Source organism: Paraburkholderia piptadeniae (genome assembly GCF_900007165.1).
GTDB classification, from domain to species: Bacteria; Pseudomonadota; Gammaproteobacteria; order Burkholderiales; family Burkholderiaceae; genus Paraburkholderia; species Paraburkholderia piptadeniae.
Genome location: NZ_CYGY02000011.1, coordinates 57,672 through 258,163, shown reverse-complemented (window position 1 = coordinate 258,163; position 200,492 = coordinate 57,672). Strand labels below are relative to the sequence as shown.

184 protein-coding genes and 6 pseudogenes (1 of these 190 only partly in view) are annotated in these 200,492 nt (G+C 61.3%); 96 read left to right on the top strand and 94 right to left on the bottom strand.

Annotated elements, in window-relative coordinates; translation table 11 throughout:
* Window positions 1–146: 146 nt before the first annotated feature.
* From BN2476_RS05705 to pqqA, 4 genes are all read right to left on the bottom strand, one after another.
* The gene (locus BN2476_RS05705) at window positions 147–1,385 is read right to left on the bottom strand and encodes a c-type cytochrome (protein ID WP_087733220.1); all 1,239 of its coding nucleotides are present in this window, start codon (window positions 1,383–1,385) and stop codon (window positions 147–149) included.
* Between the two features lie 68 nt (window positions 1,386–1,453).
* Entirely contained in the window at window positions 1,454–3,181 is a 1,728-nt protein-coding gene (locus tag BN2476_RS05700) for a methanol/ethanol family PQQ-dependent dehydrogenase (protein WP_087733152.1), read from the bottom strand.
* Window positions 3,182–3,509: 328 nt separating this feature from the next.
* Window positions 3,510–3,791, bottom strand: coding sequence for a pyrroloquinoline quinone biosynthesis peptide chaperone PqqD (gene pqqD / locus BN2476_RS05695; protein ID WP_087733219.1), 282 nt, complete (start codon window positions 3,789–3,791; stop codon window positions 3,510–3,512).
* Between the two features lie 87 nt (window positions 3,792–3,878).
* A complete protein-coding gene (gene pqqA / locus BN2476_RS49290) occupies window positions 3,879–3,953 on the bottom strand; it encodes a pyrroloquinoline quinone precursor peptide PqqA (RefSeq protein WP_143810907.1) in 75 nt (24 codons plus the stop codon).
* A 292-nt stretch (window positions 3,954–4,245) separates the two neighbouring features.
* On the opposite strand from pqqA, the gene BN2476_RS05685 reads away from it, so the two are divergent.
* Both BN2476_RS05685 and BN2476_RS05680 read left to right on the top strand, forming a co-directional pair.
* Complete coding sequence (locus tag BN2476_RS05685; RefSeq protein ID WP_235850721.1) at window positions 4,246–4,641, top strand: plastocyanin/azurin family copper-binding protein; 396 nt, start codon at window positions 4,246–4,248, stop codon at window positions 4,639–4,641.
* Window positions 4,642–4,821: 180 nt separating this feature from the next.
* Window positions 4,822–5,997, top strand: coding sequence for an NHL repeat-containing protein (locus tag BN2476_RS05680; protein ID WP_235850708.1), 1,176 nt, complete (start codon window positions 4,822–4,824; stop codon window positions 5,995–5,997).
* A gap of 165 nt (window positions 5,998–6,162) precedes the next feature.
* Here the strand turns inward: BN2476_RS05680 and BN2476_RS05675 are convergent, their stop codons facing one another.
* Window positions 6,163–8,166: a sigma-54-dependent Fis family transcriptional regulator gene (locus BN2476_RS05675; RefSeq protein WP_087733149.1), complete on the bottom strand. Its 2,004-nt coding sequence runs from the start codon at window positions 8,164–8,166 to the stop codon at window positions 6,163–6,165.
* Window positions 8,167–8,571: 405 nt separating this feature from the next.
* Between BN2476_RS05675 and BN2476_RS05670 the strand changes: the two genes are divergently transcribed.
* Window positions 8,572–9,537 carry an alpha/beta fold hydrolase gene (locus BN2476_RS05670; protein ID WP_087733148.1) on the top strand — a complete coding sequence of 322 codons (966 nt, stop codon included), beginning with the start codon at window positions 8,572–8,574 and terminating at the stop codon, window positions 9,535–9,537.
* Window positions 9,538–9,555: 18 nt separating this feature from the next.
* Here BN2476_RS05670 and BN2476_RS05665 read toward each other — a convergent pair whose 3' ends face one another.
* The 3 genes from BN2476_RS05665 to BN2476_RS05655 form a co-directional block, all read right to left on the bottom strand.
* Complete coding sequence (locus BN2476_RS05665) at window positions 9,556–9,831, bottom strand: hypothetical protein (RefSeq protein WP_087733217.1); 276 nt, start codon at window positions 9,829–9,831, stop codon at window positions 9,556–9,558.
* Window positions 9,832–9,995: 164 nt separating this feature from the next.
* Window positions 9,996–10,280 (bottom strand): hypothetical protein, encoded by a 285-nt coding sequence (locus tag BN2476_RS05660; protein ID WP_087733216.1) that lies wholly within the window; start codon window positions 10,278–10,280, stop codon window positions 9,996–9,998.
* 160 nt (window positions 10,281–10,440) lie between these two features.
* Window positions 10,441–10,785 (bottom strand): cupin domain-containing protein, encoded by a 345-nt coding sequence (locus BN2476_RS05655; RefSeq protein ID WP_087733147.1) that lies wholly within the window; start codon window positions 10,783–10,785, stop codon window positions 10,441–10,443.
* A gap of 285 nt (window positions 10,786–11,070) precedes the next feature.
* Between BN2476_RS05655 and BN2476_RS05650 the strand changes: the two genes are divergently transcribed.
* Window positions 11,071–11,379, top strand: coding sequence for a DUF4148 domain-containing protein (locus BN2476_RS05650; RefSeq protein ID WP_087733215.1), 309 nt, complete (start codon window positions 11,071–11,073; stop codon window positions 11,377–11,379).
* Window positions 11,380–11,622: 243 nt separating this feature from the next.
* Here BN2476_RS05650 and BN2476_RS05645 read toward each other — a convergent pair whose 3' ends face one another.
* Entirely contained in the window at window positions 11,623–12,567 is a 945-nt protein-coding gene (locus BN2476_RS05645) for a LysR substrate-binding domain-containing protein (RefSeq protein ID WP_087733146.1), read from the bottom strand.
* 201 nt (window positions 12,568–12,768) lie between these two features.
* Here BN2476_RS05645 and gtdA point away from each other — a divergent pair, with 201 nt between their 5' ends.
* The 8 genes from gtdA (at window position 12,769) to BN2476_RS05605 (ending at window position 20,150) form a co-directional block, all read left to right on the top strand.
* Window positions 12,769–13,815, top strand: coding sequence for a gentisate 1,2-dioxygenase (gtdA, locus tag BN2476_RS05640; protein ID WP_087733145.1), 1,047 nt, complete (start codon window positions 12,769–12,771; stop codon window positions 13,813–13,815).
* An 87-nt stretch (window positions 13,816–13,902) separates the two neighbouring features.
* Window positions 13,903–14,601, top strand: coding sequence for a fumarylacetoacetate hydrolase family protein (locus BN2476_RS05635; protein ID WP_087733144.1), 699 nt, complete (start codon window positions 13,903–13,905; stop codon window positions 14,599–14,601).
* Window positions 14,602–14,634: 33 nt separating this feature from the next.
* On the top strand, window positions 14,635–15,276 hold the full coding sequence (maiA, locus tag BN2476_RS05630; protein WP_087733214.1) for a maleylacetoacetate isomerase: 642 nt from the start codon (window positions 14,635–14,637) through the stop codon (window positions 15,274–15,276).
* Between the two features lie 54 nt (window positions 15,277–15,330).
* The gene (locus BN2476_RS05625; protein WP_087733143.1) at window positions 15,331–16,539 is read left to right on the top strand and encodes a 3-hydroxybenzoate 6-monooxygenase; all 1,209 of its coding nucleotides are present in this window, start codon (window positions 15,331–15,333) and stop codon (window positions 16,537–16,539) included.
* A 78-nt stretch (window positions 16,540–16,617) separates the two neighbouring features.
* Window positions 16,618–17,982, top strand: a complete 1,365-nt coding sequence (locus BN2476_RS05620; RefSeq protein WP_087733142.1) for an MFS transporter — start codon at window positions 16,618–16,620, stop codon at window positions 17,980–17,982.
* Between the two features lie 438 nt (window positions 17,983–18,420).
* Window positions 18,421–19,029, top strand: coding sequence for a PAAR domain-containing protein (locus BN2476_RS05615; RefSeq protein ID WP_087733141.1), 609 nt, complete (start codon window positions 18,421–18,423; stop codon window positions 19,027–19,029).
* Between the two features lie 40 nt (window positions 19,030–19,069).
* On the top strand, window positions 19,070–19,747 hold the full coding sequence (locus BN2476_RS05610; RefSeq protein WP_328590276.1) for a M35 family metalloendopeptidase: 678 nt from the start codon (window positions 19,070–19,072) through the stop codon (window positions 19,745–19,747).
* A complete protein-coding gene (locus BN2476_RS05605; protein WP_235850706.1) occupies window positions 19,659–20,150 on the top strand; it encodes a hypothetical protein in 492 nt (163 codons plus the stop codon). The genes BN2476_RS05610 and BN2476_RS05605 overlap by 89 nt, the downstream gene beginning before the upstream one ends.
* A 128-nt stretch (window positions 20,151–20,278) precedes the next feature.
* On the opposite strand, the gene BN2476_RS05600 is transcribed toward BN2476_RS05605, so the two are convergent.
* On the bottom strand, window positions 20,279–20,881 hold the full coding sequence (locus tag BN2476_RS05600; RefSeq protein WP_087733139.1) for a phosphatase PAP2 family protein: 603 nt from the start codon (window positions 20,879–20,881) through the stop codon (window positions 20,279–20,281).
* A 266-nt stretch (window positions 20,882–21,147) separates the two neighbouring features.
* Here BN2476_RS05600 and BN2476_RS05595 point away from each other — a divergent pair, with 266 nt between their 5' ends.
* Complete coding sequence (locus BN2476_RS05595) at window positions 21,148–22,155, top strand: AraC family transcriptional regulator (protein WP_087733138.1); 1,008 nt, start codon at window positions 21,148–21,150, stop codon at window positions 22,153–22,155.
* Here the strand turns inward: BN2476_RS05595 and BN2476_RS05590 are convergent.
* Window positions 22,110–22,646 (bottom strand): hypothetical protein, encoded by a 537-nt coding sequence (locus BN2476_RS05590; RefSeq protein ID WP_087733212.1) that lies wholly within the window; start codon window positions 22,644–22,646, stop codon window positions 22,110–22,112. The two genes, BN2476_RS05595 and BN2476_RS05590, sit on opposite strands and share 46 nt — an antisense overlap.
* 469 nt (window positions 22,647–23,115) lie before the next feature.
* On the opposite strand from BN2476_RS05590, the gene BN2476_RS05585 reads away from it, so the two are divergent.
* The 3 genes and pseudogenes from BN2476_RS05585 to BN2476_RS47990 all read left to right on the top strand — a co-directional run.
* A complete protein-coding gene (locus BN2476_RS05585) occupies window positions 23,116–23,304 on the top strand; it encodes a hypothetical protein (RefSeq protein WP_087733137.1) in 189 nt (62 codons plus the stop codon).
* Complete coding sequence (locus tag BN2476_RS05580; protein ID WP_087733136.1) at window positions 23,301–24,002, top strand: SDR family NAD(P)-dependent oxidoreductase; 702 nt, start codon at window positions 23,301–23,303, stop codon at window positions 24,000–24,002. The genes BN2476_RS05585 and BN2476_RS05580 overlap by 4 nt, the downstream gene beginning before the upstream one ends.
* 13 nt (window positions 24,003–24,015) lie before the next feature.
* Window positions 24,016–24,225 (top strand): annotated as a pseudogene (locus tag BN2476_RS47990) (hypothetical protein); the annotation flags it as partial.
* Window positions 24,226–24,264: 39 nt separating this feature from the next.
* Here BN2476_RS47990 and BN2476_RS47155 read toward each other — a convergent pair.
* Window positions 24,265–24,408, bottom strand: a complete 144-nt coding sequence (locus BN2476_RS47155; protein WP_162849231.1) for a hypothetical protein — start codon at window positions 24,406–24,408, stop codon at window positions 24,265–24,267.
* A gap of 616 nt (window positions 24,409–25,024) precedes the next feature.
* On the opposite strand from BN2476_RS47155, the gene BN2476_RS05565 reads away from it, so the two are divergent.
* On the top strand, window positions 25,025–25,735 hold the full coding sequence (locus BN2476_RS05565) for a lysophospholipid acyltransferase family protein (RefSeq protein WP_087733134.1): 711 nt from the start codon (window positions 25,025–25,027) through the stop codon (window positions 25,733–25,735).
* A 70-nt stretch (window positions 25,736–25,805) separates the two neighbouring features.
* On the opposite strand, the gene BN2476_RS05560 is transcribed toward BN2476_RS05565, so the two are convergent.
* The 3 genes from BN2476_RS05560 to treF form a co-directional block, all read right to left on the bottom strand.
* Complete coding sequence (locus BN2476_RS05560; protein ID WP_087733211.1) at window positions 25,806–26,291, bottom strand: hypothetical protein; 486 nt, start codon at window positions 26,289–26,291, stop codon at window positions 25,806–25,808.
* 200 nt (window positions 26,292–26,491) lie between these two features.
* Window positions 26,492–26,731 (bottom strand): hypothetical protein, encoded by a 240-nt coding sequence (locus BN2476_RS05555; protein ID WP_087733210.1) that lies wholly within the window; start codon window positions 26,729–26,731, stop codon window positions 26,492–26,494.
* A gap of 203 nt (window positions 26,732–26,934) precedes the next feature.
* Window positions 26,935–28,788: an alpha,alpha-trehalase TreF gene (gene treF, locus BN2476_RS05550; RefSeq protein WP_268957858.1), complete on the bottom strand. Its 1,854-nt coding sequence runs from the start codon at window positions 28,786–28,788 to the stop codon at window positions 26,935–26,937.
* 605 nt (window positions 28,789–29,393) lie between these two features.
* Between treF and BN2476_RS05545 the strand changes: the two genes are divergently transcribed.
* Both BN2476_RS05545 and BN2476_RS49485 read left to right on the top strand, forming a co-directional pair.
* Window positions 29,394–29,588: a hypothetical protein gene (locus BN2476_RS05545; protein ID WP_087733133.1), complete on the top strand. Its 195-nt coding sequence runs from the start codon at window positions 29,394–29,396 to the stop codon at window positions 29,586–29,588.
* 538 nt (window positions 29,589–30,126) lie between these two features.
* Complete coding sequence (locus BN2476_RS49485; protein WP_087733131.1) at window positions 30,127–30,555, top strand: rubredoxin; 429 nt, start codon at window positions 30,127–30,129, stop codon at window positions 30,553–30,555.
* 7 nt (window positions 30,556–30,562) lie between these two features.
* On the opposite strand, the gene BN2476_RS05530 is transcribed toward BN2476_RS49485, so the two are convergent.
* A complete protein-coding gene (locus BN2476_RS05530) occupies window positions 30,563–30,928 on the bottom strand; it encodes a hypothetical protein (protein ID WP_143810903.1) in 366 nt (121 codons plus the stop codon).
* 159 nt (window positions 30,929–31,087) lie between these two features.
* Between BN2476_RS05530 and BN2476_RS05525 the strand changes: the two genes are divergently transcribed.
* Window positions 31,088–31,516, top strand: a complete 429-nt coding sequence (locus BN2476_RS05525; protein ID WP_087733129.1) for a BspC domain-containing protein — start codon at window positions 31,088–31,090, stop codon at window positions 31,514–31,516.
* 12 nt (window positions 31,517–31,528) lie between these two features.
* On the opposite strand, the gene BN2476_RS05520 is transcribed toward BN2476_RS05525, so the two are convergent.
* Window positions 31,529–31,834, bottom strand: coding sequence for a hypothetical protein (locus BN2476_RS05520; protein WP_087733208.1), 306 nt, complete (start codon window positions 31,832–31,834; stop codon window positions 31,529–31,531).
* A 132-nt stretch (window positions 31,835–31,966) separates the two neighbouring features.
* Between BN2476_RS05520 and BN2476_RS05515 the strand changes: the two genes are divergently transcribed.
* Complete coding sequence (locus BN2476_RS05515; RefSeq protein WP_087733128.1) at window positions 31,967–32,392, top strand: MarR family winged helix-turn-helix transcriptional regulator; 426 nt, start codon at window positions 31,967–31,969, stop codon at window positions 32,390–32,392.
* A 90-nt stretch (window positions 32,393–32,482) separates the two neighbouring features.
* Here BN2476_RS05515 and BN2476_RS05510 read toward each other — a convergent pair whose 3' ends face one another.
* Both BN2476_RS05510 and BN2476_RS05505 read right to left on the bottom strand, forming a co-directional pair.
* A complete protein-coding gene (locus BN2476_RS05510) occupies window positions 32,483–33,400 on the bottom strand; it encodes a LysR substrate-binding domain-containing protein (RefSeq protein ID WP_087733127.1) in 918 nt (305 codons plus the stop codon).
* Window positions 33,401–33,403: 3 nt separating this feature from the next.
* Window positions 33,404–34,318, bottom strand: a complete 915-nt coding sequence (locus tag BN2476_RS05505) for a LysR family transcriptional regulator (RefSeq protein WP_087733126.1) — start codon at window positions 34,316–34,318, stop codon at window positions 33,404–33,406.
* A 388-nt stretch (window positions 34,319–34,706) separates the two neighbouring features.
* On the opposite strand from BN2476_RS05505, the gene BN2476_RS05500 reads away from it, so the two are divergent.
* Both BN2476_RS05500 and BN2476_RS05495 read left to right on the top strand, forming a co-directional pair.
* Window positions 34,707–35,807 (top strand): NAD(P)H-dependent flavin oxidoreductase, encoded by a 1,101-nt coding sequence (locus BN2476_RS05500; protein ID WP_087733125.1) that lies wholly within the window; start codon window positions 34,707–34,709, stop codon window positions 35,805–35,807.
* 19 nt (window positions 35,808–35,826) lie between these two features.
* Window positions 35,827–36,489 (top strand): MOSC domain-containing protein, encoded by a 663-nt coding sequence (locus BN2476_RS05495; RefSeq protein ID WP_087733207.1) that lies wholly within the window; start codon window positions 35,827–35,829, stop codon window positions 36,487–36,489.
* Window positions 36,490–36,577: 88 nt separating this feature from the next.
* On the opposite strand, the gene BN2476_RS05490 is transcribed toward BN2476_RS05495, so the two are convergent.
* The gene (locus BN2476_RS05490) at window positions 36,578–36,814 is read right to left on the bottom strand and encodes a tautomerase family protein (protein ID WP_087733124.1); all 237 of its coding nucleotides are present in this window, start codon (window positions 36,812–36,814) and stop codon (window positions 36,578–36,580) included.
* 58 nt (window positions 36,815–36,872) lie between these two features.
* On the bottom strand, window positions 36,873–37,583 hold the full coding sequence (locus BN2476_RS05485) for an SDR family NAD(P)-dependent oxidoreductase (RefSeq protein WP_087733123.1): 711 nt from the start codon (window positions 37,581–37,583) through the stop codon (window positions 36,873–36,875).
* 500 nt (window positions 37,584–38,083) lie between these two features.
* Between BN2476_RS05485 and BN2476_RS05480 the strand changes: the two genes are divergently transcribed.
* The 4 genes from BN2476_RS05480 to BN2476_RS05465 are packed head-to-tail and all read left to right on the top strand — an operon-like array spanning window position 38,084 to window position 41,696.
* Window positions 38,084–38,398 carry a DUF485 domain-containing protein gene (locus BN2476_RS05480; protein WP_087733122.1) on the top strand — a complete coding sequence of 105 codons (315 nt, stop codon included), beginning with the start codon at window positions 38,084–38,086 and terminating at the stop codon, window positions 38,396–38,398.
* Window positions 38,395–40,068 carry a cation acetate symporter gene (locus BN2476_RS05475; RefSeq protein WP_087733121.1) on the top strand — a complete coding sequence of 558 codons (1,674 nt, stop codon included), beginning with the start codon at window positions 38,395–38,397 and terminating at the stop codon, window positions 40,066–40,068. Before BN2476_RS05480 ends, BN2476_RS05475 begins: the two co-directional genes overlap by 4 nt.
* 19 nt (window positions 40,069–40,087) lie before the next feature.
* Window positions 40,088–40,696, top strand: a complete 609-nt coding sequence (locus tag BN2476_RS05470) for a cytochrome b (protein WP_087733120.1) — start codon at window positions 40,088–40,090, stop codon at window positions 40,694–40,696.
* Between the two features lie 4 nt (window positions 40,697–40,700).
* On the top strand, window positions 40,701–41,696 hold the full coding sequence (locus tag BN2476_RS05465; protein WP_087733119.1) for an NAD(P)H-dependent flavin oxidoreductase: 996 nt from the start codon (window positions 40,701–40,703) through the stop codon (window positions 41,694–41,696).
* A 94-nt stretch (window positions 41,697–41,790) separates the two neighbouring features.
* Here the strand turns inward: BN2476_RS05465 and BN2476_RS05460 are convergent, their stop codons facing one another.
* Both BN2476_RS05460 and BN2476_RS05455 read right to left on the bottom strand, forming a co-directional pair.
* On the bottom strand, window positions 41,791–42,756 hold the full coding sequence (locus BN2476_RS05460; RefSeq protein WP_087733118.1) for a LysR family transcriptional regulator: 966 nt from the start codon (window positions 42,754–42,756) through the stop codon (window positions 41,791–41,793).
* Between the two features lie 140 nt (window positions 42,757–42,896).
* Window positions 42,897–43,754: a helix-turn-helix domain-containing protein gene (locus BN2476_RS05455; protein WP_087733206.1), complete on the bottom strand. Its 858-nt coding sequence runs from the start codon at window positions 43,752–43,754 to the stop codon at window positions 42,897–42,899.
* A gap of 277 nt (window positions 43,755–44,031) precedes the next feature.
* Here BN2476_RS05455 and BN2476_RS05450 point away from each other — a divergent pair, with 277 nt between their 5' ends.
* The 4 genes from BN2476_RS05450 to BN2476_RS05435 all read left to right on the top strand — a co-directional run bounded on the left by BN2476_RS05450 (window position 44,032) and on the right by BN2476_RS05435 (window position 47,695).
* Window positions 44,032–44,997, top strand: coding sequence for a transporter (locus BN2476_RS05450; protein WP_235850705.1), 966 nt, complete (start codon window positions 44,032–44,034; stop codon window positions 44,995–44,997).
* A gap of 48 nt (window positions 44,998–45,045) precedes the next feature.
* Window positions 45,046–46,779, top strand: coding sequence for an FAD-dependent oxidoreductase (locus BN2476_RS05445; RefSeq protein WP_087733117.1), 1,734 nt, complete (start codon window positions 45,046–45,048; stop codon window positions 46,777–46,779).
* An 11-nt stretch (window positions 46,780–46,790) separates the two neighbouring features.
* Window positions 46,791–47,186: a c-type cytochrome gene (locus BN2476_RS05440; protein ID WP_087733204.1), complete on the top strand. Its 396-nt coding sequence runs from the start codon at window positions 46,791–46,793 to the stop codon at window positions 47,184–47,186.
* Window positions 47,187–47,263: 77 nt separating this feature from the next.
* On the top strand, window positions 47,264–47,695 hold the full coding sequence (locus BN2476_RS05435; protein ID WP_087733116.1) for a nuclear transport factor 2 family protein: 432 nt from the start codon (window positions 47,264–47,266) through the stop codon (window positions 47,693–47,695).
* A 190-nt stretch (window positions 47,696–47,885) separates the two neighbouring features.
* Here the strand turns inward: BN2476_RS05435 and BN2476_RS05430 are convergent, their stop codons facing one another.
* The gene (locus BN2476_RS05430; protein ID WP_087733203.1) at window positions 47,886–49,046 is read right to left on the bottom strand and encodes a porin; all 1,161 of its coding nucleotides are present in this window, start codon (window positions 49,044–49,046) and stop codon (window positions 47,886–47,888) included.
* Window positions 49,047–49,767: 721 nt separating this feature from the next.
* On the opposite strand from BN2476_RS05430, the gene BN2476_RS05425 reads away from it, so the two are divergent.
* The 3 genes from BN2476_RS05425 to BN2476_RS05415 all read left to right on the top strand — a co-directional run bounded on the left by BN2476_RS05425 (window position 49,768) and on the right by BN2476_RS05415 (window position 54,601).
* A complete protein-coding gene (locus tag BN2476_RS05425) occupies window positions 49,768–50,460 on the top strand; it encodes a phosphatase PAP2 family protein (protein ID WP_087733115.1) in 693 nt (230 codons plus the stop codon).
* 164 nt (window positions 50,461–50,624) lie between these two features.
* Window positions 50,625–51,773 (top strand): response regulator receiver protein, encoded by a 1,149-nt coding sequence (locus BN2476_RS05420; protein WP_143810902.1) that lies wholly within the window; start codon window positions 50,625–50,627, stop codon window positions 51,771–51,773.
* Window positions 51,774–53,038: 1,265 nt separating this feature from the next.
* A complete protein-coding gene (locus tag BN2476_RS05415) occupies window positions 53,039–54,601 on the top strand; it encodes a hypothetical protein (protein ID WP_087733113.1) in 1,563 nt (520 codons plus the stop codon).
* Between the two features lie 69 nt (window positions 54,602–54,670).
* Here the strand turns inward: BN2476_RS05415 and BN2476_RS05410 are convergent, their stop codons facing one another.
* Both BN2476_RS05410 and BN2476_RS05405 read right to left on the bottom strand, forming a co-directional pair.
* Complete coding sequence (locus BN2476_RS05410; RefSeq protein ID WP_087733112.1) at window positions 54,671–55,642, bottom strand: ATP-grasp fold amidoligase family protein; 972 nt, start codon at window positions 55,640–55,642, stop codon at window positions 54,671–54,673.
* Between the two features lie 24 nt (window positions 55,643–55,666).
* On the bottom strand, window positions 55,667–56,599 hold the full coding sequence (locus BN2476_RS05405) for a helix-turn-helix domain-containing protein (RefSeq protein WP_087733202.1): 933 nt from the start codon (window positions 56,597–56,599) through the stop codon (window positions 55,667–55,669).
* 1,079 nt (window positions 56,600–57,678) lie between these two features.
* On the opposite strand from BN2476_RS05405, the gene BN2476_RS05400 reads away from it, so the two are divergent.
* The 6 genes from BN2476_RS05400 (at window position 57,679) to BN2476_RS05375 (ending at window position 66,451) form a co-directional block, all read left to right on the top strand.
* Window positions 57,679–60,030, top strand: coding sequence for a polysaccharide biosynthesis tyrosine autokinase (locus tag BN2476_RS05400; protein ID WP_173819590.1), 2,352 nt, complete (start codon window positions 57,679–57,681; stop codon window positions 60,028–60,030).
* Between the two features lie 66 nt (window positions 60,031–60,096).
* Window positions 60,097–61,212 carry a glycosyltransferase family 4 protein gene (locus tag BN2476_RS05395; RefSeq protein ID WP_087733111.1) on the top strand — a complete coding sequence of 372 codons (1,116 nt, stop codon included), beginning with the start codon at window positions 60,097–60,099 and terminating at the stop codon, window positions 61,210–61,212.
* A gap of 26 nt (window positions 61,213–61,238) precedes the next feature.
* Entirely contained in the window at window positions 61,239–62,681 is a 1,443-nt protein-coding gene (locus BN2476_RS05390) for a hypothetical protein (protein WP_087733110.1), read from the top strand.
* Window positions 62,682–62,774: 93 nt separating this feature from the next.
* Entirely contained in the window at window positions 62,775–63,791 is a 1,017-nt protein-coding gene (locus BN2476_RS05385) for a glycosyltransferase family 2 protein (RefSeq protein ID WP_087733109.1), read from the top strand.
* A 40-nt stretch (window positions 63,792–63,831) separates the two neighbouring features.
* Window positions 63,832–65,148 (top strand): lipopolysaccharide biosynthesis protein, encoded by a 1,317-nt coding sequence (locus BN2476_RS05380; RefSeq protein ID WP_087733108.1) that lies wholly within the window; start codon window positions 63,832–63,834, stop codon window positions 65,146–65,148.
* Between the two features lie 118 nt (window positions 65,149–65,266).
* Complete coding sequence (locus tag BN2476_RS05375) at window positions 65,267–66,451, top strand: glycosyltransferase family 4 protein (protein ID WP_087733200.1); 1,185 nt, start codon at window positions 65,267–65,269, stop codon at window positions 66,449–66,451.
* 21 nt (window positions 66,452–66,472) lie between these two features.
* Here the strand turns inward: BN2476_RS05375 and BN2476_RS05370 are convergent, their stop codons facing one another.
* Together BN2476_RS05370 and BN2476_RS05365 are read right to left on the bottom strand one after the other, a co-directional pair.
* The gene (locus BN2476_RS05370) at window positions 66,473–67,120 is read right to left on the bottom strand and encodes a phosphatase PAP2 family protein (protein ID WP_087733107.1); all 648 of its coding nucleotides are present in this window, start codon (window positions 67,118–67,120) and stop codon (window positions 66,473–66,475) included.
* Window positions 67,121–67,145: 25 nt separating this feature from the next.
* The gene (locus BN2476_RS05365; protein WP_087733106.1) at window positions 67,146–68,441 is read right to left on the bottom strand and encodes an O-antigen ligase family protein; all 1,296 of its coding nucleotides are present in this window, start codon (window positions 68,439–68,441) and stop codon (window positions 67,146–67,148) included.
* A gap of 747 nt (window positions 68,442–69,188) precedes the next feature.
* Here BN2476_RS05365 and BN2476_RS05360 point away from each other — a divergent pair.
* The 4 genes from BN2476_RS05360 to BN2476_RS05340 all read left to right on the top strand — a co-directional run bounded on the left by BN2476_RS05360 (window position 69,189) and on the right by BN2476_RS05340 (window position 74,982).
* The gene (locus BN2476_RS05360) at window positions 69,189–70,694 is read left to right on the top strand and encodes a mannose-1-phosphate guanylyltransferase/mannose-6-phosphate isomerase (RefSeq protein ID WP_087733105.1); all 1,506 of its coding nucleotides are present in this window, start codon (window positions 69,189–69,191) and stop codon (window positions 70,692–70,694) included.
* A 44-nt stretch (window positions 70,695–70,738) separates the two neighbouring features.
* On the top strand, window positions 70,739–72,115 hold the full coding sequence (locus BN2476_RS05355; protein WP_087733104.1) for an undecaprenyl-phosphate glucose phosphotransferase: 1,377 nt from the start codon (window positions 70,739–70,741) through the stop codon (window positions 72,113–72,115).
* Window positions 72,116–72,228: 113 nt separating this feature from the next.
* Entirely contained in the window at window positions 72,229–73,254 is a 1,026-nt protein-coding gene (locus BN2476_RS05350) for a sugar-transfer associated ATP-grasp domain-containing protein (RefSeq protein WP_087733199.1), read from the top strand.
* Window positions 73,255–73,821: 567 nt separating this feature from the next.
* A complete protein-coding gene (locus BN2476_RS05340) occupies window positions 73,822–74,982 on the top strand; it encodes a hypothetical protein (protein ID WP_173819588.1) in 1,161 nt (386 codons plus the stop codon).
* Window positions 74,983–75,007: 25 nt separating this feature from the next.
* Here the strand turns inward: BN2476_RS05340 and BN2476_RS05335 are convergent, their stop codons facing one another.
* Window positions 75,008–76,189 (bottom strand): glycosyltransferase family 9 protein, encoded by a 1,182-nt coding sequence (locus BN2476_RS05335; protein WP_087733103.1) that lies wholly within the window; start codon window positions 76,187–76,189, stop codon window positions 75,008–75,010.
* A gap of 573 nt (window positions 76,190–76,762) precedes the next feature.
* Between BN2476_RS05335 and hpnI the strand changes: the two genes are divergently transcribed.
* From hpnI to BN2476_RS05320, 3 genes are all read left to right on the top strand, one after another.
* Window positions 76,763–77,953, top strand: a complete 1,191-nt coding sequence (gene hpnI / locus BN2476_RS05330; RefSeq protein ID WP_087733102.1) for a bacteriohopanetetrol glucosamine biosynthesis glycosyltransferase HpnI — start codon at window positions 76,763–76,765, stop codon at window positions 77,951–77,953.
* 32 nt (window positions 77,954–77,985) lie between these two features.
* Window positions 77,986–78,954: a lysylphosphatidylglycerol synthase domain-containing protein gene (locus BN2476_RS05325; RefSeq protein ID WP_087733101.1), complete on the top strand. Its 969-nt coding sequence runs from the start codon at window positions 77,986–77,988 to the stop codon at window positions 78,952–78,954.
* 201 nt (window positions 78,955–79,155) lie between these two features.
* Entirely contained in the window at window positions 79,156–81,777 is a 2,622-nt protein-coding gene (locus tag BN2476_RS05320) for a DNA-binding protein (protein ID WP_087733100.1), read from the top strand.
* On the opposite strand, the gene BN2476_RS05315 is transcribed toward BN2476_RS05320, so the two are convergent.
* Window positions 81,755–82,714 carry a LysR family transcriptional regulator gene (locus BN2476_RS05315; RefSeq protein WP_235850704.1) on the bottom strand — a complete coding sequence of 320 codons (960 nt, stop codon included), beginning with the start codon at window positions 82,712–82,714 and terminating at the stop codon, window positions 81,755–81,757. The two genes, BN2476_RS05320 and BN2476_RS05315, sit on opposite strands and share 23 nt — an antisense overlap.
* Before the next feature lie 280 nt (window positions 82,715–82,994).
* Here BN2476_RS05315 and BN2476_RS05310 point away from each other — a divergent pair, with 280 nt between their 5' ends.
* Together BN2476_RS05310 and BN2476_RS05305 are read left to right on the top strand one after the other, a co-directional pair.
* Entirely contained in the window at window positions 82,995–84,116 is a 1,122-nt protein-coding gene (locus tag BN2476_RS05310; protein WP_087733098.1) for an NADH:flavin oxidoreductase/NADH oxidase, read from the top strand.
* 89 nt (window positions 84,117–84,205) lie between these two features.
* Window positions 84,206–85,582: an MFS transporter gene (locus BN2476_RS05305; RefSeq protein WP_087733197.1), complete on the top strand. Its 1,377-nt coding sequence runs from the start codon at window positions 84,206–84,208 to the stop codon at window positions 85,580–85,582.
* Window positions 85,583–85,632: 50 nt separating this feature from the next.
* Here the strand turns inward: BN2476_RS05305 and BN2476_RS05300 are convergent, their stop codons facing one another.
* Window positions 85,633–86,691 (bottom strand): hypothetical protein, encoded by a 1,059-nt coding sequence (locus tag BN2476_RS05300; protein ID WP_087733097.1) that lies wholly within the window; start codon window positions 86,689–86,691, stop codon window positions 85,633–85,635.
* Between the two features lie 730 nt (window positions 86,692–87,421).
* On the opposite strand from BN2476_RS05300, the gene BN2476_RS05290 reads away from it, so the two are divergent.
* The 3 genes from BN2476_RS05290 to BN2476_RS05280 all read left to right on the top strand — a co-directional run bounded on the left by BN2476_RS05290 (window position 87,422) and on the right by BN2476_RS05280 (window position 90,739).
* On the top strand, window positions 87,422–88,054 hold the full coding sequence (locus BN2476_RS05290; RefSeq protein ID WP_087733096.1) for a hypothetical protein: 633 nt from the start codon (window positions 87,422–87,424) through the stop codon (window positions 88,052–88,054).
* A 203-nt stretch (window positions 88,055–88,257) separates the two neighbouring features.
* Window positions 88,258–89,205, top strand: coding sequence for a lactate/malate family dehydrogenase (locus BN2476_RS05285; protein WP_087733196.1), 948 nt, complete (start codon window positions 88,258–88,260; stop codon window positions 89,203–89,205).
* A 55-nt stretch (window positions 89,206–89,260) separates the two neighbouring features.
* Window positions 89,261–90,739 (top strand): DASS family sodium-coupled anion symporter, encoded by a 1,479-nt coding sequence (locus tag BN2476_RS05280; RefSeq protein WP_087733195.1) that lies wholly within the window; start codon window positions 89,261–89,263, stop codon window positions 90,737–90,739.
* A 50-nt stretch (window positions 90,740–90,789) separates the two neighbouring features.
* On the opposite strand, the gene BN2476_RS05275 is transcribed toward BN2476_RS05280, so the two are convergent.
* Entirely contained in the window at window positions 90,790–91,047 is a 258-nt protein-coding gene (locus tag BN2476_RS05275) for a hypothetical protein (RefSeq protein ID WP_087733095.1), read from the bottom strand.
* A 428-nt stretch (window positions 91,048–91,475) separates the two neighbouring features.
* Between BN2476_RS05275 and BN2476_RS05270 the strand changes: the two are divergent.
* The 11 genes and pseudogenes from BN2476_RS05270 to BN2476_RS05220 form a co-directional block, all read left to right on the top strand.
* Window positions 91,476–91,979: pseudogene (locus BN2476_RS05270) on the top strand (BamA/TamA family outer membrane protein); the annotation flags it as partial.
* 83 nt (window positions 91,980–92,062) lie between these two features.
* Entirely contained in the window at window positions 92,063–92,281 is a 219-nt protein-coding gene (locus BN2476_RS05265; protein WP_235850702.1) for a MipA/OmpV family protein, read from the top strand.
* Window positions 92,282–92,310: 29 nt separating this feature from the next.
* Window positions 92,311–92,991: a MarC family protein gene (locus BN2476_RS05260; RefSeq protein WP_087733094.1), complete on the top strand. Its 681-nt coding sequence runs from the start codon at window positions 92,311–92,313 to the stop codon at window positions 92,989–92,991.
* Window positions 92,992–93,212: 221 nt separating this feature from the next.
* The gene (locus BN2476_RS05255) at window positions 93,213–93,617 is read left to right on the top strand and encodes a hypothetical protein (protein WP_235850701.1); all 405 of its coding nucleotides are present in this window, start codon (window positions 93,213–93,215) and stop codon (window positions 93,615–93,617) included.
* 145 nt (window positions 93,618–93,762) lie between these two features.
* The gene (locus tag BN2476_RS49280; protein ID WP_268957857.1) at window positions 93,763–93,891 is read left to right on the top strand and encodes a hypothetical protein; all 129 of its coding nucleotides are present in this window, start codon (window positions 93,763–93,765) and stop codon (window positions 93,889–93,891) included.
* Between the two features lie 139 nt (window positions 93,892–94,030).
* Window positions 94,031–95,134: an AI-2E family transporter gene (locus BN2476_RS05245; RefSeq protein WP_087733092.1), complete on the top strand. Its 1,104-nt coding sequence runs from the start codon at window positions 94,031–94,033 to the stop codon at window positions 95,132–95,134.
* A gap of 22 nt (window positions 95,135–95,156) precedes the next feature.
* Window positions 95,157–96,728, top strand: a complete 1,572-nt coding sequence (locus BN2476_RS05240) for an efflux transporter outer membrane subunit (RefSeq protein ID WP_087733091.1) — start codon at window positions 95,157–95,159, stop codon at window positions 96,726–96,728.
* Window positions 96,725–97,864: an HlyD family secretion protein gene (locus BN2476_RS05235; RefSeq protein ID WP_087733090.1), complete on the top strand. Its 1,140-nt coding sequence runs from the start codon at window positions 96,725–96,727 to the stop codon at window positions 97,862–97,864. Before BN2476_RS05240 ends, BN2476_RS05235 begins: the two co-directional genes overlap by 4 nt.
* Before the next feature lie 8 nt (window positions 97,865–97,872).
* A complete protein-coding gene (locus tag BN2476_RS05230; protein WP_087733193.1) occupies window positions 97,873–98,886 on the top strand; it encodes a DUF2955 domain-containing protein in 1,014 nt (337 codons plus the stop codon).
* 107 nt (window positions 98,887–98,993) lie between these two features.
* Window positions 98,994–99,374: a potassium channel family protein gene (locus tag BN2476_RS05225; protein ID WP_087733089.1), complete on the top strand. Its 381-nt coding sequence runs from the start codon at window positions 98,994–98,996 to the stop codon at window positions 99,372–99,374.
* Window positions 99,375–99,553: 179 nt separating this feature from the next.
* Window positions 99,554–100,498, top strand: coding sequence for a hypothetical protein (locus BN2476_RS05220; RefSeq protein WP_235850718.1), 945 nt, complete (start codon window positions 99,554–99,556; stop codon window positions 100,496–100,498).
* A gap of 41 nt (window positions 100,499–100,539) precedes the next feature.
* On the opposite strand, the gene BN2476_RS05215 is transcribed toward BN2476_RS05220, so the two are convergent.
* Window positions 100,540–102,285, bottom strand: a complete 1,746-nt coding sequence (locus BN2476_RS05215) for a SulP family inorganic anion transporter (protein ID WP_087733088.1) — start codon at window positions 102,283–102,285, stop codon at window positions 100,540–100,542.
* Between the two features lie 346 nt (window positions 102,286–102,631).
* Between BN2476_RS05215 and BN2476_RS05210 the strand changes: the two genes are divergently transcribed.
* Both BN2476_RS05210 and BN2476_RS05205 read left to right on the top strand, forming a co-directional pair.
* Window positions 102,632–103,219, top strand: coding sequence for a hypothetical protein (locus BN2476_RS05210; protein ID WP_087733087.1), 588 nt, complete (start codon window positions 102,632–102,634; stop codon window positions 103,217–103,219).
* 132 nt (window positions 103,220–103,351) lie between these two features.
* The gene (locus BN2476_RS05205) at window positions 103,352–103,726 is read left to right on the top strand and encodes a hypothetical protein (RefSeq protein ID WP_438942857.1); all 375 of its coding nucleotides are present in this window, start codon (window positions 103,352–103,354) and stop codon (window positions 103,724–103,726) included.
* A gap of 157 nt (window positions 103,727–103,883) precedes the next feature.
* Here the strand turns inward: BN2476_RS05205 and pstS are convergent, their stop codons facing one another.
* The 6 genes from pstS to BN2476_RS45340 all read right to left on the bottom strand — a co-directional run bounded on the left by pstS (window position 103,884) and on the right by BN2476_RS45340 (window position 109,644).
* The gene (gene pstS, locus BN2476_RS05200; RefSeq protein ID WP_087733086.1) at window positions 103,884–104,921 is read right to left on the bottom strand and encodes a phosphate ABC transporter substrate-binding protein PstS; all 1,038 of its coding nucleotides are present in this window, start codon (window positions 104,919–104,921) and stop codon (window positions 103,884–103,886) included.
* 72 nt (window positions 104,922–104,993) lie between these two features.
* The gene (locus BN2476_RS05195; protein ID WP_087733085.1) at window positions 104,994–105,686 is read right to left on the bottom strand and encodes a CBS domain-containing protein; all 693 of its coding nucleotides are present in this window, start codon (window positions 105,684–105,686) and stop codon (window positions 104,994–104,996) included.
* Window positions 105,687–106,183: 497 nt separating this feature from the next.
* Window positions 106,184–106,444 (bottom strand): DUF4148 domain-containing protein, encoded by a 261-nt coding sequence (locus tag BN2476_RS05190; protein ID WP_218274501.1) that lies wholly within the window; start codon window positions 106,442–106,444, stop codon window positions 106,184–106,186.
* Window positions 106,445–106,595: 151 nt separating this feature from the next.
* Window positions 106,596–107,249 carry a response regulator gene (locus BN2476_RS05185; RefSeq protein ID WP_087733083.1) on the bottom strand — a complete coding sequence of 218 codons (654 nt, stop codon included), beginning with the start codon at window positions 107,247–107,249 and terminating at the stop codon, window positions 106,596–106,598.
* A complete protein-coding gene (locus BN2476_RS05180; protein ID WP_235850717.1) occupies window positions 107,230–109,038 on the bottom strand; it encodes an MASE1 domain-containing protein in 1,809 nt (602 codons plus the stop codon). The genes BN2476_RS05185 and BN2476_RS05180 overlap by 20 nt, the downstream gene beginning before the upstream one ends.
* A 384-nt stretch (window positions 109,039–109,422) precedes the next feature.
* Window positions 109,423–109,644: a hypothetical protein gene (locus BN2476_RS45340; protein WP_143810901.1), complete on the bottom strand. Its 222-nt coding sequence runs from the start codon at window positions 109,642–109,644 to the stop codon at window positions 109,423–109,425.
* Window positions 109,645–109,752: 108 nt separating this feature from the next.
* Between BN2476_RS45340 and BN2476_RS05175 the strand changes: the two genes are divergently transcribed.
* Together BN2476_RS05175 and BN2476_RS05170 are read left to right on the top strand one after the other, a co-directional pair.
* Entirely contained in the window at window positions 109,753–109,992 is a 240-nt protein-coding gene (locus BN2476_RS05175) for a hypothetical protein (RefSeq protein ID WP_235850700.1), read from the top strand.
* Window positions 109,993–110,196: 204 nt separating this feature from the next.
* On the top strand, window positions 110,197–110,358 hold the full coding sequence (locus BN2476_RS05170; protein ID WP_235850699.1) for a hypothetical protein: 162 nt from the start codon (window positions 110,197–110,199) through the stop codon (window positions 110,356–110,358).
* A 231-nt stretch (window positions 110,359–110,589) separates the two neighbouring features.
* Here the strand turns inward: BN2476_RS05170 and BN2476_RS05165 are convergent, their stop codons facing one another.
* The 6 genes from BN2476_RS05165 to BN2476_RS47980 all read right to left on the bottom strand — a co-directional run bounded on the left by BN2476_RS05165 (window position 110,590) and on the right by BN2476_RS47980 (window position 114,827).
* The gene (locus BN2476_RS05165) at window positions 110,590–111,618 is read right to left on the bottom strand and encodes an alpha/beta hydrolase (RefSeq protein WP_087733082.1); all 1,029 of its coding nucleotides are present in this window, start codon (window positions 111,616–111,618) and stop codon (window positions 110,590–110,592) included.
* Window positions 111,619–111,655: 37 nt separating this feature from the next.
* Window positions 111,656–112,081, bottom strand: coding sequence for an organic hydroperoxide resistance protein (locus BN2476_RS05160; RefSeq protein WP_087733081.1), 426 nt, complete (start codon window positions 112,079–112,081; stop codon window positions 111,656–111,658).
* A gap of 177 nt (window positions 112,082–112,258) precedes the next feature.
* The gene (locus BN2476_RS05155) at window positions 112,259–112,825 is read right to left on the bottom strand and encodes a TetR/AcrR family transcriptional regulator (RefSeq protein ID WP_087733080.1); all 567 of its coding nucleotides are present in this window, start codon (window positions 112,823–112,825) and stop codon (window positions 112,259–112,261) included.
* 66 nt (window positions 112,826–112,891) lie between these two features.
* Window positions 112,892–113,509 (bottom strand): dihydrofolate reductase family protein, encoded by a 618-nt coding sequence (locus BN2476_RS05150; RefSeq protein ID WP_087733188.1) that lies wholly within the window; start codon window positions 113,507–113,509, stop codon window positions 112,892–112,894.
* Between the two features lie 110 nt (window positions 113,510–113,619).
* On the bottom strand, window positions 113,620–113,928 hold the full coding sequence (locus BN2476_RS05145) for a DUF4148 domain-containing protein (protein ID WP_087733079.1): 309 nt from the start codon (window positions 113,926–113,928) through the stop codon (window positions 113,620–113,622).
* Between the two features lie 632 nt (window positions 113,929–114,560).
* Window positions 114,561–114,827 (bottom strand): hypothetical protein, encoded by a 267-nt coding sequence (locus tag BN2476_RS47980; RefSeq protein ID WP_235850722.1) that lies wholly within the window; start codon window positions 114,825–114,827, stop codon window positions 114,561–114,563.
* Here BN2476_RS47980 and BN2476_RS05140 point away from each other — a divergent pair.
* Together BN2476_RS05140 and BN2476_RS05135 are read left to right on the top strand one after the other, a co-directional pair.
* A complete protein-coding gene (locus tag BN2476_RS05140; protein WP_328590277.1) occupies window positions 114,720–116,087 on the top strand; it encodes a trypsin-like peptidase domain-containing protein in 1,368 nt (455 codons plus the stop codon). The genes BN2476_RS47980 and BN2476_RS05140 overlap by 108 nt on opposite strands.
* Before the next feature lie 312 nt (window positions 116,088–116,399).
* Window positions 116,400–117,785, top strand: a complete 1,386-nt coding sequence (locus BN2476_RS05135) for an FAD-binding oxidoreductase (RefSeq protein WP_087733077.1) — start codon at window positions 116,400–116,402, stop codon at window positions 117,783–117,785.
* Between the two features lie 609 nt (window positions 117,786–118,394).
* Here BN2476_RS05135 and BN2476_RS05125 read toward each other — a convergent pair.
* Both BN2476_RS05125 and BN2476_RS05120 read right to left on the bottom strand, forming a co-directional pair.
* On the bottom strand, window positions 118,395–119,174 hold the full coding sequence (locus BN2476_RS05125; protein WP_087733075.1) for an alpha/beta fold hydrolase: 780 nt from the start codon (window positions 119,172–119,174) through the stop codon (window positions 118,395–118,397).
* A gap of 102 nt (window positions 119,175–119,276) precedes the next feature.
* Entirely contained in the window at window positions 119,277–119,603 is a 327-nt protein-coding gene (locus tag BN2476_RS05120; RefSeq protein ID WP_087733074.1) for a DUF4148 domain-containing protein, read from the bottom strand.
* A gap of 505 nt (window positions 119,604–120,108) precedes the next feature.
* On the opposite strand from BN2476_RS05120, the gene BN2476_RS05115 reads away from it, so the two are divergent.
* Window positions 120,109–121,005 (top strand): alpha/beta fold hydrolase, encoded by an 897-nt coding sequence (locus BN2476_RS05115; protein WP_087733073.1) that lies wholly within the window; start codon window positions 120,109–120,111, stop codon window positions 121,003–121,005.
* A 117-nt stretch (window positions 121,006–121,122) separates the two neighbouring features.
* Here the strand turns inward: BN2476_RS05115 and BN2476_RS05110 are convergent, their stop codons facing one another.
* Entirely contained in the window at window positions 121,123–121,431 is a 309-nt protein-coding gene (locus BN2476_RS05110; RefSeq protein WP_087733072.1) for a hypothetical protein, read from the bottom strand.
* A gap of 526 nt (window positions 121,432–121,957) precedes the next feature.
* Here BN2476_RS05110 and BN2476_RS05105 point away from each other — a divergent pair.
* A complete protein-coding gene (locus tag BN2476_RS05105) occupies window positions 121,958–122,635 on the top strand; it encodes a hypothetical protein (RefSeq protein ID WP_175607929.1) in 678 nt (225 codons plus the stop codon).
* A 171-nt stretch (window positions 122,636–122,806) separates the two neighbouring features.
* Here BN2476_RS05105 and BN2476_RS47975 read toward each other — a convergent pair.
* Both BN2476_RS47975 and BN2476_RS05095 read right to left on the bottom strand, forming a co-directional pair.
* Window positions 122,807–122,986 (bottom strand): annotated as a pseudogene (locus BN2476_RS47975) (IclR family transcriptional regulator); the annotation flags it as partial.
* Window positions 122,986–123,402 carry a MarR family transcriptional regulator gene (locus tag BN2476_RS05095; RefSeq protein WP_087733071.1) on the bottom strand — a complete coding sequence of 139 codons (417 nt, stop codon included), beginning with the start codon at window positions 123,400–123,402 and terminating at the stop codon, window positions 122,986–122,988. The gene BN2476_RS05095 and the pseudogene BN2476_RS47975, both read right to left, overlap by 1 nt.
* A gap of 221 nt (window positions 123,403–123,623) precedes the next feature.
* On the opposite strand from BN2476_RS05095, the gene badH reads away from it, so the two are divergent.
* The 6 genes from badH (at window position 123,624) to BN2476_RS05065 (ending at window position 130,199) form a co-directional block, all read left to right on the top strand.
* Window positions 123,624–124,391 (top strand): 2-hydroxycyclohexanecarboxyl-CoA dehydrogenase, encoded by a 768-nt coding sequence (gene badH / locus BN2476_RS05090; protein ID WP_087733070.1) that lies wholly within the window; start codon window positions 123,624–123,626, stop codon window positions 124,389–124,391.
* A 25-nt stretch (window positions 124,392–124,416) separates the two neighbouring features.
* Window positions 124,417–125,199, top strand: coding sequence for a 2-ketocyclohexanecarboxyl-CoA hydrolase (badI, locus tag BN2476_RS05085; RefSeq protein WP_087733069.1), 783 nt, complete (start codon window positions 124,417–124,419; stop codon window positions 125,197–125,199).
* Between the two features lie 62 nt (window positions 125,200–125,261).
* Window positions 125,262–126,413: a cyclohexanecarboxyl-CoA dehydrogenase gene (gene aliB / locus BN2476_RS05080; protein WP_087733187.1), complete on the top strand. Its 1,152-nt coding sequence runs from the start codon at window positions 125,262–125,264 to the stop codon at window positions 126,411–126,413.
* A gap of 49 nt (window positions 126,414–126,462) precedes the next feature.
* Window positions 126,463–128,121 carry a cyclohexanecarboxylate-CoA ligase gene (gene aliA, locus BN2476_RS05075; protein WP_087733068.1) on the top strand — a complete coding sequence of 553 codons (1,659 nt, stop codon included), beginning with the start codon at window positions 126,463–126,465 and terminating at the stop codon, window positions 128,119–128,121.
* Window positions 128,122–128,216: 95 nt separating this feature from the next.
* On the top strand, window positions 128,217–128,993 hold the full coding sequence (locus tag BN2476_RS05070) for an enoyl-CoA hydratase (RefSeq protein ID WP_087733067.1): 777 nt from the start codon (window positions 128,217–128,219) through the stop codon (window positions 128,991–128,993).
* A 36-nt stretch (window positions 128,994–129,029) separates the two neighbouring features.
* On the top strand, window positions 129,030–130,199 hold the full coding sequence (locus BN2476_RS05065) for an acyl-CoA dehydrogenase family protein (protein WP_087733066.1): 1,170 nt from the start codon (window positions 129,030–129,032) through the stop codon (window positions 130,197–130,199).
* A 44-nt stretch (window positions 130,200–130,243) separates the two neighbouring features.
* Here the strand turns inward: BN2476_RS05065 and BN2476_RS49480 are convergent, their stop codons facing one another.
* The 3 genes from BN2476_RS49480 to BN2476_RS05050 all read right to left on the bottom strand — a co-directional run bounded on the left by BN2476_RS49480 (window position 130,244) and on the right by BN2476_RS05050 (window position 134,109).
* Entirely contained in the window at window positions 130,244–130,699 is a 456-nt protein-coding gene (locus tag BN2476_RS49480) for a hypothetical protein (protein WP_160111675.1), read from the bottom strand.
* Between the two features lie 216 nt (window positions 130,700–130,915).
* Window positions 130,916–131,791: an SDR family oxidoreductase gene (locus BN2476_RS05055; RefSeq protein WP_087733065.1), complete on the bottom strand. Its 876-nt coding sequence runs from the start codon at window positions 131,789–131,791 to the stop codon at window positions 130,916–130,918.
* A 392-nt stretch (window positions 131,792–132,183) separates the two neighbouring features.
* A complete protein-coding gene (locus tag BN2476_RS05050) occupies window positions 132,184–134,109 on the bottom strand; it encodes a potassium transporter Kup (protein ID WP_087733064.1) in 1,926 nt (641 codons plus the stop codon).
* A 416-nt stretch (window positions 134,110–134,525) separates the two neighbouring features.
* On the opposite strand from BN2476_RS05050, the gene BN2476_RS05045 reads away from it, so the two are divergent.
* The gene (locus BN2476_RS05045; protein ID WP_160111674.1) at window positions 134,526–136,025 is read left to right on the top strand and encodes a PQQ-binding-like beta-propeller repeat protein; all 1,500 of its coding nucleotides are present in this window, start codon (window positions 134,526–134,528) and stop codon (window positions 136,023–136,025) included.
* A gap of 288 nt (window positions 136,026–136,313) precedes the next feature.
* On the opposite strand, the gene BN2476_RS05040 is transcribed toward BN2476_RS05045, so the two are convergent.
* Window positions 136,314–136,973 carry a methyltransferase family protein gene (locus BN2476_RS05040; RefSeq protein WP_087733062.1) on the bottom strand — a complete coding sequence of 220 codons (660 nt, stop codon included), beginning with the start codon at window positions 136,971–136,973 and terminating at the stop codon, window positions 136,314–136,316.
* Window positions 136,974–137,182: 209 nt separating this feature from the next.
* Here BN2476_RS05040 and BN2476_RS05035 point away from each other — a divergent pair, with 209 nt between their 5' ends.
* Together BN2476_RS05035 and BN2476_RS05025 are read left to right on the top strand one after the other, a co-directional pair.
* On the top strand, window positions 137,183–138,298 hold the full coding sequence (locus tag BN2476_RS05035; RefSeq protein ID WP_087733185.1) for a DJ-1/PfpI family protein: 1,116 nt from the start codon (window positions 137,183–137,185) through the stop codon (window positions 138,296–138,298).
* A 564-nt stretch (window positions 138,299–138,862) separates the two neighbouring features.
* Window positions 138,863–140,515, top strand: coding sequence for an FAD-dependent oxidoreductase (locus tag BN2476_RS05025; RefSeq protein WP_087733060.1), 1,653 nt, complete (start codon window positions 138,863–138,865; stop codon window positions 140,513–140,515).
* Window positions 140,516–140,645: 130 nt separating this feature from the next.
* Here BN2476_RS05025 and BN2476_RS05020 read toward each other — a convergent pair whose 3' ends face one another.
* A complete protein-coding gene (locus tag BN2476_RS05020; RefSeq protein ID WP_087733059.1) occupies window positions 140,646–141,020 on the bottom strand; it encodes a VOC family protein in 375 nt (124 codons plus the stop codon).
* A 157-nt stretch (window positions 141,021–141,177) separates the two neighbouring features.
* On the opposite strand from BN2476_RS05020, the gene BN2476_RS05015 reads away from it, so the two are divergent.
* Window positions 141,178–141,609 carry a hypothetical protein gene (locus BN2476_RS05015; protein ID WP_087733058.1) on the top strand — a complete coding sequence of 144 codons (432 nt, stop codon included), beginning with the start codon at window positions 141,178–141,180 and terminating at the stop codon, window positions 141,607–141,609.
* Window positions 141,610–142,086 (top strand): c-type cytochrome, encoded by a 477-nt coding sequence (locus tag BN2476_RS05010; RefSeq protein WP_235850698.1) that lies wholly within the window; start codon window positions 141,610–141,612, stop codon window positions 142,084–142,086. It abuts the gene before it with no gap.
* Between the two features lie 86 nt (window positions 142,087–142,172).
* Here BN2476_RS05010 and BN2476_RS05005 read toward each other — a convergent pair whose 3' ends face one another.
* A complete protein-coding gene (locus tag BN2476_RS05005; RefSeq protein WP_087733057.1) occupies window positions 142,173–143,144 on the bottom strand; it encodes an AraC family transcriptional regulator in 972 nt (323 codons plus the stop codon).
* A gap of 94 nt (window positions 143,145–143,238) precedes the next feature.
* Between BN2476_RS05005 and BN2476_RS05000 the strand changes: the two genes are divergently transcribed.
* Window positions 143,239–144,072: an oxidoreductase gene (locus tag BN2476_RS05000; protein WP_087733056.1), complete on the top strand. Its 834-nt coding sequence runs from the start codon at window positions 143,239–143,241 to the stop codon at window positions 144,070–144,072.
* Window positions 144,073–144,775: 703 nt separating this feature from the next.
* Here the strand turns inward: BN2476_RS05000 and acs are convergent.
* A complete protein-coding gene (acs, locus tag BN2476_RS04990) occupies window positions 144,776–146,836 on the bottom strand; it encodes an acetate--CoA ligase (RefSeq protein ID WP_087733054.1) in 2,061 nt (686 codons plus the stop codon).
* Between the two features lie 273 nt (window positions 146,837–147,109).
* Between acs and BN2476_RS04985 the strand changes: the two genes are divergently transcribed.
* Window positions 147,110–147,532 (top strand): ACT domain-containing protein, encoded by a 423-nt coding sequence (locus BN2476_RS04985; protein WP_087733053.1) that lies wholly within the window; start codon window positions 147,110–147,112, stop codon window positions 147,530–147,532.
* Between the two features lie 99 nt (window positions 147,533–147,631).
* On the opposite strand, the gene BN2476_RS04980 is transcribed toward BN2476_RS04985, so the two are convergent.
* Window positions 147,632–148,075 carry a universal stress protein gene (locus BN2476_RS04980; protein ID WP_087733052.1) on the bottom strand — a complete coding sequence of 148 codons (444 nt, stop codon included), beginning with the start codon at window positions 148,073–148,075 and terminating at the stop codon, window positions 147,632–147,634.
* A 542-nt stretch (window positions 148,076–148,617) separates the two neighbouring features.
* Complete coding sequence (locus BN2476_RS04975) at window positions 148,618–149,196, bottom strand: acetate uptake transporter (protein WP_087733051.1); 579 nt, start codon at window positions 149,194–149,196, stop codon at window positions 148,618–148,620.
* A 203-nt stretch (window positions 149,197–149,399) separates the two neighbouring features.
* On the opposite strand from BN2476_RS04975, the gene BN2476_RS46380 reads away from it, so the two are divergent.
* Window positions 149,400–149,627, top strand: a complete 228-nt coding sequence (locus BN2476_RS46380) for a hypothetical protein (RefSeq protein ID WP_087733050.1) — start codon at window positions 149,400–149,402, stop codon at window positions 149,625–149,627.
* A 122-nt stretch (window positions 149,628–149,749) separates the two neighbouring features.
* Here the strand turns inward: BN2476_RS46380 and BN2476_RS04965 are convergent, their stop codons facing one another.
* Window positions 149,750–150,700, bottom strand: a complete 951-nt coding sequence (locus BN2476_RS04965) for a LysR substrate-binding domain-containing protein (protein ID WP_087733049.1) — start codon at window positions 150,698–150,700, stop codon at window positions 149,750–149,752.
* A gap of 128 nt (window positions 150,701–150,828) precedes the next feature.
* On the opposite strand from BN2476_RS04965, the gene BN2476_RS04960 reads away from it, so the two are divergent.
* Together BN2476_RS04960 and BN2476_RS04955 are read left to right on the top strand one after the other, a co-directional pair.
* Window positions 150,829–152,001, top strand: coding sequence for a M20 aminoacylase family protein (locus BN2476_RS04960; RefSeq protein WP_087733184.1), 1,173 nt, complete (start codon window positions 150,829–150,831; stop codon window positions 151,999–152,001).
* 18 nt (window positions 152,002–152,019) lie between these two features.
* Window positions 152,020–153,369 (top strand): MFS transporter, encoded by a 1,350-nt coding sequence (locus BN2476_RS04955; RefSeq protein ID WP_087733048.1) that lies wholly within the window; start codon window positions 152,020–152,022, stop codon window positions 153,367–153,369.
* A gap of 575 nt (window positions 153,370–153,944) precedes the next feature.
* Here BN2476_RS04955 and BN2476_RS04950 read toward each other — a convergent pair.
* The 12 genes and pseudogenes from BN2476_RS04950 to BN2476_RS04900 form a co-directional block, all read right to left on the bottom strand.
* Entirely contained in the window at window positions 153,945–156,095 is a 2,151-nt protein-coding gene (locus BN2476_RS04950) for a CHAT domain-containing protein (protein ID WP_087733047.1), read from the bottom strand.
* 18 nt (window positions 156,096–156,113) lie between these two features.
* Entirely contained in the window at window positions 156,114–156,479 is a 366-nt protein-coding gene (locus BN2476_RS04945; protein WP_087733046.1) for a GYD domain-containing protein, read from the bottom strand.
* 43 nt (window positions 156,480–156,522) lie between these two features.
* On the bottom strand, window positions 156,523–158,139 hold the full coding sequence (locus tag BN2476_RS04940; protein WP_087733045.1) for a hypothetical protein: 1,617 nt from the start codon (window positions 158,137–158,139) through the stop codon (window positions 156,523–156,525).
* Between the two features lie 40 nt (window positions 158,140–158,179).
* The gene (locus BN2476_RS04935) at window positions 158,180–159,382 is read right to left on the bottom strand and encodes a CHAT domain-containing protein (RefSeq protein ID WP_218274500.1); all 1,203 of its coding nucleotides are present in this window, start codon (window positions 159,380–159,382) and stop codon (window positions 158,180–158,182) included.
* Between the two features lie 803 nt (window positions 159,383–160,185).
* Window positions 160,186–161,700, bottom strand: coding sequence for an esterase/lipase family protein (locus BN2476_RS04930; protein ID WP_087733043.1), 1,515 nt, complete (start codon window positions 161,698–161,700; stop codon window positions 160,186–160,188).
* 259 nt (window positions 161,701–161,959) lie between these two features.
* The gene (locus BN2476_RS04925; protein WP_235850697.1) at window positions 161,960–163,042 is read right to left on the bottom strand and encodes a hypothetical protein; all 1,083 of its coding nucleotides are present in this window, start codon (window positions 163,040–163,042) and stop codon (window positions 161,960–161,962) included.
* Complete coding sequence (locus BN2476_RS49900; RefSeq protein ID WP_438942860.1) at window positions 162,955–163,206, bottom strand: carbohydrate-binding module family 20 domain-containing protein; 252 nt, start codon at window positions 163,204–163,206, stop codon at window positions 162,955–162,957. Before BN2476_RS49900 ends, BN2476_RS04925 begins: the two co-directional genes overlap by 88 nt.
* Window positions 163,207–163,281: 75 nt before the next feature.
* Window positions 163,282–163,776, bottom strand: a pseudogene (locus BN2476_RS49895) (glycoside hydrolase family 15 protein); the annotation flags it as partial.
* Between the two features lie 59 nt (window positions 163,777–163,835).
* A complete protein-coding gene (locus BN2476_RS04915) occupies window positions 163,836–164,903 on the bottom strand; it encodes an extracellular catalytic domain type 2 short-chain-length polyhydroxyalkanoate depolymerase (protein WP_438942859.1) in 1,068 nt (355 codons plus the stop codon).
* Between the two features lie 498 nt (window positions 164,904–165,401).
* Window positions 165,402–165,986 carry a fasciclin domain-containing protein gene (locus BN2476_RS04910; protein WP_087733040.1) on the bottom strand — a complete coding sequence of 195 codons (585 nt, stop codon included), beginning with the start codon at window positions 165,984–165,986 and terminating at the stop codon, window positions 165,402–165,404.
* Window positions 165,987–166,066: 80 nt separating this feature from the next.
* Entirely contained in the window at window positions 166,067–166,789 is a 723-nt protein-coding gene (locus BN2476_RS04905; RefSeq protein WP_087733039.1) for an anti-sigma factor, read from the bottom strand.
* Window positions 166,786–167,388, bottom strand: coding sequence for a sigma-70 family RNA polymerase sigma factor (locus BN2476_RS04900; protein WP_087733038.1), 603 nt, complete (start codon window positions 167,386–167,388; stop codon window positions 166,786–166,788). The genes BN2476_RS04905 and BN2476_RS04900 overlap by 4 nt, the downstream gene beginning before the upstream one ends.
* Window positions 167,389–167,544: 156 nt before the next feature.
* On the opposite strand from BN2476_RS04900, the gene BN2476_RS04895 reads away from it, so the two are divergent.
* A complete protein-coding gene (locus BN2476_RS04895) occupies window positions 167,545–167,829 on the top strand; it encodes a DUF3303 domain-containing protein (RefSeq protein ID WP_087733037.1) in 285 nt (94 codons plus the stop codon).
* Window positions 167,830–167,846: 17 nt separating this feature from the next.
* Window positions 167,847–168,377, top strand: coding sequence for an antibiotic biosynthesis monooxygenase family protein (locus BN2476_RS47965; protein WP_235850696.1), 531 nt, complete (start codon window positions 167,847–167,849; stop codon window positions 168,375–168,377).
* Window positions 168,378–169,468: 1,091 nt separating this feature from the next.
* On the opposite strand, the gene BN2476_RS04880 is transcribed toward BN2476_RS47965, so the two are convergent.
* Together BN2476_RS04880 and BN2476_RS04875 are read right to left on the bottom strand one after the other, a co-directional pair.
* A complete protein-coding gene (locus tag BN2476_RS04880; protein WP_087733183.1) occupies window positions 169,469–169,819 on the bottom strand; it encodes a hypothetical protein in 351 nt (116 codons plus the stop codon).
* Window positions 169,820–170,911: 1,092 nt separating this feature from the next.
* A pseudogene (locus BN2476_RS04875) lies at window positions 170,912–171,493 on the bottom strand (DUF2242 domain-containing protein); the annotation flags it as partial.
* A gap of 471 nt (window positions 171,494–171,964) precedes the next feature.
* Between BN2476_RS04875 and BN2476_RS45330 the strand changes: the two are divergent.
* The gene (locus BN2476_RS45330; protein ID WP_143810899.1) at window positions 171,965–173,020 is read left to right on the top strand and encodes a hypothetical protein; all 1,056 of its coding nucleotides are present in this window, start codon (window positions 171,965–171,967) and stop codon (window positions 173,018–173,020) included.
* Window positions 173,021–173,329: 309 nt separating this feature from the next.
* On the opposite strand, the gene BN2476_RS04865 is transcribed toward BN2476_RS45330, so the two are convergent.
* A complete protein-coding gene (locus BN2476_RS04865; RefSeq protein WP_087733033.1) occupies window positions 173,330–173,593 on the bottom strand; it encodes a hypothetical protein in 264 nt (87 codons plus the stop codon).
* A 963-nt stretch (window positions 173,594–174,556) separates the two neighbouring features.
* On the opposite strand from BN2476_RS04865, the gene BN2476_RS04855 reads away from it, so the two are divergent.
* Window positions 174,557–178,003 (top strand): ATP-binding protein, encoded by a 3,447-nt coding sequence (locus BN2476_RS04855; protein ID WP_087733031.1) that lies wholly within the window; start codon window positions 174,557–174,559, stop codon window positions 178,001–178,003.
* Window positions 178,004–178,166: 163 nt separating this feature from the next.
* On the opposite strand, the gene BN2476_RS04850 is transcribed toward BN2476_RS04855, so the two are convergent.
* The 14 genes and pseudogenes from BN2476_RS04850 to BN2476_RS04790 form a co-directional block, all read right to left on the bottom strand.
* A complete protein-coding gene (locus BN2476_RS04850; protein ID WP_087733030.1) occupies window positions 178,167–178,640 on the bottom strand; it encodes a YbhB/YbcL family Raf kinase inhibitor-like protein in 474 nt (157 codons plus the stop codon).
* Window positions 178,641–178,847: 207 nt separating this feature from the next.
* Window positions 178,848–178,947, bottom strand: a pseudogene (locus BN2476_RS47960) (transposase); the annotation flags it as partial.
* A 175-nt stretch (window positions 178,948–179,122) separates the two neighbouring features.
* Window positions 179,123–180,130, bottom strand: a complete 1,008-nt coding sequence (locus BN2476_RS04845) for a pilus assembly protein TadG-related protein (protein ID WP_087733029.1) — start codon at window positions 180,128–180,130, stop codon at window positions 179,123–179,125.
* Window positions 180,131–180,184: 54 nt separating this feature from the next.
* Entirely contained in the window at window positions 180,185–180,655 is a 471-nt protein-coding gene (locus tag BN2476_RS04840; RefSeq protein ID WP_087733028.1) for a TadE/TadG family type IV pilus assembly protein, read from the bottom strand.
* Window positions 180,652–181,518: a tetratricopeptide repeat protein gene (locus tag BN2476_RS04835; protein ID WP_087733027.1), complete on the bottom strand. Its 867-nt coding sequence runs from the start codon at window positions 181,516–181,518 to the stop codon at window positions 180,652–180,654. Before BN2476_RS04835 ends, BN2476_RS04840 begins: the two co-directional genes overlap by 4 nt.
* Window positions 181,515–182,465: a type II secretion system F family protein gene (locus BN2476_RS04830; RefSeq protein WP_087733026.1), complete on the bottom strand. Its 951-nt coding sequence runs from the start codon at window positions 182,463–182,465 to the stop codon at window positions 181,515–181,517. Before BN2476_RS04830 ends, BN2476_RS04835 begins: the two co-directional genes overlap by 4 nt.
* Window positions 182,462–183,439: a type II secretion system F family protein gene (locus BN2476_RS04825; RefSeq protein ID WP_087733025.1), complete on the bottom strand. Its 978-nt coding sequence runs from the start codon at window positions 183,437–183,439 to the stop codon at window positions 182,462–182,464. The genes BN2476_RS04830 and BN2476_RS04825 overlap by 4 nt, the downstream gene beginning before the upstream one ends.
* Window positions 183,436–184,812, bottom strand: a complete 1,377-nt coding sequence (locus BN2476_RS04820; protein ID WP_087733024.1) for a TadA family conjugal transfer-associated ATPase — start codon at window positions 184,810–184,812, stop codon at window positions 183,436–183,438. Before BN2476_RS04820 ends, BN2476_RS04825 begins: the two co-directional genes overlap by 4 nt.
* A complete protein-coding gene (locus tag BN2476_RS04815; RefSeq protein WP_087733023.1) occupies window positions 184,812–186,026 on the bottom strand; it encodes a CpaE/TadZ family protein in 1,215 nt (404 codons plus the stop codon). Before BN2476_RS04815 ends, BN2476_RS04820 begins: the two co-directional genes overlap by 1 nt.
* Window positions 186,027–186,041: 15 nt before the next feature.
* Complete coding sequence (locus tag BN2476_RS04810) at window positions 186,042–186,425, bottom strand: CpaD family pilus assembly lipoprotein (RefSeq protein ID WP_087733022.1); 384 nt, start codon at window positions 186,423–186,425, stop codon at window positions 186,042–186,044.
* Between the two features lie 23 nt (window positions 186,426–186,448).
* On the bottom strand, window positions 186,449–187,810 hold the full coding sequence (locus tag BN2476_RS04805) for a type II and III secretion system protein family protein (protein WP_087733021.1): 1,362 nt from the start codon (window positions 187,808–187,810) through the stop codon (window positions 186,449–186,451).
* Between the two features lie 47 nt (window positions 187,811–187,857).
* Complete coding sequence (cpaB, locus tag BN2476_RS04800) at window positions 187,858–188,865, bottom strand: Flp pilus assembly protein CpaB (protein WP_087733020.1); 1,008 nt, start codon at window positions 188,863–188,865, stop codon at window positions 187,858–187,860.
* Between the two features lie 20 nt (window positions 188,866–188,885).
* The gene (locus tag BN2476_RS04795) at window positions 188,886–189,365 is read right to left on the bottom strand and encodes an A24 family peptidase (protein ID WP_087733182.1); all 480 of its coding nucleotides are present in this window, start codon (window positions 189,363–189,365) and stop codon (window positions 188,886–188,888) included.
* A gap of 99 nt (window positions 189,366–189,464) precedes the next feature.
* Window positions 189,465–189,650, bottom strand: coding sequence for a Flp family type IVb pilin (locus BN2476_RS04790; RefSeq protein WP_087733019.1), 186 nt, complete (start codon window positions 189,648–189,650; stop codon window positions 189,465–189,467).
* 905 nt (window positions 189,651–190,555) lie between these two features.
* Between BN2476_RS04790 and BN2476_RS04780 the strand changes: the two genes are divergently transcribed.
* Both BN2476_RS04780 and BN2476_RS46370 read left to right on the top strand, forming a co-directional pair.
* Complete coding sequence (locus tag BN2476_RS04780; RefSeq protein ID WP_087733017.1) at window positions 190,556–190,744, top strand: hypothetical protein; 189 nt, start codon at window positions 190,556–190,558, stop codon at window positions 190,742–190,744.
* 630 nt (window positions 190,745–191,374) lie between these two features.
* Entirely contained in the window at window positions 191,375–191,542 is a 168-nt protein-coding gene (locus tag BN2476_RS46370; protein ID WP_160111671.1) for a hypothetical protein, read from the top strand.
* Between the two features lie 134 nt (window positions 191,543–191,676).
* Here BN2476_RS46370 and BN2476_RS04775 read toward each other — a convergent pair whose 3' ends face one another.
* The 5 genes from BN2476_RS04775 to BN2476_RS04755 form a co-directional block, all read right to left on the bottom strand.
* Window positions 191,677–192,387: an ABC transporter ATP-binding protein gene (locus BN2476_RS04775; RefSeq protein ID WP_087733016.1), complete on the bottom strand. Its 711-nt coding sequence runs from the start codon at window positions 192,385–192,387 to the stop codon at window positions 191,677–191,679.
* Entirely contained in the window at window positions 192,384–193,133 is a 750-nt protein-coding gene (locus BN2476_RS04770; protein WP_087733015.1) for an ABC transporter ATP-binding protein, read from the bottom strand. Before BN2476_RS04770 ends, BN2476_RS04775 begins: the two co-directional genes overlap by 4 nt.
* The gene (locus tag BN2476_RS04765) at window positions 193,130–194,095 is read right to left on the bottom strand and encodes a branched-chain amino acid ABC transporter permease (protein ID WP_087733014.1); all 966 of its coding nucleotides are present in this window, start codon (window positions 194,093–194,095) and stop codon (window positions 193,130–193,132) included. Before BN2476_RS04765 ends, BN2476_RS04770 begins: the two co-directional genes overlap by 4 nt.
* A complete protein-coding gene (locus tag BN2476_RS04760) occupies window positions 194,092–194,961 on the bottom strand; it encodes a branched-chain amino acid ABC transporter permease (RefSeq protein WP_087733013.1) in 870 nt (289 codons plus the stop codon). Before BN2476_RS04760 ends, BN2476_RS04765 begins: the two co-directional genes overlap by 4 nt.
* 134 nt (window positions 194,962–195,095) lie before the next feature.
* On the bottom strand, window positions 195,096–196,358 hold the full coding sequence (locus tag BN2476_RS04755) for an ABC transporter substrate-binding protein (RefSeq protein WP_087733181.1): 1,263 nt from the start codon (window positions 196,356–196,358) through the stop codon (window positions 195,096–195,098).
* Between the two features lie 2,306 nt (window positions 196,359–198,664).
* Between BN2476_RS04755 and BN2476_RS04745 the strand changes: the two genes are divergently transcribed.
* From BN2476_RS04745 to BN2476_RS04740, 3 genes are all read left to right on the top strand, one after another.
* A complete protein-coding gene (locus BN2476_RS04745; RefSeq protein ID WP_438942856.1) occupies window positions 198,665–199,141 on the top strand; it encodes a GreA/GreB family elongation factor in 477 nt (158 codons plus the stop codon).
* A 109-nt stretch (window positions 199,142–199,250) separates the two neighbouring features.
* A complete protein-coding gene (locus BN2476_RS46365) occupies window positions 199,251–199,412 on the top strand; it encodes a hypothetical protein (protein ID WP_160111670.1) in 162 nt (53 codons plus the stop codon).
* 439 nt (window positions 199,413–199,851) lie between these two features.
* On the top strand, window positions 199,852–200,492 hold the 5' portion of the coding sequence (locus BN2476_RS04740) for a glycine zipper 2TM domain-containing protein (RefSeq protein WP_087733012.1). Its footprint extends 85 nt past the window's final position; the window shows 641 of its 726 coding nt (coding positions 1–641); it begins with the start codon at window positions 199,852–199,854; its stop codon lies beyond the right edge, outside the window.

Genomic DNA, 200,492 nt, shown 5'->3' with positions numbered 1-200,492 from the left:
GCAGCACGGCAGCACGGCACCGATCGCGACGAGATCACGAACAGGGTTTGGCCCTTTCGAGCCGATTGCGTTGCTGCGCGGCATCAAGCCGTGGACCGCGCGCGATCACAAACACGAGGATCGCGGCGCGGCTCATGCTCCCGACGTCACTTCCCGGCATTGAGCGGCGTCGCCGATGCGCGCGCATTGTCCGCCGTCATCTTCGCACCGCCGGGCCGATAGCCGTTCGAGTAGAGCAGGAACGCCATGATGTCGGCGTAATCCTGATCCTTCATCTTGCCCGGTTTGTCGGCGGGCATGTTGGTCGCCATATACGTGAACACGCCGCCGATGGTCAGATGCGCATTGGACGCGGGCGCAAACGCCGGACCTTGCAGCGCGGGCGCGGTCACGCCTTGCAATTGCGCGCCGTGGCATTTCGCGCAAGCCGCCGAATAGAGCATCTTGCCGTGCGTCGCCTGCGCCTGATCGAAAGACGGCGCGCCGCTTGCCGCGTCGGCGGCGATCTTCACGAAGCCGCCCGCGTCGTTCGCATTCGCGGCCGCGAGCGGCGCTGGACGAACGACCGCACGCGATGCATGCGATCCGTTCGGTCCGTCGCGGTAACGCGCGGGATCGTCGGCGGAGGTTTCGGCGATTGCATTCGCGGGCATCGTCCAGTCGCGTGTCAATGCGAGCAGCCGGCCATCGTTCGACAGTGTGTCGAGCGCCGCGTCGATCCGTTCGCGCAGGGCCGCCGTGCGCGGCCCGAACGCGAACACGAGCTGCCAGTCCGCGTACTGCGAGCGCGCGGCGGCAACCGTGAAGCGCTGCTGCGGATGCGCAAGCCGATAAGCGACAACGGCCGGATACCAGACGATCGCGCGCTGCGCATGTCCCTTCGCGACGGCATCGACGGTCAACGCCGACGTGTTCTGCAGATCGAGCGTGATGCTCGGCTGCTGCACGGCGATCAGTTGCGCGGGGCTCGCGTACATCGCCGCGACCGTGTTCTTTGCCGCGCCTTGCGGGTTCGCGTCGGGCGCTTCGATGCTGACGTAGCCCGCGCGAAGATAGCCGCGCGAAAACTGCAGCTTGCTATTGGAAGCATCCGCGATGGTCGAGCGCGGAAAGCCGGCGATCACGTCGCAATCGCGTGCGAGCGTCCTGTCGAGTTCCTTGAGCGAAACGCCATCGTCGTCGCCATCGCCGATGCCGCGCTTGACGAGCGTCGCGGCGATGCCAGCCTGCGCGAACACGTTGCGCGCGACGGTCTGATCCAGTGCCGCGGACGGGCTGCCGGGAAACGTGCAAACCTTCACGTCTGCCATCGAGGGCACCGATGCGAGCGCGAGGCAGGCAGCAAGCACGCTCGCCGCCGGAATACGATTGAGAGAGTGGTTCATGTCGAAGGGTCCGGAAAGATCGGGAGCGGCGCGACGCATTGCGCGCGCCGCGTCCCTGTTCTGCGAAATCACGAATGGCTGAGCGCGAATACGTAGAGCGTTCCGCCGCGCGGCACCTTTTCCGCGGCCTTCGCCATCGGGCCGCCCCAGATCGGGTTGGCGCCGCCGTAGCCTGCGAGCACCGCGACATATTCCTTGCCGTCGATCTCGAACACCGACGGCTGCGCGATGATCCCGCTAGCGAGTTTCGGGCTTTGCCACAGCACCTTGCCGCTCGCGACGTCGAACGCGTACAGATGGCCGTCTAGCGAGCCGCTGAATGCGAGGCCGCTCGCAGTCGTTGCCACGCCGCCGTTCCACGGCAGCTTGCTCCAGTGGCTCCAGAGCTTCTTGCCCGTGTTCACGTCGATGGCTTGCAGTTCGCCGTATCCCTGGCTACCCGGCTCCGGCTTGATCTCGAAGCCTTCGCCGAGATACGGCAGCCCTTCCATGTAGTTCACCGACTTGCCGGACAGCGACATGCACGCGTGCAGCGTCGGCACGATGGCGATGTGCTTGTCGGCGTCGTATGAAACCGACCACCAGTTCTTGCCGCCGAGGAAGCTCGGACAGGTCTCGATGGTCGTACCCGTCTTCGGATATTTCGACTCGTCCTGCACGGGCTTGCCATCGGCCGTATAGCCCGTGACCGAAGTCGCTTTCACGAACGGGCGCGCATAGATCAGCTTGCCGTTGCTTCGATCTATCGCGTGGAAATAGCCGTTGCGGTCCGCGTGAATGATCGCGTCATAGTCCTTGCCTTCGTACTTGATGTTGGCAAGCACGGGCGTGTTGACGCCGTCGTAGTCCCATGTGTCGTGACGCGTGTACTGGTAGTGCCATTTGAGGTCGCCGGTCTTCGGATCGAGCGCGAGCAGCGAGTCCGAATAGAGGTTGTCGCCGGGACGAAGATCGGCGAGCCACGGCCCCGGATTGCCGACGCCCCAATAGAGCGTCTTGCTGTCGGAGTCGTAAGTGCCCGTCAGCCACGCGGGCGCGCCGCCGTGCTCCTGCATGCCGTCGGGCCATGTGTTGCCGCCCGGCTCCTTCGCGCCGGGCACGGTATAGCGCTTCCACAGCACGTTGCCGTTCGCGGGATCGAGCGCGGCGATGAATCCGCGCGCGCCATATTCGCCGCCCGAGCTGCCGACCACGAGCGCGCCGTCCAGTGCGAGCGGCGCGAGCGAGAACGCGTAGCCCGTGCCCGGATCGAACATCTGCTTCTTCCATACGAGCGCGCCGCTTTGCGCGTCGAGCGCAGCCACTTCGCCGCTCAGCATCGCGACATAGACGTTCTTACCGTACAGCGCCACGCCCCGGTTCACGACGTCGCAGCACGCGGTCTTGAACGACTCCGCACCGAGCTTCGGCTCGTACTTCCACAGCGTTTTTCCGGACACGGCATCGAACGCATAGACGTTGTCCTTGGGCGTCGTCACGAACAGATAGCGTCCGTTGACGAGCGGCGTCGCTTCGAAGCCTTGCTGAAGATCGGCTGGAAACTTGTAGGCCCATGCCTGCTTGAGACCTTTCACGTTCGACGCGTCGATCTGCTTGAGCGGCGAATGCGCCTGGCCGTTGTAAGTGCGGTAGTAAGTGAGCCAGCCCGGATCGCTTTGCGCCGACCTGAGCCGCTCATAGGTCACAGCGGGATAGTCGGCCGCGGCGGCAACGGGCCCCGGCCTCAGACTGATGGTTGCCGCGACGGCGGCGGCCAGCATCGCGAGCCGCGCGGGCGAAGCCGAACTTGTCTTCATCGTTGTCTCCAGTTGAGTTATCGGTGCGACGCCTGTGGGCAGAAGGTCTTCGATCTGCGTATCGGCTGCGTGGCCGTTAAGGCAAGTCGCATGCCATTGGCGCCTGATTACCTGGCGATCCTCTCGAATCGGCTTGAAGCCCGTGCTTTGCAGGCACGCATAACGACAAGGCGCGTGGCGGGGCAGCGCGTGGTGTGTTGCATCGTGGAGCAGTGGACAGATCACGTGTTGCCAAACGTGACAGCGCGACGTCGTTCCGCGCGCCCATTGAAACGTGACATAACTGAACACGAGGTGAGTCTCACGTTCGTCGGAGGAGAACGAGGTGTCAGTCGAGCCAGCCGCGTTGTCGGGCGTGGTCGATGAACCGATAGACATCCGGTGCGAGGCCGGACGCGCCGAAGAGCGCTTCGAGCTCGTCGATGATTTCATCGAGTTCGCGCGTGCCGTCGCAGCGCGAGAGAATTTCGCCCGCACTCGGATTGAGCTTCACCATCCCTTGCGGATAGCGCAGCACATAGACGCGCTCGCCGGGCTCCCAGTGCAGCCGGAACAACTGGCTGAGGCGCGGGCGCGCGCTCGGACCGGCATCGGCGGGCATCGGCATCATGGCGTGTCGGCCTTTTTGTGTGCGTCGATGATGCGCCGTCACGCGCCGCGTGCGACGCGCGACGCGCGACGGCATTTCAGCATGACCTCAGCGAACGGCGATGTACATCGTCACTTCGAAACCGAAACGCAGATCCGTATAGGCGGGCGTGCTCCACTGCATGGCTGTCTCCTGGGTGGTTTGACGAACGACCGCGGCTCGATGGCGGTCGGGGCCGTGAAACGCAAGCTCCATGCCGGAAGCACTCGCGACGCGCCTGAAACAGCCATCGCACAGGCGTCGGAATAAATCGCTCATGGCAGGCGTTTAGATGGAACGCGTGCCGGCGCGCAATTGACCTGCTTCTACACGCTTGTTTGCGTGTGCATGCCGGTCATTGTCCTATGGAGAATCAGTCGATTGCGGCAGCAGGGCTTTATGAAAAGGTGCAGCCATGAGATTCGTTCAACACGTGATGATTCTCGCCAGCATAATTGCGCTTGGCATTTTCCCGGCACGCGGTGACGCTCAGCAACACGTCAGCGCGACATTGCTCTCGGATGCAATTCAGCTCGACATCAGCGAGGTCAAAGCTGGGCCCGTGACATTCGACGTCCGCAATGCCGCGGACAACAAGTTGGTTCACGAACTCGTCGTGTTGAAGACATCGCTCGCCGACAATGCGCTTCCGGTCCATAAAGGCCAGGTGCCGGAGGAGAAATTCAAAAAGATAGGCGAAGTCGAGGACGTTGCGCCAGGCAAGAGTCGACACCTCACGATCAAGCTTGCGCCGGGCCACTACGTGCTCGTATGTAACAAGCCTGGTCACTATTCGATGGGCATGCATGCGTCGCTTGCGGCCACACCATGAAGGGCGTTATCCGGACGAAGATCGAGGTTCTTTGCGCGAAGCACGGACAGACGCGGAATAAATGGGCCGCTCGCACGTTTACGCGTTCGAGCGGCTTTTCGCGCCGAAGCATTAAAGACTCTCAGAGCTTTTCCCAGCCGCCGGGGCAGCTGGGGTGCCCGCAAGGGAAGGAGGTGCCCTATGAAAGCTTTGATGCAGTTGTCTGCCGTCGAATCACCCACGCCGTTCATACGCCCGTCGAAACTCCGTCGCCCGTTCTGCTTCACGCCCGTGCGCTTAACCGCCGCCATGTGCGGCATTGGCCTCGCCGTACTGTCGCTGGGGCCCTCCATTGCAGGCGGAGAGCCTGTCATTCCGCCAACATCGACCGTCGCTTCGACGGTTCCAGTCAAGCATGACCTCAATCCGTACGGCATTGCTTTCGTGCCGGGCGGCGTGCCGTCGGGCGGCACGTTGAGCCCCGGCGACGTCCTCGTATCGAACTTCAACGCCGCGTCGAACAAGCAAGGCACTGGGACGACCATCGTGAAGCTGGTGACCGACGGCAAGCCAGTGACCTTTTTCCAGGGGCAGAATCTGGGCCTCACCACCGCACTTGCGGTACTGAAGAGCGGCTTTGTGCTGGTCGGCAATCTTCCGACGACGAATGGCACAGCCATCACCTCGCCAGGCTCGCTACTGGTCATCAACCCGCAAGGGGGGCTTCTCAGCGAACTGAAAGATTCAACACTGCTGGACGGTCCGTGGGACATGACAGTCATCAGCGAACAGGGGTCGCAGGTCACCGCGTTCGTGTCTAACGTATTGAACGGAACCGTGGCAAGGATCGATATCAACATTGGCGCGAGCGGCGCGACGCTACTGAGCACCTCGCGCATCATTGCGTCCGGCTACGCGCATCGGCCCGATCCGGCCGCGCTCGTCGTCGGCCCGACGGGGCTGGCCTATGACGCAACCCACGACGTGCTCTACGTCGCATCGACCAACAACAACGAGGTGTTCGCCGTTTCGGGTGCTGCGGCGCTCACGCACGATAACGGTCCGGGAACGGTCATCTATCAGGATAATGACCATCTTCACGGGCCACTGGCATTGGCGCTCGCGCCGAACGGCGATCTGGTGACATCGAATGGCGATGCCATCAATCCTGACGCGCAGCAACCAAGCGAAATCGTCGAGTTCACGCCCGACGGGCATTTCGTCGCGCAGATGCAGGTCGATCCGACGCCGGGCTCCGCATTCGGTCTTGCGTTCGGTCTGAGCAGCAGTGGCCAGTCGCAGTTCGCGGCGGTCAACGACAATACGAATACGGCTACCGTCTGGACGTTGCGCACGAGCAGCGGCACCTCACCTTAGGGGAGGGCGGACCGAGCGATACCGCATATGACGCTGGCAAACGCGAGCGATCTTGCGGTTCGACGGTGAACAGGTTGTTGAGATTCGGAGCACACGTGTTGCAAAAAGCAACAGCGGGTGCAACAGCACGCGGCACGCTGCAAATAAACAGAAGAATGCGGCGTGCTACGTGTCGTCGCCTGTTGAGTCGGCTTGCGCACTGCTGCCGTTGCCCAAAGACGGCATCTTGCGATAGACCGTGTTGCGCGAAATGCCGAGCGCGCGTGCAGCCGCCGACACGTTGCCGTTGTGTCTCGCGACAGCCGCGGCGATCGCGCACGCCTGCACGTCCTGAAGCCGCGCGTCCGGCAGCGGCAACGTATCGCCTGTGGGCTGCGGCGCGGGCGCCGGCTTTGCGCGCAGATCGTCGAAGAAGTCTTCGGGCAGATGCTCGCGCCTGATCTGGCCGTCGGCGTCCACCATCGCGGCGGCCGTGCGCAGCAGATTGCCGAGCTGCCGGAAATTGCCCGGCCACGCGCATTGCTCGAAGAGCGTCATCACATCTTCGGCGACGCTCAACCGTGAGCCCGTGACTTCGTCAGGCGGCGTCGCCAGCAGCATCTTTTCAATGACGATGGCGAGATCCGTGCGCTCGCGCAACGGCGGCAGTTTCACGACGAGGCCGTTCAAACGGTAGTACAGGTCCTCGCGAAAACGGTTCTGCACGATCATCTCGCGCAGATTGCGGTGCGTCGCGCAGATGATGGCGATATCGACGGGAACGGATTTGCTCGAGCCGAGCGGATCGACGACGCGTTCCTGCAGCACGCGCAGCAGCCGCACCTGCAACGGATAAGGCATGTCGCCGATTTCGTCGAGAAAGAGCGTGCCGCCATTGGCCTGCAACAGCTTGCCGACGGCGCCCTTGCGCCGCGCGCCCGTAAAGGCGCCTTCCTCGTAGCCGAACAGTTCCGACTCGATCAGATTCTCCGGTATCGACGCGCAATTCACGGCGACGAACGGCCCCGCGCGGCGCGGCGAATCGTTGTGGATGGCCTGCGCGAGCAGTTCCTTGCCGGTGCCCGTTTCGCCCGTGATCAGAACGGGAATGTCCTTGCCGAGCACCTTGCGCACTTTCGCGATGACGGCGGAAATCTGCGGGTCGCCCGTGTCGAGGCAGTCGAGCCGCGATGGAGCGTTCAGGAGCGACGCGCTTCTTGCGCGCTGTGTGCGCGCAGCGACGGGCGACGGCGGGGCGACGGTGTCCGCGGGCCAGGCGCTTTCGTCGTGCGTCGCGCGGCGAAACTCGACGCTCGCGCAAACGACGGTGCCGTTGTTCAGATCGAGCGAAATGTGATGACCCCGGCTCGCGCGCAGACGGTCGATCAGTTGCGGCGTCGCCAGGCCGAATAGCGACGACAGCGTATGGGCGCGCATCGCCGCGAGCGGCAAGCCCACCTGAAACTGCGCGCTGCGATTCGCGGACAGGAAGCGTCCGTCGCACGTGAAGGCCATGATGCCTTCCATCAGCGTGCCGAGAAATTCCGGCCGTCCATGAAACGCGATTTGCAGAGTGTTGCGAAAGGTGCTGGTAAACAGGTGGTTTTCGATCATCTGCGCGGACATCTTCGCAAGCGCCATCGTATGTTGATGGTAGCTGCGATGATCGCCCGTCACGTCGAGCACGCCGGCGAGATCGCCATACGGATCGAGAATCGGCACGCTGGAGCACGTCAAAAAGCGGTTGGCCGCGAGGTAGTGCTGGTCGCCGTGCACGACGGTCGCGCAGCGCTCGGCGATCGCCGTGCCGATCGCATTCGTGCCTTGCCGTTCCTCTGCCCAGTTCGCGCCTGCCTTGAGCGCCACCTTTTCGGCGCGCCGCAGAAAGTCGTCGTCGCCGATCGAATGAAGAATCAGTCCTTGGGCGTCCGTCAGCACGATCATGCTTTGCGTGTTCGCGATCTGCTCGCGCAGCGTCTCCATCACAGGCGTCGCGTGTGCGCACAGCGCACGGTTCTGCTCGAGCTTCATCCGCAATTCGCTTTGCGTCAGCACGTCGTAGTCCGGACGCATAGTCGCGTTGAGCCCGAAGGTTTCGGACCGTTCGTGCGCTTTCTGGATCGACGGCGTGAGCCAGCCGCAGTCGCGGCTGACAAATGATCCCGTGATCGGGCGGGCCTCTTCGCGCATTGTCTCCTCCGGTCCCATGCAAGATGGTGGCTGTTGTCGTGCCGGTCGTGTGCCGGCATCGCCGGATTGAAAAGCAAGACCTGCGCCAAATAGCCGATACTCTCTTCAGCAGCGAATGAACCCGTCGGCCGAACGAAACGGTAACGTCGTGGCCGAAGCGGCGTCGTCGGGGCAAACTCGCCTAGGTCCTTTGTGGAGAGGCGAAAAGGCGCGACACAGTGGTCAAGTCACGCGATGATGCGCGACAGTGGGCCTTCGTGATGGCTCATGGCTGTAGCTATCGCGAAGCTACGGTTGCCCGACGGCTGTGAAAATTGGTGATTACGCGGACTGCGGCGATATGCGCGAATGGCATGCACATCTCACACGTGCCTGTTCGCCGTGGAGAAAACGGATGACTCGACCATGACCCCGACTCGCGCGGCATCGCGCAACAGATTGCACGACAGCACGCATCGCGGACTGACTCGCGACGGCCATACGATCGCCTACACCGTACACGGCGACCCTGCCGGCGTGCCCGTCGTCGTGTTGCATGGCGGGCCGGGAAGTGGCAGTCAGCCAGGCGTGCTGCGTTTGTTCGATCTTGCGTGCATGCGTGTCGTGATGGTGGATCAGCGAGGCACGGGCGCATCGACGCCGCGCGGCCGTCTGCGTCACAACGATACGCAACGGCTGATCGGCGATCTCGAAGTGATACGCGCCGAACTGGGCATCGCGCGATGGGGTGTCGTCGGCGGATCGTGGGGCGCCGCGCTTGCGCTGGCTTATGCGGGCAAGCATCCGGCGGCCGTCAGTGACGTCGTGTTGCGAGGACTCTTCCTGACGTCGAAGCGCGAAGTGCGCCGATTGTTCGTGACCTCGCGTGCGCGTGCGTCGCGAGGCTGGCGTGCGCTGATGCACGCGGCGGAATGCGAACGCGCGTCGTCGTTGTCGTCGGCTTGCGTGCGGTTGCCCGCGATGCGGCACGTGCAGGCCAATGCCGTTGCGTCGGCGTGGCGCGCGTATGAAAGCGCGATCCTCGTGCAGACTTCGTCGCGCGCCTCAATGTCGCGCAAGAAGAGAATGCCTGGCCGGGACGATGCCACGACGGCGAAGTACCGCATCCAGGCTCACTATCTGATGCACGGCTGCTGGCTCGGCGAGCGGCGTCTGATTGCGCTGGCAAAGCGCGCAGTTGCAGCGGGTGTCGCGATCCGCGCAGTGCATGGCCTGCGTGACCCGGTTTGCCCGCCGGACAATCTGCATCGACTGATGCGCGCGGTTCCTGCCGTGCAGGGACGCTTCGTCGATGCGGGTCATCTCGCATCCGATCCGCGTCTCGCACGCGCGCTGATCGCAACGATTCGCGAAGCGTTTCTGAGCCGATAAAGCCGTAGCCGTCACGCTTTAGCTTTCTTGCTCAGCGAAGATGTCGCTAAACAGATCGGGCATCGCATCGTCCGTCTGCTCGCGCGGCGGCAACGTGCCGTCGCGGACCTGTGCGAGTACGGCGGGCGGCAGCCAGGCCTCTTCCATCGCGCCGATGCCGCTCTCGATCATCTGTTGCAGGAAGAACGACTGCCTGCGTCCCGTGACTTCGGCCAATAGCCGCAACCTTCGTTCGATCGCGGGGTCCACCCGTACCGCAACCACCTTCAACTTGTTTTCGGCGGTCCTCTTCACCGTATGCTCCTGTTCACTGACTTCGCGCCGGAAACGGGCGAGCGGAGCTTCTACCACGGAGGTTCGTCGGATGGCAATACCTTGTTTGGCTTCCTTGTCGAAAATCGCGTCGGGTTCGACGGATGGACGACGATCCGACCCGCTTCGAGACGATTCAGGCGCCTTCAATCATCGTCATCGTCGTGATCGTGATGATGATGCCAGCCGCGATGACGGCCATGGTCGTGCCACCAGCGTTCGTCGCGATAGCCGTATCCACCATAGCCGTAGTAGACGGGCGCGGGCGCATAGACGGCGGGCGGCGGGGCTTCGTACACGACAGGCGGCTGCTCGACATAAACGGGAGCAGGGATGCCGAACGTCACGCCGACATCGACATGGGCGAATGCGGCCGTAGACGTAGAGGCGGCGATGAGGCCTGCGGTGCAAATGAGGGTTAGGCGTTTCAACTTGTTGCTCCGTTGCGGGCGTTCGCGCAATGAATGCCATGGTGGCGAGTGATGACATTCTATAAATGCAGTCGTTCTCATGTTGCATCGCGCCTGTTGCGTCTGTAACGGGCAGTAACGGGTCGCTGAATTCGCTTGCGCGCGTGTGATAAATGCGCCACTAGCAGAAGCGCTGCGTGAGCTCGTAGATCAACAGGAACACGCAGCCGGTATCGCTGCTGAAGCCCGTGTGGACCGTGCCCGATTCGGCAATGCCGACCCAGCCCGGCAACAGGCGCTGCCCGTTCTGCGTCGCTTCGCCTTCGAGCATGTAGATGAACTCCGGGCCTGTGTGCAGATGCGTGGGAAAGACCGTGCCCGGTTCGAACCGCACGAGTTGCATCGCGCGGCCGTTGGCCTTGCCGAGGTTCTTGATCTGCACGCCGCTTGCGCAAACCGATTGCGTCCACGGCAGCGCTTGCGCATCGACAGAAGAAAAGTGCGGTGCCGCGTGTGGGCCGTTCATTTCGTCTCCGTTTTGTATGGCGTCAGGGCGTCGACGCGCAATCAGTTTTGCGCGGTCCGCCGGAGTGTGCGTAGTCGAAGTGTAGACGCGGCTCGCAATGCGATCGCCGCGAGCCCTTGCGCAATCAAAAATTCACCGATGTAAAGCGATTCCGGTTTGTCACGTTTCGCGCAACTGTGAGTTGGTCGAATAGGTGTTTATCCCAGGTGCCGACACTCCTAGACTTTATTCAACGCAACGAACAAACCGTTCGACGCATTCAAAATCAATCTGGAGGTAATGATCATGAAATCGCTCATCAAGGCCGTTGCACTTGCTGCTGTCCTCGCTGTTCCGGTTGCATCGTTCGCACAATCCAGTCAGCCCGTTACCCGTGCACAGGTTCGCGCTGAACTGGTGCAACTGGAGAAGGTCGGTTACGTCCCTTCGAACAGCAACGACACGCAATACCCCGCAAACATCCAGTCAGCCGAAGCAAAGGTTCAAGCTGGGAATAGCGGCATCGGCGGCACGGCGGACGGCGCGTCGCAGGCAGGACAACGCGTATCGTCCGCAGCAAGCTCGTACTCGGTTCCCGTCTTCGAACATCATTGATCGAAAGCGCTGGCTCGATGCAGCCAGCGTGACGTAGCGAACCAACCGGCCGCGACATGCGCCGTCACACGACGGGACGCATGTCGCGGTTTCTTCTTTTGAAGAGCGTCGCTTCGCATCGTAGCGGCGGCGGCTCGATCCTTCCGCGCCTTGCTCCAGATGTTCGCGTCAGTCGCTGCGCGAGCGCCAGACGCTCGCAAGCGACCTGCGCTGAGCGCACGTCACAGGCGATTCAGGCGCGAATCAACCTTCGCGCGCCATATGCCATCCGCCCGTCTTCGGGTCGGCGTAGGCACGCAGCGCTTCGAGCGCCGTCGACACGGCTGCGCGATTTTCGTTTTCCGCGTGCCAGTACATCGACACCGAGCCGAACCCTTCGAGCTGCATCGGCAGAATGTGGACGGCATTCAATTGCTCGAAGCGCAGCGCGGCCCGATGCGAGGCGACGCCGACCAGGTCCGTGTTGTTCAGCAGCGTGAGATTGAGGATCGACGAATTCGTTTCGACGCAATGATTCGGCAACGCGCGGCCCACCGCCGAGAGCGCTGTCTCCAGCGCATTGCGCACGGGCGTGCCCGGCGGCCAGACGATCCACGAATACGCAAGCACGTCGTCCCAGCCGACCTTGGTCTTGTCGGTCAGCGGATGATGAGGCCGCGCGACGAAGTTGATGGGCTCGGTATAGAGCGGCTCGGTCTGCAACTGCGGATCGTCGTATTCCTGACCCGAGCGGCCGACGACGATATCCAGTTCGCCGCGCGCGAGCTGCGGCATCAGCTGGTTCATCGTGCTCTCGATGATCCGCACCTTCGCGCGCGGCATGCGCTCGAGCAGCCGCGATACGGCAAGCGGCACCGTGTCCGCCGCCGATACGCCCGACGTGCCGATGCTCACGAGTCCGCTGCCGCCTTCGCGCAGCGCGAGCATGTCGTCGCGCGCGTTGTCGAGATGCGCTTCGATGCGGCGCGCGTGCTCGATCAGCGCTTCGCCATTAGGCGTTGGCCGCAAGCCGCGCGCGTGCCGCTCGAAAAGCGGCAGGCCGACGTCCTCCTCCAGTTCCTTCAGCCATTTCGACAACGCCGGCTGCGTCGTATTGAGCGCGGCCGCCGACTGGCTCAGGTTGCCCGTGCTCGCAAGGCTCAGCAGCACCTGCAGATGCCGCAGACGCAGGCGGTAAGTCCAGTCCATCGCGCAGTCCTCCCGTGACGATCCGCTGACCCGGCTTGGATATGTGGAGATATATCCGAAACCATATGGATTAGATGAATTCGCCATTTTACCGGGTATAGCTCCGTCGCATATAAATGATGCACAGGGTCTATGAAACCGACGCGCGGCCCGCCCGCGCATCCGGCCCGCGAGACACCGAAAGCAAGACAGGAGACGCGAATGACGAACAACACTCCGGGCGCATCGCGCGCGGCCTACTACGAGCAGATCGCCCGCCAGCGCATGACGCCGCTGTGGGAGTCGCTGCACAACCTCGTGCCGAAGTCGCCGCAGCCGAAAGCGCAGCCCGCGATCTGGAAGTATGCGCAGGTGCGCGACCTCGTGATGGAAGCGGGCTCCGTGATCAGCGCGGAAGAAGCCGTGCGCCGCGTGCTGGTGCTCGAAAACCCCGGCTTGCCCGGCAAGTCGAGCATGACGCCGAACCTGTACGCCGGACTGCAACTGATCCTGCCCGGCGAGATCGCGCCGAGCCATCGGCATACGCAATCGGCGCTGCGCTTCATCGTCGAGGGCAAGGGCGCGTGGACGGCCGTCAACGGCGAGCGCACGACGATGCACCCCGGCGACTTCATCATCACGCCGTCGTGGACGTGGCACGACCACGGCAATCCGTCCGTCGAAGAAGGCGGCGAGCCGGTCGTGTGGCTCGACGGCCTCGACATCCCGCTCGTTGCGCAGATGGATGCGGGCTTTGCCGAGAACTACCCCGAAGCGACGCAGCCCGTCTCACGCCCCGAGGGCGACAGCTTCGCGCGCTTCGGTCACAACATGGTGCCCGTGCGGCATCGCGTGTCCGATCCGACGTCGCCGATTTTCAGTTACCCGTACGAGCGCAGCCGCGAGGCGCTCGACGCGCTGTACCGCAACGGCGAACTCGACGAATGGGACGGCGTGAAGCTGCGCTACGTGAACCCGGCGACGGGCGGCTGGCCGATGCCGACCATCGCGACCTTCATGCAATACCTGCCGAAGGGCTTCAAGGGCCGCACGTATCGCAGCACTGACGCGACGATCTACTGCGTCGTCGAAGGCAAGGGCACGGTGAAGATCGGCGACGACGAATTCGCGTTCGAGCCGCACGACGCGTTCGTCGCGCCATCGTGGGCGCCCGTGCAACTGTCGGCGTCGGCGGAAAGCGTGCTGTTCAGCTATTCGGATCGCCCCGTGCTCGCCGCGCTGAATCTGCTGCGCGAAGAACGCAGCTAGAAGCACGCGTCTATCGGCATCTTTTGACTTCGCGCGCCGCATCGGCGGCGCGTGCTCCATCCTTTTATCTGTCGAGTCGAATTCATCATGGCTTTTGTTTTCCCGCCCGAAGCGCCCGTCGCTGTTCCCGTCGCCGGTAGCGACGCTCAATTCGCGGTGCGCCGCGTCTACTGCGTGGGCCGCAACTACGCGGCGCATGCGCGCGAAATGGGCTTCGATCCCGATCGCGAGCCGCCGTTCTTCTTCTGCAAGCCGGCCGATGCCGTCGTGCCCGTCGCCTATGGCGAAACGCTCGAACTCGCGTATCCGTCGCAGACGCAGAACTACCACTACGAAGCAGAACTCGTCGCGGTGATCGGCAAGAGCGGCTCGGATATCGCCGTCGAAGATGCGCTCGATTACGTCTGGGGTTACGCGGTCGGCCTCGACATGACGCGCCGCGACCTGCAGATGAAGATGCGCGAAATGGGCCGTCCGTGGGAAATCGGCAAGGCGTTCGACCGTTCCGCGCCGATGGGCCCGATCCATCCCGCGAGCACGGCCGGCCACTTCGAAAACGCTGGCCTGTGGCTGACGGTCAACGGCGAGACGAAGCAGAAGAGCGACGTGTCGCATCTGATCTGGTCGGTTGCGGAGACGGTCGCTTATCTGTCGAAGTTCTTCCGCCTCGAACCGGGCGACGTGATTTTCACGGGCACGCCCGAGGGCGTCGGCGCGGTGAAGACGGGCGACACGATGAAGGTCGGCGTCGAGCGTCTGGGTGAACTGACTGTGCGCGTCGTTTGACGCAGCGCTTCGCTACTGATGGAAGGTCAAGCCGTGCAACTCCATAGCTTCTTCAACAGCTCGACGTCGTACCGCGTGCGCATCGCGCTCGCGCTCAAAGGTCTCGCGTACGACACGCTGCCCGTCAATATCCGCGTCGGCGAGCATCGCGCAGCGGATTACGTGGCGAACGTGAATCCGTCCGCCTCGGTGCCCGCGCTGATCGACGGCGAATTCAGACTCGGCCAGTCGCTCGCGATCGTCGACTATCTGGACCAGAAGTATCCCGAGCCGCGCCTGATTCCGCTCGAACGCGAATTGCGCGCGCGCGTGCTCGAATTCTCCGCGCTCATCGCGTGCGATATTCATCCCGTCAACAACCTGCGCGTGCTGCGCTATCTGGAAACGGAGCTGAAGGTCACCCCGCAGCAGAAGACCGCGTGGTATCGGCACTGGATCGCGGAGGGAATGGCGGGCGTCGAGCGCCTGCTCGAACGCAGCAACGCGGGCCCGTGGTGCTTCGGCGTGCAGCCGACGCTCGCCGACGTGTGCCTCGTGCCGCAGATCGCGAACGCGCTGCGCATGGACTGCGATCTGCGCGCGTATTCGCGCAGCCTCGCCGTGTATGAGCACGCATTGAAACACCCGGCATTCGACGCCGCGCAGCCGCAGCGTCAGCCCGATTACACCGCTTGATTGCAGATCGGCAACCATCTGCGACGAGACCAAAAGTAAGGCATGGAGACAGTCATGAGTGAGACAAACAGCAACGGTCGGCGCGTGCTCGTGATCGGCGGCGGGATTGGCGGCCTCGCGGCAGCGCTGGCGCTCGCGCGTCAAGGCATTCGCGTGCAGCTGCTCGAGCAGGCCGCCGAGATCAAGGAAATCGGCGCCGGCATCCAGCTCGGCGCGAACGCGTTCAACGCGCTCGATGCGCTCGGCGTCGGCGAGGCGGCGCGCAGCCGCGCCGTGTTCACCGACTACATGAAGCTGATGGATGCGCTCGACGCGAAGGAAATCGTGCGCATCGATGTCGGCGCGCCGTATCGCGCGCGCTTCGGCAATCCGTACGCGGTGATTCATCGCGCGGATATTCATCTGTCGATTCTCGAAGCCGTGCAGGATCATCCGCTGATCCAGTTCCGCACGAACACGCAGGTCTGCTCGCTCGAACAGGACGCGAGCGGCGTGACCGTCATCGATCAGCACGGCGAGCGTTATCGCGCCGATGCCGTGATCGGCTGCGATGGTGTGAAGTCGGCGATACGCAAGACGTTGATCGGCGACGATCATCGCGTGACGGGACATGTCGTGTATCGCGCCGTCGTCGAAGTCGACAACATGCCGAAGGATCTGCAGATCAATGCGCCCGTGGTGTGGGCCGGTCCGCATTGTCACCTCGTGCACTATCCGCTGCGCGGCGGCCAGCAATACAATCTCGTCGTCACGTTCCATAGCCGCGAGAAAGAAGAATGGGGCGTGCGCGAAGGCAGCAAGGAAGAAGTGCTGTCGTACTTCGAAGGCATTCATCCGCTGCCGCATCAGATGCTCGACCGGCCGACTTCATGGAAGCGCTGGGCCACGGCGGACCGTGAGCCCGTCGAGCGCTGGAGCTATGGGCGCGCGACGGTGCTCGGCGACGCCGCGCATCCGATGACGCAATACCTCGCGCAAGGCGCCTGCCAGGCGCTCGAAGACGCCGTCACGCTCGGCGCTGCCGTTGCCGCCACCGATGGCGATTTCGAAGCGGCGTTCAAGCTGTACGAGACGGCGCGCATTCCGCGCACCGCGCGCGTGCTGTATTCGACGCGCGAGATGGGGCGCATCTATCACGCGAAGGGCGTCGAGCGTCTGGTGCGCAATTCGCTGTGGGTCGGCCGCACGCAGGAGCAGTTCTACGATGCGCTGCAATGGCTGCATGGATGGCGCGCGGAAGATTGCTTGAAGGGCGTGGCCTGAAGCGCGGAGTGAATCGAATGACGGGCGGGCCAAAAAAATATAGCGGATGCGCGCCCGCCTAACTGAAGGAGACAGGTGATGGTGAACGCGCAGCCAGTCAACGTCACGGACGTAATCGACCGCAATCCGGTTTCGCCGTTTCAGCTGACGATCGTCGTGTTGTGTTTTCTGATCGTCGCGATCGATGGATTCGATACGGCATCGATCGGCTTCATCGCGCCCGTCATTCGCGCGCAATGGCAGTTGTCGCCGGCGCAGCTTGCGCCCGTATTCGGCGCGGGGCTCGCGGGCTTGATGGCAGGCGCGCTCGTGTTCGGTCCATTCGGAGATCTCGTGGGGCGCAAGCGCCTGTTGCTCGCGTGCGTGCTGTGCTTCGGCGCTGCAAGCGCGGCGTCGGCGTGGTCGGGCGGACTGCATGAACTGATCGCGTGGCGCTTTCTCACGGGCCTCGGTCTCGGCGGCGCGATGCCGAATGCGATCACGCTGACGTCCGAGTATTGCCCGTCGCGGCGCCGCTCGTTTCTCGTCACGACGATGTTCTGCGGCTTCACGATCGGTTCGGCGCTGGGCGGCATCGTAGCGGCGGAACTGATCGAGCATTTCGGCTGGCGCTCGGTGCTGGTGACGGGCGGTGTCGCGCCGCTTCTGCTCTTGCCTTTGCTCGCGTGGCGGCTGCCCGAATCCGTCCGCTATCTCGTCAATGCTGGCAAGCGCGCGGAGCAGGTGACGCGGCTGCTCACGCGCATCGCGCCGCATGAAGATTATTCGCAAGCGACCTTCGTCGCGCCGCATGGGAAGCCGGCGGGCTCGCCCGTCAGTCATCTGTTTCGCGCGGATCTGCTGCGCGGCACGCTGCTGCTGTGGCTGACGTTCTTCATGAGCCTGCTCGTGATCTATCTGCTGTCGAGCTGGCTGCCGACGCTTCTGCGCACGACGGGCGTTTCGCTGCATACGGCGGCGCTCGTGACGGCGATGTTCCAGGTCGGCGGCTCGGTCGGCGCGATCGTGCTCGGCTGGCTGATGGACCGCTTCAATCCGCATTACGTGCTGGCGCTCGGGTATGCGCTGGCGGGTCTCTTCACGGCGGCCATCGGCAGTCTCGCCGCGTCGCCGTGGCTCGCGGCGCTGGCTGTGTTCGCGGCGGGCTTCTGCGTGTCGGGTTCGCAGGTGGGCGCGAATGCATTGTCGGCCGTGTTCTATCCGACCGACTGCCGCGCGACGGGCGTCAGCTGGGCGAACGGGATCGGACGTAGCGGATCGGTCGTCGGTTCGCTGGCGGGCGGCGCGATGCTGGCGGCAGGGCTGCCGCTGCCGGCGATGTTCATGCTGATCGCCATACCCGCTGTCGTTGCTGCCGCGTCGATCTTCGTGTTGGGTGCGTGGGCGACGCGTGATGTTGAGGGCGAGACGCTGGATACGCTTGCGCCGGAGCAGACGGGCTGATGGAACATAGGGACGTGAAGCTCTTCACTGACCCGCGCAAACTCCTCCCGGTCCCTGCCGACATGTGAGCCAATTCGGACGCGAAGACCCGCGACTTTTGCTGGCGACAAAGTTCGAAAGATGTCTGCAGCGAACGGGTCGCGCTCAATACATTGCAATTCTTGACGCTCTTTTACAAAGCGAGCGCCGAGTGCCGGTTATCCTCATCGAGCTATGTGTTCCATAGCATTACTGACTATGAGGAGACGGATTCATGTCGGAAAAGAAATGCAACAAAACTGCCATCCCTTTTGCAATGTTGGGTGCGCGTAGCACTCGCGACCGTTGCGTCTCAAGTGTATCGAGTTATTTCGAAATCGGAGCAAGCGCCGTCGCCCTGGTTGGCGACGGCGTCACTTCCGACGACGACGGCGAGGCAACGATAACCAGCGGCGTGCGATGCGTCGCCGGTTGGCATCGCGGTACACGATCCGAGGAACGGGTTTCCACTCATCGATACGCATAGAGGGGACAAAGCTCATGCGTAAGGCGCTCATCGTGCAAGGCAGCCCGACGACGACAGGGGGCGTTGTCATCGGCGGGTCTGCCACTGACATGACGGACAACGGCAGGCCATTCACGCTGCACGGCGACGAGGCAACTTGCGGTAAGTGCAAAGGCACATTCCAAATAGTCGGCAGCGCGACGCGGCGATGCTATCGCGGACGAGCGGGCGTCATCGAGGGCGATCTCGTTTTGTGTCCTTGCGGGGAGAATCGCGTGCTGGCGGGACCGAATCCGGGTTGCTTTTATCACACGGACGGTGAGGGTGCAGTTGCTCAACTCCTGTCGGTTGATTCGGAGGAGTTCAAGCCGCGTAGCGGTGTGTACGACGAGCAGTTCACGCTCAAAGACGCGAACGGCCGCCCTCTCGCGGGTGTTCATTACCGGGTGCGTATCGGTTCCGATGTGACCGCGAGCGGCATAACAGATGCGCAAGGCCGCACAAAGCGGATACATACGGACAATCCTGAATCAATCTGCTTGGACGTCGGCGAAGCGCGGTAACAACGGCGCGTCTGAATCTGAAAAATAGAGAAATTCATCTATGTCGAGCCAATACGATTTCAAAACAAAGAGTGATGGCGATTGGATCGAGGTCCATTCTGGGGCGGTCACGAACACGCATCCCGGCTCAATGGTTTACGTGAAAATCAACACGGACAAGATATGCCCAAACATGTCCAATAAAGAGTTTCGCGAAATGGTTCTCAGGCATCGAGACCATGCTGTTACTCTCGTTGAAGCTCGATTAAAGGATTTGGTGCGATGGTCCGTACTGGATCAGAATCGGGTGCAAACGTGGTTTGGCAATTGCGACGAATCAGCGAGAAGCAAGCTCACCAATGGTCTAACCTCGATTGTTCGCGTACTTAGAGGACTGACAGGTGACAATTTTGTTAGATGGGAGCCTCGGACGGCATCGTACGTAGGGTGCACTCCAAACCCGGTACAGTCCGGCGTAGTTGCGGAAGTATGCGCGCCAGACACCAGGACACACACAATAGCCATTCGCCACGAGTTTTGCGATATGCGCGAATTCTCATGGGAAAAAGACTCGATTGTTTCAACCCTCATCCACGAGGCAAGTCACTTTCAGGACACGATGGCAACAAGAGACTGGAAATACTTTATGGATGATTGCCTTTCGTGGGGCAAATCAAATCCCGAACAAGCCATTAACAACGCCGATAGCATCGCTGGATATGTCATTTATAATGCGTAATTTCATTGCCTCCTTTTTGATTCTGGTTTCGGGGCATGTGCTTGCATGTATGCCGAGCGAAAATTTCGATATCTACTTTCCACCAAATAGCGCGAGCATTCCAGCACAAGAAATATTGCGACTCGCTAATTGGGTTGTCGATCAGAAAATTACGTATGCGAGTCACCATACGAAAGAAACAACGTTGGTAAGCGGGCACGCGGAAGAGCTTGAGCGGAATCCGCAGCGATTGGCAGAAGCGCGTTTGACAGTGGGCAAAGCGTTGCTGAATCAGCTAGCCTTTTTGCGGGGGACAGTGAAGACGAGTGCGCGTGTCTATTCCAGGCGTGACGTTGATAATGGGCGACGCGTCGAAATCTCTTTCGAACCTGAATGCCCTAACAAGTGTTGCACTAGCGAGTGAAGTCCCGCCCAACGACTGACTATCGGGGCCGAAGCTGCGCAATTGAGTCGATAGCCCCGCTTCAAGCGGGGCTTTTCCAATCGAGAATTACGCGCCAACAAAAGATGCACTGCGCGTTCACAACACGCTCACTGCGAAATCCACCCCCGCCCAATCGGCCACGCGAGCAGCTTGCGATAGAGCGCAATCAGCACGCGCATCAGCGCTTCACCGGCTGACGACCAAAGCGGCATCACAACGACGTACGCCGCGCATGCAATCACGACTGCGCCCGCCATATCGAACGGAAAGTGCACGCCGATGAACACGCGCGCCCACGCAACGGCAAGCCCGGCCACGAGCATCAGCGCGCCGTACCATCGAACGCGAGCCAGCAGCAGGGTCAGCGCGACGCTGGCGAACACCGTGCCGTGATCGCTGGGAAACGACGAGTCGGCAACGTGTTCGATGAACGTGTGGCCGAGCCCGATCATGAAGGGCCGTGGATGCATCCAGTAAAGCCCGATGATCTGATTGCACCCGAGTGCAAGCAGCGCGACGCAGCATGCGCGCACGGCCACCGCGCGCTGGTGTTGTCCGCCGAACAGCCAGAGCACGCCGAGCGTCAGCGGAACGAGATAGATAACGTAATCGGCGATCGCAGTCGCGACGTCGACTTGCCAGCGCGGCGTCGAGGCCGTCGCGTTGATCATCAGAAAGAGCGCCTGATTGAACGCTTCGAGTGTATTCATGCTGCAATCGTGTCGGTGAATTGAGCTGCCTAACAAGGAAGGCAGAAGAAAGGAAAGCAAAAGACCGGCCCAATCGTACCGGCCGAAACTTATGTCACGCTTAGGCGCTCGAATGACGCTCCGACGCGCTTCCCAACCGCGCAAGGCATTCATGGCACCTCGCACCACCTTTACCGGACGAACGGAGTATTCTTTCGATGGGCTTGCAAAAGACGGCATCATCGCCGTCTTTCTAGCTACATGCCGAAATCGAATGGCGGTGCTTCATGGATGCGGTCTCCGACGTGTTGCGCGTCGTGCGTTTGTCCGGCGCAGTCTATCTGCACGCTGAACTGACGGCGCCGTGGTGTCTGTTCGGCCACCCGGATCAGACGTTGTGCACCGCCTATTTGCCAAGAGCGGATCGCGTGGTCTCTTTTCATCTGATCACGGAAGGGACCTGCTGGGCGCATCTTCCCGACCGCGTCGATCCCGCCATCTGCGTGAGCGCGGGCGAACTGCTCGTCGTGCCGCAAGGTGAGGCGCACATCATGGGAAGCGCGCTCGATCTCGCGCCCGTGCCGGCGGGACCGCTGCTCGAATCGCAGCTTGGCACCGCGCCAGGCGAACTGCTGAATGTCTCGCATGGCGGCGGCGGCGCGCCGACGCGCCTGCTGTGCGGCTTCCTCGCGTGCGACGACGCGCTGAGCAATCCCGTGCTCGGCTCTTTGCCGCGCCTCTTCAAGGTCGACGTGCGCAACGATCCGCAGTCGGCATGGCTCGAAGCATCGCTGCGCTTCGCTGCCTCCGAGGCCGCGCAATCGCGCGCGGGCAGCGCGATCGTTCTCGCCCGGTTGTCGGAGCTGCTGTTCGTGTGGGCCGTGCGACGCTGCATCGACGACTTGCCTGCCGAGCGCAAGAACTGGCTCGCGGGCGTCAAGGACCGTTTCGTCGGACGTGCACTGTCGATGCTGCACGCGCAACCGTCATACGACTGGACCGTCGACGAGCTCGCGCGAAGAGTCGGTCTGTCGCGCTCCGCGTTTTCACATCGTTTCAGCGATCTGCTCGGGCAGCCGCCGATGCAATATCTCGCGCGTTGGCGCCTGATCGTCGCGACGCAAGAGCTGTCGTACAGCAGCAAGGCGATTGCCGCAATCGCCGAGCAGGTTGGCTACGAATCGGAATCCGCGTTTCATCGCGCATTCAGGCGCGAGTTCGGCATGCCGCCCGCCGCGTGGCGAAAGCGTCATAGCGATGTGGACGGCGCCGAGGTCATCGCCGAAAGCCAGTAACGTTGCCAATCGACCGGCGTTCTCACAGCGCGCATTGGGCTCGTCGTGGGTGCGGCGCGCGAAGGCTTGTGCAACGTAAAACCGCGCGTATTGATGCCCGTGGCGCGGACGACGACGGCGCGCCGCATCGCTCGCATCCGCATCGAAGGCGATGGATGCAAACGGCTTCCGATGCCGTGCATCAACCGGCGCATCGCGGCGTGCCATGCGAGCGGATCGAGTATCCTGCTGCCGCGCAGCGACTTCAATAGCGACAGTGCAGTGCCGAGTTCTCGCATATGTCTGCCATGATCGTTGTTCAGCTGGCGCAGCACCGCATAGCAGGCATCCCAGCCGACGTGCGAATGCGCATGCAACAACGCGAGCAACAACACGGGCGGCAGGAGCGCGAGGCCGCCTTGCATCAGCGCATCGCTTTGCAATTGCAGCAGGAGTTGCTCGTATGGGTCTTCGTTGACGCAGCGTCGGCGCGGGTCCGGCAGATCACGCATGACAGGGCCTCCTCTTACGTAAGGGTCGCGGTTTTCGTGGCCGATGGCCGGCGACGCATCGCATCCGGTCACGGCGACGGAAAAGGCAGGACACCCTGATTTCAGAAGACCTTGCTGCCCGACGTTCAGGAACGCGCTTGCTGCAACAGATGATTCATGGTGCTCGATGCCGTCTTGTGTGTGACTATGAGGCATTGTGTGCGAATGGCCATTGCCCTTGCGTCGCGCCTCTTTGTCCGATCGTCCTGTTTTCGTGAGCGCATCGCGCGGACTCATATTGGAAACGCCGCACGGCAAGACAGCACGCAAACCGCGCGCACGCACCGCAAAGCGATCACGCAATCGCCTTTTATTGTTCTGAACGTGCGCTTTCGTTTCGATTGCTCTAAAACTGGTCTTTGGACCCAGCGTTTGTATCGACTAAAAAGCATGACTGCGCGATGACCGGACCGCCGGAGCGGTCGTATGAATGCTCAAGGCGGTAATACTGTCGGCGGCTAGCGAGCCGTGCGACAACATCGTGTTCGATCCTTCGCATCTCGCGGAGGGCATCGGCTTTCCGCCCGACGAAATCTTCGCGGCGCGCAGCAACGCGTACGGCGTTTCGTTTTCGAAGCGGCATGAGGCGGACAAAGATTTGGGAGCGCGTACTTCATGAACAGTCTCGACGGAACCATGGTCGCCGTGACGGGCGCCTTCGGCAGCCTAGGTCTCGCCACGGCGCAATTGCTGGCGCAGCGCGGCGCGAAAGTCGCGCTCGTCGGACGCGGGGCTGTGCCCGCGAACCTGCCCGCGCCGCTCGCGCAGGCCTGCATCGCGAGCGATGTCGATCTCGCGGAACCGGACGCGGCCCAACTTGCGATCGATTCGATCGCATGCCGGCTCGGCGGTTTGAACGCGCTCGTCAACGTGGCGGGCGGATTCAGTTGGGAGACGGTCGCCGATGGCAGCGCGCAGAACTGGCAGCGAATGTTCGACGTGAACGTGAAGACGACGCTGAACGCGTCGAAGGCGGCGCTTGCGCATCTGACCGCGGCGGCGGGCGGGCGCATCGTCAATGTCGGCGCAATGGCGGCGTTGAAGGCGGGGATGGGAATGGGCGCTTACGCGGCGTCGAAGGCTGCCGTGATGCGTTTGACGGAAGCGCTTGCCGAAGAACTCAAGGACAGGGGCGCGACCGTCAATGCGATCTTGCCGAGCATCATCGATACTCCGCAGAACCGCGCCGACATGCCCGACGCCGATTTCACGCGATGGGTGACGCCGGAGCAGATCGCAGCGGTGATCGCGTTCCTGCTGTCGAAAGAGGCGCAGTGCATCACAGGGGCGCTGATTCCTGTCGCCGGACGTGTTTGAAGTCTCTTCACCCTACATCATGAGCAATTTCCCGCATGCGGGCGATTAGAGCAGCCTGCATGCGAGGGTGCAGTCCACGCTCGATCCGCTCGTGCGCGCGAACTACAAGGATCGCTTCGGTGCGGCGGTCGGCTATCTGACGGCGGACCCGACTTCAATCAAGCTGGCCCGACGGCGACGCTCGCAGCGATCCTCTCAAGACACATCGTGGGGAAATCGATGACGCTTCGGGCCGAAACGAAAGGCACGGCTCTCACGCGGTTCATCGACCGCTCTTCGGAGGGGCCTTTTTATCGCCGCACGCTTTTGCGCAACGCTTGTACTCCTTGCGCAACTCGACGATCTTCGCCGAGACGCTCGCCAGAATGCCGAGCGCACCGATTGTTTCGACCAACGCGGAAAGCATGAACGTCTCCTCTTCACAGGCGATGGGCGCCGGCAACGTGTGACAGAAGAGTAAGGGCGCTGCGTGCCGCTCACAATCTGGAAGTTCCGGACCCAGACTTCGCCGCTACCGAAGCATCAAGTTCGCGCGCGGGGGCATGCACAAATGGATGCGTCGATGAAGAGGAGGACGATTCACGCGACGCATGATTTGAACGTCGATACGCGCGGCAGGTTTCGTCTGAACGTTCGCTTGCCCACATTGCAGCGTGCATTTGCCGGCGATACTGTGCTCGCGCACGGGGGAAGTTTGCGCATCACGACAACTCGAAAGAAGCAAAGCGTTGTGGCGTTTGCAAGGCACTAGCGCCACGCGGCGCGAACCTTTGCCGAACATTTGGCCTTCCGGCGCCGCCCGGCGACCTCGGCCTCCAAAACAAAAGACTGAACGCCGGCTCTGGCCGGCGTTTTCTTCGTCGCATGCCGTGTCGTGCGGTAGCGGATCAAAGGGCAACAAGGCGGATGGCCCGACGTCGATTGCCCGCGCATTGCAGCATTGACGCGTGCGGATAGCTCATCGCCGGTAGTATCTGGGTTTGGCTTGCGCCTTCGCTCCCTATTCCTCGATGCCACATAACATGCGCGCTGTGCTCAACAAATGGCTGTTCATCGTCTGTCTGCTGGGCAGCGGAACGATCTGGTCCACGGTGATGCTGCTGTTCTACCCGTTTGTCGGCCGCTCGGGCCGCTATGCGCTCGCGGCGTTGTGGTGCCGCGCGCTCGTGCGGGTGATGCGCGTGCTGCCAGGCATCCGCTGCTCGATAGAAGGCCTGGAGCATCTGCCGAAAGAGCCGTCGATCATCCTCTGCCGGCACGAGTCGACATGGGAGACGCTCACGTTTCTCGCGCTCTTTCCGCGCCGGATCAGCTTTGTGTTCAAGCAGGATCTTTTGCGTATCCCTTTCTTCGGCTGGGTGCTGAAGGGACTCGACATGGTGAGTCTCGACCGCGGCTCGCCCCGGCAGGCGCATGTCGCCGTCACGCGCGAAGCAGCGGAACGTCTTGCGAAAGGCGATATCGTCGTGATCTTTCCGGAAGGCACGCGCGTGCCACATGATGCGCCCGTCAGGCTGACATCGGGCGGCGTGCGTCTCGCCTGTGCAACGGGTGCGATGATCGTGCCCGTAGTGCACAACGCGGGCAAGGTGTGGCCAGCGAAAGGCTGGCCGACGGGTGCGGGGCACATCCGTGTCGTCGTCGGTCCCACGCTGTCGCCTGCCGAGCGGTCGCCGCAGGAACTGATTCACGAGGTTCACGACTGGATGCAATCGGAGTTGAAGAAACTCTAGCGCGAGGCTTTCGCATCATGCCGTGCGAAGGCCCGGTCGCCGATCGCGCGCCGCATGACGCGCTATGCACTCATGCCGTTACGGTGGCAGCGAGGGTGCCGTGCGCGATTTGCTGCTCGATGCGCATCAGGCCTTCGATCATCCGTGCTTCGGCCTTTGCGATGTCTTCCAGCGACGCAGCAGCGAGTTGCCGCTCGAAGATGCCGAGCGCGATGGTCAGCCACGCGTAGTTGTCACCCTCGATGATCCACTCGCCGCGCGTCTTCTCGATCGCGTCGATGTCCGTCATCGCGATCTGCGCTTCGGCGATATCGTCGAGCGCTTCAGGAAGATGACCGATGCGGCCGAGTTCTTCGGCAACGAGCAGTTGCCGACCGAGCGTCGTGTACAGCTCGCGCGAGCCATCACCTCGGCGGAACGCGTCGAGGCTCGCGTACGCCTGCAGCAGCATCGCGCGCGTGATGGGCTCGTGCGCGGCGCGGCTGAACGTCAGCGCGCGCAGCAGCGGCGACATGGCGGGACGGGTCTGTTTGCGGCTTCGCGATTTGTGCGACATGGTGGTGTACCTCTTCTCTTCGTTTCCGGCGCGCGCAAATGGCTTGTGAAACGCGCGGAAAAAGATGCCGCCGATGCTCTGGCGGCACGTACAGGGGAAAATCAATGACAAGCCTGCGAACGGATAATGAGCCGCGACAATTAAGACAGAATTAAATCGCGAGCGTCGTGCCGATCACCGCACGCGGGCTTCGTCGAAAACTACTGGTATTGGGCGTGCGGTGCCTGACGCTGCGCCGCCTGTTCTTCGGCATGCTTCTTCGCAAGGTGACGCCCGACGACGCAGCCGCCGACCGCGCCGACGACGGCGTGGTGCCCCGCGTAGTGCCCCGCGACGCCGCCGACCACGGCCCCCTTGATGCAGCCCGCCGCGTGGGCCGTCCCGCTGACGGCGAGAAGAAGCGTTGCGGCGGCAAGCGTGGTCTTACCGAATGCTGTCATGCTGATACCCCGTTCGAGTTGTTCGATCCGATGTTGCGCCGATGCGGCTGAATTCAATGGCATTCACGAGTCGATTCGCGCCGATAGCGTCAGCGCAGTGTACGCGGCAGCCCAGGCCGAAGGTGCAACATGGTTGCGAGTTTCGTAACAAGCAGTTAGACGGAATCGAAGGGCGTCGCGCCCTTCGATTCCAGCGTCGGACGTCACGTGACAGCGCAAGGTCGCTGGGGCGGCGTTGCGCGCAGACGGTGCGAGGTCTTCGGCGCAGCGGCGGCCGCCGATGCCGCTTCCGATACGCCGCTCGGACTCGAAGGCACATCGGCGGGACGCGTGGCGGGGCCCACCGCGTTCGGATACATCGCCATCAGCGTGCGAAGCACGCCGTTCGTCCAGCCGAATCCATCCTGCAACGGATACTCGCCGCCGCCCGCCGACGTCGTGCCCGCGTTCGCGTCGACGTCGTACTTTTCGACCAGCTTGCCCGTGTGCTGGTAGTACGCGACGTTGGTGCGTATCCAGCGCGTCGCAATCTGCTGCGCGAGGTCTCCGTGACCGTAGCGACGCAAGCCCGTCACCGCGAGATATTGCAAAGGCGCCCAGCCGTTCGGCTCGTCCCATTGCTGTCCCGTTCGGACGGTGGTCGTTGCAAGGCCGCCGGGACGCAGCAGCTGCGCGCGCACCGTCGCGGCAACCGACGCCGCTTGCGCCTTCGTCGCGATGCCGGAATAGAGCGGATAGACGGTCGCCGCGCTGAGCCGGTGCGTGAGCTGATGCTTGACGAAGTCGTAGTCGCCGAATGCGTTCAGCTGCGAATCCCACGCGACGCGGCGAATCGCTTCGGCGCGCACGGCCGCGCGCTGCTCCATGTTTTCCGCGTGCGACGCGTCGCCCTGCACGCGATACGCTTTCGCGAGCGTGCGTTCGAGATCGACGAGCAGAGAGTTCAGATCGACGGGAATCAGCGACGTGACTTCGACTGTCGCGAGCGACTTGCCGTCTGCGAACCAGCGCGAGCTGAAATCCCAGCCCGTTTCGCCGCCCGCGCGCAGGTTGCGCCACAGGTCTTCTGCGTTGCGCTCAGGCGTCGCTTGCGAGGTGACGACGTCTTCCCGATACGATTCGTCGCGCGGCGTGCCACGGTCGTCCCAATAGCGGTTGAGCAACGTGCCATCGGGCAGACGCACGAGATGACGATACGCGTCGCCGGGCGCGATCTGGTTCTGGCCGTCCATCCAGTAAGCGTATTCTCTGCGCAGCACGGGCAGATAGTGCAGATAGACCTGATCGCCTTCGCGCTCGGCCGCGAGACGCACCATCTGCGCGAAGAACGGCGGTTGCGAGCGGCTGAGATAGTACGTGCGGTTGCCGTTGGGAATGTGGCCGTAGCGATCGATCAGCGTCGCGAAGTTGTCGAGTTCGTCTTTCAGCAGATCTTCACGGCCGCTTTGCCGAAGGCCGAGCATGATGAAGTACGAGTCCCAGTAGTAGATTTCGTCGAAGCGGTCGCCGGGCACGATGTACGGACGCGGAAGCGGCAGCAACGACGACCACGGGCTCGCGTTCGAATCGGGGTCTCGCCGAAGCACGGACCACAGCGTGTCGATATGTGCGGTGACGCTCTGGTTCGGATCGGACACGTAGTTTTTCGTTTCGCGCGCGGGCAGCGTGAAGCGCTCGTCGACGAAGTACTTGAGATCGAAATGCGCGTCTGATTTCTGACCGGCATAGTCGGCGACGATCTCCTTCGGCGGCACGTTGGGCACCATATCGGCGAATGTCTTGCTGTCCGGATAGAGATGCGCGAGTTCGACATCGCGATACAGGTCGCCGTACAGATCCGAAGGCGGAACGGGCACGACGGGCGATGCGTTCTGGGTGCCCCGGTTCGATACCGCCGCTGTAGAGGATGCGCCGGACGATGCGCTTGCGGGTAAGGCCTGCGCGTCGGCGGGCTGCGCGTCGAATGCGAGCAGCGCGCCAGAGCACAGGATGATGCGAGCGATGCGGGCGGCGTCGAAGGCTATGGAAAGCATGCGGCGGGCTTGGGGTTGCGGCATCGGAAGAGGCGCTCCTGGTAGTGAAGACCGTTCGAAGACAAGGAGTCGCGCAAGCAAGGTATGTTCCCCGGCGACGGATGTCCGCGCTTTCGAGCAAGAGAGTGGACGAAAGCGCACGAAAGCGAACAAGAGCTGACGAAAGCCTGCGCACGCGCCATGCGTTTAGACGGAAACCTCCGATGACTGTTCAACAGCAAAGCTGGATCAGAAGCGTGATGATCGCGCCCGAGACGGCATCAACGGACATGCAGGCGGCCATCGTCCCGCGCTCGCGCCAGGTGTCGAGTTTGTGATGAGCCTGATCGTCAGGAATATGGACGGGCTCGCGCAAGTGATGATGCCGTCCGGCAAAGGCGGCTCGATGTGATGAATCGTGTGCGCGTGTATGCATGCGTGGTCTGGCGCACGTCCCGCTTCGGCGAAACTAACACCCTCGCGATCCAGCGACTATCCTCTAATGAGGTCCGGGCATTGTGTCGGCTGTATCGAGCCGACGTGCGTCGAACATAGCTTCGACGTTAGCAAACGACTTTGCCCGAAGGCCGCGCGAGCTTGCGCTCGTGTCAATCGATTGAAGTTGCAACGATCGGACAAGGAGTTGAAAAATGAAGACCCTTGCGTTTGCTCTTGCACTTGCTGGTTTCGCCGGGCTGATTGCGCCCGTGACCTCTTACGCGAAGATCGATCAGAACGCCGACTACTATCGCGCCGAAGATCGCGTGCGGAATTCGTCGGGCGATCCGAAAGACGCTGCGCGGCAGGCGGGGCATGGCCAGGCGTCGGCGACTTCGAGCCAGTAGTGTTTTCGCGGTAGTGTCTGTTTGCGGCGGATCGATGGCTGCCCGCCGCAACGAAATCCCTGCTTCGCCAAAGCGTCCTTGCATCTCGAAGGCTGACTCCTTCAGCCACCGCAGCCGTAACCACGCACCCGCCCACCACTCCCTGGCCGAAAGAATCTATTCACTACAAGGAAGGAATACCGGGGCGGCGCGTGGGCGATAATCGAGCGTCTCTCACATCAGTCAAGCGTCGCGCATGCCGTACCCCGACCAGCGCAACTCGACGGGGAAAAGAATCCAGCCAGGATTCAATCGAACGAATGAGCGTTTACAATCCGGGCTCGCGTTTTTCACCGAAAACGCAGCATCGGATCTGCCCCTCAATCATTTCGTTCAATCTCATGTCGACACCCAATCGCGTCAATAGCCGCCGTTCGCTGACCCTGCTCCAATTGCTCTCTCTCGTAGGCATCTCTGCTGTGCTGTGCAGCGCGCTGCTGCGTCACTTCTACTAGACGGCGGCCTGCAAGACGCGCCGTTCGCCTGTCGTTCACTTTGCATGTACAAGAAAGCCACTGCTGTAGAAATCCAGTTCTCGCCCGATCGGCTCAACGATGGCGCCGGCGATCCCTTCTGGATCGACCTGAACCTGACGGAAGCGACAGCCCTGCATCAGGCGCTGCAACGCTATCTCGATGCGCCAGCCGGTGAGCGGCCAACACCGCTCGTCGTGTCGCTCGATCACGACGACAGCGCGGCAGCGGCGGAAGCGCGCGGATCGAATGACGCGGCCGCGACGCAAGCGCCGTCATCGAACGACGAATTCAAGCAGTGGGTATGCGTGATTTGCGGCTGGATCTACGACGAGGCAGCCGGCTTGCCTGAGGAAGGCATCGCGCCCGGCACGCGCTGGGCGGACGTGCCGGAAAGCTGGCGCTGTCCGCTCTGCGATGTCGGCAAGCAAGATTTTGCGCTCGTGGAGTTCTGAGCGCGGGTCAGTGCCCCGCTGACGCCAGCGTTCGCGTGCACTCCCTGACCATCGACCGATAGATCGGATCGGCGACGCGGCGCTGAAAATACTCGACGAGCGTATCGTTCGCGTGCGGTCTGAGCCGAACGCCGATCGCGATGCCGCGAAAGAGCGACTGCGCCTCGATCCTGACCGCGCCGTTCGCGCGCACCTCGCTGAAATGCCGCACGCTCGATTGCCAGCGGCCGGCGATGCATCCTTCCACATCCGATACTGTCTGCACCGTTTGCGCCGAGTAGTTCGGCGCCAGTGAAAAGAGACTGTCCTTGCGCGAGCACGCGACGAGCGCCGCGCACACGACCGCGGCGACAGCGATATGAGAAAGGTTCAATTTTCGGTCCGTCAGGGCAGTTGAAGCGTAGAGAGCTTGTGAAACGCGCGCGGCGATAAGAGCCAGCGAGAGCGAGTATACTTTCGCGCCTTGAATGTTTCGCGACGCATCTGCATCGCATTGAATTTCGAAGCGCCATATCGGAATGAAAAGCACGCAATGAAAAGCATCATCTCCGTATCTGGCATCGTCTGCGCCATCTGGTTCTGCTCGACCGCCTTTTCGCAGTCGCAGCCCCAAACCGACGTACCCGACGACTACGCGTACCTCACGCGTCTTCACGTGCGTCCCGCCGTCATCAACTGTATCGCCGAACTCGACCGCCGGATTCGCACTACGTCACGCTATGACATGTTTCTCGCGCCCGATCGCCGTGTGCTGAAAGCCGGGATCGACGGCGGCAGCGGGATTTTCTCAGGCAACAATGGCGCTCAATCCGTCGAGTCGACGGTGACGATGCGCGCGTTTGCCCGTGTGCGCAGCAAGCAATCGTGGATTCCCGTCGTCGCGAAGTGCGGGATATGGCGCGAGCATGTGGTCGGCGTGTCGCTGCAGAAATACGAGGGCCGTACGTCCATCGTGCATTGACGCGCGCAGGGCCTAATCGCCGCGATCGTTCAACTTGAATCCCGCCGACGGGCCATATACAAGCCTATGCTTCGGAGCGAGCAGGTCGTAGTCGCGCAACGCGGACAAGTAGGACGGCCCGTGAATGATGGCCGGCGACGGCGTCGATGCGCGATGCCGTTCGGGCGGAGGCGGCTGCTGCAGGAGCGCCGGGTCGAAACCGGAACTGGATGGCAGATTGGCGAGCACGATAGCCTGCGAGCCCGCGCCAGCCGAATGGACTCCGGCTGCGGCAAACGCTGCCATCCACGCTGTGAGCAGAACGACGTAAGATTTCATTTGAAACCGCAAACGCGCACACTGATTCGTCGGCGCATCTTTGCGCACCACGCGCCAATCCGCCGCGATGATTCGATATTAGTCACGCAGTGACATAATTTCAACCAGCACCCGACATCGATGGAGTCTCCCATGGCAGCACGTCCCGCCGCTGCGGTCGAAGCCCCGACCAAGCAGGATCTGGAGGCGATGTCCGCGTTCCGTTACCAGTTGCGGCGCTTCCTGCGTTTTTCCGAGGAGGTGACGCACACGGCCGGCATCACGCCGTTGCAGTATCAGCTGATGCTGCACGTGCAGGGCATCGAAGGCCGCGACTGGGCGACGGTCGGCGAGCTTGCTGAGCGTCTGCAGGCCGCGCCCCACGGCACGGTGGCGCTCGTGTCGCGCTGTGAGTCGGCGGGGCTCGTCGCGCGCAAGACAAGCCGCAGCGACCGCCGCCAGGTGGAGGTGCATCTGACGTCTAGGGGTGAACGCCTTCTGATCCGGCTGGCTACCTTGCACAAGTCCGAGATGGAGGCCTTTGGTTGGGCATTCAAAGGCGAGTTCGAAGGCGCGTGAACTCGCTCGCGCCAGCGCCGTTTTGCGCCGCGCCGCCGCGATGAATGGCACAGCGTGATGTATCCGCCGGCCGCTAGCCCGTTTTGACCGTTATCCAAGCTCCTCGATCATCAGCCGCGCGGCGGGCGATAACACCGAACCGCGCCGCGTCACGATCCCATAGGGTTCGGTACGGGATCGCACCTCGATTGCAAGCGTCCGTGCAAGGCCGTGATCGGACAGCATCGCGGCCATGTCGCACGGCATCAGCGAAACGAGTGTCGGGTCGCGCTGCAGCATCAGCACCGTCGTCATCGTCGACGCGGTTTCGATCGGGTGAGGCGGCACCGGGAGTCCTGCTTCCTTGAACTCGCGTTCGAACAGCGAGCGCAGCGGCATCATGCTCGGATAGACGATCCAGCGGGAAGACGCGAGATCGGCGAGCTTCACGTCTTGCGCGTCCGCCAATGGATGCGCGAGGCTCGCGACGATCGCGGCCGGTTCGTCGCTCAGTTCCCGATAGTCGTAGTGATCGGGCTGCCGCGCGACGGTCTTGCGGCAAATGGCCAGATCGAGCCGCCCCTGGTCGAGCAACGCGAGGAGCCGCGCGCTCGTGTCCTCAACGACTTCGACCGACAGCGTGGGCTGTCTTTGCCGCAGACGCGTCAATGCATCGACCAGCACGCCCGACACCGCGCCCGTGATCGCGCCGACGGCGAGCCTTCCGCCCGAGCCTTGCAGAATGCCCTCCATCTCTTCGCGCAGATGCGCGACGTCCATGTGGATCAGCCGCGCGTAGCGGATCACGCAGCGCCCGAGTTCGTTCGGCTGGATGCCGTGCGGCGAGCGCGTGAAGAGCGTCGCGCCGAACGTCGCCTCGATTTCGCGCAGCGCCTTCGTTGCGCCCGGCTGGGTCAACGCCATCTCGTCGGCGGCGCGATGCAGCGAGCCATGCTCGTCGAGCGCGATCAGAAGACGCAGTTGCTTGAGCCGCAGACGCGCGGCAATCGAATCGACATTCGGCAGCATGGGTTATTGTGTTCTCAGCTTTTCCATCAGGAAGTCCACGAAGCAGCGCACGCGCGACGACAGATGCCGCGCATGCGGATACAGCAAAACGAACGGCCGCGTGCGCCCGCCATAGGGCGTGAGCACTTCGCGCAGCGTTCCATCGTCGAGGTCGCGAGCCGCGACGAACCGATAGGTCTGGAAAAGGCCCGCTCCGTGGCGCGCGAGCGTGACGCCGGCCAGCACGTCACCGGATGTGCTGTATCCGCCGCGCGTCATCATCTCCAGTTCTTCGCCTTCCCGCATGAAGATCCACGGCAGATTGCGCCCCGTGCTCGGCAACGCGTACTGAATGCACTCGTGGTCGATCAGATCGTCGGGAGTCTCCAGCTTGCCGGCCGATTTCAGATAGGCCGGCGAAGCGACGACGACGAGCTCGGCATCTTCGAGCTTGCGCGCGATCAGTGCGGAGTCGTCGGGCGCGCGGCCTCGTATGGCGAGATCGAAGCCTTCGTCGGCGAAGTCGATATTGCGGTTGCTCAGATGCGCCTCGACGGTCACGCCCGGATAGCGCGCGCGGAATTCGGCCAGCAGCGGCAGCACGCGGTAATGGCTATACGGAGTCGGCATGCTGATGCGCAAGACGCCCGTGGGCGTGCTCTGCTGTCCCGTCACTTCGCGCTCGGCGTCGGCAAGCTGGTTGAGCGCCTGACGACATTGCTCGAAGTATCGGCGTCCGGCATCCGTAAGCCTGATCTGTCTCGTCGTGCGCACGAAGAGCCGCACGCCGAGACGCGACTCCAGACGCGCGACTGACCGGCTCACGGCAGCGGGCGTCACGCTCGCTGCCGTCGCTGCGACCGTGAAGCTCTCCAGTTCCGCCGCGAGGCAGAACAGTTCGATGCTGCCCAAAAGAAGGTCTTCGAATTGACGCTGCATGGCCTTTCCATGATCTGGATGTGCTGCTCGTTTTGCCCGACGCAAAGGCACGGCGCGGTGCAGCGGGATGGTTGACGACGGGTTCGCAGAGGATAGCAGGTCTCGCTATACGGGCGCGCCCGCAGCGCCGCGCGTGTGAGTCGCGACTCGCGATACGGCGTGCCATTGCTGCCGCAACGATACGCGAGTTGCCCGATCTGTTCCCGTCGCTCAACAGTGTCTTGACTGGCAACCGGTTGACCCGTCGTTGCCCGATAACCGATCATCCGATGTAAAGAGGCTATGCTTGCAAGAGCATGTGCAGCCGAAAGCAGGGGCCTTCGACTATCCGCTCTGACGTGTGGATCGCGGGCGGCACGGTCTCCAACTTACGCGATGAGGTCATCAGATGAGCAATCGTTTCGAAGACAAGCCGCTTCTCAAGCTGCTTGGCATCAGCAAGCCGATCATCCAGGCGCCCATGGCGGGCACCAGCACACCTGCGCTCGCCGCAGCCGTTTCGAATGCGGGCGGCCTCGGATCGCTCGGCGTGGGCGCGATGAATGCCGAAGCCGCGCGAAAGGCAATCCGCGACACGCGCGCATTGACCAACGCGCCCTTCAACATCAATGTTTTCTGCCATGAACCCGCAACCGCCGATGCGAAAGTCGAAAAGGAATGGCTGAGCTGGCTCGCTCCGCACTTCGAGAAGTACGGTGCGAGCGCGCCTGAAAAGCTCGGCGAGATCTATACGAGCTTCGTCGAAGATCAGGCGATGCTCGACGTGTTTCTTGAGGAAAAGCCGGCTGTGGTCAGCTTCCATTTCGGCTTGCCTTCGAAAGAGATCGTCAAGGCGCTGAAGGACGCGGGCATCAAGCTGCTGGCGTCGGCGACGAATCTGGACGAGGCGGCGGCCGTCGCCGATGCGGGTGTCGATGCTCTGGTCGCGCAAGGTATCGAAGCAGGCGGCCATCGCGGCGTGTTCGATACGCGAGCCTTCGACGAAGGCCTGGGCACGTTCGCGCTCACGCGCCTCTTCGTGCAGAAAATCGATCTGCCCGTGATCGCGGCGGGCGGGATCATGGACGGCGCCGGCATCGCGGCGGTGCTCGCGCTCGGCGCGCAGGCCGCGCAACTCGGAACGGCATTCGTCCCGTGCCCGGAGACGTCGATCGACGAAGGCTACCGCCGCGCCATTCTCGGCGATCCGGCGTATCACACGGTTTTGACGTCGGCGATTTCGGGGCGGCCGGCGCGCAGCATGGTGAACAGGTTCACGGAACTGGGCCGCTCGGCGGACCGTCCGGCGACGCCGTCTTATCCGATCACCTACGACGCGGGCAAGGCGCTGCATGCCGCCGCGAAAGCAAAGGGTGAGTTCGGTTATGGCGCGCAGTGGGGCGGCCAGGCGGCTGCGCTCACCCGCTCGCTGCCCGCCGCCGAGCTGGTCGCACAACTGGAGACCGAACTCGTCGAGGCCATCCGGCGTTTGCAGCAGTTCGCGTCGTAAAGGAATGGACCGGCGCGAGATGGGAGACCAGACTGGCCATGCAGAAACCGGCGAGAACGTGCGCGACATCGGCGCTTCGGTGTTGTCGATCAATGTCGGCTTGATCCAGCCTCTCGACGTCGGGCTGTCTTCGGAAGGGCTGCAAGTCGAGTCGGCGATACGCAAGCGCTCGATCAGCAGCGCGAGCGAAGGCGCGATCGTCGAAGTGAAGAAGCTGGGCTTCGTCGGCGACGAGCAGGCCGATATCAGCGTTCACGGCGGGCTCGACAAGGCAGTCTATCTGTACCCGATCGAGCACTACGCGTGGTGGCGTGAACGGCGCATCGAGGCGGGTGTCGCGCATGCCGACAGACTGTTCGAATTCGGTGCATTGGGCGAAAACCTGACGACACAGGGCGTGCTCGAAACAGACCTGTGGGTCGGCGACGTGCTCGTCATCGACGAAGTGAGGCTACGTGTCGAAGCGCCACGCAGTCCCTGTTTCAAGCTGAACGCAGTGATGGGCTATAGGCGCGCGGTAAAGCACATGTATCTGAGCGGATTCGCGGGTGTCTATCTGAGCGTCGTGCAAACGGGATGGGTGCGAGCGGGGTCGCGTATCGGACTCGTGCAGGGGCGTCGCGAGGAATCGATCGGCGGCATGCTCGACTTGCGCCGCAGCCGCGCGCGTAGAGAGCCCTGAACGAAACCGTGCGGGCTCATTGCGCGGAGAACCTTTAAGCCTCTTCGCGCAATGGCCGCAACTGGCTGCTTCAATTTTATGCCGGCACTCAGTCCGGCTTCTTCGCTTTCTGCCGACGATATTCGTCGACGGGCAGTCCGCCCCATCCCCAATTCTCCGTCTCGACTTCCTGAATGACGACGAATGTCGCTTCGAGCGGTTTGTTGAGCACGTTGAGAAGAAGCTCGCTGGCTCCCTTGATAAGCTGCGCCTTCTCTTCCGGCGTCACCGCATTCGTGCCGGGCTTGTTTCCTTCACGAGTAACCTGAATGGTCACGATAGGCATGGCAATCTCCGTGATGTTAGGCGGATGAGGCATCGTTGCCGATGCCTCGCCGTTGTGCTTAGTGGCCTGCGCTCTGGCCGCCGTCGACGTGCAGGATCTCGCCCGTCACGAACGGCGCGGAATCGAGGTACACGACGGCGTCGACGATGTCGCGCATTTCACCCATATGGCCGACGGGATGCAGCGCGCCGAGTGCTTCATGCGTTTCCGGCGCATGCATTGGCGACTTGATGATGCCCGGCGAGACGGCGTTCGCGCGAATACCCGTCTTCGCGTATTCGATAGCGAGCGATCTGGTGGCCGCATTCAGGCCGCCCTTCGTCAGCGATGCGAGCACCGAAGGCACGCCGGAAATTGCATGATCGACGAGACTCGTCGTGATCTGCAACACATGGCCGCTTTTGTTCTTCTCCATCTCGGCGATCGCGAGCTGCGTGATATGGAAGAAGCCGTTCACGTTGACGTTCAGGATGGAGGCATAGTCTTCAGCCGTGTATTGCGTGAACGGCTTCGCGATGAAGATGCCCGCGTTGTTGATCAGCGTATCGACGCGGCCGAAGCGTTCGACGGCTTCGGAGACGGCACGCTTTGCCACTTCGCGATCTCCGATGTCGCCTGCGACTGTGACGATGTTCGGATCGTCGGAGGGCTTGATCGAACGCGCGATCGCGACGACGCGATAGTCGCGCTCCCGGAAGGCTTTGACGAGTTCTGCACCGATACCTTGTGATGCGCCAGTGACGATAACGACCTTTTGCGAGTTGCTCATGATTGACCTCGATACGTTGGTGGCATTTGCCGTCGGGGATCGACAGCGCCGTTAGGTCGTCAATCTAGGCTTGCTCGATCCGCTTGCGTACACCCGTAGTGGACAAACAGTTTTGACGCGTGGGAACAAATGCGGATGCTTTGCGCACGCCCGCCAATAGCCGACGCGCGGCGCGTGCGCGCGGACGGCGCGGAATGGCCGCGCCGAACGGTGTGTGAGTGGGGCGATTATTGACGTTGCGTCATGACGGTGCGGGCGCCGGGCGTCGCACAAATGCGAGGCCCGGCCGATGCGATGTGCGCTCTGTGCTTCTTTCTGGAATTCACTGGTGCGAATTCCGCCACTTAATGAGTGAAGCGGAAGAAGCGCCATTTCACTCGCAGTGATGGCACGCATCATCAAACATCATTTTACTTGATCGATTCACGCTCCTATCGTTAAGCAAAACAGGAAGAGCGCAGCGCAATGCGCCTAACCCGAAACGAAATACAGGAGACATCGTGGTCGATTCCACTGCGCATGACGACGTCCGGCTGTCGCCGGCATTCGAACGACTGGTCGCCCGGCGACGCAGGCTCGTAGCATGGCTTACGTTGGGCACCTTGCTGCCGTACTACGCTTTTGTGTTCATTGCGGGGTTCGCGCCGCAAGTGCTTGCCACGCGGCTTTATCCCGGAAGTGTGATTACGATCGGCTGGCCTGTCGGTGCAGTGTTGATCCTCGGGACGTGGGTTTTGACTGGCATCTACATTCGGCGCGCAAACGGAGAGTTTGACCAATTGACCGCTCGGATTCTCGCGGGAGGCGCTCAATGAAGCGGCCGATCAGAATCGCAGTCGCTGTGCTCACCGCTTTCGTTGCACAAGCGGCGATGGCCACGCCGGAAGCGTTGGAGAAAGTACAGAAGCAGCCGCTCAACACCACCGCAATCGCGATGTTCGTCATGTTCGTGATCGCGACGCTAGGCATCACGTACTGGTCCGCATCGAAGACGAAGTCGATGAAGGACTTCTACAACGCCGGCGGCGGCATTACAGGATTTCAAAACGGTCTTGCGCTCGCGGGCGACTACATGTCGGCGGCGGCTTTGCTCGGGCTGACGAGCATGATCTTTTTCAACGGCTATGACGGCATGCTTTACGCGGTGAGCTTCTTTGTCGCGTGGCCGCTACTGATGTTTCTCTTTGCCGAACGCATCAGAAACCTGGGGCAAGTCACCATCGCCGATATCGCGTCGTTCAGGCTGGACCAGCAGAGAATACGGACACTGATGGCGTTCGGCTCGCTGACGGTCGTCTGCTTCTATCTGGTCGTGCAGATGGTGGGCGCGGGGCAACTCATCCAGCTTCTATTCGGGCTCCAATACAACTACGCCGTCATGGTGGTCGGCATTCTGATGGCCGTGTACGTGACGTTCGGCGGGATGGTCGCGACAACCTGGGTGCAAATCATCAAGGCCGTGCTGATGCTGTTCGGCGCAAGTCTGCTGGCCATATTGTCGTTGAGCCATTTCGGCTTTTCGATCGACAACATGTTCGAGCAGGCAATCGCCGCGCACAAGAGCGGAAGCGGCATGATGCTGCCGAGCAAACTCGTGGCCGATCCGTTCGAGATGCTATCGCTGTCGGTGGGGCTGGTGTTCGGCACATCGGGACTGCCTCACATCCTGATGCGCTTCTTTACCGTGCCCGATGCAAAGGAAGCGCGCAAGTCCGTGTTCGTCGCGACGGGGTTCATCGGATACTTCTTCCTCGTTGTCACCGTGCTCGGCACTGCCGCCATCGTCATCGTAGGACGCAATCCCGCCTTCTATGAGCACGGCGTACTCGGCGGAAAACTGATCGGCGGCGGCAATATGCCCGTGATGCATCTGGCGAAGGCCGTGGGCGGCGATTTCGTACTCGGCTTTCTGTCCGCCGTCGCGTTTGCAACCATTCTGGCTGTCGTAGCGGGGCTCACGATGGCGGGTACCTCTGCGATCTCGCACGACCTGTACGCGATGGTAATCAAGCGAAACAACGCCGATGCCGCGCAGGAAAAGCGCGTGTCGAGAGTTGCCTCGGTCGCCATCGCGGGCGTCGCGATTCTGCTTGGCATTCTCTTCAAGGATCAGAACGTCGCGTTTTTGGTGGCGCTGACATTTAGCGTCGCAGCATCCGTCAATTTTCCGATTCTGACCTTGGCGATCTACTGGAAAGGCTTGACGACTCGCGGCGCGCTGATGGGCGGCATCGCTGGCCTCGTGAGCGCAGTGAGCCTCGTCGTGCTTTCGCCCGCTGTGTGGGTGAAAGTACTTGGGCACGCGATCGCGATCTTTCCATACGACTACCCCGCCATTGTTTCAATGACGATCGCGTTCTTCTTCACGTGGATCGGCTCGCTTACCGATCAGGGCGCGCGAGCATCGATAGAACGGGAGAAGTTCGACGACCAGTTCGTTCGCGCTCAAACAGGCATTGGCTCTTCGGGTGCGGTCAGTCACTAGCTATTGATTGGAGTGGGAAATGTCGAAGCTGCAAACCTCATACGTGTCGGAATCCCGTTCGCACGGCGAGCGCATGAAGGCCAGGTTTCAGGTGCGCGATAACGGCCTGGGCTTTTCGCCGATTACGATCGTGCTTCATTGGGTGGTGGCGGCGCTCGTGCTGTCGATCATCGCGATCCAAATCGCGCTTTCCGTTTCGCCGGACAGCGGGCTCACGAAAGTGCTGAATCTGCTTGGGACAATCCTGTTTCCTGTATCGGCCTACCGGTTCTGGGCGCGCATCACGTCATATCATCCGTTGCCCGTCGGCACGCCGAATCCCGTCGAAGTGATCGTCAGCCGGTCGGTGGCGACGGCCCTCGCGCTCGCGATGGTTCTGCTGCCGATTGCGGCGTGGCTGTCGAAGTCGGCGGCCGGACTGCCGATCGAATTGCCCGGAGGGTGGTTCATTCCTGCGCTGATATCGCCGGATCATCAGGCGGCGCGAATCTTCGACATTCTCTTCAAGATCGGCGCTACGCCGTTTGTGATCGGGTTGGCGTTGCATATCTTCGGTGCCTGCAAGAACCATCTCGTGCTGAAAAACGACGCCTTGAAACGGATGCTTGGAAAACGTGTGGAGCTTTAACACCATGAGCACAACCAGTTATGAATTCGGCGGCAATGCCGTCACGGAGCTTTGCGGAGTTCAATACCCGATCTTCCTCGCCGGGATGGCCGCTATTTCCGGTCCGAAGCTCGTCGCTGCCGTTGCGAACGCGGGCGGAATGGGCACGATAGGCGGATTGCGCTTGCCGCCGCTCGCATTACGAAAGTGGCTAAGGGAAACGAAGAGCCTGACCGACAAGCCTTTCGGCGTGAATCTCGTGCCGTCGTTTGGCGGCCCGGATGTATTCGAAGCGCAGTTCCGGATCGTGCTTCAGGAAAAGCCGCGCATGCTGTCGCTGTTCTATGCCGAGAACTACCCGGATATGATCGCGCGTGCAAAAGACGCGGGAATGATTGTGATGGTTCAGGTGGGCTCCGTCGAGCTTGCGCGACAGGCGATTGCGAATGGTGCCGATATCATCACGGCCCAAGGCAGCGAGAGCGGTGGCCATTTGAATCGCGGCACCATTGGGCTGCTTTCGCTGTTGCCCGCGCTCATCGAAGTTTCCGAGGGCCGGCCTGTGCTGGCCGCAGGCGGCATTACGAACCGCGATGACGTTCGAACCGTGATGGAAATAGGCGCGGGCGGCGTGCTCGTGGGTACTGCGTTTGTCGCGTGTGAGGAGTCGAATGCGCATCCGCTCTATAAGCAGAAGATCGTGGAAGCTACTGTCGACGACACCGAGTATCGAACGGGGTACTCGTTCGGATGGAAATACGGCACGCCGCATCGCGTGATCCCGAATCGCGACAAGTGGAACCTGTTGCGTTTTATCGGCGGCGGTGCGCGCGCGATCGACAAGCCGAAGATGGCACAGAAGCTGTCGCTCTATGCGGGCCAGGGTGTGGGAAAGATCGACCGCGTTATCCCGGCCGCCGAGCGTGTGGCGGAACTGGCGCAAGGTTTGAGCTGCGGCCGCGAACGGGTCCAGGCCGGCTCGGTCGAGCCGTTCAAGGAACTGCATCTGCGCTATGCCTGACGGCGCTTGAAAGTGAAAGACCACGCGCCGTGAACCTTGATTTCGGTTCACGGCGCGTGGTCTTTTCCAGCTCCCGTTGGCAGCATCGGGCAAATCAGTGAACGCTCGCGCCGGATTCCGTAGCGTCGATACGTCCCAGCCCGGTCGTCAAGATGTTTTCACTGGCCGCTTTCTGAGCGCCGCAATCCATTGCAATTTGATGATGCGCGAGATCGATCATCGCCGTGAGCGCCGGCGTGACGAGCGCGTCCTTGTTGCGAATGAACACGGTCTTGACGTTCGAGAATTCCTGCGGCAGTTCATGACACTGTACGGAATGCCGCGCGCCGTGGCTCTCCACGACAGATCGCGGCAGCAACGTAATACCCATCCCGGCAGCGACGCACGACATGATCCCATCCAGCGTGCCAAGTTCCATGATCTGGCCGGGAATGATGCCCGCCTGATAGAACCAGTGTTCGAGCGTCGAACGATAGAAACAACCCGTCCTGAAGACGAGCACTGTTTGACGCGATATCTCGTTCGTAAGAGCCGACAGTGAGTCGAATTCGTTGCCGCTCACGAGAACCAGTTCTTCGTGAAAGACTTCTTCCTGATACAGCGACGAAGTTTGATGAAAACCGCCGACAAAAGCGCCATCCAGCCGATGCGATTCGACGGCCTTGATCAACTCGGTCGTCGTGCCCGTCATCAGCGACAGCTGAACTTGCGGGTACTGCTCGTGATACCTGGCGAGGATTTTCGGCAACCGGATCGCGGCTGTCGTTTCCATCGACCCGAGCCGCAACAGCCCTCGTGGCGATGCGTTGTCGAGCAACGCGTTGCGGCTCTCATCCGTCAATTGAAGAATACGCTGTGCGTAGCCCAGGAAGATTTGCCCTGCCGACGTGAGCACGACGCCATTCTTCTGCCGAATGAATAGCTGCTGGTTCAATTCCGCTTCCAGCTCCTTGATACGCATCGTCACGTTCGACTGCACGTTGTGGATCTTTTCAGCCGCTGCCGTGAAACTGCCGTGCTCCGCGACCGCACAAAATATTCTCAGATGTCGCAGTTCCATTTTGCGCCTCGCCGGATCACGTCGGATGATGGAAGCTCAGGCTAGCACATTCACGCAATGATGAACGCGCCTGGCAGGACATGATTGCGCGCATCGTTGAGCACTGGGAAACCAGCAGCAAAAGCCGTAGCGTGGTGGCCTCATGCTGCGTGCTTTCTGTAGCGCGACGGCGTCGTGCCCAGCCGCTCGGAGAAAAGCGCCGTCATGTGCTGTTGCGAAGAAAATCCACAGGCTGCGGCCACATCGCAAAGCGGCGTGTCCGTCGCGCGCAGCATGCGGGCAGCCGCATTCAGGCGCTTTTCGACCACGAAGCGATACAGCGAATGGCCCGTTCGCGCTTTCACGCCATCGGAGACGACCCGCACGGGAAGATCGAGCGTCGCCGCGATTTGCGTACAGCTCAATGCGTCGTCGAGGTTCTCTTCGACATACTGTTCGAGTCGTTGGAATTCAACGCTCGACAGTGTCGGCCGATGAATGTCTTTAGCCGTTTGCAGTTGCCGCGTCGTTTCGATCCATGCGAGCGTCGCGAGACACTGGATTTCCCACGGATCGACGGGCAACGCGGCATTCGATGTCGTCTTGAGCCGTGCATAGCGCACCAGATGACGGATCGCGTCAGCGCCGAGATTGTCGCGATTGACGGTGCTTCTCGATGTATCCGCATGTGCATCGTTCATCCCGCGCTTGAATTCATCCGAATAGCGAAACGCAACGAAGCCGAGGCGGACCTGTTGCGCGTCGATATGCATCTTTCCGCCGCGTGGATGAAATGCCGCTGTCTCCGCGCGAAACGTGAGCGGAAGGGCGGGCCCGTCGTCGTAACGCGTATTCGAAACGATAGTGCCGAGCAGCAGACAGACCGTATCCGACGTGTTGTGCACGTCGAATGTGTAAGGCTGCGCACCTGAAATGCAGTACTCGAGCCCACGCGCGCCGGGCACGGCGGCGAATGCATCGATAGATCGGCCAGCCGGTCGCTGGGTCAATGCGGTCATGGTCGTCTCCATTCCGTCGATGACGCACTGGCGCGCGCCTGCGCCTCGACGTTCGTATTTCTGCATTCAACCGAGTATAGAAGAACGCATCGGCGCGAACGTGTTCCGATGGTTCGCCATTCGCGAACGCCGCGTCCGCGATTTTCATCCTGGTAGCGACCCTGATAGCGCGTTAAACCGGAATCTATAAAGCGCGAAACCTGAAAGACCCGCTGATTACGTCGACGTACGGTGCACTCCATGCCTCGCGGCACACGACACCAAAACGGAGACGACGATGAGAGCACCATTGGCGCGCAAGCGCATTCAGCATTGGCGGCATAACGCGCGGCGGCGCGGCAGGACGCTGGTCGCGCTGCTCGGCATGACGGGCACGCTGCCGCTCGCCGATGCCGCCTTCGCTTCAGGCATACCGTTCGCAACCGACCGGCCGCAAACGTGGCAGTTCAGCTCGGACTTCGAGGGCACTTACGATTCGTTCGGTGAAAACATCTGGTGGAACCACGACAGCCGCGCGTTCGACTCGCACGGCAATCAGATAAATGGCCCCGACACGAATACCTTCGTCGGACTGTCGACGTTCATCCACTACTGGAAGCTGTCGTCGCTGCCGCACGTCGGCTTCAATGCGAGCATCACGGTGCCCGCGATCCGCACGCAGGGCTCGCAATTCGCCGCAAGCGGGATCGGCGATCCGCTGATCGGCGGACTCGTCTGGTACAACCCGGCACCCGCGACGACGCTCGGATTTCAGGCCTACGTGCAGGTGCCCATCGGACAGAACAGCGTATCGACCAACACCTGGTCGTTCTGGCCTTCCGTCTTTTACGACGACTGGTATGGCCATGTGAACGTGGACCTTCTGGTCGGCGGCATTCTGCGCGGACGGACGCTGCGATCGGGTCATGACGATCTCAGTCCCGGCGACACGTTTCATCTGAATCTGCGCATCGGCTACAGCATTTCGCCACCCGACAATCCGTTCGCCATTCCCTTCTTCGCGCTCGATCACCAGACGAGCGGCGGCACCTTCAACCAGACAGCGGGTATCCCCGTGGGGAACAGCGCGAGCCGCGAAACGACGGTCGGCGCGGGCGTGCTGTTCCAGTTCAAGCCAAACAGCCTGCCCTTCGTGCACCAGAAGATGTACGACCAGCTTTCCATCCAGTACCAGCACTCGGTGTCGGGGCGCAACACGACGCTGACCAATGCCGTCCTCGTGCAGGCGTGGCACTACTGGTAAGCGATGCCCCGCATTCACCGATCGAAAGCAATAACCCAGGAGACAACCATGAGTGACGAGATTCAGACGCCCGCTACGTCGCGGCGCAATTTCATCAAGGCGGCAGGGGCGGGCACGGCGGCCGCCGCATTCGGCGCGGTGTCGCTTTCCGCCAAAGCCGCCGATCAACTGAAATTCGACGCGGAATACGACATCGTCGTGTGCGGCGGCGGAGGCGGCGGCTTGCCCTGTGCGCTCTTTTCGCGCTGGCTCGGCAACCGCGTCGCGATTCTCGAGAAGGCGGGCAGCGTCGGCGGTACGGCGGCGAAAGCGGCGTTCTGGTACTGGGTGCCCAACAACGAGCCGATGCGTCGCGCAGGAATCGCCGATCCGAAGGACGATTATCTGCGCTACGTCGCGCGTCTTTCGCGGCCCGAGCAATATGATCCTGCGCTACCGAAGTTCGGCCTCTCGGAGTGGGAGTACGAGATGTGCGAAGCGATCTATGACAGCGCATCGCCGGCGGCTGAATTGCTCGCGTCGAAAGGCGCACTGCCGTACCGGCATGAAGCCGCTGTGCCCGACTACTGGGCCGAGCTGCCCGAAAACAAGGCGCCGCGTGGCCGCGTACTGTTTCCGAAGGACGGCTTGCCGAGCATGTCCGATGGCGGCCGCGTCGCGATCCGCACGATGAGCGCCGCCGCACGGCGCGACGGTGTCGATATCCGCACGGGTTATCGTGTGCAAAAGGTACTGGTCGATGCGAATGGCGCAGTGACAGGCGTCGAGGCGCTGACCGAAGAAGGCACGATCTTTCGCGCGCGTGCGAAGAAAGCCGTCGTGTTCGCAACGGGCGGCTTTACGCACGACCCGGAACTGCGCAGGAATTTCTTGCACGGCGCCGTGTATGGCGGATGCGCAGCCGTCAGCAACGAAGGCGACTTCGTTCGCATCTCAAGCGCATTCGACGTGCAGTTGCGCAACATGAACTATTCGTGGATGGCGCCGATCTCGCTCGACAAGGCGATCGCAAAGGACGGCTCGCTCTCGGGCATCTTCACGCCGACAGGCGATTCGATGCTGTACGTGAACCGGTATGGCAAGCGCGTCGTGAACGAAAAGCTCGCCTATAACGAGGTGTGCGCGACGTTCTCGCAGTGGGACGGTTCGAAAGGCGAGTACCCGAATCTCGCGCTCATTTCGATCTGGGATCAACAGGCGCAGGAACATTGCGCAAGTGATGACTACGGCAGCCTGATCGTGCCGCCCGGCTCGAATGACCGGCACGTGCTGTGCGGCAATACATTGCAGGAGCTGGCGAGCGCCATTCGCGAGCGGCTTTCGAAGCACGCGAACGCGCTAGGCGGCATGCAGTTGAGCGACGGCTTCGTGCCGAACCTCGATGCGACCATCAAGCGGTTCAACGGCTTTGCGAAGGCGGGCAAGGATGCGGATTTTCATCGTGGCGAACGCATCGTCGAAAAGCTCTTTAATGGGCCCATCCAGAAAAAGGCTGATCAGAAAAACGAAACGATGTACCCGCTCAGCGCGAAAGGGCCGTACTACGCGGCGCTGATCGTTGCTGGCAATCTCGATACGAAGGGCGGTCCGAAGACGAATTCGCACGGCCAGGTGCTCGACGTGCGCGAGGTGCCCATCAAAGGCCTGTATGGCGTCGGAAATTGCGTCGCGTCGGCGTCCGCGCGCGCGTATTGGGCGGGCGGCGGCACGCTCGGACCCATCATCGCATTTGCGTATCGCGCGGCGAATGCGGCGCATGCCGAGAACACTTCACGCGCATGACGGGAGGCATGATGAAACGCATCAGCACACTATCGATTGCGATCGGCATCTCGTTCGCGCTCGTGAGCGCAGCGGGTCATGCGCAGGACTCGGCCGATCTTGCGGCGTTGGGCAAGAAGCTCGCGACCAACAACTGCGCGGTATGTCACACGTTTGGCAAAGGCGAGCCGAACGGACAGGGGCCGAACCTCTTTGGCATCGTCGGCAGGCCGATGGGCGCGCAGCCCGGCTTCAAGTACTCGGCGGGCATGCACGCGGCCTCGTCGGGCAAGGTGTGGGACGAAAAACTGCTCGACGCGTGGCTCTCCGATACGCAGACCGTCGCGCCGGGTAATGCAATGACGTACTTCGAAGGCGACGAGGCGCGTCGCCGGAAGATCATCGCGTATCTGAGCACGCTTCACTGAAACCCCTATCGCAACTATTCGCATAGGACCGGAGTAAGGCGCTGAAGCGGCAACTCCGGCCGACAGGAGATTGAAACATGGAAACCACCACGATGACGGATGAACAACGCAAGACCATCGCAATCGAATATTTGCGCAGGCTGGACCGCGGCGTGTCCGTATTCGATCTCTTCGACGACCACGCGGAAGTGCATTTTCCGAAATGGGGCATTGCGTCGGGCCGCGCGTCGTTCGAGAAGCTTTTCACGGACCTCGGTTCGATCGTGTCGAAGTTCAAGCACGATCTTGCTTACTTGAACGTGATTCAGCAGGGCGATATGGTGGTCGTCGAGGGCACGAGCTACGGGACGAGCAAGGGCGGCGTCGACTGGCGCGCGGGCGTGTCGCATGCGGGGCGTTGGTGCGATGTGTTCGAGATCCGCGACTTCAAGATCCAGCGGTGCTTTATTTACCTCGATCCGGACTATGAGGGTGCGGACACGGAGCGGTATCCGTGGCTGGGGCGGTAGAGGCCATTCGTGCCGGGAGGGCAGCATCGCTGCCCTTTGTTGCGCGCTGATCCGTGGCTTTAGCGGTGGTAGGCGTTCAGGATGCCGCTTGTATGAAGCGGCGCGCGATCCACCTGGTTGAGCAAGGCGTCTGTTATACGATGCCGTTGGGCGTACATACGTCCTTGCTCGTGAGGAAATGTCGATACGATCAGAACGTGTGACGCATGCCCACCGTGACGGCGACTTGCGTGTTGGTCGCCGATGGCGACAACGTGTTGATCATCGCATGCGAGAGCACCGAATCTGCGGGCGCGCCGTGTACGTTCTGGTAGACGCCTTCGAGATAGAAGTCGGTACGCTTGCTCACCGCATAGTCGGTTTGGAGCATCGCCGTGTTCCATCCGGGCGCCGAGCCGTTGTACGCGCCATGCGTATACGTGTAAGCGCCGGATACGCTCAATGCAGGCGTGAGCGCATATTTGGCATTCACCTCGTAGTTGTCGAGGCGCAGCGAGCCGGCAAGAGAGCCGACGCTCGTATCGTTCGCGCCAAGGTAAGAACCCGTTCCGAACGAGTACACGCCGGACACGTTGTCGATCTGCGTATGGCTCCAGACCAGCCCGACGACAGCCGGCCCGTACGTGTAGTTGCCGCCGAGCGACCAGATGCGCTGGCGTTGCGCGATGAAGTTGGCACTGGTGTCGCCTGACGTGACAGCGCCGCTTCCGTTGCCGGCATCGTTCAGTTGCAGATAGCCTGCCGCGAGATTGACGGGCCCTTGCGAATAGGACAGGCCGAAACCGTATGAGCGGTTGTTCGAAAAGTCACCGGCCTTGTTGCTGAATGAGTACATCGTTTCAAATGTGATGCCGCGATAGGCCGGGCTCGTGTACTTGACCGAGTTGTTGACCACGACGGAATTAGCCGCGAGATTGTCGTTCTCGAACGGATGCGCCGCCATGTTGCCGCCCCAGGTGTTGAACTCCGCCGTGAGAGGGCCGACGAGGTCGTTCATCACGTCAAACTGGCGGCCGAATGTCAGCGTGCCGTATGGATCGCTTTGCAAGCCAACCCATGCCTGCGAGCCGAAGCCATCGCCGGAGAAAGCTTGTGCACCATTGTTGAGAATGAAGCCTTGTTCGAGCTTGAAGAGTGCGTGCAAGCCACCGCCGAGATCTTCCGAGCCCTTGAGGCCAAATACGGTGTTCTGCGTCGAACTGCTATTGAGTTGCCAGTTGCTATGGCCCAGCTGGTTGTTCGTGTAGACGAGGCCCGTATCGAGCAGACCGTAAAGCGTGACGCTGCTTTGCGCGTGTGCCGAGACGGATATAGCTCCGAGCAGTGCGAGGGCGAGTGAGGATTTTTTCATGTGTGTGGGCTTCTTGATGGGCCGGCGATCAGATGAATCGATTGGTTCAGTGTCGTACTGTTGCGCGCGCATGCGGTACATGTTCTAGCCATGCGGCTTTGAATCCGTTCTATCGCGGATATGCGGAAGATTGCTTCACGATTATTGCGTGTCGTATATCCGCGTACTGATTGCGTTTGGAAGTGAGCATGCATGGCCGACGCGGCACAGCGGGACGACGCGAATCATATAACGCTCGATATAAAGTTTGCGTAAAAGTCGGTTCGACGAAATTTTGTCCCATCATACGCATGCATCGCATAGAAGCGATGGGCTTTCAATTCGCCGACGGACAGCGAATAACAGAAATATGGGCTTACACTTTGGCGCTATGTGTTGAATGATTGCGTCCGCTTTGCTCTTCATTGCATGAGGCAATTGCCATTACGATGGGCGGCGCTCACCACCGCGTGAGCCGGGACGCGGGCTTTCACGTTGCGCGCGATACCGAACAGACATCGTCGATGAAAAGGAGGAGTGGTACACAAAGGATGCTCGCCCGACCGGCCGTTCAGGAACAAAAATGGCTACCGCGAGAAAGTACGGCAGCGGGCGGGTTTGCGCATAGCAGGCTAAGGTCGAGGTCCAGTCGCAGTGCGCGTCGGCGACGCGCATGAGCACCGGGATCTCCACTTTCTGCCTGTCTTCTTGCTATTGCTACGAATCCGGTGGTACTACAAGAATGCTTAACTTCGATACAACCATCGAGACATATCTCGCGCACTTGAATCTCGGTCCGCTGCCGAGCCTTGCGATGAGAGCCCTCACCGATATGTACACGTTCAGAGGGCTCGTGCTGATCCCCATGTTGTGGTGGATCTGGTTCAAACCCGGTGAGCGGCGGGAATGGCATCGCGAAGTGGTCATCGCAACCGTTGTGAGTGGCTTACTGGCGCTTGCCGTTGGACGAGTGCTTGCCGATTTTCTGCCGTTTCGGGTACGTCCCGTCTACAACACTGAATTGCATTTGCATTTCGCGACCGGTTCTCTACATGACGCCATGTTGTCCAACTGGAGCTCGTTCCCGAGCGACCACGCGATGCTATGGATGTCGGTTGCTACGGGCGTATTTATCGTTTCGCGCCTCGCGGGAGTACTCGTATTTCTGTACACGGCCATTTTCATCTGCTTTCCGCGTGCGTACTTCGGCTTTCACTATCCGACTGACCTGCTCGCAGGTGCGGCAATTGGAATTGCCATTACTTATCTAATGACGTGGACCCCCGTCCGGACGCGCTATGCCGCGCCAACGTTGCAATGGATCGAGCGCTACCCTGGGCCTTCTTCGATGCTGGCGTTCATCCTGTGCTTCGAACTCGTCACGCAGTTCGATGAACTCCGCAGAATTGCGAGTGCGGCTTCGAAGGCGCTTTGAGTGCGGCCAACGCCGCGCGCAAACGAATCCCACTGATAGCGGGCGTATTGCAGTCGTCGTGCAAGATAAAGAAAGAATTTGCACGCTGTACAGGGTAATTTTTCAAATTGCCGTGTAATGACTGATTCAAGCCGCGACGGCTGATCCGAGTTCGGATGGCACGGATGCTGCATTCCGTCGCATCGTGCATCGCCTGCCCGTCGGCGCACGCGATACGAACTGCAATCGGGGAGGACGCGGTGTCCGCTATCAATGTCAGCCGGAGGCAACGATGTATGTCAGCGTTCTTGCGCCGTGATTTAGACGAACCATCTTGCAGGCAGGCAGTTCCTTCTTCTGGCTCGGCGCGGCACCGCGTCGGGATCGTCCCATGCGCGCTCGTGTTCATCGAAACGGACGGTACGGGCAGCCCGAATTGCACGCGCGCTGACCCCTTTTGCTACCTCGAACAGGCCATTACGCTCAACCGCAGTCTGATGGCAGTTGGGCTGCCGAGACTGACGGTCGCGACAAACGTCGCCGGGCAGATCGAGCAGTACTTGACGAAGATCGATTCCGATTCACGTCCGCGTGTGCTGCAGTTGAGTCCGTCCAGATTGACGCTGCAGAAAATGACGCGCTTCTATAGCGCGCACTTCAAGCTGGACATGATGGAGCAGGTCGCCGCGACACTGCGCGAAGGCGAGCTGCTGATGCTGCTCGACACCGACATGCTCGCGCTACGGGCGCTCGACGAAGAACTTCTACGGCGTTGTCAAATGTTAGGCGTAGGCGCATTTGACATCTCTGATCAGGAGTTTTCGGCTTACGGTGACGCACGCGTCATTGGCGATCTCGAGACCGTGGCGGGAAAGGCGCTTCGAAACCCGCGATGGTTTGGCGGCGAAGTACTGCTTGCATCGACCGCTTTCATCAATGAACTGGTGCCCTATGCTCACGCGTGCTTCGAGCGTTACCGACTTGCCATCGATGAGTTGAACCACAACGGAGATGAGGCATTCATTTCCGCAGCACTCAATCTGTTGGCAGACGAGGGTCATCAGATCATCGATCTTGGCGCACATCGGCTTGTTGGACGCCACTGGTCCGGCAATACTCACCGGGATCTTCGCTGGTTCAAAGGATGTTCGCTGCTCCATCTGCCCGGGTGCAAGCGCATGCTCGAGCGCGAGGCGCACCGGCACGCCTTCAGTGCGGAGCGAGTGTGGCGAAACCTGGTGCTGCGGCACGAGCTCAATCGAACCGTCTGGCCACTCAGGCAGTGGGTCCGCTCGCGTGCACGGTCGCGTCACGACGGGACGCCCGCAGCGTGATGCGATCAGATCGACTGCCACAGTCGATGTTCTCGTGTTAGATCCGGATGCGGAGCGGCGCGCTGGACTCGCATCCAGACTAACATCGCAAGGCATGCAGGTCATGCCGGCCAGCACGACAGAAGAAGCGAGGGTCGAGGTTCGTCGGCTCAATCCGCGTGTCATCGTCGCATCAAGCCCGATTGGTGCCGCCAACGCCAATGATTTGCTCGGAGATCTATCGCGAGTGCCGGACTGTTTGCGTCGTCCCGTCATGATCGCCTTCTCGATGGATGATGCGCGCCTCGATCGGGCCGGGTGGGATCGTTGGTTCCCGCGATCGGCAGATTCTGCTGAGGTTGTGCAAGCAGTAAGAGATGCAGTTGCACGACAGTAGGCAGTACTATTGCCACGCTATATGGCCCATCGTTGTCAATTCCGCAGTACCTTTTACTCATCTCCGAAAGCATGAATTGCTGCGCTATTGCAGTGCCGTATTCCCTAATTCGGTAAAAAAGAAATGTATAATGGCACTCAATGGTAGAGATTGCCGATATTAATCGCGCAGCTTCCAGGGTCGATACCGAAAAAATATTCTCGACGCGATGAAAATTGCGTCACTGCTTAAGCGTTGCTGGGTGAGTTCTCCCGCTCTTCATTAGCCAAAGAAACAAGCGCACATTGGCTTGCGCAAAGCCAACGCAGTCAGTAGCTGTATTGCGCCAGACAGATCGAACACACTCAGCGAACAATTCATCTTGCACATATGCGCAAGACTATCTCACGAGTGATCAAAAAAGGCGGAATTTCTTTTCGACCGCAAACAATCAGAAGAATCGTGCTATTTATCTGTTCATTTCCGATTCGTATGTAAATCCGAAGCGCATCCGGGTATTATTTCCACCGATTCAAAAGGGGCGCGCGAATAAATTGCCGGGCGATTTTTCCGTATCTTCGCGGCAAACGTTTGCACGTTGCACAAAGATGGGCGGCAGTCAGTGGCAACGCATTTGGGAATCGTCGTAGCTCGCTAGCAAAGTTTTCCAAGGCTGGACGGATCTGCCTGCAGTCGTGGATTTTGAGTTCTGGCGTCACCGCTCGATACGCATTCGGAGCGGGCAGTTCAATCATTTCTCATGTCACTCACTAAAAGCGCAAGTAGTTGTCCCTGTACATAAGGATTACTGATTAAGTAGCGCTTGGCCGACGCTGGACATCGCAGTTCGAGCATTCACCCACTTGGGACTTTTTATTCGAGAAATTTCTCGACAGGGGAAGTATTTGTCATGAATAAACGACGTCAATTTCTTGGTCAGCTGACGGCTATCGGTGGCAGCTATCTTCTCGCCGCTTGTGGCGGCGGTTCAGGCGATGGCGCGGGCGGCGCTTCCGGAGCGGCCGTCGCGAACGTTGCGGCTCGCGCAAGCACGGCATCGGCAAACGGCACAACCATTCCATCGGCAAGCTCGATCACAGACACCTCTGGTGCCGTGTGGACGTTGTCGCAAGGATCGGTCTACCGGAACGGAGTTAAAGCCGGCAACACGTATAACGTGACGCTGCTGATGATCTATGGCGCCGTGATTTACCATCAGGGCACGGGTGGGCAGTTCTATGCGTGGAACGGGTCCACCTGGACGGCGTGTAACGATCCGCGCCTCGGCGGAACGTCGCCTGACGGTACGACTATTCCGTCCGCTTCGTACATCATCGACAAGGCGGGCGCGATGTGGACCGTCGTCAACGGTGTTATCTATCGGAACGGCGGGACCGTTGGCAACACGTATAACGTGTCGCTGCTGTTGTGGTACGGCGGGAAGATCTGGCACATCGGTACGGGCGGACAGTTCTATGTGCTCACGGACCTCGATCGCTGGTTGCCGTGTAACGACCCTCGCAACGCTGCCGCGGTCGCAGCCTCGACGGGCATGTTCTACGGTGTCAATGGGCACTTTGACTACACATACACGCCGTCTCAGCTCGTATCGATTCTGCGGAACATGGGCTGCACGAGCTATCGTGTGGGCTGTACCGACGATCCGAATCAGCTGAATGCCGTTAGCAAACTGGCGGCGGCCTTCCAGGCGGCCGGACTCCAACTGCTCGTGCTGATCAATCAGGGCGTCTACGATTCCAATGGCAATGTGTTCAGCAGCGAGTCGGCGGCGTATTCGCGTGGCCAGCAGGTTGCAATGACCGTCACCAATACACTCAAGCAGTATGGCGTGACGATCTACGAATGCGGAAACGAGTTGACGCGTCAGAACGCGACGATTCTGGACTTCACCAACGCTGGTACGAAGGCCGTCGACTTCAACAACGACAATTGGCCGGCCATGCGTGGTGCGATGCGCGGGATGATCGATGGCGTGAAGTCGGTTCAATCCAATGCAAAATGCGGCATCAACTTCTGTGTCGCGGACATTGGTGCTGCCGATGCCTTGTGGGACGGCATGCAACCGGATGGCACGGGTGGCTACCCGAAGGTGCGCTGGGACATCACGACGTGGCACAACTACGAAGTGTATGGCGACATCTTCAATATCGGCATTGACGGTTCCGGTCCGGGATTCGACCTGCCCACGTACTGCAAGGCCCGATACGGTGTGCCGTTCATCATTACGGAATGGAACACGGGTCCTGAGAAGGCGCAGGATTATCGAGCGAGTTACATCACGAACACGTTGAGCAAGTACTATCAGGCACGGAACTCTCACAACATTCAGGCTGTGATGTATTACGTGCTCGATAGCGGAAACAACACCTACGGCGTTATGACCAACGGAACGACGCTCAATCCGCCGTACAGCGCGCTCACCAGCTTCATGACAAGCAATCCCGCAAACTGACTTCCGCGCGGACCGCTTGTTGTTCGTCATCCCTCCTTCGCTCGGTCCTTGAGCGGAGGAGAGGTGATTTCAGACGCCGTGCCGGCTATTCAAAAGCTTTCCCCATTCATAGTCGATGTGGTCCGGCGTGAAAGGCAATACGCCTGCGCCGGGCGTGAACGTCAATTCGCCGAAATAGATTTCGTCGTCCGGTGCATAGAGATCGACTCGAACATAGTCGAAGTCTTCGCACAGTCGCGTCGCCGCTTGCAATACCGCGTCCAGGTTTTTCGGTCGCGGAGGAGGCACAGGGCTGCGAGTGTACGGTCCGATCATCACATCCATTACGTTCCAGTCTTCGTCGAACACGTCGCCATGCGTGTTGTTCCCGAAGCGGTCGGAGATCAGCAAGGTGTACATGGTCGGATGACCCGTTCGCCCACCGAAGCAATGCAGCTTGAAATCGGCTGGAATCTCCCCTTGTTTGTCGAGCAGCAGCTTTTCAAAGAAGATGCGCGGTTCGATGCTCAGATAGTGTCGCTCGCGGGCAACGCGGTAGAACGAGGTCGACAGCCAGCGATCGGCCAATTCTTTTAGCTTCTCGAACGATGTCGTCGATTTGTCTCTGACTATTTCAACAAAAGTACTGCCGTGATTCGCTTTCATGACGAAAGAAGACGGCAGTCTGTCAAAAACCTCGCGCGTGAATATCTCGGGTGCCGCGATCAGCGGAACCAGATGTTCCCGTCCGAGTTTCTTCTCGACGTACTCCCGAACCGCAATCTTGTCGGTCAGAGGCACATAGCGCGGGTCTGGCCGAAGATTGCGCTGCAGGATCTGCTCATTGAACGTGGTAGGGTGAATGAGCTTCGGATAGCGGCCAATACACTTCTTGTGTAGCAGACTCAAAAAGAGCGCGTCAGGCAATACTTGTTTGGCGGCTTCTTTCATTCTCCTGAACGTGGAGGGAAGCTCATTCGATCCACCGTGAGCACCGTCCTGCTTCGCGCCTTGCGACGCACTCGCTGCGTCGCTCGACCGCACACCTTCAATTGTTGGCATTTTTATCGCTCCCCGTGCGTCAGGTCAGTAGATCAGCTTTGCCGATGGCGCAACGGCTGCGGCATGCACGGCCACGCCGGCCGTGGATGCTGCTGCTGGCGGTTGCGCACGTTCCTCCGTCGGAAGATGGCGCAGCGCCCGGAAATGGGTCGGCGATACACCGTACCGTAGCTTGAATATTCTTCCGAGCCGATTGCCGTCGCCCATTCCACAACGCCGGGCAATCTTGTCAATAGGAAGGTCAGTTTCGATCAGCATCGAACAAACAACTTCAAAGCGCGTGCGCAGCAGATACTCGAGCGGAGTCATACCGAACTCGCTCTTGAACCGGCGCTGATAGTTCCGCTTGCTCATCGCAGCCGACTCGGCCGCAAGACCCACGGAAATAGGCTTGCTGTAGTTCTCGCGAATCCAGCGTGCCGACTCCCGGATCTTTTCCGTTGTCGTCGCAATGTTCAAATCTTCCGCGTCAGGCCGCACACGCTCAGGGACGTTCGTCTGCAACGCGCGAGCGACCCTGCGCGCGATCTCCGCGTTCAAATCGCGTTCGATCTGCAAGAGCGCCATCTCCGACGGCGTCGGGCCGGCGGGACGCGTTTCCGACATGCCATCGTCGAGGACGAATACGGGCACGGACGACTGAGCCGGGGGCGTAAATGCTTCAAGCTTCGGCTGCATGCCGGTCGGCACATTTGAGCCTTGAAGCGACAGCCAGGAAACGAGTGCCTCGTTATTCTGCGCCGCGACATCGGAACCGCGAGCGACAAAGAGTGCGTGAAAGTCGGCAAGCCGGTATTGATCGAGCTTCTGCGTCCAGATCGAGAAGCACGATCCGCCCGTAACAAAGCCGCCGGTCTCCGATAGCACGGTGAACCGATAAGGAAGATGTTCGCCGTTACCGTGGTCGAACTCGTTAGCGAGGCGAAAAGCGTCTCCAATGGCGCCTACGGCTGCCATCGAGCAGTGATGCGAGATGAGCACGCCAATGTGCCTCTCAAGCCTTGAATCAACCTGTCGTTCGTCAGTGTGCCACGGATGCGATCGAGCAAACCCATTCACGTTTAGCTCTCCAAATTAATGCGAAATACTTCGATGCGGCCCAGAATACCGTAGTGAATAGATCGATTGAATAGCTGTCGGATTTGTGCGAACGATGTGGCGTAATTGTTCGAAAATGGCAATTATTACCGTTTATGGGCGTTATGTTTGTCGTCCATTTTTCCGGCTGAGGAAATTATTTCGCGTAAAAATTATCTGACATTTATGAAAGAAAAGCGGGTTAAATCCCCTCCGAGCCTTGCTGGACAAGCGTCTGAAAGGCATATCTCGTTTCATTCCCCAAATCTCGACTTGCAGTACTGTCACTAAACTTCTGTTACGTGATTTCGGCCTGATCGTATCAATCTGTTACACCAATTTCAGAACGGCACAACTCTTTCTTTCCCTGGTAAACCCCGTTACACGCTCCACGTTATCGGCCATTTGTACCCGAATTTGGGCCGAAGTCGTTCAATTCCGAATTCTGCCCGTCTATGCTTCGCTGCAACAGCCTGGAGAGGCCATCGCCAATTCCGAAATTCGTTGGAATGTTGTTTGCAGGTCTTCACCAGGAAATCGCCTACGCCGAAAGCGCGCAAATGTTGTGACCTCGCGCGCTGATCAGTTTTCTTCGGTCGTGGGATTAAAGTACGCAATCACCGTATTGGACAGTACATCTCTGTTGGCTCATTGAAGTCACAGAGGTGCGTCTAGATATTTGGCAACCGCTTTACTCCAGAGGAGGGAAACGCATGAATGGAATGCGCACGCATGTTGATCTTCTCGTCCGGAGATTCCGGCACGGCACTAGCTAGTCAGAGAGTCTGAGTGCCGACGCCGAAATGGCGTTCGCATGTCCTGCCGGCTCCGGCTAGGCTGAGTGACATTCCGACGCGCCGAATCCGCGTCAACTTTAGCGGCAACAGCAGCTTCAGTTCGCGATCCGGTGCTGCACTTCTGCGTATCGCAGGGTGCTCCAGGGAAACGTACATGAAAGGATGATTCAGGTGGATTACTACCCCTACAACTCGCTTCCTGCTCCTCCCGCTCCCGTCAACAACGAGCGCACGCAGCTCAGTGGGCGCGAGATGCTCAACCTCATGCGCGATCATATCTGGGAGATTCTGGCAACCACGGCGGCCGTGTTCCTGCTCGCGCTCACCTATCAATTGGTCGCGAGTCCCGTCTATTCGGCGGATGTGCTCGTGCGTGTCGATCCACCAGAGGCAAACGCACTCGGTATCGCGCTGCAGAATCAGGATTCGATGCTTCCGCCGCCCGCACCGGCGCCCAGCACCGAAATGGGTGTGATGCAAAGCCGTTCGGTGCTCGATCCTGTGATCGAACGATATCGTTTCGACGTGACGGTCAAGCCGCGCACGATCCCGGTTCTAGGCGACATCGCCGACAAGTTCGCAACGCCTGGCGAGCCTAACAGCGCATGGCTCGGCTTGAAGTCGTTTGCGTGGGGCGGAGAGGTCGTGAATGTCGGCTATCTGAACGTCCCACAGAATCTCGAGGAAGAGAAGCTCAGGCTCGTCGCGCTCGATGGCGGTACATATGAGCTACTGGGTCCGTCGGGCGAGTTTCTGCTCAAGGGCGAAGTCGGCAAGCCCGCGACGGTCAACGGGGTCTCGGTACTGATCAGCAAGCTGGCCGCGCGGCCCGGAACGCACTTCGAAGTGATCCGGTGGAATGGCGTCGACGCCGTCAAGCGCTTCATGGATGTCGTGAAGATCACCGACAAGGTGAAGGACTCCGGTCTCATCCAGATCGAGTACGCAAACAAGAGCGCGTCGATGGCTGCCGATGTCGCCAATGCGCTTGGGCAGCAGTATCTGACTACCGCTGCCGCGAGCCGTCAAATGAACGACACGCAGACGCTCAATTTCATCAAGGGCGAACTGCCGCGCCTGCTTGCGGATTTGCGCAAGACCGAGCAAGCGCTCAAGGACTTCAGGGCGAAATCCAATTCGATGCAGCCGACGACCGAATCGCAGACGTACCTGCAGGGCGGTCTGGACCTGGATCGTCAGATTGCGAGCCTGCAATTGCAGCGTACCCAGTTGCTGGACAAGTACCAACCGGGAAGCCGCTGGATTCAGAGCATCGACTCACAGCTGGCCCAGTTGAACAAGACGAAGTCCGAGTTCGACAACCGCTTCCAGGGCATGCCTGCGTCCGAGCGTGAGAGCGTCGATCTGATTCGCGCGCAGAAGGTCGCCGAGACGATTTACATGGGCATGGTGCAGAAAGCGGAGCAATTGACGGTTCGTCGCGCGAGCACGACGGGCGGCGCGCACATCGTCGATTCGGCGATCCGGCCGCATCGCCCTGTGAAGCCGAATCCGCTGATCGTGCTGCCGGGCGGTGCCGTGCTTGGCTTCGTCGCGGGCATCTTTCTCGTCTTCATGCGTCGTCACGTTCTCGTGGGCGTGACGGACCCGCGATACGTCGAGCGCCGCCTGAGCGTGCCTGTTGTCGGCGAAGTGCTGTTCAGCCATCAGCAAACGATGCTTGACCGGAGCCTGCCCGCCGCTGCGCGAAAACCGCTGCCTGGTGTGAGCGGGAAGAATGGATCGCCGCAACGCAATGGAGGCGAATCGGGAGCCGGCGCGAACGAGAAGATCGATCCTTCGTTTAGCGATTCGGGCACCAAGGTACTCGCGGCGCGTTTCCCGCATGACCCGTCTGTCGAGGCGCTGCGCGCGGTTCGTACGGCGATGTCCCGCGATCTCGCGAACGCCCGCAACAACATCGTGATGGTGACGGGTCCGACCACGTCGGCGGGCAAGAGCTTCGTGGCCGCAAACCTCGCGGCGCTGCACGCCGAAGCGGGCTCGCGTGTCGTGCTGATCGACGGCGACATGCGCCGCGGCCACCTCGCTGCGTTCTTTGGCCAGAGCAATCGCGGCGGCTTGTCGGAAGTCCTGTCGGACCGTGTTCCGCTGCGTGACGCGCTGCGCGAAGTCGGCATCGACGGCGTCACGTTCATGTCGTGCGGCGCGCGTCCGGAGAATCCGGCCGCACTGCTGACGCGCCCGCGCTTCAGGCAATTGCTCGAACGTCTCGGCAATCACTTTGACCTGGTGGTCATCGATACGCCGCCGTTCCTCGCGGTCACCGACGCATCGATCATCGCGAACGAAGCGGGCGCCTCGTTGCTCGTGCTGCGCTCGGAAATGCAGACGGAAGAAGAGATCTCCGACACGGTCAAGAAGATCGAGCGCGCGGGCGGCCGTATCGCCGGATGCGTCTTCAATGGCATACCCGTGCGCCGCAGCACGCGCAGCTATGGCTACGCGACGAATTACGCGAGCGATTTCGGGGACGTCGAGACGGCCAGTTGATGTCGGGCTATCCGACGCTTACGCGACAACAGGAAACGGTACAACTTCGTGAGGCGGAGAAACCCTATGGCATTCGCGATCAACGGAAAATTCACCTCGCAACCCATTACGGGCGTGCAAAGGGTCGCTTATGAACTCACCAGGGCGATGCAGATGCGCGAAAACCCGGGTAGTGAACTCGAGGTCTTCGTGCCGCAAAACGCGATGGAGCCGGGTGCGTCCCTTAAGCGGCAGCGCCGGTTTTCGTGGTTGCGGGGCACGCTGTGGGAACAGATTACGTTGCCGATTGCCGCGCGTCGCATGACGCTCGTCAATCTGTGCAACACCAGTCCGATTCTCAAGCGCCGTCAGGTGGTGATGGTCCACGACATGGCCGTCTATGACGTACCGGACGGCTTTTCGAAGAAGTTCCGGCTTTGGTACCAGTTCTGTTTTTCGATGCTGCCGAAGCTGGACCCGTTCGTGCTGACGGTGTCGTCTTTTTCGAAGCGCCGGATTAGCCACCATCTGAATATCGACGAGTCGCGCATTGCCGTGATTCCACCCGGCGCGGACCATCTCGACCGCGTCGTGTCGGAGCCGGACATCGTCGGGCGTCTGCAACTCGAGAAGGACGCTTATTGCGTGATCGTCGGCAGTCTCGATCCGCGCAAGAACCTTCAACGCGCTCTCGATGCAATTGCGAAACTCGAGCATTTGCGTGACGTGAAATTCGTCATCGTCGGGGGCAGAAATCAACGTGTATTCAGCGGCGAAGGCTTGAGCGACAGGCCCGAGTCGAAGCAGGTGATCTGGGCCGGCTTCGTGACGGACGGCGAACTCAAGGCGCTTTACGAGCACGCGGGCTGTCTCGTCTTTCCGTCGCTATATGAGGGATTCGGACTGCCGCCTCTCGAAGCAATGTACTGCGGATGCCCGGTGATCGCTTCGTCGCGCACGTCGATACCGGAAGCATGCGGAGACGCTGCCATGTATTGCGACGCCATGTCCGCGGAAGACATTGCTGAAAAGATCTCGCTGATGATGAGTCACGGCGAGTTGCGCCAACGCTATCGGAGCAAAGGCATGGCGCATGCGCGCGAGTACCGTTGGGACCGGTCGGCGAAAAGGCTGCTGGAGCTTTTGTATGGGAAAGAAAGCGAGCCTATGTCGGAGCTGTTTCCGCGGGCGACGGTGGGTTGATCAGCGGTACTCGCCGGGACGGACCAATGTATCGGAACAGAAGCCGACAAAGTAGACGACACGCGCTCAAGACGCTTGCTGCACTCGCGTGTGTGGGCCTGCCGGGCATGCGCACGACGCCGGTTGCATTCGCGGCCGACGCAGCGGGCAAGCAACGTGAGGCTCGCAAGATGACCGACATGATCGGAACGAACGGTTGGCCAGGATCGGACGCCGACATCAGCATGTGGCGCACGATGGGCATCAGCTGGGGCCGCGGTTCCGTTGGCCCCGGACAGCCCGATTCCGCGAAGCAGGCGATGCGGGTCAACGGAACGGGCAATGCGTACGACAGCGATTTACCGTCGGCCATCTTGCGCAACAACGCGAATGGAATCAGGTCGCTGCTGTTCCTCGGCTATACGCCCAAGTGGAATGCAAGCGTGCCTGGCGATTCGAAGTCGGCGCCCGTCGATGTCGAGGCGTGGCAACGGTATGTGGAAGCTGCCGTCAGCAAGTACTCGAAGCCGCCATATAACGTGCGCCATTTCCAGATCTGGAACGAGGCGGCCGGCCGCCTGTCGGGTGGGCTGCCGCAGGCCACGTTCTGGCATGGACCCAAATTCGATCGCGACGAAAAGCGCTCGGGGCCATACGAGCGCGCGATGCAGGACTACGTCGACAAGATCCACTTGCCGGCGGCCCGCATTGTCCGCAAGTACGGCGCGTATATCGTCTACGGCGGATGGCCTGATCAGGGTGGGCTCGACACGTTCGGCAAATGGCTCGAATACAGGAGCGCACGCTCGAATGAGCGGATGATCGATTGGGTCGACTACCTCGATACCCATTATTTGTCCGTCGGCGATCTCGACGGTCTGTATCAGCGCTATGTGAAGCAGGGTCCTGCTCGCGGGCTGTGGCAAACCGAAATCGGCGACAGGTACATGGAAGACCCACATTACCTGCCGCGTTATTTCTTCGAGTTTGCGGTGTGGGCGCTGGATCGCAACTGGGACGACCCTGACAAGTACGTGACGATGGTGTACCACTGGGACGGCTTCGAGCCGTACCGGCTGACGCATCGCGGGCCGCCCCGCACGTACAACCCTTCGGGGCGCAGCCTGGTCGTTCTGAACAAGACGGTTCCCGGCTTGCTTGCGCCGTTTTCGAAGCCGCTTCGGTTCGGGCCGGAAGCCAAAGGTTCTGCGCTGCTTTCGGACAGTGACATCGTCATTCAGGTGAGCGCCGCGCCAGGCTGGCGTACGGTCGAGGCGGCAGGCGTCGAGCAGCCGTCGTTGGACGGCGCAGAGGTGCTTTACATCGACGCCGTGACGGGCGCCGTTGCACCTCGTGAAGACGCCACGCTGACATCGAACAGCGGGACGCTGAGCATCCGTTTTCGCGTGCCCGCCGAAGTCAACGGCGCCGATAAGAAGTCGCGCGCGCATCTTGCTTATCTCGTCGTCCGGCGACAGAAGACGACATGAGACACGCAGCTTTTTATTGGCGAGGCAGTAGTGCCGATTACCGAGAGAGAAGATTTGAGCATTGACGGATTCAACCTATCGCCGCGAGATCCCATGAAACAGATGGCCATCGTTATTTGCAACTATAACTACGAGCGCTTTATTGCCGAGGCGATCGACTCATCGCTGAACCAGGACTATCCGGGCACGCGAGTGATCGTCATCGACGATGGCTCGACGGATGGTTCGCGCGCGATCATCGAGAGTTACGGCTCGCGCATATCCGCTGTCTTCAAGGAGAACGGCGGCCAGGTATCCGCCTATAACCTCGGACTCGAACTCGCCGACACGGAGTATGTACTCTTCCTCGACTCGGACGATGTGCTCTATCCGGACGCCGTGTCGGAAGTGATGCGCACGTTCGAGAGCGGCGACGTGGCGAAGGTGCAATTTCGCCTCGATGTCATCGACGTGGAGGGCAACCAGACAGGCGCCCACGTTCCGCACTCCGCGCCGCCGACCGATTGCGGCACCTTGCTGATGGGCGGCTGGCTTTATCCGTCGCCGCCCGCGTCGGGCAATGCCTATTGCGTGCGCGCGCTGAAGAAGCTGTTCCCGGTTCCGGAAACGGCGATCAACCGCTACGGCGCCGACTTCTATGCGATCTATGGCGTCGCTCTGGTCGGGCCGGTCACGATGGTGCCCCGTTCACTCGGAGCATATCGCGTTCATCAACGTGCAAATGAATCGAGCGTGTCGTTCGCTAACTCGGAGCAATTGACGAAGGCGCCGAAGGCATTCAAGGCGCGGTGGGCGACATTGCGCGAGCTCGCGCGTACGCGGCTCAATCGGGAGCTGCCGATGTCATTTCACGACTTCGCGCATGAAAAGGCCTATTTCTGCTCGAACCTCTATCAGGCGCCATTGACGACACGCTGGCGCTGGGCGATCAAAGACTCTTACGACTATCGGTACTCGATCCTCGCCAATCCTTTCTGGAGCCTGAAAAAGAAGGCCGGAACGCTTCTTCTGTCGAGCCTCTGCCTGTTGCCGTATTCGCCGCTCTCCAACTTCGTGGTCCGGTACATCACCAATCCGCTTGCGCGTCGAAGCGCCGCGGTCGAGCGTTAGGAGACCGCCATGCGGCATCGACGATATCAAAGAGGTCGGTATGGACGGTAAGAAGAGCGCTAACGTCATAGCCTTTGTCTACGGCGGGTATTTGATGAGATACGTGTATCTCATCATCGTCGTGCCGTTCTATGGGCGCGTGCTGGGCGTCGCGGAATATGGCCGCGTGCTCGCTGCCATGTCGCTGATGAACGTGATCTGGATGCTCGTCAGCTACGGATTCACGTTCGTCGGCATGCGCGAAGTTTCCAAGGCGCAAGACACGAACGAATGCAACGCCATCTATTCGCTGCATACCAGTGCGCGCCTTGTGTTGGCTGTGTTGGGCGGCGCTGTGGGACTCATCGCGACGATGTGCTCGCCGGCATTGTCCGAGCGGCCTTTGATCGGCGTTCTGGCGACGCTGCTCGGCATCGTGTCCGCGTTGAATCTCGGCTGGCTCTACCAGGGCCGTCAGCACTTCAGAACACCGATCATGATCGAGGTGTTCGGCTTCGCGCTGAGTCTCGCGCTCGTGCTGAGCCTGGTCAAAGGGCCTGCGGACTCGATATGGGTTGTCGCGAGCCTGTTCATTGCCGGCATTGCATCGGCCGCGATCTCTTATGGGCTCGCGACGTTTCAACTGGGCCGGCCGCGCCTTTCGTTGTCGGGCATCGTTCCGCTGATAAAGAACTCGACGATGCTCTTTTGCTATTCGTCGGGTTCCGTCGTGCTGACGGCGTCATCGACTTATCTGCTGACACTGTTGTCGACTCCGGAACAGGTCGGCTATTTCGGTGCCGCCGAACGTTTCGCGACGATCGCACTGGCCCTGATGGGGCCTGCGGGACAGGTGTTTATCCCCACGATCTCCCGCCAACTCGCGCAGGGCGACAAGGCGGGTGCGCATGCCACCACACGACGCGGCGCAATGTTGCTGCTTGGTTACGGACTGCTCGTTTTTTGCGGTGCACTGGCGCTGTCGCCGTTCGTGCTGCCACTGATTCTCGGACACGCGTTCACGCCTAGCGCGCGGGTGTTGCAGTGCTTTGCATGGATGTTCCCGTTTGCCGCGTTCAACGAATTCGCGGCCTTCTATGTATTCGTTCCGCGAAGGAAAGATCGCGTGCTTGCAATTGCGGGAGCAGCGGCGGGCATCGCGAATCTTGGCTCGGCGCTGTGGCTCGCGCCGCGATTTGGGGCAGAAGGCATGGCGTTTGCCCGTGTTATTGGTGAACTATCACTTTCGGTGATGCTGCTGACGATCATGGTGCGTCTGCAACTCGTCACGCTGCTGCCGGGAGCGGGCCGCGCGATGGAACTAATGGCACGGATGGCGTGGGCCAAGCCACATGCTGGAACAGGTAAAGACGAATGATATTGACGCGTCAGATGTTTGACTGCGTCGGAGGTGGATTATCAATGATGTTGCAACGTGCGTCGGTACTTATGAAGAGCGCAATAACAGACGGACCGGAAGAGCACAGGAGGTGGAAGTGAAAGTTGCGATTGTTCACGATTGGTTGGTGGTATCGGGCGGTGCCGAAAAAGTATTGGAGAACATCATCGAGTGCTTTCCCAACGCGGACCTGTTCTCGATCGTCGATTTTCTGGAAGACCGCAAGTGCATCAAGGGAAAATCCGTCTCGACGTCGTTCATTCAGCGAATGCCGTTTGCACGGAAGCGCTATCGCGCGTATTTGCCGTTGATGCCGATTGCGATCGAACAGCTCGATCTCTCGGGCTACGATCTCGTCATCTCCAGCTCGCATGCCGTTGCAAAAGGAGTGTTGACGGGCCCGAACCAGCTGCACGTCAGCTACGTCCATTCGCCGATACGCTATGCGTGGGATCTCCAGCATCAGTACTTGCGGGAGTCGCATCTGACGGCGGGCTTGAAGTCGGTTCTGGCGCGCGTGCTGTTGCACTACATACGCGGCTGGGATTCGCGTTCGGCGAATGGCGTCGACTATCTGCTCGCGAATTCGCAGTTCATTGCGCGGCGAATCAGAAAGGCCTATCAACGCGATGCGACGGTGATCTATCCTCCCGTCGATCTGAGCAACATGCGGCTGCGCGAGCGCAAGGATGATTTCTACGTGACCGCGTCCCGGATGGTGCCGTACAAGCGTATCGATCTGATCGTCAAGGCGTTTTCGCAGACGCCGGAACGCCGCCTGGTTGTCATCGGCGACGGACCGGAGATGAAGAAGATCAAGGCGGTTGCGGGCGACAACGTGACGATCATGGGTCATCAGCCCTTCGATGTGCTGGTCGACCATCTACAGCGCGCACGTGCGTTCGTGTTTGCGGCGGAAGAGGATTTCGGCATTTCCGTCGTAGAGGCACAGGCTTGCGGCACGCCCGTCATTGCGTATGGCAGAGGGGGCGCGCTCGAATCGGTGATGGGTCTGCCGCTTGAGCGGCCCACGGGTGTCTTCTTCGGCGAGCAGACAGAGGAATCGCTGCTCGAGGCCGTGACCCGCTTCGAAGAGAACACGAGCCTCTTCGACGCGCGTGTGTGCCGGAAAAACGCGGAACGCTTTTCGTCAGAGAAGTTCAAGAGAGCGCTGATGTCGTTCGTCGACGCGCGCCTGCCAAATGAATTCGTCGATCGCACAGCGCCGTATGCGATGAAGGAACGCGCGCGCGACGACGAACATCATCACCAGCTGGCTTGATTCGAAAGCTGGCTTCCGGCCTTAATCGGGACTTTGGCGGGAGGAGAAGCGTCCTCCCAGTGCGGACAGAGAACGCATATTGGACAGCGCGCATTTGACCGTGGGCGCATGTCCGCGAAGGACCTCCGACTTCGCATCAATGATGTCCTGAAGCGGCGCCTTGTGTCCGTAGGCCACAGTCGATATGGCGAGCAGACTCACCGTCGCCCAGATCGGCCGAAACTTCCTGAACTCCACGTGCAACGCGGTTCGCAGGAACCACGCAGCAGCGATCACACCGACCACCCAGCCGACGATCACTTCCATCACCGAATGCGAGTGATCGAATACGCGCGAGTAGCCCGTCAGGGCCCCGATCAGCAGACCCACCACGATGCCCGCCAGAGGCGGCCGGCGCCACCATTTCAACAGCAAGGCGATGGTCACGATCCACACGGCAGTGGAGAGCATCGTGTGCCCGCTGATCACGCGGAAGTCGCCAAGCGGCAGCGATATGCCCCACGTCGAATAGAGAACTTTGGTCGCGCCGACCAGCGCCATTCCGCAGGTCAGCGCGAGAATCCATCGGCACGCGAGGACCACATCCACCCGCGCAAGCCATGCAGCGCACAGAATGGCTACGGGTACGGTCAGCGCCGCATCGCCGATGTTGGTGAAAATCATCCACATACTGGTGCGATCAAATTGGCTGAGGTTAATTCCGTGTTCTAGCAACATGTCCTGGAATAGCCCGGGAGGGTGGAGTCGGCACGACGGGCCGCGGGTTCAGCACCGGGCGATTTTGCTGAACCGGGGCGCGCTCGGAGCGCGAGGCAAGCAGAAGTGACACGACAAGGGAGAGGATCAGAACATTCGACGGCGTGACTAGCCGGTGTTCGGTGGCCGCCATCACGAGCAGGCATATCGAAGAAAGTTCGACGAACCGGAATCCCGCGAAGTTCCGTCCCGCATCCCTCAATGCGCTATAGGCGGCGCCATCCTGACTCCACTTGATGAGCTTCCAGTAGAAGGACAGCAGGAGGAACAGTCCGACCACGCCAAGCTCCGCGAGGAAGTTCAGATACGAGTTGTGCGCGTGCGAGTCGCTGTGTTCGACGACGATATCCGAAGGCACACCGAGCAGGCCGAAGTACGACACGACACTGCGGATCTGGTCGTCGAATGAACCGAATCCCATGCCCACGATCGGGCTCTTACTGAAGTACGTCAGCGCGCGCGGCCACAGCCATTCATAGCGGATGTCGAGATTCGCGACCTTCGCATCCGAATTGTGAATGGTGAATGTGTAGCCCATGTAATCGACGTTCGGTCTCACGTGATACATCGCGACGCTGATCGACGCGATGACGAGGCCGCACATCAACGTCGCGAGCATCCAGCGCTTCCGCCCGAAATACAGGTACGGCAAGACCGCCATCGCGCCGAGCAGCGACCCCCGGCTGTAAGTCGAGAACAGCATCAGGAAGTTGAGGAAAAGCATCGAGAGGAGCAGCTTGCTGCGTTCCTGAAGGTAGCAGGCGATGCCGAGGCAGAACAGCATCGCGAGAAAGCCGCCCGCCGCATTACGCGCGATGAAGAAACTGCCGAAGCTGTCGTCGGGATGCTTGAAGATGCTCAACAGTCCGTTTTGCGCGAGGTAAACCAGGTACGGCGGAATATTGGCGACCACCGCGCAGATGAAGAACGAACGGAGGATCTTGTTCAGATCGAAGCGGTGCGCGTACACGCAACCGGCAAAAAATGGCGCATAGGAGATGAAAAAGTTACCGTCGCGTCGATAGAACTCGAATTCGGTCAGCGAGTGCGGATCGTAGAACAGCGTCGAGATCAACGCGAACAGCGTAAGTGCCGTCAGCGGTGCGAAGAACGAAGGATAACTGCGTCCGAAGAAGCGCCACGCGCAAAGAATAATCGGGACAAAGCCCACTGCGCTAATCGGTACGAGGTTAGTCACCGTCAGGAATAGCGCAAGTAACGATATGTAAGCCATGTCGACTCTCGCGATTAAAAATGCTCTGTCATTGACGACTACTCGGCTGTCATCAATGAACTTGTAAGAGGATGAAACTGCGATGCAGCGAGCGATCGCGTGACGATCGGCTTGCAGCAGAAGAATTGCGTACAGTCTTGACGTGCAGTATTGATGCCAGCGTTGAGAGCACGTCTGCTGTGGCAGGATTTGCGCAGATATGTGAGACGGCACAGGCTGTCATGCTCGCTTCACGGAGAAGACAATAGCGCCGCGCTCGTTGCAAAGTACCACGAATGGAGATGGATTTCCACGCCGGACACAATCAGTAAAAGATAACTTGGCGAGCGGATGGCCGATATTCGAAAGCTTCAGCGGGCGGGGCCATAACTTCAACCGTTCGCGCCAGAGGTGCTGATGCGCAGCGCAACCTGTCTATCATCGATACAGGTCGAATTGAATGTCGTGGCCTTGGGTCGCTATCAAAACGTCCGCGGGATGGTGTTTTCGTTATCGGTCGAGAACATCTTCCATTCACTATGCAGGATCGTGAGAGCAGGGCGCGGTGACGAACGATCGTCTGTCGATCGTTCGCACAACTCTGCTTGATGCGATCTTCGCCCATCAAGCTGTGGCGTCGGTGCCTGAATCAGGCACACGCCCACGATGTGTAGTTAAAGCGACGCTTGTCTGGTCCTGCGACGTTCTTTCGTGCGAACGATGAGAACGAACTTCAATGCCAGGGAGATTGAAGTGAACAAACAATTGATGAATGTAGAACAACACGCCGTTGCAACAGTTGTCGCCGAACCCGCTGCGGATTGCCGGCGGCTGGTGCAGGTCATTCTCGCGGGCGGGTCGGGTACACGTTTGTGGCCCGTGTCCCGCGAGCAGTATCCGAAGCAGTTGATCGGCGTTGTCGGCGATCAGTCACTGCTGCAAGCGACGATGAAGCGAATGGATGGCTTCGCGAAATCATGGGATGTGGCGGCCGAGCCCGTCATCGTATGCGGCGCAGAGCATTCGTTCGCGACTCGCGAGCAGGCTCAGCAATGCGAAGTCAAGCCGCGCATCGTCGTCGAGCCTGCGCGTCGCGACACGGCGCCTGCGTTGACGCTCGCTGCGTTGGCAGCAAGCGCCGATGGCGACGATCCCATCCTCGTGGCGATGCCCGCAGACCATGCGATCGCCGACATCGCGGCTTTGCAGGCCGCCATCGAACAGGCCGCGCAGCTCGCGCAGGCCGAGGGCGTGATCGCGACGCTCGGTGTGCCGCCGACACGCGCCGATACCGGCTTCGGCTATATCCGCCTCGGTGCGCCGCTCAAGGACGGCGCGCATCGGATCGACCGCTTTGTCGAAAAGCCCGCGGCCGAGCTGGCCGCTGAATACGTTGCATCGGGCAGCTACTGGTGGAACAGCGGCATGTTCGTGGTGCGCGCTTCCGTGTGGCTCGACGCGCTCAAGCGCTTTCAGCCCGAGATGCACGCAGCGTGTGTCGAGGCCCATACGAACGCGAAACGCGACGACGTGTACATCACGCCGGGCGCGGAAGAGTTCGAGCGTTGCCCGTCTGATTCGATCGACTATGCAGTGATGGAGCAGCTCGGCAAAGAGGGCTCGCCATTCACGGGTGTCGTGGTGCCGCTCGAAGCAGGCTGGTCCGATCTCGGTTCGTGGGACGCCGTGTGGGAAGCCATGGACAAGGACGAGTTCGGCAACGTCGCGAACGGCCGCGTCATGATGGAAGGCGCGACGGCTACGTATGCGCGTTCCGAAGGCGGCCGGCTGGTAGCGTGCGTCGGCACCAACGGGCTCGTCGTCGTCGAAACGGACGATGCCGTCCTCGTGGCGGATCGCTCCCATGTGCAGAACATCAAAGGACTTGTATCGCGTATTCGGCAGACGAAATCGCCGGAAGCGGAAAACCATAGAAAAGTACGCCGCCCTTGGGGCTTTTACGATTCGATCGATCACGGGGATCGCTTTCAGGTCAAGCGGATCGTCGTGAGCCCCGGCGCACGTCTGTCGCTGCAAATGCATCATCACCGGGCAGAACACTGGATCGTCGTAAGTGGAACCGCACTGGTTACGCGCGGCGAAGAACAGTTCTTGCTCACTGAAAATCAGTCAACCTTCATTCCCCTTGGCGTGCGGCACCGTCTCGAGAATCCCGGGCATGTACCTCTTCAGATCATCGAGGTCCAGTCGGGCGCATATCTCGGCGAAGACGACATCGTCAGGTACGACGACCAGTACGGCCGTTGCAACTGACTGACGGGTGTTGCACATGGGTGATGGATAGAAGGGGGGTAGTGATGCGTGCAATGACAGGTCTACTGGCCAGGGTGTTCGACGTCGCCTTGATCGTGACGGGTGCGCTCGTGGCATCGCGAATACGGTTCGACGATGCCTCGCAGCAAGGGTTCTATCTTGCGTTTGTCGCGTTTGCCGCGGCGTTTTCGCTCGCCATTTTTCCGGCACTCGGTGTCTACGAGTCGTGGCGCGGACGCTCGAAGCGCGTGCTGACGGGTCAGGTGGCGTTGGGCTGGCTGATCGTGCAGGCGTGCGCGTTGGCGCTGATGTTCTCGCTCCATCGCATCGACTTCGTGTCGCGTCTGTGGTTTGCGTACTGGACGGGTATTTCCGGCGGCTCGTTGATCCTCAGCCGTCTCGTGATGCACAGGCTGCTCGGCCGCGCCCGCAATGCCGGTCTGGATTTGCAGCCGGTTGCGGTCGCCGCTTGCGGAGAGCACTGCAACGAGATCATTCACCGGATGGAGAGCGAGACTGCATCGGGCTTCCGGCCGCGGGCGATCTACAATCTGCGACCCGAGGCGGAGACGTCGCCGCACGTGCCCGCATTCGACGATCACAAGGCATTTGCCAGCTACGTTCGCGAGCAGCAGATCAGCGAAGTGTGGCTCGCGTTGCCGCTCGCCGAAGAGCGCACGATTCTGAAGCTCGTGAACGAGTTTCGCAATGATCTGATCAACATCCGTTTCATGCCGGACGTGCGCACGCTCGCATTGTTCGAAGGCGGCGTGACGAGCCTGCTCGGTCTGCCGACGATCAATCTCGCAGCGTCGCCGTTGCCGCCGAACGCAATGGTGAAGAAGGACATATTCGATCGGCTGTTCGCGTTCTGCGCAATCTTGGCGATCTCCCCCATTCTGCTTGGCTGTTCGATTGCGGTGAAGCTGAGTTCGCCGGGGCCCGTGTTCTTCAAGCAGCGTCGCAAGGGCGCGGATGGCCGGGTTTTTACGATCTACAAGTTCCGCACGATGCGTCTGCACAAGCAGAAGGCGGGCGTGCTCGAACAGGCCAAACGCGGCGACCCGCGCATCACGGCTGTCGGCGGCTTCCTGCGTCGCACGAGCCTCGATGAATTGCCGCAATTCTTCAATGTGCTGCGCGGCGAGATGTCGGTGGTCGGCCCCCGTCCGCACGCAATCGAACATGACGACCTGTATCAGAACGTCGTGTCGGGCTATATCCATCGCTACCGGATCAAACCCGGCATCACGGGCTGGGCACAGGTGAATGGATATCGCGGCGAAACGGATCGCATCGAGAAGATGGAAGGACGTGTCGAACACGATCTCTACTATCTGCGCAACTGGTCTTTCAGACTCGACCTGCGCATCATCGGCGCGACGATTTTCAAAGGCATTGTTCATCCCAACGCGTACTGAGCATAAGGCCAAAAATAATGAACGTTCGACAGGGAGCGGATAGCGGACTTGGCTGGCTGAAGCGCGAAACCAGTACCATCGCGAGCGATCTCGAGAGCGCCGTGAGAAAGTCGCTGAAGACCGTTGGGCGCCGCAAGTTCCACTGGGAGCACGCGCTGCAGGCGAAGAGAATTCTGCGGGTGCTCGAAAAGACGTATGGCAAGGCGGACCCGATGAACCTCAGGCTCGCCGACACGTATGCACGCGACGTGTTCGGCGATGCCGTCTACGCGCCGTGGCTTCGCGCCTATACGGCATTCAACCGCAAGTTCAAGGAAGGCTGGATTCCCGACAACTTCTACGGAACCGTCGTCGTCCCGAGCATGAAAGGGTGGCACGGGAAGATCTCAAACCTGAAGACGGTCTCACGGCTGATCTTCGGGAGCGAGAGCTTTCCCGACGTCGCGTACTTTGCTAATGGCCTGTTCTTTTCGGCTCAGAAGGTGGCGATTCCGCAGGCGCATGTCGAAGGGCTCGTATTTCAGAACGCGGATCGGGTCGTCTACAAGCTGGACGGGTCCGCGCGCGGCTCGGGCATCTACATCTTCGACCGGAAGTCATTCGATCCCGAAGTGATCAGGTCGTATGGCAATGGCGTAATTCAGACGTACATCGAGCAGCATCGCGTGTTCAGCGAATTCACATTGAATTCGGTTGCGACATTGCGCTTTACGACAGTGGTCGACGACGCGGGCGACATTTCCGTTCGTTCGTGTTTCCTGCGCCTCGGAAGAGCGGAGCATACGCACGTCACGGCGGAAGACGAGGTGTGTGTTCCCGTCGATCTGCTCAAGGGCGAATTGCGTCGCGAAGGCTATCTCGACAACTGGCTGCCCGTCGACGCGCATCCCGATTCCGGGTGCTCTTTCGAGGGCGTCAAGATTCCGGCCTTCTGGAAATGCGTCGCGACCGTGCTCGAGCTGCACGGAAAGATTCCTTTCGCTCGATGCGTCGGCTGGGACCTGACCGTCGACGTCGATGAAAACGTCAAGGTGATGGAATGGAACGCCGAGCATAACGACGTCAAGTTCAGCGAGGCTACCCAGGGTCCGTGTTTTTCGGATCTGAAATGGGAACGCCTCAAGGCTTCGCTCGCGTAGGTGCGGCGATGCCTCAAGCAATCAGAGTGGAGAAATCCGCGCTCGGCGCGCAATACGGCGAGCAAATAAGCGAGCAATCAAGCGAGCAGAAAAGCGGGCGGCGAGTCGGCCTTGAGATGGAGCGCGACTTGAGCGAACAGCTTTGGTGTGTGCACATCGAAGGGATCAACGATTACGTTGCGGCCATGTCGCGTGAGGCAGCCGAACGGGAGGCATCGGCGATCAACGCATATATCGGGCACGCGGGCGCAAGGCGCCCGCGTCGATCGTGAGAGCCATTGCGATCGAATGGCCTTTTACCGCGGCCGGCCATGCACGGTCGCTTGAAGTCGACTGGGACGATTTGCAGCACATGCCGCACAGGCTCGCGGACGCCGACAGCTCCGATGAGGGGCCGCTGCCTTCGATATGGCGGCGGCTCAAGGCGTTCGTGCGCGGAGCGTGAAGCAAAAAGGCATGCGGACACGTGGAGACACGATGACGCACGAATACGGTTTCTTCCGCTGAGCTTGCATGACTCAGCGTACGAGCCGACAAGATTGTTCATTGACTAAAGCGGAGTCCGACATGTGGAATAGCATCGGTGCAAGGGTGATGGTCGTTAGCGCTTTTCTTGCGCTAGCGGGTTGCGGCGGAGGTGGCGGAGGCGGATCGAATTCCTCGTCTTCCGGCAGCACGAGTTCGCCGCAACTCGCTGCCGCGACGAAGGTCGACGACGGCACAACGCTCGGTGATACGAATTGGCCTGCGGGCTCGACAGCAACGGGTGGAACGGGACAACCGGTGAGCGGCCTGAACTGCGGCCCACGCGGCAATGCGTACACCTACTCGCATCTGTCGATCTATATGAACGGCAGGCTGCTGGCATTGCCTGAAAACATCGGGACCGTCGAGCCTACGATGGCCGTGCAGACGGGTTGCGCGTATCCGCTGCACACCGACGATCAGACGGGCAAGATCCGCATGGACTCGAGTTCCGGCGCGTCCTTTACGCTCGGCCAGTTCTTCGCGATCTGGGGGCAGCCGCTGTCGACGTCGAATGTCGCGGGATTGACGGGGCCTGTCACGGTCTATGTGAACGATGGCGGCACGCTCACGAAATACACCGGCGATCTCGCGAGCCTCCCGTTGCCCGTGCATGGTGAAGTGACGATCATGGTCGGCACGCCTCTCGCGCAGATTCCCACTTACACATGGAACGATCCTCCGCCGTTCAATCAGCAGCAGCCGATCGCCCTTACCTTTGGCGGCACGATCGGCGCCCCTAACTGGGCGAGTGGCAGCACGCCGACGGGCGGCACGGGTGGGCCTGTCGACGGCATCGTCTGCGGCGTGGGCATGAGCGAGGCCTATCACGTGCACGCGCACGTGGCGATCGTCAGAGATGGTCAAGGGCTTGCGCTGCCTGCGCAAATCGGCATTCCGTCAGCGTGCAACTACGAGATGCATACGCACGATTCGACGGGGATCATCCACATCGAGACGCCCAGTGTGAAGGCCTTTACGCTCGGCCAGTTCTTCGACATCTGGGGCGAACCGCTGACGACCACCAACGTGGCGGGTGTGATGGGCAACGTGATCGTGTACATCAACGACAACGGCGACGTTCGGCGCTATCAGGGCGATCCGCGCAATATCGAGCTGCTCTCGCACCGCGACATCACGTTGCAGATCGGACAGCCCATCAGCACGCTGCCGACCTACACGTGGACGGACGAGCCGCAATAAGTAGCGGGAAGAATGGGCGGCGCCGTCAGGCCGCCGCCCCGACGCGCGCGCGTGCCTCGTCGTCTGTCGGTACGGACAGCAGCACGGCTTGCACGACGCGCTCCACGCCCGGCCAGTTCTTCGCGTGTTCTCCGGGCACATACTGCTGCGGAGACACGCTCACATAAGGCGGCGGATAACCCCATATCGCGTCGTGAACTTCCGGTCTTGTCACGCTTCCGCCGATCACCGCAACGGTCGGACGGCGGAACGCGGCCGCGACATGCATCAACATCGAAGAATTCGTCAGTATGACGTCCGCGTTTTCGGTCAGCGCGAACACGATGCGCATGGACGCTTCGCCGGCCCGCGAGCGAACGGGCACGCCCGGCCCCGCCGCGGCGATTGCCTCGGCGGCGCGCGCCCGATCCGCTTCGCTTCCGACGATTACGATGTCGCAAGCGCAGCCGCCCTGTTCGAGTGCGTGGGCGATGTGCGCGAGCGCGACGCCGACCTGTTGCGCGGGCCATGCCTTGGTCGGCACGCCGGCTCCGACGCCGACGATCATGCGCACGGTTCTGCGGCCGGGCACGTCGCCGGCGCTCCAGATGTGTGCGGCCTGTGTGCGCTCGTCGCCCGTCAGGAAGAGTTGCGGGCGCACTTCGGGCAGCACTGTTGCGCCGAGCAACTCGCCTTGCGCGAGCGCCGCGCGTCCGCACTGGCGTCTCGCATATTCGACGTAGGCCTGGCACGCGCTCCATCCGCCGCGATAGCCGCGCACGCCGATGCGATACCGCGCGCCCACGCGCATCATGAGCAACGCACCCATATAGCTGCCCAGCACGTCGATCGCCACGTCGAAGCCGCCTCGCGCGCGCAGCGCGGCGACCTGCGGAGACTTCCACAAAAAGCGCAACACGTTGCGATGCGAGCGGTCATCGATCAGCTTGTTGTTCCAGGGCGCGTCGAGTTCGACGATCTCGTCGATGAACGGATTGTTCTCGAGTATCGGCCGCCCCCAACTGCCGATGCCGGCGATCAGGCGCGTCGTCGGGAAGCGCTCGCGCAGCGCTTCGAAGAGCGGCGTCGTGGTGAGCAGTTCGCCGAAATCGTTCGGGCGCAGCACGAGAATTTCACGCGGCGTATCGCGCCGCGGGTCAAAACGTGGCGGGCAGAACCGGCCGGTCAGCCAGACCGGCGTTTCGATCAGCAGACTTTTCCAACCCATCGCTTCTCCATGCTGGCGCGTGGTTGTCGCCGTCGGTGCGCATTGTCAGTGCGCGTGTGCGGCTGGCTGCGTGCGCGTCGCGTCGATGCGCGCGCGGGACCGGCCGGATATGGCTCTGATTGTGCATGGGCGAGACCGCATGGAACCGCCGAGGTCGCTCTCTTTTCCGCCATCGTGTGTGGGTTTGGGCACAGGCGGTTGCGTCGATTGCGGGCGCTTCTAACCTTTCAAATTAGCGCGATTTGTATTGCGGAAATATTTCAATGTCGATAAATGCGAGGCATTAAATTGAATAAATCCCGCTGTAATCAACCGAAATATAAAGGCCGTACAGTTTTAATGTTTTCTTCAGGTTGTACCACTACGATCGCCTTTGCCTGCTCAATCGCGATCGTTGTTCGTTGATCAGCCTCTTCCAACCTCGCGAAGCGTTCATTGGAACGGCGGTCGTCCCCGGTGTTTCCGCTTCGTGTCACTCCGCGCTTCTGCGGTTCTTCACGTGCGGCTGCGACTCATCGATTACGGCGTCGGCAGAACGCCTGATTCATAGAACCTTCACATCGGGCACTTCCAATGGCGATTAGTACGCTGGTTTCGAATGTCGGACACGTACGCGAATTTCTGGCTTGCCTGTGTGGCGCATGTGCGGCATTTGGCATTCTGTACACCGTCGCGGCCGCCGCGCTGGTCGGCTGGTTCTTCGCGCGAAGCTCGCCTCAGCCCAAAAGCTTTCCGCCCGTCACGGTAATCAAGCCGCTGCGCGGAATGGAAACCGCGCTTCTGTCGAATCTGCGAACCTTCTGCGAACAGGATTACGAGGGGGACGTACAGTACCTGTTCGGTGTTCACGATCCGAACGATCCCGCGCTCGACGTCGTGAAAGAGCTTCAACGCCTCTACCCCGACGCGCATATCACCGTGGTCGCGAATAGCGAATTGCACGGCTGCAACCGGAAGGTCAGCAATCTTCTCAACATGCTTCCTTCGGCCGTCCACGAGCATTACGTGTTTGCGGATAGCGACGTCGCGGTCGGCGGCGATTACCTCAGCAGAGTGATGGGCGAACTTCAGACAGAAGGCGTCGGCCTCGTCACATGCGCGTACGTGGGGGCGCCCGACCCCGGTTTCTGGCCGAAGCTCTCGGCGAGAGCCGTCGATTACCAGTTTCTTCCCGGCGTGCTGATCGCGCTTGCATTGGGCCTTGCGCAACCGTGCTTTGGTCAGACCATTGCGATGCGCCGCGAAACGCTCGATAGAATCGGCGGGCTGCGCCAGTTTGCGGATCTGCTCGCGGAAGACCACGCAATCGGTATGGCAGTGAGAGCGGCAGGGCAGCGCGTGGTGGTCCCCGGTTTCGTGATCGGCCACGCATGCCCCGAGTCCACGCCCGCACGGCTTGTCGAGCATGAGCTGCGGTGGAGCAGAACCATCCGGCGAATCGATCCGTATGGCCATCTTGGCTCGGCCGTGAGTTACCCGTTACCATTGGCGCTACTCGCGCTGGTGTTCGCAAGTGCGCCGTTGTGGACGATGTATCTGCTCGCAGCCGCCTTGTGCGCGAGGCTCGTGCTTCAGTGCCGCATGGATCTTGCGCTGAAGCGCTCCGTTCGTGAACCGTGGCTTTTGCCGTTGTGGGACGTGGTGGCTTTTGCCATTCTTTTCGCGAGTCTGCTTTCTTCGCGCGTTGTCTGGAGAGGCGTGAGTTTCGACGTAGACGACGATGGCCTGCTCAAAGCCGCGCCCGCCAGTTCTTCCACCGACTGAGCAACGGTAGCTTCGCACCCAAATCCAATTCGATGATCAGGCACGTCAGCAGGTTCGCGGCTTTGGCAGGTCTCGTGATTGCGCTTTTCGTCGTATGGCGCAGTCATCCCACGGAGGTCCTGGGTCTCTTGCGCGATGCGGGCGCAGGGCTGCTCGTCGCCGGGCTTGCGCACGTCCTGCCGATGCTGGCGAACGCTCGCGACTGGCAAACGCTGATACGCGGCGCCAATCGGCCCAGTCTGCTTTCGATGCTGAAGCTCGTGTGGATCCGCGAGTCGGTGAATTGCATGTTGCCCGTTGCCCGCGTCGGCGGCGAACTGGTCTCGTTCCAGCTGTTGCGGCGCTGGGGCGTGCGCGCGTCGACTGCGGCGGCGAGTCTCGTCGTCGACATGCAATTGACGATCATCAGCCAGTTCGTCTTCACGATGGCAGGGATCGGATTTCTCGCGGCTCGCGGCGATTCGGCAACGGGACACGTGGTCGGCGGCCTTGCATGGAGCACGGCACTGCTCGTGCCCGTTCCGATCCTGTTCGCGCTCGTGCAGCATACGAATCCGTTCGCGCTGGTGTCGCGAGGACTCGACCGGCTGGCGAGCGGCAAGCTCACCGCGCTGGTCGGCCACTCGGTGAAAACCGATCAGTCGATCAAGGTGATCTGGCGCAGGCGCGCCGTCGTGCTTCGCTATCTGTTCTTCTGGCAACCTCTGCAATGTCTCGCGACGGCGCTCGAAATCTGGCTCGCGTTGCATTTTCTCGGCGCAAATGTGAGCTTTCTCGCGGCGCTGGTCATCGAAGTGCTGATCCAGGCGGTGAGCAGCGCGGCCTTCGTCGTGCCGGGCGCGCTGGGAATTCAGGAAGGCGCTTTCGTGCTGATCGGCGGATGGCTCGGCATCGAGCCGGCGACCAGTCTTGCGTTGGCCGGCGCGCGGCGCATTCGAGATTTGTTGATCTTCATCCCCGGCCTGTTCGCGTGGCAGTTTTCTCTGCGCAACGCGCGGTGACGGCGTCGCCGGCGTCGTCAATTGGCCGGTTCTTCGATGCCTGCACGGCATAACTTCTCATGCCGTGCGCCGGCCGATCCCCTCCAGGAAATGCCCTCCGAATACCTATGGGCGCGGTTCTTTCATAGCGTATCGCGCAGAACGTAGTAATGTATCGCGGGAGCCAGTTTTCGCCCGGCCCCTTTGATTCTCGAGGCGCTTATGTCCCTAGACGCAGACACCACTATCGACGAACAGGTTGCTGCAATCGCAGACCGCATGACCCAGGAAGGCCGTGAAGTTTCCCCAGTGACGATCTGGTCGGAGGTTCGCAGCGGATCGATCGTTGCCGTCGCGGTCGCCTTGCAACGCTGGCGCGACGCGCGACAGCCCCAGACGCCGCCGGCCCAGGTCCAGGCCGAAGTGCCGGACGACCTCGCCGAGGCCCTGATGAACATCGCACACCGGCTCTGGACGGCCTCTCACGACGCCACGTCGAAGGTGTTCGGCGACCGTCTGGGCGCGGTGGACCATCAGCTCGTCGTCGCGTTGAAGGAGCGCGACGAGGCGCTGGCCGAATATCAAAAGACGGAAAAGGAAGTCGAAACGGGCCGCGACCGGCTCGACGGACTGACCAGCGAACTACAGGCGCTGGACGATGCGGCGACGCGCGCCCGCACGGAGCTTGCCGCTGCGACCGCTCGCGCCGGGACGGCCGAGGCGAAGGCGGAGGAGTCGGCGCAGCATGCATCGGCGGAGCAGACCAGGCGGGAGGCCGCCGAGACGTCGCTGGTGGAGCAGCACAAGGCGAATGAGTGGCTCGCAGCGACGGTTTCGGGCAAGAACAACGAAATAGCGCGCCTCACGCAGGAGCGTGACGACGCCCGGCGCGAAATCGCGACGTTGAACGACGCATGTCAGGCGAAGGCCTCCGAAGTGGAGCGATGGACGCAGGAGGCGGGCGCCGCCGTGTCGCGCGCCGATGCCGCCACCGCGCAGGCGAGCGAGAGCCTCGCGCGGGTCGCCGCGCTGGAGGCTGAACTGGAGGCGCACCGCGGCCGGTTGCAGGCCTCGGAGGAGACCGCGACGCGCGTTCAGGCCGAACTGGCCTCCGCGACCGCCCGCGCCGAAACGGCGGAGGCGAAGGTCGAAGAACTCGCGCAACGGGCGTCGACGGCGGAAACGAAGCTCGAAGCGACGCAGGCTTCGCTCGACGAGCAGCGCAACGCGAATGAAGGCCTGGCCGCAACCGTGTCGAGCCAGCACGACGAGATCGCGCGGCTCACACAGGAGCGCGACGAGGCGCGGCGCGAAGTGTCCACGTTGAACGACACGTGCCAGGCAAAGACGGAAGAAGTGGCGCGCTGGTCACAGGAGGCGGGCGCGGCGACATCGCGTGCCGAAGCCGCCGAAGCGCAGGCGAGCGAGCGACAGGCGCGGCTCGCGGCGCTCGAGGCCGAACTCGACGAAACCCGCGGCGCACTCGCAGCCGAGCGGCAGACGAGCGCTGCAAGGGCGGATGAAGCGGCGGCGCGGCTCGAAGAACTTCAGCGCGTCACGCTGGAACTCGACGAAGCCAAGGCGCAGATCGTCGCGATGGGCGAGGCCAGGACTGCCGCTGACGCCGAACTGCACCGCATCTCGCAGGAAGCATCCGCGGCGAAGGAACGCGCCGGTGCAGCCGAACAGCGCGCCGCGCAGTTGCAGCAAACCCTCGCAGCAGAACAGCAGGCAAGCGCTGCGAAAACGGAAGAAGCGGGTAAGGAACTTCAGCGCATCACACGCGAACTCGAAGAGGCCAAAGCGCAGATCGCCGCAATGACCGAGGCCAGGACGGCCGCAGACGCCGAGCGCGAGCGCCTCTCGCACGAAGCATCCGCAGCGAAGGAACGCGCCGGTGCAGCCGAACAGCGCGCCGCGCAGTTGCAGCAAACCCTTGCAGCGGAACAGCAGGCAAGCGCTGCGAAGGCGGAAGAAGCGGCCGCGCGGCTCGAAGAACTTCAGCGCGTCACGCGGAAACTCGAAGAAGAGGCCAAAGCGCAGAGCGCCGCAATGACCGAGGCCAGGACGGCCGCAGACGCCGAGCGCGAGCGCCTCTCGCACGAAGCATCCGCAGCGAAGGAACGCGCCGACGCAGCCGGACAGCGCGCCGCGCAGCTAGAGCAAAACCTCACAGCAGAGCAGCAGGCAAGCGCTGCGAAGGCAGAAGAAGCGGCGGCGCGGCTCGAAGAACTTCAGCGCGTCACGCGGAAACTCGAAGAAGAGGCCAAAGCGCAGATCGCCGCGATGACCGAGGCCAGGACGGCCGCAGACGCGGAGCGCGAGCGCCTCTCGCACGAAGCATCCGCAGCGAAGGAACGCGCAGACGCAGCCGAACAGCATGCCGCGCAACTGGAGCAGCGCCTTGCCGAGCAAGAGCGCGAAGCGACAGCGGCAAGGGACGCCCAACGCGAGCACCAGGCCGGCATCGAGGCCGGAGCCGCCACGACCGCGGACGAAATCGCCGCGTTGCAACGCGAGATCGAGGCTCAGTCGAAAGCCCACACAAAGGCCTATAACGAGTTGCGCGCCAATGCCGAGCAGTGGGTCACGTACGCGAAGGAAATCAAACAGCGGCTCGACCAGGCGAATGAGAAGATCCTGTTCATCGACGCGCGCAGCACGGGCGAAGTGGCGCTGCTGCGACGACTGTCGGTCGAGCTGGAGCGGCTCAAGCCCGATCACGAACTGGTCTTCCGCGAAGCGCAAAAGAAGCTGATCGGCTCGACGATGGCGCAGCAGCTGGCCCAGAAGGGCTATCGATACGACCCGGCCACGGCCGTCATGTCGAAGGCGGAGAGCTGACGCCCATTGCTCCGGCAGACGCTGCACCGTGCTTGGCCAGATGATCGACCAGCATGCGCGCGGGCAGCGGCAGCGTATCGAAGTTGCGCGCGACGATCAGCATCGGGCGCAGCGACCAGGGCTCGTCGAGTTCGATCACCCGATAGCTCGCCGTCTGCGCGTAGGGCCTCACGCTGCCCTCGGGCAGCACGCCGATGCCGAGTCCCGCGCCAACCATATTTCGCACGCCCTCGAAGCTCGTCACTTCGATGCGCACGCGCAAGCGGCGGCCCTCGCGCTCGGCCGCCGCGCGGCACAGCTTCGAAATCGACGTGGCGTAGGGCATGATGATGAAGTCTTCATCGAGCGCATCGGCGAACTTGACCGCCGCGCGCCGCGACAGCCGATGACCGTCCGGCACGATCAGCACCAGCTTGTCGACGCTATAAGTGCGCCATTGCAGGTCTTGCAGCGAGTCGCGCGGCGCGGAGCAGATGCCGAGATCCGCCATGCCGCTCGCGATGCCCTGCACCACTTCGTCGCTACTCTTCTCGACCATGTCGACGCGCACCTCGGGGTTCGCGCGCAGAAACGTATGCAGCGCGCCCGGCAGATACTGGACCATCGCCGTGAAGTTCACGTAGATGCGCGCATGTCCGCGCAGACCTTGTGAATACTCCGACAATTCATCCGATATCTGCTGCACGTGCTCGATCAGCCGCTTCGCGTGGTGATAGAGCGCTTCGCCCGCAGGCGTCGCCTGCACGCCCCGGCTATGGCGATAGAGCAGCGGCGTGCCCGCGTCGGTCTCCAGATCGGACACGCGCTTGCTGACAGCCGATGCGACGAGGTGCGTGCGTCCCGATGCAGCCGCAATGCTGCCTTCCTCCACGACGGCCACGAAGATGCGCAGCGACTCCATGTCGAAGCGCATTGGCCGGTCCGGTACAGCACGCATTGGTACTCCTTTCCCGGGTTTTCCCTGATCCGCGACGCGGCGGGCATCGCGTTTCGCGATGGCTCCGTTGAAGATTGAGAAGTTTTCAAACAGGCAGCAAACGCCCATTCTATCGGCGATACAAGGCACGTCACGCCGCCCGCCGCGTCTCGATCGGCATACGCAAGCATCGCGATTCGTCATTCTAGGACGCTCCGCCGATGCCGACCGCGAGACTTGTCCGCGACGCGTCCGCGTGTTCGTGCAGATCATTCGAATCACTCGTTCAGGAACCGGATCAATGAGCGCTTCAGCTTCACTCTTTTCTCCTCTCGAACTCGGCTCGCTCAAGCTGCAAAACCGCATCGTCATCAGCCCGATGTGCCAGTACAGCGCCATCGACGGATCGGCCAGTGCATGGCATCGCACGCATATCGGCAACCTGTCGTTGTCGGGCGCGAGCCTGATGCTGCTGGAAGCGACGGCGGTCGAAGCTGCGGGCCGCATCACGCCGTATTGCCTCGGCCTCTATTCCGATGCGAACGAGGAAGCGCTCGGCCGCGCGCTCGACGAAGTGCGGCAGTTCAGCGACATGCCGATCGGCATCCAGTTGTCCCACGCGGGACGCAAGGCGTCGAGCGAACCGCCGTGGCGCGGCGGCGTGCAGATCGCGCCGCAGGACGGCGGCTGGCAGGCGCTCGGTCCTTCAGCGATCGCACAGGGCGACAGCGAGATCGCGCCCGTCGCGCTCGATCACGCGGGGCTCGCGCGCATTCGCGATGCGTTCGCGGACAGCGCGAAGCGCGCGGCGCGGCTCGGCCTTGCCGCCATCGAACTGCACTTCGCGCATGGCTATCTGTTGCATCAGTTCCTGTCGCCGCTCGCGAATCAGCGCGGCGACGAGTACGGCGGCTCGCTCGAAAACCGCATGCGCTTTCCGCTCGAAGTCTACGAAGCGGTGCGCGCCGTTTGGCCCGAAGGCAAGCCGCTCGGCGTGCGTGTATCGGCGACGGATTGGGTAGAAGGCGGCTGGGATCTCGAGCAGACCATCGAGCTTGCGAAGCGTCTGCGCGAGCGGGGCTGCGACTGGATCGACGTGTCGACGGGCGGCCTCTCGCCGTTGCAGAAGATCCCGCTCGGGCCGCATTACCAGGTTCCGTTTGCGCGCGCGGTGCGCGAAGCGACGGGCATGCCGACCATCGGCGTCGGCCTCATCACGGATGCCGCCGAAGCCGATCGCGTGATCCGCGAAGGCGAGGCCGATCTGATCGCGCTCGCTCGCGCAGTGCTGTGGGACCCGCGCTGGCCGTGGCACGCCGCTGCGCAACTCGGTTCGACGATCAAGGCGCCGCCGCAATACTGGCGATGCGAGCCGCGCGGCGCGGGACGCGTGTTCGAGGGCGCGTCGTTCGGCCAGCGCTAGCCGTCGCCCGGCGTTGAATCGGGTTGATTCATGAGCCGGCGCACGACCGGCATCGGACATTCCAGAACGAATGCATGAAGGAGACACAGATGGAACACGGACAACTTGCCGTCGGCGTGCGTACCCGCTGGTATGACGGACTGACGTCGATGCACTGGAAGGTGCTCAAGGCGAGCTTTCTCGGCTGGATCTTCGACGGCTACGAGGCGCTTGCCCTCGTCGTCGTGCTCGGGCCGATGCTGCATTCGGTGCTCACGGCGGAGCAGGCCGCATCGCAGACGGTGTATGCGGGCCTCGTGATCGGCATCACGCTGCTCGGCTGGGGCATCGGCGGACTGGTCGGCGGCATTCTTGCCGACTATGTAGGCCGCAAGCGGATGATGCTGTGGTCCGTGTTTCTCTATGCGCTCTTCTCGGGCATCACCGCGTTTTCGCAGACGTTCTGTACGTTGTGCGCGCTGCGCTTCCTGACGGGCCTCGCGATGGGCAGCGAATGGAGCACGGGCATCGCGCTGTTGTCGGAGACGTGGCCTGAGCAGGCACGCGCGAAAGGTGCGGGCTTCCTGCAATCGGGCTTCGGCTGGGGCACGCTGGCGGCAGCCGTGATCTGGTACGCGCTTGCGTCGACGCATCCGCTCGGCGCCGAATCGTGGCGGCTCATGTTCGTGCTCGGCGCAGTGCCCGCGTTCTTCGTGCTGTATGTCCGGCGTGGCGTGAACGAATCGGAGAAGTGGCAGCGCGCCGTGCGCGAAAAGCGATGGGCGGCCACGAGCACGGCTGGCACGGCTACATCCACCGCCAGCGACGCGGCCAGCGATGCGCCGCAGACCGGCAAGCGCCCGTTCACGCTCGCGCAACTGTTCGCCGAGCGCGCCGCGCTGCGCCGCACGCTGATCCTGCTCGCACTGTCGATCATCACGACGGTCGGCTGGTGGGCGATCTCCAGTTGGCTTCCGACCTATACGGTGGCCGTCGCCAAGGCCCAGGGCATCCAGGACGCCGTGTCGTGGGGCTCGAAGGTGTCGATCGTCTATACCGTCGGCGCGATCGTCGCGTATATGCTCGCGGGCTTCATCGTCGATGCGATCGGGCGGCGCACGTTCCTGTCGCTGACCTTCGTCGGCTCGCTCGTGACCACGTTCATCACGTACAAGCTGACGTCGAGCGTCGAAGCGATGATGGTGATCGCGCCCATCAACGGCTTCTTCACGCTGGGCTGCGCGTATGTGTGGATGGCCATCTATCCTTGCGAGCTCTTCACGAGTTCCGTCCGTTCGACGGCGATCAGCTTCGTGTTCAACGCGGCGCGGTTGATCGCGTGGGTGTTCCCGATCATCGCGGGCAGCATGATCAAGTCGTTCGGCGGCGTGTCGCATGCCGCGCTCGCGCTCGGTTCCGTGTACGTGCTCGGTATCGTGCTGCCGTGGTTCCTGCCCGAGACGCGTGGCGTGGGGATGCCGGACTGACTGCGCGCTGTGGGATCAGCGCGCGCACATAGGCTTATGGGGCAGCGCCGTCAGGTGTCAGGGTGCCCCGCGATGAAGCCGGTGAATGCGTCATACGGCTGATTCAATATGGCGCCGTCGATCATCAGGCCGAAGGTCGCGTCTCCGCTATCGAGTTCGTAGTACATCACCGACTGGATGTTTTCCGTCTTTCTGGCCATGAAGTAGTTGGCAAACTGAGTGCTGATATAGCTCGCCCGATATGCCTCTGTCTTTTCGGGCCCCGTGTTCCACTCGGTGAGCAGGAACGGCACACCGTAGCGCGACTTGCAGTACGCCGGCAGATTGAAGCCAGGACCTGATCCATCGGAACCGATATTGAAGATGTTGCCGTTGACCTCGAAGTTGTGCCATGTGGTCATGTCCCATCGCACCGTCGGATGGCCGCCTGTTCCATCCGGCTGCATGCCGTCCCACAAAGCGTCCGATGCGCCGATGTCGGCCACGCAGAAATTGATGCCGCAACTCGCGCCCGGTTGCACTGACTTCACGCCCTGGATCATTCCCCGCATGACACCGCGCATGATCGGCCAGTTGGTGTTGTTGAAATCCACGGCCTTCGTGCCGGCATTGGTGGCATCGAGAATGATGTCGCCCGCCCGTGTCAGCTCATTGCCGCACTCGTACATCGTCACACCATACGGGGCAAGCGCGGTGGCGACCGTTGCGGCACAGGACTGCCCACGGTCGTATGCGATCGATTCGCTCGCGAACATTCTGCGGCTGCTATCGTAAATGCTGAGATCGATGAGCACGAACAAGGTCAGTCCCGCCGACTGGAATGCCTGAGCGAGTTTCGTCACAGCGTTCAGTTGCGTCGGGTCGTCTGTGCAGCCGAGCCGATAGGTCGAGCAGCCCATGCTCTTCATGATCGATACGATCTGGGCAGGCGTGTAACGATAGTCGTAGTGTCCGTTGATACCGTAAAACGTGCCCGCAGTCGCGGCATTGACGACACGTGGATCATTGGCGACAGCGCCTGAGCCGGAACCGCCGCCCCCGCATCCGCTAAGAACATAGCTGCCGCCGAGCGCCGTCAGGCAGCCGAGAATCTGGCGTCTTTTGAGCATGTAAGTTTTCCGCTGCCGGAGTACTGGAAACAAGTCGTGGAGGTGCTAGAGAGCAACGACACGAGCCGCCCTTGCCGGCACGTCGCATTTACCAGTAGTTAGTACCATTGCGGCATCTGTCGGTCATTTTTTCGGCAAGAATATGACGGAATAAAAGAAGCGTTATAGGGGAATCGAAATAGGAAGGCCGGTGGGAAATTTGTTGGAACATATCTAGCGGGTAATCGTGACCGGATACGGTGAACGCAATGGGCGGAGGCAGATAAAAATGCGCGCTCGTATCTTGCTGTGCGCGGTGGGTTGTTTCGGCGTGACGTTTTCGAACCAGGACAACGCAACCGTATCGTCGTAAAGCCGTTCGAGGCCGTTATCGAGCGTTCCGACTCCTCGCGAACGCATCGCTCGACTACTTCGCGCGATGCATGGTGCGGGCAAGGTTCTCGCTAATCGGTTGCCGGTTCAAATGGTATTGGTATTGGACCAAGGTCCAATATCCGCTGGCGCACGTCCGGCCTATTCTTGACTTCGCGCATGTTTGTTCGGAGATTCGCATGACGACGTCAAAGAATCTGCTGATAGCCATGGTCCGTGCGGCAGTCGGTTGGCCGTACGTTTCGGCTATGACCCGATTTCGGGCGATGTTGCCGGCAGAATGTTCAGTTCAGGACCCACGCCACACAGTCCGAATGCCGGGTAGGCGAAACACGGGCCGCGCACGGCGAAGTCGGCCATGAAACGGGTGCCCGACTGGGACATCCTCCAGACTCGCGAAACGATCAGGCAGGCTGCCTATGATCTCGCTCGCAGCGGAGTTTGCGACGGATGGCAGGACGTATGGCGAGCGCTCCGCGCGCGCTTCACCGTCGACCAACTGACGACGATCTTCGAGAACCCTCTTTGCCGACTCGATGTCGACCGGCGTTGCTATTGGGCGCGCAATCCCGGGAAGCACGACAGCGAGCCAACAGCCCGTTTGCCTGTGATCAGGCGAGACATGTGTGAAAAGAACGGGACATTGATTCCCCGGGCTGTGGATCGTCAGCCCCAAAGGACGGGACGGCTGGCTGGGCAAATCAAGGCGCTGCTGGCCGATGGCAGCGAGCGCACCGCCATGCAGATTGCGCAGCAACTGGGCACGAGTCGCAACGAGGTGCTCGTCGCCGTGCGCGCGATGTTGGCCGATGGGGCGCTGCAGGTAACGCGCCACGTTTTCGCGAATCATCGCGGCCGGGGGGCACGCGTGTTTGCGTGCGCCGGTACGACCGCGAGGAAAAAACATGATGAGCGCGGGTTGTACGCGCCATGGCCGCAGGCGGACCCGGTGGTGACGACAGCCATCGATGCTATTGCGCGCCATAGGTGACGATGCTTCCTGTCGCCTGCTAAACGAGGGACCAGAGAAAGAAGCGACCAAAAGGCGAGGGCGGCGCCTCGACCAGGATTGCTCTGCGGACCGGGCAATCCGACTGCCCAAACCAGGCTTCGCTCCACCTGTCCATGCCGCTGATGCGCTGGCTCGCGCCTGGGTTCAGTTATGTGATCATCCGGAAACGACGGGGGCACGCCATGCGTCAACCCAAGATCGTCATCGTCGGCGCAGGACTCGTTGGCGGGTCGGCTGCGCTGTTTGCGGCCGTGGCCATCCCGAGCGCGGAGATCGTCATCATCGATGTCGCGCGAGTGCGCGCCGAGGGGCAAGTGCTCGATCTCGCGCACGCCGCGGCATTCTGGGGGCACAACCGCTTTTATGCAGGCGACTACGACCACGCGCGTGATGCCGACATCGTCGTGATCACCGCCGGTGCCGGTGTGAAGCCAGGGCAGACTCGTCTCGACCTTGCCAGAACCAATGCGGACATCGCGATGGAAATCGTGGATCGCGTTGCGCCTCTTGCGCCCGACGCGATCTACGTCATTGCGGCCAATCCGTGCGATGTGCTGGCCGGTGTGGTCTTTGACCACCTGCGCTGTGCGCGGGAGCGCGTCATTAGCACGGGCACTTCGCTCGACACCGGACGGCTGCGCTCACTTCTCTCCGAGCGGCTGGGCGTCGTGGCATCCGCGATTCACGCCTATGTCCTGGGTGAACACGGCGAATCCGCGCTGATCGCATGGTCCGCCGCGACCGTCTCCGGCATGCCTCTCGAAACATTCCTGGCCAGAAGCGGCAAGGAACTCGGACCTGCCAGCCGCGACCTGATCCTGCGCTCGGTGCACGAAGCGGCGAAGCTCATCAAGGAAGGAAAGGGCGCTACGCACTACGGAATCGCCAGTGCGATCGGGCGAATCTGCGAGGCCATTGTGCATAACACCGACCTCATTCTCACAGTCGGCATCGTGCATGCCGAAGTCGAGGGCGTGCCCGAGGTGTGCTTGTCGCTGCCGATGGTGATCAATGGCGGCGGGGCTCAGTTGATGGCTTATCCGGAACTCGATCCCGCGGAGCGCGAAGCCCTGCAGCGCAGCGCGCGCATCGTCAAGGATGCAACCGACAGCGTGCTCCCTCGCGGCTAGCGAGCTTGCGCGCAACTGGAACAAGCCGGACAACGCCGGCACGAGGAGGTCCATCATGGCGCCATCCCCCGCCAAGGTCTCACCGCCCGCAACGCCGCAGACGACAAACCCGACGCCACCCATGGGGCATCTCGGTTCTCTCTGGAAGTTTGCAGTGCCCGTGGGCATCGGCATCGTCCTGTGGTTCTTGCCGGCGCCGGCCGGTCTCTCGGTGAAGGCGTGGCACATGTTCGCCGTGTTCGTCGCCACCATCGCGGGCATCATGACGGCGCCGCTGCCGATGGCCGCCGTCGCCATTATCGGCGCCACGGTGGGCGTGCTCGTTGGCGTCGTCTCGTTCGCCGACATCACCAGATCGACGGGCACGGACCTGGTCTGGCTGGTGATGCTCGCCTTTTTCATTTCCCGTGGCGTGATCAAAACAGGCCTCGGACGCCGCATCGCGCTTCTGTTCATGCGGCTGTTGGGCAAGCGGACCGTGGGACTGGGCTACGGGCTCGTGTTGACGGAACTCATCATTTCGCCTGCGATGCCGAGCATCACCGCCCGCGCCGGCGGCGTGATGCTGCCGATTACGCGAGCGATCGCGGAAGTGCTCGGCAGTCGTGCCGACGATCCGGAATCCCGCGGCAAAGTGGGGAGCTACCTGATCCTCTGCGCTTTTCACGCGAACATTGTCGCCGCGGGCATGTTCATCACGGCGATGGCGGGTAATCCTCTCGCCGTCAAGCTGGCGGCGGACCAGGGCGTATCGATCAGCTGGCTCGACTGGGCGGTGGCCGCGTCCGTTCCAGGGCTGCTGTGTCTTGCCATCATTCCGATCGCCATGTTGTGGATTGCTCCGCCGCAGGTTCGCAACACGCCCGATGCGATAGCGCTGGCCCAGAAAGAGCTATTGGCGATGGGCCCGATTTCGTCGCGGGAAATCATCATGGCGGCTATCTTCGTCGGATTGCTGGTGCTCTGGATTTTCGGTGAGGATCTGTCCATTGGAGCGACGCTGGCAGCGGCACTCGGTGTTTCGTTGCTGTTCATAACCGGCGTGCTGACATGGCAGGACGCCTTGAACGAGAAATCCGCCTGGGACACGATGATCTGGATTGGCCTCTTGATCATGCTGGCATCCAAGCTCAACGAATACGGCATGGTTTCGTGGTTCGGCAAGGAATTCGGCGCGCACCTGCAGGGCTTCCCGAGGCTCGCCGTGTACATGATGGTGGCGGCGATCTACTGCTATATCCACTATTTCTTCGCCAGTGCAACGGCGCATATCAGCGCGCTTTTCCCTCTGTCCATGGCGCTGATGGTCGCCGCCGGTATTCCGCCTTTCACGGCGGCCGTCGCGCTCGGTATCCTGAGCAATATCAACGGTTGCCTGACCCAGTACGGCATCGGCTCCGGCCCGGTCATGTTCGGGGCTGGCTATGTGCCACAGGGCCAGTGGTGGAAGGCCGGCTTTCTGATGAGCATCATCTACATGGTCGTCTGGCTGGTCGTCGGGCCGCTTTGGTGGAAGCTGCTTGGGCACGTCTAGGAGGGCTCGCGCGCGATTTGCCCGTGTTGTCGCGGCTCGCTGTCCAGGCCTCAGTACTTGATATCGCGGGCAGCCTGACGGCCATGCTGCTTGGTCTGCCGCTTGTCCTGCCGACATTGCGTATTGTTCTTCTGATCGGCGGCGCGGCATTCCTGCTTCGTATGGCGGGCCCCCTGACGGGTTTCCTGCCGAACGTCCCGGCCGGCACGACGTTGTTGCGCCTGCTCTGTAGCAGAGGAATGACCAGAAGACATTGCCAGGACTATCGCAGCGATCGCAACGGTGAACCCACGATTCCAGGTGAACATGATGTGCCCTCCAATATCCCGATGAATTGCAACCAGGTGCTTCTATTTCCCGCAAATATTTGCAGCATCGTTGCTGGACCCGTTCCACTCGATTTGAAGGCGTGGTAGTGGCCTGCATTCACGAGTCGCCTCTGAAGAACATTGGTTTTTCAACCAGACCTGACCTGAAGATGAAGCGTCGATCGATAGAAGAGTACGGCTGGAGTATGGCTCCGACAGACCACGAGTCAAGTAAAACGGCGGGATGGTCGCATTCGCTTGCTGTGCGTGAAAGGACGGCAGTGAAGTTGCCGGAGCATCGGTCACGCGCGGTCAGTTCGCCACAGCGGGCAAATTGCCATGGAAGTCTGCCGATGCTCTCTCCGTACGCCCTGCTTTCGAGCGTGACGATCGCCACCCTGACCATCATTGCGACCGTGTCGCTCGACGATTCGCGTGACAACATTTTTTATCCCGGCAAAGGGACCTTCGCCGAATTCGTGGCGCAGTTGGCGAGGACGGCTTTCGGCGGCACGCAGGATTACGACGTCTATGCCGCCCGTAGCTACACATGGTTGCCACTGACGCGGACGCTGATACTCGGATTGCGTGTGGACGGCAAGTTTTCGAGCGGCGACTTTCCGTTTTACGCACAGCCGTATGTCGATCTTCGCGGCGTGCAGAAGGGACGATACCAGGACCGCGATGCAATGGCGGCGGAAGTGGAACTACGCTGGGACCTGACGCCGAGATGGTCGCTGCTGGGCTTCACAGGGATAGGCAAGGCATATGGACGTTGGCATAGCTTTTCCGAAGCACAAAACGTGCAGAGCGTCGGAGCAGGATTCCGTTACCTGATCGCGCGCAAGCTGGGCGTAGCCATCGGGATAGATGTCGCCCATAGCAAGGACCAGAACGCGTTCTACATTCAGGTCGGCAGCGCATGGCGATGAGTCGCCGTGACGTTCGACGCGACCGCGAATTGCTGTTGCCATCGAGGAGAAGCGTCCAATGGCAAAGCCGTTGAGGCATATCGTTGCAGTGCGGACTTTCCGCCTATACCCCGGGCGGTGGTCTGAACCAGATCACCAGCTGGATCGCCGCGATCTATCAGATCAGCCCGAGCTGGTATGCGGGAGCGATGGTGTACTACCAGCGCCTGATGGACGACGCTGCCAACAGCCCCATCGTCACCCAGCGGGGAACACGCAACCAGGTCACGTACGGTGTCGGGATCGCATACGCCTTCCGCTGATCCGACTTTCGCGCAAGCGTGGAGGCAGAATGCTGAATCAGTTTGCCGAGACCTTTCTTCTCGTCGTCGCGGGTCTCTTTCCCGTCATCAATCCGCCGGCGGCGGGATTCATCGTCCTTAGCCTGGTCCCGGAAGCGACGCCGGCTGAGCGAGCCTTTCTTGCCAAAAGCATCTCGATCAACAGTCTGGTCATCCTGTTTCTGTCGCTCTCGATTGGCGCGTACGTGCTGTCCTTCTTCGGCATATCGCTGCCGGCGTTGCGGGTGGCCGGCGGAATGGTGATTGCATTTGCCGGATGGAATCTGTTGCACGCGCCTTCAGACGTGGATCGCGAGCCGGAACAGAAGACGGCCTCCGACGCGACTCGCGAGGCCTCGCTGCGCGCGAGGGCCTTTTATCCGCTAACGCTTCCCATCACCGTTGGCCCAGGATCGATCGCTGTCGCGATTGCACTGGGCACAGGCAGGCCACGCGGAGGCGTCTCGTTGATTCACCTCGCCGGCGTGCTTGTGGCCCTGGCCTTTCTGTGGTGCAGCATCTACTTGTGCATTCGGTTCACAGCGAACATCGAAAAGCTGCTGGGGCCAGTGGGCACCCAGGTCGCCGAGCGGCTCTTCGCGTTCGTACTCTTTTGCATCGGAATTCAGATCTTGTGGCTGGGCATTGATGACCTGCTCGAATCCGTACCACTGTGGGTGCGTCTCAAATGACATAGGGATCAATCGTTTCCATCGAAACGAGGACGCGATATGTCTTCAGACGAAGTCAGGCAAAGTTCGATTCGCTCGCTCCGTACGGTGAATACAGGCAACGTGTTTTTCTCGATGAAATAGTTTTGTTGGTGAGCCGTGCACTAATCTCTGCTATATGCGCTTCACGCGTCGCGGCGCTTCCTTGCAATGCAAAGCGGCAGCAGAAGGAGGAGATTTTTATGTCGTTACGGAAACTCGAGTTCCTGCTGTTGACGCATTGCGTGCGCGTGATGTTACCGGCGCTGCTATTGGCTAGCATGACGGCTGCGGAAGCGAGCAACCTCAATTTCCTCAATGACACGCCGATGTCATACATTAAGAAGCGCGACATGGACTCGATCAAAAGTGCGCTGGTCGAGGTGCTCAACACAAAGAATGACGGCGAGACCACTCGATGGATAAACGAGGGCACGGGAAATAGCGTAAAGATTGATGCGGCGATGACACCGGAGAGCACGAACCACGAAGGCGAGAAAACGTGCCGTCTTGTTTCCGTCGTCCTGTCTGCGAAAGGGCAGTCGATGAATCTCCACCCTAAGTTTTGCGGTACGGGCCGAACGGACTGGACATTGCAACAGCGTTGAATTTTCGGGGCCGTTAAATAACATAAGTAAGCGTGAGCAAATTTCCGCGCTTGAGTTCGATCAGTGTCGCGACGGTCGCTTGACGTCGCGAGAAGAAGGCGGCAGTGCGGCAAAGATTCAACGCGCATGCGCCGCAAGAAATGTGATGAATGAATACGTGATCCCGCACGCTATTGAGTCGATTGCCTTGTCTGCTCCGGGCGGGATCGATGTCATTGCCAGCTTCGCGATGTTTGCATTCGTGTTTGTAACGCCTTTGAGCGCATGCCTGTAGACGGCACGTCGGGACGGCTTTGTCCGTTTTGACGAACTTCTGCCAGCGGGGCGCGCACACGATAGCGTCCTGTCGAGGGCAGGCCTTGGGTCGCCAGGGCAGCGACAACTGTTTGCGGCAGCCTGTGAGGAGACACCTGATGATGCTCACGCCGATTACCCAACGGACGTTATCGAGAGATTTGCTCGATGTCCTGATTCGCGCCGGACTGATCGCTGTTCTGGCCGTCTTCTGTTTCCGGATCTTCGTCCCGTTCCTCAACCTGATGGTTTGGGCCCTGATCCTCGCGATCACGCTGTATCCGCTTCAGGTAAGACTGCGCGGTCCGCTCGCCGGCAAGGACGGCCTGATTGCCACGCTGATCATTCTCGTCGCGTTTGCGGTCATTCTGGTGCCGACCTATCTGCTGGGCGTCGCGGTGGCCAATTCGATCGAGCGCTCGATGGCCATTTTCAGGAGCGGCAATCTCCAGATTCCGCCGCCTGCCGAATCCGTCGCAGCGTGGCCGATAGTGGGCCAGCGAGTGTACGACTTCTGGGCGCAGGCCTCGACCGACATCACCGGTCTTGCACAAAAGTTTGCGCCGCAACTCAAGGAAGCAGGCCTCGCGCTATTGGGCACGGTCACGGGTCTTGGCGCAGGGCTGCTCGTCTTCTTCTTCGCGCTGATCGTCGCGGGCATTTTCATGGCTCACGGCGAGAAGGGCTATGACAGCGCAGTGCAGATCGCCTCGCGCATCTCGGGACCCGAGAACGGCCGGCAGATCGCCGATCTGTGCACGGCCACCATCCGGGCCGTGGCCCAGGGCGTGGTCGGGATCGCGTTTATCCAGATGCTGCTGATCGGCATCGCGTTCATCGTCATGGGCATCCCAGGCGCGGGTCTGCTCGCGCTCGCCGTGCTGCTGATCGGCATCATGCAGCTACCCGCGACATTGATCACGATTCCCGTCATCGTCTTCGTGATCGTTACGGAAGGTGTGAGCACGGCGACGATCATCTTCTCCGTCTATGTTTTCGTCGCGGGTCTCGCCGACAACGTGCTCAAACCATTGCTGCTGGGGCGTGGCGTCGCGGTGCCGATGCCCGTTGTGCTGATCGGCGCGCTCGGCGGCATGGTGACGGGCGGGGTGATCGGGCTGTTCATCGGTCCCGTGATGCTCGCAGTGGCTTACCAGCTGTTCTGGCGTTGGGTGAAAGAGCAGCCGGAACGCGAGCCGTGGCAAAAGCCGAAGCAGCCGTGAAGGACGCTGCGGAGACGGCGCCATGTGGCCTTCGATTCGCCGATACGGGACGGTGCTGTTGCTCCGGCGAGACTGCTTCATCGTGTGCCTCGCAGGTTTTCTGTCGGGCTGCATGCACGTGGGCCCCGACTTTCAACCGCAACATGAGGCATGGAGCGAACACTGGAGCAGCGCGTCGATAGAACAGGTCACGCAGCAGGCGGCGCAGCCCGACGTGCGGCAGTGGTGGCAGGTGTTCGGCGACGCGAACCTCGAGCGACTGATTGCCGAAGCCGATGCCGGCAATGGCGATCTGAAGATCGCCGGGCTGCGCGTACTGGAAGCACGCGCCCAGCTCGGCATCGCGCTCGCGGGGCGCTACCCCCAGGTGCAACAGGCGAGTGCCGATGTCCTCGCCTCGGCGCGCAAGCGCTCGGATGGATTCAATACCCGCTCGGGCGTCTATTTGCAGTACGGTGCGGGCTTTACCATCGGATGGGAGCTCGATTTCTGGGGGCGTTTCGCGCGCGCGATCGAATCGGCCGACGCCGCGTTCTTCGCAGCGCAGGCCAACCGCGATGCGGCGCTGGTCCTGTTGCACGCGCAGGTCGCCGATACGTATTTCATGCTGCGCACGGCCGAGGCGCGTCTGCGTATTGCGCGCGAAAACGCCCAGTTGCAAAAGCGCAGCTACGACATCGCACAGAAGCTCTTCAAGGCCGGCGAGACGGATGAACTGGATCTCCAGCAGGCGAGGACGCAGTATCTGGGCACGCTGAGCAGCATCCCCGATCTCGAAAGCCAGATCGTGCTCGCGCGTCACGCGCTGTCCGCGCTGATGGGGCGGCCACCGGGCCCGCTCCCCGAGCTGGATGTGCAATCCGGAAAAGCAGGCGTGGTTCCGCTCGTGGATCGCGCCGTTCTGCAAGGCGTTCCCGCCGATCTGCTATTGCGCCGCCCGGACGTGCGCGCCGCCGAGTATCAGATGGCCGCGCAGTCGGCACTCATCGGCGTCGCCAAGGCCGATCTCTATCCGTCCGTTTCGTTGCTGGGCTCGCTCGTCTGGAGCGCGAGTTCGCTGACCGGCTCGCCGAACACGCTGGCCTTTGCCGCCGGCCCGAGCGTGACATGGAACGTGTTCGATCATGGAAGGATCACGAACAACGTGCGCGTGCAGGATGCCCGGCTGCAACAGTTGACCGTCGCCTACCAGAACACCGTGCGCGAGGCGGCGCGCGAGGCCGACGATGCCGCCACCGCGCTGACGGCCGCGTTGCAGCGGGACTCGATCCTGAACGACGCACAAGGGGCCGCGCGGCGCTCGCTCACGCTCGCCAACACGGTCTACCGCGAAGGGTATTCGGACTTCCAGCGCGTGCTCGATGCGCAGCGCGCGCTCTTTGCACAGCAGGACGCCTACATCGTCAACCGCAGCAACGCGGTGGGCAGTCTGGTCGCGCTATACAAGGCACTCGGCGGCGGCTGGGCCACCCAGCAGCCGCTCGTCGATGCCGCGACGCGCCAGCAGATGCAGCAACGCACCGACTGGGGCGACATGCTGAACGAAACGAGCGCGCCATCGGCCACCGCGCCATCCGAAGGTACGTCGCAATGAGCGAAACGACCGAGACCTCCCGATCGACGACGGCGCCGTCGCCGGGCCCGCCGCCAGCGCCTCCCGCCGATCCGTCGCGCAGGGCGGTGAAGTGGATCGTCGCGCTGATCGTGGTGAGCCTGATCTGGTATCTGCTTGCCGACCGCTTTACGCCCTACACGCAGCAGGCGCGCGTGCAGGCCTTCGTCGTCCCTGTTGCCGCGGAAGTTTCGGGACGGGTGACGCGCGTGTTCGTGCACGACAACCAGGAGGTCAACGCGGGCGACGTGCTCTTCGAAATCGATGGCGAGCAGTACCGCATTGCAGCCGATCGCGCGCGTGCCGATCTCGAAACCACCCGCCGCCAGGTCGGGGCGAGCACGGCCGGTATCGATTCGGCGCTCGCGTCGCTTCGTGCGGCGATCGCGAACGAGGTCAAGGCGCGGCAGGACAGCGAGCGGCTCGAAAGGCTGTATCGCGAGGACGAGGGTACGGTCTCGCTACGGCGCCTGGAAGTGGCGCGAGCGACGCATGAGCAGGCACAGAGCCAGGTTGCCGCGGCGCGCGCCGAAGTCGAGCGCGCACGCGAGCAACAAGGTGGCGAGGACGCCGGAAACGCGCAGTTGCGCAGCGCGGCCGCCGCGCTCGAGAAAAGCGAACTCGATCTGGCCAATACGCGCATCAAGGCGCGCACGGGTGGCGTCATTACCGATCTCAGCACCGAGGTCGGCCAGTTCGCGTCGGCAGGCAAGCCGGTGATGACGCTGATCGCGATTCGCGATGTGTGGGTCAGCGCGGATATGACCGAGAACAACCTCGGTCATCTGAAGCCGGGCACACCCGTCGCGATAGCGCTAGACGCACTGCCGGGCGAGGTCTTCGAAGGCCGGGTCCGCAGTATCGGCTATGGCGTGAGCGTGGGTCAGGATACGCCGCCCGGCAGCCTGCCCACCGTGCAGAACAGCCGTGACTGGTTGCGTCCCGCTCAACGTTTTCCGGTGATCGTCGAATTCGACCGCGACGAGCGCGCGCGTCTCCACAATATTCGCGTGGGCGGGCAGGCCGAGGTCATGGCGTTCCCGGGTCAGGGCAATCCGCTCAATCCGCTGGGCCGCGTGTTTCTGCGTGTGATGAGCTGGATCTCCTACCTCTACTGATGACGGCGATGGAAAACAGGCTCCTGCTTCCCGGTCGACGCGCGCTCCGCCTGGCTATCGGCACGGCGCTATGTCTCGCGGTCAGCTTCGCGCTGGACCTGTCGATTCCCGTCGTCGCGCCCGTGTTTGCCGTCTATCTGCTCGCCACCCGAAACCGGCCACTGTCGTTGAAGGCAGGCGTGGTTCTCGCGCTTGTCGTGGCATTGACCACGGGCAGCGGCCTTCTCCTCGTTCCGTTGCTTCGTCACTACGCGTTCGCTGGCGTGGCGCTCATTGGCCTCATGCTCTTCCTCGCCTTTCGCTACGGACTGCGCGGCGGGAACAATCTCGTCGCGACCTTTCTGGTGGCCGGACTGACGATGATCTCCGCAGCAGGCACGGCTGACTTCGAACTGGCCATGACGGTCGTCGGCGCATTGGTGAAGGGGCTCCTGCTTGCCGTGCTCGTGTCCGCCCTGACTCACGGGCTGCTTCCCGAGCCCGTGAGCGCGCGGCCGCAGCCTGCCGCGCAGGCCATGCCCGACGATCAGGCCGTATACATCGCGCTTCGCGCCGCTCTCGTGGTGATGCCGGCGTATCTGCTCGCCATGACCGATCCAGCGGGCTACATGCCGATCATCATGAAGTCCGTCAGTCTCGGAAGACAAAGCTGCACGACGACGGCCCGCAGTGCGGCACGCGATCTGATCGGCTCCACGCTGCTCGGCGGCCTGCTCGCCATCGCGTTCTGGTTTTCACTCAGGATGTTTGTACATCTGTGGATGTTCTTCCTGTGGATGCTGCTCATCGGCCTGCTGGTGGGGCGCAAGCTCCACGGCCTTAGCAAGACGCGTTACTCGCCGGGTTTCTGGCTGAACAGCCTTGTCACGATGATCATTCTGCTGGGGCAGTCGGTGCAGGACAGCGTCGTGGGCAAGGATGTCTACACCGCATTTGCGGTGCGCATGGGGCTCTTTCTGGCGGTAACGGTCTATGCGTGTTTCATGCTTCTGCTTTTCGAGCAACGCTACCGGGCGGGATGACGCTGTGTTCAGTCCAGTCGTTTGCCAGTCATCGAACCCCCGGTCGGGCGCCGTTCCCCAAGATAACCGGCCGATAGCGGTCCATCGTATCCTGAGAGGAGCCTGCAATGGAAAATGCGACAAGCGATGCCGTCGTCCGCCTGCGGGCTCGTGAGATTCTGCGAGAAATGGGCAGGACCCTCTGGTATCTCCGCGCGATACTGGCTGGGCTTCTCGTCCTGTTCGTCCTGCTGACGCTCGGCATGTACCACTGGGGCGGTCCTGTTGAGACGGCGAACCGCACACCTTCGCCGATGGATGAAACCGTGTACTTCTGCGCGATTACGGCGCTGACGATCGGGTATGGCGATGTGGTGCCCACCTCGACGTTTGGCCGGATCGATGCGATATTGCTCGGGCTGATCGGCCTGGTGTTCACGGGACTGATCGTTGCGGCGGCCGTCCGAGGGGTGCAGGAAGCCGCGCGCCAGGCGGGCGCGGAGGATTAGCCGGATAGAATGCGAGATGGTCGACGGGAAGTTGCGGGGAAGCAATCAGACGCAGCAAATCGACGGAGCACATTATGCAGGCGCACACCATCAGATCGGCGTGCGGTCAACTTGACGGTCCGCGAGTTCGCATGAAAACGGGCGCTATCGGGTGGCGACGGTCGCGTTATGCACCATGGATGATCGGCGCGTATCTGCTCATGGCGCTGTTGCCGTTGCAGTCACATGCCCAGGGGACACCGGATCAACTGTCGAGCCGCACTGTGATAGGCGGTAACGTGAAGCAGCATGCGGACGCCGTACTTGCCATCATGACGTACTCGACAGTTCCCGATGTCACGACCAGTTCGCTGTCGATCAATAGCGGTGCCACGGGCAACCCGGGTTTTGGCCAGACGCAGTTAGGAGGCGGGTTCACGATCAGCAAGTCGTTTCCGTTGTACATGGAGGGCACACTCGCCTATAGCCGCTACGACCCGACGTTCATCGCCACGGATGGCGCCATGCAGCGCGAGGTGCGGACCCGATGGAACACCTTCAGCGGCACGGTGGGCCTCGGTTGGGATTTCCGGATCACCGACGAGCTCGTGTTCCGTCCCATCCTGAACGGCACGATTGGACGCGTGTCGAGCGACCTGAAGGTAGGGCAGTCCGTCTTCAACCACGTCACGGACAGCAACCTCCAGTTTCTCGAGAATGGATCGCTGGACGCATACGGCTATGGCGGCTCGCTGATGCTCGATTACGAGCACTACCGCGAGAACTACGAAATCGATGCGGAACTGCGAGCGACCGATATCTATCTGCGCAGCTTCGGTGGGTCAGACGCCGTTCAGGGTTCAGCGATGGCGCAGCAACTGAGCTTGTGGACGCGCTGGCGCGCACCGACCGGCTGGCATGCGCTGGACCGGCCAGTGCGCTACGTGCTGGAGCTTGCCTACTCGCATTACTTCGGCGACAGCGCCGGCGTGCTGGGCTTCAACGATCTGACGTCGCTGGGCGTCGGACTGGAACTCGACAGCAGCAAATATCCGATCGTCATCACTCGCACGCGCGCGCTCGTGAGATATGTGTTCGGACACAATGTGCACGGCGTGTCGTTTGGGCTGGCGGTGAGCTTCTGACTGCCCAGAATGTCGGCCCTTTGTTACGCGGAAGCAGGCGATCATCGATCATGGCCGCTGTCCGCCCGTTCAACGTAGTCGTCCACTGCGCTGCCCACGGTAGGATGGAAGCGGTCATCGCCGAGAATGTCGAGCAGTTCGAAACGCCTGAGCTTATCGCGCACGGGGTCTTTCATTTCGGCGAAGTGCAGTGCAATTTCGCGCTCGGCCAGAATTCGCGTCAGCGCCCGCAACATGTCGGCAGAGGTCACGTCGACACTGGTCACGGGTTCGGCGGCCACCACGACCCGGCGCACCGGCGTCGGTGATTTATCCACTGCTTCGAGCAGGCGTTCCTGAAAGAGCTCTGCGTTCGCGAAGAACAACGGTGCATCCCAGCGGAACAGCAGCAGTCCCGGAATCTGCGTGGCCTGCGGATAGCGCTCGATGTCATGGTAGCCGCGCAAATGCTCCACGCGGCCGAGAACGGCGAAATGAGGCCGCCATCCGTCCCATAGAAATTCGATGACCGCGATCACCACCGCGATGCAAATTCCGGGAATCGCGCCGAAAACCGCGACCCCGGCAAAGCAGACGACGGAGAGCCAGAACTCCCATTGCTGAATGCGATAGATGCGCTTGAGGTCCGCAAATTCGAAGAGTCCAAGGGCCGCGGCAATGACGACGGCAGCGAGCGCGCTATTGGGCAGATAGCGCATCAGATTCGGCGCGACCATCAGAAGGAACGCTACCGCCACTGCGCCGACAACGCCCGTCAACTGCGTTCTGGCTCCCGCCGCTTCCGCCACAGGCGTTCGCGACGAACTGCTGCTGATCGGGAAACCCTGAAAGAAGCCGGCCGCCAGATTGGCTGCCCCCAGCCCCACCATTTCCTGGTTCGGATCAACGCGAGTGTGAAACCGCGCCGCGAAGGTGCGCGACAGCACGCTCGTATCCGCGAACGAGATCAGCGCGACCGCACAGCCGCCAAGCAATATCCTGACGAGATCGGCATCGCCCGCCCATGGCAGCGCGAATGACGGCAAGCCTTGCGGAATCTTGCCTAGCACTTTGACACCGACGCTGTCCAGGTCGAACACGGTGACGCACAGCGTCGCCAGGACAACCGCGATCAGAATGCCCGGAACCTTCTCGAAGCGCTTGAGTGCGAGGATCAGCACAAGACTTCCCGCACCCACGGCGAAGCTGTACCAGTTGGCTTTGCCCGCGGCAATGGCGTTGCCGAGCGTCAGGAGGTCCCGCAGCGGGCCTTGATCGTCGAAGGAAATGGCAAAGAGTTTCGGCAACTGGCTGATCAGGACGGTCAACGCAATGCCGTTCATATAGCCGTATCGAATTGGCTTGGACAACAGTTCCGTGATGAATCCGAGCCGCAAAAGCCCCATCACGATACAGAACAGGCCGGAGACGATCGCCATCATGCTGGCCACCGCGATGGCGCGTGACGGATCGCCGCCCGCGACAGATATGACGACGGCAAGTATCGGTGCAGCAAGTGCGGAGTCCGGACCCAGGACGAGGATTCTGCTGGGCCCCCAAATGGCGTAGGCAAGCAACGGAACAATCGTCGCGTAGAGGCCGTAGACGCCCGGAACGCCAGACGCCTCGGCATAAGCAATGCCGACGGGCACCAGCATGGTGGTCAATACGAGCCCTGCTGTCAGGTCGCTAGGCAGCCAGCGCACCTGATACTCCTTCAGCGTCGTCAGGCCCGGCAGCCAGCGTGACCATCCTTGCGCTCTGGCCGCAGCTTGCTCGCCCTCATGAACTGGATGATTGGATTGCATTTGCTTGATGCTCGTGGTCGAAAGAGCCACTAACCGGATAGCGGACGCAATGCCGTTTCAGAAGAAGAATAGTTCAGTCACGCCAACGGCAATAGAGGAATCGGGCGACATATCCGGGAAGCATTCCGGAGGTCCGCAATGCATAAGACCAAAGTCCAATACCGCCCATCGGAGGCAGCGCCTAGACTGAATGCGCGCACACCGGACATGAAGCGTCGAGCGTGTGTGCACACCTGAGCCATGCTGGATTCTTCAATTCAATCGCCATTGACCGTGGTCCGCAGTCCTTCTCCGGCCAAACTTGTTCCGGACAGCGGACTACTGGCTGATCGCCGGGAGCGCAGAAATGAAAGCGAGTCACGTTTTACTTGCGATGGCTGTCGCGATGGCGGCGTGCCCGGCACTTGCCCAACCGCAAACCACAGTGGATGTCACGAAAGGGGCGGGAAGCGCCACGGTTGTCGGAACGTCGAAGGTGACAGCCACGGTCGTGGCAATCGAGCAGGCGACCCGGACGGTTACGCTCAAAGACAGGAAAGGCAAGGTGATCCAGCTGGAGGTGGGAGAAGAGGCGCGCAACTTCGATCAACTGAAGGTTGGCGATATCGTCACGACCGAATACAGGGAAGCGATGTCGCTGAGCCTGTCGAAAACCAACGGTCCGCGTTCAGCGACGCAACGTTTGATTGAAGAGCGCGCGGCGCCTGGAGCCAAGCCAGGTGGCACGATCGGCCGGGAGATCACCGTGATGGCAGATGTCGTCGCGGTCGATCCGAAGGCGAAGACGGTCACGTTGAAGGGTCCGCAAGGCAATCTGGTCGACGTGCACGTGGAGGACCCGGATCAGATGAAGAACGTCCACAAGGGTGATCAGGTTGAGATTGTCTACACGGAGGCCGTCGCGATCACGGTCACGCCTGGTGCCACACAGTAAAGAAGGCCGGAACATCACGTATAAAGGCGTGAACGCTGGCGGCCAACGGCGCACGGATGTCGCGTTCGATCCAGGTGAACAGCGATGATTCTTCGCGGAACAATCCCGTTTCGCGCAGGCACGGAGAAGGCTATGCGCGGCAAGCGAGGACCAGTCGGCGTCATCTTCAGGGGCTTCTTGCTAATGGGCGCTTTCGGCTTGCTGCTGCCCCTGGCGGGATGTCCCTACTATGCCGTGCCTCCCGGCACCGTCATCACGACGCCGGCCAGCTTTGACCGCTCTTTCGCTGCCGCGTCGGGCGCAATGCGAGACGAGGGTCTGTCGATTACCGTGCAGGACCCCGCGAGCGGCACGATCGCCGGCGGACTTGACGGTGCTACTGTGACTGCGAGCGTACGACAGCAAGCCGATGGAAGTGTCGTCGTGCAGTTCAATTCCAGGGACGCCCGCGATCCTTCATTGCTCGATCGCATCTCGCGCAGCTATGACAGACGTATGGGACGCTGAGTGTCGTCGATCTGAACGGACATTGCCCCGAACCGTCCATGCAATCGGACATTGCGCATGTTACGGATTCGTATGATGCAAGCAATGCCCGATATCGCTTCATAACCTCATCTAATGGACGCACGCTGCGTGGCGAGTTAATTTCGGCAATTTCGAATCATTGACCCGCGAGCCGTTTGCCCGCCACGTTGTCGCCCGCAGTTGCGGGCCATTGCGCGCGGATTTTCGTCAGGACCAACTCTGGAAGCGGTATGTAGTCGAGGACATTGACTGTCTCTCCCCCATGGTTGAATGCCCAATCGAAGAACTTCAACGTTGCGCCGTCGTGGCCCAACTGGTCCGGCGCTTCACGAAGCAACACGTAGGTGGCCCCCATCACCGGCCATGCGTCCTTGCCCGGCTGGTTCGTCAGCAACTGATAGAGCGAACCGGACCAGTCGGCGCTAGCCACCGCTGCCTTGAAAGTCGCGACGCCGGGCTGAACGACGTTGCCCGCCGCGTTGGTCATGGCCGTGTACGTCAGGTGATTCTGTTTCGTGAAGTCCCATGCGACATAGCCTATGGCGCCAGGCAGATACCCGACGTACGTGGCAACGCCTTCGTTTCCATTGCCGCCGATGCCGAGCGGCCAGCGCACGCTAGTGCCTTCGCCGACCCTGCGCTTCCATTCCGGGCTGACTTGAGCGAGGTAGTGCGTCCAGATGAGCGTCGTGCCCGAGCCGTCCTGGCGACGCACGACGGCAATCGGGTAGTTGGGCATCTTGATCTTCGGGTTCAGCCGCACGATCGCGGGGTCATCCCAATACAGGATCTTGCCGAGAAAGATATCGGCAAGTACCTGCCCCGTCAGGATGACCTCGCCCGCTTTGAGGCCGGGCAGGTTCACGACGGGCACCACGCCGCCGATCGCCGTTGGGAATTGCCGCAAGCCGGTTTTGGCCAGTTGATCGTCGGTGAGCGGTGCGTCCGATCCGGCAAAGTCGACTTCGTGAGCGACCACCTGCTTGAGTCCGTTGGACGAGCCCGTGCCGCGATAGATCACCTTGCCTCCGCCTGACTTTTGATAGTCGGTGGCCCATTTGGTGTAGAGAGGCGCGGCGAACGTACTGCCGGCTCCCGTGATGTCGGCGGAATAGGCTGCGGCTGCAAAGAGGCAGCCAAGCAGACTGGTCATCAAGGTGCGCAACGTTCTCATGAAGGGTCTCCGGTTGGATCTTGTCGCGGGACTTGCCATAGCCCGATTTTTTCTGGCGCGCGCGGACAACAGCTAAAGCGTCGGAATCACGCTCGGAAACTCCAGGTGATATTCCACGCGCTTGACGCCGGGGACGCACTCGGCCGCAATGTGGATCGCGCGCTTTTCCTCTTCGGATTCAATGACGCCCCACAGGTGCGCGACACCGTCCTTGACGAGCACACCTTGTTTCGGCAGCCTCCAGCGCTGCCCGTGCATTGCCCGAACGATCGCGTCGCGCAGGCTCGCGTCGTCGTGCGAAATTGGGTCTGCGGCTGGTGCGGCGCTCGCCAGTGCGCGGATCAGGTTAGAACGGCTCACGATTCCGACCAGCTTGCCGTCTTTGAGAACCGGCACGCGTTTGAGGTGTCGCCGCTCCATGAGGTCTGCAATCTGGGCGAGCGGCATGTCTTCCGAAATCGAAGTCACCTGGTGGCACATCACGTCGGCGATGACATGACCGTGCTCCTTCACGTACCTCGCGGCCTGCTCGCGCGGCGATGACAACAGGAATTCGAGCCACCACTGACGCCTCCCGTGACCGGTGCCGTTCTCCACGCGATGCAGCAGGTCCCTCTGGCTGACGATGCCGATGACCTTTCCGTCCGCGTCGACGACGGGCATCGCGCTGATACCGTTGTCGACGAACAGTCTCGCGGCGTCGTGGATCGTCATGTCTGGCGTGGCGGTAACGACGGATGTAGTCATGATGTCGAGTGCGCGCATGATCGTTCCTTCAGCGTGTCGCGTCGGGTCCCCATCTGTTGCACCCGTCGCACGGTTTCGGCGGACGCACCGGCAGCGGATCGCTCGGTGCTGAGGCGTCTTGGTTCAATAAGCTGATTCGATATTCCGGTTGGGGGCGACCTTTCGTGAAAGGCCTGTTGTGAACGGAAATCTTCGTACCGTTACTCCGACGGGATCGCGAAACATCGAGCGTCATCGCGCCATTGAAGGACGATTAACACGGATATCAATTTCAGTCTGGCTGTATGTGGTTCACCGAACATATCGAGCCGCGCCCGGAAATCGCCGGCTCAAAAACGCGCGCCGCGCAGTTCTTGCAATCAGGCGTCGATATCAGACTTCTTGTCCTCTGACCAGGCGTGAGAACATCGAAACGACTCATGTCTGTATCGACGCCAATGTGGACATCGGGTTGATCCATACGAGGGCGCGGGCACTTGTGGCACAGATTGACGGGATGAGTTTCGGATCAGGCGTCAGTTTCCACCGTAGTACCCGTTTATCCGATTCAGCGACCCATCCTTTTCGGCCCGAATCAGTTCCTGGTAGACCTGGGCGCGCGTCTTGCCGGCACTCGCTCCGCTGGTGGTCGCGCCTGCCGTCGTTCCGCCGACGGAGTCGGTCGTCATTGCGGCATTGCTGTCGGAACTCATGCTCGACGTACTGGCGTCTTCGGCATGGACCTGCATCGCATACAGTGACAATGCTGCGACGGGAATCAAAAACATGGCTTTCATCGCATTCTCCAGCATGTTGCATTGACATTGCCGACGCAGCACGCCGGCAGTGTCGACTGTATTCGCTGGCCACATGCGAATGAATAAGGCCCTCGTCCTAAAAGAGACTCGGGGATTGCCCTATTCAGTACCTGGTCGGGCTGGCTCCGCCCTATTGGCTCTCGATCCACTGAATGGCAAACCGCATGAGTTCCTTGCCACTGCGGATATTCAGCTTTTCCTTGATATTGGCCTGGTGCGCCTCGATGGTCTTCACGCTCCGGTTCAGCTTCCCTGCAATTTCGCGGGTGCTGAAGCCGAGGCCGATCAGGTGCAAGACCTCGAATTCCCGTTCCGACAGGCTCGCAATTCGGCCCTCCGGCTTTTTATGCGGAACCGTAAGGGCTCTCGCCAGCTTCTCGTGCATGGCGGCGCTCAAGTAAACATTGCCTGCCAGCACTTCGCGGATCGCACTCATCACGTGCTCTGTGGCCTCGAGTTTCATCAGATACCCGTTTGCCCCGGACCGCAGTGCGCGTTCGGCAAAGAGGCTCTCGTCATGCATGCTGAGGACGAGAATGACCAGATCCGGATAGCGATGACGGAGAGTTTTGACAAGCTCCAGGCCAGAGTCCGATTGCAGGCTGATGTCCACAATGGCCATGTCGGGCCGGCAGTCCATCGCCGCGAGAGCCTGTTCGGCGCTTCCGGCTGCGCAGCAGACGTGCAGATCCTCTTGCAGATTCAGCAGATGTGTCATCCCCTCGCGGATGATCGGGTGGTCATCCACGATCAGGATCTGGGTTCTAGCGGATTTCTCGTGCATGGCCAGGACCCTCCGGTAGCGGATAGCTGATGGCGACCGTGGTGCCACCCAGACCATTGCGAGTCACGGTGCAAGAGCCGCCCAGAAGGCTTGCCCGGTGACGCAGGTTGTGCAGCCCAAGTCCTGAGGCACGCTCCATTTCTTCCTGGCCGATGCCGACGCCGTCGTCGCTGATCGAAAGCGTCTGCAGACCGCCCGCGCGCTCCAGGTCGATCCAGATGCGGTGTCCGTGGCAATATTTCAGCGCGTTGCTGACTGCTTCCTGCGCTGCACGGTATAGGTTGATCTGCATGAGCGGATCGAGGAAGTCCACGTCCGGTGCGATCCGCAGCGTGCAATCCACACCGTTGAGCGTGCGAGTCGTGTCCGCCAGCCCGTGCAGTGCGGCCGCAAGGCCACCATATTCCATCGCGACCGGGTCCAGGCCATGGGCAATCCTGCGGGTCATCAAGGACGCCTGCTTCACCAATCCGACGACGGTAGCGGCATCTGCGGCGGCTGGGTGGGCTTGCGTCTGCAGTTTCTGATTCAGGGCGGTGCAGTACAGTCCCAGGCTGGTCAGCTGTTGCCCGAGTCCGTCATGCAGCTCACGGCCGATCAACCTCTGCTGCTGATCGGCGATCTGGATCAGTTCTCCTTCGAGCAGACGGCGTCGCGCCATCTCCTCCTTGAGTTCATTGTTCGCCTTCTCCAGATCCTCCGTTCGCTCCTGGACGCGTCGTTCCAGTTCGATTTGCGCTGCCTGCAGCAGGCGATAGACGCGCTGCTCCTGAGCACGTGCCGCCACCAGCAGCAGTCCCGTTGCCGCCACGACGTTCGCGAAGGTGCACCACCGTACGAGGCTGTCCACTGGAGATTCGGCGGCGAAGGGGCCCGTGCCGTGCTTGGTGCCCAGGATGGCCACGACTGAGACCATCAGCGTTGCGATGCTGGTGCCGAGGTGCTCGAAGCGCAGAGCCGCCCAGATGATGAACGGGAAAATCGCCAGGGCTGCAGGATAGTAGCCGTGCCCGGCAAGTTGAGGGGCGCCGAAGACGAGGTAGCTGACCCAGAAGGTCGCAATGGTCAGTCCGCATGCCTCGATGGCGTGCTCCGCGGAGCGGACAGGGTTAGAGTACGTGATGAAGCTGAACAGCGGCGGTGCCACGACCAGGACCCCCATCATGTCGCCGAGCCACCATTTCAGAAAGGCAGCGACGTACTGGGTGACGGGCACGAGGCCCCCTCCTAGCAGGGCAGTCGTGCCGACCAGCGCACTGACCGCCGTGCTCATCACGGCGGCGACGGCAATGAAGGCCAACACATCGTTGATGCGATCGAGCGTGATCTGGAATCGGGTCGCGCGGCTCAATACGATTGCTGCCGTCAAGGCGCCGACCATTGAGCCGGTGCCAATCACGGCAGCCACCTCAACAGGCACGCCCCCCGACACGTTGGCGAGGAATGAGCCAATGGCAATCCCCGGCGCAACTCTGAAGCCCAGAGCGAGCAGCGCAACAAGAGCGATACCGCTGGAAGGCCACACCAGGGAGATCGCGCCGCCCACGACGGCGTAGGCGAGACCTATCTTTGCACCTGCGTAATAGGCCAATGCAACGATCCCCGTGTACAGGAAAAGGCTGAACCTGGAATTGCCCCGGATGGTTCCCATTGTTCGCTTCATCCTGAAGCCGAAGTGCTCGAAGTGCTCGAAGTGCTCGAAGTGCTCGAAGTGCTCGAAGTGCCAAATACGCACCGATGTGACGACACTTGCGGGACGGTGGGTAGTTCCCGATACCCTGTGTGTCACGACAATCAAGGCTACGCCGACCGAACGCAATACTACGCCGCAACAACGGAAAAAATGTGCCTTTCGACTGATGTTTGAGACATGTGCCGTTCGTACTTTCGCGCGTGTTCGTCATTGGCAACGAGTGCAACGTCTTTCTCGTCATCGATGTTTTGCGGCTTGCGGGAATTGAAGTTGGGGAGTCGCCCGTCACTAAGTCGCTCGGCACCTGAAGTCATGATTGTGGTAGTACCCACCGCGTTAATCAAATGCTACACAGCGCTCGTTGGCAGAGATCGCTGACGTGCCAAAACCCTGTCAGACCCAAGGTGGATGTGATTGTCCTGTCGCCCGTTAGCTAGAAGGGTGACAGGTCCGCCGTTGACGTGTCGTGAAATGGTTCTTTCAGTAGCCGAAAACGTTTATATGGAATCGGCAAAGTACTTGAAAGCGAAACTTGCGCTCGCAGGCTGCGCGATATGCGCGGGCGCGATTACCGTTGCCAGTGGATTGCGCCTGTTCGAGCGCCTGCATCGTGCAGGCAACGGGCGATAAGACGCCTCTGGCGGTGTCGGTGTCGGCTTTGAAGCTAGCGGGCGCGGTGCTGTGTTGGGTCGAACCCAACATCGAGGCATTCGTTTGCCAATCGCTCGCCGCGTGCAAACGTCGATAACACGGCCAAACGCCACGATGTCGAAGAGAGTGGCGCGGATGCCATCTCCATTGGCGTGGTTGTTGCAAACCATCGACGCGTCAATACAGGAGATGGCCATGCTCATCCTGCGGAACCTTGTCGCATCCGTCGCGACCCGTCGTTCGCTCGTCATCGTCGCCGCGATCTCTGTTGCGGTGATGTGCGCGACAGGTATCGCAGCGTTTGCTGGTCTTTTACCGGCATCGGATCACGTCGCAGTGGCGATGACCGCGACACCGTTTGTCGACATGCAAGTCGACGATGCGACTTCGACAAGATGACGTCGAACGCGAAGTCGGCGACGGGGAATCAAGCTTTTCTCTCTTCCTGACGCGACGGCCTGGGTTCGGTTGTGCGCACCGAGCCTGGCATTGATCTTTCGCAGACGGGATTTGATCGCGAGTTCTTTCGCTTCGTTCAGCGATCCCGATGGAAATGGCTGGGTTTTCCAGGAAGTAACGACACGGCTTCCCGGAAGGGTGGAGATGTTCGAAACGACATTCGCTTCGTCGATGGACCCTGCGGGTGCGCTTCGCCGCGCTGCGGCCGCGCACGGCGAGCACGAGAAACTAACCGGCAAGCACGACGAAAACTGGCCGGACTGGTATGCCGAGTTCATCGTCCGTGAGCAGGCTGCCCTGAAGTGAGTCTCGTGTCCGAGCGCCTCAGTGCGCAAGTAGCGCCATGAAGCTAAAGGCAGAGTGATGCCTTCGCAAACACATCGCGGATGTACGCGATGTGATCCCTGACGTAGACAACTGTCGAGCAGGGGCAATGTCGTTGGAGAGGCGAGAGCGCTCAAGGTTGACGCTCTCGCCGAAATCCGGAGCCCGGCACGATGGCTTGTCCGACACTCCACCGCGACGGGAATCAAACGACTATTGCAGCCGCGTCCTGATTTCGTTCGCGAGTTGCTTCGTCGCAGCGTGCGTCGGCGCATCGGAGGCGAGCGGATTGAGCAGACCGAAATCGTGGATCGTGCCGTTGTAGCGCGTCGTCGTGACTTCGTTGCCCGCTGCGCCGAGCTTGCGTCCGTATGCTTCGCCTTCGTCACGCAGCACGTCGAATTGCGCAACCTGAATCAATGCGGGCGGCAGTCCCTGCAGTTCGTCCTCGGAGGCACGCAGCGGCGAAGCGTAAACCTGCGCCCTCTGCGCCGGGTCCTTCGTATAGGCGTCCCAGAACCACTGCATCATGGCTCGCGTCAGGAAATGGTTCTTCTGGTAGGCGAGGTACGAGCCATCGTTGAAGTTTGCATCCGTAACGGGCCACATCAGACCCTGGAAGCGGATTTGCGGACCGTGCTTGTCCTTCGCCATCAGGCTCACGACGGCCGCCATATTGCCGCCCACGCTGTTGCCGACCACGGCGAGACGGCTGCCGTCCACGCCAATCTCGTTGCCGTGTTCCGCGACCCATTCGGTTGCGGCATACGCCTGATTGATCGCGACAGGATAACGAGCCTCGGGCGAAGGCGTGTAATTCACGAACACGGCAACCGCGCCGGATTGAACGACGAGGTCGCGCACGAGCCGTTCGTGGGTCTGGAAGTCGCCGAGTATCCAGCCGCCGCCGTGGAAGAACATGAACACGGGCAGCGTGCCCGTCGCACCTTGCGGACGCACGATGGTCAGCGGCACGCTGATGCCGTCCTGTTCGATCGTACGGTTCGACACTTCGATGCCCGACAGGTCGACCTTCACGCTGTTCTGCGCATCGATCAGCACCTGACGTGCCTTGGCGGGAGGCAAAGTATTGATGGCGGGACCCGTGCCGCTGTTGAGCTGCGTCAGGAATGCCGTCGTGACGCGGTCCGGCGTTGCCTGCGCGGCGGGCGTTGCTGCCGAAGCAATCATGGTGTTCGCGGCGAGAACGACGGCGAGAATGAGGGGCTTCAGGGTTTTCATTTTGTGCTCCAGTATTGTGTCATTGCGGCGAAGTCGATCAAACCAGCGTCAACGTGACGTCGATGTTGCCGCGCGTTGCATTCGAGTACGGGCACACGATGTGGGCCTTGTCGATCAGCGACTGAGCGGCGTCGCGGGGCATGCCGGGCAGCGCGATCTTCAGTTCGACCTCGATGCCGAAGCCGTTCGGGATCGCGCCAATGCCGACGCTGCCGTCGATGGAGACGTCCGTGGGAATCGGCGTCTTGTCGCGCGCCGCAACGAACTTCATCGCGCCAAGAAAACATGCGCTGTAGCCGGCGGCGAACAACTGCTCCGGATTGGCGCCTTCACCACCCGCACCGCCCAGTTCGCGCGGCGTGACCAGCTTGAAGTCGAGCTTGCCTTCGGGGACGACGGCGCGGCCGTCGCGGCCTCCCGTGGCATGAGCGTGGGCGCGGTACAGAACTTTTTCGATCGACATGATGTAACTCCTGACAAACAGTGGTTGAAATGCGGTGCGATTTGTTTGTATCTACTAATAGATAGACAACCGTGCGAACCTCGACCCCTTCTTCGATGCGTATCGCCAATTATGAATCTACTAGAAGATAGATGCCATAGCCGAACAAAAGGCGGTGCTCGACCGCCTACAATACCTCTACTTCGAAACCTTCCACGAAGTCTCGATTTCTTCAAGCCGCGCCTTCGTCCTGAACAGCCGGCTTGCAAGTACGCTGCCCTGATAGGCGGCGTACAGCGTTCGTGCGACATGCTCGGGCTTGCCGTTGACGTTCAACGTGCCTTCCTTCGCACCTTGCGCAAGTACCTTTGCGAGCCAGCTTTCGTTGGCCTTGAAAAAGGCCTGCACCGCCGCGCGCACGTTATCGGGCAATGCCTCGATATCGGCGGCGAGCATGCCGCACAGACAGATCTGATCGCCTTCGCCGAGGGTTCTGCCAAACAGCTTTGTGTACTTACTGAGCTTCTGATCTGCCCGAAGAGAAGCGTCGATAGAACCAAGCGCGGAGAGAATGCCGCCGCTGTATTGGTTGACGGCTTCGAGCACCAGGTCGTCTTTCGACGGGAAGTAATAGTGGATGCTCGATGTCTTCACGCCAACCAGCCCCGACAGGTCACGGTAGCTAAACCCGTTGTAACCGCGGAGCATCATCAACGTGATGGCGTGGTCGAGAATCTGATCGCGAACTGTGGTTGTCGGTTCCATGGGTCGCACTTTATCTACTGCTAGATAGAATGTCAAGCTACTTTGCTACAGGAATTGTTAATCGATTTAATCGAACGCGCCTGTGCGCACCTCGCCGTCGCGCATGTAGCGCGTAATCAGCACACCGCCGGGCGTGCTGGTCGAGTGCGCCAGAGTGAAGGCAGACGCCAGTGCGTTGTCGCCGAACAAGCGCTTGCCGCGCCCAAGCATGACGGGGTAAATCAGCAGCCGAAGCTCGTCCACCAGGCCCGCTGTGAGCAATTGGCGCACCATGTCGCCGCTGCCAAACGTCAACAGATTGGCGCCGTCCTGACGTTGAAGCGCGCGGATCGCGTCCGCGAGGTCGCCCTCCAGCGCATGACTTTTCTGCCAGTCGAGGGTAGCGGATCGATGCGTGGCCACGTACTTGGGTACGCTGTTGAACAGGTCAGCGATGGCGCGGCTGCCTGAATCGGCCGGTACGTGCGGCCAATACGCCGCGAATATGTCGTAGGTGCTGCGCCCGAGCAGCAAGTCGAACGGCTGCGAGCGCAGGTCCTGCAGGTTTTGGCTGATGGCTTCGTCGGCATAGGGAACGATCCAGCCACCAAAGCGGAATTCGTCGCTGGTATCTTCTTGAGGCCCGCCAGGAGCTTGAATTACGCCATCCAGACTGATGAAAACGGAAACGATGAGCTTGCGCATGTTGTTCTCCAGGTCTTCGGACCCGACCGCCGGTCCTTGGATATACGACGAACGATCCGCATGTGAATCGACAACCAGCCCGGCGGCCTGCACCTGGTGCCGCGCGTGCCTCAATCAGGCCGCGTCTGCTGGCAATCCTGCTGATACCAATGATCCACCTGACGTTGCGCCGCCTGCAGATCATCCGGATAGTACGGATCGAACCACCGCGACGGGTCATACCCCGCTGCCTCTAGCGCGGCGAGTTCACTCCTGTTGCGCGCTTGCGTGATGGGTGCGTTGTTTCTGAGAGCGGTGAGGTCGCGGCATTGCGTTGCGCTCAGATGCGTCGCGCCTTCCGGCACGACGCCTGTGACGCAGCCAGCGAGCGAGAATGCCAATGCGAGAAGCACTGGCCAGATCGTCGGCGAGTTCTTCATGCCACGTCTCCCTTCAATGAATCAGCGCGGAACGAGGGCTGCAATCCGCGCCGGCGCGGCGGCTCGTCGAAAACCCGTTGCGCGCGGCTCTTGTTTGAACCGTTTTGCGGTTGCGGTCATCGATCCTTCGAGTTCGAGGTCGGCTCGACTCAGCGCCGCAGACGCTCGTCTGACAATTGGCGCCAAACCATAGAGCGAGCGAAGAAAAAAATCGCAACAGTCATTGAAACATTAACGCGTCGAGGATGTACTCGAGCGATTGATGTGGGGAGTTCTATATCGGCTCAAGGGGCGATGAGATGTGCTCCGATGCTGGAGGTCGCTGGCGAGAGTGCGCGCCTGGCAGCAGCGCGGCACCGGGCACTCCGTATGCTTCGGTAAATCGAACGCGCGAGAGGCGTGCCGGTTCTTCTCGCCATCCTTAGCAGCAGTTGCATTGCCGCCAGAAGGCGTTCGGTCGAACCGACGAGCAGAATCAGGAGTAGTTCGTGTTACTCCAGAAGCGCGTTCGCAGGGCTTTGCGGACTATCGCGCTTGCCGTCGTCGTCGGCATTTCCGGTTCACTGCCTGCAGCGATGGCTGCCGATGTCATTCAACCTCCGCCGGGAAAAGCCGACGCTGTGTCAGTCGGGTCAGGGGAAAGCGAGCCTGGCGGTTTTCCGGCTATCGTCGACCGATATGGTCCCGCCGTGGTCAGCGTTATCGCGCAGTCCAGGCAGAAGCCACCGGCAGTAGAAGTCGTCGATCCCGCCGATCCGCTTGTTGCGTTTTTCAATACTTCGCCGCCAACGATGCGGCCAATGACGGGCCATTTTCCAGGTGTGATGACGGGCGCTGGTTCGGGTTTCATCGCCAGTGCCGATGGCCTCATCCTGACGACAGCGCATGTCATCGATCATGCGCGCGATGTGACGGTTACCATGACCGACCATCGTGCGTACAAGGCGAAGGTGCTGTCGGTCGATACCGCAAGCGACGTGGCGATTCTCAAGATCGACGCAACGAATCTGCCCGTCGTCAGGCTAGGCGACGCTTCACACGTACTCGTCGGCGAACCGGTACTTGCGATCGGAACGACGTCTGCAGGGGACAACGTGGTGGCAGTGGGCATCGTGAGCGCTGTGCCAACCACGCTTGTCAATGGCCAGCGGCTTACGTTTTTCCAGACCGAGGTAGCGACGAATCCCGACAATTCCGGCGGTCCGCTGTTCAACCGGGCCGGCCAGGTGATCGGCATCGGCGTGCAGATGCACCCGGATGTCGATGGACATACGGGAATAACGTTTGCCATTCCCGTCGACGCTGCCAATGTCCTGTTGAAGACTTTGCAAAGCCGGCAGGAACGTCCGGTGGGACGGGTGCCCGATAGCCTGGGTCTGGACGTGCAGGATGTCAGTACGGGCGTTGCCGCTGCACTTGGCTTGCCTCAGCCGTCAGGGGTGCTGGTCAACGCGGTCAAGCCGGAATCGCCAGCCGCAGTGGCTGGCATCGTGCCGGGGGACGTGATCGTTCAGATCGGCGACGGCGCGATCGGCAACGCGACCGCGTTCCTCGAGAATGTGGCAAAACTGCGCCCCGGAGGGACTACCGCAGTGCAACTGGTGCGTGCCCGGCAACCGATGAGCGTCGCCGTTACCATCCTCGACGCGAGGAGTGTCGGAAGCCGGCACGCAGATACAGTTGGCGGCGGCGATCGTTTGGGGCAGGTGACACATCCAGTCGACAGGGCTGAGAAAAACAGGACCGAAAAGCCCGCGCGCGACGCGCATCCGGATCTGATGGCGAACGAGGTGCAAGCGCCCTCCGCCCAGCTCGACCAATACCAGGTCGCCGTCGCGCAGCGCATTGAGAAGAGCAATCCGTCGGACGTGCTGCACGGCAATCCCCAGGCAATGCTGCGCTCAGTTGTGGTGGTTTCGTTCGTCGTGGACCGCGATGGACACGTGATCGAATCCTCGGTGTATCGGACGAATGGCGACGGCGACGCTGAGAGCATTGCGCTCGCATCTCTTCGCCGCTCTTCTCCGTTGCCGCAGCCGCCGGCGCAACTGCTCAATGGACGCGGGCAGCTAGAACTCTTCGAGGACTGGTTGTTCAACGACAACCGTAAATTCCAGTTGCGTGAGCTCACACCACCGCAAGCGCAGACGCTGAATTGACTTACACGGCGTTCGCAACGCAAATCGAACCAATCCTGTCGAGAATCTTGATATACGGCTTACATTTTCCTAAAGTGAACCTGGGCCGTACCGGGCGCAAGTGACGCCCGTTCTGAACCACCCGATTTACCGATCGTCAGTGATCACCTGCGCCGAAGTGCTGGAGAAGTGCGTCGGCTGATCTGCGATCGCCATTCGCTTTTCGAAAAGAAGCCGACGCTTCATCGGCGCCGGGATACCGACGTGTCTGCGTAGCGTTTTACGTCAACATGGTTTTACTAAGTGACGGGCGAATCACCGAAGGAGAAAACGATGATCAATTCTTCTGAAATTCGCCAATCGGGCTTCCAGGGCGAAATCATTCAATCGGGGGATCAGGAATACGACAAGGCGCGTGCCGTGTTCAATGCCTCGATCGACCGGCGTCCTGTTCTGATCGCGCGCTGCGTCGACGCCGACGACGTGGCAAGGATCGTGACGCTCGCACGCAGGCACAACCTGCCGCTTGCCATACGCAGCACCGGTCACAACGTCGCTGGTTACGCGGTATGCGACGACGGCGTCGTGATCGATCTGTCGCTCATGAAAGCGATCACGGTCGATCCGTCGGCGCGCACCGTGCGTGTGGAAAGCGGTTGCAATTGGGGTGACGTCAATGACGCGCTTCAGTTGCACGGCCTTGCCGCCACGGGCGGCTTCGTGTCGATCACTGGGGTAAGCGGACTCACGTTGGGTGGCGGCCTCGGCTGGCTCGTCCGCAAGCATGGACTCGCGCTCGATAATCTCCTGGGCGCCGAGATAGTGCTCGCCGACGGTCGCAAAGTGAAGGCCAACAGCCGCGAGAATGAGGATCTCTTCTGGGCGATACGCGGCGGCGGAGGCAACTTCGGCGTGGTGACGTCGTTCGAATTCCAGGCGCATCCAGCCGGAACCGTGCTTGCCGGCATTGTGCTCCATCCCGCCAGCGCAGCTGCGAGTGCGATTCGCAGCTGGCGAGATCTCGAAGCGGAAGCCCCGGACGAATCGACGCTAGGCGCGCTTCTGTTTCACATGCCGGACGATCCTTCGCTGCCTCCACCGATGCGCGGCGCCCCGGTCGCAGGTCTCGGTGGCGTCTACGCCGGTCCCGTCGAAGAAGGAGAGAAAGTCTTGCAGCGTTTGCGCGAATACGGGCCGCCCCTTGTCGACAAGTTCGCACCGACGCCATACAACGAAGCTCAGCGCATGGCGGATTTCCTGTGGCCGCCGGGCCTGCACGGCTATTGGAAATCGAGCTATCTCAAGGCACTCGACGACGCGGCCGTCGATATCGTGGTCGATCGTTTTGCGCGTGTCCCGTCACGGCAGACCGTGATCGTGCTGGAGAATTATGGCAATAGCGCATGGAGCCGTGTTCCCGAATCCGCGACCGCCTTCGGCCATCGCAACTGGCCGTGGAATATCGTGGTCACGTCTGCATGGTCCGATGCGAAGGATAGTGAGCGGAACATTGCATGGACGCGCGAGCTGCTCGACGCGCTGCGTCCGTACACAGCGCCCGGTGCGTACGTCAACTACCTGGGCGGCGACGAGGGCGTTGACGGATTGCAGGCAGCGTATGGAACCAAGCTCGGTCGGCTCGCGTCGATCAAGGCAAAGTACGACCCGACGAACCTGTTCCGCCTGAATCAGAACATCGCGCCCGAGCCGGGTGGGTGAATGGGTCTACCGGCGATGCGCGTCGCTCATCGCGAAGCACGCATCGCCGGGCACGCGGACGGAACGATACGACTGCACCGCTGAAACGAGCGGTATCGCGCTGACGAAATACCGCTCAGCGTCGCTGTTCATCGTGATTGCACATACGCTTGTTGCCGGCACCATTTCTTCGAAGGAAAGCGGTTGAATCACTCAAGAATCCGCTCGTGCGGATTCCGCAACGCGGGTTTGACGATCCGAGTCTCGAAAGGGCCGCCAACGTAAGCCAACGACGTCTGCAACATCAGGGTCGCGTGACGAGCGACCAGTCACGGCGCGAATCTCGCGCGATGTCGTGATGGACGCGTGACTCGTATTTCTGATCAATTTCCCTTCGGACATGTCGTGCGAGCCGGCGTAGGTTCTGATCGAGGATAGGGCGCGCGGCGTGCTACAGGAAGCACTCGATCGAATGACGGCGAGCGGCTTATGCGCTTGCATTTGCTTCATGCGATGTCGATGTCGATGTCGATGTCGATGTCGATGTCAAGCGCGAGCGCGATCGAGCCGGAGGGTTTCAGGTCCTCCGGCTTCCGTCATCATGGTCGTTTTCGTCGTGTGTTTCGTCGCTTACCGCGCCCGGCGGGCAGCGGCGAGAATCGCGTTGGCGACGGCTTCGGGCTGGCTCAGCATCGCGACGTGGCTCGCGTCGACGTGCGTCACCTGTGCATTGATGTTCTTGGCCATCTGGTCTTGCAGATGCGGATCGATCATCCTGTCGCGACCGGCGACGACGAAGTACGAAGGCTTCCGATGCCACGCGGCCTGTGTCACCTTGTCGTCGATGCAGCCGGAAAACCACGGTCCTTGCGTCGCGGCGACGATGCGCTGCTGCGCGGTGGGCAGATCCAACGCGAAGTCTTCCTTTACCGCTTTGTCCGACAGCGTCAGAAAGCCGGCTGCATCCTTCTGCAATTCGTTCGCCCATGCTGGCGGCTTCATGCCTTGCGTCATGTCGGCAATCGATTGTCCGCCATCCGGCGCGAATGCCGCGACGTACACGAGGGATTTGACCTTGTCGTCGTTGCCTGCCTGGCTGATGACGACGCCGCCCCACGAATGACCGACGAGCACGACGTGGCCACTCTGCTGATCGATGACGCGCTTCGTGGCAGCGACGTCGTCGGCGAGCGAACTCAACGGATTCTGCACGGCGACGACGTGCAAGCCGTGCGCTTCGAGAATAGGGATGACACGGTTCCAACTCGATCCGTCGGCGAACGCGCCATGCACGAGGACGACGCTGGTGCCTTTGAGATCGGCTTGCGATGCGGCGCGCGCGGTTTGCAGCGCGAATAGTCCGCACAGCATCATGGCGAATGCGAGGCAGGTTCTGAACGTTCTTGTCATTGTGGTGCCTTTGAATGATTCGTTATCGATGGATGTATGTGCGACTGGCCGTGTGCTCCGAAGCGAAGGCGCTCTCACGTATTCGCTTCGGAGCAGCTACGATCACGAGTGCGCGTAGATCGGTTCGAGGCCGATGATGTTTTGTTGCGCGGCGGGCGCTTGCGCCGTGTCATGACGCGAGCCCGAGTTCGCCTGACCCGCTGCGACGCCGCCATAGGATGCATCCTTTTGCGCCTGAACGCGGGACAGCGCTGCTTCGATGTTCTTCGGGTATTGTGCGTTGTCGCTAGCGGGGTCGTAGCCGGCCTGCTGCAACTGGACAAGTTCAGCGCGCACTTGCGCACGGGTCAGCGGCTGGTTCGACTGCGCGAACGAAATAGCAGGAGCGGCGATCAATGCTGCGACGAAGAGGGATTGCACGAGTTTCATGAGTATTCTCCAGAAGTTGAATGGCTTGCGGTGATGCTTCCGGGTGGCCGTCGCGCGTTGCACGTTGCATTCGCGATTCCGTCTCTCCCGGCGAGTCGCACTGTCATGAATCAACCTTGCGTGACGTTATTTGAACCCGCGCATGTATCTGGCTTGTTTCCAGAACGTGCGGAAATGTACGTCACTATTTCTTGAACGGTGGTAGATACATTGCGGTACAAAAGTCCCGCTCGCGTCGCTTCAATTAACAAATGCCGTTGCGCGAGCGACGGCGCAGCAGCGTTTGGGGCAGATCGCGCGCATGAAGGCGGTATGCGATGAGCGTTCGAACGAACGCTCAATTCGAACTGCGGATATGCTTGTCGACGACGGAATTCATATGGACCCAAGCCGCTTCTGATCTACCGGAAAAATGCGATTTAGCAAGCCGGTGCGTGCCCGACCATCGACGGTGAATGTGCGCCCTGGCGTTCGTAGCGCCCCGCAATTTCAAAGGAGATAACCGATGCCCCCTCTGACAGGTACGCGGTCGTTCCCGACCGATTTTCGGACGCAGGATATTCAGACTAACGGGACGACCTTGTCTGTCCGCGTTGGCGGTAACGGTCCCGCTGTCGTGCTGTTGCATGGCTATGCGGAGACGGGTGATATGTGGGCACCAATGGCGGTCGATCTCGCGCGGGACCATCAGGTGATCGTTCCCGACTTGCGCGGTCTGGGCCTGTCCTCGAAACCTGCTCACGGCTACGACAAGAAGACTCCGGCGGCCGATATCGCGGGCGTGCTCGCTGACCTTGGCGTGGATCAGATCGACCTCGTTGCACATGACATCGGCAACATGGTCGCTTTTCAGTTCGCCGTGCAGCATCCGGAGCGGATCAGGCGGCTGGTGCTGATCGATGCACCCATTCCGGGAATTGGCCCGTGGGACGACATACTAAAGAGCCCAATGCTTTGGCATTTCCGTTTCGGCGGAGCTGACATGGAGCGACTTGTCGCGGGTCGCGAGCGCATCTATCTCGACCGCTTCTGGAACGAGTTCTCGGCCGATCCCGCCAGGTTCGATGAGGAGGCAAGGGTCCACTACGCCGAACTTTACGCGTTGCCCGGCGCCATGCGTGCGGGCTTCGCACAATTCGCGGCCTTCGATCAGGATGCGGCGGACAACCGCGCATGGCTCGCCACCGGCGCGCGGCTGCGGATGCCGGTGCTGGCGGTCGGGGGCGAGAAGTCCTTCGGTACAACGATGGCCGTGGTGATGCGGTCAGCTGCCGACGACGTGCGAGAGAGCGTTATACCGGACTCAGGCCATTGGGTGATGGAAGAAAACCCACGAGCGACGATTGCCCTGGTTCGCGGCTTTCTTGCCGATGGCTCACTCGATGGCGGCAATCCGCTTTGAACCGGTTTCCACAATTGTTCGGACGTCCTTGAGCGAGCTACGCGGAGGAGTTGCGCGTGCCGCTCGCCGAAATTCGTCCGTTGCCATTCGGTCCGCGCAAGGTGGTCGTGAAAGCAACTAGACGCTGGATGCCTGGTCTCCCTGCTGGGAATCGTCGCTGGCCATTCCCTTCATCGAGGGAGTCGAAAGCATGCAATCAATAAATGTGTGCGCTCGTTTCTCCCCATACCTGAATGCCTCCTGGTCAGTGAGGAAATCGAACTGCTCTGGAAAGCTGGCAACTTTCTGATTCGGATCATCAGGTAAAGAGACCGTCCACGAAACACGGAAGCGCCGATATACGCCGCCGAGCGCACGCGACTTCGCTGGCGTGACTTGGACTTCGATATTGCAACCGCGATACGACGTATAAGAACGGGTGGACATGGATTTCCTCCCTGCAATACTCAGCGAGAAGAGACGAGCCGTGTGCGTCGGCTTTACACGCCGCCAACGGATGCCCGCTGCACGAAGGAAGCAATCGACGTGCCGAATTTTGCCGATTTGTCAGAAGAATCGAATGGAGGCATCAGCCGATGAGGCAAGCATCGGGTGCAGGCAGAGCACGGTGACTTTTTTTTGGGGGGAAGCCCGGCGCGCGAATCGATGCGCTGGCTCCTCTGCGGGCTGTTGAACGGCCAGAAGGCCGGAATGCGGGCCGGAATGCGGGCAGGAGAAGCGGGCCAGAAGCGGGCCAGAAGCGGGTCAAAAGCGCGGCACGGCTCGACACGCGTCGGTGCGGCTTTTTCACAACCTTTCCCGCGCGCGCTGCCTTTACAATCCTGCGACAAAACGAGAAGAAGATGGCGGCTCCGCGATATGCCCCCGTATAGGCAAAGCGCGCTGGATCTTCTCGCTGCGGTACGGGCGGACTACAAACAGGCAGACGGCGCACGCGTCGGAGAGTTAGGACATGACACCGGCATGGTTTCAGGTAGTACAGCAGTTCGACTGGCAGAGCACGCTCAGGATCGTCGTCCCGTCGAGTGTCATCGGCTCGATCGTGGCGATCGGATGGAACTCGTACAGAGACAGGCGCGTCCATCGTCGCGAACGGCGGGATGCTTCACTGGAGGTGGCGCTCTCGCTGGAGAAATACGCGCGCACCTGTCGCGCCATGATGCACAAGGCGGATTGGGCATCGGATGAAGCAATCCGCACGAATAACAGCCAGCCAGTGAATGGCGTTCACGTGCCCGATTTCACGTATCCCACGATCGAATGGAAGTGGCTGGATCACAGAAACACGTCACTTCTGCGCGACTTCCCGGCGACGGTCCACTACGCGCGTGAGTATGTCGGCTCGACGTGGGAATACGCGCTCGCCTCTGATGTCTGTGACCATGTGGAATTCGAGTGCGCGAAACTGGCGAAACGGGCACTCGTGCTGGCGAGCCTGACACGAAAGAAGCATGGCGCGGCACGGTGGAACCCAGGCGCCGCGGACGCTGATCTCGAACGGGAGCTTGACGAGCTCATTGCCGCGAGAGAAAACCGCCGGAAAATGGTTCTTGAGCAGGCGAAGCCGTGGAACACTCCGGCGAGCGCCAACTCACTGCCGACTGGTCAAGCGTCGCCAGGGAGCGTGTGACCGGGAAACACTTGCTGGCGTCAGACTGCTGGCAGCAAGACCGTCGAGGCAAGCTCGCGGCGCACGGCATTGGAACGACGGAGCCCATGGCCATGAACATGGCGACTTTCGCGGGCAACTCAGTGTCGCTGCGATCTATCGCGTTCTGCCGAAAAGCGATGAAGCGAGACTTGCAAAGTCCTCGTCGATAGTCGCGTAGCCACGCGCCCGGGCTGCGTGATCGAATTCCAGCAAACCGTTGATCGTCGTGGGTGTCCTCGGCCCATATCGCTTCGGCGATTCGAATCCCTGTCGGGTGGCGGGTTCCAGGGCGCGCTCATCTGTCATCGTCATCATCCATGCGTGGCCTGTCATTCATCTGCGGGTTCGGCCACGTCGTCCAGCCGTTTCATGTTGTCGAGCAGCTTCAGAAGATAGTGCAGCGTATGCGTGACGTCATCGACGGAAAAATCTTCCAGCACCTGCTCATAGTATTCGTGGATCTTCGGCGTCGCCTGCTGGACCCACAGCCTGCGGCCTGACTCCGTCATCGTGATCAGCCGTGAACGGCGATCGCGCCCGTCCGCGGCACCTGACACGTGCCCATCGCGCTCCATCCGGCTGATCAGTCCGGACAGGTTCTGACGGCTCACCATCAGGTAACGGGCGAGATCGCCCACGCTCATTCCCCCTTCCGCCTCTTCGCGCGACAGCGCGCCGAGCACCGCCCACTGTTGTGTCGTCAACCCTTCGGCCGCGACGGCTCTCGTCCCTGTTTTATGCAACATATTTGCGCATTGATAGAGGCGAAAAAATAGTCTGTTGGCCAGTTCGATCTTGACAGATAGTCGGTTTTTCTGGGAATTAGCCAAGGGATTCTCCTGGTATGGCAGTTCTTGTTTTCAATGTTGCGTGTAACTAGTATACGTCAATATGTTGACGTATTGCGATGCGGCGTAAAGCGCTCGCGACGTGCCAATAGTACCCCTCGCAACTGACGGAGACGACTGTGCAACGATTCGAAGGAAAGACGGTCATCGTGACCGGTGGTGGTGGCGGCATTGGCGGAGCGACCTGCCGGCGCTTTGCGGCTGAAGGCGCGCGGGTTGCCGTGCTGGACCTTTCGCTGGAGGCCGCTGACAAGGTGGCGCGCGACATTCGCGAGACGGGCAGCAAGGCGGAGGCCATCCGCTGCGATATCACGCAGCGCACCGACGTCGACGCAGCGGTGGCCGCGACGGAAGCAAAGCTCGGGCCTATCGACGTGCTGGTCAACAACGCGGGCTGGGATGTGTTCAAGCCATTCACGAAGACGGAGCCGTCGCAGTGGGAGCGGCTCATCGCGATCAACCTGACGGGCGCGCTGCATCTGCATCATGCGGTGCTGCCCGGGATGGTCGCGCGCAAGTCGGGGCGGATCGTCAACATCGCGTCGGATGCGGCGCGCGTCGGTTCGTCGGGCGAAGCCGTGTATGCGGCCTGCAAGGGCGGGCTGGTGTCGTTCTCGAAGACCATCGCGCGCGAACACGCGCGCCATGGGATCACGGTCAACGTCGTGTGTCCGGGGCCGACCGACACCGCGCTGTTCGCCGAGTACAAGGAAGGGGCGGGCAACCCCGAAAAACTGATGGAGGCGTTTCAGCGCTCGATTCCGCTTGGCCGCATCGGACGTCCCGACGATCTGCCTGGCGCGGTTGTCTTCTTCGCCAGCGACGATGCCGCGTACATCACGGGTCAGGTGCTGAGCGTGTCCGGCGGCCTGACGATGGCCGGCTAATCCGAACGACCAGGGAATACACATCATGAACTACGAAGACATCCTTTACGAAGTACGCAACGGCGCAGCGTGGATCACGATCAACCGGCCGGACAAGATGAATGCGTTTCGCGGACGCACCTGTGACGAACTGATTCACGCGATCAACAAGGCAGGTTATTCGCGCGAAATCGGTGTGATCGTGCTGGCGGGCGCAGGCGACAAGGCATTCTGCACGGGCGGCGACCAGTCGGCGCATGAAGGCCAGTACGACGGCCGCGGCACGATCGGTTTGCCGATGGAAGAACTGCACAACGCGATCCGCGACGTGCCCAAACCCGTGATTGCCCGCGTGCAAGGCTACGCGGTCGGTGGCGGCAACGTGCTGTGCACGATCTGCGACTTCACGATCGCTTCCGAGAAAGCCGTGTTCGCTCAGGCGGGCCCCAAGGTCGGCTCGGTCGATCCGGGGTACGGGACCGCGTTTCTTGCGCGTGTCGTCGGCGAAAAGAAGGCGCGCGAGATCTGGTATCTGTGCCGTCGCTATCCGGCAAGCGAAGCGCTCGCAATGGGCCTCGTCAACGCCGTGGTGCCGCACGAGCAACTCGATGCCGAAGTGCAGAAATGGTGCGACGAGATCATGGAGAAGAGCCCGACCGCGATTGCGATCGCCAAGCGCTCGTTCAACATGGATACCGCGCATCAGGCGGGCATCGCGGGCATGGGCCTGTATGCGCTGAAGCTGTACTACGACACGGAAGAGTCGCGCGAGGGCGTCAAGGCCTTCCAGGAAAAGCGCAAGCCTGAATTCCGCAAGTACGCAAAGTAACGCCATAGCGCACGGGCAGAGGGCTCGTGTTGCATGCGAGCCTGCCAGATCCAGGAGACATGATGAATCCCTACATTGACGAAGACCTTGCCGCATTGGGCGAACACGTCCGGCGCTTCGCACAGGGACGCGTCGCACCCGGTTTCCAGGAGCGCGACCGGACGCGCGTGCTCGAACGCGAACTGATGCGCGAGATGGGAGAAATGGGTTTGATCGCGCCCGAGTTGCCCGAGCAGTATGGCGGACAGGGCATGGGTAGCCTTGCTGCCGGCGTCATCCACGAAGAAATCGCGCGCGCCGATTTGAGCCTCTCGTATATCAATCTGCTCGCGTCGCTGAACGGGCAGATCCTTGCTCATCATGCGAAGCCCGAGATCGCGAAGCCGTGGCTCGAACGCCTGACGCAGGGCCGCGCACTGCTCGCGATTGCACTGACCGAGCCGCGCGGCGGCTCGGACGCGGCGAACCTGCGGCTGAAAATGGAGCGCGTCGGCGACCACTACGTGCTGAATGGCGAGAAGACGTCGATCTCCGCCGCCGATCAGGCGGATGCCGCCGTCGTCTTTGCGCGCACCGGCAGCGTCGAAGATGGCGCGCGCGGCGTGTCTGCCGTGCTGGTGCCGATGGATCTGCCGGGCATCACGCGCAACCGCTTCGATTGCCACGGGCAGCGCGCAATCGGACGCGGCTCGATCTTCTTCGAGAACGTGCGCGTGCCCGTCGATCATCGGCTCGGCGACGAAGGCAAGGGCTTCGTACAGGTGATGCAGGGCTTCGACTTTTCGCGCGCGTTGATTGGTCTTCAGGTGCTCGCCGTCGCGAAGGTCAGCATGGAAGAAACGTGGGAATACGTCGCGCAGCGCGAGGCGTTCGGCAAGCCGCTTTCGGCGTTCCAGGGCGTGTCGCATCCGCTAGCCGAGTACGAAACCCAGGTCGAGGCGGCGCGCCTGCTGTGTTTGCAAACGCTGTGGCTCAAGGATCGTGGATTGCCGCACACGGCACAGGCGGCGATGTGCAAGTGGTGGGGGCCGAAGCTCGCGTACGACGTGGTGCATCAGTGCCTGCTGTCGTTCGGACACGGCGGCTACGATCGCGGACCGATGGAGCAGCGCTTGCGCGATGTGCTCGGATTCCAGATCGGTGACGGCACGGCTCAGATCATGAAGACAATCATTGCCAGAACGAACGCGGGCCGCGATGCGGTGCCAGCCTGAACGTGGCACCGACATTCCCGGACACGCCAACAAAAAGGGGAGACAGGATATGGAGTTCGACGCCGTACTGATCGAGCCGCGGCGCGCGTCGAGCGCGGCGAATGGGTGGTGGCCTGGCCGCACCATCAACGATTGTCTCGACGCATGCGTAGCCGAGTGTCCGGACAAGGTTGCGCTCACGGCCGTGCAGATCGAGGACGGCGTCACCACGCGCTTCACTTACCGGGAAATGGCATCGACGGCCGACCGGATTGCCGTCGGGCTGGCGCGTCTTGGTGTCGGGCGCAATGACGTGGTGTCGATGCAGTTACCCAATTCGTGGCAGTTCGTCTTGACGTATCTGGCGTGCTCGCGGATCGGTGCGGTGCTCAACCCCATCATGCACATCTTCCGCGAGCGGGAACTGTCGTTCATGCTCGGGCACAGCGGCAGCAAGGTCATGATCGTGCCGAAGCGGTTTCGCGGCTTCGACTTTGAACAGATGATGAACGGCCTGAAACCCAGCCTGCCGGAGCTGGAACATATCATCGCGGTGGGCGGCCTGGTCGACGGAAGCCCCAGCGCGAACAGCTTCGAGGCGCTGCTGTCGGGCCCTTGCTGGGAAGCGGAGCCAGACGCGCGCGAGATCCTGACGCGCAGCCGTCCCGGCCCCGACGACATCACGCAACTGCTTTACACCTCGGGCACGACGGGCGAACCGAAGGGTGTGATGCACACGGCCAACACGCTGATGTCGAACATTCTGCCCTACGCCGAGGCAATGCGGCTCGGCCCGGACGACGTCGTGCTGATGGCATCGCCGATGGCGCACCAGACCGGCTTCATGTACGGACTGTTGATGCCCATCGCACTGCGCGCGAGCGCCGTGGTGCAGGACGTCTGGCAGCCGAAAGCCGCGATCGGGTTGATCGTCGGGGAGGGCGCGACATTCACGATGGCGTCGACGGCGTTCCTGACGGATCTCGCCAACGCGGTGGCTGACACAGGTGCCGCTGTTTCTTCGCTGCGCACGTTCCTGTGCGCGGGCGCGCCGATTCCTGGCGCACTCGTCGAGCGGGCCCGCAACGCGATCGGCGCGAAGATCGTGTCGGCGTGGGGGATGACGGAAATGGGCGCGGTCACGTTGACACGACTCGATGACGACGACGAACGCTCGTTTTCGACCGACGGCCTGCCGTTGCCGGGTGTCGAAGTGAAGGTCGTCGACGATGGCGGAGAAATGTTGCCGTCCAACGTCACGGGCCGGTTACTCGTGCGCTCGTGCTCCGGCTTCGCAGGCTATCTGAAGCGCGCGCATCTGAACGGGATCGACGCCGACGGCTGGTTCGACACCGGCGATCTGGCGTACATCGACGAGCGCGGCTATATCCGCATCAGCGGCCGCAGCAAGGACGTGATCATTCGCGGCGGCGAGAACATCCCGGTGGTCGAGATTGAAGCGCTGCTTTATCGACATCCCGCCGTTTCGCAAGTGGCTGTCGTCGCCTATCCCGACGAGCGGCTTGGGGAGCGGGCTTGTGCCGTCGTCGTCCCGAAGCCCGGCGAGCAGATCGATCTGATGGCGTTAGTCGAATTCCTGAAGTCCAGAAAGGTCGCGCCGCAATACATGCCGGAACGGTTGGTGGTGCTCGACGCGATGCCGACCACGCCGTCTGGAAAGATACAGAAATTCAGGCTGCGAGAAATGCTGCGCGAGCGGGACGCCTGATAAAGAAGATTGTGGGCGAGGTGCCAAGAGTGAATGCCGGATTCTGGAAATAGTAATTCGGATTCCGAATTGAATGTAAAGCAAAGGGAAAAGTCATGCAAGACCAACCGATCCTCGTCGAAGTAGCCGGGCGCGTCGGCACGATCACGCTCAACCGCCCGAAGCAGATGAATGCGCTCAATGACGCGGTGATGGATGCGCTGGGCGAGTCCTTGCTTCGCCTCGATGCGGACGATGGCATCGGCGCCATCGTCATCACCGGAAACGACAAGGCGTTTGCGGCGGGCGCGGATATCGCCGCGATGGCGAACTGGTCGTTCATGGACGTCTACAAAAGCGATTTCATTACCCGCAACTGGGAAACCATCCGCCGTGTGCGCAAGCCTGTGATCGCCGCGGTGGCTGGCTTTGCAATGGGCGGCGGGTGCGAGCTCGCGCTCGCCTGCGACATCGTCATTGCCGCGGACAGTGCACGGTTCGCACTACCGGAGATCACGCTCGCGATGCTGCCGGGCGCCGGCGGGACGCAACGACTGCCGCGCGCGATCGGCAAGGCGAAGGCGATGGACATGTGCCTGAGCGCGCGCGTGATGGACGCCGCCGAGGCGGATCGGTACGGACTCGTTTCGCGCGTGGTGCCGGCGCAATCGCTGCGAGACGAGAGCATGACCCTCGCGAACAGCATCGCCGGTTACTCGTTACCCGCGCTGATGGCGATCAAGGAGTCGGTCAACCGCGCCTGGGAGACCTCGCTGACCGAGGGTATCGCGTTCGAGCGACGTCAACTTCACGCGCGCTTTGCGAGCGATGACGCGCGGGAGGGTATGCGCGCCTTCCTTGAAAAGCGCAAGCCGGTGTTCGAACACCGCTGATGCGCGCAGCACACAGGAAAAGACTGGAGGACATACATGGCGCTCGATAACGAATCGTTTGAGCTTCTGCTGGCATCGGTGCAGCGCTTCATCAAGGACCGGCTGGTTCCTGCCGAGGACTCGGTGGAAGAATTCGACGACGTGCCTGGCGACATCGTCGACGACATGAAGGCGATGGGCCTGTTTGGTCTGTCGATCCCCGAAGAATATGGCGGCATCGGCCTGTCGATGGCGCAGGAATGCGCGGTGGCCTACGAACTGGGGCAGACCTCGCTCGCGTTCCGCTCGGTATTCGGCACCAACGTCGGCATCGGGTCACAGGGCATCCTGATGGACGGGACGGGAAAGCAGAAGGAGACGTTTCTGCCGCGCGTGGCGAGCGGCGATCTGATCATGTCGTTTGCACTGACTGAGCCTGACGCCGGCTCGGACGCCGCAGCGCTCCGCACACGCGCGGAACGGGTGAAGGACGGCGATGGCGATCATTACGTGCTCAACGGCACCAAGCGCTTCATCACCAACGCGCCACGCGCGGGGGCTTTCACGTTGATGGCCCGTACTGACGGCCCGGGTGCCAATGGCATCTCGGCCTTCATCGTGCCTGCGACGCTGCCGGGGATCACGCTCGGCAAGCCGGACATGAAAATGGGCCAGCGCGGCACGAAGACATGTGATGTCGTGCTCGATAACGTGCGCGTTCCGGCCGCCAACATCATCGGCGGCGAACCGGGCAAGGGATTCAAAACGGCAATGAAAGTGCTCGACCGGGGCCGCCTTCACGTTTCGGCGCTCTCGTGCGGTGTCGCGCAGCGGGTGCTGAACGAATCGGTGGCTTATGCGCGTGAGCGCAAGCAGTTCGGACAGCGCATCGGCGATTTCCAACTGGTGCAGGCAATGCTCGCCGACAGCCAGGCCGAGTTGTATGCGGGCTGGTCGATGGTGCAGGACTGCGCACGGCGCTACGACGCGAAACCCGCCGGTCAGAGCGATCCGGATGTCAGCATGCGCGCGTCGTGCGCGAAGATGTTCTGCACGGAGATGGCGGGTCGCGTCGCGGATCGCGGCGTGCAGGTGCATGGTGGCGCGGGCTATATGAATGAAACCGGGGTTGAGCGCTTCTACCGCGATGTCCGGTTGCTGCGCCTGTACGAAGGCACCACGCAGATACAGCAGATCATCATTGGCCGCGCGCTGATGCGCGATTGAACGGCATCGAGCTCCGCCCTTTAAGTCGAGAGGCGACCATGATGTCAACTCCCCAACGCGTGGTTCACACCGAACGGCACGGCGACGTTTCGATACTCATCCGGAACGCCGATCAACGCCGGCTCGCTCGATGCCAGGCGCGGACTGTCCGCATTGACCGAATGCAGATTGACACGGACGCGGCTTTTGTAAGCACTGAACCGACGAGATCGGTGAGAGAAGGGAATCCTATGAAGCCCGGAGAGAACAGCCTGCGCCAGCTGGTCGAAAAATGGTTTGCGCCAGATCCAGCGGCGCAGGTTCGGATTATCCGGTTCGCTCGGGCCCGCCTGAACGGACGACGTTGTCTTCGTGTCGAAGCGGTAAGGCGACAGGGTTCCGCGGACATCTTCTTCTTTCAGCACAGGGACGGCATGTGGCGTGTATTCCCCCCCGAGTCTCAACGACTGACGATGCGCGTCGACCAGCGCGCGGCATGGCTGCAATGCGTTGATGGGCAACTGGCGAACCTTTGAACCACGGCAGCAGGAAGTCAGGTAGCCAGGTCGCACCGCTAACGGATGACGCGTTCTGAGACACGAGTGTCGCGTTCCCTGCACAGCCCTCGCTTCGCCTGCTATTGCGCCCGCGCCGCTTGACCATCGCGGCAATACCGCGAACCTAGCCTCGAGTCCGATCAACTGTGGTGCCGGAATCTTCGTCAGATACCAGGCACGTCACGGCCTCGGCTTTGCCTTCGTCATGTTGTCCGCCCTCAGCATGCCGGGCAAGGCCTCGACGAAGAAATCCGCCTGCAATGCCGCGCCAGCCTGGACGTCGTATTGCGAAAAGTCCCGGACACCAGCCGCCAATAGCACTTCGTCATCGAGAAAGAAGTTTCCCGAGCACTCGCTGGATGGGCGAGTCAGTATGTAATGGGCGGCGTCGGCGACAATCTCCGGCTTTCGACACGCAGCAATCATCTCCGCGCCACCAATCTCGTTTCGCACGGCGGCTGTCGCAATCGCGGTTCTCGGCCACAGCGAGTTTACAGCGACGCCACGGTCCTTGAACTCGCCAGCTAGCGCGAGTGTGAACAGGCTCATCGTGTACTTGGCGATGGTGTAGGCCGGGAAATCCTTGAACCACTTCGGGTCTGTGACCAGCGGGGGCGACAGTGTAAGGATGTGTGGATTCGGCGAATTGATGAGGTGAGGCAGGCAGGCCTGGGCACAGACAAACGTACCTCTGCCGTTCACGCCATGCATGAGGTCGTACCGTTTGACGGGCGTATCCAGCGTTCCCGTCAGACGGATGGCGCTCGCATTGTTCACAAGTATGTCGATGCCGCCGAACACCTCAACCGCCCGCGCAACCGCGCCCTTCACGCGTTCCTCATCGCGAATGTCGACGACCAGCGCAAGCGCCTTTCCGCCAGCCGCTTGCACGGCCGCCGCCGCCGTATGTACCGTGCCCTCGAGCCGAGGGTCCGGGTTGGCTGTCTTCGCTGCAATCACAACGTTGGCGCCGTCACGTGCCGCCCGGAGCGCAATGGCAAGTCCGATACCGCGACTGCCGCCTGATATGAATAGTGTCTTGCCCGCGAGGTTCATGGTCGTCTCGATACGTACGGAAATGATGTTAGGTGCGAAACGCGGCGTTACTACGAGTCAAAACAGCAAGAGTGGGGTCGTCGTCGACATGCTTCCAAGGGTCTTGAATCGAGCAGATGCATATACGAGCGCAACCCAGGCCGATTGCAGAAGTCGGCGCGCGAACCGGCTTTTCCGATCGATCGCGCTTTAGGCGCGTGATCAAGCAATAAACCAGTGTGGCGCCGAACGTCTATCAGGCCGCGTTTTCATGACCCATTCCGCGAGCGTCAGGTGCCGGCAAGTCGGTGGCGTCATCACGCCGTCGATTCCAGCGCAATTTGAAGCGAATAGAGCGCGCTTACACGGCGACGCGGGCCATGCTGGAAACGGAACCTCAGGATGCCAGTCAGCTAGATCTCTACCCGTGCACCAACTTCGAATACACGGTTGGCAGGCAGCCTGAAGAACGCGGCAACATTGCCGACGTTATGCAACATCACTGCAAAAAGGCGTTCGCGCCATAGCGCCATTCCACTGCCCGGTGTCGGCACGACCGTCGCACGACTCAGGAACCACGTCGTTGCAGACGGCTCGAACGCAGGCCCCTCCTTCGTACACTCTTCGAGCGCCTTCGGCAGATCGACTTCGTCCTTGAATCCATAAGTGACCGTCGCCTGATAAAAGCCTGGGCCTAGCGGCTGCAATTTCACCCGTTCGCTGTCGGGCACCCATGGTATCTCTTTCGTTATCACCGTCAGGAATACCACGCATTCATGCAGCACCTGATTGTGCTTCAGGTTATTGACGAGCGCATGCGGCACGGCATCCGCGTTGGGCGTCAGGAAAATCGCCGTACCACCGACACGCAACGGGGCCCGCGCAAGCAGCGATGTCAGATACGGTTTGAGTGGAGTCGCGCCGGCGCGCACGCGCGCTTCAGCCAGCATCATTTCCCAGCCGCGGCCCCAGGTCGCCATGGTCGTGAACGCCACCGCGCCGATCACGAGCGGAAACCAGCCGCCCGCGACGATCTTCAACAGGTTTGCGGAGAAGAACATCGCATCGATCGCGATGAAGAACACGGTCGCGAAGATGCACAGCAGCCAGTTGTAATGCCACGCGTACCGGACGACAAAGAACGTCAGCAAGGTCGTGATCAGCATGGTGCCCGTGACTGCGATGCCGTATGCGGCGCCGAGAGCCGTCGACGAGCCGAAGCCGATCACGGCCGCTACCACCGCGCCGAGCAGTGCCCAGTTGATGCCGGGCACGTAAATCTGGCCGATTTCCTGCTCGGATGTGTGGACCACGCTCATGCGAGGCAGAAGGGACAACTGCATCGCCTGCTTCGTCATCGAGTAGGTGCCGGATATCACTGCCTGCGAAGCGATGACTGTTGCGACCGTTGCGAGGACGATCATCGGGAAAATCGCCCACTGCGGAAAGAGGTGATAGAAAGGGTTATCCAGCGCGCCGGCATGGGCGAGCAAAAGTGCTCCCTGGCCAAAATAGTTGAGCGCGAGGGCGGGAAACACGATGCCGAACCATGTGACGCGAATCGGGCGCTTGCCGAAATGGCCCATGTCCGCGTAAAGCGCTTCGGCGCCTGTCAGGGACAGCACGACGGCGCCGAGCGCGACGAACGCAAGCCAGCGATGATGCAGACAAAAGCCGAGGCCTTGCAGCGGATTGAGCGCAACCAGAATGACGGGCGCCGCGAATATATTGACGAGCCCCGCGATGCCGATCACGACAAACCACAACACCATCACCGGACCGAACACGGCGCCTATGCCGCTCGTGCCATGCTTTTGCATGATGAAGAGTGCAATGAGCGCCGCCAGCGTCACGGGAATCACGAACGTCTTCAACGTCGGTGCCGCAACCTCGAGGCCTTCGACGGCGCTCAGTACGGAGATTGCCGGCGTAATCACGCTGTCGCCGAAGAAGAGCGCGGCCCCCATGACGCCTACGATGATTAGCGCGCGGCGAAGCCGTGGCCGCGTCGAAACCGAGGAAGCCGCCAGTGCGAGGAGCGCCATGATGCCGCCTTCACTGTGGTTGTCTGCGCGCAGGACGAGCACAACGTACTTTAGCGACACGACCACCATCAACGACCAGAAGATCAGCGAGACGATGCCGACGATGTTGAATGCGTTAAGCGGCAGCCCGTTGCTCGAGTCAAAGACCGTCGATAGTGTGTATAGCGGACTCGTGCCGATGTCGCCATAGACGACGCCGAGCGCGGAAAGCGCGAGCGCCGGGAGGGCTTTACGATTCTCACCGTGCGCGCCGACCTGGTGGGCTTCGGGCGTCGTGGGGGCGGTGTGTCCCATGTCTTCCTCCTGATTCTGTCGCGTGGCGGTGATACGGCCTGCACAGGGGCGCGATGCCGCCAGGCACGGTCGTACGTTTCATGATCGTGGGACAATTCGAAATTCGCCAGGGCTTGCTGTTCCGTGGTGCCTTTACGCGCTATGGTTTCAAAAGTATAGGAACTGCGCACAAAAAGCGCGGTGTGGCTGCAGCGATGCTCTTGCTATCGGCGGACGATACGGGTGGATCGCTCGAGGTCGCCGGAGGCGCACGGTCCGTCTTGCTCGCGGTCGTGTCGCCCTGTGGAGCCGCTTGCGTTCACGCCAGCCGCAGCGCCGTCGTGCAAGACGGTGTTTTCCATTTGTCGGGCGAACCCGGTCGAGCCGGGTGGCCGCAGATCAGCAGCTTTTCCGAAGGGATGGGCAAGGAGACGCATGTGTCTGTCGCTAATCCAGCCTTGAGGATTCTCGTCCTCTGCATTGCGTGCGCTTGTCTGAGCGCGGTTCGGGCACAGGGCGTCGACGCCGTTCCCGGCTACCACCGCACCGGTGACAGAAGCGGACAATATGTCGTGCCCGGCCTGACGTGGCAAAGCGCGTCGCACCTCCATCGCGACTCCCGCTTCGACGGCAGGGTCGACGGCCATATCTACGCCCAGCCTCTCTACTGGCGCCCACCCGGTTCGGCGGTCGGGCTCCTGATCGCCGCAACGCAGGCGAACACCGTCTACGCACTCGATGCGGCAACGGGCCATGTCGTCTGGCGTACTGTGCTCGGGCCTCCCGTGCCGCGTTCGGCATTGCCGTGCGGCAACGTCGATCCCGTCGGCATTACGGGCACGCCGGTGATCGATCCCGCCGCGGGTACGCTCTACCTCGACGCGCTGGTGAACCGTCAGGGTGAGCCGGCACATCTCGTGTTTGGCCTGTCGTTGCGCGATGGCGCCGTGCTGCACGGATGGCCCGTGGACATCGCGGCCGGCCTGCGCGCACGAGGAATGTCGTTTGATTCGCGCGTGCAGAGCGAACGAGGTGCGCTGGTTATTCTGGATGGCCGGCTCTTCGTACCGTACGGCGGCAATTTCGGTGACTGCGGCGGCTATCACGGCTGGGTGGTCGGCTTGCGCCTCGACAGTCCCGGCGTGTCCGGCGGCTGGATGACTCGCGGCCTCAAGGGTGGAATCTGGGCGCCAGGAGGCGTCGCCGTGGCCGACAGGGCGCTGTTCGTCGCGACAGGCAATACCGGGGGCGTTGAGACCTGGGCCGACGGCGAAGCTATCGTCCGGCTTGCAACCGACCTGAAGCGTCCTGCGAGCGGACGCGACACGTTTGCGCCTACGGACTGGCGTGAACTGGATGAGAGCGACCTCGACGTGGGCGGCACCAATCCGATGCCGATCGATCTTGACGGGCGTCGGCTGATCGTCGGGCTAGGAAAGGATGGCAAGGCTTATATGCTCGATCGGGACAATCTGGGCGGCATTGGTGGCGCGCTTGTCGTGCAGCAGGTATCGAGCGCGTCGATTCGAACGGGACCGGCGTCATACCCGGCGCAGAACGGCGTGTACATCGCATTCCATGGCAACGGCGTCGCTTGCCCCGCCGGGCAGGGCGGAGCGGGCCTGGTCGTCTTGCGGATCGTCGCTGCGTCACGCGGCGGCATCGGCACCGCCTGGTGTGCGCGGGTGGACGGTGCGGGGAGCCCGGTCACCACGACCAGCGACGGCGCCGCGGATCGCATCGTGTGGATCGCGGGCGCGGAGGGTGACAACAAGCTGCACGGCTTCCGGGGAGACAACGGCCAGCCTGTGTTTGCCGGCGGTCGGGACGAAGACCGTATTCAAGGCCTGCGGCACTTTGCGACCATTCTGGCGGCAGACAGACGGCTCTACATCGCAGGCGACGACAGGATCTACGCGTTCAGCTTCGAACCCTGAGTCGCGATGCAGTCTGTATCAGTTGCGGCGCGCGAAGTGGCGGTTGTCCATTTGTAGTTCAGTATGGATATGTTCTGCGAATTGCTCTCACATTGCGCACAGGTCCGGGACACCCGTACTCGTCTCCGTGAATATCGGTCGGATTACGGGCAGAGGGACGCGCATTCAGCATGCGCGTACATTCGCGTTGGCGGCTTTACAGCGCGGTGGTCGGAATCCCGGCTGGATCGACGGTTCCGGACGGCCTGCGCGTCGATGGCCTGCCGAAGGCATGAATGACCGGGAGCTTCAGTAGAGACCTGGAATCAGTCGCGAGGTGCGGGCGCAATACGCGTCGTATTCGTTGTCGAACTGCGAACGCAACAGCGCCTCTTCCGCATTGATGCGCGCGATAAGCGGGGGAACGGTGAGCACCGCAAGTATCACGCCGACACTCGATCGAAACGCGAGTGCCCAACCCAGCGAGAGGATAAGCAACCCGAGATAGCTCGGATGGCGGACTACGCTGTACGGTCCGCTTGTGACGAGCGTATGTCCCGGCTGGATGGCGACCAGTCCGCTGAAGCGCCGGCCAAGCACGAAGACGGGCCATAGACGCAGCACGCCGCCCGCGATGTACAGGACGACGCCGATCCATCGTACCGTGTCGCCGTCGAGTATCCAGAACGCTTTGCGGTCCGTGTAGGCGGGTAGCCAGGCGCTCAGTAATCCGATTACGCCGAAGGCGGCCAGCACCCAGCGATTGCCGCGATCTTCGCGTTCGCCGGTGCTGAGATTGCCGGCGCTGAGAAGTCCAACGCCGGCCATCGCAATCGTCGCGATGGCGACGACCGTGAGAGCAGCGTGCGAGAAAAAGGCGGAAAAACCGCCCCAGCCCAGAATGGCAAGGCCGAGGTAAGCGAGGGTCGAAACGACGGTGACGAATGCCAGTCTGGGAGTGCTCGCCATATCTGTCCTGCTCTGGTGATGAAGATATGGCTTTCACTATGCTGGAAAATCGTCTGGGTGCAAACAGCACCGCAAAACTGCCCTTGGCACGGAGGATGATGCTATGTGATCTGCATGGTTCTAAAAGTCTGCAACCACGGTGTCATCGAATGAAGCGACGATCTCGCCAGAACGACTTATTCGGCACGGCTTGCTTCCAAGGGGGCAGTATGCAAAGAGCCGTCATATTGTGGCTTGCGCTGTTGTTCGGCGTTGCGTCGCTTCGCGTTTTCGATTTTGCCCATGCGGCTTTGGTCACGACGGCGAACGTCACCCACGATCGTCTGCCGCCCTATCAGCCACGATTTGGTCGCGCCCGGCCGGTTGTAGTGGTGCTCGCAGAGAACTACTACACGGAGCTTACCGACTACATGGTCCCCTACGGCATCATCTCTGCCTCCGGGGCGGCCGACGTTATCGCGCTGGCGACGAAACCCGGTCCAATCCGCATGTTCCCCGCGCCGATGGAGATCGAACCGCAGGAAACGACGGCTCAATTCGATCAGCGGGTTCCGGAGGGCGCCGACTACGTGATTGTGCCGGCGGTGCATCGGGATAGCGATCTGACGTTGGTGTCGTGGGTGGCGGATCAGGCGAAGAAGGGTGCAACGATCGTTGGCGTATGCGACGGTGTGTGGGTCGTCGCGAGGGCGGGACTACTCGATGGCCGTCGGGCGACAGGGCACTGGTACTCGATGGATGATCTGCGCAAGCAGTTCCCCAAGACCCGTTGGATCGAGGGCAAGCGCTACATCGCCGACGGGAAAGTCGTCACCACGACGGGCGTGACGGCGACAATTCCAGCATCGTTCGCCATCGTGGAAGCGATCGCCGGGAGTGATCGCGCCAACCAGTTGGCCGAATCTCTGGGTCGACGATCGTGGTCGTCGGAGATTCAAAGCTCGGCCTTTCGTCTCGACTTGCCGTCTTTACTGACGATCGCCCGCAACTATGTTTCGTTCTGGTCGTATGAGGATGTCGGCATTCCTATCGCGTCTGGAGTGGATGAAATCTCGCTTGCACTGCAGGCGGACGTTTATTCAACCACATTTCGCTCTACTGCTTATACGGTTGCACAGAGCCGGGATGCCGTACGGACCCGACGTGGAATCGTCATTGTGCCCGACCGCGTGGCCCGCATCGATGCACCCGGCCGCATGTTGCCCGCGCCTGATTCGGTACAGCCGTTGCGAGCGCTGGATGAGTCGCTAAAGGCTGTCGCCAATGGTTTCGGCGATCGCACCGCCGCGTGGGTTGCGTTGCAGATGCAATACCCAGGCTACTAGGCTGATCGCAAACTCGTCGCATGCCGAAAGACAGTGTCAATCGGGATTGGGTTGAAGATCGCTTGGCCGCCGCCCTCGATCGCATAACTTCATCGAAGACGGCAAGCCGATCGGCATGGCCGACGCGGGACGCGCGTGGCACAGCGACATGTGCTATGTGACGAATCCGCCGCGCTGTTCGTTGCTCTACGCGCTCGAAGTGCCGCACGATGATGCGAACGAATCCGATGAATTGATCGCCAGGCTGCTCGCGCACATGACGAAGCCCGAGTTCGTCTACCGGCATCGCCGGTGCAAGCGACTGAACGGCATTTTTTATGAATGTTCGACAGCGCACCAACGAGTGAGCATTCGTGTCAGGAAGTCATATACTGCCTCAGTGCATTTGGGGCATGCGTCGGCATAAGCGTCCGGGCGCGTTCGACGAGCCCTGCGACGAAAAAAACAAACGACACCGTAACCATATCGCTGCGCCGTTTGCCCGCGAATGTCCTTTCGTCGGACGTGACGACCACGAGGCCCGGTGGTCCGGGCTTTACGGCACCTGCCAGACAGGACGAAGCCATGCTGACCATCGATGACATCCGGGCAGTTCCGCTCTTCTCGACACTTCCCGACAACGAACTGGAGAGTCTCGCGCACACGTCCGCCGACCTGCATCTGTGCGCGGGCGAATTCGCCGTCCATGAAGGCGGCGAACGCGCGCTCTATGCGGTGCTGTCAGGCAAGATGGAAGTCATCAAGACGTTCGACGGCATCGAGCGCACTCTGGGCTGGCGTCTGCCGGGCACCATCTTCGGCGAAGTGCCGCTTGCGCTGAGTTCGCCGTTTCCGGGCGCGTATCGTGCTGCGGAACCTTCGCGCGTCATGCGCGTGGACGCGCAGCGCTATTACGCGCTCGCTGCCGCGTCGCCGGAGGTTGCGTTCAAGATGGGGGCCCTCGCGCGCGAGCGCATCGGCGGTCTTCAGAGCCTCTCCGCCGAACCGCCGAAGGCGCGCGTGACCATCGTCGGCCGTCGCTGGGACGACGCTTGTACCGCGCTGCGCCAGTTCCTCGCGCGCAATCAGATCAGCCATGACTGGATGACCCCCGACGCGCCCGAACTGCCGGCGCGCTGGCCCGGCACCGTTCCGTCCGACGCGGAGTGCCCCGCGCTGCGGCTCGTCGACGGAACGGTGCTGAGCCGGCCCGCGACGCGCGAGCTTGCACGCTTGCTGGGTTTGCAGACCCACCCTCGCTTCGCCGAATACGACACGGCGATCATCGGCGGCGGGCCGGCCGGCCTGGCCGCGGCCGTGTACGGCGCATCGGAAGGCCTGCGCACGCTGGTGCTGGAGCGCGAGGCGCCGGGCGGGCAGGCCGGCACGTCGTCTCGCATCGAGAACTATCTTGGCTTCCCGAACGGCGTTTCCGGCGACGAACTCGCAAGCCGCGCGCTACAGCAGGCGAGGCGGCTCGGCGCCGAGATTCTGGTCACACGATCGGTGGCGCGAATCGATGTCGAACGACGCGAGATTCACCTCGACGGCGGCGATGTCGTCCGCGCGCAGACGATGATTCTCGCGACCGGGGTGACGTGGCGGCGCCTCACCATCGATGGCTTCGACCGGTTCATTGGCAAAGGAATCTACTACGGCGCGTCGCGCAGCGAAGCGGGCGCGACGCATGGACTGGATGTTCATCTGATCGGCGGTGGCAATTCCGCTGGACAGGCCGCACTCTATTTTGCCAATCACGCGCGCAGGGTGACGCTCGTCGTGCGAGGCGATTCGCTCGAGAAAGGCATGTCGCGCTATCTGATCGAGCAGATTGCCGGCAAGGACAATGTCGCGGTGCAGTTGCGATCGGAAGTCGTCGGGGCACACGGCGATACGTGTCTGAGCGCGATCGACGTTCGCGATGGAACGAGCGCGGAGGTGCGCCGCTACGACTGTGGCGGCCTGTTCGTTTTCATCGGCGCCGATGCGGAAACGGATTGGCTGCCGGCGGAAATCGCGCGCGATGCACGCGGCTATGTTCTGACGGGTGACGATGTCGTCAAGGCGGGCCGCTGGTCCCATGGGCGGGACCCGTACCTGCTCGAATCGAGCGTGCCCGGCGTGTTCGCCTGCGGGGATGTGAGGTTGAGCCCCGTCAAACGCGTGGCTTCGGCAGTCGGCGAGGGGAGCATGGCAATCGCCTTCGCGCACAAGTATCTGCAGTTCGATGCGCGGTAGCGTTGAGGACGGTGGCGCTACTGCATCCACATCTGGCGCGGCGCGTTCGCTGGCAGCGCAACACCGTTCGACATGAGGGGCGGCCGCAAGTGGGCGAAGCCCGCTCGTGGACGTGCCCTCGATGGAAGGGTTAGGCCTCGGGCTCGTGGCAAACCACTTCGATGTTGTGCCCGTCCGGACCAGTGACGAAAGCTGCGTAGTAGTTCGCGTGGTAGTGCGGGCGCAGACCAGGCGCACCATTGTCTTTGCCGCCCGCCTCCAGCGCCGCGCGATAGAAAGCCTCGACCTGCTGGCGATTCCCGGCTGTGAACGCCAGGTGAAGATGCGCCGGCTTCTCGTCGGTCTGGTACAGGCACAATGAAGCCTTACCTTTTGGGCTAAGCTCGACACCGTACGTCGGCGGCCCCTCCGAGACAACAGCTACGCCGAGCGGTTCGAGTGCCTTGAGGAAGAACGCCTTGCTCGCTGCATAGTCGCTGACTCCGAATTTGACGTGATCAAACATGAGTTCCCCTGAAGTGTATGGGCCTGCGCGAGGCCTGACGTAAAGTATCCCGCAGAACCTGCGGGATAAGTTGGACTGCAATGTGCAATTGGGCAGAAGTACCCCGGGGTTCTGGCTGTTTCCATCGCCCACTTTCCGGCTAGATCTAAAGGAAAACATGAGACGACTGTTCTTCGCTGCGCTCGCAGCCACGTGTTTCGTGACTTGCGCTCGTGCGCAAAGCAACGCGCCCGGCCCGCTCGCCACGCCTTCGGGCGAACTGCAATTCGCGCGCGTCGACCGCGATTTCGTCGGGATGCTCGACAAGGAAGTTTTCGATCGCTTCGACGCGAACACGCTCACGCATTTCGATGACGTCGGCAACGTAGATCACGCCGTCACGCGCACGCTTGTACAAACCGATTCCGGCCCCGTGCTGTACGACTTTCGCCACCATCCGCCGCTTGTGCAGCGCTCGGGCAAGCGCATGACGGTCAAGCGCGTGTTCTGGCAAGGCGATGAAGTGGTGATGCAAAGCTCGCAGGGCTGGTTCCGGTTCAAAAACGGCGTGTTGACAAAGCTGCAGTCGTCTACGACGACTTACCATTGAATGCGCGCGCACCCCGAACATACGCTCGCCAGCGATGACATGCACCGGCTCGCCGCGCAGCACAGTCGAAAAATGTCGGCGATGTCGGCGATCGCGCCAAGGTGCTGCGCGCTTGCAGTCGTAGTCGTGATTGCGTTTGCAATACCGGCCCGGGGCGATGCGGACACCGGGCGTACAGCTTCCCGATTGACCGATGACGCCATCGTCAGCGCCTGGCGTACTCTGCGCGCCGTCGATTGCGCCCGCTGTCATGGCAAGGACTATGAGGGGCTAGCGGCACCGTCGATTGTCGAGTACGCGCGCACGCAGAGCCGCGAGATGTTTGGCCGGATGGTGCTTGACGGTGAGCCGTCGCGCGGAATGCCCGCATATCGCGGCAATCCCTTGATCGCTGAGCACATTGACGATATTTACCGGTACTTTCTCGGCCGTGCCGACGGCACGATTCCCGTCGACCCACGGCCTCCGCAGCGTTAGTCAGAACTGGGTGGGCTGCCGAGGTTCATCCGGAAGCCTATGTCGGCGTGGGAAACGGGCGCGATCCACGCCGAACCGCGCACAATTCAGTGCGACGAGACATAAGCCGCATCAGCGAATACGGCCGGGATCGCGAAGCTCTCGCGCATACGCTTAGCCTCCGCGGCCGGCGTCAAGCCAAACAAACGCCTGAATTCCCTGCTGAACTGGGACGGGCTCGCGTAACCCACAGCGTGTCCCGCCGCCTCCGCAGTCAGCGCCTTGCGCACCATTAACAGGCGAGCCTGATGAAGTCGCGTCGACTTCACGTATTGCATCGGCGACACCTGCGTAATTGCCTTGAAGTGGCTATGGAAACTCGGAATGCTCATGCCCGCTTCGTCGGCCAGTTGCCTTACGTCGAGGGGCTGCGCATAGCTTGCATGAATCAGACGAAGTGAGCGGCCTATCTGGCCGAACTGTCCTCGCATCGCCAAAGCCTCGCGCAACGAGCTTCCCTGGGCTCCCGTGACTACCCGGAAATACAGTTCACGCAGCAGTCCGGCGCCCAACACAGCAGCTTCGAGTGGCCGATGCATTGCCTCGAGGAAGCGCAGCACGGACGCTTGCATCGCGTCATCCATCGGCGTCGACATCATGCTCTGAGGTGCTGGTGCGCGCTCCGCCACGCCTTCGCGGTCGATCCGCTCCGCAAGTTCGGCGGCCAACGCGAAATCGAGGTGCAGATACAGCGCGAGCAGCGGGCGCTCCTCGGTTGCGTCGGTCTCCATGCTGAACGGCACAGGCACGGACACGGCCAGGTAGTGACGCTCGTCGTACAGGTAGAGCTGGTCGCCGAAATAACCTCGTTTGCGGCCCTGGCAGACGATCACGATACCGGGGTCGTACAGAACGGGCGTGCGCGATAGCGCCCGGTTCGACCGCAAGATACGGACGCTCGGTAGTGCCGTCAGGTTGTAGCCCTCGTCGGGCGCCAACGCGCGTAGCAGGGCGACCATGCGTTTCTGGCTTCGAGAGGATAGAGCTGGATGCTGGGTCGAAGCACGTATCGTGTTCATAGTTTTATGCAAGAAAATTAGCGGAATTCGGCTTAAGTTACCTTGTTCGTCAGATTAGCATGCACTCTCCAATCGACATTCGGGAGAAGCTTTAATGGCATCCAGCAAAACTCTGCTCATCACCGGCGTTAGCAGCGGCTTTGGCCGCGCGCTCGCACAGGAAGCGCTGGCGGTGGGTCACAAGGTCGTCGGTACGGTGAGAAGTGCCCAGGCAAAGGATGAATTCGAGTCCTTATCCGCGAATGCCGCTTGGGGACGTGTGCTCGACGTGACCGACTTCGACGCGATCGACAGCGTCGTGGCGGAAATCGAGGCTGGCGTCGGACCAATCGATGTGCTGGTCAACAATGCCGGCTACGGCCACGAGGGCATCATGGAGGAATCGCCGCTCCCGGAAATGCGCCGACAGTTCGATGTGAATGTATTTGGTGCGGTCGCCATGATGAAGGCCGTCCTGCCGTTCATGCGTGAGCGCCGCCGCGGCCACATTCTGAATATCACATCGATGGGCGGCTACATTACGATGCCGGGAATCGCTTATTACTGCGGGAGCAAGTTTGCGTTGGAGGGCATCTCCGAGGCGCTAGGCAAAGAGGTCAAGCCCTTCGGTATTGCCGTGACGGCCGTGGCGCCGGGCTCATTTCGCACTGACTGGGCCGGTCGTTCGATGACGCGGACCCCCCGCTCGATTTCGGATTACGACGATATTTTCAATCCCATTCGCCAGGCCCGCGAGGAAAAAAGCGGCAAGCAAACGGGAGATCCCCGGAAAGCGGCGCGCGCAATGCTGGCCGCCATTGCAGCGGATCATCCGCCCACGCATCTTTTGCTCGGTAGCGACGCACTCGGGCTCGTTCGAGACAAGTTGTCGGCATTGAACGTGGAAATCGGTGCGTGGGAGGCTATCACCGTTTCGACGGACGGCTGATGACCGCCGAGGCGGAGAATCTGTCGAGAACCGTATCCCGCGGCGTCGGGTGCGAACGATGCGATGCTTGCCCGATGTGAAAGTCTGTTGGCAGTACGCACGCGCCTGCGGATGACTGTTTTCAAGCACCGTGACAGGCGCTTCCCGACCCCACTTCAACGCAATCGCACGTCGCGAGCACGAACGCTCACCGCTGCCGAGGACGCGGCTCTTCTGCGGGATCGACGGCACGACGATGCTGCTCGACGCCGGCGCCGGCCTCGATAAGCACGTGCGGCAGATTGCAGAGCCGGTGGGTAAGCATCGCTTTAGCCGTTGATTTTTCTGGTTGCGCGAAGAAAGGCGCGCAGGCCGATGCTGCGGCGGCCGAATCGCCAAGGTGGTCGTGTCGCCGTGTTCCGACTGGGATTCGTTCGTGGTTGGCTTGGCCCTGATGGCGGAGCCGCCGCGCGATGACGGGCTTTACCGTTTCCTGATTGTGTCGCTCTACAACTGTGGGACGCGAGGGTCTATTGATCCGCCGAGACTGCGAAGCAACTTCAACTGCGTATGCGACACCAAGTCGACGGCTCGCAAGGCACATTCTTGGCGCTGCGTGATCATCAAAGATTCTATCTTGATCACCCTCATACCCCCTGTGAAGCCCAGCTTGCGCGGGCTTCACAGAGATTTTCAGTTGCAGGATTTTGGACGTAGCCCCGGGTTACTTCACGAGCGCCCGCAGACTGTCAACGACCTCGGGGTTGGCCAGCGTGGATACGTCTCCTGGGTCCTGATGGTTCGAAAGTGCCGCGAGCACGCGCCGCATGATCTTGCCTGACCGGGTCTTGGGCATGTCTGGAACGATCAGCACCCGGTGCGGCTTCGCGATGGCACCGATCTGGCCGACCACCGAGTTTGTGACCTGCTTTGCAAGATCCTCCGAAGCTTCCACCCCCGGCCTTAACGAAACATACAGTTCGGGCACTTTGCCCTTGATCTCGTCGGCGACGGGCACGACAGCCGCTTCGACGACATCGGGGACAAGCAGGGCGGCTGACTCGATTTCCTTGGTACCGAGGCGATGGCCGGCGACGTTGATCACGTCGTCGATGCGCCCGAGAATCCGGAAGTAGCCGTCCGCAGCGTCGACGGCACCGTCTCCCGCCATGTAGGGCCAGTCGCGCCAGTCCTTACTCTTGGGATTCCGGCAGTAGCGGGCATAGTACGTTTTCACGTAGCGCTCCGGGGCCTTCCAGATGGTCTGAAATGCGCCGGGCCACGGATTGAGGATGCAGATATTGCCGGCCTTGCCGCAACCGCGCGCAAGCTCGTTACCGTCGTCGTCGTAAATCACCGGATGAATGCCGGGTATCCCCGGGCCGGTACTGCCGGGCTTCATCTTGTGCAACGCCGGCACGGTGCTGCAAAGGAACCCGCCCGTTTCCGTTTGCCACCACGTGTCGACAATCACGGCCTCACCCTTGCCGACAGACTGGTGATACCACTTCCAGACTTCAGGCTCGATGGGTTCGCCCACAGTCGTCATGTGCTTGAAGTGATAGCTGTACTTCGCCGGTTCGTCCGGTCCGCTGCGCCGCAGCGCCCGGATTGCCGTCGGCGACGTGTGGAAGATGTTGACGCCGAGGTTTTCGGCAATTCTCCAAGGGCGCCCGGCGTCGGGGTACACCGGCACGCCTTCGTAGACGACCGACGAGGCCCCGAGCGCGAGCGGGCCGTAGACGATGTACGAATGGCCGGTGATCCAGCCGATGTCGGCCATGCACCAGTAGACGTCTTCGGGGTGAATGTCCTGGATGTATTTCGATGTCCAGGCGACGTAGGCGAGATAGCCTCCAATGGAGTGTTGGCATCCCTTGGGGCGCCCGGTGGTGCCGCTCGAATACATGAGGAATAGCGGTGCCTCGGCCAGCATCTGCACGGGCTCGACACGTTTGCCGCGGAACGCCTTGAGGGCGTCATTGACGATGACGTCGCGTTCATCCACGAGCTTTGTCGGACTCGAATACTTGCCCGGATACCGCTGCCAGATCAGAACCTTCTCGGCCTTGTGACCCTTCCCGGCAGCTTCGGCGAACGCGATGTCGGCTTTTTCCTTGTGATCGATCAGCTTGCCGCCGCGCCAGTAAGCGTCCATCGTAATCAGCAGACGGCTTTCGGAATCCAGGATGCGGTCGGCGCAGGCCGCGCCGCTGAAGCCGCTAAATACCTGCGAGTGAATCACCCCGAGTCGGGCGCAAGCGAGCATCGTGATGGGCAATTCCGCCACCATAGGCATGTGGAGAGTGACCCGGTCACCGGCTTTCAGGCCGAATGAGTCGCGTAGCATCGCCGCGAACTCGCTTACACGGACAAAAAGCTCCTGGTAGGTGACATGCTGGACCGTCTCGTCCTCGGGCTCGGGCACGAAATGGATCGCGGTCTTGTTACGGTAGGCGGCAAGGTGGCGATCCACGCAGTTGTAGCAGGCATTGAGCCGGCCACCGACGAACCAGCGCCAGAACGGAGGATTGCTTGCATCGAACATCGTCTCCCAGTACTTGTACCAGTCGAGAAGGTCCGCGAACTCCTTGAAGCACTCGGGGAATTTGTCGAGAGAGAAGCGTGCGAACACTTCCGCGTCTGTCAGATTGGCTCGGGCGATGAACGAGGCGGGCGGCAGGAAATAATCCTCTTCAGGCCAGTGCACGGCGATTTGCGCCTCGGAAATCTCGGCTGTTTGTTGCTCTGCGGAAGTGCGGCGCGATGACTTGTCTCGTGGCATGACAATTCCTCCTTGCTCCCAGGTGCCCGGGGCACGAGGTGTCCCACGCTACTCGCGGCAGCGCGTCTTTTGAGTCTGGGCACCAGGCGCGACAGTCCGTGCGCTGCATAACGAATTTAAGGCCAGGGCGGATGTAATGCCAATCAACGTATTCCCCGCCAAAGAGTTGCTTTCCGACGGCCAATTGCGTTAGCGCGACGACGCTGTTTGGCTTGCCGGGCGGTCAGCCCTGAACTAGATTTTCATTGGGGTTCATCAAACGGGAGAGGCACCATGGACCTGCTCGTTGAACGTGTCGATGTGTGGGCGGCCACCATCGAGGATAGACCCGGCGGTCTTGCCGAAGTGCTCGGTGTGCTGCGAGATGCCGGAGCGGACCTGCAATTCATCATCTCCCGTCGAACTCCGGAAACGCCCGGGAAGGGAGTCGTGTTCCTCGCGCCGCTTCAGAACGACCGCGAAATCCGTGCCGCCTCGCAAGTGGGATTTAACGTCACTCCGAGTCTTCACTCGGTGCGTGTGATGGGCACCGACCGGCCGGGCATCATTGCAGAACTGACTCAGAAGCTGGCTGCAGGGGGAATCAACCTCCGCGGCGTTTCGGCTGCCACCATGGGCACGCAGTTCGTCGCCTACATGGCACTGGACACGCTGGACGATACGGTTCGCGCAATCGGGATTTTGCAGCAGGCATAGGGACGTTATGCCGCCGCCGGGACGGCGACGGTGTGCCCAGATGCGGTCGCATTGCTCGGACAAAATGAAGGCGACACGCCCCCGCGGGGCAGAACTTGCTCACTGGCCCCGATATACCAGCACCGGTATCTTGCTGTGGGTTAGTACCTTCTGCGTTTCGCTGCCAATGAGGAGTCCTTGCATGCCGCGCCGGCCGTGTGACGCCATCACAATCAGATCGCAATGCCGCTCCTGCGCGGCGTTGATGATTGCCTGATACGGGTGGTCGTTCATGACCCAGGTCGTTGCGCATAGGACGGCGGCGTCTGTCGCGACCTGTTCGACGAAAGCCAGATATTGTTGAGCGTGATTCCTCGCGTGCCGGGCGTGGTCAGTCGACGTGTCGGCCAGCATTTCGGAGTCGGACGTCAGCAGATGGAATTTCGGAATGACGTGAATGCCTGTGATCTTCGCGTCGAAGGCTTTCGCCACGTCAACCGCCATGCGAACAGCCTCATCGGAGAGTGCTGATCCATCGGTAGGCACCAGCAGATGCTTGAACATTCTATTTCTCTCTCAGCGCGAAGCCGATGCCCAAGATTTCGCGCTACGTCCCTCGGTACCATCCCTGCGCCGTATTCGAATTTTGTACCGGTCGAGCATCGAGCCGGTTGCGGAGCAGCGAAGGCGACAGTCAAAGGATCGTCTGATTCAGTATAGGTCTGCTCCGGCGCGACGCGCGCAGTCGTTGCACCCAGAGCCCGCGGGCAGATGCAGCCACCCTCGGCGCCGTGAGTGAAGCCCTTCGCTGCGCCGCTGGGGACTATTTCCAGGCGGGAGGCCGATTCAAACCGCGAATCGACGCGGAGCAGGGCGCGACAGGACCGCAACGCAAAACATCGACTGGCAGAAGTCTGTTCGAGGTGCTCCTGCAATTCGATCACGATACGTCGACTCGTAACGGATGCAGTCGGTCCGTTTCTCGGCCCGCGGTTAGCAGGCACCGGAAAGGCTCAATACCCGGATAGGGTCCACTTCTCCATGAAGTTCCGCAGCGCTCACTGGCCGGCGCGCCTAACCCACGCCGGCCGACCCTCACCGATTGGCTAGGCCGCTTGCGGATGGGCTTGTGCCCAGTCGTGTGTCGGAAGTACGGTGTGTCCGAAGCTTTCGTTGATCACCATCGCCGCGGACGCATAGAACGCCAGTAGGGCGGTAACCAGGCCTGCATAGCCACCGACCTGCGTGGCAAGGCTCATGCCTGTCCATGCGCCGACCGCCAACAGCAGAAAAGTGATCCACAGCGAGAGAAACACCAGTTGCACAGACGTACTCGTGTGCAGTGAGCCGATCCACATGTAGAACGTGAAGACGCCCCACACAAACAGATACCATCCGATGAAAGACTCAGGCACCTTGGCGCCCAGGAACCCGGCAAACAGCGCAAAGGACCACCAGAAGGCGCCGTAACTGAGGAACGCCACCGTGCCTAGCGTATTGCCGCGCGGAAATTCGAGCACGCCCGCGATCATCTGCGCCGTGCCGCCGAAAGCGAACGCTAGCGCCAGCACGAGCCCCAAGGCATCCTTGTCGAACCAGCCGGCGTTCACCATGCTGAGCATCCATGTGGTGAATGCGAACCCAGCTAGCCCGAGCGGCGCCGGGTTGGCTAACTTACTGTTCATAAACCGCCTCCTTGGTGGTTAGCCTTTTAGACATATCCAGAGGCGATGCGAATTCCTCGGTCGCCGCCGAACGCGACCGTGCCATGCTCGCTATCGATGGCCATCAGCGCAATGTGCGTTTGACCCTGTTTGTGGCGCAGCCACGTGCAAGCCTGCGCGGTTCAACTTAAGTGTAGGACGCGTTGCGCTGCTCGCCGAATCGGATGGCGCTGATCTGGCGGGAGGATGACCGCCAGATCGTCGAAGCCTGTCGCTACGCGTATGAACGTGCGTCAACGTCTGAACGTTCGCGCGCGGATCTTCACGGCATGAGGGTCGCCGCCCTTTGGCAGGTACTCATGCCAGTCGCGCGGGATATCGAAAACGTTAGGATCACGACCGATGCGCAGCACGAAGGCGCCGCTACTGCGATCTCGTTCTCGCATGCATAATGTCGCCACAGACCCCGAGCACCACATGCGTAACTGCTTCGCGACAAGGTCGGGCTGACGTATATCGCCCTGACTGAGGCTGATGTCTGACGACGGTCGCTGACCAAGTGCCGTATCTAAAACTAAAACAGCAGTTCAATCGAGTGAAACAGGCGGCGGCGGTCGGCATCCTGCGACCGCGCGCCCGCATCGATCACTTCCCGCAGGCATTCGATAAAACAGGCGCCTGCGGGACTGACGGGCACGCCGCGCCGCGACGTGATGCTCACGGTCGTCTCATCTACGATCTCGCGCAACGGCAACGCGCGCAGATTTTCTTTCGCGATGTTCACTTCAACGAGCGGCCACGGAAAGATGCTGAGGAAATCGGTCTGCTGAAGCAGACCCAACACGATCGCGAACGAATGCGCGAGATGAATCGTATGGGGCACTTTCATCCCACGCTTGCGGAACAGATTGTCGGCCATCGACTCCCGGCTCGCCGGGTCCCAGTTCAACACCCACTCAGCATCCTGCAGTTCATGCAGCGTACGGCACTCGGCAAGCGGATGCCCGCGCCGCGCGACGACAGCTGAATGCGTCGAAAAAAGCGGCACATTATGAAACTCCGATTGCGGCGACGCAGGCGGCGGGCGGCCGATCGAAAAGTCGAGGCTGCCGTCGCGCAGACGCGGTTGCACGACAGCCAATAACCCTTCGAAGAATTCCAGTTGCACGTCGGGCATCTTCTGCTTGAAGCGGTTGACCGTCTCCGGCAGAAACGTCAGTGCAAGCCACGGCGTCACGCCGACCGACAGCTTGCCCGCGGCCGCGCCGCGCATCGCTTCCAGTTCCGCTTCCGCGCGCGCCAGTTGCCCGAGCACGAGCCGCGCGTGCACGACGAGCGCACGCCCATACTCGGTGAACGCGACGCCCGATGTGCCGCGAATCACGAGCGGCGTCCGTAAATCGGCTTCGAGTTCGCGCATCGACTTGGTCACGGCAGCGGGCGAGAGGCCCAGCTGACGCGCGGCGGCACGGATGCTCCCCGTTTCGGCGATTGCGGCGAGCGTGGTCAGTTGATGCAGTTTCATCTGTCGGACGTATGCAGGGTGGCATCGCGAGTGGCAACTGTTGGTTGCCACCGTAACCGTTTCCCGTCTGCCCGTCAAAAAAACGGTTGGCTATGCTGGGCGCACAGACAATCTATGGAGACAGCAGCGTGAACACGATGGTCATCCCCGCCGGCATCGCCGGTCTCGAAGAAGAAATGATTGCCTTGCGCCGCCAGATTCACGCCCATCCCGAGCTTGCTTACGAAGAGCACGTCACGGGCGATCTGGTCGCTGCGAAGCTCAACCAATGGGGCTACACCGTGACGCGCGGGTTGGGCAAGACGGGCGTCGTCGGGCAACTGAAAGTTGGCAACGGTGAGCGCAAGCTGGGCCTGCGCGCCGACATGGACGCGCTCCCCATTCACGAACAGACGGGCCTGTCATACGCGAGCAAGCTGCCCGGCAAGATGCACGCATGCGGCCACGACGGCCACACCGCGATGCTGCTCGCCGCGGCGAAGCACCTCGCGCAGGAACGCTCGTTCGACGGCACGCTGAACGTGATTTTCCAGCCCGCCGAAGAAGGCCTCGCGGGTGCGAAGAAAATGATCGAGGACGGCCTCTTCGACAAGTTCCCGTGCGACGCCGTGTTCGCGATGCACAACATGCCCGGTCATCCGACGGGCAAGTTCGGCTTTTTGCCGGGGCCGTTCATGGCGTCGTCGGATACCGTCATCGTCAAGGTGACGGGGCGCGGCGGTCACGGAGCGGTGCCGCACAAGGCCGTCGATCCCGTCGTCGTGTGTTCGCAGATCGTGCTGACCCTGCAAACCATCGTGTCGCGCAACGTCGCGCCGCTCGACGTGGCGATCATCACCGTCGGCGCGATTCACGCAGGCGAAGCGCCGAACGTGATTCCCGAAACGGCGGAAATGCGTCTCTCTGTGCGCGCTCTTAAGCCTGACGTGCGCGGATATCTGGAGACGCGCATTCAGGAAGTGGTTCACGGACAGGCGTCCGTGTATAACGCGCGCGCCGAGATCGACTATCAGCGCCGTTACCCGGTGCTCGTCAACGATGCGCAGATGACGGCCTTCGCAACGCAAGTCGCGCGCGAGTGGGTCGGCGACGATGGCCTGATCGACAACATGCAGCCATTGACGGGCAGCGAAGACTTCGCGTTCATGCTCGAAAAATGCGCGGGTGCGTATCTGATCATCGGCAATGGGGACGGGGAGGGCGGCTGCATGGTCCACAATCCCGGCTACGACTTCAACGACGATTGCCTCGCGACGGGCGCCGCCTACTGGGTGCGTCTTGTGCAGGCGTTTCTGGCCTGACGCGTTCGGGAGGCAGACATGACGTACACAGCCGCATCGGCTTCCACGCCAAACAACAACGCGTCGACGAGCGACGCTCAACCGCGGCACGTGAGCCACGCGAAAGCGATTGCCGCAATCACGCTCGGCAACGGCCTCGAATTTTTCGACTTCACGATTTATAGCTTCTTCGCGACGATTATCGGCAAACTGTATTTCCCGGTCGAAGGGCAGCTTGCACAACTGATGCTCGCGGTCGGCACGTTCGGCGTCGGCTTCATCATGCGGCCCGTGGGCGGCGTGGTGCTCGGCGCGTATGCTGACCGGGCAGGGCGCAAGGCGGCGATGAGTCTCACGCTCTGGCTGATGACGCTCGGCTCCGCGATCATCGCCTTCGCGCCGACGTATGCATCGATCGGACTCGCAGCGCCTGCGCTCGTGATCCTCGCACGGCTGATCCAGGGCTTCGCGTTGGGCGGCGAGATCGGCGCATCGACGTCGCTGTTGATGGAATATGGCAGCGACCGCACGCGCGGTTTCTACGGCAGCTGGCAGTTCGTGAGCCAGGGCTTGAACACGGTGGTCGGCTCGCTGCTGGGCGTCGCGCTCGCGGCGATGCTGTCGACGCATGCGCTAGAAAGCTGGGGCTGGCGCGTGCCGTTCGTGATCGGCATGGCGATGGGGCCGATCGGCGTGTACATCCGGCGACATCTCGACGAAACGCTGCCGGTGCCTGCATCGTCGGAAGAGACGCCAGCCATCGAGGCATCGACGGTCGCGCGGCCTGTGCGCGAGATCTTCGGCACGCACTTGGGCGTGATCACGACGGGCGTCGTGACAACGATCGGCGGCACGGCGGCGAATTACATCGTGCTGTTCTATCTGTCGACGTACGCGATCAAGATCCTGCATCTGCCGATGTCGCTTGCGTTGTGGGCGTCGTGGACGGCGGCGTTTGTCACGGTGATCTGCTCGCCGTTCGCTGGCTCGCTGTCGGATCGCTATGGACGCAAGCGCGTGCTGTGGATCTCGCGCGCGTTGCTGATTGCGGCGGTGTATCCCGCGTTCATGGTCATCAATGCCGCGCCGACTGTGCCTGTGTTGCTGGCTGTGGTTGCTGCGCTGGGCGTCCTGGTCGCATTCACGGCTGTGCCCAATATCGTCATGCTGCCCGAGATGTTTCCGCGTGAGATTCGCGCGACCGGGATGTCGATTGTTTATTGCCTCGGCGTGTCGATCTTCGGCGGCTTCGCGCAGTTCTTTGCGACATGGCTGATTCAACTGTCGGGCAATACCCTCGCGCCCGCGTGGTACCTGATCGGTTGCGGGCTGGTGTCGCTGCTGGCGCTGCCGTTTATTCGCGAGACGGCAGGGCGGCCGATCGACTGAAGGGCGCTTTCTCGTGCGGTAGGTCGCTCTCACGCCTCGACGGGTCTCAGCGCCCGATTGACATTCGATTTGAATGCGGGTTTGCCAACGATTCTTGCGCCATGAACGCGAACAGAGTTCGTGGCAGTTGATTTCGGGCGAGGTATGGGTGTGAGACGATCGATGATGGTGGTAGTTAAATCTGGCGGGACCTTGCGACAGCAGTTGGCGCTGGTTGCCTCCGGGAAGCCTATGAGCGCATTTCGGCCCTACCCGACATTGGAGCGGGCCGTGCTCTACTTCAGCAATGTGTCGGATTGCTGACGGTGCCTGCATCGAGCAGCCGGAGGCAGTTTCCTGCATCAGCGAACTCACACTCCCGACCCAAGCCCCAAAGCTGCCCGATGGTTATCTGTAAAGCGGTCGTTCATCAGTCGAATTTCCGGGCTCCGAATCAGCTATTCGGCATTGTTCCAACATATGCTTCGGAGGCGACGACGTTGATCCACTCGCGCTGTACCAGCTCCGATAGTGGTGGTGGGCTAAATGGCTGATCCTTGTTGAACAAGACGTTCACACGGACAAGGTCATCGGAACTAGGCGACGCGCGTCAGCGTCAGACGCGGATGTCCATAGTATACGTAGGCGAGGTAAGTCGATTCCGGCGACGCTTTTGCCTCGTTCCGATATTTCCCGCGTAGCGACCGCAGGATGGCGCCAACTGGCTCGCCGCGTGCCGGTGGCGGCGGCAACGCCCGCTTCCAGAACTCTAGGGCGATGTCGTGCGCCACCTGATCATCCACTTCCCAGAGGGCGCTCAGGACACCGCCGAAGCCGCCACGCAAAGCGTTGCCCGGAAAGCCCCCCATGTCACCGAGCAGTTCGCCGCCGATGCCGAGCATGCAGGCGTTCAGGAACATCAGCGGTTGCAGCACGCCGCCGTACCTGGCCGCGCGAAACACCGTTGAGCGCAATGGCGTGCCGTTCGACAGGAACAATGCCGATGCATCTGGCCGCGCGGGGTCGAAGTCGCCGTGGCCGGCGAAATGCACGGCTTCCACCCCGTCGACGGAAGGAAACAGTCGGCCGAGCGTTCGCTGCAAAAGGTCCCGCACGGCCTCCGAGGTCGCTTCCATTTCGCATGCGGCATGGCTCTTCGCGAGCGCGCGCGCCTCGTCCTCGGCTTTCTTCAGGCGACGCAGGCCGCTCTCAAGCTTGTACCACGCGGCCATTACCGCCAGATTGCGCACGCCAATGCTGGCCACCGGCTGAGCCGACGGTCTGAGTATGCCCGTGGGCGTTACGTAGCTGTCGCCGATGCGCAGCCAGCGCCCGAGCAATGTCTGGCAGCCGAGCCAGCCGGGTTGTGACGCATCGATGGGCGAGTCCATCCACGCCAGTTCCCACGGCACGTAAGGTTCGGCGCTGACGATCAACACCGCGGGCGTTTTTGGCGCGCAGTGCTGCGCGACTTCCGCGATTGCCTGGAACACCTGTGCAGGCAGGCGTTCGGCAATGAGACGCCCATGCGATTCGAGCGTCAGGTCGAGGAGCGCATCGCCGCTTGTCATGCGCACTTCCTCGACGAGTTCCTTCGCAAGCGTCTTGGCGTCCTGACCGAGATCGATATGGAACGGCCCGCGCTCCGTGCGAAGCCGGTGCGGTGAAACGAGCGTGCACACGTATTGTCCGTTTGCCGCGTTGCGGTCGGGCTTGGCGATCTCGATGGTTAGATCGGGGGCGTCGGCATCGCTCGTGAACGAGACAGGCGGCGCTTCGTTTTGCATGCCAGCATTGGTGGACGGCTTCACAATGCGCGACCCGTGCCCATCGACGATCGTGAGCGCCCGGGATGCGATGCCGGTCACGGTGCCCCCGACGACGTAGCGGACTTCGAGCATGGTGAGCAGCGGTTCGGCCGTAGGCGCAACGTCCCCCACGAGTTCGAAAGTGACTTGAGCGTTCGCGATCTTGTCCGGGCGGAACCGCAATGGACGTGTCCATCCGGCGCACGCGCGCACGCCCATTGCCGCTGAGAGTTGCACAGTCATGTCGATCGGCGCGCCATCCTCGGGCGACGGGATGACGACTTGCGCGCCCGCCACGCCAGACTGATTACGGTCGGAAAATCCCACTGTCACCGTGAAAGGTGTGCCAGCGTGCACTATGTCCGGCGCGTCGATGCGCGGCCACGCCTTGACGTTGGCCGGCGTGCGCGGGCGCGGCGGATCGGCCATGGCAGCGCCGGAGAGTACCGCGGCGTCTCGCAGTTGCCGATCTGCTTCGCTGCGTGGGGATTCCACCGGCAGGGACATGTCGACTCTTGGGATGTTGATTTCTGCCGCAATGGCTTCATGACCGTCGAGCACGACCGAATATGGCCCAAGGGTTCCGGCTCTGAACGTGACGACATCCGCTGCGGGTGTTCTCGACCGTGCTAACAAACGCCACAGGTTCACGCTGTGCGGATGAGCCAGACAGATATTGATGACTTCGTCCAAAGGCTTCACGTACCAGCATACATGTGAGCCGTGTTGCGCGCGAATTGCTGCGAGCATTGCATCGAGCGGCCTCCCCCGGAACTTGGCGATTTCCTCGACCGGCTTGCCCGTACGCTTGCTGGCGCGCTTGAGGTATTGTGCCGCGCCGTTATCACCGGGATGTTTCCAGAAGCCGTTCATCGCTAGCCGCTCGAGCACGGCCGCTGGAGACATGCTGGCATCGAGCGTCAAGGCTGGCTTAAGCATGAGCGTGGCTCCGAATCACTAAATTTTTGCCTTGGACGCGCTGCGCCTGCCCGTTCGTGCCCGGGAATCCGTCGGGCCGATGACTTCGCGCGCCAATTGCAGCGATCTCAAGCCTTCATCGGCATGGAAGAGCAGTGTCGTATGCACTTCGCTGATGCGGCCTTGCGCGAAGATGGACATCAGGCTCGCGAGCGCGGTCTCATTGTCGGGATACTCGGAGATCGCCACGCCGTCATATTCGCCGAAGCTATAGAAGAAGTGGTGCAGCGTGCCGCCGAACGCCTCGGTGGCGGCGCGAATTACTTCGGCGCGATCCTCGGGTTCAAGCAGCATCGAACGGATTTGCGCGTCCTTGTAGCGCCATTGATGCAGATAGAAGGGCATGGTGGTGCTCCTTACCGAACGAAGGCGGGCGTGCGCAGTGTGCCTAGGCGCCGACACCGCTGCTGGCTGTGCCGAAACCGGTGCGCACGTGGGGCGCGCGCTCGCGTGGATAGACGCGTCGTACGGACTCCGCAACCGTCGCGCCGATCACGGCGCCAAACACAAGACTGACGAACGGCATGCCGTAACGCACACCAGGACCCAATATCGGCGGCGCATTGTTCAGCGCCATGAGGAGGCGGTCGGCGACCGAGCCGTGATCGAACGCCGCCACGTTCATCATCAGCACGCTCAGGCTGCTCGCGACGATCCACACCAACGACAGCAGTAAGGCGTCAAAGAGCCGCCGCATGCCGGCGCGCGGTGTGCGTCGCCAGCGATGGTCTTGCACCAACCAGCCGACGGCGATGGCCGTGACGCCCGAAAAATGCAGGAAAGGCCACCCGAACGAAAGCCGCACGAGTGCGCCGTGCCAACCGCCCAGAAGTAGCGCGCCGGTCGCCAGATTGACCACGGTGGCAAACAGCGACGCACACACGCCTGCGCCAATGAGAAAGCGCAGAGGTGTGCGCCCGTCGAGACCCGCGTTGGCAAAGCCCCAGCGCTGTTTGGTGAAGATAGTGATGCCGAGTGCCGTCAGCACGATGATGGTGATCATGGCTACGCGCGCCGCGTTGCTTATGTCCTGGATGTGGTGATCATGCTGCGGGATCTGATTCGGCAGGATCAGCGTGACCGACCAGATGCCCGCGTATAGCAACAGCCCGGCCTTGGCTAGCACGCCGAGTGGCGTGGGCCGCAAGTCATCTTCATATTCGAAGCCCATGGCGTGCAGAAGCGCCGCACGCCTCCGCCCGCTCACGTGGCGCACTAGCGCACCGCGAGCGGCAAACAGGCACGCTTCGTCATAGAAGGCGGTAATGTCCTTGCACGCGTCCATGATCAGGTCGTTCACCACGCGACGGGAAATGCCTTGGAATTCGACGATGGGAGCGTTTGCATCGGCGTCACGATCACCACGGAACAGGTGCAACATCTCGCCGATGCACCGGATCGAATCAAATGTGCGGGGGATGCGCAAGGACAACTGATCGAAATGGCATCGCAACGCATAGAACTCGTTGTCCGCCTCGCGCATAAAGAACCTGTAATGGCGGTCGCTTTGCCATCGGCACAGCGCAAGGAACAGCGCGGTGGCGTCCAGAAGCCGTTGCGCGGGAACGTCGAGTCCGGCCCACTCGTCGTCGACATCCACACCGCGCTTGACAAGGAGCCGCTTCGCGTTCTCACGTGTGGCCATGTCGATGGTGAAACGGCCTTCCGCCAACTCCTTGGCCAGGTCGTGGGCTTTCGATGGGATGTCCGCCTGCCGGTGCAGCCACGCGCGCGGATGCCGCATAATCCCAGAGCACGCGCTCAGCGGCATGATGATTCCGAGCCCGATCCACACCGTACCCTGCTCGCCCCAACCGCGCCGCAGCGCGGCGCATACCGCAACGAGCATGATGACATGCAATACGATGTACGCCAGCCATGCGCCGCGGTAGCGCGCGGCCGTCGTGTACGAGCGCGACCAACTCGGTTCGCCGAACACGCGTGACGCGATCAGCAAAACAGGCACCGCGGCTAGCGTGATCTTGAGTTCCCATTGCAGGTCCATTACGATTTCTCCGTCCGAATACTTCGCGGCCAAGCATTCGCTATGCCGGATCGTCCACCCCCAGGAGCTGCCGTAGTTCGGCGCGCGCCTGCGCGTTGCGCGCGGTTTTCTTCACGAGGGGTGCCGAGGAATCTTCACCGGTCGAATCGATTTCGAAACTGGTGCTCGTTTCCGTGCGTGTCAACAGCACCGGAATGCCCCATTCCACGCGCGATTCGAACCGCACATCGCGCCGCGCGCTGGTGATCGCCCGTTCCACGGAGTGGCCGCTGATGAGCGCCCGGTAGAAGCGTTTCGCGAACACGGATGCAGACCCATTGGAGATGGCGAACTGCATTGCCACCACGAGTGGCACGCCCCAACGGACCAGATGCGCCCCAGGGCTCGCGAACGAGGAACCGCGTCCGCTGTCGCAGCAGTTCAGCACGGCGAGGCGCAAGTCGCCGTTGCCTTCGAGTGCATAAGCAAGGTCTTCCGCGTCGACTTTTTCCGGATTGCAGTGGCGGTCTTCCATGAAGATGTAGCCGCGACTGCGCACATTGCCGTCTTCCATTTCTGTATCGGTGCCACCATGTCCGATGAAATGGAACACATGCCAGCGGCCGTCCTGCATCGCGTTGCACAGGTGTTCGCGCGTGCCGCTGGTGAGCCACTCGAAATGAACCTTGGGCTCCAACTTCCTGACAGCTTCTTCGAGTTCAAGCCTCTCCGCGCCGATGTCCAGGTGCTTGCGCCCGGGAATGTTCGGATTAGAGATCATCCCAAGAATGCGCAATGGACCAACGATACGCGAGCTCTTCACTGGGCCGTTGACTTCGAGGAAACGTACGAGCGGCGACAAATCACGCAGGCACAGATAGCTTTGTGGTGTGCCGGGATCGAAGACCGACTCGTCGAAGAGGTACTCCCACGGCAGGAGCGCGAGTTCGGGCGGCTCGACGCCGAGCTTGAGCCGCAGGCCAGCGACCCGCTCCTTCGAGCGCGCGATGTCCATGCTCGATCGAAAGCGACTGGCGATCTGCTCGTTGTCGCGGAAGACGGCGCAAAATACCCGGCTGCCAAAGTCGCGAAGAATCTTTTCCTGACTCGACAGCGGCCCGGCGCGATTGCCTCTGCCATCGATGATCGCGTCTTCCAGGCGCTGAATCAGATCCTCCGCAGTTTCCTCGGAGAGAAAAGGCAAGCGCAATGGCACGCTCGGCGTCGTGCCGGCGGGAGAGTCTCTAACCCTTGCGCGATACACGTCGCCCTCGGTCCAGATATGAAGATCGAAGTCCAGATATACATCTGCCATGTCGAACCTCGCCCCAACGTCCTAAGGATGTCGTCGGCCGCGATCGCGCGTCCTTCGCTTCGCCCCTAGCCAGTGATCAGCACTCTGTGTGTAGCGCCCGGAAATACCCGCTTCTCCTATTGAGCGCATCGCCTCCGCGCGAGCCTGAAGCGGCGAGGAGAACCGGCATGGATACTGCGAGCGGCAACGAAATATAGCCTAGGCGGGAATGCTGAGGTTAAGCGTCAATTAGAAGTATTCTTTCGCCACTTCGTTATCCGAACCGACGTGTTGTCATTACTCGGCCCATGTCCATGCAATTCCAGAACGTCATCACTTCCCAACTCGAGCGCCGACACTTGAAGCGGCTTCCCCGCGTTTAGTGTAAATGGCTTATCGATAGAACGAAGAGCGGGGCGGTGATTTGAAAAACGAAGAGACTGAAGTCGCCGACAGATGTCGGTCGATTGTGCATTGATGAAGCAGAAAGTGGAGGGTTCAGCAAAAGATATCGATGTCTGCGTCAACGAGAGCAATTTGCGGCACCGAAATAAACCTCAGACGAAAGAACCATTGAAAACGGCCCCCACGTTTCCAATCTGGTTCGATGCTGTGAGTTTCACTTGGTGTGCGGCATTTCGATGTGGTGTCCATCCGATACTTTCTCGCGCGACTGTTACCGTTCTTGATGACGCTCCTTTGCGGCCGTTTCTCGCGCAGGAGTGCCAGAAGGGGTGCGCCCAGAGTGGATGGGTGAAGTGACACATCGCCTTCTAGCCGGTGAGCCATTCAACAACTTGCTGACTTGTTCCAGGATGGCCGAAGTAGTTGCAATGATGAACGGCTTCGCTTTGATCAAAGACGATTCGATTCGCTGCTGCGATCGGAAAACCACTCGAAACCATACCCGTCTCATAACACCCGGCAGTCGGCACAACACCGTCGTTCGCCTCCCCGAATACGCCGTTGACGGCTGCACTCGCCGCCTTCCACCCCAATTGCAAAAGAAAACTTGAGCTAGTCGGCTTAAAATCCGAAGCGATCGCGTAATACTCGGTCGAATGATTTGCCTCAGCGTTCAAGCGTTTTAAGTAGTCTCCAGAGGGATACATACTTTTTAGGCCGGGCAGTGCTACCGCGGCGCCGTGATACGCGAGCTTCGCGATCATGAAAAGCGCTTCCGTTCCAATTGTGAATGCATCATCTGGCAAGTCGGTAAACAGGTTTGTGTAATGGTCGAGCATCTCGATACCGTGCTGGCTATCTGTGATTATCGTCCCCCTGTGTGGTGCTGCGACGAATACTGCCCGCCGCACCCGTAGCTTTCTTCCACTGTTCGGGAAATCGCTTTGCCGCTCGGTGAGTTCGCGCCCCAAGAGTCCGCCACGGCTGTGAGTCAGGATATCGATCTCAAGGTCAGTACCCGGCGGCAGCATTTCCAGAAGTCGTTCAACGTTTTGATCGGGCGACTCGTGCAACGTCGGATGATCAAACGCAAACATGCGGCCGCCGTAAAAGGTGCTCAGTCTGTCGCATGTTTCACGTGGCAGTAGTTCAAATCCTGCCCGTGACGTACTAAACGTACCATGTAGCAAAAGCAATGTTCTTCCCCGCAGCAACGCATCGAACGAGACTGGGGTTGGGTCGTCGAATGGGAACCGACGCAGCGCGTAAGGCCGCCGCTTGCGTTCCCAGTCCGATGCAAAGGCTAGCGCACCATGCCCGACGATATCCTCCGTCGCCCATGCAAGCACCCGCACGAGGCGCCGGCCAAATTTGGTCAGCGGCCCCCGTGTTCCAGGCGCGTCTCGCACAGTTGAAGGCAGCATGGCACAGTCGCGCGGCAGCAGGAATTCGAGGTCGGCGCCGCGGCGCTTTGCGGTGAGATCGGAGACTGTCGGGCGAGGGAAGATCCACCGCGATACCCCGGCTTCGTCGGTAAATAGCACTGCATGCGCGACGTCATCCCCAAGCGACGGCATACGAAGCAGTATCGCTGGCTCGCCTTGCTCAGTCACGAAGCCGCCGCCCGCGCGAGTCACTCCGGGTTGTGGGAATCTGTCGATTTGCGTCACCTCCATTTCGAAAGTCTTGGTTACGTGTATCTCCGCGCCAGTCAAGGCGTTCAGCAGCGCAGGCTCAAGTACGCCGCTGCCCGATCGCGTAGCGTTCTCTTCTGCTGTCATCTCAGTGATAGTCCCGTGCACCAAAGGTGCCTGAAGCGCGTAGCCGCCTCGCCCAATTTCGATCGAGGCGGCCCCTCCGCTTAACGTGCGCTGTGTTGCCATGTTCGCCTCCTCAATTCACGTGCCGCTTCATTCGCAAACCCGGGTGGCCATCGTAGATGTACGCCACACGCGCGGATGGAGTCGTCGCGATAGCGGCAACGGCTTTTGCGCAACGCTTCCCTGACCGACAGGTCGCTCGACAATGCATCGAAGTACGCACTCGTGTCCGAAGGAGGGCAGAGAACAACCGGGACCTGTGTTGCAATTTTGCTTCTCTGCCTCATACATACACGCGGCACTAAAAAAATCTCGTACGGGACTAGCTATAGTGTCGGGCGCGCACTTCAGCGGCTGCAACCAGTGCTTGCCGATAAGCAGCTCTTTTGGCTCTGGCCTCCGGCTTCATTTGCTCGCGGTTCTCGCGGCTCTTGTGATATGTCTTCGATTCGATGAAAAGACGCAGGCTCCCGCCCGTGACGGATCCCAGGTTACGGAGGACGGGAGGTTGATTCGGATCGACCCAGAGGATCTGCTGCAGCTCGTTGGTGGTCGGGTCCACCCAGCTGATGTATCCGCCGGGCAGGAGCTGCCGGGGTTTCTTCACCGCTCCCGTGAAACTGTAGCGCGCATCGGGCGTGACATCGGGGTCGTAAAAGTGCGGCGTAATGAAATCAGACACGGCTATACCATCGATCGTGTAAGTGTACGGATCAGCTTCACATGGGTCGCAGGCTTCGACCAGATATTCGAAGCGGCCCGTCCCATCCTGGATTTTGCCGTCGACGATCTCTATCGCATTCGAGGTCTGTAGCCGGTTGCCATTCGGGTCGATGAGCATTTCAATGGTTTCGTGACTCGCATCGACTGCCCACTCGTCACTGCCGGGCGTAACGATCACCTTCGCGTACGGCTGGTTATGACGCGTCATATGGAAGCCGCCTTCGTCGGGGGGCAGGGTTTTGACGAGCTGCACGGGCCACACGCCCTGCGGGATTGTTTTATGGTCGGTGAGGTATGAGACCGAGGCGCTCACTGGCCAATATTTTGGCAGGTCCCGCGTCACCTGAACATTCAGCGCCGCGGCAACCGCGGCCATCATTTGCGTATCGACCGTGCCCGTCGTGTCGACAAGCCCAACTTTCGTTGCCAACATAATTGCCTCCTGTACATCCGGACGGATGAAGCGAACAGCCATGTCGGGCGGATTTCCGCCCGGTATTTCCGCATCGTCACGCGTCGAAAGGCGGCGGGCGATGCAGTTCAATGCGACTGCGGTAGCAAGCAGACAGTCGCTATTTCTCCAGCGCTGCGCGCCTACCAGTTCACCGCGTCGCTCAATGCGGCGCTGCCGGACGATGGCGTATTCAGCGTGCGATTGCCTCCGCCCGGCAGGTTCTCCCATGCCACGCTGCCGTCGGCGTTCTTGCGGTAGCACTTGTATTGGATGGTGCTGGCCGCCGGCAGATTAACGGTATTGCTCCATATCGGGTATGCCTCAGGGTCCACGGGCAAGCCGGGATCGGTGTTCCAGTTGCCTGGTGCATCAGCGTTTCCGGTGACGTACAGGTACTGTCCAGGTTGCGTTTTCGCATTGACCCTGATCGCAATCGAAGCGAGGCCGGGTGCCGGTTCGACCGCGCAGTTGCTGTAGCGCGGCTTGAAGAGCAGATACAACCGGAAGTCCCCCAGTGTTTTTCCGTTCAGTACTTCTAAGGTGACACGTTCGATCAGCGAATTGCGTGTGAGATCCGTGTAGATTGTTTTGCGGACCTGCCAGTCGTGGGCAGCATTGCCCGTTGTGACCTGCCAGCTCATCGTGCGCGGATCGGTTTGTGCCGCGCTGTACGACGCGAGCTTCTCTTCGTCGACGAAGGTGCCGGCGGCATCGCCGATGAGAAACTGAAGGTCGACCGTCTCCGTCGTATCCAGCACCGGGTAATACACCTCCGACACGATTCCACGACACCCGGTGAAATAGATCTGCGAGGAGGGACTGAGTGCAGTGCCGAGAAAGGACTTCTGTGCTGGTCCGTGTATCGCCGCCACGCCCGGACTGCCGAACGCTTCTCCCGCAGCCGTCGCGTGAGCGAGGCTGACCAGCAACGCGGTTGCGGCCGCAGTCGCTGCCCGACGCATGGTTACGAGTCTCATCGCGTCATGTCCTCGGATCGCCGTACTCCCGCAATGTCGATCGGTCAACGCCTGACGCCAGAGGTCAGCTGTCCGATCATGTTACGGATCGAGCGCATCTGAACGCCTTGCTGGTCGGCGAAGTGACTGTCCGTGTAGCCCCACCAGTCCCAGCAGCCGTTCGGGTTGAGTCCGGGAATGGAAACAGCCTGCGGAAACAGCACGACGATCCTGTTGTTGTCCGCCCACTGCGTGTAGCCTGCGTGCCGGACGAACGTCGTGCCATAGAACAGGCCCGCAGACCGCGAGCTGAGCGGCAGATAGTCCTGACCCTGCTCGCAGCCATGCAGCGCGACGTGCAACCGGCAAGATGCACCGGCATCACATGCGTTCGGTACATAGAGCCAGCCGGTAGTATCCATGCCCGTCGTCCAGGTGAAACTCGAAGGGCGGTTCGTGGGCAGATAGCGGGTCTGGTCAAAACGGATGAAGCGACCCTGTCGCGTCGTCGTACCAGGTGGCACGAGCGGGTCGGGACCGTAGATCCACCCAAGTATGTCCTTCGCGCCATCAACATGGCACTTGCCGATAAAGGGTGATTCACTCCTGTCGCACGCGACTCCATAGTTCGCGGTGGGCATCGTATGGCCGGCGTCGGCGAGTTCGACCGTCGAGATGCTTTGCGCCGGCACACCCAGTGCGGCATAGAACTGCTGTAATTGCGTAACGACCGGCGGCGGTACGGTCGCGTCACTCGCGCCCGAGATTGTGATGATGCGTTGCCGCGTGATGTTCGCGATGTCGTCAATGCTGTGACTTGCCGAAGAAGCCCTCGTCAACGAGACGAGCTTCGGCACATCGGTGCTGGTTTGCGAGACCTCGCAGGCGCTGGACGGCTGGATGGTGCACGAGCATCGGGACGTGGCAATCAGAAGGTCATTTTGGGAACAGTAGTATGGACCGGCCGCGACAACCCCCACGCCCTTGATGATCGACGAATAGGCAACTGCCAGTTGCACAGCCATGAATCCGCCTGAGGAGAGTCCGGAGACGGACGTTTCCGAAATGTCAACGTTAAGCGCCGGCAATGGCGGATAGGTGGCTGGACTGCCGTAAGTATGTGCTGACAGCATCGACAACGCGATGGCACGGACGTAAAGAATGACTCTCACGGCTCGTCTCCCATTCGGGTGCATTGCCTGCAGACGCATCGCCGAAAACTTTACTCCACGCCTTGCGTACGGCTGTGCGATCGCGACGCGGAATTCCTTTCGATAGGACGAAGAGCGGGGTGCGCATTTGAAGCCCAATTTCACGCGGTCCCCCCTTGTACCCGACTCGCAGGCAACCAGGTGCACTTGCTCGCAGTCCAGTATGACCGTGCGTAGGCCGAGGCCGTGTGCAAGTTGCTTTTTGCCGTCGAGGCGATATACGCAGAAGATCCGTGTATAGCGTCGTCCGGATGTCGGTGAGGCTCGCCACGAGAACGATGTGCTGCGGGAGTGGCGCTTCTCTATTTTTCCTTATCGCGCCAGCGAGTTCTTTGAGTGCCACGCATCGGCGCTGCGTGCCGCCCGGCCTACGGACCGGTGGTGCCGGACGGCACGCGCCTCACAAGACGAGGTGAGCCCTCATGGCATCAATACGGCGTCGACCACGTGAATCACGCCGTTGGACTGGATCACATTGCTGATCGTGACATGCGCGACGTCGCCCTTGTCGTCGCTGACCGTGAGCCACTTGCCATCGCGGCCGAGCGTGAGGGTGTCGCCTTCGACCGTCGTCAGCGTTGCCTTGCCGCCGCCTTGTTTGATCGCCCGATCGAGATCGCGCACGGTGAGCCGGCCCGGCACCACGTGGTAAGTGAGCAACTTGATCAGGCTGTTCTTGTGTTCCGGCTTGAGCAACATGTCCACCGTGCCGGACGGCAGTGCCGCAAACGCCTTATTGGTCGGCGCGAACACCGTGAACGGCCCGTCGCCCGAAAGCGTGTCCACCAGACCCGCCGCCTTGATCGCGCTGACCAGCGTGGTGTGGTCGCTCGAGTTGACCGCGTTCTGCACGATGTTCCTGCTCGGATACATCGCAGCGCCGCCGACCATCACCGTTTCGTTCGTGGTCGTCGAATCCGCCGCGACTACGGGCGCGCTGAGGCCGAGCGCCAGCGCGAGCGTGAGCGCCGCGCCGATGAATTTCCTGCTGTCGTGAACTCGCATTTTGTCATCTCCGTCGAATGTGGCAGCCTCCGGGATCGGAAGCGGCAGCAGATACGAGCGGAGTGATCGTGCGGATGCGTTCAGGTCCCGCGCACCGCTCCAGTGGCCAGGATCGGGCCGGTGGGCTGCCCGGTAGGCGAGCCGCCGCGCGGTTCCAGCGAGACCGCCAGCACCGCCTGGGTCGTCATGCGCGCCAGTACGTCGCGGGGCAATGCGACTGTGGTGGGTTGATCGGAGGCGATGACGCCGAGCGAGATGGCCTTGGCACCAGGCGGAATCAGCCAGAGTTCGGTCGAACGGCCCGCCGCGACGGCCGTAACGCTTGCCGGGACGACCACGACGCGGGCGCTCCTGAGGTCGACCGTCGCGGTCCAGCGCGCGATGCCACCGCTTGGCGCGATATTGGCAACGAGGTACTCGCCCGCAACCGTCGTTACAGACGACTGACGAATCGACACGACGGTGACCGTCAACAGCGATGCCGCCGCGAGGCTCGCGCCGATCCCAATCCAGCGCCAGAATGGCAGGCTGTCCCACCATCGCGCGCGTGGCTCGGCGTGCACCGGCGTGACGAAACCCAGGTCGGACCGCACGCGGTTCCATACGCGTGCTGGCGGCGCAATTTCACCGATGTCCTCGGCCAGCGGCGCCAAGTGCTGCTGCCAGCGCGCCACTCGCGCGGCAAGACGCGGATCGCGCCGCATCGCAGCTTCAACCTCGCCGCGTTCAGCCACGTCGAGCAGGCCCAGCGCGTACTCGGCGCAACGCAGCTCGTCGTCATCGTGGTCAAAGGACGTGCTCATCGTTCGAGACAGGCTTTGAGCTGCATCAGGCTGCGCCGAATCCAGCTTTTCATGGTGCCCAGCGGCACGCTCGCACGTCCCGCCAGTTCACTATACGTGACGCCGGAGAAAAAGGCCTCACGCACCGCCTTGCGCTGTTGCTCGCCGAGCGCTTCCAGGCAGCGCTCGAGACGCTGCCGCTCCTGACTCTGCTCGGCGATCGCCGCCGGCGACGGATGGTCGTCGACGATATCCGGATCCGCCATATCGTCCAACTGCGCTTCGCGGTGCTGGCGCAGCCGGTCGATCGTGCGGTTGCGCGCCAGGGTCACCAGCCAGGTGATCGCGCTGGCGCGTGACGGATCGAACGTGTCCGCGCGCCGCCACACGGTGGTGTAGACCTCCTGCAGCATGTCTTCGGCCTCGCCGCGATCGCGCAACATCCGCACGCAGACACCAAACAGCTTGGATGACGTGAGGCGATAGAGCTCGGCAAAGGCCGCCTGGTCACCTTGACCCACACACAGCAGAATCCGGTTCAAGCGATCCCGACCGCTGGTGTCCGATTGGCCCAGCGGACCAAGGTCGTCGCCCCCAGTATTGCGTGACGTGTCCATCATGCCTGCAACCGATTGAACGCTGCACGAAAACTGCTCTCGGCTGGCAGTGTATCAGCGAGCCGCGCATTGCAGGCAGTTCCGTTCGCGACACTGCATCCGCCGGATTCGACGGCACGTATATTGGGTGCCAATGGGCAACCATCAAGGAGGCACGCAATGAAATTCATGCTGACATTCACATGGGCCCCGGACGCGCGCGTCCGGGCCGAAGCCATCGAACGATTCCAGAAGACCGGGGGACTGCCGCCCGAAGGCGTCACGTTGCTCGGCAGATGGACGAGAGTCGATCTGAGCGGTGGCTTCGATTTGCTCGAGACAAACGACCCAAAGAAGCTCACCCAGTTCGCCTACATGTGGAGCGACCTGATGGCGCTGCAGATCACGCCTGTCCTTGAGGATCAGCATCTGAGCGAGGTCTTCCAAAGCGCGCCAAAGCAGTAGTCGCGGAAACGCACGCAATGGATTCCCTGCCGGCGGCGGCCATCGGCAACGGTATCAGTAACCTTTTATGTGATGGGTGCAATCATGCGATCGAAGTGGTCCAGACCTGCGACCTGCTCCCGGCCACGGACTTCGAGGCCTATGCGGAATTGACCAGGCAGGTGGTCGCAGCCTTGTTGCGCGCACCGGGCATCGTCGAGATTCGTGCGAACCGCAACCTGTTGGGATCGCCGCAGGTGCGTGCCACGATCGAGTGGCAAAGCCTCGCGGACTGGGCGCGGCAACGGAAGTCGGCGAGTTGGCTGCGTTGGAGCTTGAATCGCGCCGGTGCATGTCCAATGTGCGCGTCGAGATCTGAGGCCCATCGAAGCTTTTGCCCGAACCGGCCCAGGCAGCAGAGTAGAGAGCGGCCGCGTTGCCTGCCGATGATGGCATGGATCGATGTGGCTCTTGACGACCATGTTGTACTCGATGGGCGTGTCGCGGCCGATCCACCGACGTGGGCCGGTCGGGTAGCCGCGCCGCACTGCTGCGGCGCGGCCCCCTAAGAACGGATCATGCGAGTTTCCCAGCATTCCGCTCTAACCTTTCAAAGCTCCATGACTCGAGCCGGTTCCGCATCTGAGAGTTCGGTGGGCGGCCACAATTATGTTGCCGGTCGCATTGATTCGGGCACGTCTCATTGGCGTGGCCTGCCACCGCATTCGCTCCGCAGAGATGCGACGATCCTTTTCGCAGCTGCCCAATTAAGCCGACGATAAGGTTTGAAGCTCTATTCTTCGAGTGCGCGCGCAGAGCTTTCGCTAACCACTTCCGAATGGAGATCGAGCATGTTGCGTTACAGCGCTATCATCACCACGCGTTCCGTTCTCGCCACGACCACGGTGATCGGCCTGCTTGCCGTTGTTCAGGCAGTTGCGTTGCACCGGTGCATGGCGAGTGAATGGGAACGATCGCAAAGCCCCTTCGCGGGAGAGGGCATCCGATCGCCGTCGAGCACATGCAATGTAGCGTCCTACCCCGTGCAACTCGCGGTATTGCTTGAAGGATTCGTGTATCACCCGCTCATCGAACCGGGTGCGCGCGGCCACGTCGATGGCACGCGAACCCGCCTGAGTCCGCAATAATGCGACGATAAGACGACGCTTTCTTATCACGCATTGCTCATCGGATAACGGCGGCGTTTCCCCAAGATTACAAATTGGACATCTAGCGCTTGAGCGGATTGGTTTCGGCTACGCTGCGCGACTGATGCTGGCTCGAAATGGGGCAAGTGTCTATCTTGGGGAATGCCGTAATCGACGGCGAATCAGTTCATTACGCGCGGCCAATACACCGTTATCGAGAACTGTAAAAGGAACATCTATGAGTGGCGCGACGGCTGCCCGAGCGGCTAAAGGCGACACCCGTTTGAAGAGCGAGGCATTGCATTTAATCGTCATTAGTGATGCTAACGAATGTGCTTGAATAGCAAAAAGCACGCACGCCGCAACCTATGGCAACAATCCTTGCAATGGCAAAACCGGAGGGCTGCCGAGGGAGCCGTTGACTGAAGCGCCAACGAAACGGGGCGAGCGCTGGACTCGGCCCCCCGTGCGGCATTCCAATAGCAACGGGCCGGTGTGTGCCCGATCGTCCTTTATTGCGTCTTCACAGGTGCATCGGTCTTCGCGGCAGCGCCATTTGCCTCGTTGCCTGCATCGGCCTTGACCTTCGAGGGCCCCGCCTTGACAGCGTGCGTCTTCTTGCTCACCTTGTGTGCCTTGGTCTTCGCATGCGCGACGGGAATCTTCTTGACGCTGGCTTCACCAGATGCCTTGCCGGCCGTCGTCTTCGTCGCGCCGGCTTGTGCTTCGGTGCCTGCCTTCAGGTCAGCCTTGCCTGCCTGAGTCGCCGTCGTCACAGGGGTCGACGGTGCGGGTGCTGCAGTTTGTGCGAAAGCCGTCGAAACGAGCAGGGCGGAAGCCAGAGCAGCGAACATCGTCTTCATGTGATTCTCCATTTTTTTGCGCCTGAAAAAGTTCGGCGCTGGTCATATAACGCGACATCGACGACATGGGTTGACGCTGAAGAATTTTTCCGTCGTCGGGCGCGTGATGCGCGCGGACACGTCGCGGCGCTTAGAAGAGGGAAGGCTGTTCGGCGGGAGCGGCGTGGCGCCGCATTGTCCCTTCCGGAGCGTCTTGCGGACGGATACACAACGCGCGGTGCCGCCGGAGAGAAGAAATGGCTCTTCCTCAACATGACAGCAGAGCACTTCACGACTGAAGGTGACGTCAAACGAGGCGAACGAACGATGACTTCCGGGAGCATCAGGTCTCGGTACGATGTCCTGGCAACCCGCCGCCTGGGCTTCGGCCTTTGCGATGATTGTACCAGGCAGCGTGCACGGTTTTCAGGTCACCATGGGTCGCTCGCGTGCGCTGCACTGTGTCTTCGGAGCCAAGGCGTCAGCACGTTCGCATCGCACAAGAACGCTTAACTTTCGTAAGCGACCTGCGTGTACGAGCGATCCTTTTCATCTTATCGGTACGTTTCCCCACAAATCGCCGAAACATACGCAAAAAGAGCCCGGCGCGGGAAGCGACACCGCCGCTTCACGAACGAAACAGGCCCGCGGAGTGGAAGATGAAGGCCGACCTGCAGGAGTGAGGTGCAGTGATGCGATTGCTTACGCAAGCTGGTTCCTGTCTCCGGTATTGGAGAAGAGGCCCGTCGCATGTGGTCGGCAGCACCCATCGTTGGCCTGCAACACCGCTTGAGCGCGAAATAATTTGTGGAGTCGATAACAGCGACTCGCTCCTGCGCACGCTCAAGTGCAGTTACTGACACAACAGGAAAGTCGGAGGAGGTGCAGGAGCGCGCAGAACTCGAGAAATGGGCCGTCGGTTAGGTGGGGAAAGCGCAGCGCCACGTGGCGAGCGACTGGCCATCTTCTGACCGCATCGAATGGTCAGCGGACAGAATGCGGATCGGGCAAGTTCGAGTGCACGCTACGTCAACGCTACTTGGTGGTCGTCGCCTTCTGCGAATCATCACCTGTCTGTGCTGCACCAATCGGAGGTACAGCATCGTTCATTGACGGCAGCGGCTCCTTGGGAGTTGCAGCGGCAGCAACGTCGGCCGGTTGCGCGGCGTCGGCCTTCAGGTAATTGTCCACCAGCGCAAAGAAACGCTGATAGAACACGCCGGCGGGAATCGTCTCACTCGCGACCTTTACCATCGAATCATCGCTTGAGCCAATCGGCAGCGACAGGGATCCGAACACGCTCAGCCCAACGCTGGCCGAAGTGTTGCTCTTCTTCAGCGCATAGCGATCCTGCGCCGCGTTCACGTACGCGGTACTGCTGTTGCTTTTGAGGCCGTCGGTCATGCATACCACGTGGATTTCGATCACCGCGTGCGAATCGTTGTCAGGCTGAAAATTTTTCGAGCCATCCACCGAATCGGGCTTCGTCGAACTGGCGATGTACCTCTGACTGAGCAACGCACGCCGCGCGGCTTCGCATGCGGGCTCTGTTTTCGCGGCGAATCTATGCATATAAGGGCTGTCGCTCGCGTCAAACTGTTCTTGCTGGTAGAGCGGCTTTGGTGTCGAGCAAGCAGATATTTCCTGCGACGATAAGGTTGTCACATGACAACCAATGTCGCGACGTATTGACAGCGCGCGCTCCCGCCCGGATTGCCGACCACAGGCCGCTGACCGATGCCCGCAATTTTGTATCGGGAAGGACTCACGTGAAGTCGTACGGCCGCACGCGTGCACACCGATCGGACTGGCTAATGCCGGATCCTCGCTCTGCGAAGGCGTCAGTGTCGTCCGACGAATTGGGATTCGCTACCGTGCAGGAAGACGGCACGGACGGCGCGAGTACATCGTCGAAGGCGCGTTGCACGCGCCATTGACGTATTGACATGTTCGCATTCGGCGGCTCTCGTCCTGGTTCGCTCTCGTCCGTGCGCGGGTATTGTCTGACATGAACTCGCCATGTCGGGGTTGACGCTGCTCCCCCGCTGCCTGATATTGGACTCGCGGTTCGATTTGGTCCCGTCGTCGCAATGAACGCTATGTTGCATATCGAATCGAGCGCTATCTGTGCCCGTCGCATCGGCCACTTTTTCAGGAGATTTTGACGTGGGTGATCAAACCGCACATGGCCCGATTTTTCCGGCAACCTGCGCGCGATGCGGCGGCAGGGTATCGGGGACGGTTTCTTTCTGTCCCCACTGCGGCGTACCTGCTCGGCTTGCGTTCGGCGATCGTGCGCCGAAGAAGAAACCTCGTGTCGCAGCGACGCGCGCAGCGTCCGTGCGTGCCAACATTTTGCGTGACCGGCGGCTGTGGCCGTGGCGGTCGACACCTTTTTTCCAGTTGGCAGATACCGATCATAGCTATGGCGGCGCTCGTCCGCCAATGCGCAGCGGTGCCGGTCGTCGGGGCCTAAAAACGGGCGCGGTGCTGATGTTGCCGGCAGTCGTCGTGCTTTTCGGCGGAGCGGTACTTTTGCACCGGTCTGTCGATTCCGACACGCGCGATCAGCGGGCGAGATCGAGTATCGTGCAAGGCACCGTGACGTCGGATGACATGGATCGTCATAACCCGGCCTCGACCATCGCACAGGGTCCGACCACCGCCCAAGGCTCGGAGGCGACGGGAGGCTCGATCACTCCGCAAAATCCTGCAACGGAGGAAAGGCCGACAATAACGACCGCTGTGCCGCCCACGACTGGCGCTTCGTCGGTGACGCCTGCTATGACTGCTTCTACCGCGGCGTCGCGACCGTCTCAGGCATCATTCTCTGCTTCGCAAAACGAAGAAACATCATCACAGTACGCGAGGTCAAATGACCGGGGATATGGAGGCAGACATCACAGGCTGATCTCGCTTGCGCTTGCGCGAGCGCACGACGGTCTCGAGAAAAACGACTTGCGTACGGCCCGATCAGGGGTCTATTGGGCGCTTTCTCTGCAGCCGGACAATCGCGATGCACTCCTGATGAAAATGGAGCTGGTCTCGCGGGAAAGGGCTCGTGATGCGGCATTGAAGGCGGCACGCAGTTGCGCCGGAGAGGAACGGCGGCAGTGCGTTTGGCAAAACGCCAGTAATGCGCTGTCAATCGATTCGAGCAGCACCGGAGCGAAGGCGCTCGTCGAGCACTCGAACGTTGATTCCGGCAAGACCGGACCGTGAAGCCGCCGGGCTTCACCCCGGTGCAGCCCGATGCTATCAACTAGCAACGATACACACTGCGCCGCGAACCTTCCTGAGCCAAGTCGTCTTATCCTCTAGTCCTAGCGAACGTCAGTCCGCCGCTCTTGGTAAGGATTGCTGTACGCACCTGCCCGCTCGCTCCAACACACGCTAACAGGTGTGGGCGAGGGCGGGCGTCCAACAGTCCTTAAGACAAACAGTCATTTCCCTTGGTTGAGGCTGATGCCGCCAACGTGATGCGGGTCGAAGGAACGTCTACGGTTGACGTAACGCGCAAACGCTGCGACCTCAGTCTTCGAACTCGCCCGCTTCCAGAGCGTCGGCGAAATCCGTGAGCCAGGTGGCGAAGTGATCGGTGTCGTAGATCGCCGTCTTGCCGTTGGTGAGCCGCGTTACCGAGATCTTCCGGATCGCGCCTTTCCTGCCGTCCGCCGGATCGTCATCATTGTCCGTGATCTCGAATTCCCGCAGATCGAGTCCCCGGCTCGCAAGCACGGCTTTGACGTCTTCCTGTTCGTCCCACGAAAATTCGGTGAGGTTACGGACTGCCATGCGGTCTCCTCGGCGCGGTGAGCAAAATCATCCTGGCACGGATGGCATCTCGAAACAGAGCCCCTTTTTGCCGCTGCCAGAGTCACTTCCGCGGCGCTGCTACTTTTCCCGCGTCGGGCGCCGCAGCCGTTTGCCGGGGGATTCTGCCATACGTCCTGCCGTTTGTCTCGCCGTACTTCCTTTGGGCAGCACGAGCTGCGTGTCTTTATGAGTGAGGACAGGGCCGTCATCCGCAGCTACTGTCGATTATGCGACAGTTCCGTCACCAGTTCACACGTGGGCGGGGCGGCATGAGGCAGGCGCGGACTTGGGTCACGCCGGAGACGATCGACGCGTCGAACAATCTCCTGATTACCTGCCCTTGGCCGCTGCGGCAGTTTTTCTGGCGCCAGTAGCCACGTTCCGGACGTGGAGGTCGCCGTAGTGGCAGCGGCTCCTTGCGCCTTCGCTGTCATATGTTCAGAAATCAGTTCTGTCTGAAACCGATTGATAGTGTCGTGCGAGCATACGACGCTCGCCTTCCGCACCTGTTCGTGAATCTGCCGCAACGTCATGCCGTCTGGGCGTTTCGGTTGGTCGGAGTCCGCAGCAGGATCGAGATCAGGATCGTTTGTCATGGACGTTCGCGCTTTTTCGAGGACGCGACTCGATCCTGATACAGATGCGTGGTTGCGGCAAGCATGTGGGCGCGGCGTAGTTGAACAGGCGGGCAGTGCGCGCAGTATCCCTGAAGACCGGTTCCAATGAACTTGGGGCGATCCCGCCGGGCGCTTCCACGCGACGACGAGCGAGCGGCATCGGTCGCGGTCATCTGCGGCCTGCCGTCTCTGTGAGCGTCGGCGCTGGAAAGCGGCAGCCGTAGTCCCGCGATCATCGGTTGCCAATCGGGCGTCGAATCTGCCTTGAAGTGTCAGTAGATTCGGCGTCTAATCGACCGGAGGCCCGGTGAAGTCGAGAGGCGATATGCGCTGCGCGGATTGCGGTTTCGAAAATACCGCTGGGGCCAATTTCTGTGAACAGTGCGGAACCAGGCTGGCACGAATCTGCTCGCGGTGCGGCCATGAGCTGAGCGCGACCGCGCGCTTTTGCAGCGCATGCGGCGCGGCCGTTGGCGACGGGCTTCAGGCATCGTCCAAAGCCCCCATTCATTACACGCCGCCCCATTTGGCCGAGCGCATTCGCGCCGAGCAGGCCGCAATCGAAGCCCAGCAAGGAACGGCGGTCGAACGCAAGACAATCACAGCCCTTTTTGCCGACATGGCCGGATCGACTGCGTTGATCCATAAACGGGACCCGGAAGATGCCCATCGTCTGATCGCTCCCGTCATCGCACTGATGATGGAGGCCGTCCATTATTACGAGGGTTTCGTGGCGAAGTCACTGGGCGACGGCATCCTCGCACTCTTCGGTGCCCCTATCGCGCACGAGGATCATCCTCAGCGGGCGCTTTACGCGGCGCTGCGCATGCAGGACGCGATGCGCCATCATGCTGACCGGGTCCGTCTGCAGGAAGGTATTCCGCTGCAAATTCGCGTGGGCATCCACACGGGCGAGGTCGTGGTCCGCTCGATCCGCAAGGACGACCTGCGTACGGATTATGATCCCGTCGGACACACAATCCACATCGCCTCGCGAATGCAGACGATCGCCGCGCTCTCTTCCATACTTGTCAGCGAATCGACGCACAAGCTGACCGTGGGGTATTTCGAGTTCAAGGCACTGGGCGCCACCCAGATCAAAGGCATTCAGGAGCCGCTGGAGGTATACGAACTGCTCGGTCTTGGCGCGTTGCGAACCCGCCTGCAGGTGGCGGCACATCGTGGCCTGGCCCGGTTCGTGGGCCGAGAGACGGAACTGGAGCGGCTGCACGGCGCTCTCGGACAGGCGACGGCGGGGCACGGGCAAATCGTCGGTGTGGTGGGCGAGGCCGGCGTCGGGAAGTCGCGTCTGTTCCATGAGTTCAAGGTGCGCTCGCGGCGCGGCTGCCTGGTACTGGAAACGTTCTCCGTGTCGCATGGCAAGGCCTTTCCCTATTTGCCCCTGATCGAGCTCTTGAGGAACTACTTCCAGATCACCGCGCAGGACGACGAGCGACGGTGCCGTGAGAAAGTCACTGGACGCGTATTGACGCTCGAACGCGGCCTCGAAGACCTTGTGCCGTACGTGCTTTATCTGCTGGGCATCGGTGAGCCGGATTCGGCGGTCGCGACCATGGACGCCCAAATCAGGCGAGACCGAACGTTCGAAGCGATCAGGCGGTTGCTGGAGCGGGAGAGCCTGAACCAGCCGGTTCAACTGCTATTCGAGGATTTGCAATGGCTGGACAGCGAGACGGAAGCTTTCCTTGCGTTCCTGATCGACCGCGTGGCGAGTGCCCAGATCATCCTGCTCGTGAACTTTCGGCCCGATTATCGCCCTGGCTGGAGTAGCAGCGACAACTATTGCCAGGTGAGGCTCGACTCACTCGGGCCGGCCGAAGCGCAAGATCTGCTCAGCGTACTTCTGGGCGATGAACCCGGCCTCATGCCGCTGAAGCAACGCATCCTCGAAAAGACTGAAGGCAACCCATTCTTCATGGAAGAGGTGGTCCAGACCCTGGTCGAGGAAGGCGCGCTGCTCGGCGAGTCCGGCCATTACCGCATAGCGAAGACGCCGGCTGCGCTGCACATCCCGACTACCGTGCATGGTGTGCTGGCCGCACGGATGGATCGGCTGCCCATCGCGGAGAAGACGTTGCTGCAACACCTGGCGATCGTCGGCAAGGAGTTTGCCTGGAGTTTGATCCGGCAGATCGTCGAGCAAACGGAAGACGAGTTGCGCCGCCTGCTATCTCGTCTGGAGGCGGCGGAGTTCATCTACGAGCGACCGGCCTTCCCGGAAATCGAATACACGTTCAAGCATGCGCTGACGCAGGAGGTCGCCGCCAGCTCGCTGCTCTCTGAGCAACGCAGTCTGTTGCACGAGCGCACTGCGCAGGCCATCGAGGCACTCTATGCCGGCCGGCTCAACGAGTATTGCAGCGAGCTGGCACACCACTACAGCCTCAGCAGCAATTCGCAAAAAGCCGTCGAGTACCTGCACCGCGCGGGGCAGCAGGCCTTGGAGCGTTCGGCCAGTCTCGAAGCGATGCGGCACCTCCGCACGGCCCTGGCGTTGCTTGAACGCTTGCCCGACACGCCCGAACGCGCCCGTCAGGAACTGACACTACGGCTGTCGCTCGGTCCCGCGTTGATGGCGGCGCGCGGTTATGCTTCGCCGGAAGTGGAAGCAACGTATACGCGTGCGCTGGCGCTGTGCGAACAGATTGGTGATAGCTCGCAGCTCTTTCCCGTGCAGTTCGGCCTGCGGACGTACTATTCATTGCGCGCGGATTACGCGACTGCGCGGGAGCTAGGCGAGCGGCTACTGCGGGTCGCGTGCAATGCGCACGATCCGGATTTGTTGGTCGAGGCGCATAGTGCACTTGGATCGAGTTCGTTCTTTCAGGGCGACTTCGTCGCTGCGCGTGAGCACCAGGAGCAACTGCGCGCGCGCTACGTCCCCGAACAGCATCATGCTCATGCCTTTGTCTACGGCATGGATCCGGGGGTGCGCACGTTGAGCATCGCTGCCTGGACCCAGTGGTATCTGGGCTATCCCGATCAGGCCATTGAGCGAAGCCGGGAGGCCCTTTCCCTTGCCCACAAGAGCTCTCACCCGTTCAGCCTGGCGTTCGCGCTTATGGCCGCGGCCATGCTGCGGCTGATCCGGCAGGAACCACAACTGGCGCAGGAATGCGCCGAGGCTACTATCACGCTCTCGACCGAACAGGGTTTTCCGTACTACCTGGCTTGGGGAACGATCCTCCGCGGCTCGTCGCTGATCGAGCAGGATGACGCGGATGAAGGCATCGGACAGATGACTCAAGGACTCGCGGCGTACCTGGCTACGGGCGCTGAGCTCTCGCACTCTTATTTTCTGGCTCTGCGTGCCGCAGCCTGCGGGCGCATCGGGCGAGTTTCCGAGGGACTTGGCGCGCTGTCCGACGCGCTGACCATAGTCGACAAGACAGGGGAGCATTTTCACGAAGCGGAACTGCATCGGCTCAAGGGGGAATTGCTCCTTGCGCATCCGACCGATCGAACGCGCGAATCCACGGACCAGCAACAAGCGGAAGCATGCTTTCAGAAGGCAATCGCGATCGCGGCCGACCAAAGCGCGACGTCGCTGCAGCTGCGCGCAACTGTGAGCCTGGCTCGCCTGTGGCGAAAGCAGGGCAGGACAGCCGCAGCGGGGCGGATGCTGAACCGGGTGTGCGACGTCTTCACTGAAGGTGCCGACACCGCCGACTTGCGGCAAGCGAGGGTGTTGCTCGGTGAAATGGCGGAGGAGGCAGGTGCCTTGCAATGGGACCAAGGGGCAGGTAGCTAGCAAGGGTGGGCGTCTGCGACCGTCCCCCGCCTGACGCCTTCCGGTTGAAACAGATCGCCTTCGACATGCCGTTCTTGCCGCCGCAGTTACGCCCGGTTCAGGACCATATCGGCGTCCTTCGGGATGCCAACGATTACTTCATACGGACGCAGCACGCCTCCGCTCAATGCTTCTGGTATGTCCCGAGAAGGTGCGCCTCTGCAATCACGTGCCCTTTCATTGCTTTTTCCAATGCGGACTTGCGGGGCGTGCCGAGATCTGGCAGCGTGGCATCGAGCGCATACAGCTTGAAGAAGTAACGATGACGACCGATGGGCGGGCAGGGGCCTCCGTACGTCGCTCGCTTCCAGTCGTTGGCGCCCGCGAGCGTGCCAGGCGGTACCTGGACTCCGGCCGCGCTTTCTGCAAGACCGCCGGTCGGCGGCGGAATATTGTAGAGAACCCAGTGCACCCAGACTGTTTTCGGCGCGGCCGGATCGGGGGCATCGGGATCGTCGACGATCAGGACGAGGCTCTTCGCGTTCGCGGGCACATCGGACCATACAAGTGGGGGCGAAAAATCTCCGCCCTGGCACGTATGACGCCTGGGGATTTCATCGCCGTGTTGAAAGGCTGGGGACGTCAGGTTCATGGTCATGGGAACTCCATGCGGACGGTCGTAAGCGCCGGTGCGGGCGAGGTCAACGGATTCGCACGTCTGTGACGGATCGGATCTTCCCGTCTGCCGGAAATTTCATGATATACGACGGGATCAGGTGCCGTCGCAAGCGCTGTTCGCCCGTCATGACCGGAAGATGCCTCCGTCTCTTACGGGCCGACACCTGGCACTGCGAAGCGTGGTCGTGAGCCCCAGCCGGGCAGCAAGATCCCGGCCGTTGCGGAACTGCCGGGCATCACCCGCGGAGGCGACCATAGCGGTGGCCGTTGATCGGACCGATACCCTGTACCCCGGCGATTCGCTTGCAGAGCGCCGAATGCTTAGTGAACGCCTGGATCGAAACCTCGATCAGATGAAATGCGGTCCTCAATCGTCTTCAGGTGCCTGAAAGGGTCCCGAATCCGTCATGAACTGACGATCGGCCTCGCTGTACAGCCAAAGCTGCCGAACGCTTCGACGCCTTACCCGGCGAGTCGCGGGGCAATATAAGCGCCGTAGTCAGGTCCGACACCGGTAGCCGATGCAGGAATTCGGTAGCCGCCAACGAAATGCCCTTGAATATACTTCTGGTTGCCGCCAACTGCCTGATCTATATGGAACGCCGCGAACGCCACGATCGGCACGTACGATTTGATGTCGATCTGCGTTGCGACAGGCATGACTACTGTCACGTTCGATGGCACTGAGTCGTACAGGGTGGTTTTCGCGCCGGGCTCGATCCAGATGCTATCGCCGATGCTTAGCGGGGATGGGTTGCCATTTGCCATGAGCGCGCGGATGGTCGGCACGTTGTTCGCGTTGGTGAGAAACGACGTCCATTGCCCTGCGTAGCATGAACCCCCATCCATTTGACCATTCAGGATGTTCAGTTCATAGGGCTGGCCCGAATTCGGGTCAATCAAAGGTTGATTCGTCTGTGCGTTCCAGTACTGATCAAACAGACACCGGTTCAACACCACGGGAAACAGGCCGCCCGCGCCGACCGTGCCAGGCGCCGACGCGACCGCGACTGCCGTCGCACTGCCCGGTGTGCTAAGGAGCTTGAGTACCCATCCGAGCAACAGGTCGATCGCGCCGCCATTCACGTTTGCGGCGCGCGTCACCATCACCTGCACAGCGGGTACATCGTCAGTGCCGGGCGTGATCGTCGTCGGCTGCAGGCCAGCGGGACTGCCGGACAGGTTCCAGTAGCCGGACAGGACTGTGGCCGTCGTGAGCGTATGTCCGTCAGAGCGATTCAGCGCCACTCCACTGCCTGCTGCGGTTTGTGCCTGCTGCCAGGCAGGACCGCCGTTGCCCCCTGACATCAGCGCCGATGCGCCAGAAAGCGCGGCGGCGTCTGCCGCGTTCTGGAGTTCGTTGCGCGCGACGCTAACGCGTGCGAGGTCGACTGCGAATGCGCCGAAACTCAGCAACACGACAAGGAACAGCAGAAAGAACATGGCGATCGATCCGCGCTGCCGTTTCATCTCACGGGTTGTCGTGGTTCGTCGGAGGTGTGCGGGATGGTACATGGGCCAGTCTCACTCGTAGTTCATTACGGTGGTGGCTGACAGCGTGACCGGGCCAGTCAGCGAAGCAAAAGCTGAACCGAGCACGAGCCCCCGATACTGATAGGTCACGGTGACTTGCAACGGGCTCCCGGGAGATGTGCCATTCGACTGATCCACGGTGACGGTCGGCGCCGTGGCTGTACCGCCCGTAACGAGATTACGCTGTGCATAGTTCAACGCGACATTGCTGATCTGACTGACCGTGAACTGGGGAATCCGCACGACCACGCCGGCGCGCGCGGCTTCCCGGCTCGCGTTGGTAATAACCGCCTTGTCACACAGCAGCAGGCTCACGTCGACGATGCCGAACAACACAAGCATCAGGAACGGAAACACCAGCACAAACTCGAGCGCGATCGAACCGCGTTCGCCGCCGCTCGATGCGCGACGGGCACCCGGTGTGCCGCGCGGCGGATAGGGGCAGGACGTGGTGCGGCTCATCGGGGTACGTCATGAATGGAGGCCGGCCCGCCTGCCGCTACCGCCTTGGCGTTCGCGTCGCTCGCGTGAGAAGCGCTTCCGGCAAATCTGTCGCGCAGCGACTGATAGAAGCGGAGATTGTCGTCCGCCGAAGACGGCGGCAGGTCGACCAGCAGGATCTGTTTCGCCGCTTCCGCATTGCCAAGCAAGCCGTACGCGAGCGCGAGGTTCTGTCGCGCCTGCAGCGGTGCATTCGGCAAGCCCGCGACATCGAGCAGCGTGTTCGCGGCCTCTCGCGGCTTGTTCTCGAGGATCAGGGACAACCCGAGGTTGATTCGCAATCCCTGTACATCCGGATGGGTCGCGAGCGACCTGCGGTAGATAGCCTGCGCTTCCGCGTGATGTCCTTCGAGGTCGAGCACGGTCCCCAGGCCCTCGCACACCAAGGGATCGTCAGGCTGGGCTGCGACGAGCCCCCGGTATAGCGCCGCTGCATCGTCGAGACGGCGCTGCTTCAAGGCGACGCGCGCAAGGCCGAGTTGCGTCGCCGCCTGGCCGGGCATTTGCTGTGCGGCGCGCTGATAGAGGGTCCGGGCGCGTTCGAGGTCGCCGCTCAGATACATTGCGTCGCCAAGGCCCAATTGAGCTTCCGCCGAGTTCGGATTGGCCGCGAGCGCTTTCTCGAACAGTGTACCTGCGAGCTCGATATCGCCTGCCCGGAGTGCGCTCTCGGCCACATGCAGATCGGTTGTCCCGTTCGTGGTTGCCGACGACGAGATGGGACGCGGGTTGAAGCTGCCGCCGCTCGCGCATCCGGCGAGCAGGGCGCTGGCGAGCGGCAACGCGAGAGCAAGGGAGCGCAGCAACGCTGGAAGAGGTTTCATTTGAACACCGCTATCAGGCGAATTACAGCAGGACCGGCAGCGATCAGGCCGACGGTTGGCAGGATGAAGAACATCATTGGCATCGTCATTTTGGTCGCGAGTTTTGCGGCCTTTTCTTCCAGCGCCATCATCTGCGCGGTCCGTTCGGCGCGCGACAGCATGCGCAGCGACTGCGTGATCGGTGTGCCGTACTGCTGTGACTGGATCAGCGTCGCTACAAGCGCGCGCACGGACGGCAGACCGATGCGCTCGGCGAGATGGCGCAACGCGACCGCGCTGTCACTGCCGATCTGCAACTCATCGCCTGTCACCGTGAACTCGTCGGCGAGCGGCGGACAGATTGTGCGCAGTTCGCGCGCGACCCGCTTCACGCCGACCGTGAGGCTGTTGCCCGCGTTCGTGCAAATCACAAGCAGATCAAGCGCGTCGGGCAGATACGATGAAATGATCCGTTGCCTGCGGCCGCCCAAAGAGTCGAGCGCAATCTCCGGCAGGATCATGCCAACGATAAATGCCGCCCCCATCATCAGCACGCGGAACACGAAGTACTCGCCGATCCGCGGCACGTAGGGCCCGACGCCGATCGCAGCGAACGCAAAGAGCGCACCGGCGAGGAGCTTTAGCCCGATCATCATCGATATGGCACGCCGCTCGCGAAATCCAGCTCGCACTAGCTGCTCGCGCAGCTTGTTACGCTGCGCCTGGCCGCCTACGGGCACGCGTTCGCCAAGCGATGCAAAGTTCTTCAGAAGGCGTTGCCACAGGTCGGCGACCTGCTCCTCCTTCCGCGAAAGCTGCTGCGGCTTTGCACGCAGCACGGTGCGGCGCGTGCGATGGGCAATACGTCGTCGTGTGCCGCGCGGCCACACCAACGTGAGCAGGAGTCCGCCGCACAGCAGCAGCACTAGCGCGAGATCGCGGGCGACAGGCGAATCGATAGGGTTCATCGCGAAGTATCCAGCTTTGAGATCTTCTGGATCAACGAAAGACCGACGACGAGCAGCACGGCGGCGAGCATCAGCATCTTGTGGCCCGCGCGAGTATGGAAGAGCAGGTCCACGTACGGCCGGTTGATCACATACAGGAAGCCCGTGATCGCGAAAGGCACCGAGGCGATGATCTTGCTTGCGATGCGCCCCTCGGCGGTCAACGCGCGTGTCTTCAGGCGAATGTCCCGGCGGGTGCGGATGATGGTCGAGAGGTTCTCGAGCGTTTCTCCGAGATTGCCTCCTGTCTCGCGCTGCAGGAGCAGGCACACCGCAAAGAAGGAAAAGTCGGCGATCTGCACGCGTGCGACAGCCTTGTCGAGTACCTCGTTCAGATCTGCGCCGAGTCGCAGGCTGTCGCCCATCGTACGGAAAGTCGAGCGAACGGGTTCATCGGCTTCCTGCCCGGCCGTGCTGATCGCCTGTACGGCCGGGATGCCGGCACGCACGGCGCGGATGATAAGGTCGAGCGTATCCGGAAACACCAGCAGAAACTCTGCACGAAAGCGCGCAATCAGAAACCGGTACGTGAGCCTTGTCATGCCCAGCGGAAGTGCGGCATAGACCAACGGATGCGTCCACCATGGCAGCGGTGCAAACCATACGATGACGAATGCAGCAATGCCGCCCACGAGTCCGCCTGCGCACACAATGCGCATGCCGCTCGCGCCGCTCACGGTCCTGATGCGCTGAACGCGCTGCTGAAACCAGCGCTGCACGGCGCTATAGTCTTTTGTTCGCTCGAAGAGCGCGCCGCCTGCATCTACGGGTACGGTTGCCTGACGTGCAGCGCGCAGGCGGTCAACTTGCCTCATGCGTTCCTGAATGCGCCGCCGCGGCTGGCGGCGTAGCAGATCGCGCAGCGACGACATGATCAGTCCCGCGACCACGATCGCGAAGAACGCGCCAACAGCGACGACGTCTGCGGGAGTCATGGACGCATCGCCTCCATCAGCGCCTGCTCAAGTCCGTAGTAGGCGGCGCGTGTCGCGAACACGGGCCGCAGCGACGACGACTCGAACGTGCCTTTCACGTCTTCCTGATAGGCGCTGGCATCGTAGCGGAACGCAAACAGGTCTTGCGTAATGATCACGTCGCCCTCCATCCCGGCCACCTCCGTTACGCGCGTGACGCGGCGCACGCCATCGCGCATGCGCTCGACTTGCAGGATCAGGTGGACTGCACTGGCGATCTGACGCCGTATCGCGGTGAGTGGCAGGTTCCCGTTGGCCATCATCACCATGCTTTCGAGCCGTGTGATTGCATCGCGCGGCGTGTTGGCGTGAATCGTGGTCATCGAACCGTCGTGTCCCGTGTTCATCGCCTGCAGGACGTCGAACGCTTCCGGGCCGCGGGTTTCACCGAGGATGATGCGATCGGGCCGCATTCGCAGCGCGTTGCGCACGAGATCGCGCTGGGTCACCGCACCCAGTCCCTCGCTGTTTTCAGGCCGTGTCTCGAGACTCACCACGTGCGGCTGCTGCAATTGCAACTCCGCCGCGTCCTCTATCGTTACGACGCGTTCGTGCTCGTCGATGTGATGCGACAGGGCGTTGAGCAGCGTAGTCTTGCCCGAGCCAGTTCCGCCCGAGATGATGATGTTGAGGCGGCAAGAGCTGGCCACCTTCAGCATCCGCACCATCTCCTGCGAGATGTTGCCCTGCTGGGCCATGCGCGCGAGCGTGATATTGCGCCGTGCAAACTTGCGGATCGAGATTGACGCACCCCGCAACGCGATGGGCGGCAATACCACGTTGACGCGACTGCCGTCGGCAAGCCGCGCGTCGACCATCGGGCTGCTTTCATCGACGCGCCGTCCTACGGCTGCCGCGATCCGTTGCGCGACGTTGATCACATGTGCGTTGTCACGGAACTTGAGCGGGGTCAGCTCAAGCCGGCCACGCCTTTCCGCATAGACCTGATCCGGACCGTTGACGAGAATGTCGGTGACGGCATCGTCGGCGAGCAGCGGCTCAATCGGGCCAACACCGAACATGTCGTTCACGATTTCTCCCACGATCAGCGCCTGCTCGGCCACCGTCACGTTCAGCTGCTCGCGCGTCACCACATCAGTGGCTATTTCCTCGATCGCGGCGCTCACCTGCTCGCGCGTCTTCATCAACGCCGCGGACATGTTCATCGATGCAAACACCACCGTGCGGATCTTGCGGAAATTCTCCGAGCGGATGAGCGCCTCGTAACCTTCAGCGGGCGTTCGTTGCGGCGCGCCCATCGGTGCTGCGGGCTCGACTGCCCCGGCATCGGCGTGCGACAGCGCTTGCGGCACGTGTTTCTTTACGCCGAACATCAGCCAATCCTCCGCAGCTTAAGAAGCCTCGTGTGCCATGGAAGCGATGCTGCGGACTCTCGTCCAGTCAGGCAGTTGGCGAGGCGCTCGATGGCGGCCGCAAACCCCTCGCGCCCCGTGCGAGCGCCGATCGGTTCGCCCAGGTTTTCCGCGCGGGCAAGTGACTTCGGCTCGTGGGGCAGCTCATGCACCACGGCGCGCCCAAGTGCGCGCTTGAAATCCTGCGGATGGACGCGATCAGCAACCGGCTCGAGTGGGTTGTTCAGCAGCACGGAAATCTCTGGTTCGCCCTTGTGTTCCTCTGCGAAACGGATAAGCCGGGCGCACTCGCGGGCTGCGTACACAGAACGGTCGGCGACGATACAGGCATTCTGCGAGACATCGAGGATTTCCTCGAGGCTGCGCCCGTTGCGCCGGGGCAGGTCGAGCAGCACGTAGTGAAAGCGCCGCTTGAGCACATTGACGAGGTTGGCGAGTGCGCCAGGGCGCAGGGCGATTTCGGCCTCGTACGCGAGCTCGGAGGCGAGCACAAAAAGTCGGTCATCGGCCGCGATCAAGGCACGATCGAGCGCTGGCGAATCGATGGCGCCCGGATCCTGCAACAGTTCGGTCAGGCCGGTGCCGGTGCGTAGACCAAGCATCGTACCGGCGGCACCGCCGTGCAGGTCGAGATCGACATACACAACCTGTCTGAGCGTTTCTGCAGAGAGATGACGTGCAAGGGAAACGGCGATAGTTGTCGTGCCCACGCCGCCTCGAGCACCGACAAAGCCGATGACCTTGCCTGTGCGCGCCGGCGCCGACGGATCGCGGGCGGAGAGGGCGCGCCGCAGGAATTCGACCGTGATCGGCTTGACGACATAGTCCTGCACGCCGACTTCAAGCAGACTGCGATAAAGGCCGACATCGTTGCGCTCGCCGATCACCACGACCGAAACTGACGGAGCGCACGCGTCGGCGAGCCGCGCGAGGTCGGACAGCGGCATCTCCGAGCCGGACACATCGACGAGCAGTTGCCGCGGCGGACGGATGAGAGTGCGCAGCAGATGGATCGCGTCGTCGATCGTGCCAGTCTGGGCATGGGCGTTCGCGATGGCCTGATCGATGATCAGGCTCTTCATGGCATCGATGCTGGTTGCGTCTGAGAAGACCGCGAGCAAGTCCACCGGCTCAGACGCGGTGATCGTGGGACGGAACAGGTTGAGTGCGCTCATGGACGTGGGAGCCAGTCAGTGTGTCAGTTGCATCGTGGTCGAGGTGGCGTTGGGCGGCTTCACGCGTCCTTCGTCGAAGCGGCGTACCGCGCTTGCAGCCGTTGTCGCGTCGGCTCCCGCATAGGGCAACGGTTCGACGAGGTCGGCGGGCCGGGCCAGCATCACGGCGAGATTGGTATAGGTTGCACAACCGAACGCCACCCCTGGGCGCCCGAAGCCCGCATCGATCAGATGCGACGGCTGGGCGAGCGTGGCGCAGTCCGGTGCGAGCGCTTTGTACCCGTCGAAGCCGATCACCGAGGCATCGGGCAACCCGATGGGCGGAGTGGCCGACATGCATGCACTCAATGCAAGCGGCGGCGCGACAAGGGAGAGGAGGGTCGTCAGACGAAAAAGCATCGCATGTTCTCCTGGCAGTTCCGTCAGTAGATGAATCCTGCGGCGCCGACAAGCCGCGGCACAGTGCCCGACAGCGGGTCGAGCCCGAGCTTGCTCTGCAGTACATACTCGATGTCGCTGCTCGGCCGCACCAGGGAGTCGATCGGCTGGCGCAGGCGCCCCGGGTCGGCCGGCTGCACGACATACGGCGTCACGATGACGACTACCTCGGACTTGTTGTTCAGGTAATTCTTCGACGAGAAGAGCTTGCCGAGTATTGGAAGCCTGCCAAGACCCGGCAACTCGGCGAGCACGTCGCTTGTCTTGCTTTGCAGCAGTCCGCCGATAGCGAAGCTTTGTCCGCTCGACAGTTCGACTGTCGTTTCAACGCGGCGCACCGTCAGCGCCGGCACCTTGATGGAGTCGATCGTCACGCTGTTGGCGGGATCGATTTCGCTCACTTCGGGGCGCACCTTCAGGCTGATGCGGTTGTCGGCCAGCACCGTGGGAGTGAAGTCGAGAGAAACGCCGTAAGCCTTGAATTCGACCGTAATCGAATTGTTCTGGCTTTGCGCAACCGGAATTGGAAATTCGCCGCCGGCGAGAAAGCTCGCGGTTTCACCCGATATCGCAGTGAGATTCGGTTCCGCAAGCATCGTGATGAGGCCTTCCTGGTCGAGCGCATCGAGTACGCCGTCGATCGCCCATTTGCCCACGTTGTATCCGCCAAGGATGGAGAAAGCGCCGGTCGGCAAGAGCGTCGTGGCCGCTGCGGCCCGGCCGTTAATGAGGCCGCCGACGAAGTTCCCGCTCTGGCCGAGTGCGTTCCAGTTGATGCCCAATTGCTGCGTCACGCTGCGGTCGACTTCTGTGATGCGCACGCGCAGGTGGACCTGGATGGGCCGCGACAGCGTGAGCCGGTTGACGAGCCTCTCCTTGTCGTGCAGATATGGGGTGAGGGACTGCATGACGGCGTCGGCAGACGCCGCGTCCGGCACGCGTCCGTCCACCATCAGCGAACCCGGCGCTCCCGTCACGCTCAGGTGCAAGCGGGGGAAGCGGGCGTCGAGCATGCGCTGGATCGAATCCGTATCGGCGCTCACTACGACGGTCTCGCGCAGGATCGTGCGATTGTTCGCACCAAGCGCGAACAAGGTTGTGGTACCGGCCTTCTTGCCGAGCACGAAGACGGTCTGCGGGGTAGGCACGTGCACGTCCGCGACGTCAGGGTCGGCGACGAACACAGCGACGGCTGCTTCCGGCAGGCGCAGCATTTCGCCCGCGCCGGCCGCGACGGCCAGCGTCGCGTTGGCGCTTTCAGCGTGCGCGCTGTGGGCCGCTGCCATCGCCAGTGCGAATCCCGCGATCAGACCGGCCCTCACTGCCGAATAGACACGATGCAACATGACTTCTTCCAGTCAGACTCCGACGCCTCGCTTCGCGAGCCGAAGGATCAGGGTTGTGCGTTGCGCTGCTCGCGCAGCGGGCTCTGTTCCGCCACCGTCGCGGGCGCGGACGGTGGCAACGGCGGCAAGCCAGGGACGCCGGTGTTGACGATGGGACGTATGTCTCCCGCCGCGTCCGACACTTTGGATCCGCGGTAGACGATCACGGGATGTGGAACCGTCGGCACAGGCTCCGCTTTACCGCGCGCCGCTACTCGCACGGGCAACAGCGCGCGGGAGACATCGCCGGCCCACACTGGCGGCGTTTGAGGCAGCGTTTCGACGCCGGTAGCGGGCGGATTGCGATCGCTTGTTGCGAAGCTACGGAGCGCGAGCGAGAGCGAACCGAGGTGGCTTGCAACAGCCACCACCTGCGCGGTATGCGGCGTTACTTCGAACGTGACCGTTCGTGCACGCGTATTTGCGTCGGTGGTATCCGCTTTCGGTCGCTGGAAGATCGAGCCGACCGCGAGTACGCGGACGCGGTTCACCACGGTCTCGCTTTCCACAGAGCGCGGGTCGTTCTGGTGCTCGCCGCCGGACCCGTCGAGTTGACGCGTGAGCAGCACGTCCACGTAATCGCCGGGTTGGATCAATCCTGCATTGCCGGAGACGTCGTCGATTGCAACCGAGATTGCACGCATGCCCGGCAGTAATGCGGCAGCAAGAAAGCCGGGGGCATCGGGGGCAATGACATCAGCCTTGCCAAGCGGCGCGCCGGCTTTTACAGCATGACGCAGCACGTCACCCTTGAGATCCGGTACGAGTGCATCATCCTTTTCACCTTTGACGAGCGCCCCTTGTGGAACCTGCTTGTGCGGCATTTCTTTCCACGTCAGATCACTGTCGCGTAACAGCATGCCCTCTGGCAGATCAGCCGCAGCCACCCGCACGTGGTCCATGACGGGCGGGCGCGCGGGGCCCGGTTGCGATGCGGCCACGAAGAGCGCTCGGAACACTACTGCGCCGATTGCCGCGAATAGCATCAGGATGGCGAGCTTCAGGATGCGGGGCATGGTGTGAGACGGCCGGATGATTAAAGGCGGTTCAGTACCGGCAGCCAGATGGCGGCAATGCCACCGACAGCGAGCGCAACACCGTAGGGCACGCCGTGCTGTACCACGTGCTGCGTGGACTGCGGCGAGTCCGCTGTTTTACGATGGCGGTACGAATGAATTGCGAGCGCCGCGATGCCCAAAAACAGTCCGCAGCAGGACACGATGAAGAAGACCGGCCATGCATAAGCTGGCCCCGTCCATAGAAAGACGGCAGCAGCAAGCTTGACGTCGCCGCCGCCCATCCAGCCGAACCGAAATAACAGTGCAAAGGCCAGGAAGGCGATCATCGCAGTAGCGACGTGCGCTGCGAGCGAAAAGAGACTGACTCCCTCGGCGTCGACACCGTAGAGACAGGCGACCAGCAATACGGCGCGCGTGGGCAAATGGCGGGAGCGCATGTCGCTGAGAGCCAGCGATGCCAACACGAGACAGGCTGCGGATTTTGCGGCGTACTGCATCGAGTGCTTTTCCGTGATGTCCTGCTGTGCGAGCAAGGCGCCCGGCTCCCTTGCGGGAAGCCGGGTTTTCCCTGCTGCGGCACAGACTGGAGACAGCGATTAGCCGTTCTGGGCGTTCGTCACTTTCGTGATCATGTTCGAGAACAGCGTTGGCAGACCGCCGGGGCCGCTGAAGACGGCGCCGGCCGCCACGACCGCGATGACAACGATGCCTGCGAGCACTGAGTATTCGAGTGCGCTAACGCCGCGTTCGTCGCGCGACAGAGACTTGAAGAATTGCAGCATGGAGGACTCCGTGTGGGAAAACATATATGGATACCAAAATAGCGGGGTCGCATCCTTCGCGCGACGCCGTGCTCTTCAGCATCGTTGTCGAATGTCTGGGCTGTCCGTCATGCGAGCATTTCGAGTACAAATTGCGAACCCGTCGCAAACGTTTGCATGGCAGGTCTTGCAGTAACAGTTTCCAGAACCCTTCGCACCGTCATCATAGGAGAGAGGCAGACCCGTTAAATTGCGGAAATGAGGCTGAAATTCCCTCTAATTCAGCCCCGTTACTTGCCTTAAGGATTGCTTAAGCTTATTCGGAGCCGAGATGTCAGCGAAGCTTTCGTGACATACAAGTAGTCGGTGTAATTGCTCACGCCATGACATATTCGTCCCGACCCGATATTGTGCCAACAGATCCGAAATCTACCGCGCGTGCTTCAAGGCGCGACCACAATCGGTTCTCTAGAACATCGCGGGCTGTGAGAATGCGACGCATAATGAAAATTGCTCTAACAGATCTGAGGGATTTGCTGAACTAACAGGCAGGCATGATTCCGTGCCCGCTGCTCTCATCGTCGCGCATAGGGACTCCGATCTTGCGAACTGCAAGTGGGCTGGAGGTACTGATCAGCAGGATTTCGCCGAAGTCCTTGTCGAGTGTGGGGAGATGATCTCTCGGAAATAGCACGGCTTTGCCCGCGCCAGCAGTCCTCATAGGTCACTGATCGGTCTCGTCGTACAGGGCGCAAGGCTTGCAAATAGGATGGCTAAATATATGCGCAAGGAAAATCTGGGTCGAAAATTTTCACATGCTGTGTGCCTGGATTCACTGCTGATACGGATGACCGCTGCGAACGCTCATCCCGCGGAGTCACCGAAGGGCACGGTTCATTTCTTCCCATCCCTGCCGTTATACAGGCATGGAAAAGAGAACGTCCCTCCAGATCCTCCAGCAGGCTCATAGTGCCGCGCTAGAGATGACTACCGCTCGCACCGATCTATCGGTTCGCAACCAGGAGATCCTGTACGACACGGTCTTTTTGGGTTTGCTCGAGGACAGTGTTCGCATCATGAGCACCGAGGAGCTGCTGGACGTTCTGGCAACGTGACCGCCTCGCGCGACCGGGATACATCCGGCAAGGCACTTGACGCGAATGCCGCCTGTGATGCCTTGGGCGCAGGTGCCACCATGTTCTCGGGCGTATTCGCGCGTCCGGTGAAGAGCTGTGCTCGACTTCGCCGATCGCTGCCGTCGGTCGCGCTGACAACTTCCCGCTGATGGTGGGTGACGATGCTGCCGCGCGCGCAATGAATCGTCGTGTGACGATACTGCCGCGCGCGCAATGAATCGTCGTGTGACGATACTCGTGCAATATTGACGCGAAAGAATTTCGGATCTGTTTCGTGCGCTTACAGTTCGCAGATCGAGACCAGGTGGCCAACCGAAATCGACAATGACTGTCGGCCATGTCGAGGAAAGTCGACTTGACAACGATAAGCGCGACGTGTGACCCAGCGATGTGACAGTCAGAATCGGCGCTAGCGTTGAATGTTGCGCCTGACGCCCATGCAGTTCACACAGGCACATCAAGCGAAGCAGCCGGAAATCTCTGGTTCTAAACAGGACTGGTACCGGGTCACGGTTAGTGGCGAAGCCGTGCCTGAATGGTTGTTGCTTGCGCGAGTTGCCGGTCTGCAGTGCAGATTCAACCGGTAGATGCAACACACCAAGAGACTGAATGAACAGCAGGATCAACCGTGCCCGGCTCATCTTCGGCCATCATCCGGCTGCGTCAAATCGACATCAGTTCTTCGCGCCCAGTTTCGCTCTGATTCATTTTGTCCATGCACCATCAGATCAGCGCAATTTCATTGGCTCAATGGACAAGGAACCGTTGGGTCCATGAGGCCAGTCGCGTCGCAGATTCGGCGCGTGCCGGGATCGCTCATTGTGTTCCTTCGGTCGATGCGGAATTGACGCCCTGAGACGCGACGTATGCCGCTTCTGTCGTATCCGGCATGCCAGCGACATGGGCACTTTTCACTCCTCCGCACTCGCACCGGTCAACGCGCGAACACGGCTTTCATCGGCGGCAAGGTCGCGTGAACTGCCTGCATAGACGATGCCGCCATCGTCGAGCACGTAAGCATGATCGGCGATCTCAAGCCCCATGTGCGCGTTCTGCTCGACAAGCAGAACCGAAATCCCTTCGTCGCGCATCTGCGACACGACGCGAAACACCTCGCGCACGATCAGCGGAGCCAGGCCCTGAGAGGGTTCATCGAGAATCAGCAACTGGGGATTGAGCAGCAGCGCGCGGGCAATTGACAGCATCTCCTGTTCGCCGCCGGAAAGCTGACGTCCGCGGCTTTCCTTGCGTTCGGCAAGCCGTGGAAACAGCTCGTAAATTCGCGCGATCGTCCAAGGCCCGCTGCGCGCAAGCGGCACGCGCAGATTTTCTTCGACACTGAGATTGGCGAAGATTCTTCGTCCTTCGGGAACATAGCCCACGCCGTTCGCGGCGATCCGGAAAGTCGGCCAGCGCGTCGTATCCGCGCCGAAGATCGTCACGCGCCCCTGGCGTGCGGGTGTCAGACCCATAAGGGTGCGCAGCGTCGTGGTCTTGCCCGCGCCGTTGCGGCCAAGCAATGCTGTGATCCGACCTTCCTCGACCGCAAGGCTTACGCCGTGCAGGATGTGGCTCTTGCCGTAGTAGGTGTGAAGTTCCTCGGCGGTGAGCGCTGCGTTCATGTCACATCACCCAGGTACGCCGCCTGCACGGCCTCGTTCGCCACGATCTCCGCTGGCGCGCCCTCGGCGAGGAGCGTGCCCCGGTCAAGCACCGTGATCCGGTCGGCCAGATGGAACACCACGCGCATGTCGTGCTCGATCAGCACGATTGTGAATTTGCCGCCGCTGCGCAGACGGCGAATGAGCTGCGTAATCTCATTGGTCTCTTCGTCGCCCATGCCGGCGGTGGGTTCGTCGAGCAGCAGCAGACGAGGCCGCAAGGCCAGCGCCATGGCGATTTCTGCAACGCGCTGGTCGCCGTGCGAAAGCTCGCCGGTCAGCCGGTCGCGTTTCCCGGCTAGCCCGGTGAGTTCCAGCGTTTCTTCGACACGCTCGCGCACCCGTGCTTTTTCGGTGCGTCCGACCCACGGCCGCAAGCGGAATCCAGCCGTAACCTCCGCGCTGATGCGAACGTTTTCGAACACCGTGAGTGCCGGAAAGATCTCGGTAATCTGGAACGTGCGGGCGATGCCCGTCGCGACGCGCCGATGCGCCGGGAAGGCAGTGATGTCCTGCCCGTCGAACACGATTGTTCCTGTGGTCGGCGGGAAAAAGCCGCTGATGAGATTGAAGAAGGTGGTCTTGCCGGCGCCGTTTGGTCCGATGATGGCGCGCAACTCGCCTTCGTCGACGGCGAGCGAGACATCGCGTACGGCAGTGAGGCTGCCGAAGCGCTTGCTCACGCGCGCCACTTCGAGAACGCTCATGAATCGCTCCTGCGCCGGATAAAGCCGAGCAGACCCCGCGGGAAGAACAGCACGATCGCGATGAACAGCATGCCGACGAACGACATCCAGTTGACTGTGATACTCGACAGATAGTCCTGCAGCACGACGAATACCGCCGCGCCGAGAAGCGGTCCCCACAGGCTGCGCATGCCGCCCATCACCGCCATCATCACGAAGTCGCCGGACTGGCTGAAATGCAGTCCGCGAGGATCGGCGAAATTGTTCAGAAGGGCATAGAGCGCACCGGCAAACCCCATGAAAAGGCAGGAGAGCGTGAAAGCGATCCAGATATGAAAGTCGACGGGAATGCCCAGATAGCGCGCGCGCCGTTCATTTTCGCGGATTGCGATCATCGTGTGCCCGAACGGCGAGCGCAGGATGAAACCCATCAGACCGACGGCCAGCGCGAGGCAAAACAGGACAAAGTAATAGAACGCATCGGCATTCGACAGGATGTCGATGGTTGCGAAGCCGAGGTGAAGCGGCATGCGCGTGAACCCGCGCAAGCCGTCATCGCCGCCCGTCAACGAGCTCCATTGGAATGCGATGTAGTAAAAGACCTGTCCGAAGGCGATGGTGACCATCGCGAAGTACACGCCTCGCCGCCTTACGCAAAACGCACCGAGCAGCGCACCGGCGATCCCGCCGAGCAGCGTTCCGCACAGAAGAGCGAGCGGCGTGCTCGGCGCAAGGAATTTCAGCGCGAGGCCAGCGCCATACGCACCCAGCCCGAAATACGCGGCATGACCGAAGGACAACACGCCGGTGAAGCCGAGCAGAAAATTCACTGACATCGCGGCGAGACCGAGCACGAGCACGCGTGTGCCGAGCGCGGTATAGCCGCCGAGCGACGGCATCCAGTACGGAGCCAGCAGCAACACGGCCCAGATCGCCGCGAGCGTCAGCAGCCTGCGGTGCCTCGGCTGTCGCGCTTCGCTCATGTCAGCATGCCCTCCTCGCCGAGCAGGCCGTGTGGGCGCAGCAGCAGCACGATGGCCATCAGCACGTAGATGATCGCTTCGCTTGCTGCGGGCAGGAACACAGCGGTGATGCCGGAGGCGACGCCGATCAGCAAGCCGCCGAGCAGCGTGCCCGTGAGGCTGCCAACTCCGCCGACGATGATCGCTATGAAGCTCGGCATCAGGAGCCCCGTTCCCATCGTCGGCTCCAGACCAAGCTGGCCGGCGGCGAGCACCCCGCTCAGACCCGCGAGAAAGGCGCCGAGGGCGAAATTGAACGAACGCAGCCTGCCCACGTTGATGCCGAGTGCCGCCACTGTTTCGAGGTCGAGGGTGCCGGCGCGGATACGGATGCCGAGCCGGCTATAGCGCAGCAGGATGAAAAGCAGCGCCACTGTCACCGCCACCGTGGCGACCATGAAGAGGCGATAGCCGGTGATGAAGAAGAACGTGTTGCTCAGAGGCTGGGCTAGCACAGACGGAATGGTCACCGGTTTGCCTTGCGCGCCCCAGATGAAACGGGTGCCGTCCTCGAAGATAAACGCAAGACCGAACGTCAGGAGCAGGCTGTAGAGCGGGTCGCGCCCGTAGACTCGCCGGATGAGCACCCGTTCAAGGACGTAGCCGATCAGCGCCGTGCCCGGCGGTGCGATCAGCAGCGCGCCCCAGAACCCTACGTAGGGCGTGATCGTATAGGCAAAGTATCCGCCAGCGACAAGGAAGCCGCCGTGAGCGAAGTTGATGACATTGCTCAGGTTGAGAATGAGCGACAACCCGAGAGCCATCAGCACGTAAAACGCGCCGATGATCAGCCCGTTGGTGACGTTGAAGAGCAGCAGTTGAGTCATCGCTCACCATTCTTGTTATGGCACCTGTGCTTCGCTCGACGGTTGGTGCCGCAGTTCGACCACATACGGTCCACATACGTCCGACTTACGCGATGAGAACGGCGCCCGGCGAACCTGCCCGGGCGTTTGCGCTATCAGGAGGGCCACTGCAGTTTGCAGCCGGTTTCGCTCTCGGGAGGTGCGGTCTTGTCACCCGCGACCACGCGTTCTACGCGGAACAGGTCTTCCGGGTCACCCGCCGGCTGGGATAACGCTTCGCCCACGAACGACGACGTCATCAGCTGGTGATCCCCCTTGCGGTAGTAGCACTTGTTCGGCTGCAGCTTGACGTCGTCTGCCAATTCGAAGCCGCCTAGCGCCTCGGCGAGCTTTCTGGCGTCGAGCGTCTTCTCCTTGTTGGCGATGGCAGCAAGGGTATGCACGGATGTATAGCCGAACCAGTGACGCGCGGTGGGGACCTTGCCGCCGTTCACCTTACGGATGTCGGCAACAAACTTCTCGACTCCCGGCACACCCGGCTGCTTCCAGTACCACTCGAACATCCAGAAGCCAACGCGCGCCTCCGGCGGCATTGCCTCGAGCGACTCGAGCTCCTGCTGTAGCCCGGCGACGTGAATAGTCTTGCCGATGCCGAACTGTGCAATCTGCTTCAGGCAGTTGACCATGTCGGAGCCTTGCGGCAGCACAAGCAGGACGTCGGGATTCGCCGCGCGCGCCTTGATCAGATAGGCGGAGAAGTCAGTCGTGCCGAGCGGGGTGAGTTCGTTGCCTGTCATCGTGCCACCGAGCTTCTGCAGATCGGCGGCCGCGGCTTTCTGCAGCGTGTGGCCGAACGCGTAGTCCGGTGTGATGAAATGCCACTTCTTGCCGTACTTGGTGAAAAGCAGGTTCGCGACGGCGTTCGCCTCCATGCTGGTCGTGTTGCAGACGCGATAGACATTCCACTTGCAGTCGACGCCCGTGATCGTATCAGTGTGCCCGCCTGAAACGATATGCAGCACCTTCTTCTCATTGCTGACCTGGGAAATGGCCTGGGCGATACCGGAGTTCACGTCGCCGATGAGGAAGGTGACCTGATCGCGTTCGATCAGCTTGCGCGCCTTCTGCACGCCGGTGCCGACGTCGTTTGCCGAGTCTTCAACCATGAGTTCCACGGGCCGTCCTAGAATCCCGCCCTTGGCATTGATCTGCTGAACGGCAAGCCTCGCGCCCGTCACTTCATTCTGTGCAACTGCAGCATAAACGCCCGTCAACGGATCGACCATGCCGATTCGCAGCGGAGCCTCGCCGCGTGCCTTGATGATGAAGGGCGGCACCAACTGCAGTGCGGCTGCCGCAGCAGTCGCCTTGAGTACGGTGCGCCGACTGAAAGCAGGGATACGACTTGGTGTTGTCATAGGGTTCTCCCTCACCGTCATGTCGAATCTTTCGAGCCGCTGGATGGTTCGTCTGCGCGTGCGAAACGCACGCAATTCGATCTTGAACGCGTTCAAGGGAATCCACAAGACCCCATTTTCGCGCTGACAGACGCGCGACAGTGCGTAGCCCATCAAGAGGCTTTGTCCGGGCAACGGCAAACCGGCGAGCGATCATCGATACTGTTAGCAATGCTATATATAGAAATTCGAAGATTACGATTGGTGTGAGCCCTTTGACGGAAAACGGGATGCGTGAACAACGAGTTCCTTAAGACGTGAAGCCTGGCATGAGCGCGGCATTCAACCGGCGCGCGAGCAGTCCGCGAATTGCTTCATGCTTGCCCTGAGCATCAGATCTTTCCGGTCCACGAGCTCCAACGTGAGCGGCGAGAGATGCGCGTCGGTGACAACAAACGTCAGTTTCAGGTTCTAGCGCCCGCTTCGTGTCGAAAGTGAATCCGCGATGACATTGAAACAGGACTCTTGCGGTCAACGACTCGGGAGCGTCCGTTCGTCGAAGCGCAGCGGACGCACTACCACCCCGTGCGGAATGTCAGCCAGGGCTGACATGGGAGTCGCGGTCAGCGACGGCTAAACGACCGCAGGAGCTCCGTTCTCAGTTCGGAAACGTTCAGAACGTGCTGCGCGCGCGTTACCCCAACGTACGGCAGCAGCAAAAAGATGTCGCTGCCATTGAGTCTGGTCTCCCAAAGGCGTGCGCACAACAATGTGGACTTGCGTTCCGGAACGTCCTTCGACACTGAGCGCTTGTGCATCCAGCACAACCTCGCCCCCTTCAGCGCGGAGAATGCTGAACATCTTTTCGCTAACGACCCTGTTGTCGCGGCTGTTTCTTTTGTACCCGCTCGACCGTCGTCTTACGTCAATGCAAAGACACTCAATATCGGGCCGCGGAACCTTCCGTCGGATGAGGGCGATGTTCCTGTATGCGAACTTTTTCAGCGAGGTGTACTCAACCCTTTTGGAGCGGCACTTACCTACAGTGCGACGAAACCCCGCGCTCACGCAATGCGAGGATTCGTCGAATTCTCGAGAGGAGTGTCAGGGCAGCTTAAGCTTGCAAAATGCTGACACCCAGGCTTTAATGAGATGCATGTGATCCGAGTTGCTCGTCACGTGCGCAACCTCTGTTGAATCTATCGAACCTATCGCCATGTCTTTGAACCTCGATCCGCTTCGCACGTCCTTCCGCCTTCAAAGCGCGGCTGGAAGCGACGTTCGTTGGAATACGGGGATTGCAAGACGCAAGCGGAGCCGCGGTGGTCCCGCGGACAAGTCAGCACTTCTTTTTGCCCGGCACTTCGCATAACACAAAACAGCATCGCGAAGACCGGGCTCCTACCGCAACTGAGACTCGCCACCACCGTGCGCGGCAGCGCATGTCGCGACACGTGCTGTACGCGCGCGGATGGTCGTGTATCGCATTCCACTGGATCCTCGTTGTGCTGCGGATGCGCGGCCGCTTGCCGCGTGTCCGAAAAAGCAGCGAACGAACTCCATACGAGCAAGCGGGAAAACCATGAGAACGCAAGGAAAACATTCATTCGCGGCGCTGAACACTGCCGGAAAATCGCCCATCGAGGACACGGGTCGGTTTGCTGCGATGCAGTCCAGCATGTTGCAGACGGATCGCATTGCCCCGCTAAACCATTCTACTGAGCACAACGGCTACCTTCTGAGGGCTCGTGCCAAGCCTACGCATTGCGATCTGTACGCGGCCGATCTGGTTATTGAACGGCTTGGACATCCATCGCGGCACTTTCATGCTCTGGATCATTTCTACGATGCAGGGCAGGCACTTCGTTACGCGATCAGATGGGGAAGAATCTGGGTCGACCATCAGGCAAATAAGATCTTGAGCAACGCAAATCGTTCGGACCTCCTCAGGCGACAGTCTTGATGCCGCGCTTGATAACGGAGAATGTTCATATGCAGGCGATATCAAGATGCCAACGTAGCGGGACACTGCGCTTCGTGATTCGGGATCCGGCCCGTCCAACGGCGGCGCTATTGTACTGGCTGGCAATGCAGGAACCGTCGCGGCATGCGAGTTTTGTTGAAGTCAGCCAGAGTTTCGGTCCCTTGATGCAGGTCGTTTTCGCGGATGAGCGTCCCGGTGCGTTCGTCAACCGAAAAGCCGTGCGAAAAGCTGTCCGGACCGGAGTGATCGAGCGTCTCATCTTCTTCGATGATTCGTGGCTGGACGTATGGAGCGACAGCCACTGCGCGGATATCTGTAATCTTTATTCCTGTCGGAGGCACACATGTCAACGGCCAGAGCTGCTTCGCCGATTACCATGAAATCACCCCCCGAGGTCCCGCCGATCCTCTCAGAACACGACATGGATCGACTCAGGGCATGCGTGCTTTCGCCCATGGTGTCAGTCCAGCAGCGCGCGTTGGTGGAAGCACTGGAATCAATAGCCGTGATCGTCGATCCAATGGAGATTCCACCCGACGTGGTCACAATGAACACGACTGTTGAATGCACTGCTGTCGATGGCGCTGACCCGCATCGCTGGACGCTGGTCTATCCGGACGAGGCCGACTACCTGCAAGGGCGTCTATCCGTCCTGTCGCCGGCGGGCATTGCGCTACTTGGTGCGCGACATGGGCAGACCGTAGTGTGCTGCCCACCGAGCGGGCTGCCCACTCACTATGTAATCACTGGAATCCTGTGGCAGCCGGAGAGCCGGCATATGACGGAGTGTAGTAGGCGAAATAACACATCCGAAGACTGAGGAAACGGCCCCAACCTGCCGTGCCACCTCAGTACTTTTCCAGCGAATACGATCCAGACTGCCATTTTCAAGGACTTTCTGACGGCCGCGTGATGGGTGTGCAAAGTCGATGGTGGGCAGAACGCCGAGTTCTTCGCGCACTGGACACCCGCGCATCCGTCTCATCGGTTTTCACAGTCTTGTGCCGCGTGAGTACCGCATCTCGGTCAACAGCCAGCTCGACTTCTTCATCATCGATCCGGTGAACAAATTCGTCATGGAGAACAACTAAAAGGCGTAACACGGAAACGAGCAACTTAATCGTGGCCGGCGCTCCGTCAAACAGTTGTCGATCGACACCCGAGCTTCCAGAACTACCGCTCGCCCTTATTGTCTCCACAGCCTCGACTGTATTCCGCTGTAAGCCGACGCCCACCGGGGACAATGACGGATGCCCACTCGGCCTCGTGGACTGCTCCATGTAACCAATTGTGGCCGTGCGCCTGTCCGCAGCAATCGCGACTTCGCCGGTCAGTTTCTTTTGTTGCTCGTAGCGTTGAGATCGACCGGCGACCGGACAGGACCCTGGCGCTTTTTGCTCTTCCGATGCGAGGCGCGTCGAACAACCTGGCAGCCGACGCGCTACAAATGCTTACAAAGTGAGCACCTCTGCACGTGCACCGCCCTCGTCGACGCGACGTTATTGCAGGCACACACCAGTGGAGGCCGCAATGAACACAAACGTCACGAACAGCATCGCGCAACGCAGCCGCATTCATCCGTTGATCGCGGGCGCAGCCGTGTCCGTCATCCTCGCCTGTGCGACAGGCGTCGCAGCGATGACAGGTATCCTTCCCGTCTCGCATGCAGTGTCGTCGCCCAGCGCGCAGATCGCGGCAGCCACTGCGCAGCCAGCGAGCTTGCCGCTGGCCGTACAACAACCCAATCCGGTTCAACCCGCGGTTCAACCGGCGGCTCAGGCTTATGCGCAACAGACGGGAACCGCGGCTCCCCCGCGCGTTCATCACACGCACAAGCCGCACGTCGCGCCCGCCCCGCAGTACGCAAACAGCGACTACTCGCAGGCGCCTTCGCACCCCTCCGGCACACGACAGATCGCCACCGATCCGGACGCTGGTGAAGTCGTCGCGATCACTCCGATTCAGACGTCCGAGCCGACGACCGGCCTCGGCGCAGTCGGCGGTGCTGTTGCGGGTGGACTCATCGGCAATCAGATCGGCGGTGGACGCGGCCGCATTCTCGCCACGGTCGCGGGCGCCGTCGGCGGCGGTCTCGCGGGCAACGGCATCGAGCATGTGGTACGCAAGCAGACCAGCTACCAGGTACAGGTCCGCATGGAAGACGGAAGCTA

Excerpts from the sequence above, each read along its gene's own strand:
- BN2476_RS05705 (WP_087733220.1), bottom strand. The coding sequence starts at position 1,385 with ATGAACCACTCTCTCAATCGTATTCCGGCGGCGAGCGTGCTTGCTGCC.
- BN2476_RS05700 (WP_087733152.1), bottom strand. The coding sequence starts at position 3,181 with ATGAAGACAAGTTCGGCTTCGCCCGCGCGGCTCGCGATGCTGGCCGCC.
- pqqD (WP_087733219.1), bottom strand. The coding sequence starts at position 3,791 with ATGATGCCGATGCCCGCCGATGCCGGTCCGAGCGCGCGCCCGCGCCTC.
- BN2476_RS05685 (WP_235850721.1), top strand. The coding sequence starts at position 4,246 with ATGATTCTCGCCAGCATAATTGCGCTTGGCATTTTCCCGGCACGCGGT.
- BN2476_RS05680 (WP_235850708.1), top strand. The coding sequence starts at position 4,822 with ATGAAAGCTTTGATGCAGTTGTCTGCCGTCGAATCACCCACGCCGTTC.
- BN2476_RS05675 (WP_087733149.1), bottom strand. The coding sequence starts at position 8,166 with ATGCGCGAAGAGGCCCGCCCGATCACGGGATCATTTGTCAGCCGCGAC.
- BN2476_RS05670 (WP_087733148.1), top strand. The coding sequence starts at position 8,572 with ATGACCCCGACTCGCGCGGCATCGCGCAACAGATTGCACGACAGCACG.
- BN2476_RS05655 (WP_087733147.1), bottom strand. The coding sequence starts at position 10,785 with ATGAACGGCCCACACGCGGCACCGCACTTTTCTTCTGTCGATGCGCAA.
- BN2476_RS05650 (WP_087733215.1), top strand. The coding sequence starts at position 11,071 with ATGAAATCGCTCATCAAGGCCGTTGCACTTGCTGCTGTCCTCGCTGTT.
- BN2476_RS05645 (WP_087733146.1), bottom strand. The coding sequence starts at position 12,567 with ATGGACTGGACTTACCGCCTGCGTCTGCGGCATCTGCAGGTGCTGCTG.
- gtdA (WP_087733145.1), top strand. The coding sequence starts at position 12,769 with ATGACGAACAACACTCCGGGCGCATCGCGCGCGGCCTACTACGAGCAG.
- BN2476_RS05635 (WP_087733144.1), top strand. The coding sequence starts at position 13,903 with ATGGCTTTTGTTTTCCCGCCCGAAGCGCCCGTCGCTGTTCCCGTCGCC.
- BN2476_RS05625 (WP_087733143.1), top strand. The coding sequence starts at position 15,331 with ATGAGTGAGACAAACAGCAACGGTCGGCGCGTGCTCGTGATCGGCGGC.
- BN2476_RS05620 (WP_087733142.1), top strand. The coding sequence starts at position 16,618 with ATGGTGAACGCGCAGCCAGTCAACGTCACGGACGTAATCGACCGCAAT.
- BN2476_RS05615 (WP_087733141.1), top strand. The coding sequence starts at position 18,421 with ATGCGTCGCCGGTTGGCATCGCGGTACACGATCCGAGGAACGGGTTTC.
- BN2476_RS05610 (WP_328590276.1), top strand. The coding sequence starts at position 19,070 with ATGTCGAGCCAATACGATTTCAAAACAAAGAGTGATGGCGATTGGATC.
- BN2476_RS05605 (WP_235850706.1), top strand. The coding sequence starts at position 19,659 with ATGATTGCCTTTCGTGGGGCAAATCAAATCCCGAACAAGCCATTAACA.
- BN2476_RS05600 (WP_087733139.1), bottom strand. The coding sequence starts at position 20,881 with ATGAATACACTCGAAGCGTTCAATCAGGCGCTCTTTCTGATGATCAAC.
- BN2476_RS05595 (WP_087733138.1), top strand. The coding sequence starts at position 21,148 with ATGGATGCGGTCTCCGACGTGTTGCGCGTCGTGCGTTTGTCCGGCGCA.
- BN2476_RS05590 (WP_087733212.1), bottom strand. The coding sequence starts at position 22,646 with ATGCGTGATCTGCCGGACCCGCGCCGACGCTGCGTCAACGAAGACCCA.
- BN2476_RS05585 (WP_087733137.1), top strand. The coding sequence starts at position 23,116 with ATGCTCAAGGCGGTAATACTGTCGGCGGCTAGCGAGCCGTGCGACAAC.
- BN2476_RS05580 (WP_087733136.1), top strand. The coding sequence starts at position 23,301 with ATGAACAGTCTCGACGGAACCATGGTCGCCGTGACGGGCGCCTTCGGC.
- BN2476_RS47155 (WP_162849231.1), bottom strand. The coding sequence starts at position 24,408 with ATGCTTTCCGCGTTGGTCGAAACAATCGGTGCGCTCGGCATTCTGGCG.
- BN2476_RS05565 (WP_087733134.1), top strand. The coding sequence starts at position 25,025 with ATGCGCGCTGTGCTCAACAAATGGCTGTTCATCGTCTGTCTGCTGGGC.
- BN2476_RS05560 (WP_087733211.1), bottom strand. The coding sequence starts at position 26,291 with ATGTCGCACAAATCGCGAAGCCGCAAACAGACCCGTCCCGCCATGTCG.
- BN2476_RS05555 (WP_087733210.1), bottom strand. The coding sequence starts at position 26,731 with ATGACAGCATTCGGTAAGACCACGCTTGCCGCCGCAACGCTTCTTCTC.
- treF (WP_268957858.1), bottom strand. The coding sequence starts at position 28,788 with ATGCCGCAACCCCAAGCCCGCCGCATGCTTTCCATAGCCTTCGACGCC.
- BN2476_RS05545 (WP_087733133.1), top strand. The coding sequence starts at position 29,394 with ATGAAGACCCTTGCGTTTGCTCTTGCACTTGCTGGTTTCGCCGGGCTG.
- BN2476_RS49485 (WP_087733131.1), top strand. The coding sequence starts at position 30,127 with ATGTACAAGAAAGCCACTGCTGTAGAAATCCAGTTCTCGCCCGATCGG.
- BN2476_RS05525 (WP_087733129.1), top strand. The coding sequence starts at position 31,088 with ATGAAAAGCATCATCTCCGTATCTGGCATCGTCTGCGCCATCTGGTTC.
- BN2476_RS05520 (WP_087733208.1), bottom strand. The coding sequence starts at position 31,834 with ATGAAATCTTACGTCGTTCTGCTCACAGCGTGGATGGCAGCGTTTGCC.
- BN2476_RS05515 (WP_087733128.1), top strand. The coding sequence starts at position 31,967 with ATGGCAGCACGTCCCGCCGCTGCGGTCGAAGCCCCGACCAAGCAGGAT.
- BN2476_RS05510 (WP_087733127.1), bottom strand. The coding sequence starts at position 33,400 with ATGCTGCCGAATGTCGATTCGATTGCCGCGCGTCTGCGGCTCAAGCAA.
- BN2476_RS05505 (WP_087733126.1), bottom strand. The coding sequence starts at position 34,318 with ATGCAGCGTCAATTCGAAGACCTTCTTTTGGGCAGCATCGAACTGTTC.
- BN2476_RS05500 (WP_087733125.1), top strand. The coding sequence starts at position 34,707 with ATGAGCAATCGTTTCGAAGACAAGCCGCTTCTCAAGCTGCTTGGCATC.
- BN2476_RS05495 (WP_087733207.1), top strand. The coding sequence starts at position 35,827 with ATGGGAGACCAGACTGGCCATGCAGAAACCGGCGAGAACGTGCGCGAC.
- BN2476_RS05490 (WP_087733124.1), bottom strand. The coding sequence starts at position 36,814 with ATGCCTATCGTGACCATTCAGGTTACTCGTGAAGGAAACAAGCCCGGC.
- BN2476_RS05485 (WP_087733123.1), bottom strand. The coding sequence starts at position 37,583 with ATGAGCAACTCGCAAAAGGTCGTTATCGTCACTGGCGCATCACAAGGT.
- BN2476_RS05475 (WP_087733121.1), top strand. The coding sequence starts at position 38,395 with ATGAAGCGGCCGATCAGAATCGCAGTCGCTGTGCTCACCGCTTTCGTT.
- BN2476_RS05470 (WP_087733120.1), top strand. The coding sequence starts at position 40,088 with ATGTCGAAGCTGCAAACCTCATACGTGTCGGAATCCCGTTCGCACGGC.
- BN2476_RS05465 (WP_087733119.1), top strand. The coding sequence starts at position 40,701 with ATGAGCACAACCAGTTATGAATTCGGCGGCAATGCCGTCACGGAGCTT.
- BN2476_RS05460 (WP_087733118.1), bottom strand. The coding sequence starts at position 42,756 with ATGGAACTGCGACATCTGAGAATATTTTGTGCGGTCGCGGAGCACGGC.
- BN2476_RS05455 (WP_087733206.1), bottom strand. The coding sequence starts at position 43,754 with ATGACCGCATTGACCCAGCGACCGGCTGGCCGATCTATCGATGCATTC.
- BN2476_RS05450 (WP_235850705.1), top strand. The coding sequence starts at position 44,032 with ATGAGAGCACCATTGGCGCGCAAGCGCATTCAGCATTGGCGGCATAAC.
- BN2476_RS05445 (WP_087733117.1), top strand. The coding sequence starts at position 45,046 with ATGAGTGACGAGATTCAGACGCCCGCTACGTCGCGGCGCAATTTCATC.
- BN2476_RS05440 (WP_087733204.1), top strand. The coding sequence starts at position 46,791 with ATGAAACGCATCAGCACACTATCGATTGCGATCGGCATCTCGTTCGCG.
- BN2476_RS05435 (WP_087733116.1), top strand. The coding sequence starts at position 47,264 with ATGGAAACCACCACGATGACGGATGAACAACGCAAGACCATCGCAATC.
- BN2476_RS05430 (WP_087733203.1), bottom strand. The coding sequence starts at position 49,046 with ATGAAAAAATCCTCACTCGCCCTCGCACTGCTCGGAGCTATATCCGTC.
- BN2476_RS05425 (WP_087733115.1), top strand. The coding sequence starts at position 49,768 with ATGCTTAACTTCGATACAACCATCGAGACATATCTCGCGCACTTGAAT.
- BN2476_RS05420 (WP_143810902.1), top strand. The coding sequence starts at position 50,625 with ATGCTGCATTCCGTCGCATCGTGCATCGCCTGCCCGTCGGCGCACGCG.
- BN2476_RS05415 (WP_087733113.1), top strand. The coding sequence starts at position 53,039 with ATGAATAAACGACGTCAATTTCTTGGTCAGCTGACGGCTATCGGTGGC.
- BN2476_RS05410 (WP_087733112.1), bottom strand. The coding sequence starts at position 55,642 with ATGCCAACAATTGAAGGTGTGCGGTCGAGCGACGCAGCGAGTGCGTCG.
- BN2476_RS05405 (WP_087733202.1), bottom strand. The coding sequence starts at position 56,599 with ATGGCAGCCGTAGGCGCCATTGGAGACGCTTTTCGCCTCGCTAACGAG.
- BN2476_RS05400 (WP_173819590.1), top strand. The coding sequence starts at position 57,679 with ATGATTCAGGTGGATTACTACCCCTACAACTCGCTTCCTGCTCCTCCC.
- BN2476_RS05395 (WP_087733111.1), top strand. The coding sequence starts at position 60,097 with ATGGCATTCGCGATCAACGGAAAATTCACCTCGCAACCCATTACGGGC.
- BN2476_RS05390 (WP_087733110.1), top strand. The coding sequence starts at position 61,239 with ATGTATCGGAACAGAAGCCGACAAAGTAGACGACACGCGCTCAAGACG.
- BN2476_RS05385 (WP_087733109.1), top strand. The coding sequence starts at position 62,775 with ATGAAACAGATGGCCATCGTTATTTGCAACTATAACTACGAGCGCTTT.
- BN2476_RS05380 (WP_087733108.1), top strand. The coding sequence starts at position 63,832 with ATGGACGGTAAGAAGAGCGCTAACGTCATAGCCTTTGTCTACGGCGGG.
- BN2476_RS05370 (WP_087733107.1), bottom strand. The coding sequence starts at position 67,120 with ATGTGGATGATTTTCACCAACATCGGCGATGCGGCGCTGACCGTACCC.
- BN2476_RS05365 (WP_087733106.1), bottom strand. The coding sequence starts at position 68,441 with ATGGCTTACATATCGTTACTTGCGCTATTCCTGACGGTGACTAACCTC.
- BN2476_RS05360 (WP_087733105.1), top strand. The coding sequence starts at position 69,189 with ATGAATGTAGAACAACACGCCGTTGCAACAGTTGTCGCCGAACCCGCT.
- BN2476_RS05355 (WP_087733104.1), top strand. The coding sequence starts at position 70,739 with ATGCGTGCAATGACAGGTCTACTGGCCAGGGTGTTCGACGTCGCCTTG.
- BN2476_RS05340 (WP_173819588.1), top strand. The coding sequence starts at position 73,822 with ATGTGGAATAGCATCGGTGCAAGGGTGATGGTCGTTAGCGCTTTTCTT.
- BN2476_RS05335 (WP_087733103.1), bottom strand. The coding sequence starts at position 76,189 with ATGGGTTGGAAAAGTCTGCTGATCGAAACGCCGGTCTGGCTGACCGGC.
- hpnI (WP_087733102.1), top strand. The coding sequence starts at position 76,763 with ATGGCGATTAGTACGCTGGTTTCGAATGTCGGACACGTACGCGAATTT.
- BN2476_RS05325 (WP_087733101.1), top strand. The coding sequence starts at position 77,986 with ATGATCAGGCACGTCAGCAGGTTCGCGGCTTTGGCAGGTCTCGTGATT.
- BN2476_RS05320 (WP_087733100.1), top strand. The coding sequence starts at position 79,156 with ATGTCCCTAGACGCAGACACCACTATCGACGAACAGGTTGCTGCAATC.
- BN2476_RS05315 (WP_235850704.1), bottom strand. The coding sequence starts at position 82,714 with ATGCGTGCTGTACCGGACCGGCCAATGCGCTTCGACATGGAGTCGCTG.
- BN2476_RS05310 (WP_087733098.1), top strand. The coding sequence starts at position 82,995 with ATGAGCGCTTCAGCTTCACTCTTTTCTCCTCTCGAACTCGGCTCGCTC.
- BN2476_RS05305 (WP_087733197.1), top strand. The coding sequence starts at position 84,206 with ATGGAACACGGACAACTTGCCGTCGGCGTGCGTACCCGCTGGTATGAC.
- BN2476_RS05300 (WP_087733097.1), bottom strand. The coding sequence starts at position 86,691 with ATGCTCAAAAGACGCCAGATTCTCGGCTGCCTGACGGCGCTCGGCGGC.
- BN2476_RS05290 (WP_087733096.1), top strand. The coding sequence starts at position 87,422 with ATGAAACGGGTGCCCGACTGGGACATCCTCCAGACTCGCGAAACGATC.
- BN2476_RS05285 (WP_087733196.1), top strand. The coding sequence starts at position 88,258 with ATGCGTCAACCCAAGATCGTCATCGTCGGCGCAGGACTCGTTGGCGGG.
- BN2476_RS05280 (WP_087733195.1), top strand. The coding sequence starts at position 89,261 with ATGGCGCCATCCCCCGCCAAGGTCTCACCGCCCGCAACGCCGCAGACG.
- BN2476_RS05275 (WP_087733095.1), bottom strand. The coding sequence starts at position 91,047 with ATGTTCACCTGGAATCGTGGGTTCACCGTTGCGATCGCTGCGATAGTC.
- BN2476_RS05260 (WP_087733094.1), top strand. The coding sequence starts at position 92,311 with ATGCTGAATCAGTTTGCCGAGACCTTTCTTCTCGTCGTCGCGGGTCTC.
- BN2476_RS05255 (WP_235850701.1), top strand. The coding sequence starts at position 93,213 with ATGTCGTTACGGAAACTCGAGTTCCTGCTGTTGACGCATTGCGTGCGC.
- BN2476_RS49280 (WP_268957857.1), top strand. The coding sequence starts at position 93,763 with ATGAATGAATACGTGATCCCGCACGCTATTGAGTCGATTGCCTTGTCT.
- BN2476_RS05245 (WP_087733092.1), top strand. The coding sequence starts at position 94,031 with ATGATGCTCACGCCGATTACCCAACGGACGTTATCGAGAGATTTGCTC.
- BN2476_RS05240 (WP_087733091.1), top strand. The coding sequence starts at position 95,157 with ATGTGGCCTTCGATTCGCCGATACGGGACGGTGCTGTTGCTCCGGCGA.
- BN2476_RS05235 (WP_087733090.1), top strand. The coding sequence starts at position 96,725 with ATGAGCGAAACGACCGAGACCTCCCGATCGACGACGGCGCCGTCGCCG.
- BN2476_RS05230 (WP_087733193.1), top strand. The coding sequence starts at position 97,873 with ATGGAAAACAGGCTCCTGCTTCCCGGTCGACGCGCGCTCCGCCTGGCT.
- BN2476_RS05225 (WP_087733089.1), top strand. The coding sequence starts at position 98,994 with ATGGAAAATGCGACAAGCGATGCCGTCGTCCGCCTGCGGGCTCGTGAG.
- BN2476_RS05220 (WP_235850718.1), top strand. The coding sequence starts at position 99,554 with ATGATCGGCGCGTATCTGCTCATGGCGCTGTTGCCGTTGCAGTCACAT.
- BN2476_RS05215 (WP_087733088.1), bottom strand. The coding sequence starts at position 102,285 with ATGCAATCCAATCATCCAGTTCATGAGGGCGAGCAAGCTGCGGCCAGA.
- BN2476_RS05210 (WP_087733087.1), top strand. The coding sequence starts at position 102,632 with ATGAAAGCGAGTCACGTTTTACTTGCGATGGCTGTCGCGATGGCGGCG.
- BN2476_RS05205 (WP_438942857.1), top strand. The coding sequence starts at position 103,352 with ATGCGCGGCAAGCGAGGACCAGTCGGCGTCATCTTCAGGGGCTTCTTG.
- pstS (WP_087733086.1), bottom strand. The coding sequence starts at position 104,921 with ATGAGAACGTTGCGCACCTTGATGACCAGTCTGCTTGGCTGCCTCTTT.
- BN2476_RS05195 (WP_087733085.1), bottom strand. The coding sequence starts at position 105,686 with ATGCGCGCACTCGACATCATGACTACATCCGTCGTTACCGCCACGCCA.
- BN2476_RS05190 (WP_218274501.1), bottom strand. The coding sequence starts at position 106,444 with ATGAAAGCCATGTTTTTGATTCCCGTCGCAGCATTGTCACTGTATGCG.
- BN2476_RS05185 (WP_087733083.1), bottom strand. The coding sequence starts at position 107,249 with ATGCACGAGAAATCCGCTAGAACCCAGATCCTGATCGTGGATGACCAC.
- BN2476_RS45340 (WP_143810901.1), bottom strand. The coding sequence starts at position 109,644 with ATGTTGGGTTCGACCCAACACAGCACCGCGCCCGCTAGCTTCAAAGCC.
- BN2476_RS05170 (WP_235850699.1), top strand. The coding sequence starts at position 110,197 with ATGTTCGAAACGACATTCGCTTCGTCGATGGACCCTGCGGGTGCGCTT.
- BN2476_RS05165 (WP_087733082.1), bottom strand. The coding sequence starts at position 111,618 with ATGAAAACCCTGAAGCCCCTCATTCTCGCCGTCGTTCTCGCCGCGAAC.
- BN2476_RS05160 (WP_087733081.1), bottom strand. The coding sequence starts at position 112,081 with ATGTCGATCGAAAAAGTTCTGTACCGCGCCCACGCTCATGCCACGGGA.
- BN2476_RS05155 (WP_087733080.1), bottom strand. The coding sequence starts at position 112,825 with ATGGAACCGACAACCACAGTTCGCGATCAGATTCTCGACCACGCCATC.
- BN2476_RS05150 (WP_087733188.1), bottom strand. The coding sequence starts at position 113,509 with ATGCGCAAGCTCATCGTTTCCGTTTTCATCAGTCTGGATGGCGTAATT.
- BN2476_RS05145 (WP_087733079.1), bottom strand. The coding sequence starts at position 113,928 with ATGAAGAACTCGCCGACGATCTGGCCAGTGCTTCTCGCATTGGCATTC.
- BN2476_RS05140 (WP_328590277.1), top strand. The coding sequence starts at position 114,720 with ATGCGGCCAATGACGGGCCATTTTCCAGGTGTGATGACGGGCGCTGGT.
- BN2476_RS47980 (WP_235850722.1), bottom strand. The coding sequence starts at position 114,827 with ATGATCGATGACATGCGCTGTCGTCAGGATGAGGCCATCGGCACTGGC.
- BN2476_RS05135 (WP_087733077.1), top strand. The coding sequence starts at position 116,400 with ATGATCAATTCTTCTGAAATTCGCCAATCGGGCTTCCAGGGCGAAATC.
- BN2476_RS05125 (WP_087733075.1), bottom strand. The coding sequence starts at position 119,174 with ATGACAAGAACGTTCAGAACCTGCCTCGCATTCGCCATGATGCTGTGC.
- BN2476_RS05120 (WP_087733074.1), bottom strand. The coding sequence starts at position 119,603 with ATGAAACTCGTGCAATCCCTCTTCGTCGCAGCATTGATCGCCGCTCCT.
- BN2476_RS05115 (WP_087733073.1), top strand. The coding sequence starts at position 120,109 with ATGCCCCCTCTGACAGGTACGCGGTCGTTCCCGACCGATTTTCGGACG.
- BN2476_RS05110 (WP_087733072.1), bottom strand. The coding sequence starts at position 121,431 with ATGTCCACCCGTTCTTATACGTCGTATCGCGGTTGCAATATCGAAGTC.
- BN2476_RS05105 (WP_175607929.1), top strand. The coding sequence starts at position 121,958 with ATGACACCGGCATGGTTTCAGGTAGTACAGCAGTTCGACTGGCAGAGC.
- BN2476_RS05095 (WP_087733071.1), bottom strand. The coding sequence starts at position 123,402 with ATGTTGCATAAAACAGGGACGAGAGCCGTCGCGGCCGAAGGGTTGACG.
- badI (WP_087733069.1), top strand. The coding sequence starts at position 124,417 with ATGAACTACGAAGACATCCTTTACGAAGTACGCAACGGCGCAGCGTGG.
- aliB (WP_087733187.1), top strand. The coding sequence starts at position 125,262 with ATGAATCCCTACATTGACGAAGACCTTGCCGCATTGGGCGAACACGTC.
- aliA (WP_087733068.1), top strand. The coding sequence starts at position 126,463 with ATGGAGTTCGACGCCGTACTGATCGAGCCGCGGCGCGCGTCGAGCGCG.
- BN2476_RS05070 (WP_087733067.1), top strand. The coding sequence starts at position 128,217 with ATGCAAGACCAACCGATCCTCGTCGAAGTAGCCGGGCGCGTCGGCACG.
- BN2476_RS05065 (WP_087733066.1), top strand. The coding sequence starts at position 129,030 with ATGGCGCTCGATAACGAATCGTTTGAGCTTCTGCTGGCATCGGTGCAG.
- BN2476_RS05055 (WP_087733065.1), bottom strand. The coding sequence starts at position 131,791 with ATGAACCTCGCGGGCAAGACACTATTCATATCAGGCGGCAGTCGCGGT.
- BN2476_RS05050 (WP_087733064.1), bottom strand. The coding sequence starts at position 134,109 with ATGGGACACACCGCCCCCACGACGCCCGAAGCCCACCAGGTCGGCGCG.
- BN2476_RS05040 (WP_087733062.1), bottom strand. The coding sequence starts at position 136,973 with ATGGCGAGCACTCCCAGACTGGCATTCGTCACCGTCGTTTCGACCCTC.
- BN2476_RS05035 (WP_087733185.1), top strand. The coding sequence starts at position 137,183 with ATGCAAAGAGCCGTCATATTGTGGCTTGCGCTGTTGTTCGGCGTTGCG.
- BN2476_RS05025 (WP_087733060.1), top strand. The coding sequence starts at position 138,863 with ATGCTGACCATCGATGACATCCGGGCAGTTCCGCTCTTCTCGACACTT.
- BN2476_RS05020 (WP_087733059.1), bottom strand. The coding sequence starts at position 141,020 with ATGTTTGATCACGTCAAATTCGGAGTCAGCGACTATGCAGCGAGCAAG.
- BN2476_RS05015 (WP_087733058.1), top strand. The coding sequence starts at position 141,178 with ATGAGACGACTGTTCTTCGCTGCGCTCGCAGCCACGTGTTTCGTGACT.
- BN2476_RS05010 (WP_235850698.1), top strand. The coding sequence starts at position 141,610 with ATGCGCGCGCACCCCGAACATACGCTCGCCAGCGATGACATGCACCGG.
- BN2476_RS05005 (WP_087733057.1), bottom strand. The coding sequence starts at position 143,144 with ATGAACACGATACGTGCTTCGACCCAGCATCCAGCTCTATCCTCTCGA.
- BN2476_RS05000 (WP_087733056.1), top strand. The coding sequence starts at position 143,239 with ATGGCATCCAGCAAAACTCTGCTCATCACCGGCGTTAGCAGCGGCTTT.
- acs (WP_087733054.1), bottom strand. The coding sequence starts at position 146,836 with ATGCCACGAGACAAGTCATCGCGCCGCACTTCCGCAGAGCAACAAACA.
- BN2476_RS04985 (WP_087733053.1), top strand. The coding sequence starts at position 147,110 with ATGGACCTGCTCGTTGAACGTGTCGATGTGTGGGCGGCCACCATCGAG.
- BN2476_RS04980 (WP_087733052.1), bottom strand. The coding sequence starts at position 148,075 with ATGTTCAAGCATCTGCTGGTGCCTACCGATGGATCAGCACTCTCCGAT.
- BN2476_RS04975 (WP_087733051.1), bottom strand. The coding sequence starts at position 149,196 with ATGAACAGTAAGTTAGCCAACCCGGCGCCGCTCGGGCTAGCTGGGTTC.
- BN2476_RS46380 (WP_087733050.1), top strand. The coding sequence starts at position 149,400 with ATGGCGCTGATCTGGCGGGAGGATGACCGCCAGATCGTCGAAGCCTGT.
- BN2476_RS04965 (WP_087733049.1), bottom strand. The coding sequence starts at position 150,700 with ATGAAACTGCATCAACTGACCACGCTCGCCGCAATCGCCGAAACGGGG.
- BN2476_RS04955 (WP_087733048.1), top strand. The coding sequence starts at position 152,020 with ATGACGTACACAGCCGCATCGGCTTCCACGCCAAACAACAACGCGTCG.
- BN2476_RS04950 (WP_087733047.1), bottom strand. The coding sequence starts at position 156,095 with ATGCTTAAGCCAGCCTTGACGCTCGATGCCAGCATGTCTCCAGCGGCC.
- BN2476_RS04945 (WP_087733046.1), bottom strand. The coding sequence starts at position 156,479 with ATGCCCTTCTATCTGCATCAATGGCGCTACAAGGACGCGCAAATCCGT.
- BN2476_RS04940 (WP_087733045.1), bottom strand. The coding sequence starts at position 158,139 with ATGGACCTGCAATGGGAACTCAAGATCACGCTAGCCGCGGTGCCTGTT.
- BN2476_RS04930 (WP_087733043.1), bottom strand. The coding sequence starts at position 161,700 with ATGGCAACACAGCGCACGTTAAGCGGAGGGGCCGCCTCGATCGAAATT.
- BN2476_RS04925 (WP_235850697.1), bottom strand. The coding sequence starts at position 163,042 with ATGGGAGAACCTGCCGGGCGGAGGCAATCGCACGCTGAATACGCCATC.
- BN2476_RS04915 (WP_438942859.1), bottom strand. The coding sequence starts at position 164,903 with ATGCTGTCAGCACATACTTACGGCAGTCCAGCCACCTATCCGCCATTG.
- BN2476_RS04910 (WP_087733040.1), bottom strand. The coding sequence starts at position 165,986 with ATGCGAGTTCACGACAGCAGGAAATTCATCGGCGCGGCGCTCACGCTC.
- BN2476_RS04905 (WP_087733039.1), bottom strand. The coding sequence starts at position 166,789 with ATGAGCACGTCCTTTGACCACGATGACGACGAGCTGCGTTGCGCCGAG.
- BN2476_RS04900 (WP_087733038.1), bottom strand. The coding sequence starts at position 167,388 with ATGATGGACACGTCACGCAATACTGGGGGCGACGACCTTGGTCCGCTG.
- BN2476_RS04895 (WP_087733037.1), top strand. The coding sequence starts at position 167,545 with ATGAAATTCATGCTGACATTCACATGGGCCCCGGACGCGCGCGTCCGG.
- BN2476_RS47965 (WP_235850696.1), top strand. The coding sequence starts at position 167,847 with ATGGATTCCCTGCCGGCGGCGGCCATCGGCAACGGTATCAGTAACCTT.
- BN2476_RS04880 (WP_087733183.1), bottom strand. The coding sequence starts at position 169,819 with ATGAAGACGATGTTCGCTGCTCTGGCTTCCGCCCTGCTCGTTTCGACG.
- BN2476_RS04865 (WP_087733033.1), bottom strand. The coding sequence starts at position 173,593 with ATGGCAGTCCGTAACCTCACCGAATTTTCGTGGGACGAACAGGAAGAC.
- BN2476_RS04855 (WP_087733031.1), top strand. The coding sequence starts at position 174,557 with ATGCGCTGCGCGGATTGCGGTTTCGAAAATACCGCTGGGGCCAATTTC.
- BN2476_RS04850 (WP_087733030.1), bottom strand. The coding sequence starts at position 178,640 with ATGACCATGAACCTGACGTCCCCAGCCTTTCAACACGGCGATGAAATC.
- BN2476_RS04845 (WP_087733029.1), bottom strand. The coding sequence starts at position 180,130 with ATGAAACGGCAGCGCGGATCGATCGCCATGTTCTTTCTGCTGTTCCTT.
- BN2476_RS04840 (WP_087733028.1), bottom strand. The coding sequence starts at position 180,655 with ATGAGCCGCACCACGTCCTGCCCCTATCCGCCGCGCGGCACACCGGGT.
- BN2476_RS04835 (WP_087733027.1), bottom strand. The coding sequence starts at position 181,518 with ATGAAACCTCTTCCAGCGTTGCTGCGCTCCCTTGCTCTCGCGTTGCCG.
- BN2476_RS04830 (WP_087733026.1), bottom strand. The coding sequence starts at position 182,465 with ATGAACCCTATCGATTCGCCTGTCGCCCGCGATCTCGCGCTAGTGCTG.
- BN2476_RS04825 (WP_087733025.1), bottom strand. The coding sequence starts at position 183,439 with ATGACTCCCGCAGACGTCGTCGCTGTTGGCGCGTTCTTCGCGATCGTG.
- BN2476_RS04820 (WP_087733024.1), bottom strand. The coding sequence starts at position 184,812 with ATGTTCGGCGTAAAGAAACACGTGCCGCAAGCGCTGTCGCACGCCGAT.
- BN2476_RS04815 (WP_087733023.1), bottom strand. The coding sequence starts at position 186,026 with ATGAGCGCACTCAACCTGTTCCGTCCCACGATCACCGCGTCTGAGCCG.
- BN2476_RS04810 (WP_087733022.1), bottom strand. The coding sequence starts at position 186,425 with ATGCTTTTTCGTCTGACGACCCTCCTCTCCCTTGTCGCGCCGCCGCTT.
- BN2476_RS04805 (WP_087733021.1), bottom strand. The coding sequence starts at position 187,810 with ATGTTGCATCGTGTCTATTCGGCAGTGAGGGCCGGTCTGATCGCGGGA.
- cpaB (WP_087733020.1), bottom strand. The coding sequence starts at position 188,865 with ATGCCCCGCATCCTGAAGCTCGCCATCCTGATGCTATTCGCGGCAATC.
- BN2476_RS04795 (WP_087733182.1), bottom strand. The coding sequence starts at position 189,365 with ATGCAGTACGCCGCAAAATCCGCAGCCTGTCTCGTGTTGGCATCGCTG.
- BN2476_RS04790 (WP_087733019.1), bottom strand. The coding sequence starts at position 189,650 with ATGCTGCAATTCTTCAAGTCTCTGTCGCGCGACGAACGCGGCGTTAGC.
- BN2476_RS04780 (WP_087733017.1), top strand. The coding sequence starts at position 190,556 with ATGGAAAAGAGAACGTCCCTCCAGATCCTCCAGCAGGCTCATAGTGCC.
- BN2476_RS46370 (WP_160111671.1), top strand. The coding sequence starts at position 191,375 with ATGAACAGCAGGATCAACCGTGCCCGGCTCATCTTCGGCCATCATCCG.
- BN2476_RS04775 (WP_087733016.1), bottom strand. The coding sequence starts at position 192,387 with ATGAACGCAGCGCTCACCGCCGAGGAACTTCACACCTACTACGGCAAG.
- BN2476_RS04770 (WP_087733015.1), bottom strand. The coding sequence starts at position 193,133 with ATGAGCGTTCTCGAAGTGGCGCGCGTGAGCAAGCGCTTCGGCAGCCTC.
- BN2476_RS04765 (WP_087733014.1), bottom strand. The coding sequence starts at position 194,095 with ATGAGCGAAGCGCGACAGCCGAGGCACCGCAGGCTGCTGACGCTCGCG.
- BN2476_RS04760 (WP_087733013.1), bottom strand. The coding sequence starts at position 194,961 with ATGACTCAACTGCTGCTCTTCAACGTCACCAACGGGCTGATCATCGGC.
- BN2476_RS04755 (WP_087733181.1), bottom strand. The coding sequence starts at position 196,358 with ATGACAACACCAAGTCGTATCCCTGCTTTCAGTCGGCGCACCGTACTC.
- BN2476_RS04745 (WP_438942856.1), top strand. The coding sequence starts at position 198,665 with ATGTCAACGGCCAGAGCTGCTTCGCCGATTACCATGAAATCACCCCCC.
- BN2476_RS46365 (WP_160111670.1), top strand. The coding sequence starts at position 199,251 with ATGGTGGGCAGAACGCCGAGTTCTTCGCGCACTGGACACCCGCGCATC.